The organism is Pseudomonas phytophila (assembly GCF_025643095.1).
GTDB lineage: Bacteria > Pseudomonadota > Gammaproteobacteria > Pseudomonadales > Pseudomonadaceae > Aquipseudomonas > Aquipseudomonas quasicaspiana.
Map to the genome: position 1 here is coordinate 512,624 of NZ_CP081201.1, position 230,686 is coordinate 743,309.

General features: G+C 57.5%; 181 protein-coding genes and 3 pseudogenes (2 of these 184 cut by a window edge). 70 read left to right on the forward strand and 114 right to left on the reverse strand.

Annotation, left to right across the window (positions count from 1 at the left end; all coding sequences use genetic code 11):
• Nucleotides 1-936: the 3' portion of a thymidylate synthase gene (locus K3169_RS02350; protein WP_263269816.1), read on the forward strand. The gene continues 36 nt to the left of window position 1, outside the view; the window shows 936 of its 972 coding nt (coding positions 37-972); its start codon lies beyond the left edge, outside the window; its stop codon occupies nt 934-936.
• Between the two features lie 351 nt (nt 937-1,287).
• Here the strand turns inward: K3169_RS02350 and cadR are convergent, their stop codons facing one another.
• Nucleotides 1,288-1,734 carry a Cd(II)/Pb(II)-responsive transcriptional regulator gene (gene cadR / locus K3169_RS02355; protein WP_027898508.1) on the reverse strand — a complete coding sequence of 149 codons (447 nt, stop codon included), beginning with the start codon at nt 1,732-1,734 and terminating at the stop codon, nt 1,288-1,290.
• An 83-nt stretch (nt 1,735-1,817) separates the two neighbouring features.
• Between cadR and K3169_RS02360 the strand changes: the two genes are divergently transcribed.
• Nucleotides 1,818-4,103 (forward strand): heavy metal translocating P-type ATPase, encoded by a 2,286-nt coding sequence (locus K3169_RS02360; RefSeq protein ID WP_263269819.1) that lies wholly within the window; start codon nt 1,818-1,820, stop codon nt 4,101-4,103.
• 123 nt (nt 4,104-4,226) lie between these two features.
• Here K3169_RS02360 and hutG read toward each other — a convergent pair whose 3' ends face one another.
• The 14 genes from hutG to hutC all read right to left on the reverse strand — a co-directional run bounded on the left by hutG (nt 4,227) and on the right by hutC (nt 19,632).
• Nucleotides 4,227-5,030 carry an N-formylglutamate deformylase gene (hutG, locus tag K3169_RS02365; RefSeq protein ID WP_263269821.1) on the reverse strand — a complete coding sequence of 268 codons (804 nt, stop codon included), beginning with the start codon at nt 5,028-5,030 and terminating at the stop codon, nt 4,227-4,229.
• A gap of 154 nt (nt 5,031-5,184) precedes the next feature.
• Nucleotides 5,185-6,390, reverse strand: coding sequence for an imidazolonepropionase (gene hutI, locus K3169_RS02370; RefSeq protein ID WP_263269823.1), 1,206 nt, complete (start codon nt 6,388-6,390; stop codon nt 5,185-5,187).
• A gap of 15 nt (nt 6,391-6,405) precedes the next feature.
• Nucleotides 6,406-7,791, reverse strand: a complete 1,386-nt coding sequence (locus K3169_RS02375) for an amino acid permease (protein ID WP_263269825.1) — start codon at nt 7,789-7,791, stop codon at nt 6,406-6,408.
• Between the two features lie 392 nt (nt 7,792-8,183).
• Nucleotides 8,184-9,818 (reverse strand): histidine ammonia-lyase, encoded by a 1,635-nt coding sequence (hutH, locus tag K3169_RS02380; RefSeq protein WP_263269826.1) that lies wholly within the window; start codon nt 9,816-9,818, stop codon nt 8,184-8,186.
• Nucleotides 9,819-9,830: 12 nt separating this feature from the next.
• On the reverse strand, nt 9,831-10,661 hold the full coding sequence (locus K3169_RS02385; protein ID WP_263269828.1) for a glycine betaine/L-proline ABC transporter ATP-binding protein: 831 nt from the start codon (nt 10,659-10,661) through the stop codon (nt 9,831-9,833).
• Complete coding sequence (locus K3169_RS02390; RefSeq protein ID WP_027898503.1) at nt 10,658-11,509, reverse strand: ABC transporter permease; 852 nt, start codon at nt 11,507-11,509, stop codon at nt 10,658-10,660. The genes K3169_RS02385 and K3169_RS02390 overlap by 4 nt, the downstream gene beginning before the upstream one ends.
• A gap of 134 nt (nt 11,510-11,643) precedes the next feature.
• A complete protein-coding gene (locus K3169_RS02395) occupies nt 11,644-12,612 on the reverse strand; it encodes an ABC transporter substrate-binding protein (RefSeq protein WP_263269829.1) in 969 nt (322 codons plus the stop codon).
• 277 nt (nt 12,613-12,889) lie between these two features.
• A complete protein-coding gene (gene hutU / locus K3169_RS02400; protein ID WP_231677858.1) occupies nt 12,890-14,575 on the reverse strand; it encodes a urocanate hydratase in 1,686 nt (561 codons plus the stop codon).
• A 380-nt stretch (nt 14,576-14,955) separates the two neighbouring features.
• The gene (locus tag K3169_RS02405) at nt 14,956-15,681 is read right to left on the reverse strand and encodes an anti-sigma factor domain-containing protein (RefSeq protein ID WP_231677857.1); all 726 of its coding nucleotides are present in this window, start codon (nt 15,679-15,681) and stop codon (nt 14,956-14,958) included.
• Nucleotides 15,678-16,241: a sigma-70 family RNA polymerase sigma factor gene (locus K3169_RS02410; protein ID WP_122395025.1), complete on the reverse strand. Its 564-nt coding sequence runs from the start codon at nt 16,239-16,241 to the stop codon at nt 15,678-15,680. The genes K3169_RS02405 and K3169_RS02410 overlap by 4 nt, the downstream gene beginning before the upstream one ends.
• 93 nt (nt 16,242-16,334) lie before the next feature.
• The gene (locus tag K3169_RS02415; RefSeq protein WP_027898144.1) at nt 16,335-16,868 is read right to left on the reverse strand and encodes a DUF3455 domain-containing protein; all 534 of its coding nucleotides are present in this window, start codon (nt 16,866-16,868) and stop codon (nt 16,335-16,337) included.
• A gap of 104 nt (nt 16,869-16,972) precedes the next feature.
• Nucleotides 16,973-18,151, reverse strand: coding sequence for a Na+/H+ antiporter NhaA (nhaA, locus tag K3169_RS02420; RefSeq protein WP_263269831.1), 1,179 nt, complete (start codon nt 18,149-18,151; stop codon nt 16,973-16,975).
• A 171-nt stretch (nt 18,152-18,322) separates the two neighbouring features.
• Entirely contained in the window at nt 18,323-18,925 is a 603-nt protein-coding gene (locus K3169_RS02425; protein WP_263269832.1) for a HutD family protein, read from the reverse strand.
• Complete coding sequence (hutC, locus tag K3169_RS02430; protein ID WP_176560573.1) at nt 18,922-19,632, reverse strand: histidine utilization repressor; 711 nt, start codon at nt 19,630-19,632, stop codon at nt 18,922-18,924. The genes K3169_RS02425 and hutC overlap by 4 nt, the downstream gene beginning before the upstream one ends.
• A gap of 223 nt (nt 19,633-19,855) precedes the next feature.
• Here hutC and K3169_RS02435 point away from each other — a divergent pair, with 223 nt between their 5' ends.
• Nucleotides 19,856-21,220, forward strand: a complete 1,365-nt coding sequence (locus tag K3169_RS02435; protein ID WP_263269833.1) for a formimidoylglutamate deiminase — start codon at nt 19,856-19,858, stop codon at nt 21,218-21,220.
• Between the two features lie 177 nt (nt 21,221-21,397).
• Here K3169_RS02435 and K3169_RS02440 read toward each other — a convergent pair whose 3' ends face one another.
• From K3169_RS02440 to K3169_RS02455, 5 genes are all read right to left on the reverse strand, one after another.
• Nucleotides 21,398-21,967 (reverse strand): lipocalin family protein, encoded by a 570-nt coding sequence (locus K3169_RS02440; protein WP_263269835.1) that lies wholly within the window; start codon nt 21,965-21,967, stop codon nt 21,398-21,400.
• 3 nt (nt 21,968-21,970) lie between these two features.
• The gene (gene bamE, locus K3169_RS02445; protein WP_099267946.1) at nt 21,971-22,225 is read right to left on the reverse strand and encodes an outer membrane protein assembly factor BamE; all 255 of its coding nucleotides are present in this window, start codon (nt 22,223-22,225) and stop codon (nt 21,971-21,973) included.
• A gap of 264 nt (nt 22,226-22,489) precedes the next feature.
• Nucleotides 22,490-22,588: a DUF924 family protein gene (locus K3169_RS29665; protein ID WP_099267947.1), complete on the reverse strand. Its 99-nt coding sequence runs from the start codon at nt 22,586-22,588 to the stop codon at nt 22,490-22,492.
• Between the two features lie 68 nt (nt 22,589-22,656).
• Nucleotides 22,657-23,667 (reverse strand): class 1 fructose-bisphosphatase, encoded by a 1,011-nt coding sequence (locus K3169_RS02450; RefSeq protein WP_027902274.1) that lies wholly within the window; start codon nt 23,665-23,667, stop codon nt 22,657-22,659.
• Between the two features lie 308 nt (nt 23,668-23,975).
• Nucleotides 23,976-26,426, reverse strand: coding sequence for a glycogen/starch/alpha-glucan phosphorylase (locus K3169_RS02455; protein ID WP_231677851.1), 2,451 nt, complete (start codon nt 26,424-26,426; stop codon nt 23,976-23,978).
• 287 nt (nt 26,427-26,713) lie between these two features.
• Between K3169_RS02455 and pip the strand changes: the two genes are divergently transcribed.
• From pip to mdoH, 4 genes are all read left to right on the forward strand, one after another.
• The gene (pip, locus tag K3169_RS02460) at nt 26,714-27,685 is read left to right on the forward strand and encodes a prolyl aminopeptidase (protein WP_027901827.1); all 972 of its coding nucleotides are present in this window, start codon (nt 26,714-26,716) and stop codon (nt 27,683-27,685) included.
• Nucleotides 27,686-28,593: 908 nt separating this feature from the next.
• Nucleotides 28,594-29,031 (forward strand): D-aminoacyl-tRNA deacylase, encoded by a 438-nt coding sequence (gene dtd / locus K3169_RS02465; RefSeq protein WP_263269838.1) that lies wholly within the window; start codon nt 28,594-28,596, stop codon nt 29,029-29,031.
• A 258-nt stretch (nt 29,032-29,289) separates the two neighbouring features.
• Nucleotides 29,290-31,209: a glucan biosynthesis protein G gene (locus tag K3169_RS02470; RefSeq protein WP_317633749.1), complete on the forward strand. Its 1,920-nt coding sequence runs from the start codon at nt 29,290-29,292 to the stop codon at nt 31,207-31,209.
• Nucleotides 31,202-33,781 (forward strand): glucans biosynthesis glucosyltransferase MdoH, encoded by a 2,580-nt coding sequence (gene mdoH / locus K3169_RS02475; RefSeq protein ID WP_027901824.1) that lies wholly within the window; start codon nt 31,202-31,204, stop codon nt 33,779-33,781. The genes K3169_RS02470 and mdoH overlap by 8 nt, the downstream gene beginning before the upstream one ends.
• Before the next feature lie 176 nt (nt 33,782-33,957).
• On the opposite strand, the gene K3169_RS02480 is transcribed toward mdoH, so the two are convergent.
• The gene (locus K3169_RS02480; protein ID WP_095092544.1) at nt 33,958-34,458 is read right to left on the reverse strand and encodes an ATP-dependent zinc protease; all 501 of its coding nucleotides are present in this window, start codon (nt 34,456-34,458) and stop codon (nt 33,958-33,960) included.
• A gap of 284 nt (nt 34,459-34,742) precedes the next feature.
• Here K3169_RS02480 and K3169_RS02485 point away from each other — a divergent pair, with 284 nt between their 5' ends.
• A complete protein-coding gene (locus K3169_RS02485; protein WP_263269840.1) occupies nt 34,743-35,636 on the forward strand; it encodes an acyltransferase in 894 nt (297 codons plus the stop codon).
• A gap of 15 nt (nt 35,637-35,651) precedes the next feature.
• Here K3169_RS02485 and K3169_RS02490 read toward each other — a convergent pair whose 3' ends face one another.
• From K3169_RS02490 to alaC, 9 genes are all read right to left on the reverse strand, one after another.
• Nucleotides 35,652-36,221, reverse strand: coding sequence for a DUF2780 domain-containing protein (locus K3169_RS02490; RefSeq protein WP_099267952.1), 570 nt, complete (start codon nt 36,219-36,221; stop codon nt 35,652-35,654).
• Between the two features lie 235 nt (nt 36,222-36,456).
• A complete protein-coding gene (gene fdhA / locus K3169_RS02495; RefSeq protein ID WP_095092539.1) occupies nt 36,457-37,656 on the reverse strand; it encodes a formaldehyde dehydrogenase, glutathione-independent in 1,200 nt (399 codons plus the stop codon).
• A gap of 148 nt (nt 37,657-37,804) precedes the next feature.
• On the reverse strand, nt 37,805-38,662 hold the full coding sequence (purU, locus tag K3169_RS02500) for a formyltetrahydrofolate deformylase (RefSeq protein WP_027898965.1): 858 nt from the start codon (nt 38,660-38,662) through the stop codon (nt 37,805-37,807).
• Nucleotides 38,663-38,812: 150 nt separating this feature from the next.
• Entirely contained in the window at nt 38,813-39,445 is a 633-nt protein-coding gene (locus K3169_RS02505) for a sarcosine oxidase subunit gamma (RefSeq protein ID WP_231678197.1), read from the reverse strand.
• A 138-nt stretch (nt 39,446-39,583) separates the two neighbouring features.
• Nucleotides 39,584-42,601, reverse strand: coding sequence for a sarcosine oxidase subunit alpha (locus K3169_RS02510; RefSeq protein WP_231678196.1), 3,018 nt, complete (start codon nt 42,599-42,601; stop codon nt 39,584-39,586).
• A complete protein-coding gene (locus K3169_RS02515) occupies nt 42,598-42,921 on the reverse strand; it encodes a sarcosine oxidase subunit delta (protein WP_027898962.1) in 324 nt (107 codons plus the stop codon). Before K3169_RS02515 ends, K3169_RS02510 begins: the two co-directional genes overlap by 4 nt.
• A gap of 14 nt (nt 42,922-42,935) precedes the next feature.
• A complete protein-coding gene (locus K3169_RS02520) occupies nt 42,936-44,186 on the reverse strand; it encodes a sarcosine oxidase subunit beta (RefSeq protein ID WP_027898961.1) in 1,251 nt (416 codons plus the stop codon).
• Nucleotides 44,187-44,203: 17 nt separating this feature from the next.
• On the reverse strand, nt 44,204-45,457 hold the full coding sequence (gene glyA / locus K3169_RS02525; RefSeq protein WP_099267954.1) for a serine hydroxymethyltransferase: 1,254 nt from the start codon (nt 45,455-45,457) through the stop codon (nt 44,204-44,206).
• A 304-nt stretch (nt 45,458-45,761) separates the two neighbouring features.
• On the reverse strand, nt 45,762-46,979 hold the full coding sequence (gene alaC, locus K3169_RS02530) for an alanine transaminase (RefSeq protein ID WP_027898959.1): 1,218 nt from the start codon (nt 46,977-46,979) through the stop codon (nt 45,762-45,764).
• A 246-nt stretch (nt 46,980-47,225) separates the two neighbouring features.
• Here alaC and K3169_RS02535 point away from each other — a divergent pair, with 246 nt between their 5' ends.
• Nucleotides 47,226-47,447, forward strand: coding sequence for a hypothetical protein (locus tag K3169_RS02535; protein ID WP_231678194.1), 222 nt, complete (start codon nt 47,226-47,228; stop codon nt 47,445-47,447).
• Nucleotides 47,448-47,561: 114 nt separating this feature from the next.
• Here K3169_RS02535 and K3169_RS02540 read toward each other — a convergent pair whose 3' ends face one another.
• On the reverse strand, nt 47,562-48,308 hold the full coding sequence (locus K3169_RS02540) for a conjugal transfer protein TraX (protein ID WP_263269846.1): 747 nt from the start codon (nt 48,306-48,308) through the stop codon (nt 47,562-47,564).
• Between the two features lie 230 nt (nt 48,309-48,538).
• Here K3169_RS02540 and K3169_RS02545 point away from each other — a divergent pair, with 230 nt between their 5' ends.
• The gene (locus K3169_RS02545; protein WP_027898487.1) at nt 48,539-49,579 is read left to right on the forward strand and encodes a threonine aldolase family protein; all 1,041 of its coding nucleotides are present in this window, start codon (nt 48,539-48,541) and stop codon (nt 49,577-49,579) included.
• Nucleotides 49,580-49,726: 147 nt separating this feature from the next.
• Here K3169_RS02545 and K3169_RS02550 read toward each other — a convergent pair whose 3' ends face one another.
• Nucleotides 49,727-50,029, reverse strand: coding sequence for a cell division protein ZapA (locus K3169_RS02550; protein WP_027899823.1), 303 nt, complete (start codon nt 50,027-50,029; stop codon nt 49,727-49,729).
• On the reverse strand, nt 50,026-50,259 hold the full coding sequence (locus tag K3169_RS02555; protein WP_027899824.1) for a hypothetical protein: 234 nt from the start codon (nt 50,257-50,259) through the stop codon (nt 50,026-50,028). Before K3169_RS02555 ends, K3169_RS02550 begins: the two co-directional genes overlap by 4 nt.
• Nucleotides 50,260-50,690: 431 nt before the next feature.
• Here K3169_RS02555 and K3169_RS29670 point away from each other — a divergent pair.
• The 3 genes and pseudogenes from K3169_RS29670 to K3169_RS02565 form a co-directional block, all read left to right on the forward strand.
• A pseudogene (locus K3169_RS29670) lies at nt 50,691-51,446 on the forward strand (MCP four helix bundle domain-containing protein); the annotation flags it as partial.
• The gene (locus K3169_RS29675) at nt 51,438-52,301 is read left to right on the forward strand and encodes a methyl-accepting chemotaxis protein (RefSeq protein WP_406644026.1); all 864 of its coding nucleotides are present in this window, start codon (nt 51,438-51,440) and stop codon (nt 52,299-52,301) included. The pseudogene K3169_RS29670 and the gene K3169_RS29675, both read left to right, overlap by 9 nt.
• 523 nt (nt 52,302-52,824) lie before the next feature.
• Entirely contained in the window at nt 52,825-53,532 is a 708-nt protein-coding gene (locus K3169_RS02565) for a hypothetical protein (protein WP_263269848.1), read from the forward strand.
• A gap of 122 nt (nt 53,533-53,654) precedes the next feature.
• Here the strand turns inward: K3169_RS02565 and gbcB are convergent, their stop codons facing one another.
• Nucleotides 53,655-54,755, reverse strand: a complete 1,101-nt coding sequence (gene gbcB, locus K3169_RS02570) for a glycine-betaine demethylase subunit GbcB (protein WP_263269849.1) — start codon at nt 54,753-54,755, stop codon at nt 53,655-53,657.
• Between the two features lie 319 nt (nt 54,756-55,074).
• Here gbcB and gbcA point away from each other — a divergent pair, with 319 nt between their 5' ends.
• The 4 genes from gbcA (at nt 55,075) to K3169_RS02590 (ending at nt 67,555) form a co-directional block, all read left to right on the forward strand.
• Complete coding sequence (gbcA, locus tag K3169_RS02575) at nt 55,075-56,373, forward strand: glycine-betaine demethylase subunit GbcA (RefSeq protein WP_027899826.1); 1,299 nt, start codon at nt 55,075-55,077, stop codon at nt 56,371-56,373.
• Between the two features lie 868 nt (nt 56,374-57,241).
• Nucleotides 57,242-58,426 carry a YcaO-like family protein gene (locus K3169_RS02580; RefSeq protein WP_263269853.1) on the forward strand — a complete coding sequence of 395 codons (1,185 nt, stop codon included), beginning with the start codon at nt 57,242-57,244 and terminating at the stop codon, nt 58,424-58,426.
• A gap of 14 nt (nt 58,427-58,440) precedes the next feature.
• Complete coding sequence (locus tag K3169_RS02585) at nt 58,441-60,126, forward strand: ABC transporter ATP-binding protein (RefSeq protein WP_263269854.1); 1,686 nt, start codon at nt 58,441-58,443, stop codon at nt 60,124-60,126.
• A 349-nt stretch (nt 60,127-60,475) separates the two neighbouring features.
• Complete coding sequence (locus tag K3169_RS02590) at nt 60,476-67,555, forward strand: PI-PLC X phosphodiestherase-like domain protein (protein ID WP_263269855.1); 7,080 nt, start codon at nt 60,476-60,478, stop codon at nt 67,553-67,555.
• A 1,596-nt stretch (nt 67,556-69,151) separates the two neighbouring features.
• Here K3169_RS02590 and K3169_RS02595 read toward each other — a convergent pair.
• Nucleotides 69,152-69,865, reverse strand: a complete 714-nt coding sequence (locus K3169_RS02595; protein WP_263272193.1) for a PolC-type DNA polymerase III — start codon at nt 69,863-69,865, stop codon at nt 69,152-69,154.
• 14 nt (nt 69,866-69,879) lie between these two features.
• Nucleotides 69,880-71,814: a DUF294 nucleotidyltransferase-like domain-containing protein gene (locus K3169_RS02600; protein ID WP_263269857.1), complete on the reverse strand. Its 1,935-nt coding sequence runs from the start codon at nt 71,812-71,814 to the stop codon at nt 69,880-69,882.
• Between the two features lie 253 nt (nt 71,815-72,067).
• On the opposite strand from K3169_RS02600, the gene K3169_RS02605 reads away from it, so the two are divergent.
• Nucleotides 72,068-72,514: a response regulator gene (locus K3169_RS02605; RefSeq protein WP_027899830.1), complete on the forward strand. Its 447-nt coding sequence runs from the start codon at nt 72,068-72,070 to the stop codon at nt 72,512-72,514.
• 124 nt (nt 72,515-72,638) lie between these two features.
• Here K3169_RS02605 and K3169_RS02610 read toward each other — a convergent pair whose 3' ends face one another.
• The gene (locus K3169_RS02610) at nt 72,639-74,816 is read right to left on the reverse strand and encodes a malate synthase G (RefSeq protein WP_263269858.1); all 2,178 of its coding nucleotides are present in this window, start codon (nt 74,814-74,816) and stop codon (nt 72,639-72,641) included.
• Nucleotides 74,817-75,156: 340 nt separating this feature from the next.
• On the opposite strand from K3169_RS02610, the gene K3169_RS02615 reads away from it, so the two are divergent.
• The gene (locus K3169_RS02615; protein ID WP_231674044.1) at nt 75,157-75,675 is read left to right on the forward strand and encodes a glycine cleavage system protein R; all 519 of its coding nucleotides are present in this window, start codon (nt 75,157-75,159) and stop codon (nt 75,673-75,675) included.
• A 213-nt stretch (nt 75,676-75,888) separates the two neighbouring features.
• On the opposite strand, the gene rarD is transcribed toward K3169_RS02615, so the two are convergent.
• Together rarD and K3169_RS02625 are read right to left on the reverse strand one after the other, a co-directional pair.
• Nucleotides 75,889-76,776: an EamA family transporter RarD gene (gene rarD / locus K3169_RS02620; protein WP_263269860.1), complete on the reverse strand. Its 888-nt coding sequence runs from the start codon at nt 76,774-76,776 to the stop codon at nt 75,889-75,891.
• A gap of 612 nt (nt 76,777-77,388) precedes the next feature.
• Nucleotides 77,389-78,363, reverse strand: a complete 975-nt coding sequence (locus K3169_RS02625; protein ID WP_087266014.1) for a serine/threonine protein kinase — start codon at nt 78,361-78,363, stop codon at nt 77,389-77,391.
• A gap of 186 nt (nt 78,364-78,549) precedes the next feature.
• On the opposite strand from K3169_RS02625, the gene K3169_RS02630 reads away from it, so the two are divergent.
• The 6 genes from K3169_RS02630 to K3169_RS02655 all read left to right on the forward strand — a co-directional run bounded on the left by K3169_RS02630 (nt 78,550) and on the right by K3169_RS02655 (nt 84,236).
• On the forward strand, nt 78,550-79,566 hold the full coding sequence (locus K3169_RS02630; RefSeq protein ID WP_122707534.1) for a substrate-binding domain-containing protein: 1,017 nt from the start codon (nt 78,550-78,552) through the stop codon (nt 79,564-79,566).
• Nucleotides 79,553-80,557, forward strand: a complete 1,005-nt coding sequence (locus K3169_RS02635) for an ABC transporter substrate-binding protein (protein WP_099267971.1) — start codon at nt 79,553-79,555, stop codon at nt 80,555-80,557. The genes K3169_RS02630 and K3169_RS02635 overlap by 14 nt, the downstream gene beginning before the upstream one ends.
• 30 nt (nt 80,558-80,587) lie before the next feature.
• Nucleotides 80,588-81,424 (forward strand): ABC transporter permease, encoded by an 837-nt coding sequence (locus tag K3169_RS02640; RefSeq protein WP_206361716.1) that lies wholly within the window; start codon nt 80,588-80,590, stop codon nt 81,422-81,424.
• Entirely contained in the window at nt 81,421-82,215 is a 795-nt protein-coding gene (locus K3169_RS02645; protein ID WP_122707532.1) for an ABC transporter permease, read from the forward strand. The genes K3169_RS02640 and K3169_RS02645 overlap by 4 nt, the downstream gene beginning before the upstream one ends.
• A complete protein-coding gene (locus K3169_RS02650; RefSeq protein ID WP_263269861.1) occupies nt 82,212-83,243 on the forward strand; it encodes an ABC transporter ATP-binding protein in 1,032 nt (343 codons plus the stop codon). The genes K3169_RS02645 and K3169_RS02650 overlap by 4 nt, the downstream gene beginning before the upstream one ends.
• Before the next feature lie 159 nt (nt 83,244-83,402).
• The gene (locus K3169_RS02655) at nt 83,403-84,236 is read left to right on the forward strand and encodes a phosphodiesterase (RefSeq protein WP_263269862.1); all 834 of its coding nucleotides are present in this window, start codon (nt 83,403-83,405) and stop codon (nt 84,234-84,236) included.
• A gap of 217 nt (nt 84,237-84,453) precedes the next feature.
• Here K3169_RS02655 and K3169_RS02660 read toward each other — a convergent pair whose 3' ends face one another.
• The 3 genes from K3169_RS02660 to K3169_RS02670 all read right to left on the reverse strand — a co-directional run bounded on the left by K3169_RS02660 (nt 84,454) and on the right by K3169_RS02670 (nt 88,121).
• Nucleotides 84,454-86,355: a PhoX family protein gene (locus K3169_RS02660; protein ID WP_231678120.1), complete on the reverse strand. Its 1,902-nt coding sequence runs from the start codon at nt 86,353-86,355 to the stop codon at nt 84,454-84,456.
• An 81-nt stretch (nt 86,356-86,436) separates the two neighbouring features.
• The gene (locus K3169_RS02665; RefSeq protein ID WP_122395869.1) at nt 86,437-87,201 is read right to left on the reverse strand and encodes a TOBE domain-containing protein; all 765 of its coding nucleotides are present in this window, start codon (nt 87,199-87,201) and stop codon (nt 86,437-86,439) included.
• 185 nt (nt 87,202-87,386) lie between these two features.
• Complete coding sequence (locus tag K3169_RS02670) at nt 87,387-88,121, reverse strand: ComF family protein (RefSeq protein ID WP_263269864.1); 735 nt, start codon at nt 88,119-88,121, stop codon at nt 87,387-87,389.
• Nucleotides 88,122-88,242: 121 nt separating this feature from the next.
• On the opposite strand from K3169_RS02670, the gene bioB reads away from it, so the two are divergent.
• From bioB to K3169_RS02720, 10 genes are all read left to right on the forward strand, one after another.
• Nucleotides 88,243-89,298: a biotin synthase BioB gene (bioB, locus tag K3169_RS02675; protein WP_027901924.1), complete on the forward strand. Its 1,056-nt coding sequence runs from the start codon at nt 88,243-88,245 to the stop codon at nt 89,296-89,298.
• A gap of 127 nt (nt 89,299-89,425) precedes the next feature.
• Nucleotides 89,426-90,616, forward strand: a complete 1,191-nt coding sequence (gene bioF / locus K3169_RS02680) for an 8-amino-7-oxononanoate synthase (RefSeq protein ID WP_263269866.1) — start codon at nt 89,426-89,428, stop codon at nt 90,614-90,616.
• The gene (locus tag K3169_RS02685; RefSeq protein ID WP_263269868.1) at nt 90,609-91,340 is read left to right on the forward strand and encodes an alpha/beta fold hydrolase; all 732 of its coding nucleotides are present in this window, start codon (nt 90,609-90,611) and stop codon (nt 91,338-91,340) included. The genes bioF and K3169_RS02685 overlap by 8 nt, the downstream gene beginning before the upstream one ends.
• Entirely contained in the window at nt 91,333-92,145 is an 813-nt protein-coding gene (gene bioC, locus K3169_RS02690; protein WP_263269870.1) for a malonyl-ACP O-methyltransferase BioC, read from the forward strand. The genes K3169_RS02685 and bioC overlap by 8 nt, the downstream gene beginning before the upstream one ends.
• Nucleotides 92,146-92,173: 28 nt before the next feature.
• A complete protein-coding gene (gene bioD / locus K3169_RS02695; protein ID WP_263269871.1) occupies nt 92,174-92,854 on the forward strand; it encodes a dethiobiotin synthase in 681 nt (226 codons plus the stop codon).
• A gap of 291 nt (nt 92,855-93,145) precedes the next feature.
• Nucleotides 93,146-93,442, forward strand: a complete 297-nt coding sequence (locus K3169_RS02700) for a hypothetical protein (protein ID WP_027902456.1) — start codon at nt 93,146-93,148, stop codon at nt 93,440-93,442.
• Between the two features lie 345 nt (nt 93,443-93,787).
• Nucleotides 93,788-95,593, forward strand: coding sequence for a phenylacyl-CoA dehydrogenase (locus tag K3169_RS02705; RefSeq protein WP_027902457.1), 1,806 nt, complete (start codon nt 93,788-93,790; stop codon nt 95,591-95,593).
• A 364-nt stretch (nt 95,594-95,957) separates the two neighbouring features.
• On the forward strand, nt 95,958-97,250 hold the full coding sequence (locus tag K3169_RS02710; protein WP_027902458.1) for a sensor domain-containing diguanylate cyclase: 1,293 nt from the start codon (nt 95,958-95,960) through the stop codon (nt 97,248-97,250).
• Nucleotides 97,251-97,672: 422 nt separating this feature from the next.
• Nucleotides 97,673-99,451 carry an acyl-CoA dehydrogenase C-terminal domain-containing protein gene (locus tag K3169_RS02715; RefSeq protein WP_263269872.1) on the forward strand — a complete coding sequence of 593 codons (1,779 nt, stop codon included), beginning with the start codon at nt 97,673-97,675 and terminating at the stop codon, nt 99,449-99,451.
• A gap of 365 nt (nt 99,452-99,816) precedes the next feature.
• Nucleotides 99,817-99,978: a YqaE/Pmp3 family membrane protein gene (locus tag K3169_RS02720; protein WP_049826708.1), complete on the forward strand. Its 162-nt coding sequence runs from the start codon at nt 99,817-99,819 to the stop codon at nt 99,976-99,978.
• Between the two features lie 109 nt (nt 99,979-100,087).
• Here the strand turns inward: K3169_RS02720 and K3169_RS29680 are convergent, their stop codons facing one another.
• The 12 genes and pseudogenes from K3169_RS29680 to ubiE form a co-directional block, all read right to left on the reverse strand.
• Nucleotides 100,088-100,984, reverse strand: a complete 897-nt coding sequence (locus K3169_RS29680) for a methyl-accepting chemotaxis protein (RefSeq protein ID WP_411567040.1) — start codon at nt 100,982-100,984, stop codon at nt 100,088-100,090.
• A gap of 9 nt (nt 100,985-100,993) precedes the next feature.
• Nucleotides 100,994-102,031 (reverse strand): annotated as a pseudogene (locus tag K3169_RS29685) (methyl-accepting chemotaxis protein); the annotation flags it as partial.
• A 263-nt stretch (nt 102,032-102,294) separates the two neighbouring features.
• On the reverse strand, nt 102,295-104,208 hold the full coding sequence (locus K3169_RS02730; RefSeq protein WP_263269874.1) for a methyl-accepting chemotaxis protein: 1,914 nt from the start codon (nt 104,206-104,208) through the stop codon (nt 102,295-102,297).
• A 260-nt stretch (nt 104,209-104,468) separates the two neighbouring features.
• The gene (locus K3169_RS02735; protein ID WP_122707510.1) at nt 104,469-105,176 is read right to left on the reverse strand and encodes a 16S rRNA (uracil(1498)-N(3))-methyltransferase; all 708 of its coding nucleotides are present in this window, start codon (nt 105,174-105,176) and stop codon (nt 104,469-104,471) included.
• On the reverse strand, nt 105,173-105,967 hold the full coding sequence (tatC, locus tag K3169_RS02740; protein ID WP_027901646.1) for a twin-arginine translocase subunit TatC: 795 nt from the start codon (nt 105,965-105,967) through the stop codon (nt 105,173-105,175). Before tatC ends, K3169_RS02735 begins: the two co-directional genes overlap by 4 nt.
• Entirely contained in the window at nt 105,964-106,455 is a 492-nt protein-coding gene (tatB, locus tag K3169_RS02745) for a Sec-independent protein translocase protein TatB (protein ID WP_027901647.1), read from the reverse strand. The genes tatC and tatB overlap by 4 nt, the downstream gene beginning before the upstream one ends.
• A 10-nt stretch (nt 106,456-106,465) precedes the next feature.
• Nucleotides 106,466-106,738 (reverse strand): twin-arginine translocase TatA/TatE family subunit, encoded by a 273-nt coding sequence (locus K3169_RS02750; RefSeq protein ID WP_027901648.1) that lies wholly within the window; start codon nt 106,736-106,738, stop codon nt 106,466-106,468.
• 41 nt (nt 106,739-106,779) lie between these two features.
• Nucleotides 106,780-107,112 (reverse strand): phosphoribosyl-ATP diphosphatase, encoded by a 333-nt coding sequence (locus tag K3169_RS02755; RefSeq protein ID WP_027901649.1) that lies wholly within the window; start codon nt 107,110-107,112, stop codon nt 106,780-106,782.
• A 3-nt stretch (nt 107,113-107,115) separates the two neighbouring features.
• The gene (gene hisI, locus K3169_RS02760; protein ID WP_027901650.1) at nt 107,116-107,508 is read right to left on the reverse strand and encodes a phosphoribosyl-AMP cyclohydrolase; all 393 of its coding nucleotides are present in this window, start codon (nt 107,506-107,508) and stop codon (nt 107,116-107,118) included.
• 68 nt (nt 107,509-107,576) lie between these two features.
• Nucleotides 107,577-109,196 carry a ubiquinone biosynthesis regulatory protein kinase UbiB gene (gene ubiB, locus K3169_RS02765; protein WP_027901651.1) on the reverse strand — a complete coding sequence of 540 codons (1,620 nt, stop codon included), beginning with the start codon at nt 109,194-109,196 and terminating at the stop codon, nt 107,577-107,579.
• On the reverse strand, nt 109,193-109,816 hold the full coding sequence (locus K3169_RS02770; protein WP_095092502.1) for an SCP2 domain-containing protein: 624 nt from the start codon (nt 109,814-109,816) through the stop codon (nt 109,193-109,195). The genes ubiB and K3169_RS02770 overlap by 4 nt, the downstream gene beginning before the upstream one ends.
• Entirely contained in the window at nt 109,816-110,586 is a 771-nt protein-coding gene (gene ubiE / locus K3169_RS02775) for a bifunctional demethylmenaquinone methyltransferase/2-methoxy-6-polyprenyl-1,4-benzoquinol methylase UbiE (protein ID WP_027901653.1), read from the reverse strand. Before ubiE ends, K3169_RS02770 begins: the two co-directional genes overlap by 1 nt.
• 143 nt (nt 110,587-110,729) lie before the next feature.
• Here ubiE and K3169_RS02780 point away from each other — a divergent pair, with 143 nt between their 5' ends.
• Entirely contained in the window at nt 110,730-111,008 is a 279-nt protein-coding gene (locus tag K3169_RS02780; RefSeq protein ID WP_027901654.1) for a polyhydroxyalkanoic acid system family protein, read from the forward strand.
• 106 nt (nt 111,009-111,114) lie between these two features.
• Here K3169_RS02780 and K3169_RS02785 read toward each other — a convergent pair.
• A protein-coding gene (locus K3169_RS02785; RefSeq protein ID WP_263269877.1) for an IS3 family transposase occupies nt 111,115-112,262 on the reverse strand; the annotation gives its coding sequence in 2 pieces (ribosomal slippage) (nt 111,115-112,007 and nt 112,007-112,262; 1,149 coding nt in all).
• A gap of 290 nt (nt 112,263-112,552) precedes the next feature.
• Here K3169_RS02785 and K3169_RS02790 point away from each other — a divergent pair.
• Nucleotides 112,553-112,978, forward strand: a complete 426-nt coding sequence (locus K3169_RS02790) for a phasin family protein (protein WP_095092500.1) — start codon at nt 112,553-112,555, stop codon at nt 112,976-112,978.
• A gap of 10 nt (nt 112,979-112,988) precedes the next feature.
• Nucleotides 112,989-113,846 (forward strand): phasin family protein, encoded by an 858-nt coding sequence (locus K3169_RS02795; RefSeq protein WP_263269878.1) that lies wholly within the window; start codon nt 112,989-112,991, stop codon nt 113,844-113,846.
• A 246-nt stretch (nt 113,847-114,092) separates the two neighbouring features.
• On the opposite strand, the gene K3169_RS02800 is transcribed toward K3169_RS02795, so the two are convergent.
• From K3169_RS02800 to K3169_RS02845, 10 genes are all read right to left on the reverse strand, one after another.
• A complete protein-coding gene (locus tag K3169_RS02800) occupies nt 114,093-114,707 on the reverse strand; it encodes a TetR/AcrR family transcriptional regulator (protein ID WP_027901998.1) in 615 nt (204 codons plus the stop codon).
• 157 nt (nt 114,708-114,864) lie between these two features.
• Nucleotides 114,865-116,550 carry a class II poly(R)-hydroxyalkanoic acid synthase gene (gene phaC, locus K3169_RS02805; RefSeq protein WP_263269879.1) on the reverse strand — a complete coding sequence of 562 codons (1,686 nt, stop codon included), beginning with the start codon at nt 116,548-116,550 and terminating at the stop codon, nt 114,865-114,867.
• A 151-nt stretch (nt 116,551-116,701) separates the two neighbouring features.
• Nucleotides 116,702-117,556, reverse strand: a complete 855-nt coding sequence (gene phaZ / locus K3169_RS02810; protein ID WP_027901996.1) for a poly(3-hydroxyalkanoate) depolymerase — start codon at nt 117,554-117,556, stop codon at nt 116,702-116,704.
• 243 nt (nt 117,557-117,799) lie between these two features.
• Nucleotides 117,800-119,479, reverse strand: a complete 1,680-nt coding sequence (gene phaC, locus K3169_RS02815) for a class II poly(R)-hydroxyalkanoic acid synthase (RefSeq protein WP_122707504.1) — start codon at nt 119,477-119,479, stop codon at nt 117,800-117,802.
• Nucleotides 119,480-119,812: 333 nt separating this feature from the next.
• The gene (locus K3169_RS02820; protein ID WP_231675812.1) at nt 119,813-120,190 is read right to left on the reverse strand and encodes a gamma-butyrobetaine hydroxylase-like domain-containing protein; all 378 of its coding nucleotides are present in this window, start codon (nt 120,188-120,190) and stop codon (nt 119,813-119,815) included.
• Nucleotides 120,191-120,468: 278 nt separating this feature from the next.
• On the reverse strand, nt 120,469-121,806 hold the full coding sequence (gene hslU, locus K3169_RS02825) for an HslU--HslV peptidase ATPase subunit (RefSeq protein ID WP_027901993.1): 1,338 nt from the start codon (nt 121,804-121,806) through the stop codon (nt 120,469-120,471).
• 68 nt (nt 121,807-121,874) lie between these two features.
• On the reverse strand, nt 121,875-122,405 hold the full coding sequence (hslV, locus tag K3169_RS02830; RefSeq protein ID WP_027901992.1) for an ATP-dependent protease subunit HslV: 531 nt from the start codon (nt 122,403-122,405) through the stop codon (nt 121,875-121,877).
• A gap of 221 nt (nt 122,406-122,626) precedes the next feature.
• Entirely contained in the window at nt 122,627-123,307 is a 681-nt protein-coding gene (locus tag K3169_RS02835; RefSeq protein ID WP_255878355.1) for an SPOR domain-containing protein, read from the reverse strand.
• Nucleotide 123,308: 1 nt separating this feature from the next.
• The gene (gene argS, locus K3169_RS02840; protein ID WP_263269880.1) at nt 123,309-125,045 is read right to left on the reverse strand and encodes an arginine--tRNA ligase; all 1,737 of its coding nucleotides are present in this window, start codon (nt 125,043-125,045) and stop codon (nt 123,309-123,311) included.
• Between the two features lie 353 nt (nt 125,046-125,398).
• Nucleotides 125,399-127,618 carry a primosomal protein N' gene (locus K3169_RS02845; RefSeq protein WP_027901989.1) on the reverse strand — a complete coding sequence of 740 codons (2,220 nt, stop codon included), beginning with the start codon at nt 127,616-127,618 and terminating at the stop codon, nt 125,399-125,401.
• 166 nt (nt 127,619-127,784) lie between these two features.
• Here K3169_RS02845 and rpmE point away from each other — a divergent pair, with 166 nt between their 5' ends.
• The 3 genes from rpmE to K3169_RS02860 all read left to right on the forward strand — a co-directional run bounded on the left by rpmE (nt 127,785) and on the right by K3169_RS02860 (nt 130,405).
• Complete coding sequence (gene rpmE, locus K3169_RS02850; protein ID WP_020293533.1) at nt 127,785-128,018, forward strand: 50S ribosomal protein L31; 234 nt, start codon at nt 127,785-127,787, stop codon at nt 128,016-128,018.
• An 11-nt stretch (nt 128,019-128,029) separates the two neighbouring features.
• Nucleotides 128,030-128,845 (forward strand): thermonuclease family protein, encoded by an 816-nt coding sequence (locus K3169_RS02855; protein WP_263272198.1) that lies wholly within the window; start codon nt 128,030-128,032, stop codon nt 128,843-128,845.
• 291 nt (nt 128,846-129,136) lie between these two features.
• Entirely contained in the window at nt 129,137-130,405 is a 1,269-nt protein-coding gene (locus K3169_RS02860) for a malic enzyme-like NAD(P)-binding protein (RefSeq protein ID WP_027901987.1), read from the forward strand.
• Nucleotides 130,406-130,558: 153 nt separating this feature from the next.
• Here the strand turns inward: K3169_RS02860 and K3169_RS02865 are convergent, their stop codons facing one another.
• On the reverse strand, nt 130,559-133,018 hold the full coding sequence (locus tag K3169_RS02865; protein ID WP_099268002.1) for a penicillin-binding protein 1A: 2,460 nt from the start codon (nt 133,016-133,018) through the stop codon (nt 130,559-130,561).
• A gap of 208 nt (nt 133,019-133,226) precedes the next feature.
• On the opposite strand from K3169_RS02865, the gene K3169_RS02870 reads away from it, so the two are divergent.
• The 12 genes from K3169_RS02870 to hemE all read left to right on the forward strand — a co-directional run bounded on the left by K3169_RS02870 (nt 133,227) and on the right by hemE (nt 152,851).
• Nucleotides 133,227-134,291: a pilus assembly protein PilM gene (locus K3169_RS02870; RefSeq protein ID WP_231675814.1), complete on the forward strand. Its 1,065-nt coding sequence runs from the start codon at nt 133,227-133,229 to the stop codon at nt 134,289-134,291.
• Nucleotides 134,291-134,857: a PilN domain-containing protein gene (locus tag K3169_RS02875; RefSeq protein WP_027901984.1), complete on the forward strand. Its 567-nt coding sequence runs from the start codon at nt 134,291-134,293 to the stop codon at nt 134,855-134,857. The genes K3169_RS02870 and K3169_RS02875 overlap by 1 nt, the downstream gene beginning before the upstream one ends.
• Nucleotides 134,854-135,477: a type 4a pilus biogenesis protein PilO gene (pilO, locus tag K3169_RS02880; protein ID WP_122394928.1), complete on the forward strand. Its 624-nt coding sequence runs from the start codon at nt 134,854-134,856 to the stop codon at nt 135,475-135,477. The genes K3169_RS02875 and pilO overlap by 4 nt, the downstream gene beginning before the upstream one ends.
• On the forward strand, nt 135,474-136,001 hold the full coding sequence (gene pilP / locus K3169_RS02885) for a type 4a pilus biogenesis lipoprotein PilP (RefSeq protein ID WP_099268005.1): 528 nt from the start codon (nt 135,474-135,476) through the stop codon (nt 135,999-136,001). Before pilO ends, pilP begins: the two co-directional genes overlap by 4 nt.
• Before the next feature lie 56 nt (nt 136,002-136,057).
• Nucleotides 136,058-138,160: a type IV pilus secretin PilQ gene (gene pilQ, locus K3169_RS02890; protein ID WP_255877728.1), complete on the forward strand. Its 2,103-nt coding sequence runs from the start codon at nt 136,058-136,060 to the stop codon at nt 138,158-138,160.
• A gap of 4 nt (nt 138,161-138,164) precedes the next feature.
• Nucleotides 138,165-138,683: a shikimate kinase AroK gene (gene aroK, locus K3169_RS02895; RefSeq protein WP_027901980.1), complete on the forward strand. Its 519-nt coding sequence runs from the start codon at nt 138,165-138,167 to the stop codon at nt 138,681-138,683.
• 128 nt (nt 138,684-138,811) lie between these two features.
• Complete coding sequence (gene aroB / locus K3169_RS02900) at nt 138,812-139,915, forward strand: 3-dehydroquinate synthase (protein WP_263269881.1); 1,104 nt, start codon at nt 138,812-138,814, stop codon at nt 139,913-139,915.
• A 9-nt stretch (nt 139,916-139,924) separates the two neighbouring features.
• The gene (locus K3169_RS02905) at nt 139,925-141,544 is read left to right on the forward strand and encodes an AAA family ATPase (RefSeq protein WP_263269882.1); all 1,620 of its coding nucleotides are present in this window, start codon (nt 139,925-139,927) and stop codon (nt 141,542-141,544) included.
• Between the two features lie 357 nt (nt 141,545-141,901).
• Entirely contained in the window at nt 141,902-146,350 is a 4,449-nt protein-coding gene (gene gltB, locus K3169_RS02910; RefSeq protein ID WP_122707494.1) for a glutamate synthase large subunit, read from the forward strand.
• 121 nt (nt 146,351-146,471) lie between these two features.
• Entirely contained in the window at nt 146,472-147,890 is a 1,419-nt protein-coding gene (locus tag K3169_RS02915) for an FAD-dependent oxidoreductase (RefSeq protein WP_027901976.1), read from the forward strand.
• Nucleotides 147,891-148,130: 240 nt separating this feature from the next.
• A complete protein-coding gene (locus K3169_RS02920; RefSeq protein WP_263269883.1) occupies nt 148,131-151,601 on the forward strand; it encodes a dermonecrotic toxin domain-containing protein in 3,471 nt (1,156 codons plus the stop codon).
• 185 nt (nt 151,602-151,786) lie between these two features.
• Nucleotides 151,787-152,851 (forward strand): uroporphyrinogen decarboxylase, encoded by a 1,065-nt coding sequence (hemE, locus tag K3169_RS02925; protein WP_122707490.1) that lies wholly within the window; start codon nt 151,787-151,789, stop codon nt 152,849-152,851.
• 91 nt (nt 152,852-152,942) lie between these two features.
• Here hemE and K3169_RS02930 read toward each other — a convergent pair whose 3' ends face one another.
• Nucleotides 152,943-154,169: an MFS transporter gene (locus tag K3169_RS02930; RefSeq protein ID WP_411567041.1), complete on the reverse strand. Its 1,227-nt coding sequence runs from the start codon at nt 154,167-154,169 to the stop codon at nt 152,943-152,945.
• Nucleotides 154,170-154,333: 164 nt separating this feature from the next.
• Between K3169_RS02930 and K3169_RS02935 the strand changes: the two genes are divergently transcribed.
• The 3 genes and pseudogenes from K3169_RS02935 (at nt 154,334) to K3169_RS29695 (ending at nt 156,933) form a co-directional block, all read left to right on the forward strand.
• Nucleotides 154,334-155,230, forward strand: coding sequence for a LysR family transcriptional regulator (locus K3169_RS02935; RefSeq protein ID WP_263269884.1), 897 nt, complete (start codon nt 154,334-154,336; stop codon nt 155,228-155,230).
• 80 nt (nt 155,231-155,310) lie between these two features.
• Nucleotides 155,311-156,072, forward strand: a pseudogene (locus tag K3169_RS29690) (MCP four helix bundle domain-containing protein); the annotation flags it as partial.
• A gap of 72 nt (nt 156,073-156,144) precedes the next feature.
• On the forward strand, nt 156,145-156,933 hold the full coding sequence (locus K3169_RS29695; protein WP_406643840.1) for a methyl-accepting chemotaxis protein: 789 nt from the start codon (nt 156,145-156,147) through the stop codon (nt 156,931-156,933).
• A gap of 236 nt (nt 156,934-157,169) precedes the next feature.
• On the opposite strand, the gene K3169_RS02945 is transcribed toward K3169_RS29695, so the two are convergent.
• The 21 genes from K3169_RS02945 to K3169_RS03045 form a co-directional block, all read right to left on the reverse strand.
• Nucleotides 157,170-157,616: a hypothetical protein gene (locus K3169_RS02945; RefSeq protein ID WP_027901972.1), complete on the reverse strand. Its 447-nt coding sequence runs from the start codon at nt 157,614-157,616 to the stop codon at nt 157,170-157,172.
• A gap of 31 nt (nt 157,617-157,647) precedes the next feature.
• Complete coding sequence (locus K3169_RS02950) at nt 157,648-158,874, reverse strand: beta-ketoacyl-ACP synthase (protein WP_027901971.1); 1,227 nt, start codon at nt 158,872-158,874, stop codon at nt 157,648-157,650.
• Nucleotides 158,874-159,602: a 3-oxoacyl-ACP reductase FabG gene (gene fabG / locus K3169_RS02955; protein ID WP_263269885.1), complete on the reverse strand. Its 729-nt coding sequence runs from the start codon at nt 159,600-159,602 to the stop codon at nt 158,874-158,876. The genes K3169_RS02950 and fabG overlap by 1 nt, the downstream gene beginning before the upstream one ends.
• Nucleotides 159,599-160,054 carry a hotdog family protein gene (locus K3169_RS02960; protein WP_122397638.1) on the reverse strand — a complete coding sequence of 152 codons (456 nt, stop codon included), beginning with the start codon at nt 160,052-160,054 and terminating at the stop codon, nt 159,599-159,601. Before K3169_RS02960 ends, fabG begins: the two co-directional genes overlap by 4 nt.
• Entirely contained in the window at nt 160,051-161,247 is a 1,197-nt protein-coding gene (locus K3169_RS02965; RefSeq protein WP_027901968.1) for a beta-ketoacyl-[acyl-carrier-protein] synthase family protein, read from the reverse strand. The genes K3169_RS02960 and K3169_RS02965 overlap by 4 nt, the downstream gene beginning before the upstream one ends.
• The gene (locus K3169_RS02970) at nt 161,244-161,741 is read right to left on the reverse strand and encodes a DUF3261 domain-containing protein (protein ID WP_099268019.1); all 498 of its coding nucleotides are present in this window, start codon (nt 161,739-161,741) and stop codon (nt 161,244-161,246) included. Before K3169_RS02970 ends, K3169_RS02965 begins: the two co-directional genes overlap by 4 nt.
• On the reverse strand, nt 161,738-162,472 hold the full coding sequence (locus tag K3169_RS02975) for a class I SAM-dependent methyltransferase (protein ID WP_231675821.1): 735 nt from the start codon (nt 162,470-162,472) through the stop codon (nt 161,738-161,740). Before K3169_RS02975 ends, K3169_RS02970 begins: the two co-directional genes overlap by 4 nt.
• On the reverse strand, nt 162,469-163,713 hold the full coding sequence (locus tag K3169_RS02980) for an NAD(P)/FAD-dependent oxidoreductase (protein WP_231675822.1): 1,245 nt from the start codon (nt 163,711-163,713) through the stop codon (nt 162,469-162,471). Before K3169_RS02980 ends, K3169_RS02975 begins: the two co-directional genes overlap by 4 nt.
• On the reverse strand, nt 163,700-164,872 hold the full coding sequence (locus tag K3169_RS02985; RefSeq protein WP_263269887.1) for a sodium:proton antiporter: 1,173 nt from the start codon (nt 164,870-164,872) through the stop codon (nt 163,700-163,702). The genes K3169_RS02980 and K3169_RS02985 overlap by 14 nt, the downstream gene beginning before the upstream one ends.
• Nucleotides 164,869-167,205, reverse strand: coding sequence for an MMPL family transporter (locus K3169_RS02990; RefSeq protein WP_263272202.1), 2,337 nt, complete (start codon nt 167,203-167,205; stop codon nt 164,869-164,871). Before K3169_RS02990 ends, K3169_RS02985 begins: the two co-directional genes overlap by 4 nt.
• Entirely contained in the window at nt 167,195-167,788 is a 594-nt protein-coding gene (locus tag K3169_RS02995) for an outer membrane lipoprotein carrier protein LolA (RefSeq protein WP_411567042.1), read from the reverse strand. The genes K3169_RS02990 and K3169_RS02995 overlap by 11 nt, the downstream gene beginning before the upstream one ends.
• A gap of 104 nt (nt 167,789-167,892) precedes the next feature.
• Nucleotides 167,893-168,318 (reverse strand): acyl-CoA thioesterase, encoded by a 426-nt coding sequence (locus K3169_RS03000; RefSeq protein ID WP_122707474.1) that lies wholly within the window; start codon nt 168,316-168,318, stop codon nt 167,893-167,895.
• The gene (gene hutH / locus K3169_RS03005) at nt 168,308-169,855 is read right to left on the reverse strand and encodes a histidine ammonia-lyase (protein ID WP_231675824.1); all 1,548 of its coding nucleotides are present in this window, start codon (nt 169,853-169,855) and stop codon (nt 168,308-168,310) included. The genes K3169_RS03000 and hutH (K3169_RS03005) overlap by 11 nt, the downstream gene beginning before the upstream one ends.
• Nucleotides 169,836-170,768, reverse strand: coding sequence for a glycosyl transferase (locus K3169_RS03010; protein ID WP_263269891.1), 933 nt, complete (start codon nt 170,766-170,768; stop codon nt 169,836-169,838). Before K3169_RS03010 ends, hutH (K3169_RS03005) begins: the two co-directional genes overlap by 20 nt.
• 127 nt (nt 170,769-170,895) lie before the next feature.
• The gene (locus tag K3169_RS03015; protein ID WP_263269893.1) at nt 170,896-171,630 is read right to left on the reverse strand and encodes a glycosyltransferase family 2 protein; all 735 of its coding nucleotides are present in this window, start codon (nt 171,628-171,630) and stop codon (nt 170,896-170,898) included.
• A 335-nt stretch (nt 171,631-171,965) separates the two neighbouring features.
• The gene (locus K3169_RS03020; protein ID WP_411567043.1) at nt 171,966-173,651 is read right to left on the reverse strand and encodes an AMP-binding protein; all 1,686 of its coding nucleotides are present in this window, start codon (nt 173,649-173,651) and stop codon (nt 171,966-171,968) included.
• Nucleotides 173,652-173,670: 19 nt separating this feature from the next.
• Nucleotides 173,671-174,216 carry a hypothetical protein gene (locus K3169_RS03025; protein WP_122397652.1) on the reverse strand — a complete coding sequence of 182 codons (546 nt, stop codon included), beginning with the start codon at nt 174,214-174,216 and terminating at the stop codon, nt 173,671-173,673.
• A complete protein-coding gene (locus K3169_RS03030; protein ID WP_027901955.1) occupies nt 174,213-174,467 on the reverse strand; it encodes an acyl carrier protein in 255 nt (84 codons plus the stop codon). Before K3169_RS03030 ends, K3169_RS03025 begins: the two co-directional genes overlap by 4 nt.
• A 9-nt stretch (nt 174,468-174,476) precedes the next feature.
• Entirely contained in the window at nt 174,477-174,737 is a 261-nt protein-coding gene (locus K3169_RS03035; protein ID WP_027901954.1) for a phosphopantetheine-binding protein, read from the reverse strand.
• Nucleotides 174,712-175,524, reverse strand: a complete 813-nt coding sequence (locus tag K3169_RS03040; protein WP_027901953.1) for a lysophospholipid acyltransferase family protein — start codon at nt 175,522-175,524, stop codon at nt 174,712-174,714. The genes K3169_RS03035 and K3169_RS03040 overlap by 26 nt, the downstream gene beginning before the upstream one ends.
• A complete protein-coding gene (locus K3169_RS03045) occupies nt 175,500-176,222 on the reverse strand; it encodes a beta-ketoacyl synthase chain length factor (protein ID WP_122397653.1) in 723 nt (240 codons plus the stop codon). The genes K3169_RS03040 and K3169_RS03045 overlap by 25 nt, the downstream gene beginning before the upstream one ends.
• A 273-nt stretch (nt 176,223-176,495) precedes the next feature.
• Here K3169_RS03045 and K3169_RS03050 point away from each other — a divergent pair, with 273 nt between their 5' ends.
• Complete coding sequence (locus K3169_RS03050; RefSeq protein WP_099268031.1) at nt 176,496-177,269, forward strand: ParA family protein; 774 nt, start codon at nt 176,496-176,498, stop codon at nt 177,267-177,269.
• Between the two features lie 127 nt (nt 177,270-177,396).
• Here K3169_RS03050 and K3169_RS03055 read toward each other — a convergent pair whose 3' ends face one another.
• Both K3169_RS03055 and trxC read right to left on the reverse strand, forming a co-directional pair.
• Nucleotides 177,397-177,795, reverse strand: coding sequence for a PAAR domain-containing protein (locus K3169_RS03055; protein WP_263269896.1), 399 nt, complete (start codon nt 177,793-177,795; stop codon nt 177,397-177,399).
• A gap of 135 nt (nt 177,796-177,930) precedes the next feature.
• The gene (trxC, locus tag K3169_RS03060) at nt 177,931-178,365 is read right to left on the reverse strand and encodes a thioredoxin TrxC (protein WP_099268033.1); all 435 of its coding nucleotides are present in this window, start codon (nt 178,363-178,365) and stop codon (nt 177,931-177,933) included.
• Nucleotides 178,366-178,484: 119 nt separating this feature from the next.
• On the opposite strand from trxC, the gene K3169_RS03065 reads away from it, so the two are divergent.
• The 5 genes from K3169_RS03065 to K3169_RS03085 all read left to right on the forward strand — a co-directional run bounded on the left by K3169_RS03065 (nt 178,485) and on the right by K3169_RS03085 (nt 181,808).
• On the forward strand, nt 178,485-179,180 hold the full coding sequence (locus K3169_RS03065) for an aspartate/glutamate racemase family protein (protein ID WP_263269898.1): 696 nt from the start codon (nt 178,485-178,487) through the stop codon (nt 179,178-179,180).
• A gap of 84 nt (nt 179,181-179,264) precedes the next feature.
• Nucleotides 179,265-179,552 (forward strand): type II toxin-antitoxin system HigB family toxin, encoded by a 288-nt coding sequence (locus tag K3169_RS03070; RefSeq protein ID WP_263269900.1) that lies wholly within the window; start codon nt 179,265-179,267, stop codon nt 179,550-179,552.
• A 2-nt stretch (nt 179,553-179,554) separates the two neighbouring features.
• On the forward strand, nt 179,555-179,956 hold the full coding sequence (locus tag K3169_RS03075) for a type II toxin-antitoxin system HigA family antitoxin (protein WP_231666275.1): 402 nt from the start codon (nt 179,555-179,557) through the stop codon (nt 179,954-179,956).
• A gap of 484 nt (nt 179,957-180,440) precedes the next feature.
• Nucleotides 180,441-181,304, forward strand: coding sequence for a hypothetical protein (locus K3169_RS03080; protein ID WP_263269901.1), 864 nt, complete (start codon nt 180,441-180,443; stop codon nt 181,302-181,304).
• A 33-nt stretch (nt 181,305-181,337) separates the two neighbouring features.
• The gene (locus tag K3169_RS03085; RefSeq protein ID WP_231675833.1) at nt 181,338-181,808 is read left to right on the forward strand and encodes a hypothetical protein; all 471 of its coding nucleotides are present in this window, start codon (nt 181,338-181,340) and stop codon (nt 181,806-181,808) included.
• On the opposite strand, the gene selO is transcribed toward K3169_RS03085, so the two are convergent.
• The 6 genes from selO to K3169_RS03120 form a co-directional block, all read right to left on the reverse strand.
• Entirely contained in the window at nt 181,792-183,255 is a 1,464-nt protein-coding gene (gene selO / locus K3169_RS03090; RefSeq protein WP_263269902.1) for a protein adenylyltransferase SelO, read from the reverse strand. The two genes, K3169_RS03085 and selO, sit on opposite strands and share 17 nt — an antisense overlap.
• Before the next feature lie 396 nt (nt 183,256-183,651).
• Complete coding sequence (gene mscK / locus K3169_RS03095) at nt 183,652-187,029, reverse strand: mechanosensitive channel MscK (RefSeq protein WP_263272204.1); 3,378 nt, start codon at nt 187,027-187,029, stop codon at nt 183,652-183,654.
• A 35-nt stretch (nt 187,030-187,064) separates the two neighbouring features.
• Nucleotides 187,065-188,807: a potassium/proton antiporter gene (locus tag K3169_RS03100; protein WP_122397662.1), complete on the reverse strand. Its 1,743-nt coding sequence runs from the start codon at nt 188,805-188,807 to the stop codon at nt 187,065-187,067.
• A gap of 1,468 nt (nt 188,808-190,275) precedes the next feature.
• On the reverse strand, nt 190,276-190,737 hold the full coding sequence (locus tag K3169_RS03110; protein ID WP_255877700.1) for a hypothetical protein: 462 nt from the start codon (nt 190,735-190,737) through the stop codon (nt 190,276-190,278).
• A gap of 94 nt (nt 190,738-190,831) precedes the next feature.
• Entirely contained in the window at nt 190,832-191,194 is a 363-nt protein-coding gene (locus K3169_RS03115) for a hypothetical protein (RefSeq protein WP_263269905.1), read from the reverse strand.
• Nucleotides 191,172-191,795: an Imm43 family immunity protein gene (locus K3169_RS03120; RefSeq protein WP_231675837.1), complete on the reverse strand. Its 624-nt coding sequence runs from the start codon at nt 191,793-191,795 to the stop codon at nt 191,172-191,174. The genes K3169_RS03115 and K3169_RS03120 overlap by 23 nt, the downstream gene beginning before the upstream one ends.
• A gap of 178 nt (nt 191,796-191,973) precedes the next feature.
• Here K3169_RS03120 and K3169_RS03125 point away from each other — a divergent pair, with 178 nt between their 5' ends.
• Nucleotides 191,974-192,426 carry a hypothetical protein gene (locus K3169_RS03125; protein WP_263269907.1) on the forward strand — a complete coding sequence of 151 codons (453 nt, stop codon included), beginning with the start codon at nt 191,974-191,976 and terminating at the stop codon, nt 192,424-192,426.
• 166 nt (nt 192,427-192,592) lie between these two features.
• Nucleotides 192,593-195,259 (forward strand): dermonecrotic toxin domain-containing protein, encoded by a 2,667-nt coding sequence (locus tag K3169_RS03130; RefSeq protein WP_263269909.1) that lies wholly within the window; start codon nt 192,593-192,595, stop codon nt 195,257-195,259.
• A gap of 1 nt (nt 195,260) precedes the next feature.
• Here K3169_RS03130 and K3169_RS03135 read toward each other — a convergent pair whose 3' ends face one another.
• From K3169_RS03135 to putA, 4 genes are all read right to left on the reverse strand, one after another.
• On the reverse strand, nt 195,261-197,063 hold the full coding sequence (locus tag K3169_RS03135; protein ID WP_122394872.1) for an acyl-CoA dehydrogenase: 1,803 nt from the start codon (nt 197,061-197,063) through the stop codon (nt 195,261-195,263).
• Nucleotides 197,064-197,373: 310 nt separating this feature from the next.
• Nucleotides 197,374-197,586, reverse strand: coding sequence for a DUF6124 family protein (locus K3169_RS03140; protein ID WP_122394873.1), 213 nt, complete (start codon nt 197,584-197,586; stop codon nt 197,374-197,376).
• A gap of 527 nt (nt 197,587-198,113) precedes the next feature.
• Nucleotides 198,114-199,265: a hypothetical protein gene (locus K3169_RS03145; RefSeq protein WP_263269912.1), complete on the reverse strand. Its 1,152-nt coding sequence runs from the start codon at nt 199,263-199,265 to the stop codon at nt 198,114-198,116.
• 268 nt (nt 199,266-199,533) lie between these two features.
• Nucleotides 199,534-203,487, reverse strand: coding sequence for a trifunctional transcriptional regulator/proline dehydrogenase/L-glutamate gamma-semialdehyde dehydrogenase (putA, locus tag K3169_RS03150; protein ID WP_263269914.1), 3,954 nt, complete (start codon nt 203,485-203,487; stop codon nt 199,534-199,536).
• 453 nt (nt 203,488-203,940) lie between these two features.
• On the opposite strand from putA, the gene putP reads away from it, so the two are divergent.
• Entirely contained in the window at nt 203,941-205,431 is a 1,491-nt protein-coding gene (putP, locus tag K3169_RS03155) for a sodium/proline symporter PutP (RefSeq protein ID WP_027901443.1), read from the forward strand.
• Between the two features lie 129 nt (nt 205,432-205,560).
• Here putP and K3169_RS03160 read toward each other — a convergent pair whose 3' ends face one another.
• Entirely contained in the window at nt 205,561-206,232 is a 672-nt protein-coding gene (locus K3169_RS03160; RefSeq protein WP_099268051.1) for a polysaccharide lyase family 7 protein, read from the reverse strand.
• A 312-nt stretch (nt 206,233-206,544) separates the two neighbouring features.
• Between K3169_RS03160 and K3169_RS03165 the strand changes: the two genes are divergently transcribed.
• From K3169_RS03165 to K3169_RS03175, 3 genes are all read left to right on the forward strand, one after another.
• Nucleotides 206,545-208,674, forward strand: a complete 2,130-nt coding sequence (locus K3169_RS03165; RefSeq protein ID WP_263269916.1) for a putative bifunctional diguanylate cyclase/phosphodiesterase — start codon at nt 206,545-206,547, stop codon at nt 208,672-208,674.
• 39 nt (nt 208,675-208,713) lie between these two features.
• A complete protein-coding gene (locus tag K3169_RS03170; RefSeq protein ID WP_122707441.1) occupies nt 208,714-209,220 on the forward strand; it encodes a M48 family metallopeptidase in 507 nt (168 codons plus the stop codon).
• A gap of 689 nt (nt 209,221-209,909) precedes the next feature.
• A complete protein-coding gene (locus K3169_RS03175; RefSeq protein WP_122394878.1) occupies nt 209,910-210,206 on the forward strand; it encodes a helix-turn-helix domain-containing protein in 297 nt (98 codons plus the stop codon).
• 3 nt (nt 210,207-210,209) lie between these two features.
• Here the strand turns inward: K3169_RS03175 and K3169_RS03180 are convergent, their stop codons facing one another.
• The gene (locus K3169_RS03180) at nt 210,210-210,668 is read right to left on the reverse strand and encodes a GNAT family N-acetyltransferase (protein ID WP_263269919.1); all 459 of its coding nucleotides are present in this window, start codon (nt 210,666-210,668) and stop codon (nt 210,210-210,212) included.
• 266 nt (nt 210,669-210,934) lie between these two features.
• On the opposite strand from K3169_RS03180, the gene K3169_RS03185 reads away from it, so the two are divergent.
• Complete coding sequence (locus K3169_RS03185; RefSeq protein WP_099268089.1) at nt 210,935-211,672, forward strand: substrate-binding periplasmic protein; 738 nt, start codon at nt 210,935-210,937, stop codon at nt 211,670-211,672.
• Here the strand turns inward: K3169_RS03185 and yccS are convergent.
• The 12 genes from yccS to K3169_RS03245 all read right to left on the reverse strand — a co-directional run bounded on the left by yccS (nt 211,653) and on the right by K3169_RS03245 (nt 229,064).
• The gene (gene yccS / locus K3169_RS03190) at nt 211,653-213,854 is read right to left on the reverse strand and encodes a YccS family putative transporter (RefSeq protein WP_263269921.1); all 2,202 of its coding nucleotides are present in this window, start codon (nt 213,852-213,854) and stop codon (nt 211,653-211,655) included. The two genes, K3169_RS03185 and yccS, sit on opposite strands and share 20 nt — an antisense overlap.
• 228 nt (nt 213,855-214,082) lie before the next feature.
• Nucleotides 214,083-215,261 carry an NAD(P)/FAD-dependent oxidoreductase gene (locus tag K3169_RS03195; RefSeq protein WP_263269923.1) on the reverse strand — a complete coding sequence of 393 codons (1,179 nt, stop codon included), beginning with the start codon at nt 215,259-215,261 and terminating at the stop codon, nt 214,083-214,085.
• Nucleotides 215,262-215,372: 111 nt separating this feature from the next.
• Nucleotides 215,373-216,752, reverse strand: coding sequence for an ATP-dependent RNA helicase DbpA (gene dbpA, locus K3169_RS03200; protein WP_099268057.1), 1,380 nt, complete (start codon nt 216,750-216,752; stop codon nt 215,373-215,375).
• A 203-nt stretch (nt 216,753-216,955) separates the two neighbouring features.
• A complete protein-coding gene (gene mdtD / locus K3169_RS03205) occupies nt 216,956-218,365 on the reverse strand; it encodes a multidrug transporter subunit MdtD (RefSeq protein WP_255877684.1) in 1,410 nt (469 codons plus the stop codon).
• Between the two features lie 172 nt (nt 218,366-218,537).
• A complete protein-coding gene (locus K3169_RS03210) occupies nt 218,538-219,863 on the reverse strand; it encodes a TldD/PmbA family protein (protein WP_263269926.1) in 1,326 nt (441 codons plus the stop codon).
• A complete protein-coding gene (locus K3169_RS03215) occupies nt 219,863-221,305 on the reverse strand; it encodes a TldD/PmbA family protein (protein ID WP_263269928.1) in 1,443 nt (480 codons plus the stop codon). The genes K3169_RS03210 and K3169_RS03215 overlap by 1 nt, the downstream gene beginning before the upstream one ends.
• Before the next feature lie 385 nt (nt 221,306-221,690).
• Nucleotides 221,691-223,394, reverse strand: a complete 1,704-nt coding sequence (betA, locus tag K3169_RS03220; protein WP_231678024.1) for a choline dehydrogenase — start codon at nt 223,392-223,394, stop codon at nt 221,691-221,693.
• 186 nt (nt 223,395-223,580) lie between these two features.
• A complete protein-coding gene (betB, locus tag K3169_RS03225) occupies nt 223,581-225,053 on the reverse strand; it encodes a betaine-aldehyde dehydrogenase (protein ID WP_231672083.1) in 1,473 nt (490 codons plus the stop codon).
• A gap of 114 nt (nt 225,054-225,167) precedes the next feature.
• Entirely contained in the window at nt 225,168-225,761 is a 594-nt protein-coding gene (betI, locus tag K3169_RS03230; RefSeq protein WP_263269930.1) for a transcriptional regulator BetI, read from the reverse strand.
• A 267-nt stretch (nt 225,762-226,028) separates the two neighbouring features.
• On the reverse strand, nt 226,029-227,207 hold the full coding sequence (choV, locus tag K3169_RS03235) for a choline ABC transporter ATP-binding protein (protein ID WP_122707429.1): 1,179 nt from the start codon (nt 227,205-227,207) through the stop codon (nt 226,029-226,031).
• Nucleotides 227,204-228,049, reverse strand: coding sequence for a choline ABC transporter permease subunit (gene choW / locus K3169_RS03240; RefSeq protein WP_027899605.1), 846 nt, complete (start codon nt 228,047-228,049; stop codon nt 227,204-227,206). The genes choV and choW overlap by 4 nt, the downstream gene beginning before the upstream one ends.
• Nucleotides 228,050-228,116: 67 nt before the next feature.
• Nucleotides 228,117-229,064, reverse strand: a complete 948-nt coding sequence (locus K3169_RS03245; RefSeq protein ID WP_027899604.1) for a choline ABC transporter substrate-binding protein — start codon at nt 229,062-229,064, stop codon at nt 228,117-228,119.
• 1,005 nt (nt 229,065-230,069) lie between these two features.
• On the opposite strand from K3169_RS03245, the gene K3169_RS03250 reads away from it, so the two are divergent.
• A protein-coding gene (locus K3169_RS03250; protein ID WP_027899603.1) for a GlxA family transcriptional regulator crosses the window boundary here: on the forward strand, nt 230,070-230,686 show its 5' portion. Its footprint extends 487 nt past the window's final position; only the first 617 of its 1,104 coding nucleotides appear in the window; its start codon is at nt 230,070-230,072; its stop codon lies beyond the right edge, outside the window.

The following is a 230,686-nucleotide window of genomic DNA, read 5'->3' on the forward strand; positions in this document are numbered from 1 at the left end:
AAGAACGGCACGTTGCAGGCCAACCGCACCGGTGTGAAAACCATCAGTTTTCCAGGCGCGATGCTGCGTTACGACCTCAAGGAAGGCTTCCCGGCGATTACTACCCGGCGTATGGCCTTCAAGTCGGCCATTGGCGAAATGGTCGGCTTCCTGCGCGGCGTGAACAACGCCGCCGAGTTTCGTGAACTGGGCTGCAAAGTCTGGGATCAGAACGCCAACGAGAACGCCCAATGGCTGGACAACCCGTTCCGCAAGGGCGAAGACGATCTGGGCGAAATCTACGGCGTGCAATGGCGCAAGTGGCCTGCCTACAAGCGCATTGACCTGAGTAATCCGAAAGCCATCGAACTCGCGATCAGCCAGGGCTATCAGCAGATCGCTCAGTCCGAGGAAGACGGTCAGCCTTACGTGGTCCTGTACAAGGCCATTGATCAGATTCGCCGGTGTGTCGACACCATCATCAAGGATCCGGGCAGCCGCCGCATTCTGTTCCACGGCTGGAACTGCGCGCAGCTGGATGAAATGGCTTTACCGCCTTGCCACCTGCTGTATCAGTTCCACCCGAATCAGGAGACCAAAGAAATCTCCCTGACGCTGTACATCCGCTCCAACGATCTTGGGCTCGGCACGCCGTTCAACCTGACCGAGGGTGCTGCGCTACTCAGCCTGATCGGCCGTCTGACGGGCTACACGCCGCGCTGGTTCACGTATTTCATCGGCGATGCCCATGTCTATGAAAACCATCTGGACATGCTCAATGAACAGCTCAAGCGCGAGCCGTATCCGATGCCTAAACTGGTGATTTCCGATCGTGTGCCGGAGTTTGCCAAGACTGGTGTGTATCAGCCGGAGTGGCTGGAGCAGATCGAGCCTTCAGACTTCTCGCTGGAAGGTTACGAGCATCACCCGGCGATGACCGCGCCGATGGCAGTTTAAGGCGTTGCATTAATGCTTTTATGTGGGAGCCGGGCTTGCCCGCGATGTATAAGACGTGGCCAGAAGAAACACCGCGTTATCGTTTATCGTCGGAATGCCGCCCAGACCAAGCTCTGCTCCTATCAAACAAAATATAACTATCTGATTTGGAATGCTTTTTACTGTAGGAGTGACCGGGGTGGCGATCCACATTGCTCGCGATAGCTCCAGTACAGGCAATATATTCATCGACTGACAGGCCGAATCGCGAGCAAGCTCACTCCTACAGGGTCCGTGTTTGCTGCACGACAGCGTGGTGTCAGGGACACCGGGGCGGCTCCCACAGGGAATGCGCGAGGCCTCGCGATCGCCTCAATGCCCATGACTCCTGCCCACATGGGAGTGCTCCACATCAGCGGTCACCACGCTGCCGCTGACTTCCAGTCGATCCAGAATCCCGCAATGATCCGGTGCGCCGTCGCTGCAGCGTTGGCGTAAGTCCAGTAGCTGTGTCTGCAGGGCTTGCAGGCTGGCAATGCGGTCGTTGACGTGCTGGATATGCTCATCAATCAGCGCATTGACACTCACACACTGATCTTGCGGGCTGTCGCGCAGGTGGAGCAGGCTGCGGATTTCCTCAAGGGTCATGTCGAGGCTGCGGCAATTGCGGATGAAGGTCAGCCGCTCCACGTGTGCCTGGGTGTACAGCCGATAATTGCCATCGCTACGCGCAGGTGCCGGAAGCAGGCCCTCGCGCTCGTAATAACGGATGGTTTCCACCTGCGCGTCAGTCAATTTTGCCAGCTCGCCAATCTTCATCGTCGTCGATCCTGTTTCAGTGCTTGACCCTATAGTGGCTACAGGGTGTTCACTTGGCAACAAGCACGATAAAGGACCGGACCATGAGCCAGTTGACCCCTGTTCACGACAAGCACGATCACGATCACGAAAAGCATGACCATGAAGGCCACGATCATAAAAGCCACGACCATTCGCAGCATGATCACGGCAAGGTCGAAAAAGGTCACGACAGCTGCTGTTCGTCGAAGGCAGCGCCTGCGGTGGTTTCATTCACGGACGCCCCTGCATCCGGCGCGCAACTGAGCACATTCCGTATCGAGCAAATGGATTGCCCAACGGAGCAGACCCTCATCCAGAACAAGCTGGGCAAGCTGGCGGGCGTGCAGAAACTTGAATTCAACCTGATCAATCGCATGCTCGGCGTTTGGCACGAACTGCCGTCCACCGACCCGATTCGCGACGCCATCGCTTCGTTGGGCATGCAGGCCGAACCGATTGAGGAAGGCGCAGAGTCAACGCCGGCTCCGGTGGTTAAAAAATCCTGGTGGCCGCTGGCGCTGTCCGGCGTCACCGCGCTGGCCGCTGAAGTCATCCACTTCGGTTCATTCGCGTCGGATTGGGTCGTGGCCATTGTGGCTTTGGTTTCCATACTCAGCGGTGGGTTGGGCACCTACAAAAAAGGCTGGATCGCACTCAAGAACCTCAATCTGAACATCAACGCCTTGATGAGCATTGCCGTGACCGGTGCCGTGTTGATCGGGCAATGGCCGGAAGCAGCGATGGTGATGTTCCTGTTCACCGTCGCTGAGCTGATTGAAGCAAAATCTCTGGACCGAGCGCGCAACGCTATCAGCGGCTTGATGCAGCTCACGCCGGAACTGGCCACCGTGAAACAGGCGGACGGTCAATGGCTGGAGCTGGAAGCCAAAAACATCGAATTAGGCGCCATCGTCCGGGTTAAGCCGGGTGAGCGCGTTGCTTTGGATGGCGAGGTGGTAGCAGGTAACTCGACGATTGATCAGGCGCCGATTACCGGTGAAAGCCTGCCGATTGAGAAAACCATCGGCGACAAAGTCTTTGCCGGGACCATTAACCAGTCCGGCTCGCTCGAATATCGCGTCACTGCGGCGGCCAATAACTCGACGCTGGCGCGGATCATTCATGCGGTGGAGGCGGCTCAAGGTTCTCGGGCGCCTACTCAGCGTTTCGTTGACAGCTTCTCGCGCATCTACACCCCGGCGGTGTTCATCTTCGCGCTGGGCGTAGCGATCATTCCTCCGCTGTTTATGGGCGCGGCCTGGTTCGACTGGATCTACCGCGCGCTGGTCCTGCTGGTGGTGGCTTGCCCTTGTGCACTGGTGATTTCCACGCCGGTGACCATTGTCAGCGGGCTGGCCGCTGCGGCGCGCAGGGGCATCCTGATCAAGGGCGGTGTGTACCTGGAAATGGGCCACAAGCTTGATTACCTGGCTCTGGACAAGACCGGCACGATCACCCACGGCAAGCCGGTGCAGACCGATTTTGTCTTGCTGGAGTCAACCGCGGCGGATCTGGTTGCCGGTGTGGCGGCGAGTCTGGCAGGGCGCTCTGATCACCCGGTTTCCCAAGCGATTGCCAAGGCGGCCGGGCAAGACGTTGATGGCCATGAAGTCACTGCGTTCGAAGCGCTGGCTGGGCGCGGCGTGCGTGGCGAGATCAATGGCGAGCTTTATCATTTGGGCAACCATCGCCTGGTGGAAGAGCTGGGCCTTTGTTCTCCAGAGTTGGAAGCGCAGCTTGATGCGCTGGAACAGCAGGGCAAAAGCGTTGTGCTGCTGTTGGACAAGTCTGGCCCGCTGGCACTGTTTGCGGTGGCCGATACCGTCAAGGAAAGCAGCCGCGAAGCGATCCAGCAACTGCATGAGCTGGGCGTTAAAACCCTGATGCTGACCGGTGACAACCCGCACACCGCCAAGGCGATTGCTGCACAGGTGGGTATTGATTCGGCTCAGGGCAACCTGATGCCAAGCGACAAACTGGAGGCTATCGAAGCGCTGTATGCCAAAGGCCATCGAGTCGGCATGGTCGGCGACGGCATCAACGACGCACCTGCGCTGGCGCGTTCCGAGATTGGCTTTGCCATGGCGGCAGCCGGGACGGACACTGCGATTGAGACGGCGGATGTTGCCTTGATGGACGACGATCTGCGCAAGATCCCGGCGTTTATTCAGCTGTCGCGCAAGACTTCGGCGGTGCTCAAGCAGAACATCTTTCTCGCTCTGTTTATCAAAGCGATCTTCCTGGCGATGACCTTTGCTGGCATGGCCACGATGTGGATGGCGGTGTTTGCGGATATGGGCGTGAGTTTGTTGGTGGTGTTCAACGGGTTGCGGCTGTTGAAGAAGTAACCGTAGTCAATGCGGTCCTTTGTGGGAGCCGGGCTTGCCCGCGATAAGGCTGTAGGTGATCCAAGGCGAATCGGGTTCATCCTTATCGCGGGCAAGCCCGGCTCCCACAGGGGCAGTGCAGGCTTAGCAACCGTATTTAATTTTCCCCCACTCAATCATCCCTTCAACCAACTGCCTCAACACCACCCGCGTCGGCTCAGCCAGATCCGGGCGGTAGCGGAAGGGAACGAACTCGTCCATGTAGGTCGCCTGCACCAGTTCCAGTTGCACGGCGTGGATGTTATTGGCCGGGTCGCCGTAGTGGCGGGTGATGTGGCCGCCTTTGAAACGGCCGTTCAGTACGTGGCTGTAATCTCCGGCTTGAGCGCACGTGGCTTCCAGACGCTTGGCCAATTCTTGATCGCAACTGGCGCCGTTGAAGGTGCCCAGGTTGAAGTCCGGTAAGCGGCCTTCGAATAGATGTGGGATGTGTCCGCGTATCGAGTGGGCATCAAACAACAGGGCATAGCCGAACTCGTCCCTAAGGCGCGCCAGCTCCTGCTCAAGCATCTGGTGATACGGCGTCCAGATCTGCTCCAGATAAGTCGCCCGCTCTTCGGCGCTCGGTGCCAGACCGTCCTTGAACAGCGGCACACCGTCGAACAGGATCGAGGGGAACAACCCGGTGGTCGCCCCGGCGTACAGCGGTTTGTCATCCGAGGGACGATTCAGGTCGATCACAAAACGCGAATACTCGGCGGCCAAGGTGCTGGCACCCAGCTCTGCGGCGAAATCGTAGAGATGCGGGATGTGCCAGTCGGTGTCTGGCAGGCTCAGCGCTTCATCCACCAGACCCGCCTCGACTGCAGGCGTCAGGCGCAACCCTGCGTGGGGCATGCTGATCAACAGCGGCACACGACCGCGAGAAAACTTCAGAACGTTGTCCATGAATCTCTCCTGTCTAACAGTTTTGTAGTGCCCCCCTGTAGGAGCGCGCTTGCCCGCGATGACGTCGGCACACCCAACATTGATGACGCCTGTCACAACGTCATCGCGGGCAAGGTGGAGCGCCACCCCGGTCGCTCCTACAGGGGGACGCGGCTCAAATCAGCGATTCAACACCGTGGCGGACGATGCGTTTATCCAGGTCTCCACCCAGCCAGTACGCCAGGTCAGCAGGGCGCTCAATGTTCCAGGCGACGAAGTCGGCGACTTTGCCGACTTCCAGCGAGCCATGGGTTTCGCCCAGACCTAGGGCTTTTGCTGCATTGATCGTAACCCCGGCCAGGGCTTCTTCGGGTGTCATACGGAACAGCGTGCACGCCATGTTCAGCATCAAGCGCAGCGACAGCGCGGGCGAAGTGCCGGGGTTGAGGTCGGTGGCAATCGCGATATCGACCCCATGTTTGCGCAGCGCATCCATCGGCGGCAATTGAGTCTCGCGCAGAAAGTAATAAGCCCCCGGCAGCAGCACTGCGACGGTTCCAGCCGCGCCCATGGCAATGGCATCAGCCTCGGTCATGAACTCCAGATGATCCGCCGACAACGCCTTGTAACGCGCCGCCAGACTTGAGCCCGCCAACGGCGAAAGCTGCTCGGCATGCAGTTTCACCGGCAAGCCCAATTGCCCGGCGGTGATGAAAACCTGCTCGACTTGCGCCGGGGAGAACGCCAGGTACTCACAAAACGCATCTACCGCATCGACCAAACCTTCCTCGGCCAATGCAGGCAGTATTTCGCTGCAGATGTGATTGATGTAGTCGTCAGCGCGGTCGGCGTATTCCGGGGGCAGCGCGTGAGCGGCCAGACAGGTGCTGCGCACCGTCACGGGCAGCGTGTTGCCCAGTTGGCGGATGACCCGCAGCAGTTTGCGCTCGGTGGCCAGATCCAGGCCGTAACCGGACTTCATTTCCACTGTGGTTACGCCATCCTTCAGCAAATGCCGCAGACGGCGCTCGGCGCTGGCGTACAACTCGTCTTCACTGGCGGCGCGAGTCGCGCGCACGGTGCTGGCAATGCCGCCACCGGCTACGGCGATTTCGGCATAACTTACGCCTTGCAGACGCTGCTCGAATTCGCCGCTGCGGTTGCCGCCGAACACCGCATGAGTGTGACAGTCGATCAGGCCCGGCGTCACCCACGTGCCGTTCAAGTCGATGACACTGTCGTAAGTCGCTTCAGCGAGCGCCGCTTGAGGCCCGATCCATTCGATCAACGCTCCAGACGTCACGATGGCGGCATCCTCGATGATCGAGTATTTGCCTTGGGCCATGCTTGCTACGTGACAGTGTTTCCAGAGCGTTTTCATGTCCAGTCTCCGAGGTTACCGATGGGTGGGAGGCGAATGTTCAGGGCGTTTGACCCATATGAAATAGGCCGCAAGCAACAACACAACCCAGCCTGCGCCAACGATCAGCGCGATACGGTTGTCCGGGAAATAGCCCAGCACGCCGAATATAAACAGCATGAAGGCGATGGCCGCGGCGGGGGCGTAGGGCCAGAACGGAACCGGGAATTGCAGCTGCGCCGCTTCTTCGCGGCTCATCTTGCGGCGCATGGCGACCTGGGTCAGCAGGATCATCAACCAGACCCACACGGTGGCGAAGGTCGCAATCGAGGCGATGACCATGAACACGTTTTCCGGGATCAGGTAGTTCAGCAGAACGCCGATCAGCAGCGCGACACCCATCACCAGCACGGTCATCCATGGCACGCCTTGTTTAGACAGTTGTGAGAACGCCGCCGGTGCCTGACCCTGTTGCGCCAGGCCATACATGATGCGACCGGCGCCGAACACGTCGCTGTTGATCGCCGACACGGCAGCGGAAATCACCACCACGTTAAGCAGCGCAGCCGCCCATGGCAGGCCGATGCTGGAGAAGATCTGCACGAACGGGCTGTTGGCCTTGGTGATCTGCGACCACGGAAACAGCGACATCAGCACGAACAACGTCAGGACGTAGAACAGCAGAATACGCAGCGGCACCGAGTTGATGGCCTGCGGGATAGTGCGTTGCGGGTCTTTGGCTTCGCCCGCTGTGATACCGATGATTTCGATGCCGCCGAACGCGAACATCACCACCGCAAAGCAGGCGATCAGGCCGCCGATGCCATTAGGCATGAAACCGCCATGGGTCCACAGATTGCTGATGCTGGAAACCGTCTCGCCGCTGCCTGACAGGTTTACGCCGAACAGCAATAGCCCGAGCCCGGCGACGATCATCGCGACAATGGCGCCGACTTTAAGCAGTGACAGCCAGAACTCGGTTTCGCCGAAGACTTTGACGTTGCACAGGTTCAGCGCGCCGATCAGGAACACAATGCCCAGTACCCAGATCCAGCGCGGGACTTCCGGGAACCAGAAACCCATGTAGATCCCGAACGCGGTGACGTCGGCGATACAGACGATGATCATTTCAAAGGCATAGGTCCAGCCGAGCACGAAGCCCGCCATTGGGCCTAGGTACGTGCTGGCGTATTCGCCGAACGAGCCGGACACCGGGTTGTGCACGGCCATTTCACCCAAGGCGCGCATGACCATGAACACGGCTGCGCCACCGATCAGGTAAGCCAGCAAAACGGCCGGGCCTGCCATCTGGATCGCCGAAGCCGAGCCGTAGAACAGGCCGGTGCCAATGGCTGATCCCAGTGCCATGAAGCGAATGTGCCGGGCCGAAAGCCCGCGTTTCAAACCTTGCTGTGACGTCATTTCAATCCAATCCGGTTTCTTTCCAGCGAACTGCCAGGTACTCAGGCGCGCAAGGATACCTGCTGGGTCGCGTCGGCCAAATCATTGGCCTGTCGGGTGTCGCTTGGCTGACATCCGGTGTCATGGATGTCTATACGTTTGTGGCCCCTCGCGGCTAAAGCCGCTCCTACGGACGACACGCCTCCGTAGGACTGGCTTTAGCCGGGAGGACGTCATCACATTTGCCGCATCTGTTTTGTCAGGAATATCGAGTCATCGTTCTTCGCGGGCAAGCCCGGCTCCCACAGGAGAACACGATCTCATGTTGGAGCAGCCGGGGTGGCGCTCCCACAGGGGACGCATTCCTTTGTGGGAGCTGGGCTTGCCCGCGATATAGGCGACTCAATCTAAAGTCATACCGCGTCCAGTCTTATCGTCGGAATGCCGCCCAGACCAGGCTCAGCTCCCACATGAGTGGTGTGCTCCGTAAGATTGGATTCGCCTCGCGAGACATCGACTGTTGCCGACCGGCACTGGCGAAACACTCTTTCCAGCAACGCTTCACTCCTGAGCACCTTGGCGCTGCTGGCAATATCCGGGGCCAGCCAGCGGTCTTCGTCGTAAGGCGGGACTGCTTCGCGCAGCACCCGCCAGGCGACATCGGTACCCACGCCAAAGCGCTGAAGCTTCAAAAACTCGAAGGCCTGGGCGGCGAGCAGATACTCGATAGCGAGGATCTGTGTGGTGTTATCCAGCACCTTGTGCAGCTTCAGCGCGGCGTTGGTGCCCATGCTCAAGTGGTCTTCCTGCAAACCCGAGGTGACAAAATTGTCGGTCACTGCCGGTTGCGCCAGTTGGCGGTTTTCCGCGCACAACGACGCCGCGACGTACTGTACGATCATCATCCCCGAGTTGACCCCCGGCTGGCTGACCAGAAACGCTGGCAGGTTGCTGATGGTCGGGTTGATCAGGCGATCCAGACGTCGCTCGGCAATCGAGCCCAGTTCAGCGACAGCAATCGCCAGCAGATCCGCCGCCATGGCGACAGACTGACCGTGCGGGTTGGCTTGCGATACCACGCGGTACGACTCAGGTGTGCCGAGCACCAGCGGGTTGTCTGTCGCCGAGTTCAGCTCGATTTCAATCTGCCGGGTTGCGTGTACCAACTGATCGCGGGTCGCGCCATGCACTTGCGGGATCGAGCGAACGCTCAGCGCGTCCTGAGTCCGTATGCCACGGCTGTTGACCACCACTTCACTGCCATCCAGCAAACCACGCAGGTTGCTGCCTACGATTTGCATGCCCGGATGCGGCTTGAGCGCGATGATCTCGGCATCGAAGGCATTGATCTGGCCGCCAAGCGCTTCAAAACTCATTGCACCGATTACGTCCGCCCACTGTGTCAGGCGTTGCGCATCGGCAATTGCCAGACAGCTCAGGCCAGTCATGCACGGCGTGCCGTTGACCAGGCACAATCCGTCTTTCGCACCGAGTATGACCGGGCTCAAGCCCTCGGCATCCAGCGCTTGCTGCGCAGGCATGACATGGCCGCGATAACTGACGTCGCCCACGCCCAGCAAGGCAATGCCGATATGCGCCATGTGGGTCAGATAACCTACTGAACCCTGGGACGGCACGTACGGTGTGATGTTGCGGTTGAGCAAATTCAGCAGCGCCTCGACGACTTGCCGGTGCAGCCCGGATTTGCCCTGGCTGTAGTTGATGATCGCCGCGCAGATGATCGACCGGGTTTGCTCGTCTGAAAGCGCTACGCCGACGCCGCACGCGTGGCTCAGCAGGGTGTTGCGCGATAACTGGCTCAGTTGTTCGCCTTGCAGTGAAATATTGCACAGCGCACCCAGCCCGGTGTTCACGCCATAAGCACGCTCGCCGCTGGCGACGATGCGCTCGACAATGGCCTGAGCGTTGTCGATCCGCGCCCAGGCGCTGGCCGAGAGCGCCAGTTGCGCACCCCGGCGAGCGACCGCAACCACGTCCTGCCAACGGACCTGACCTTCACCAATCACCACTTGTTCGACGGGCGACATCTGCACGCTTCCTTACACAGTCACTGCGCGCCGCTGCACGAAACGATCAACGTATTCGTCGGCGGGGGAGTAGAGGATTTCTTTCGGAGTGCCCACCTGAATCAACTGTCCGTCCTTGAGAATCGCGATGCGATTACCGATGCGCACGGCTTCGTCGAGGTCATGGGTGATGAACACGATGGTCTTCTTCAGGCTGCTTTGCAGCTCCAGTAACTGGTCCTGCATTTCCGCGCGAATCAACGGATCGAGTGCGCTGAACGCTTCGTCCATCAGGATAATGTCGGTGTCAGCCGCCAATGCGCGGGCCAGCCCCACCCGTTGACGCATGCCGCCGGAAAGCTGATGCGGGTATTTGTTTTCGTAGCCCTGCAGGCCCACGGTGCTGATCCAGTGCCGGGCGCGTTCGATGCAATACTCTTTGCTCTCGCCGCGAACTTTCAGGCCGTAGGCGACGTTGTCCTCAACGGTCTTGTGCGGCAGCAGGCCAAAGCTCTGGAACACCATGCTGATTTTCTTGCGACGAAATTGGCGCAAGGCTTCCATGTCGTACTGCAGGATGTCTTCGCCATCGACCAGGATTTCACCGCTGGTGGGGTCGATCAGTCGGTTGAAGTGACGCACCAGCGTAGACTTGCCCGAGCCGGACAGGCCCATGATCACGAAAATCTCACCGCTGCCGATGGACAGCGACAAGTCATTCACGCCGACCACGCAGCCGGTTTTTGCCAGGACTTCATCCTTGCTGCTGTTCTGTCTGACCATTTCCAGCGCGTCCCTGGAACGGTTGCCGAAAATCTTGAAGACGTTGCGGACCACGATTTTGTTGGGCTCTTGGTTAGTCATTTGTTCGCCTCATGCCGTGGTCGGCCGTATGCCTGGGTGATGCGGTCGATGACCACTGCGAGAATCACAATCGCCAGCCCGGCTTCCAGTCCGCGTCCGACGTTCAGGGTCTGAATGCCCACCAACACGTCTTCGCCAAGGCCGCGAGCGCCGATCATCGAGGCGATAACCACCATCGACAGGGCCATCATCGTGGTCTGGTTGATCCCGGCCATGATGCTCGGCAGCGCCAGCGGCAGTTGCACGCCGAACAATTGCTGCCAACGATTGGCACCGAACGCATTGATCGCTTCCATGACTTCGCCGTCCACCTGACGAATGCCCAGATCGGTGAGGCGAATCAGCGGCGGCGCGGCATAGATCACCGTGGCGAAAATCGCCGGGACCTTGCCCAGGCCGAACAGCATCAATACCGGTATCAGGTAAACGAAGCTAGGCATGGTCTGCATGATGTCCAGCAACGGCATCAGCACCGAGCGCAGGCGGTTGCTGCGTGCCGAGAGGATCCCCAGCGGAATGCCGATGATCACCGAAATCAGTGTGGCGACCAGCATCAGCGCCAAGGTCTGCATCAGCTTGTCCCACAGCCCGACGGCACCTACCAGAAACAGCAGGCCGACTATGACGGCAGTGGTCGTAATCTTGCGCGTGGCGTGCCAGGCGATGCCGCCGACGATGGCCAGCATCAACCACCACGGCGCCATGCGCAGCAGGCCTTCCAGGTTGACGATGGCCCACAGCAGCGTGTCGGAGATCTGCCGGAACACATCACCGTAATTGGTCACCAGCGCATCAACCCAGTCGTTGACCAGATTGGCGATGGAGAATGTGAAGCTTTCGGGGAACATAAGGTGCTCTCTGAACTGGAATTCAATCCTGTGGGAGCCGAGCTTGCTCGCGATAAGGCTGAACGCGATCTAACGTGAACTGCGTCCAGCCTTATCGCGAGCAAGCTCGGCTCCCACAGGGGAATGAGTGTTGCCTAGAGTGAAGCATCCACCTTTTTAGCCGCTTCTTCACTCACCCAGGCATGCCAGACTTCAGGGTGTTCCTTGAGGAAGATCTTCGCCAGTTTCGGCGATTCGATACGGTCCTTGGTCATGCGGGCCAGGTTCTGGTTGAGCAGATCGATCGGGATGTTGACCTTTTCCATGACCGACACCAACTCAGGCGCCTGCTCGTGGAAGGTCTTGGACAGGCCGACCTTGATCTCGATGGTCTTGTTAACGCCATCCTTCTCTTCCAGACGCACCATGTCTACTTGACCCATCAACGGCGTCGGCGACCAGTAGTAAGTCAGGATCGGCTCGCCACGTTTGTAGCTGGACAAAATCGCCGCATCCAGCGCCGGGCCAGTGCCTGGGCGGAAGTTGGTGTACTTGTCTTCCAGGCCGTAGCTTTTCAGCATCTCGCTGTTTTCCAGCTCACAGGTCCAGCCAGCCGGGCAGTTGTAGAAGCGGCCTTTGCCGGGTTCTTCAGCGTCCTTGAACAGCGTCGAGTATTTGGCTAGGTCGCTGATGGATTTCAGGTCCGGAGCCTTGGCTTCCAGCTTGCGTTTGGCGTCGCCTTCGATCACGTAGCGCGGCACGTACCAACCTTCGACGGCGCCTTTGACCGGGCTACCGACACCGACTACTTTTCCGGCCTTCTCAGCCTTGTTCCACACTTCGCTACGGCCGACCCACTCTTCGGCAAACACCTGAATGTCGTTGGTGCTCAGGGCGTTCTCCATGGTGATGGAATTGCCCGGCAGGCTGTCGACTTCACAGCCATAACCCTTGTTCAGGACTACCTGCAACACGTCGGTCAGCAACATTGCGCTTTCCCAGTTCAGACCGGCGAACTTCACCGGCTTGCCGGATTCACACCAACCCGCTGCCTGACTCGCGCCAGCGCCGGTGAGCAAACCCAGTGAAATCAACGTGGACAGCAGTGCCTTTTTGGTTTTCATTGCGTGACGCTCCTCGCGAATGGATGTGGCAGTTTCCAGATCAAAAGGCCAGAAGCCTGATTGCAGGACACTTGACGGTCCTTTGGGGTGGTCAGTTCACTAACACTGCGTGGTCGGACACTGAATGCAGAACCTGTGCAGACTGTGTGGGAGCGAATTCATTCGCGAAAAGGCCCTACCTGAAAAGGTATCGTTGCCTGACACACCGCTTTCGCGAATGAATTCGCTCCCACAGAAATGCATTTCAATTCAATTGCATCGTTGGCACACCCTAGCCTTAATTCCCAACCATCGGCAGGTTCAAGCCCTTCTCATTCGCGCAATCGATCGCGATCTGATAACCCGCATCCGCATGGCGCATCACGCCGGTCGCCGGGTCGTTGTGCAGGACGCGGGCGATGCGTTCGGCTGCTTCGTCTGTACCGTCGCACACGATCACCATGCCCGAGTGCTGCGAGAAGCCCATACCGACACCGCCGCCGTGGTGCAGCGAAACCCAGGTCGCGCCGCTGGCGGTATTGAGCAGGGCATTGAGCAGCGGCCAGTCGGACACGGCATCGGAGCCGTCCTGCATGGATTCTGTTTCGCGGTTCGGGCTGGAGACCGAGCCGGAATCCAGGTGGTCACGGCCGATCACAACCGGTGCCGACAACTCGCCGCTGCGGACCATTTCGTTGAAGGCCAGACCGAGTTTGGCGCGCTGACCCAGGCCTACCCAGCAGATACGCGCTGGCAGGCCCTGAAAAGCAATGCGCTCGCGGGCCATGTTCAGCCAGTTGTGCAGGTGCGCGTCGTCCGGGATCAGTTCTTTGACCTTGGCGTCGGTTTTGTAGATGTCTTCCGGATCGCCCGACAGCGCGGCCCAGCGGAAAGGCCCTACGCCGCGGCAGAACAACGGACGAATGTAGGCCGGTACAAAACCCGGGAAGTCGAACGCATTGGCTACGCCTTCTTCCTTGGCCATCTGACGGATGTTGTTGCCGTAGTCGAACGTAGGAATCCCCATCTTCTGGAAGGCCAGCATCGCCTCGACGTGTTCAGCCATGGACTGCTTGGCGGCTTTGACCACTGCTGCCGGTTCGGTCAAAGAGCGCGCGCGATACTCGTCCCAGGTCCAGCCCTTTGGCAGGTAACCGTTGAGGGGATCGTGGGCGCTGGTCTGGTCGGTGACCATGTCCGGGCGTACACCGCGACGAACCATTTCCGGCAGGATTTCAGCGGCGTTGCCGCACAAGGCGATGGAGATTGCTTTGCCTTCAGCGGTGTATTTGGCGATGCGCGCCAGGGCGTCGTCGAGATCAACGGCCTGTTCATCGACGTAACGCGTCTTGAGACGGAAATCGATGCGACTTTGCTGGCATTCAATGTTCAGCGAGCTGGCCCCGGCCATACCGGCAGCCAGTGGTTGCGCGCCACCCATGCCGCCCAGGCCTGCAGTCAGGACCCACTTGCCTTTTAGGCTGCCGTTGTAATGCTGGCGACCGGCCTCGACGAAGGTTTCGTAAGTGCCTTGGACGATGCCCTGGCTGCCGATGTAGATCCAGCTGCCTGCAGTCATCTGGCCGTACATGGCCAGACCTTTAGCATCCAGTTCGTTGAAGTGCTCCCAGCTCGCCCAATGCGGCACCAGGTTGGAGTTGGCGATCAGCACGCGAGGCGCATTGCTGTGAGTCTTGAATACGCCGACCGGTTTGCCGGACTGAACCAGCAGGGTTTCGTCATCATTCAGGTTGGTCAGGCTTTCGACGATCTTGTCGTAGCACTCCCAGTTGCGTGCTGCGCGGCCGATGCCGCCGTAAACCACCAGCTCCTTGGGATTCTCGGCCACTTCCGGATCGAGGTTGTTCATCAGCATGCGCAGCGGAGCTTCGGTCATCCAGCTCTTGGCGGTCAGCGTGGTACCGCGAGCAGCGCGAACTTCGACGTCACGGTAGCGGGTCCAGTGTTGGGTATTCTCGGTCACGAAAGAAGTCCTCAGCGATCAGTTCAATGCACTTGGCTTTACTTGTATGTACAAGCATATGCAATTGAAATACCAACTCTCGAAAACCAGCCTGTAGGAGCGCGCTTGCCCGCGATGGTGTCGGGTCAGCCTATACATGTGTCGGCTGATCTGACGCTATCGCGGGAAAGCGCGCTCCTACAGAGAACTTAATTTAATTCAAAAGGTTGGGGATTTTAAAGCCGCAGTGAGGGGCAGGATGCCTGATCGGATTTTCAGGGGGATGGCAGAGCGATCAGATCTCTTCCCCCCCCCCCAAGCCAATCCATCTGTGCATGTTACTGCGCAGAAGATTTGCTTGGTTTTGGGGCGCTCGGTAACGAATTGGTGCGCGGTTTGGGTCAGATCACCTTAACGGCACGCCCGATGAACTGGATCGGCCCGGTTGGTTTGCCAATCGGTGAGCCGGTGGCCTGTTCCAGCGTCAGCTCAAACAGTTGGTTGGGCTGCAACGGCGGCAGTTTATCCAGGGGCACTTGCAGGGTTTGCCCCGGCTTGACCAGTCCCAGAGAAACCGGGCCTTGCCAGTCGTCACCCTTCGTCCAGAACTCCAGTGCCTTGTCGGCGGGCACTTCGGTAACGCTCAGGGGGATGAGCTGGATGTCTTGTGAATTACTGGTCTGAACCACCCAGCCCGGTGCTTTATCCTGCGGCGCGACCAGCACCACCAGATAAGACGGCGATGGAGTCGTGCGTGATTGAGTGAGCAAGGTCATGCCTAACACCAGCGACGCCGCAAGGCCTGCACCGGCCAGGCCGCGCCAGATCGACAGGTTGTTCCACCAGCTTTGTACGTCGCGTTTTGAGGTTTTCTGTGGTGCAAGCAGATCATCCAGGCTGCGCTCGATCCTCGCCCACAGATGCGCTGGCGGTTTTTTCGGTTCCACCATGTCCGTCAGTGGCAACAGACGTTCTTCCCACGCATCGACTGCGGCCCGCAAGGCGGGCTCGTTGGGCAGCCGACGCTGTACTTCAATTCGTTGCCGGGCAGACAAAGTGCCCAGCACATATTCGCCCGCCAACTCGTTGAGCGGTTTTTGGGGTTCAGTGCCCGAGCTGTTGCTCATCCGATGCACTCCCGTAATGCATTCAGGCTGCGCTTGATCCAGGCTTTTACAGTGCCCAGCGGCGCGCCGACTTTTTGCGCAATCTCTTGATGTGAATAGCCGTCCACGTACGCGTGGAACACGCAATTGCGACGTACCGGTTCAAGCTGCTCCAGACAGAACTCGATCCGCCCCGGATTCACCCGCCAGTCAAAACTGTCCACCGTTTCGTTCCAGCCTTCCAGCGTTGCCTGGGCTTCACCGTGCTCGTCTTCATCTTCGCTCTGCACCTCACGGGCATTGTTGCGAATGGCGTTCAACGCCAGATTTCGGGTGATGCTGAATATCCAGCCACGGGCCGACCCTCGGGTCTTGTCGAAGCTTGTCGCCCCGGTCCAGACCTTGATGAAGGCGTCGTGCACGATGTCCTGAGCCAATGCGCTGTCACGCACCAGGCGTTGCGCAACACCGAGCAGACGAGGGCTTTCCTGAGCATACAGCCGCTCAAGCGCCTGCCGTTCGCCTCGGGCGCAGGCATCCAGTGCTGCTTCGTAATCAAACAGGGATTCGTGGGAGGACAATTCAATACGCCGTTTACAGAGAACTTCCACTCCGATTTGAATCGGAGCACCCGCGCAGGAGCATAGACCAGTTCCTGCGCAGGCTCGCGCTAATTACTTGGCAGACCAGAAGATATAGTCGGCCTGGTATTTAACGATTTCCTTCGCGCCCTTGTTGCTCTCTGCGCACGCTTTGGCTGGCGCTACGCCGCCTTTGAGCGCAGTACGCTGAATGTAGGCAACACCAGTCATCGCGCCTTTGCCTTCAGCCGGGTTGGCTTTGACCAACTGGTACGGCAAGTTGCCAGCGCTGGATGGGGCCACGGCGAGCTGGGTGCCGGTCACTTTGGAACCGTCTTTAGCTTCCCAGGTGGCTGGCGGGCCGTAGTAAGTACCGACTTGCTTGCCGCTGCGATCATTGAGCACGGCTTTAGGACCCACGAATGCCCATTCCATGCCTTCGGCAGCATTGGCTTTGGCGCGGCACTCGTAAGTGATTTCGCCTACGCCGGTGGTTTCCATGCTGACTTTGAAGCCATCTGGAACCCGCACGGTTTCCGGCAGGTTGCTTTGAGCGAAGGCAGAGGGCGCCAGGCAAGTGAAAGCCAGTGCAGCACCAGTCAGGCAGAGCAAGCGTTTTGCGTTCATGCAGACATCTCCAGTTTTGGGTTTTCGCTTAACAGCCAAACCGGCTGCTTATCTGTACTACCCGCGAGAAACCCATCTGGATGCAGCGATTTGAAAATAAATTTTCAGCCCTTGCTGATTCGGCTGCGCAGCAGGATCACACCCGCAATCGCCGCGAGTCCTGAACCCATTAATACGCCGACTTTCACTTCGTCGATCAGGTGCGCAGAGCCGGGGAACGCGAGGTTGCCAATAAACAAACTCATGGTGAAACCGATGCCGCAGAGGATCGCTACGCCATACAACTGAACCCAGTTGCTACCTTCTGGCAACGAGGCCAGACCGGAGCGGATGGCCAGAACGGCGGCAAGGAACACACCAATCTGCTTGCCGACGAACAAGCCTAGCGCAACGCCAAGTGGCACGGGATCGATCAGGTTCTGCAGGGAAATCCCCGATAACGACACCCCGGCATTGGCAAAGCCGAATATAGGCACTATGGCGAACGCTACCCAGTAATGCAGCTTCTCTTCGAGGAACAGCAGCGGCGAGCGAGACTCTTCTTCAGGCTTGCCCAAAGGAATGCACAGCGCCAGAGCGACACCGGCCAAGGTCGCGTGAACGCCCGATTGCAGAACGAAGAACCACAGAGCCGCACCCAGCAGCAAGTACGGCAACAGGCGACGCACGCGCAGACGATTCATTACGATCAGGACGGCGAGTGTGGCAAAAGAGGCGAGCAGCATCGGCATGTTCAGGCCGCTGCTGTAGAAGAAAGCGATGATGGTGACGGCGCCCAGATCGTCGAGGATCGCCAGAGCGGCGAGAAAGACTTTCAGGGAAGTGGGCACGCGTTTGCCTAGCAGTGACAGCACACCCAGCGCGAACGCAATATCGGTAGCGGCAGGGATCGCCCAGCCGCTCATGGTTTCCTGGTTGCCCCAGTTGACTGCGATGTAGATTAGCGCAGGCACCAGCATGCCGCCGGCTGCTGCAAAGCCGGGCAGGGCGCGTTGACCCCAGGTGGCCAGGCCGCCCGCGAGTACTTCACGTTTGATTTCCAGGCCGACCATCAGGAAGAAGATCGCCATCAGCCCGTCGTTGATCCACAACTCAACGGAAAGCCCCAGCCAGACGCTGTGCAGTGCCGCGAAATAGCCAGCGCACAGGCCGGAGTTGGCGACGATCAGTGCCGCGAGTGCCGCACCCATCAATATGATGCCGCCAGCCGATTCCGAGGCCAGGAAACTGGCAAGTATGGCGATGGCTCTTGGGGTTTCTTTTTTGTTGTTATCGGCAGTCATTGGCAGGTGCGGCGTCCTTGGGGAAACGTTGTAAATGGCCTGGAACGAGCTTCTGTGGGAGCGAATTCATTCGCGAAAGCTAGTTTGCAGTCGGCCGAAATCTTTCGGTGAAGCGCTGGCCTCTTCGCGAATGAATTCGCTCCCACAGGTGAGTGGTCTGTCAGTAAGTTTTCACGTGTTCTGGATTTTGGTCAGCTCAATCAAACAACAGCGGCTAGCACGTGGCGCATAAAGCACAACCTCCAGCAACGCGCCGGATTCATTATCCAGTTGCAGACAATCATGCTTTTCCAGCAACTGCGGCGGATGCTCGGCCAGGTTCGCGGCCATCTGCTCTGCGGCGCTGAACAGCAACAGCGTAGACGCCGAACTGAACAGGCGTTGAGGTTTGAGCACATCGACCCACTGCAAACTGACGCGATAACGGTCCGGCGAGTAGATCAGGTTGAAATCGCGAATCGCACCCTCAATCAATGTGCAACTGACCTGGCTGTCGCCGCTGAACGCGAAGGGATCGCCGGGCAGCAGTGGCTCGGTCGTTTTGCCGTCGATATCCAGCGTCATGCCCGCGCCTTGCAGCACCGTGATGATGCGTTGATAGCCAGGAAACAGGGAAAAGCCCCCGGACTGCTGGATATCGGCAATCGACAGACGCCAGCCGAAACCTTCCAGCCCTTCGCCCGCATCCCGGGTCACTTCTTCAGTGCTGCCGCCGCCGTTTTTCCAGGGCATGCGCGGGTAGTCAGCGGCGCGCAAAACAGTCAGTTGGCTCATTTGCTGAAACGTCCTTCCAGGCGATGACGGGAACCGGGGTGGATCAGGCGCGCGGCGGTCACTGGCTGGCGGCCGGACCACGTGCGGCGGCGGATCAAGAGGCAAGGTTCACCCGGGCTGATCTGCAACAGCTCGCACTCATCAGGCTCGGCCAGAATGGCCTCAACCACATGCTCGCCTTCGGTCAATGGCGCGACTTGCGAAAGATAAGCGTAGGGGGTTTGTTGAGTGAAATCCTGGCTCAAGTAGTCCGGTGCGACCAACGCGTTGACATAGCGATCTTCGATTTGCACCGGCAGATCGTTTTCCAGATGCACGATCAACGAATGGAACACCCGCTGACCTTCGCGCATATCCAGCGCCAGAGCTCGTTCGGAGCCAGCAGCTTCTTCTTTCAGGAGGATGACCTTGCAGGTGTGACGATGACCCCGTGCTGCGATTTCATCCGCGATATTGTGGACTTCAAACAGTGCCGACTGACTCTTGGGCTCGGCGACGAAAGTACCAACGCCTTGCATACGCACTAACAGGCCTTCGGCGGTCATTTCACGCAGGGCACGGTTGATGGTCATGCGGCTGAAGCCCAGTTGGGTCACCAGCTCGCTCTCCGACGGCACGCGGTGATGCGGCGGCCAGTTTCCGCACTGGATTTGCTGCGCGATCATCTGCTTGACGCGGGCGTACAGCGGGGCCGGACTGTCGCCCATTTGGGCAGCCAATGGAGAAGTGGCAGGCGGAGTCGGCACTGAGGGCAATCCTTTTCGAAGGTAATTCAGGTGCAGGTCGGCGCTGATCTTGCAGCGCCTGGACATTAATAACGTGTGTTTACGCTACCCATTAACCTGTTCGGCGACAAGCTTGCCGGAGTTTACCGAGCGTGCAAACGTCTGTATATGTATATACAAATCACTTTTCGAGGGATGCAAAGCTATGTCCGCCTTCTTTGCCGAGCGTGCATTGTTGCCTGATGGCTGGGCCAATAATGTTCGCATTGAGGTCAGCGCCGCTGGCGTGATCACTCATATCGCCACGGAGGCTGATGCTTCAGGTGCGGAGTCGCTCAAAGGGCCGCTACTGCCAGGCATGCCGAATCTGCATTCTCACGCATTCCAGCGGGCGATGGCCGGGCTGGCGGAAGTCGCAGGCAACCCCAATGACAGCTTCTGGACCTGGCGGGATTTGATGTACCGCCTGGTTGGAAAGATTAGCCCACAGCAATTGGGTGTCATTGCCCGTCAGTTGTACATCGAAATGCTCAAGGGCGGTTTTACCTCGGTTGCCGAATTTCATTACGTGCATCAAGACACCTCCGGCAAGCCTTACGCAGACCCGGCGGAACTGGCGCTGCAAATCAGTCAAGCGGCGAGTTCTGCTGGAATCGGACTGACGCTGTTGCCAGTGCTCTACAGTCACTCCGGTTTTGGCGGGCAAGCGCCGAACGAAGGTCAGCGACGGTTTATCCACAGCACCGACAGCTACCTTGATTTGCAGGCGCGTTTGCAACCTGTAATGCGTGAGCAGTCAGCGCAGCAGTTGGGTCTTTGTTTTCACTCGCTGCGTGCGGTAACGCCTGAGCAGATCAGCACTGTGCTGGCCGCTAGCGATCAACAATGTCCGGTGCACATTCACATCGCCGAGCAGCAAAAGGAAGTCGACGACTGCATGAGCTGGAGCGGTCGTCGGCCCGTGCAATGGCTGTACGAAAACGCTCCAGTGGATGAGCGCTGGTGTCTGGTGCACGCCACTCATGTGCAGCCTGATGAAGTGGCGCTCATGGCGCAAAGCGGGGCGGTCGCGGGGTTGTGCCTGACCACCGAGGCGAATCTGGGCGACGGGATTTTTCCGGCGGTGGACTACATCGCTCAAGGCGGGCGCTGGGGAATCGGTTCAGACAGCCATGTCTCGTTGAGCGTCGTCGAAGAGTTGCGCTGGCTGGAATACGGTCAGCGGCTGCGGGATCAACGTCGCAATCGCTTGTATCGCAGCGATCAGCCCATGGTCGGCAGAACGTTGTTTGATGCAGCGCTGTTCGGTGGCGCTCAGGCGTTAGGTCAGCCGATTGGTCGACTGGAAGTGGGGCTGCGGGCGGACTGGTTGGTGCTGGACGGTAATGATCCGTACATCGCTACGGCGTCCGGCGACGGGATTCTTAACCGTTGGTTATTCGCAGGCAGCGACCGGCAGATTCGCGACGTGATGGTCAACGGCAAGTGGGTGGTACGCGAAGGGCATCATGCCGGGGAAGAGCAGAGCAATCGGGAGTTCGCGCAGGTGCTGCGGGAGTTGTTGGGGTGAATATTATTTGCGCCGACCTGAAGTTCACGCTAACTATGTGAGACCAAATTTATTCGGGAAGACGGCATTCCTGACGACAAAGATGCTGTGAGTGGACCGGCCCCTTCGCGAATAAATTCGCTCACACAGGGGCTTGTGTTTGCTGCGCGACAGCGCCGGTCTCACAGGTTCTGTGTATTACTTCCCGATCTTCGAATCCTCAACCCGCCAAACCAGCTTGGTGGTGTCGTACCCCTGCTGTTGGGCCTGGCTGAGCAGATGCTCTTTTACGTCCTTCGATATCGTTGGCGTGCGCGACAGCAGCCACAGGTATTTGCGGTCCGGGTTGCCCACGACAGCGGTCTTGTAACCGTCACCGATGTAGAGCACCCAGTAGTCGCCTTTGGCTACGCCGGGCAGCAAGCGGGAAAACCAGTTATCAAACTCCACCCACAACTTGTCGGTTTTACCCGGCACTTGCGGTGTCGCCGTGCCTGTTGCTTCCTGCCACTCGCCTTCAATCGTCCGGCAGCGGTTGGTCACGCCAACGTCGCCATCTTCCTTGAGGGCGTAATGCGCTTCGGATTGTGCGCACTTGCGCTGGAAGAACATCGGCAAACGGGCAATTTCGTACCAGGTGCCCTGATATTGCTTGAGGTCGACAGTGCCAACCGTTTTAGGCTCGAGGTTTTCAGCAGAGTGCGCGAAACCGATTGCGAGAAAGCTGGCCATTAGCACCAGACTAAAACGCACAAGTAATTTGATCATCTGTTATTTCAAGCCCTGACCCGAGAAAAGCACAACCTTGTCGGCGGCATACTGCACGCTGATGAAACTGGTCTGATCGCCCCACGTGCAACTGGACATACCCAGCGCGCCGGAGCATTCAGTCGGGCTGCCCAGCAGTTGTTCAACTTCCGCCTTGGGCATGCCTGCAGACAGTTTCGAGTAATTTTCCTGATTAACCTTGCTACATGCGGCCAGCAGCACGCAAAACGACAACAACGCTAGAGAGCGCAGAGACATGGATGAAGCTCCTGAACGGAAAGGGTAACGCCGCAGCAAACGGTCGATGGGCAGGTTGCTGGCGTAATACCGAAAGCTTAGAAGAGAAAAGCGGGATCTGGTTCCGTTGCGTGGTAAATCCATTTCATCCAAGGGACCGGACATTGTTGGAGCGAGGCTTGCCCGCGAAGAAAGATAACGCGGTATATCTGTACTAGTGGGGACAATGGTTCGCGGGCAAGCCTCGCTCCAACAAATATGCTTAAAACCTTGAGCCCGGCTCTTTCAGAATTCGATTTCTTCAGGCGTTGACGCAATGCCGAGAATTTCGTTGCGGTGCGGGAAGCACCCCAAGCGGATGATGATTGCCCTTGGCTTTGCCACTTCGGAGGGTGATCCGGCAGAGCCGAACCACTATTCCAGCAGCGGGAGCCAAGGGGCAGTCATATGGGTCAGGCCTTGTGGTACGAGGTCGCGCGCTCAACTTCTTCTTTCGAGCCCAGGAACACCGCAACACGCTGGTGCAGGCCATCCGGCTGGATATCGAGGATGCGCTGATGACCGTCAGTGGACGCGCCGCCAGCCTGTTCCACCAGGAACGACATCGGGTTGGCTTCGTACATCAAACGCAATTTGCCCGGCTTGGAAGGCTCGCGGCTGTCACGTGGATACATGAACAGGCCACCACGGGTCAGGATGCGGTGTACGTCGCCAACCATCGCGGCAACCCAGCGCATGTTGTAGTTCTTTTTCAGCGGACCGTCTTCGCCTGCCAGCAGTTCGTCAACGTAGCGTTGTACCGGAGCTTCCCAGTGACGCTGGTTGGACATGTTGATCGCGAATTCCTGAGTAGAGGTCGGAATCTTGATGTCTTCGTGGGTCAGTACGAAACTGCCCATTTCGCGATCCAGCGTGAAGCCTTTGACGCCGTCGCCCAAGGTCAGCACCAACATGGTCTGTGGGCCGTAGATGGCATAACCGGCAGCGACTTGCTGAGTACCTGGTTGCAGGAAAGCCTTCTCGTTCAGAGGCTCGTTCTGGCTCAGGTATTCGTTCGGGCAACGCAGTACGGAGAAGATGGTTCCGACCGGAGCGTTAATGTCGATGTTCGAAGAGCCGTCCAGTGGGTCGAAAACCAACAGGTAGGCGCCTTTCGGGTATTTGCCCGGGATCTGGTAAGCGTTGTCCATTTCTTCGGACGCCATGCCCGCCAGGTGACCGCCCCATTCGTTGGCTTCGAGCAGGATTTCGTTGGAGATCACGTCGAGCTTCTTCTGCACTTCGCCCTGAACGTTTTCAGTGCCCATGCTGCCGAGCACGCCGCCCAGTGCGCCTTTGGAAACGGCGTGGCTGATTTCCTTGCACGCTCGCGCCACCACTTCGATCAGGAAGCGCAGATCGGCAGGAGTGTTGTTGCTGCGGGTCTGCTCAATCAAATAGCGACTCAGGGTAACGCGGGACATGGATAGCTCCGAGAATAGGGGGGAATAAAAGACCCGCGCAGTTTAGCGCGAGTCGAGACGTAATACTGCCCATAAGACTGGGTTAACACCCATTGAGTTCACGGGTGGGCGGAGCTTAGGCGGAAAATGCTGAAACGGTGGCTGAAACGAAGTGGTCGAAGGGTGAAACGCGATCCCCTGTGGGAGCCGGGCTTGCTCGCGATAAGAACGACGCGATCTAAAGTGAACCGCGTCCAGCCTTATCGCGGGCAAGCCCGGCTCCCACATTGGCCGTATTGCCAAAGTGGGAGCAGTTTGCGCTTACTCCATTAATCCAGCGCCTTCCAGATATCCCCAGCGTATTCCCGGATTGTCCGGTCCGACGAGAACCATCCCATGCGGGCCGTGTTGAGTACCGCGGAGCGCCACCACTCTTTCGAGTCGTGCCAGTGGGCTTCGACCCTGGCCTGGGCTTCCCAGTAGGAATCAAAGTCGGCACAGACCAGAAAGCGGTCATAGGCCAGCAGTTGATCAATCAGGCCTGCGTAGCGGTTAGGATCATCCGGCGAAAACACCCCGCCCCGAATGGCTTGCAGGACGTCGTTGAGTCGACCCGATGCCGCCGCTGCCGCGTAAGCGCTGAAGTCGCCTACTTGCTTGTGGGCTTCTACTTCCCGAGAGGTCATGCCGAAGATGAACATATGCTCCAGACCTACCTGTTCGCTCATCTCCACGTTGGCACCGTCCAGTGTGCCGATGGTCAGCGCACCGTTGAGGCCGAATTTCATGTTGCTGGTGCCCGACGCTTCCAGACCTGCAGTAGAAATCTGCTCCGACAGGTCGGCTGCCGGGATGATGCTTTCGGCCAGGCTGACGTTGTAGTTGGGCATGAACACGACCTTGAGCAAACCGCGGACGGTAGGGTCGCTGTTGACGGTACGAGCGATGTCGTTGGTCAGCTTGATGATCAGCTTGGCCGAGTGGTAACTCGCTGCCGCCTTGCCCGCGAAGATCTTCACGCGTGGCACCCAATCGGTGCCTGGCTGAGCACGGATGGCCTGATACAAGGCGACAGTGTGGAACAGGTTCAACAGCTGACGCTTGTATTCGTGAATCCGTTTGACTTGCACATCGAACATCGCAGCCGGATTGACCACGATCCCCAGGCGCTCTTTGATGATCGCCGCCAGTGCACGCTTGCTGTGCAGGCGCTGATCCGCGAATTGCTTGCGGAAGGAGCTCTTGTCGGCGAACGGCTCCAGTTCGATCAAGCGTGTTTCAGCGTTATCCAGCACGTCTTCGCCCAGCGACTCGGTGAGCATCTGGGTAAGCTTGGGGTTGGCCTGGAACAGCCAGCGGCGGAAAGTGATGCCGTTGGTTTTGTTATTGATCCGCTCTGGATACAGTTTGTGCAGTTCGGCAAAAACCGTCTTGCGCATCAGTTGGGTATGCAGCGCGGAGACGCCGTTAATACTGTGAGAGCCAAGGAAAGCCAGGTTGCCCATGCGCACCCGACGACCGTTTTCTTCTTCGATCAGCGATACCGCACGCAGCACGTCAAAGTCGTGAATGCCTTTGGCGCGCAAAGTGTCGATGTGCTGGGCGTTGATGATGTAGATGATCTGCATGTGGCGCGGCAGCATCCGCTCCATCAGACCGACCGACCAGGTTTCCAGTGCTTCTGGCAGCAAGGTGTGGTTGGTGTAGGCGAGGGTGCCCACGGTAATCTTCCAGGCCGCGTCCCACGCGATGCCATGATTGTCGATCAACTGACGCATCAGCTCGGCCACGGCAATGGACGGGTGCGTGTCGTTCATCTGGATAGCCGCGTGTTCGGGCAGATCCATCAACGTGGCATGCATGTTCAGATGGCGGCGCAGCAAATCCTGCAGCGATGCGGAGACGAAGAAGTATTCCTGGCGCAGACGTAATTCCTGGCCCGCCTCGGTGGCATCGTTCGGGTAAAGCACGCGAGAGATACTTTCGGCGCGCACCACCTCGGCCACTGCACCAAAGTGGTCACCGGCGTTGAAGCGCTCCAGGTGCAAATCGCCTACTGCGCGGGCGCGCCACAGACGCAGGGTGTTCACGCTTTTGCCGCGCCATCCCACTACCGGGGTATCGTACGCAATGGCCCGAACGGTTTCCGACGGACGCCAGACCTGACGCTGTTCGCCGTCTTCATTGGTCAGCGTGTCGACACTGCCGCCGAAGCCGATGGGGTACACCACTTCCGGGCGTTCGAATTCCCATGGGTTACCGAAATCCAGCCAGTTCTCGGTCTGTTCCTGCTGCCAGCCGTCGACGATGGCCTGGCGGAAAAGGCCGTGCTCATAACGAATCCCGTAACCGTGACCCGCGATGCCCAGCGTCGACATGCTTTCCATAAAACAGGCAGCCAGACGACCCAAGCCGCCGTTACCCAGCGCTGCGTCGGGCTCAAGCAACTTGATGCGCTCGATGTCCACACCCAGTTCGGTCATCGCCTCACGGGCGACCTCCAGCAGGCCGAGGTTGCTCAGGCTGTCGTACAGCAGACGCCCGATAAGAAATTCCAGTGAAAGGTAATAAACCCGCTTCTGAACCTGGCGATAAATCTTCCGGGTGTGGTCCATCCAGTGCTCAACCATGTGGTCACGAGCAGCGAGTGCAACAGCTTCGAACCAGTCATGCTCAAACGCATGGTCAGGGTCCTTGCCCACCGAATAGGTGAGTTTGGCGAGAACAGCGGCGCGGAAAGCAGCCACTTCAGCGTCACGAACGAGTGGTTCCTGAGACATCGATACGACCTCAAGTAGTCAGACGAATAAAGGATGAGATTTCTTTGACTGTAGGGCGAGTCTGCAAAACTTTCCTGAAATTTCCTAAATTACTCAGGGCATGACCCACGTTACGACAGAAACATGTCGCTCTGGTTCGCCGGTTCAGGCAATTGGCAAACCGCTTGCATTGATCGTTCCACTCTCGGCAAGAGCTGCGAGTGACAGCATGAACATTCCTCGTTTCGGGTTTATGATGCCTCAAGGCAAAAAAATAGAAGAACCCGAATCGCACTCACGGAGCACCTATGCAGACCTTGTATCCGCAGATCAAACCTTACGCCCGGCATGATCTGGCTGTAGAGGCACCGCACGTTTTGTATGTCGATGAAAGCGGGTCACCGGAAGGTCTGCCGGTGGTGTTTATCCATGGCGGTCCAGGCGCGGGTTGCGATGCGCAAAGCCGTCGCTATTTCGATCCCAATCTTTATCGCATCATCACTTTCGATCAGCGTGGCTGTGGTCGCTCGACGCCTCATGCAAGCCTGGAAAACAACACGACCTGGGATCTGGTTGCCGATCTTGAGCGGATTCGCGAGCATCTGGGCATCGATAAGTGGGTGCTGTTTGGCGGGTCCTGGGGTTCGACCTTGTCCCTGGCGTATGCCCAGACTCACCCGGACCGCGTCCATGCTCTGATCCTGCGCGGTATTTTTCTGGCGCGCCCGCAAGAGATCGAGTGGTTCTATCAGGCCGGTGCCAGCCGCATGTTCCCGGATTACTGGCAGGATTACGTGGCCCCGATCCCGCTGGACGAGCGCGATGATTTGTTGACCGCGTTCCACAAGCGCCTGACCGGCACCGACCAGATCGCCCAAATGCATGCGGCGAAAGCCTGGTCCACATGGGAAGGCCGCGCCGCGACGCTGCGCCCGAACCCGCAAGTGGTTGATCGCTTCTCCGAGCCTCAGCGCGCATTGTCGATTGCTCGCATCGAGTGCCATTACTTCACCAATAATTCTTTCCTCGAAGAAAACCAGCTAATACGCGACATGCCGAAAATCGCCCATTTGCCGGGCATCATCGTGCACGGTCGTTATGACGTCATCTGCCCGCTGGATAATGCGTGGGAATTGCACCAGGCCTGGCCGAACAGCGAGCTGCAGGTGATTCGTGACGCTGGGCATGCTGCCTCGGAGCCAGGTATCACTGATGCTTTGGTCCGCGCCGCTGCACAGGTCGCCGCCCGGTTGCTGGATTTGCCGCCTGAAGAGGCTTGATTTGGACGCTACGCCTGTTTGAATTGGAACGGGATTCACGGTAGGAGCGAATTTATTCGCGAAGGGGGCGGTACATCCGATAGAAATTCATCGTTTGGTACATCGCATTCGCGAATGAATTCGCTCCCACAGGTATCCGTTTGATGCGCGATTGAATCGCAAGGAATGGGCATGAAAGGCTTGCTACAACGCGCTGCTGCCCAGGTCGCCGCCCGGTTGCTGGATTTGCCGCCTGAAGAGGCTTTATTTGGACGCTACGCCTGTTTGAATTGGAACGGGATTCACGGTAGGAGCGAATTTATTCGCGAAGGGGCCGGTACATCCGATAGAAACTCATCGTTTGGTACATCGCATTCGCGAATGAATTCGCTCCCACAGGCATCCGTTGATGCGCGATTGAATCACTAGGAATGGGCATGAAAGGCTTGCTACAACGCGCTGCTGCCCAGGTCGCCGCCCGGTTGCTGGATTTGCCGCCTGAAGAGGCTTGATTTGGACGCTACGCCTGTTTGAATTGGAACGGGATTCACGGTAGGAGCGAATTTATTCGCGAAGGGGGCGGTACATCCGATAGAAATTCATCGTTTGGTACATCGCATTCGCGAATGAATTCGCTCCCACAGGTATCCGTTTGATGCGCGATTGAATCACAAGGAATGGGCATGAAAGGCTTGCTACAACGCGCTGCTGCCCAGGTCGCCGCCCGGTTGCTGGATTTGCCGCCTGAAGAGGCTTGATTTGGACGCTACGCCTGTTTGAATTGGAGCGGGATTCACGGTAGGAGCGAATTTATTCGCGAAGGGGGCGGTACATCCGATAGAAATTCATCGTTTGGTACATCGCATTCGCGAATGAATTCGCTCCCACAGGTATCCGTTTGATGCGCGATTGAATTACAAGGAACGGGCATGAAAGGCTTGCTACAACGCGTCAGCAGTGCACGAGTTGAAGTTGGAGGGCAGGTTGTTGGCTCTATCGATCAGGGTTTGATGGTCCTTGTGGGCGTCGAGCCTCAAGACACTCAGGCCAGTGCCGACAAGCTGCTACATAAGCTGCTCAATTACCGGGTGTTCAGCGATGCTGACGGCAAGATGAATCTGTCGTTGCGCGATGTGGAAGGTGGTTTGCTGCTGGTATCTCAGTTCACCCTGGCAGCCGATACCAAAAGCGGCATGCGGCCGAGCTTCTCAAAAGCAGCCCCGCCGGCCCTTGGAGCGGAGTTGTTCGAGTATTTGTTGAACCAGGCTAAAAGCTCGCACGCGGTGGTCGAATCGGGCCAGTTTGGTGCAGATATGCAAGTCCATCTGGTAAATGATGGCCCTGTGACTTTTATGCTTGAGGGTTAAAAGACTAATCTGATGCATAACCCCGAAATTATTAGGCTCTAAAGCAATAAATACTTCATCGGACATGGTGCGTTGTGGCACGCGCTACTAGATAATCGCGCCGTCCGGGTATGTGTGTTTGTGGCACCGTTTGGCAAGGTCAGAGGCTGGTTCGACACCGTTTGGGGAATCATTAGGTTCTTTTGGAGTCGGAACAGTGCTCGCCAACCCGGCAATTGATAGCTGGCCGTTGGTTTCTTCATCTGTTTTCGGCGAGGGTTGCTCGTGATTGTTAGTCCCTGTAATGCGGTAAAGACACCTGGCAAGCGGTTGCGTAGCGCGCTATTGGCAAGTTCAGCCCTGATCTCACTGTTCAGCGCCACTCAACTGTGGGCGTTTAGTCTTGATGACGTAGCGAGCAGAGCGAAAGAACTGGCCGACAAGAAATACGAAGCCCCGCGCAGCAATCTGCCCGCCGAGTTCCGCGACATGAAGTTCGCGGACTACCAGAAAATCCGTTTCCGTGAGGATCGTGCCGAATGGGCTGGCGACAGAACGCCGTTCAAAGTCTCGTTCTATCACCAGGGTATGCACTTCGACACCCCGGTCAAAATCAACGAAGTCACTGCGACCACCGTTGAAGAGATCAAGTACGACGCCAGTCGTTTCGATTTTGGCGATGTGAAGTTCGATCCCAAGTCGACCGAGAATCTCGGCTATGCCGGTTTCCGCGTTTTGTACCCGATCAACAAAGATGACAAGCAAGACGAAATCATGACCATGCTGGGCGCGAGCTACTTCCGCGTCATCGGTAAAGGTCAGGTTTACGGCCTGTCTGCTCGTGGCATGGCGATCGATACCGCGATGCCTTCCGGCGAAGAGTTCCCGCGTTTCACCGAGTTCTGGATCGAGAAGCCAGCCACCGATGATAACCATCTGGTGATCTTCGCGCTGCTCGACTCCCCGCGCGCTACGGGTGCCTACAAGCTGACCCTGCGTCCGGGCACCAATACGCTGGTCGATGTCCAGTCGCGCATGTACCTGCGTGACAAGGTCTCCAAGCTGGGCGTTGCTCCGCTGACGAGCATGTACCTGTTTGGTGCCAACCAGCCTTCGCGCGTGCAGAACTATCGCCGCGAGCTGCATGACTCCAACGGTCTGTCGATTCAGGCAGCCAACGGCCAATGGCTGTGGCGTCCACTGACCAATCCTAAGCACTTGGCCGTCAGCAGCTTCTCGGTAGAGAACCCGCGCGGTTTTGGTCTGCTGCAACGTGGCCGCGACTTCGCTAACTACGAAGACCTGGACGACCGCTATGACAAGCGTCCGAGCGCATGGATCGAGCCTAAAGGTGATTGGGGCAAAGGCACCGTCGACCTGGTAGAAATTCCGACCGCCGATGAAACCAACGACAACATCGTTGCGTTCTGGAAGCCGGAAACCCTGCCAGCACCGGGCCAGCCTGTTGATTTCAACTATCGCATCCACTGGACCATGGACGAGAAAGCCATTCACTCGCCTGATCTGGGCTGGGTCAAGCAGACCCTGCGTTCCGCTGGTGACATCCGTCAGTCCAACCTGATTCGTCAGCTGGACGGCAGCGTCGCGTTCCAGGTCGACTTCGTGGGTCCGATCCTCGCGTCCATGCCTGAAGACAAGACCATTCGTAGCCAGGTGACCACTGACACCAATACCGAGCTGGTGGAAAACAACCTTCGCTACAACCCGGTGACCAAGGGCTATCGCCTGACGTTACGGGTCAAGGTCAAGGACACCAACAAGCCGATCGAGATGCAGGCTTACCTGCTGCGCGAGATCCCGGCCGAGCCAGGCAAGGAACCTGCGGTACTGGTTGCTGACAAGGCTCACATCGGTGACGAGAAGAAAGCTGCGCCTGCTAAAGAGGCTCCGAAGAAAGAAGCCGCTGCAGACGCCGCCAAGGATCCGAAAGCCGACGTAGCCAAGGCTGATGCAGCCAAGCCTGCTGATGCCAAAGCCGATGCAAGCAAGCCAGCGGACGCCGCCAAGCCAGCTGATGCTGCCAAGGCAGACGTAGCCAAGGCTGATGTCGCGAAAGACAAAGACGGTAAAGAGACCCCGCAGCCTGAAGCCGAAGCTGCACCCACCAATCCAGAACCGGCCAAGACGCTGCAAGTCATGACCGAGACCTGGAGCTACCAGTTGCCAGCCGATGAGTAATTCCGTACCGGTGCCAGTGTCACTCAGCGAGTACCTGGCACACCTCCCGATGAGCGATGAGCAGCGAGCCGAACTGGCTGGCTGCACCTCGTTCGCCGAGTTGCATGAGCGTTTGTCTGCTCAGCCAGTCACCGACTCTGCCGAAGCCGCTCAGGCTTCGGTGGGTCGCCGACTGACGCTGACTACCGCCGAGGCTTTGGAAGAGGCCGAGATGCTGACCCTCGACGCCAACGGTCGTGTGTGCCTCAAGGCCACACCGCCGATTCGTCGGACCAAAGTCGTGCCGGAGCCATGGCGTACCAATATTCTGGTGCGCATGTGGCGTCGCATGACCGGTCGCAGTAACCCGGTCGAGCCAAAGGTCGAGCGTGATCTGCCGAAGGCGCGCTGGCGTACAGTGGGTTCTATCCGCCGTTATATCCTGCTGATCCTGATGCTTGGCCAGACGATCGTTGCTGGCTGGTACATGAAAGGCATTCTGCCGTACCAAGGCTGGTCGCTGGTTTCGCTGGACGAAATCACTCACCAGACGTTTGTACAGACCATGTGGCAGGTGCTGCCGTATGCCTTGCAGACCAGCATCCTGCTGCTGTTCGGGATTCTGTTCTGTTGGGTATCAGCCGGTTTCTGGACCGCCTTGATGGGCTTTTTGGAGCTGCTGACCGGCCGCGACAAGTACCGCATCTCCGGTGCCAGTGCGGGTAATGAGCCGATTGAAAAGGGTGCTCGTACCGCGTTGGTCATGCCGATCTGCAACGAAGACGTGCCGCGTGTGTTTGCTGGTCTGCGAGCGACTTTCGAGTCGGTTGCAGCAACCGGTGACCTCGATCGCTTCGACTTCTTCGTGCTCAGCGACAGCAACGAGACTGACATCTGCGTGGCAGAGCAACAGGCCTGGCTGGACGTCTGCCGCGAGACCAAAGGTTTCGGCAAGATCTTCTATCGCCGTCGTCGCCGTCGCGTAAAACGCAAAAGCGGCAACCTCGACGACTTCTGCCGTCGCTGGGGCGGTGAATACCGTTACATGGTCGTGCTCGACGCTGACAGCGTCATGAGCGGTGAATGCCTGACCAGTCTGGTGCGCTTGATGGAAGCCACGCCGGACGCCGGTATCATCCAGACCGCGCCACGAGCGTCGGGCATGGACACTCTCTATGCGCGCATGCAGCAGTTTGCGACTCGCGTGTACGGTCCATTGTTCACGGCCGGTCTGCACTTCTGGCAGTTGGGTGAATCCCACTACTGGGGCCACAACGCGATCATCCGCATGAAGCCGTTTATCGAGCACTGCGCCCTCGCGCCGTTGCCAGGTAAAGGCGCTTTTGCCGGTGCGATCCTGTCTCACGACTTCGTTGAAGCCGCTTTGATGCGTCGTGCTGGGTGGGGCGTGTGGATTGCCTACGACCTGCCGGGCAGTTACGAAGAGCTCCCGCCAAACCTGCTGGACGAACTCAAGCGTGACCGTCGCTGGTGCCACGGCAACCTGATGAACTTCAGGCTGTTCCTGGTAAAAGGCATGCACCCGGTTCACCGTGCGGTGTTCCTGACGGGCGTTATGTCTTATCTGTCTGCGCCGTTGTGGTTCTTCTTCCTTGTGTTGTCCACAGCCTTGCTGGCGGTGAACACGCTGATGGAGCCGACTTACTTCCTTGAACCGCGTCAGCTCTATCCGCTGTGGCCACAATGGCACCCGGAAAAAGCCGTTGCGCTGTTCTCGACGACCATCGTGCTGTTGTTCCTGCCTAAACTGCTCAGCATCATTCTGATCTGGGCCAAAGGCGCAGTCGGTTACGGCGGCAAGATCAAAGTCACGCTGTCGATGCTGATGGAAATGCTGTTCTCGGTGCTGCTGGCTCCGGTGCGCATGCTGTTCCACACCCGTTTCGTACTGGCTGCCTTCCTGGGCTGGGCTGCGACCTGGAACTCGCCACAACGTGACGACGACTCCACGCCGTGGATCGAAGCGGTCAAGCGTCATGGTCCGCAAACCCTGTTGGGTGCGTGCTGGGCGCTGCTGGTCGCTTGGTTGAACCCAAGCTTCCTGTGGTGGCTGGCGCCAATCGTGGGTTCGTTGATGCTGTCGATTCCGGTCTCGGTGATTTCCAGCCGTACCGGTCTAGGCCTCAAGGCACGCGACGAGAAGTTCTTCCTGATTCCTGAAGAGCACACGCCGCCGCAAGAGCTGGTCTCGACCGATCTGTACACCCACGAGAACCGCTGGCACGCACTGAAGCAAGGCTTCATCCGCGCCGTGGTCGATCCGCAACAGAACGCGCTGGCCTGCGCCCTGGCGACCTCGCGTCACCGGATCGCCGAGCCTATCGAGTTTGTACGGATGGAACGTGTACGTCACGCGTTGGCAGTCGGGCCTGAGAAACTCAGCAATCAAGACCGCTTGATGCTGCTCAGCGACCCGGTTGCGTTGGGCCGTCTGCATGAGCAGGTCTGGACTGAAAACCACCCTGAATGGCTGGATGCATGGCGAGAGTCTGTCGCTGCCGATCCGCACGCACCACTGCTGCCTTTGCAGCCGGTAGTGCGCGCGTCTGAGCAGACGTTGGTTCACGCCTGATTCAAGGCGGTAAACAAAAACGGCGCCCCGCAAGGGCGCCGTTTTTTGTTGTGCTGAAATATACCTGTGGGAGCCGGGCTTGCCCGCGATAAAGCTGGACGCAATTCACTTTAGATCGCGTCCAGCCTTATCGCGGGCAAGCCCAGCTCCCACAGGAGTAATCCACATGCTCCTAATCAGCAATCCGGCTTGTCCGCCGTATAACGCCGCGCCGGGTTCACCGCTGCGCCGAACTCGCGCAAGGCCTTGGCACCGATCAACAGCGGATAGTTGAAGTGGCTGCGGTCTACCAGATTCACCTCGACCGTGCGTTTCACGTTACCCAGGCACAGCTCAAGGTCCACAACCGGGCGTTTGGTCGGGTCGAGGTCTTCGTCCTCGTCGTCGCCTTCTGCGCGGCTCTTGATTTTGCTGATCCGGGAAACCTTGTGTTCATACACCTTGTTGCTGGCGTCTTTGGTCGCCAGGCGGAAGCGCACCCAGTCATCGCCGTCGCGCTTGAACAACTCGATATCCTTGGCCGACAGCGACGCGGTCAACGCGCCGGTGTCCATCTTGGCTTTGAAGGTTTCACCGATTTCCGCGACCTTGATGTTTTCGTAGCGACCATACAGCGTCGGCTCGGCAGCCATGACAGGCAATGCCAACAGGGACAATAGCGCCAGAGTTGATTTCACTGGGTAGATACCTCTATTTGATTGGAATGCAATCCACCTTGTGGGAGCGGTGCTTGCCCGCGATGGCTGCGTCTCAGATGCGCCCCGTTATCGTTTATCGCGGGCAAGCCCGGCTCCCACAAGAGCAGTTTTGCAGCATGCCGTTTTAGACATCGCGATCACACATCGTTCGCAGGCCAGAGCTTACCCGTAACCTTGTGAAACATTTGTCCGCGACAAGCGGATTTGGCGCAGGCGCTGTTGCTCTTTATCATGGCGGCCCTTGTAGTCCTCCAGAGAACCGTATGCGTCGCCTGCTCACTGGCTGTTTTGTCACATTGCTGTTGTTGCTTAACACGCTGGTCATGATCGGTCCGTTACTGATCTTCGGCCTGCTCAAGCTGACGTTCAGCGGTCAGTTACGCGAGAGTTGCTCGCAAGCGGTGGTATGGATTGCCGAAACCTGGGCTGAAGTCGACAAGCTGATCTTCTCGCTGTGCATTCCAACCCGGTGGGAAATCCGTGGCGACGAAGGTTTGCGCAGCGACACTTCTTATCTGGTGATCAGCAATCACCAGTCATGGGTCGATATCCCCGCCCTGATTCAGGCGTTGAACCGCCGCACGCCCTTTTTCAAATTCTTCCTGAAGAAAGAACTGATCTGGGTGCCGCTGCTGGGTCTGGCCTGGTGGGCGCTGGATTACCCGTTCATGAAGCGCTACAGCAAGGCGTTTCTGGCCAAGCATCCCGAGCTCAAGGGTCATGATCTGGAAATCACTCGTCAGGCCTGCGAGCTGTACAAAAATCAGCCAGTGACCGTGGTCAACTACCTGGAAGGGACCCGGTTCACAGCAGCCAAACATGCAGAACAGAACTCGCCCTATTCACACCTGCTCAAGCCCAAGGCGGGCGGCGTGGCGTTCGTGTTGGCGGCCATGGGTGAAAAGCTGGATGCGATTCTGGATGTGACGGTGGTGTACCCGGGCGAGCGCATTCCGGGGTTCTGGAATCTGCTCTGTGGTGATGTTCCAAGGGTGATCATCGATATTCAGACTCGCGAACTGGACCCGGCGTTATGGCAGGGCGATTACGAGAACGATCCAGTGTTTCGCGAGAAGGTACAGGGCTGGGTCAATCAGCTGTGGCGGGAGAAGAACGCACGCATCGCCACCTTGCGCGGCGATGCGTTCCAGGATTGAAGGATCAGCGCTGAATTAGCTGCCTGCGCCCCACACGCTGCCCAGGCTTTTCAGTGCCGAACCGCCAGCACCTTGTTGACCCAGGTATTGCAGAATCAGCGGTACAAACTGGCTGACCATTGAGCTGTCCATGCCCAGGGCACTGAACGCCTTGTTCACATCGCCCATGCTTTGTACGTTGCCCAGCGCGCTGTTCAGCACCGAGCTTTCAGCGCTGTTGCCCGAATTACCCAACAGACCTCCCAAGCCATTCAGGCTGCCCAGGCTGCTCAATGCACTGTTGCCAGCAAGTTGATCGAGGCCTGGAACCGATTTGCTCAATTGGCTGTAGTCGTTACCGGCGAGTTTGTTCTTTGCCAGACCTAATAATGCGCCCGTGCCGCCGACGGCTTGCTCGGGGGTGACATTAAGGTTGGAGCCCAACAGATTGAGCAGGCCTGCTGCTTCAGGTGCTGCGGTGGCTTTCTGATTGCCGTTGGTGGCGTTGGAAACGGCGTTGGCCGCGTCATTCAGATTGAAAGCGAACACTGGGCCAGTCGCAACGGCCATCAAAGTTGCCAGTGCTATACCGCGTGAAATCTTCATTGCAACAAACCCCTCAAACGAAAAGTCCGACAACTGCCGGTAGAAACACGTGTTTGACCTTGGGCGGGTTGGCAATGTTCCTTGCGCTTGTCTGGTGAGTAAATGCAAAGATATCTGGTTTAAAAGACGATATGTGGGAGCGAATTCATTCGCGAAGGGGGCAGCCCGGAAAAATATCCAGATCTGACACACCGCATTCGCGAATGAATTCGCTCCCACAGGGCCGAGGTTGGTTTTACGCCGCGCTAAACAGTTTGTGCGGATCAATCACAAACTTCTTCGGCACACCGGCATCGAACTCGCCATAACCGCGTGGCGCGTCGTCGAGGCTGATGACCTCCACTCCAACAATGTCAGCGATTTTGATGCGATCCCACATGATGGCCTGCATCAACTGGCGGTTGTACTTCATGACTGGCGTCTGGCCCGTGTGGAAGCTGTGGGATTTGGCCCAGCCCAAACCGAAACGAATGCTCAGGCTGCCCATTTTCGCAGCAGCGTCGACGGCACCCGGATCTTCAGTGACGTAGAGACCGGGAATACCGATCTTGCCCGCTACACGGACCACGCCCATCAATGAGTTGAGTACGGTTGCCGGTGCCTCATGCTGCACACCCGCATGGCCATGGCCGCGGGCTTCAAAACCTACCGCGTCAACGGCGCAGTCCACTTCCGGTTCGCCCAACAGCGCGGCGATCTGCTCGTGCAGAGGGGTATCGAGGGACAGGTCGGCAATTTCAAAACCCTGAGCCTTGGCATGAACCAGACGAGCAGGGTTCACGTCACCGATAATCACCACTGCCGCGCCCAACAGGCGAGCCGAGGCCGCCGCTGCCAGACCGACGGGGCCTGCACCAGCGATGTACACGGTACTCCCCGGGCCTACCCCAGCTGTGACTGCGCCGTGATAACCGGTGGGCAGGATGTCGGAGAGGCAGGTCAGGTCACGGATTTTTTCCATGGCGCGATCGCGATCCGGCAGCTTGAGCAGGTTGAAGTCGGCATAGGGCACCAGCACGTATTCCGCCTGGCCACCGGTCCAGTCGCCCATGTCGACGTAACCGTATGCTCCACCCGGGCGAGCCGGATTGACGGTCAGGCACACGCCGGTGTGTTGCTCCTTGCAGGATCGGCACAACCCGCAGGCCACGTTGAAGGGCACCGACACCAGATCACCGATTTTCAGATTCTCGACACCAGTACCTTTTTCGATCACTTCGCCGGTGATTTCGTGGCCGAGTACCAGACCTGTTTGTGCGGTGGTACGGCCGCGAACCATGTGTTGGTCCGAGCCACAGATATTGGTGGAAACCACCCGCAGGATGACGCCGTGTTCGATCTTGCGCCCACGCGGGTCCTGCATTTTGGGATAGTCGATTTTCTGTACTTCGACCTTGCCTGCGCCGAGATACACCACACCACGATTGTCAGCCATTCTTTCACCTCGATTTTGTTGTTATTAAGTGAGCTTCAAGCTGCAAGCTATAAGCGGCAAGTAAAAGCCTGCTGCTCATCTCCTGTGATTGAAGTGTGTCTCCAGTCTCCTGCTTTTCATCTTGAAGCTTGTGGCTTGAAGCTTGCCGCTACAGGACGACAGTCCTGTTGGCGTTCAGAAATACACGCCGCTCAATGTGATAACCCACCGCCCTTGCCAACGTCAGACCTTCAATATCGCGACCTTTGGCAATCAGGTCTTCGGGGTAATGACTGTGATCGACCACTTCTACCCCTTGGGCAATGATCGGGCCTTCGTCCAGATCGTTGTTGATGTAATGCGCGGTGGCACCCACCAGTTTCACGCCCTTGTTGTAAGCCTGATGGTACGGTTTGGCACCTTTGAAACCGGGCAGCAGCGAGTGATGAATGTTGATCGCCTTGCCGTCCAGCTTGCGGCACAGATCCGGCGATAGAACCTGCATGTAGCGGGCAAGAATCACCAGCTCGGCACCTGACTCTTCGATCACCTGCCAGACTTTGCTTTCCTGAGCGGGCTTGTCGTTGGGGTCCAGGGGGAAATGGTAGTACGGAATTTCATGCCAGCGCGCCAGCGGCTCCAGATCCGGATGGTTGGACACCACCGCGACCACGTCCATGGACAACTGGTTGATGCGCTGACGGTAGAGCAGGTCGTTCAGGCAGTGATCGGCTTTTGAGACCATGATCACTACTTTTGGCCGATAGTTCGGCGCGGTCAGCTCGAAGATCATGCCAAAGGCTTCGCCGCGTTCAGTCAGACCTGCGCGGAAACCTTGCTCGTCAAAACCGTCTGGCTGACGGAATTCGACCCGAATGAAGAAGCGGCCGGACAGGCGGTCGTCAAAGGAATGGTGCTCGGTGACGTAGCAGCCCTGCTCGAACAAATAGCGGGTCACCGCGTCCACCGTGCCCAGCACGCTGGGGCAGTCGGCAGTCAGAATCCATGTGTCGGGGGCGCGGCTCATTAATCAACTCCTGGTGTTTTTTGATCTGTAGGAGCGCGCTTGCCCGCGATCGGCTGCGAAGCAGTCGTGAAAATGGTGAATGACCATTGTCTGAAAGTCGTTCCGACTTTATCGCGGACAAGCGCGCTCCTACAGGGAGTGGCAGTGGGTTCAAGCCTGAATGGTCAGTCCGTACTCGGCACTCGCATCCTGCAACCACATCCACCAGTAATCGGCGAAGCTACGGCGGATCAGCAACTCCCAGGTTTCCTCGCTGGTGCGGCGGATCACCAGTTGGGACTTGGCGAACACGGTACCGACGGCTTTACCTACCGGGAAGTTGTCCGGATGCACGTCATAGCTGGTGGACTTCATCAGCACTTCACGGACTTTCGGGCCGCTCAATTCGAGGATGGACTGACCGCCGCTGACGTTAACGATCGCGATGTGCAGGCCGGTCAGTTCAGCGCGTAGTTTTTGCTCCACCGCAAACTCTTCACCGGTCGGTACGATCAGCAGCCATTCATCAGGGCCGAGCCACTGGATCGAGCTGTCGCCACTGATCACCAGGGCCAGTGCGCCCGGCAACTCCATGCCCAGGGCTTTGTGCACGCCTGCGGCAAAAGCAGGATCGTGAGCATCGCCGCGAATGGTCAGGTGACCGAGTAATTTCTTCTCGCGCAAAGTCACGCCAGGGTTGGCGCGACCTTTACCGACCAGGCTATTGAGGTCGGCGTGAAACAGCGGTGACTCGGCTTTCTCGCCGGTCGTTGGCCGCTGCTGGTAAACGTTGGCTGTGGTCATAGAGCACCTGTTCTGAATTCTGTTGTGTGCGCTGTGGGAGCCGGGCTTGCCCGCGATAAGGTCGATTCGGTCTTTCAGATACACCGTGTCATCGTTCATCGCGGGCAAGCCCAGCTCCCACAGGTGCTGGGCTAGCCATCAAACGTTCTGCTGCTCACCCTTCGGATCGAAGAACACCGAGGACACAATTTCGGCTTCGATCACGCTGCCATCCGCCTGCGGTGAGAACACCCGCTCGCCCATGCGCTTCAGGCCGCCTTTGACCACGCCCATGGCAAACGAATAACCCAGCGAGTTAGCCGCATAGCTGGAGGTCACGTGACCGACCATGGTCATCGGAATCGACTGTTTCGGGTCGAACACCAGTTGCGCACCTTCGGGCAGCCATTTGTTCGGATCAACCGGCTTGAGGCCGACCAGTTGTTTACGTTGCTCACGCACACAGTCTTCGCGATTCATACCGCGCTGACCGATCCACGAGAACGGTTTGGTGCGGCCGACACACCAGCCCATGTTCAGGTCGTCCGGAGTCATCGAGCCATCGGTATCCTGACCGACGATGATGAAACCCTTCTCGGCGCGCAGTACGTGCATGGTCTCGGTGCCGTATGGCGTGAGGTTGTACTGCTTGCCGGCTTCGATGATTTTTTCCAGCACACCCATGGCGTAGTCAGCCTGGATGTTGACCTCGTAAGACAGTTCACCGGTGAACGAGATACGGAACACCCGTGCCGGAACGCCGCCGACCAGACCTTCTTTCCAGGTCATGAACGGGAACGCCTCACGGTCCAGATCGATGTCAGTCACTTCGCTGAGCAGCTTGCGGCTGTTCGGGCCGGACAAGGTCAGGGTCGCGTAGTGGTCGGTCACGGAAGTGAAGTACACCTTCAGATCAGGCCATTCAGTCTGCTGGTAGATCTCCAGCCATTGCAGCACGCGCGCCGCGCCGCCTGTGGTGGTGGTCATGATGAAGTGGTTGTCGGCGACACAGGCGGTAACCCCGTCGTCGAAGACCATGCCGTCTTCCTTGCACATCAGGCCGTAACGCGCCTTGCCCACATCGAGCTTGGTCCAGGCGTTGGTGTAGATGCGGTTGAGGAACTCGCGCGCATCCGGACCCTGAATGTCGATCTTGCCGAGGGTCGAAGCGTCCAGCAGGCCAACGCTTTCACGCACGGCTTTGCATTCGCGGGCCACGGCAGCATGGATGTCTTCACCGCCTTTCGGGAAATACCACGGACGTTTCCACTGGCCGACGTCTTCGAATTCAGCACCGTTCTTCACGTGCCAGGCGTGCAGGGCGGTGAAACGTACCGGCTCGAAGATATGCCCACAGTGACGACCGGCTACTGCGCCGAAGGTCACGGGCGTGTAGTTCGGGCGGAACATGGTGGTGCCCATTTCCGGGATGGTCACGTTCAGCGAGCGTGCTGCGATGGCCAGGCCGTTGACGTTACCCAGTTTGCCTTGATCGGTGCCGAAACCCAGAGCGGTGTAGCGTTTGACGTGTTCCACCGACTCGAAGCCTTCACGGGTCGCCAACTCGATGGCAGCAGCAGTGACGTCGTTCTGCAGGTCGACGAATTGCTTCGGCGCACGGGCAGTCGGTTTGTCATGCGGCACCTGGAACAGCGCCAGCGTCGGCTCTTCAGCGCGGCTCAGGGCTTTCGGCAGAACGCCTTCGACCACTTTGAAACCGGCTTCACTGGCTGCGCGCACGCCGCCTTCGAAGCCGTCGGCCAATGTGTCGCCCAATGCATAGACGCCATTCACGCCACCGACGCAAACACGCTTTTGCGGTGCTTCGCCCGGTACGAAACCAAGAATGTCTTCACGCCAGACCGGCTTGCCGCCCAGGTGCGAGGCGAGGTGGACGATAGGGCTGTAGCCGCCGGAGCTGGCGACCAGATCGCATTCGAGCCATTCGCCGGGGCTTGTTACGCGATGTGCCCTTACATCAATGGCCGCCACACGAGCGGCGGTGACGTGCTTGCTGCCACGGGCTTCGATCACGGCGCTGCCGGTCAGAATCCGAATACCTTTGGCGCGCGCTTCTTCAACCAGTGCGCCACGTGGGTTGTGACGTGCATCGGCAATCGCTACCACTTGCAGGCTGGCGTCGAGCCAATCCAAAGCAACGCGGTAGGCGTGATCGTTGTTGGTGGACAGCACCAGTTTTTTGCCCGGCGCTACGCCATAACGACGTACATACGTGGAAACCGCACCGGCCAGCATGTTGCCCGGCACATCGTTGTTGCCGTAAACCAGCGGACGTTCGTGAGTACCGGTGGCCAGCACAACGCGCTTGGCGCGAACCCGATGCATGCGCTGACGGACCTGGCCGATAGGTGCGCGGTCGCCGAGGTGATCGGTGAGGCGCTCGTGAATGGTCAGGAAGTTATGGTCGTGGTAGCCGTTGACGGTGGCGCGAGGCAGCAGCACTACGTTTTTCAGGCTTTTCAGCTCGGCAATTACGGTGGCGACCCATTCAGCAGCGGGCTTGCCATCAAGGCTTTCGCGGCTGTCCAGCAGGCTGCCGCCGAATTCTTCCTGTTCATCGGCCAGAATCACCCGGGCACCGCTGCGAGCGGCCGCCAGAGCAGCGGCGAGGCCTGCTGGGCCACCACCGACGATCAGCACATCGCAGTGCTGGTTCATGGCGTCGTAAGTGTCCGGGTCGTTTTCAGTCGGTGAACGACCGAGGCCGGCGGCCTTACGAATGTACTTCTCGTAAGTCATCCAGAACGATTGCGGGTACATGAAGGTTTTGTAGTAGAAACCCGGCGGCATCAGCTTGCCGCCGACTTTGCCGAGAATCCCCATCACGTCATTGTTCACGTTCGGCCAGCCGTTGGTGCTGGTCGCGACGAGGCCCGAATACAGCGCCTGTTGCGTGGCGCGCACGTTGGGGATCTGCGTTGCTTCGGTAGCGCCAATCTGCAGTACCGCGTTTGGCTCTTCAGAGCCTGCTGCGAAGATGCCACGAGGGCGGGAATACTTGAAGCTGCGGCCTATGACATCAACGCCGTTGGCCAGCAGGGCTGCGGCGAGCGTGTCGCCCTCAAAGCCCTGATAGGTCTGACCGTTGAAGTTGAAGTTCAGGACTTTGCTGCGGTCGATGCGGCCGCCGTTGGGCAGTCGGTTGGTCTGGCTCATACCTGGTCTCCCTCGCCGCTGGCTGTCTTCTCAAACGCAGGGTTGCTGAACTGCGGTTTAGCGCCAATCGGGTAGGTTTCGAGAATTTCGTAAGTCACGGTATCGCGGGTGGCGTTGAAGTACTGACGGCAACCGGCGGCGTGGATCCACAGTTCGTGATGCAGCCCGCGCGGGTTATCGCGGAAGAACATGTAGTCGCCCCATTGCTCGTCGGTGCAGGCTGCCGGGTCCAGTGGACGCGGGATGTGGGCCTGACCTGAAGCGTGGAATTCCTCTTCGGAGCGCAGTTCGCCACAGTGAGGACAGAAGATATGCAACATGAGTATTTCTCCTGTTAGTGGGCGACAGCGGCAGCGCCGTGTTCGTCAATGAGTGCACCGTTGTGGAAACGGTCGATGGAGAAAGGTTTGGCCAATGGATGCATTTCACCTTTAGCCAGACTTGCTGCGAATACGTTGCCTGACCCCGGTGTAGCCTTGAAGCCACCGGTGCCCCAGCCGCAGTTGAAGAACATGTTCGGGACAGGCGTTTTGGAAATGATCGGGCAAGCGTCCGGCGTGGTGTCGACGATGCCGCCCCACTGACGGTTCATGCGCACGCGTGACAACACCGGGAACATCTCGACGATGGCCTGAATCGTGTGTTCAATCACCGGGTATGAACCGCGCTGGCCGTAGCCGTTATAGCCGTCAATACCGGCCCCGATCACCAGGTCACCCTTGTCGGACTGGCTGATGTAGCCGTGTACGGCGTTGGACATGATCACGCTGTCGATAATGGGCTTGATTGGCTCGGACACCAGCGCTTGCAGCGGGTGGGATTCAACGGGCAGACGGAAGCCTGCCAGTTTCGCCATGTGTCCCGAGTTACCGGCTGTTACTACACCGACGCGCTTGGCGCCGATGAAGCCTTTGTTGGTTTCCACGCCGATGCATACGCCGTTTTCCTTGCGGAAACCGATGACCTCGGTTTGCTGAATCAAATCCACGCCTAACGCATCGGCGGCACGGGCATAACCCCAGGCGACGGCATCGTGACGTGCCACGCCGCCGCGACGTTGCACGGTGGCGCCGATGATTGGGTAGCGTGTGTTTTTCGAGCAATCCAGGTACGGGATTTCTTCCGCTACCTGTTTGCCATTGAGCAGCTCACCGTCTACGCCGTTGAGACGGTTGGCGCTGACCCGACGCTCTGAGTCGCGAATGTCCTGCAGGGTGTGGCACAGGTTGTATACGCCGCGCTGGGAGAACATCACGTTGTAGTTCAAGTCCTGAGACAGGCCTTCCCACAGTTTCATGGCGTGTTCGTAGAGATGCGCTGACTCATCCCACAGATAGTTGGAGCGTACGATAGTCGTGTTACGTGCGGTGTTGCCGCCGCCCAACCAGCCTTTCTCGACCACGGCCACATTAGTGATGCCGTGTTCTTTGGCCAGGTAGTAAGCCGTCGCCAGACCGTGTCCGCCGCCACCAACAATGACCACGTCATAGACTTTTTTCGGGGTTGGCGTGCGCCACATGCGCTGCCAGTTTTCGTGGTGGCTGAGGGAGTGTTTGAGAAGGCCGAAGCCTGAGTAATGCTGCATGAATAACTACTCCTGACTCAGCTATAAACCGGGAAATCGGAACACAGGGCTGCAACCTGGCTGGCGACATTGGCCTCGACGTCGGCATCACCGAGGTTGTCGAGGATGTCGCAGATCCAGCCGGCCAGCGTGATGCATTGGGTAACTTTGAAGCCGCGAGTGGTGACCGCCGGGGTGCCGATACGCAGACCCGAGGTCACGAACGGTGATTGCGGGTCGTTAGGCACCGAGTTCTTGTTGACGGTGATGTGCGCACGACCCAAAGCAGCATCGGCGTCTTTGCCGGTCAGGCCCTGACGGATCAGGCTGACCAGGAACAAATGGTTATCGGTGCCACCGGAGACCACGTCGTAGCCACGGTCGATGAACACCTGCGCCATGGCCTGAGCGTTATCGATGACTTGTTGCTGATACGCGACGAAGCCTGGCTCCGCCGCTTCTTTGAAGCACACGGCCTTGGCGGCGATCACGTGCATCAACGGGCCGCCCTGGCCGCCTGGGAATACCGCCGAGTTGAGTTTTTTCTCGATTTCTTCGTTGGCCTTGGCCAGGATCAAACCACCACGTGGACCGCGCAGGGTTTTATGAGTGGTGGTGGTCACGACGTCTGCATAGGGCAGCGGGTTCGGGTACAGACCGGCCGCGACCAGCCCGGCAACGTGAGCCATGTCGACAAACAGGTAAGCGCCGACCTTGTCAGCGATGGCCCGGAAGCGCGGGAAGTCGAGGGTTTTCGAATAGGCCGAGAAACCGGCGATGATCATTTTTGGCTTGGACTCGACGGCGATGCGCTCGACTTCGTCGTAATCGATCAGACCGGTGTTGGTGTCGATGCCGTACTGCACCGCATTGTAGAGCTTGCCGGAGAAGCTGACTTTAGCGCCATGGGTCAAGTGACCACCGTGGGCCAGGCTCATGCCCAGCACGGTGTCGCCTGCTTGCAGCAGTGCCAGATAAACCGCGGCGTTCGCCGAACTGCCGGAATGCGGCTGGACGTTGGCGTAATCAGCGCCGAACAATTGTTTGGCACGCTCGATGGCGAGTACTTCAACTTTATCCACATGCTCGCAGCCGCCGTAATAGCGCTTGCCCGGATACCCTTCGGCGTACTTGTTGGTCAGGCCGCTGCCCTGGGCTTCCATCACGCGCTGGCTGGTGTAGTTCTCCGAGGCGATCAGCTCGATGTGATCTTCCTGACGCTGCTCTTCGGCATTCATCGCGGCCAGCAGTGCATCGTCATAGCCTTGGATTTGGTCATTCTTGCTGAACATCGCGGTTCTCCCAGCGGCGGCGTAGCGCCTGACTTATCGGTAGAGCCGCAGCATCTAAGCAGGGCCCTTTGACAGCGATACTAGGGCCGGACCAAAGACGCCAAATGCCTGCGCGCGCCACGCAAAGGTGCGTTTACGACATGGGTGGGAGAGGAGGGGGAAATACGCGGGAGGTGAGGTTGGAATGTGATCCATGTGGGAGCTGGGCTTGCCCGCGATAAGGTCGACGCAACTCTCGGATAGACCGAGGTGTCCTTATCGCGGGCAAGCCCAGCTCCCACAAGGAAAATGCAGTGTACAGGGATTAAACGGCTTTACCCGGCAACTGCCCATCCGCACGGAACATCCCGCGAATACCGCGTACGGCCTGACGAATCCGGTCCTGATTCTCGATCAGCGCGAAGCGCACATGGTCGTCGCCGTACTCACCGAAACCGACGCCCGGTGATACGCAGACCTTGGCTTCAGCCAACAGCTTTTTGGCAAACTCCAGCGAACCAAGGTGGGCGTAGGCAGGTGGAATTTTGGCCCAGACGTACATAGACGCTTTTGGATTCTCGACCATCCAGCCCAGTTCATGGAGACCTTTGACCAACACGTTACGACGCTGGCGATACTGCTCGGCAATATCGAGCACGCATTGCTGATCGCCTTCCAGTGCAGCAATGGCCGCGACCTGCAGCGGTGTGAATGTGCCGTAGTCGTGGTAGCTCTTGATCCGCGCCAGAGCGTTGACCAGCTCCGGGTTGCCGACCATGAAGCCGATTCGCCAGCCCGCCATGTTGTAACTTTTGGACAGGGTGAAGAACTCGACAGCGATGTCTTTGGCGCCCGGCACCTGCATGATCGACGGGGCTTTCCAGCCGTCGTAGACGATGTCGGCGTAGGCGAGGTCGTGAACCACCAACACGTCGTATTGCTTGGCCAGCGCAACCACGCGCTCGAAGAAATCCAGTTCCACGCACTGCGCGGTCGGGTTGGACGGGAAGCCGAGGATCATCATTTTCGGCTTGGGGATCGAGCCGCGAATGGCTTTTTCCAGCTCGGCGAAGAAGTCCACACCGGGAATCAGTGGCACCGAACGCACTTGAGCGCCAGCAATCACCGCGCCGTAGATATGAATCGGATAGCTCGGATTGGGCACCAGCACCGTGTCGCCTTGATCGAGGGTAGCGAGCATCAAGTGCGCGAGACCTTCCTTCGAACCGATGGTGACGATGGCCTCTTCTTCCGGGTCGATATCGACGTCGTAGCGTTTTTTGTACCAGTTGGAAATCGCCCGACGCAGACGCGGAATGCCACGCGAAGTCGAGTAGCCGTGAGTGTCTTCACGCTGGGCGACGGTAACGAGTTTTTCGACGATGTGCGGTGGGGTTGGCCCGTCGGGATTACCCATGCTCAAGTCGATGATGTCTTCACCACGACGGCGAGCGGCCATTTTCAGCTCGGCGGTGATATTGAAGACGTACGGGGGGAGTCGATCGATCCGCGCAAAACGGCGCGGCGAAGGTAAGTCTGCCATGGAGGCCTCAGATACGTAAGCGCCCGGAACCGTCCGAGCGACGTTGGCCACTGCGGTGGCCTGGGCGAAAGATAATCGAGCACTGACAGCTTGTCCAGCCAGGCCGCACCGTCTGTCAGGAATAATGGAAAACCTGTTACTTCTTACAGTTGGCAGGTGAGCAGAAGAGGTTCTGAATAGCTTTGTCGACGGTATTGGTTTTTTAAGTTGGCCATCAGATATTCCTCAGTCAATGGAGATAAAGAAATGGCTTCTGTATCCGAAGTGAAAGTCCAGGATGTTGACGGCGCGGAGGTCCCCGGACTGCCGCAGTTCGATTTCCACGACGCGCTACCCTTGATGAATCCGGGAGATAGGTTGAAGTATTCCAACCCTCTGAGATTTTACGAAATTGTATATAAACTCTTTGAAAAAATGCCGGATGGCAAGTTGAGATTGACTATTGCGATCCAGCCGACTGGGAACTAAGAGACCCAACAGCGACCTGTCTTGGGGTCAGCGCTACGATGTTGGGAGCTGACCATCAGGTTGCGTGACGTTTTTTCTCTGCTCATTGCTGTTTTAAGATGTGTTGATATAGCGCTACGCAACTAGACTTAGTTTTAGGCCCAACAACACCAGAAAATGCACCGGATAAATCGCATAGGCCCAGCGCCGCATCGGTTTGACGGAAAAGCTCAAACGACGCCGTAACAGAGCCAGCCCGAGCATGGGCGCGATCAGGCAGGCAACTAGCGAGCCGATGGAAACCGGATCTCCCCACGCTGCGCCCGCGAACATCTGCGGCCAGGCATTGCTCGCCACGCAGATAGCGCCCGGCACCAGCGCGAGCCAAAGAGGGCGATGCAGCGCAAGCAGGAGCGCCAGCGGCAGCAGCGTGCCAAAGAAACCGAACATCAAATATTTGTGGAATAAAGCGGCGACCAGCAGCGAACCGAGCGCCATCAATCGCGTTGCAGGCAATCGGTGTCGCCAGCCTTGGGCGATCAGCAAACCGAGCACCAGTGTCGGCAATACGTTCAGCGTGTGGACGTCATCCGCCATGTACAGCCGGTAGGGGAGTTCGGCCAGTACAGCAAACAAGAGCATCCATCCGAGATAACGCCACTGCACTTTTGGGTCAGGAAACAGCGCGGATTTGCGCCCCAGATTTGCCGCAATCGCCAGACAGAACCAAGGGAAGGCCAAGCGTCCCGGGACGTACAGCACATCTATCGACCAGCCGACATAGCGCAAGTGGTCGAGTACCATGGCCAGCATCGCCAGCCACTTGAGCAAGTCGAGCGCCTTTTCGCGTCCGGGCAGGTAAGGCGGGTTCGATAGATCCATATCTCTCCAGCGTTTTGGGGTTTCTTCGCAACGAGGCCGGTTTAATACCAGCCCTGTAGGAGCGCGCTTGCCCGCGATGGCGTCAGGTCAATCAACATCTTTGTCGGCTGACCTGACGCCATCGCGGGCAAGCGCGCTCCTACCAAAGCTATCTGCAACAAGGCAGCTAATGACCAAGCCCTGCGATCTTCGCTACAGTGCGCAGCATAATCAATGACAAGGATTCGGCCATGACCGATAAAAGCCAGCAGTTTGCCAGTGATAACTATTCGGGTATCTGTCCTGAAGCCTGGGCTGCGATGGAACAGGCTAACCACGGCCATCAACGTGCGTATGGCGATGACGAATGGACCGCGCGTGCCTCGGATCAATTCCGTAAATTATTTGAAACCGACTGTGAAGTGTTCTTCGCCTTCAACGGCACGGCCGCCAACTCAATGGCCCTGTCTTCGTTGTGCCAGAGCTATCACAGCGTTATCTGCTCGGAAACCGCTCACGTCGAAACTGACGAATGCGGCGCTCCGGAGTTCTTCTCCAACGGCTCCAAGCTGCTCACTGCACGCAGCGAACAGGGCAAGCTGACGCCTGAGTCGATCCGCGAAGTGGCGCTCAAGCGTCAGGATATTCACTACCCCAAACCTCGTGTCGTGACCCTGACCCAAGCCACCGAAGTCGGCAGTGTTTACCAGCCAGAAGAGCTCAAGGCGATCAGCGCAACCTGCAAAGAGTTGAATCTGAATCTGCACATGGACGGCGCGCGATTTGCCAACGCCTGTGCCTTTCTGGAGTGCTCACCCGCTGAGCTGACCTGGAAGGCGGGTGTCGATGTGCTGTGCTTTGGTGGCACCAAGAACGGCATGGCGGTGGGCGAGGCGATTCTGTTCTTCAACCACAAGCTGGCTGAAGACTTTGATTACCGTTGCAAGCAGGCCGGGCAACTGGCATCGAAGATGCGCTTCCTGTCAGCACCCTGGGTTGGGCTGCTGGAGGGTGATGCCTGGCTCAAACACGCCAATCATGCCAACCATTGCGCGCAATTGCTGGCGTCGCTGGTGAAGGACATTCCGGGTGTTGAACTGATGTTCCCGGTCCAGGCTAACGGTGTATTCCTGCAATTGTCACAACCTGCCATTGCGGCACTGACCGCTAAGGGCTGGCGCTTCTACACCTTCATCGGCAATGGCGGCGCGCGCTTCATGTGCTCATGGGACACCGAGGAGGCCCGCGTGCGTGAGTTGGCCGCGGATATCCGGTTGGTGATGGGGGCTTAACGCGAGAACTCAGTTGGAATGCAACCTGTGGGAGCCGAGCTTGCTCGCGATTAAGACTGGATGCGGTTTAGATTAGATCGCGCTGCCCCTTATCGCGAGCAAGCTCGGCTCCCACATGGAGCCCGCATTTCAAATTTGAATCAGGGTTTAGTTCTGCGCAATCGTCTTCGAAATCGCTTCCACCGTCGCATCGACCTTCTCGCGGCAGAGGTCCAGCTCGACCTGATGTTGCTGTTTGAGCTCGATCTGCTGCGAACACAGGTTAAGGGCGGCCAGCACCAGCAGGCGGTCGCCAATCAGCGTCGGGTATTTGCGCTTGGTATCGGCCAGCGATGCGCGCAGCAATGCGGTGGCTTGCTGCAGGGTTTGCTCTTCACCGGCCGGGGCCTTGATCGAATAGTCGTTGCCGAGAATCGAAACGACCGTCACCCCGTTTCTGTCAGTGCTCATGCGCTGACTGCGCTTGCGCTGGTCGCGCGGTCAACAAGGGCCTGAATCCGCGCCGCAGTGGCACCTTGTTTCTCTTCCTGCTCCATCAGACTCAGTTGCAGACTGTCGTTGTCATCCCTGGCTTGGGCCAGCTCCGTGCTGAGCTGAGCGTTTGTGCTTTGCAGTTGCTGGTTTTGTTGCACCAGATCGCTGACAAGTTGTTCCAACTGGCTAAGGGATGCTTCCAACATTTTGATTTCTCTAGCAAATTTCAACGGGCGCACACCTTAAAGAAAAGTCACTGCGCATACCAGTTAAGCCACTTAAATAACGGCGTTCTGGCGCGCTGCGTCCTCCCTGAAGGCAAGTGCATAAACAGGCCCTGTTGACTGTGATTTTCCGATCTGGTTCCTGCTGCTCGTCAGTCGGGCCAGGCCGAAGAAACATGTCGTCTTCGATATTCCCGTGTTTTTTGCTCAAAGCCCTGTAAACGTTGCCTTTCAATGACTTGCATGGCTTTTTGCTATATCGAAAAGAGCCTGCGACCTTACGCCACGCCTGATTTCAGTGCATCGGCCTCAAGTCCGTCACCCTGTAACCGATAGGCATCACCACCTCTTCTATTCACTTCAACGCAAGGAATGCGCTTCTTCTTTTGGGAAAACCCATGTCATTACGCACCATGAATATTGCGCCCCGCGCGTTTCTCGGCTTTGCCTTGATCGGCACCCTTATGTTGGTCCTCGGCGTTTTTGCGCTGTCGCAGATGAGCAAGATCCGTGACGCAGGCGATGAGATCGCCAAAAGCAGCGTTCCCAGCATCCAGAGTCTGGACCGACTCACCGAAATCAGCATTCGCCTGCGCGTTCTGTCCTATCGTCTATTGATCAACCGTGAGCCGGACATTCAGAGCAAAACCATCGATTTGTTCGCCATGCGTAACAAGCAAATCACTGACGCCCAGGCTGTCTATGAAAAATTCATTACCTCTCCAGAGGAGCAATCCGCCTACAACGAGTATGTGCGACTGCTAGGGGAGTACCGCCAGCTAGAAGAACGCATCAAGAGCCTGAGTCGTGCTGGCAAGATTGATGAGTTGGGTCAATTGCTCAATGAAGAAACGCTGGCCAACTCCGATCAGATGAACGTGGCGCTGGCCAGGCTGGTCGAGATCAATGCCAAGGAATTGAGAGATACCAACATGGACGCTGCCGAGCAGTATTCTTCGGCATTCACTCTGGTAGTTAGCCTGCTGATCATCACCACGATCCTGACCATCCTGTTCGCCTGGCTGTTGACCCGCAGTATCACCCAGCCAATTGCTTCAGCGCTTGAAGCCGCCGAAACCATCGCCGAGGGTAATCTGACTCGCCCGATCAAAGCCGACGGTACTGACGAAGCCGGTCGTTTGCTCGCCGCCATGCAAAAAATGCAGGAAAAGCTGCGTGACACATTGACCCGTATTTCGGGTTCCGCCACCCAGCTTGCTTCTGCTGCTGAGGAACTCAATGCGGTGACCGACGAGAGCGCTCGTGGCCTGGCTGAGCAGAACAACGAAATCGAACAAGCCGCTACTGCTGTCAACCAGATGACCAGCGCTGTGGAAGAGGTGGCGCGTAACGCGGTCAGTACTTCTGAAGCCTCGAAAAACGCCACTGCCTCGGCGGGCGACGGTCGTGATCTGGTTCAGGAAACTGTCAATGCCATCGAGCGCATGAGCGGCGACGTGCAGAGCACTGCAACACTGATCGGTAATCTGGCTGAAGAGTCCCGTGACATTGGCAAAGTGCTGGATGTGATTCGCGGCCTGGCTGACCAGACCAACCTGCTGGCCCTCAACGCCGCAATTGAAGCGGCGCGTGCCGGTGAAGCCGGTCGTGGTTTTGCCGTGGTCGCGGATGAAGTGCGTGCCTTGGCGCATCGTACTCAGCAGTCCACCAGCGAAATCGAGCGCATGATCGGCAGCATTCAAGGCGGCACCGAACAGGCAGTCAGCTCAATGCGTAACAGTACCGAGCGTGCTGAGTCGACCCTAAGCATCGCCAAAGGCGCAGGGCTGGCGCTGGACACCATCAACACCGCCGTGGTGGAAATCAACGAGCGTAATCTGGTAATCGCCAGTGCCGCCGAAGAGCAGGCTCAAGTGGCTCGTGAAGTGGACCGCAACCTGGTGAACATCCGTGATCTGTCGGCCCAGTCGTCTGACGGTGCCACCCAGACCAGTGCTGCCAGCAGCGAGCTGACCCGGTTGGCGGTTGACCTGAACGGCATGGTTTCGCGGTTTAGTTTGTAAGCGCGATACCCAGCCCATTCGATTCAGATTCCGGGGCTGGAATACCTGTGGGGGACTCTATGTTCACTTGCAATCCCGTAGGACCGGCTTTAGCCGGGAGGGCGGTATCACTAGCGAGGGATATTTAGCGAATGTCCCGACGTCCTCCCAGCTAAAGCGGAACGCCGCCCGGCCGGTCCTACGGAATAGCGCGGTCTATGTGGGAATGAATTCGCTCCCACAGGTCACGTGCCGTCCCTGATAATGAGTGCTCGATCCCGATACATCCCCTTCTGCAGAGTTAGCTAGAACATTTTGGAATGACTAAAATAGCCAAACTCATTGCTGTTTTTTAATGCGTTGAAAGTTATAGCTTTGTGCAGTTATTTACTTTTTTGCGCAGATTAGATACCTGTTAGTTATGACAGTGACACCGTATTTCCTCCTGTTTAGTATCGCTCTACGTCGGCATAAATGAGCCTTTTGCTTTGGCGGCGTTGTGTGATATTTCGTGGCCAAGTGTCAATTTCAAGAGGGATATGTAATGAGCATAAAACAGGATGAAAAATCGAAGGCCCCGGTCAAGTTGAAAGCGCCCGTTGTGCTGGAGGCTCAGGTGATTGATGGTGAGAGCACTATAGACTTCGGGAGTCTTGAGCCGGAAGGCGCTACCTTGGTCGTTGCCTATGACGGCATCAAGACAGGGGATAGAGTCCAGGCGTGGGGACTGACGCCTCCCAACAACTACGATGAAACGCAAGTCGTTCCGGATAGAGCGATTTCTTTGACCTTCAAGGTGCCTAGAGCGTACTTTAGTGGAAAGCGGTCTGTAAGTTTTCAGTACTTTCTGCGGGCGGATGATAATAGTGTTATTGCTATATCTGAGGCCGCTCACTATACAGTTACTGATTCAGTTCCGGAGCCGTTACCTGCTCCGGTTATACAGGAAGCTGTCGCCGACTCCATTGTTGTTTCGAGTCTTCCGATCTCCGGCGCGACACTGCTGGTTGATTATCCGGGGGCTCAGGCTGGCGACGTTATTACAGCAAGTGCTATGGGTCCAAACAACACGAATCATTCGGAGACCAGGATTTCAATTGGTTCGGTCCCGATGACATTCAAGGTACCCAAGGCATGGTTTGATAAGGTCCTGGAGGATGGAGGTAGGGCGACAGTACATTCTTACCGTGTCGATCCGGTGAGTGGCGATCCAGGCAATGCTTCAAGCATGAAGATGTATGGGGTCGAGTGACAGGCTCCCACTCTATAGATTTCCTGTAGAAGCCAACTTGTTGGTGAGGCGTCAGACCTGCTTTGCCAGGTAAACCGCCTCGCGAACAAGTTCGCTCCTACCTGTATCAATCGCTCAGGTAATTAATACTCGATCCGCACATCCCCCTTCGGAATGCTGCAGCACGCCAGAATGTAGCCTTCTGCTTCGTCTTCTTCGGTGATCCCGCCGTTGTGCTCCATCTCCACTTCGCCGCTGAGCTTCATCACCTTGCAGGTCCCGCAGATACCCATGCCGCAGGCTTTCGGGATCATCAGGCCGAGCTTGGCCGCAGCTGCGTGGACGGTTTCGCCCGGTGCCACGCGAATGCTCTTGCCGGTGTCGGTGAATTCCACCTGATGCAGATCCGAGGCGTCCACTTCAGGCGCTTCGGCGGCGATTTCGGCTTGTTCCACAGCATCGGCACGGGCTTCGGGAGGCGTCGCGCCGAACGATTCCTCATGGTATTGCGCCATGTTGAAACCGTTAGCTTCCAGCAGGCGTTTGACGGCCGTCATGTAAGGCGTCGGGCCGCAGCAGAACACCTCGCGCTCCATGAAGTCCGGCACCATCAGCTCTAGCATCTTCTGATTCAGATACCCGCGATAACCGGCCCAAGGCTCGCCAAGACCATGCTTCTCGCAGATCAGGTGCAGGCTGAAGTTATCGATCCGCGACGCCATGTGCTCCAGCTCGCGGTGATAAATGATGTCTTTGGGGGTGCGGGCGCTGTGCACGAACACCATGTCGACGTTGGCGTTGGTGTCGTAGAACCAGCGCGCCATGGACATCACCGGCGTGATGCCGACGCCGCCACTCAGGTAGAGGATTTTCGGGTTCGGGAAGTCGATGGCGTTAAACAGCCCGACCGGACCGTGGACCGCCAGCTCCTGACCTTCATGCAGCGTGTCGTGCAGATAGTTGGAAACCTTGCCGCCAGGCACGCGCTTGATGGTGACCGAGAAGCTGTAAGGCACCGAAGGCGAGCTGGAAATGGTGTACGAGCGCATCACCGGCACGCCTTCGATTTCAAGCTCCAGGGTCACGAACTGGCCGGGCTTGAAGAAGAACATGATTGGCTGGTCAGCCATGAAGCAGAAGGTGCGCACGTCCCAGGTTTCCTGGATCACTTTGACGACACGAACCAGGTGACGGCCGTTCGCCCATGTCTGGGTATTTACCGGGCTCAGGAAGCTTTGGGACATGCTGAATCTCCAACGGCCGACGACCGGCCTCATGATGCGAATTCTGCGTAAGGCGCAGACCACCCACTTACCTGCCAGCGACATCGGCGTACTTATCGCGACCAGCCCCTGATTACCTGCATTAGCGCGTCGGGAACGGATTCGGCCATGTCGCCCATGGATAAGGTCAAGTCTGCGCCGGACTCCACACTCGCCACTAAATGTTTATCGAAAAGCATGAGCGGCAAAACAATCGCCGTCTTGCGTGCCAAACGCCACAAAGAACCGTATTAGCCACATTCGCCGACCGTAAACCGTATGGTCATGAGGACTTCAAACGATGGACGTCACCGCAACCTTGAGCTTGGGCGATCCGCTGGAACCGGCACGTAAGGCCACTGCCGAGATGCTGCAGAATCGCGAACGCACTTATTCGCTGCCGCAGCCTTTCTACAGTGATGAGCGGTTGTTTGAAATCGACATGCAGGAGATCTTCCACAAAGAGTGGCTGATCGCGGGCATGACCGCCGAAATTCCGGCCAAGGGTAACTACCTGACGCTGCAGATCGGCAAAAACCCGGTGGTTGTGGTGCGCGGTCCGGATGGCGCGGTCAATGCTTTCTTCAACGTTTGCCGCCATCGCGGTTCGCGTCTGTGCACCAAGGAGAAGGGCAAGGTCGCCAAACTGGTGTGCCCATACCACCAGTGGACCTACGAGCTCGACGGTCGCCTGTTGTACGCGGGCAGTGAAATGGGCGATGACTTCGACATGAAGAACTTCAGCCTCAAGCCCATCAACGTGAAAACCGCGGGCGGCTATATCTTTATCAGCCTCGCGGAAAACCCGCCGGCCATCGACGAGTTCCTGCAGACCCTCAAGCACTACATGGAACCGTACGACATGGAAAACACCAAGGTGGCGGTGCAGACCACCTTGATGGAAAAGGCCAACTGGAAACTGGTGCTGGAAAACAACCGCGAGTGCTATCACTGCACTGGCTCACATCCAGAACTGCTCAACACACTGCTGGAGTGGGACGACGTTACCGACCCGCGTGCGACCCAGTCGTTCAAGGATCACGTCGCCGAATCGGCTGCGGCCTGGGAGGCTGAGAAGATCCCGTTCGCTCACGCTGCTTTTGGCTTGCGTAACCGTATCGTGCGCATGCCGCTGCTCAAGGGCACGGTGTCCATGACCATGGACGGCAAACAGGGCTGCAAGAAACTCATGGGCCGGATCACAAACCCGGACCTGGGCTCGATGCGCATCCTGCACCTGCCGCACTCCTGGAACCACTGCATGGGCGATCACATCATCGTGTTCACGGTGTGGCCGATCAGCGCTCAGGAAACCATGGTCAGCACCAAATGGCTGGTACACAAAGATGCCGTTGAAGGTGTGGACTACGACGTGGCTCGCTTGCGCGAAGTCTGGGACGCGACCAACGATCAGGATCGGCGCCTGGCTGAAGAAAACCAGCGCGGCATCAATTCCGACGCCTACCAGCCAGGTCCTTACTCCAAGACCTATGAGTTCGGTGTGGTCAACTTCATCGACTGGTACAGCGCCCGCATGCTTGAAAACATGGGTGCCGAGCCCGCGCCGTATCTGAAGGGTGTGGCGGTTAATCACGAGTGATGCATTGAAACCCTGTAGTAGCGGCCCCGGGGTCTCTGACACCACTCTGTCGCGAAGCAAACGAGAACCTGTAGGAGCGCGCTTGCCCGCGATTTGGTCTGTCGGTCGATGAATATATCGCCTGTGCTGACGCAATCGCGGGCAAGCGCGCTCCTACAGGTAAAATCATTCCAAAATCAGGTGGTTATATACCTTTTGGTAAGAGCTTCCGCAGATTGTTTTTCATCTGATCAAATCCCCGCAGGCCTAATCCTTCTGGATATCACCAGCCCGAGTAAATAACTAATCCACCGAGCAATCCCACAGCAATTGTGGAGAAGTCACTAATCCCTTTTATAAAACCGTTCTGAAGAGTGACTATCAAGTAGTTTCGTTGGCATAGCCACGACTTTCCGCTCGCACCCCCTGATGCCCAAGCCGTTGATGTAGTCGCTGGAAGACAAATTTCTGCATTTGCATCTTCTGTGATATCGCACCTCTCTAAACACTAAGTCCTACACGAATAGATGAGGTTATGCATGGGGTTGCTTATGTATTCCTACAACGTGCTGGAATTTTCCTACGGCATTATCGGACGTCGAAAATATTAAACGACTTGGCACGTTATTGAACGAAGTGGTACCAATACACCACTCGCGGCGCATGCCGTGAGCACGAAGGGAATTATTCCCGTTCACATAAATATATGGAGTACATCAAATGGGTCGTAAGCGTTCTGAAATCGCAATTGTTCCGTTCAACAAAAATGATGAGTTTGTAGGGGGGCTCTTGCCTAGTGAGACTCTGTTTTATTCACATGACTAATGTTGTGTAGCCCACGGGCTCGCTTGGGGGGGTGACCCCCAAGCACTACTTCAAGGAGCGAAAAATGTTTGAGCGTGATTTCTCTGTAATATCATCTGAGGAAAAAGTCCTGCAGGCTGCATCTTCGTTAGGTTTCTCGTTTTCGACAGAATTCAAAAATGCCTCAAAGACAGTTGCAGTATCGAAGTTGATAGACAAAACCGGCGTAACAGTAGCCGAAGGTGCCGGTAAAGGAATATTTTGTAAAATTGGTGCGCAGGCTGAAAGTCTGGAGCACTTTGCTCTGGATGATAATTTACTTACGGGTCTGGTTTCCTCCGCTATAGATGATATCCGTAGTCAGCCTTCGCTCAGTATGGACGGATTGCTCGCTAATCTTCCCAGAAGCCGTTCTGCAATCGACTGCGTCGAAATGCATGACATGCTCACGGGTGGCAAGGTAAGAGTACCTGCTGTAATTCAACTGCCATGCAAGGAGTTGGGAGATAAAATTGAGACGCACCCTGAGCTTTCCTATCTCAATCGCTATTCATCAAACTCAGGTCTTGCATTTGGTTGCTCAAAAAATGAAGCGATACTTCACGGGCTTAATGAGGTTGTTGAGAGACATGCACTTTCAAAGGTCCTAATGTCTCTGTGCGGTCAGCACGAAAAGCTACTGCTGAAATCTCCAAGTGCGGAGCTACTGGACGAATTATTTTTTGGTCAAGACTGTCTTCGCGCTTCGGTGGACGGAATGAAAGTATTGCTCACACATACCATTTATGGTGTCTATTTCTGTATGGCTATTCCGAAAAGGCCAGATGGCAGGTACCCCGTATGTCTCATCGGGTCTGGATGTTCTGTAGATGCGCGTGTAGCGATCGAACGTGCTTCAACCGAGCTTCTTCAGGCGTTGGAGTTGTTCGACGAGTCAGAGAGGGACAATGATCTCAAGGCCTATTCATTGATGCATCGGTCATTGAAATTACAGCCGCTGATCGACCTTGAAGTGCTCAGAAATAATGAATACATATGCAGGCGGCTGGATCCTCCCGGGAAAAAAACGGTCGCGCATCAGCTTGAATATATAATTGAACAGATTTCTGCTACCGGCTTGCGGATATTACGTCGAACACTGCTTGAATTTGATAACGGTTGCGTGGTGACTCAGATATACATACCTGGTGTGGAGCGTTTCAACTTGGTTCGAGCCGGTATTCCTGTGGTGCCGCAACATTTGCTGCATGCTAATAGGTCTTTTTCTTAAAGGCACCTAGTAAAATGTTCAATTTCTTGAAAGATACCTTTCTCGCAAAAAAGAGACTTTTTCTTAGCGCAACGGCTATAACGGTCCTTCTGAAAGGCGTTGCTGTCATTCCTGCGCTTTTATTGGGGAAGATTATTGATGGCCTCGTTTCTCCAGGCGTTGTTCCCGCCTCCGGTGTGTTTTGGCTTATTGCAGCGCTGTGTATAGCGATTATTTTTCAGTCTGTTTTCAGTCCACTGCAAACGTATCAACTGGTGAGCCTTGTGCAGACGACGCTGAAGGAAAAATCTATTGAATGGACCAAAGCTATCCTGGAGAAAGAGTTTGAAGCTTTTTCAGCTTTTAGACTCGGAGGATTGATTAAGGCCGTGGAGCGAGGCATCACCGCTCATGAAAAACTACTGACTTTTTTCATTACCTCAGGTTTTCCACTTTTCATTGAGTTGATTTTGGTCGGGGCAGTATTTGCCTATGCTGGAGGGTTTACGCTCTTTATAGTGCTTCTGGGTATATCGATCGGATATATGCTGCTTTACCACTATCTGGTTAACTGGAGAAGGCCCTATTTGCTAGTTGTCAATACTGAGGAAGATCTGGTTTCCTCCAGGCTATTTGAGACACTTAATGCTGGAAAAATAGTTAAACTAGAGCAGGCCTGTGACCATGCTCTTGGGCCGCTGTACGAAAGTTACACGGCCTACGCGCGAGCGGCTACGAAGGTCGCCAGTACTGGCGCTGTTCTCGGGTCAATCAGGATTCTTTATACGGGCCTTTCAACGACTGCTTTACTGGCCTGGGGCGTTCAGGATCAGTTATCAGCTTCGCCGCATTTGACCGTAGGTAGCCTGGTTGCGGTGTTTTCTATTGCTGGGATGTTTTTGAATAACTTTAGTCAGTTAGCGGAGGCTTACAGGACGCTCGATCAGTTTTTAGTCGATAAGAAAAGACTTCAGGAGATTTTATCGTTAGAGAATCTTCTACAGGTGCTTCAAACCCCATTCCCAGACCGCCTTTCGATGTTGAGTCTTTCGGTTATGAGTCCGCTAACTGACAGGCCTATGCGTTTTCAACGTGAGCAATCAGTTGCGATCATCGGACCCAGCGGAGCGGGGAAGACGACATTGTTGGAATCACTGGCAGGCGTGGTAAAGACCCGGCGGCATCACCTTGGCTTCAACGACCGGCGGCTCCAGCCTCATGACATTGAGGGGTATTTGCGCCGTGTTCGCTACTGCCCACAGGGGGCGGCGTTTCTGGAAGGTGCTTTTGAGCAATCCGTGCTGTTCGGCCGCGAGACATCTTCGGTTCTCGCTCACGTCGTGGATGACCTCGAATTGCGGGAGTTGGTCGAAAATCGGCACATTTCTGAAGGTGCTAAAAACATCTCCGGGGGCGAAGCGAAGCGGCTTTCGCTGTTGCGGTTGATTAACCGCCCGGGGGATTTCAATTTGTTCGACGAGCCCACCGCCTCCCTGGACCAAGACACACGGTTGCGGGTATGGGATGTCATTTTTTGCCACTTCAAAAGCAGCGGGCTGATTTGTGTAACTCATGATTTGGAAGCGTTGCCACAATTTGATCGAGTCATTGTCATAAAGCAGGGGTCAGTGGTCGCTGATGGTCCATGGTCTGAGTTAGAAGGTGATGGGCGGATCGCAGAATTGGTGGCTCAAATCGTTTCTAGCTCAGCCGACTCCTGATTCCTGTGGGAGATTAAATGCTGATGTGGGACCGGCTTTAGCCGGGAAGGCGGTATTTCTGACGAGCCGTTGCTAGTGACGGTGACGGCCTCTTCCCGGCTAAAGCCGGTCCCAGGAGATCGCGACAATACCTAAGATCACGCAGAATTTGCCCTCGGAGTTAAAACCAGACCGCTCCCGTCGCACTCCGAAAGTTATCTTCACTCGCTTTGACACTCCGAAACAGTCTTAAAAACTGTCATTTCTACCAGTACCCACGCCATTCCCCCCGCCCTACCATCAGCTTGACTCTCGAGTGTGCATTCCGAGCATTTTTCCTTTGCGCAGACGCAATTGAGGAGAGGCTGAAATGAAGGCATGGCACAGGAGTGCGTTGCTCGTTGCAATTCTTATGAGTTGTTTACTGGCGCTCATGCTCAACGCAGCAACGGGCAAGAATGCCCCGCAGGCGGTATGGGAAGAGATTCACGCGGGAACGTTCGAAGAGCCGCGACAGATCAACGAACCGGCATGGCGAGGCGCGGTATTTCTTGATACCGACGTGCAACCAGGCGCGTTTTACGTGGCAGCTTTCGACAGTCAGCCCGAGCAGCCCAACCCTGCCTTCCCCGACGTACCGCAATCCAGTGAGTCCTGGACCTATGCGGGTCAACATTCAGGGTTGGGGCCGGACCTTAAACCCTTCACCGAACCCACCCGTATTGACGCACTTCACCTTGCGCAGATAGACGGTAAAAAGGCGCTGCTACGCTCGAAAATCGAGGGCCTGCCCAGCTCGCAAACGCCATATCCGACCACTTCTCAGAGCAATGACTTTTGGGCCTTCATCGGCTTCTTCGAAAAATCTGGCACCGAGAACGACATGAAAGGCATCGAGGACCTGGCATGGCCTGGTGTGTTCATGAAATACGAGCCGACCCATTCGGTTTATGTCGCATTGCGCACCGGGCATCCGCTAATCGACGCTTGGCCCGCGCCTGATAGCGAACAAGGCGCAGGCTATTGGAAATTTGCCGGGACGGACTCGGGGATCCCTGTTACCGCACCTAAGCCGTGGAGTGCACGAAGCACACAGGCAGGTTCTTATTATCTGCAGCCCCTTGGTGCTGTGCGCCATTACTACTGGACGTCCAGGTTCACGGGTTTCCCGGCATTGATGAATGCAGTATTTCCCGAAACCAATCAGCCAAGCGATTTCTGGGTCTACCAGGGCCGTCATGCAGGATCGGCCATTGATCCTAAAGTCTTTGGTGAGCCTCTCTTGGGTGGTGGTACATATCGCGCTCGAATCGCAGGCAAATGGGTGTCTTTGCACCCCCGCGGTTTAGAAGGTACGCCATCCTCTGAAACGCCTTATCCGAGTGAGCTGAAAAGTAACGATTACTGGACTCTGGCCTCAGTCTCCACACATGCAGGCACTTGGCTGAGCCCCAAAAACGATCAGGACGAGTTCACTTGGGCAGGCCAGATTCACGCCCAGCCGCAGGGCAGTGGTCAGGTTTTTTTCCGCTCGCTGAACTCACATTACGCACCTGAAGGCGGATGGCAATACACCGATACCCAGAAATGGCAGCCGTTGGGCATATCGGCTCATACCGGTACTGTCGCCGACCCAAAAGGGCAGGATGAGCTGACATGGCCGGGTGCGGTGCATGCGAGCACCCTTGATGGGCAAACGGTCTATTTCAGGTCGTTGCAGGAGGGCAACCCAGCCGATCATGACTGGCCACTGCCAACTACGGCTACCAGCACCGGGCACTGGCAAGTTATCCCGTTCGTTCCCGCGCCGGGTACGTTCGAGGAACCACGGCGCTTCAACGATTACGGTCAGCCCGGTTCGGTTTATGTGGATAACCCCGGCAATCATCTAAGTCACTATTACATCTCGCACATCGAAGGTTATCCCGCCGACGATATCGACAGCTTTGCCACAGTGGGTCTGGCTGATCCGAACTGGGAGTTTGCCGGTCGCCACGCAGGGCTGATGACCGACCTTAAACCTTTTGATGACATCACTCGCGTCGGTGCTTTCCATGAGGCCGAGATCGCCGGGCAACGGGCGCTGGTCCGTTCGCGCATCACGGGCTGGCCGACCGAGGCCACTCCTTATCCGGTGACGCTGGCCAGTACCGAACATTGGGAATTCCTCGGCGTGTTCAAACATGCAGGGACGGTGGACGACTTCAAAGGTCATGACGAAATGACCTGGCCGGGGGCGCTGCATCTTGACGAAGCCCAGCAGATAGTTTTCGCGGCACTTCAGGCTGGTGAGCCTGGACCCGAAGGCTGGGTATACCCAGTCGGTGGGGAGAGTAACGAGCAGTGGGACTTCGTCACCTCGCTGGTAAACAGCGGCACTGTCGACGCTCCCCGTGAGCGCAACATGCTGAGTACCCCGGGGGCTATCTTTGCCGATCAGCGTGGTCTGCTGCGTCAAAAACTCTACCGCTCTACATTCAGCGGCTTTGCAAAAGAGGTCGGCGCGGTATACCCCTCGGGGACTGAGTCCAACGAGTTTTATGAATATGTGGGCGAGCACGCTGGGACGTTTACCGATCCCAAATCGTTCAACGAACCCACATGGCCAGACGCGGTTCATCAGACCACCATTGAAGGCAAGCTAACGTTCCTGAAGTCGAAGTTTGAGGGGATACCCAGTGCCGAAGCGCCCTATCCAGAAACCCTCGCCAGCAACGCGTTCTGGGGCTTTGAATTTACAACTGATCAGGCGGGGACTTACGTCGACCCCAAAAACCTGCAGGGTAAGACCTGGCCGGGGGCTGTTCATAAAAACCGTTTTCTAGGTCAGGACACGCTCTATCTGGCCAAACAGTTTGGCAACCCCGCCGAGGATCAGTGGCCAGTTCCGAGTGCCTCCGCCGTAGCCTATTGGGACTTGGTGGGCATGGTCTTTCACAATGGCACATTTGCAGACCCGAAAGTCTTCAATGAGGTCACCGCCGTTGGGCTCATTCATACCGGTACTGTCGAGGGTGAGACGCTCTATTTCCGATCACTCGTAAATGGCCAGCCCGAAGAAAATGGCTGGGCGTATCCAGACGCAGAAGCCAGCAATGAGTACTGGGAATACCTCGGGAAAAACTTACGACAAGGCACGTGGGGCGATCCGAAAGGAGCCAATGATTTCACCTGGCCCGGGCTGATACACGCTGTGCAGATAGATGGCAAACGGGTTTATCTGACTTCGAAGGTGGACGGTCTGCCCGCCGAGCATGACTGGCCCTATCCTGAAACAGGAAGCAACGCCTACTGGGGCATTGCAGGCGAATCACGCCACAGCGGTAGCCTCATCAACCCTAAAGACCAGCGAGAAGTGTCCTGGGTAGGCGCTATCCATATGCATCAGGACGGGCAGACAAGAACGTATTACCGCAACAAATTGCTTTCCGGCAATCTTGAGGTGATTGGTGGCAGTTATCCACTGCCTGAGGGCGAAGGCAGTACTGTCGCGTGGGAGTATCTCGGAAGCAACAGCAATGCCGGTACGCTGGATGATCCACATACCGGTCCCGCTCTGACGTGGCCGGGCAATGTTCACAAGCTGACCCGCACCGAGACTGATATTTACTATCAGGCCAGGTTCACCGGGGTTGCCAACGCCACCCATCCATTCCCGACAACGTTAGGGAGTAGTAATGATGATTGGACCTTCGTAGGGAAAAGCTCACAGCCTGGCACAGTGCTCGCGCCCAAAGATGCGCATGAAATGACTTGGCCAGAGGCAGTTCATCGGTTCGAGCAGCTAGGTAAGGCTTACTACGTGAGGTCGAAGATCCGCGGCGTGCCGCCTGAATCCGGGTGGGTTTTTCCAGTGCCCCCCAATAGCGATGAGCGTTGGGATCTCGTTGATATTGGCGTTCATGCCGGAACTTGGGACGATCCAAAACCGTGGAGTGATATGAGCTGGCCTGGCGCTATATATATGCTAGGTTTTCCGCAGGAAATTGTTGGTCCTGATCATCCATTTCGGTCATTTTATAGCTCGACATTTTGGGGGGATCCATCCGAGCACGGCATGCCTACGCCATATAACAGCGCATGGGTATTCATCAGTAGTTCGATACTCCCTGCCACGCTGTCATCTCCCAGTCTGTTCTTAGGAACAACCTGGGAGGGTGCAGTGCACTGGTATCCGCTTTCGGGAGAGTTGTTCAGGTCCAAGAAAAACGGCCCCATGCTCTACATTGAGCCTCCCTCAGGACCGGAAAATCATGAAAACTGGGATTTTTTGGGAGTTACTCGGCATCTAGGTACCTATTCCGACCCTAAAGAATGGACCGAATACACATGGCCCGGTCGTATTCATAACTACGACATTGGCCGTACTGTCCTGTATTTCACTTCCAAAGTGACGGGGACTCCTTCGGACCATAACTGGTATTACCCCACCGACGAAAGCAGCAATGATCAGTGGGCATATGTTGGAACTACTGAGCACGCCGGTACTTTCGCCGAGCCTCATGAGTGGAATGAGGTCACGTGGCGGGGTGCTATTCACCAAGTCAAACTCGCTACGAGCATTCGTTATTTCGAGGCTCGATTTGCTGGCAGCGGGCAGGCGAATGGATGGGAGTATCCCGATGGTGAGTCCAGCGATCAGCACTGGCGGTACGTCGCTACTGGTATCCATGCCGGTACTGTGGAAGACCCCAAAGATGTCGGGCCTGAGCCGGTATGGCCTGGTTTAATAGTCGTTAGCAGTCGAAACCCTGTGGGGGCCAGATACTACACCGCAAAAAACGATGGCATCCCGGGAACACAATGGCCGTTACCAATGGGTGAAATGAGTAACGAAAACTGGGAGTTTTTTGGTACATCGAAACATTCAGGGACTAAAGAGGATCCTAAAGAGTGGGAGGAGGTCACTTGGCCGAATGCGTTTAACTATGCAAACAGGTCCGGTGTTCGTGCCTTCTATAGCCCTAAACGCGCTGGAGTCCCTGCCAATAATAGCTGGATATACCCCGCCGAGTTGAAGGATGACGAAAACTGGGTTTATTCAGGGCTTATTCATACTAGCGGCACCATCGAAAATCCCAAAAGATATAATGATTATACCGAGCCAGGTTTGTACCATCGTGGGATTGTCTCCAATCAGCAAGTGTTGTTCGCCTCCAGGTTTCAGGGGCAAGCCGATCCGCCCGGCCGGCCTGATAATGTGCCGGAGAAAAGCTTTCCCGCTGTCGGTGCTGATAATGAATGGTGGCACTTCACTCGCCAGGGAGACGGTACTGTTAATATTCCCAACGGATGGTATGACTATTCCTTGGCAGGGGATGTGAATGAGTACATCAACAGAGGTAAGCGTTTTTTGTTCAGGGCCAAATACGAGGGGCGCCCGTCGAGCCATAACCGATACTATCCAGTCTCTGAAGTCGACAATGAGAACTGGCAGTACTACTCGATACATCGTGGCACTAACGATGATCCAAAAGAGTGGGCGGAATATACGTATATAGGTGACTTCCATCGCTACAGGTACGGGGATGAGACATCCTTCTTCAAGGCTAAGAAAGAGGGATACCCGGTCAACCTCGGTAATTACCCCGGTGGTGGGGAAAGTAATGAGGTCTGGGATTATATGGGCACGCATGCCGGGACCCGGCAAGACCCGAAAGTCTGGGAGGAGCCAACATGGCCGGGAGCAATCCATTGGTACCGTGAGCGGAATTTGTATTTCATTTCAAGGATTACGGGTTGGCCATATGATCACAGCGCCTATTACCCGAACAGTGCCAGCAGCGATGCCAACTGGGAGCATATTGATACCTCGCGGTGGACAGCAGCAGGTGTTAATGATTTCTCCAAACCGTTTGATGAATACAGCTGGGTGACTGCGCACAATGCCTTTATCGGCGACAGGGGAATGGCTCAGACGTTGCGTGATTCTTTCAATCGAGGCGTTCGTGCCTTTATGATGGATATACATATGCAGGGGGTTGGCGTCTCGGACCCTGGACATGTCAGGGTCTGTCATTTAGTCCTTATTTCTTATTGTCATGAAATCGATCCGCTTTTAAAGGACGCTTTTGTGGTATTTTTAGATCTGCTAAAAAAGAACAGAGACGCTATTATTACAGTAACGTTTGAATCTACTGTCCCTCGCGCTGAGCTGAAAAAAGTGCTTGACCAATTTCCTGAGCTCGCTACTTACAGTGTCTTGCCACCAGTCAATGGACTATGGCCCACTCTGCAGCAAATGATTGATACTAATAAGAGACTTGTCATGTTTGGCGATGGCGATAGCTGGGGTACTTATACGACGGGAGATAAAACTGTCTCCATTTTACAGGCCCGGGATACTCAGGTTGAAAATACCTACAATCTTGGGGATACGGCGGTTACCCATAACTGGGAATGCAAAAGCCGATACAACCACCTCGCGCTTTCATTGCGCAAGGTATACGGCACTTTCAATCGCACATTTGTGCTCAATCAATTTCACTCATGGGGTGGCAGCACGGCCGATGCCGGAGATGTAGATAACAACCTCACCCGGTTGCAACGGCGCGTTGAGTACTTTTGCGGCCAGCCAAGTGGTGGGAGAAATCCCAATTTTCTGGCCATCGACTTCAATCAGGTGGGCGATGCATTTCCCTATGTCGCAGCGATGACCCAAGGAGGGTTCTACTTCTATGAAGGTAATGACGTCGACCGAGCCCGGGATACGGTATGCGTCTTGCCCGGCGGTCAAAGCGCCCCAGGAAGTGGTGTGCACTACGACTTGAGACTTGCTACACGTGGTTGCGAAGAGGACGAAATCAGGTCCATGGAACTGAACGGTATCAGCGCCGGGACCCGCATTGAGTTGTATGACAGCCCAAGCGCAGACCGTCAGGATGACTTCACCATTATTGATGTGAAGCAGTCGGTGCCCTTGCGGCAACGCGTCAGGATCAATTCACTGGAGGGTTCTGAAGATAATTTCTGGTACCGAAAACTGGCCTTCCGCAATAATGGCCTCGACGGGAAAATCTCCCGGATAAAGATCAGCAGCACGCCGGATACCGAAGATTTTGCGGATGCTCAGGTGGTGTTTTATGAAGAAGTGAACGGCAAGCAAAATATCGTCTGTACGGTTCCGTTCACCAGGCAGAACGTGAGGGCTGGCCATGGCAACAACAGCTATGGGTGCGACAACGACGAAATTGATTCCGCCGTCATCGTGCAGGCAAAGGCTGGCTCCTACTTTTCCGTGGTCGGTCACCCTCATGGCGAATATAAGCAGGGGCTCGCAGAAGTACGGGTAAAGAAAGACATTTTGATGCCGCTGACCATCAACAATTTTGAAAGCAGTTTTGAAAATGAGTACGTCAAGGTTCGCAGATGCCGAGGGCACAAATTAGAAGGTAAGATTTCATACCTTTATTTCTGGCCGGACGGGCACGTTTTTGATTGCGGTGAATAGAGGGCGTAACGAGTGGTGTTGATCAAAATTCGACCAACACCACTTTGGCCCAACCCCGCAGCCCTCTGCCAGCTTCAGCAAACAACTTATCCACAAGACCACCCACAGCAATTGTGGGGAAGTCAGTTATTCGTCCTGTAAAAAACCAATAAAAACCGTGACTTATTCAAAAGTACCTTTCTTCGTAGATATTGATCAATAATTGATCGAATCTCTCTAGGCCACGTTGTATGTGGCCTGTAGCTGATCGCAAACACCTTATCCACAGATGCGCCAACAGACTTTGGGGGCAACTCTGGAGATATCGCCTGTGGTCTGTGGAAAACTGCTGAAAACCCCGTCTTTCAAGGTTGACAGGAGGGGGTTTAAGCTTTTTTGTTGAGATTGGTCGTTTTTTGATCGTTTTCTTTCAGGCCTTTATATACGTGGTCTGTAGAGGTAAGCGAACAACTTGTCCACAGAAGCGCCAACAGACTTTGTGGGTAGTTGTGGATGATCTAATTATCCAGCGGATGCTTTATCCACAATGGAAAACCAATAAAAACCGTAGGTTATGCTGGTTGTTTTTCGATCAGTGAGCTGTAAGACGCGGCCAGCATGGGGTGCAGGGATCAGCGAACAACTTATCCACAGACCCGCTAACAGCCAATGTGCACAACTTCTACATCTCGCACCACGCGATACCCTGTTGGAGCGAGGCTTGCCCGCGAAGAACGATGACCCGGTCGACCTGATAAAACGGGGCGCCTGTATTCGCGGGCAAGCCTCGCTCCAACGGATCACCTGAGCCCGTCGACGCCATTGGCTCAGGCTCTGATCGAGGCGGACGGGCCTGACGCTCACAGGTTTGAATATCTCTGGTAGGAGCGAACTTGTTCGCGAGGAGCTGGCGCAGGCTATAGATATTCATCGTCTGTAAAAGCGCTCGCGAACAAGTTCGCTCCTACCGTCCTGCTCAGTGGCTTTAGAAGGACGCCATTGGCTCGGGGCTTGACGCTTATGGGCTTGAATATCCCCGGTAGGAGCGAACTTGTTCGCGAGGAGATCGGCCAGGCTATAGATTTTCATCGTCTGTAGATGTGCTCGCGAACAAGTTCGCTCCTACCGTTCTGCTCAGTGGCTTTAGAAGGACGCCATTGGCTCAGGGCTTGATGCTCACAGGCTTGAATAACCTCGGTAGGAGCGAACTTGTTCGCGAGGAGATCGACCAGCCTATAAATTTTCATCGTCTGTAGAGGTGCTCGCGAACAAGTTCGCTCCTACCGTTCTGCGCAGCGGCTTTAGAAGGACGCCATTGGCTCAGGGCTTGACGCTCACAGGCTTGAATAACCTCGGTAGGAGCGAACTTGTTCGCGAGGAGATCGGCCAGCCTATAGATATTCATCGTCTGTAGAGGTGCTCGCGAACAAGTTCGCTCCTACCGTTCTGCGCAGCGGCTTTAGAAGGACGCCATTGGCTCAGGGCTTGATGCTCACAGGCTTGAATAACCTCGGTAGGAGCGAACTTGTTCGCGAGGAGATCGACCAGCCTATAGGTTTTCATCGTCTATAAAGATGCTCGCGAACAAGTTCGCTCCTACCGTTCTGCTCAGTGGCTTTAGAAAGAATGACTCTGCTGCCGCCGACGCCATTGGCTCAGGCTCTGGTCGAGGCGGGCGGGGCTGTCGATTTCCTGGCGGCGGGCGTGGCTGAACAGGATCAGCGCTAGCTCTGCCGTCACCAATGCATCGGCGCTGGCGTGGTGGCGCTCTTCAGCATGCAGTCCGAAGAATTGTGTCCAGTCATCAAGCCCGGCTTTACGAAAACCAGCCTGTGGAAAAAGCATAGGCGCGATTTCAGCTACATCGAGAAAGTGATGTTCAAGGCGATAGTCCAGGTTGTCTTTCAGAGCCCGGCTGAGCATGTGCTGATCAAAAGGCGCATGAAATGCCAGCAGCGGGCTTTCGCCGACAAACTCCATGAAATCCAGTAGGGCCTGCACAGGCTCACTACCCGCCGCAATCGCGCTGGGTGCCAGGCCGTGAATCAACACGGCGGGGCTGACTTTATGGTTGGGACACAGCAGCGTTCGTTCGAACTGCTGGCTCAGGTCAATGGCACCGTCCTCGATGACGACGGCACCAATGGATAGCACCTGATCGCGGTTCATGTTCAGGCCACTGGTTTCCAGGTCGACTACTACCCAGCGTTGCTGCCGCAGCGGGTGTTCGCTAAGGGGCGCTGCCGAAGCAAGGTTCGCCAGACGCTGTTGATCACGTTTTTCCAGCGTCGGTTTTGGTGGCCGGGGACGTAGCCATTGGAACAGGTTCATGCCGGATAACAGACTCATAGTTGATAACGCAGCGTCAGACTGGTTTGCAGGCGCTGGGCCTGGCGCAATGATTCACGCAGGATCCGCCGGTCCAGATGGTTCAGGGTGTCTGGATCGATACGGTTGGACCACGGCAGGTTCTGTCTGCTTTGCAGTTGATGCTGCTGCATGCGGGTTTGTTGAATGAAGTGGTAGGCCTCCTCATAGGCGGCGCCGTCCTGGGCGTCGATGACTTCGCGTGCAACCAGCTGGCGCAGGCGCTCCAGGGTGTTGTTGACGCCAATGCCATTGGCCAACGCCAGCACGCGCGCGCCATCGACGAACGGCGTCAGGCCCTGGGTCTTGAGGTCCAGGGTGTCCTTGTCGCTGCCTTTACGGGCCAGGACGAAGTCTTTGAAGCGTCCCACGGGTGGACGCTGGCGCAGTGCGTTCTCTGCCAGCATGCGCTGGAACAGACGGTTGTCGGCGACCTGATCGAGGATCTGCTGACGCAACTGCTCGCCGCCGCTTTCTTCGCCCCAGACTACCCGCAGATCGAAATAGATACTGGAGTTGAGCAGGTTCTCCGGCGTTGCGTCGCGGATGAACGCGGCAAAGCGTCGAGACCATTCAGCTCGGGAAAGGCACAGCTCCGGGTTGCTCGCCATGATGTTGCCTTTGCACAGCGTGAAGCCGCATTGCGCCAGGTTCTGATTGATGCGCTCGGCAATCGGGAGCAGCAGACCGCGAATATGCTCCGCTTCAGCGGCGTCCTTGGCATCGAACAGGATGCCGTTGTCTTGATCGGTGTGCAGGGTTTGCTCGCGACGACCTTCGCTGCCGAAACAAAGCCAGCTGAAGGGAATGCCAGGGTCGCCTCTTTCCTGCACGGTCAGCTCAATCACGCGGCACACGGTGTGGTCGTTGAGCAGGGTGATGATCTGGGTGATCTGGGTCGAGGATGCGCCGTGGGCCAGCATGCGATCCACCAATTGCACGATATCGCCGCGCAGGTTGCACAGGCTGTCAATGCGCGGTGCCGTGCGAATGGTCCGAGCCAGATGAACCAGATCGACCCGTTGCAGAGAGAACAGGTCTCGTTCTGATACCACGCCGCACAAGCGACCGTCTCTGACCAGGCAGACATGCGCAATGTGTCGGCTGGTCATGGCGATGGCCGCATCAAAGGCGCTGGCGTCAGGGCTGAGATGGAAGGGCGCCTGAATCATGCGGCTCTGGATCGGCTGGCTGAAGTCGACATTGATGTCGGCAACGGCTTCACGCAGGTCACGCAACGTGAAAATTCCTAGCGGTGCCTGATGCTGGTCTATGATCACGATGCTGCCAACCTGTTGCTCGTGCATCAGCTTCACAGCTTCACGCATTGGCGTATCAGGCGTACACATCACGGGATGACGCATGGCCAGCTCGCCAAGCCGGGTATTGAGGGAGTATTGGGTGCCGAGGGTTTCAACGGCGCGTTGCTGGACCTGCTGATTAACCTGATCCAGCAGGCTGCTGACGCCCCGCAAGGCGAAGTCGCGGAAGGTTGTGGATAACGCGAACAGCTTGATGAACGCCTGCTTGTTCAACTGCAGGCAGAAGGTGTCTTCAGCGGCCAGATGCTCGGTGCGCGTAGCTCGTTCTCCCAGCAGAGCGGCCAGCGGAAAGCATTCGCCGGTGGTGATTTCGAAGGTGGTTTCAGTGCCGCCTTTTGCTGTGTGAGGACGCTCGCCGACCACTCGCCCTTGTTTGACGATGTAGAAATGCTCTACTGGGCCATCGCTCGGCTTGATGATGCTCTCGTCGGCGGCGTAAAAACGCAGTTGGCATTGTTCGACCAGATACGCGAGGTGCGCATTTTCCATATGGTCGAATGGCGGGAATTTTTGCAGGAATTGCATGGTGCCGTGAATGTTCTGCAACACCGCTGTTTTCCCGGCCTGGGTGAATGCATCGGCTCGACTCATGACCAGCACCGCTTTGTTTTTATTGAAGGCTATGGTCGGCCGCTTGAGGGGTAGTGCCCATTGGACGTAAGTCTTACGACAACAAAAAGATTTCTGACTCTTACCTTCATGGTGTAAAAAGCACCTGTACAGAGTTGTACGATGCTTGGGACGGCCCTTGTTCGAATGCAAGGGCGCCAGCAAAAAAAGCACACAGATATCTCCGGGCAGAGCCCGGTGTTTTTGTCAGTCAGTGCAAAGGAATGAGGCGGTTATGCTGGATTACGATATTTTGAGCGATGAAGAGCGCGAAGCTCTGCATGAGGTGATGCTCGCGCCGCCGTCCAGTTCGGAGCAACGGGTGCTGATCGTGGACGATGACCGGGACGCGCGCGAACTGCTGGCCGAAATCCTCAGCCTCAACGACATAAGTTGTCTGACGGCGGCTGGCGGTAACAGCGCCATGGAGTTGCTTCGCACCCGTGACAGCATCGCTCTGCTGATTACCGACCTGCGGATGGCTCCGTGTAACGGCCTTGACCTGATTCGTCAGGTCCGCGATTCCGAGCGTGCTTCGTTGCCGATCATCATTGTGTCCGGTGACGCCAACGTGCGTGATGCGATCGATGCCATGCACCTGAGCGTGCTGGACTTCCTGCTCAAGCCCATCAACACCAAGCAGTTGGTGAAGCTGGTGAAGAGAGAGTTGGGGATGGAGTGAGGGTTATGTGGGAGCCGAGCTTGCTCGCGATAAGGCTGGACGCGGTTCACTTCAGATCACGTCCAGCCTTATCGCGAGCAAGCTCGGCTCCCACAGGAAGCGCTAGAGCTGCTCGCGAAATTGTTTACAACCCGTTCTTCGCCTTGAACTCCCGACGCCGACGGTGCAAGACCGGCTCGGTGTAACCGTTAGGCTGTTTAGTCCCTTCGATTACCAGTTCAACCGCCGCCTGGAACGCGATGTTGCTGTCGAAATCCGGCGCCAGCGGACGGTACAGCGAGTCCCCCGCATTTTGCCGGTCAACCACAGGCGCCATGCGCTTGAGGCTGTCCATCACCTGAGTTTCGTTGACCACGCCATGACGCAGCCAGTTAGCGATGTGCTGGCTGGAGATACGCAGCGTGGCGCGGTCCTCCATCAGGCCAATATCGTTGATGTCCGGCACTTTCGAGCAGCCCACGCCCTGATCGATCCAGCGCACCACGTAGCCGAGAATGCCCTGTGAGTTGTTATCCAGTTCGTTCTGGATTTCCTCGGGCGTCCAGTTGGTGTTCGGCGCGAGCGGGATAGTCAGGATGTCATCCACCGAGGCGCGAGTGCGCTGGGCCAGTTCAGCCTGACGGGCGAACACGTCAACCTTGTGATAGTGCAGCGCGTGCAGCGCAGCAGCGGTCGGCGACGGAACCCAGGCGGTGTTCGCGCCTGCCATTGGGTGAGCGATTTTCTGCTCCAGCATCGCCGCCATCAGGTCCGGCATGGCCCACATGCCCTTACCGATCTGCGCACGGCCTTGCAGGCCGCAGCTCAAGCCGATATCTACGTTGGAGTTTTCGTAGGCACTGATCCATTTCTCGGCTTTCATCTGCGCCTTGCGCACGACAGGGCCTGCTTCCATGGAGGTGTGAATTTCGTCGCCAGTGCGGTCCAGGAAGCCCGTGTTGATGAACACCACACGCTCGCTGGCCGCTTTGATGCAGGCCTTGAGGTTGACCGTGGTACGGCGTTCCTCGTCCATGATCCCGACTTTAAGCGTGTTGCGTGGCAGACGCAGAACGTCTTCGACACGACCGAACAGCTCGTTGGTGAATGCAGCTTCTTCCGGGCCATGCATCTTCGGTTTGACGATGTACACCGAGCGAGTACGGCTGTTGCTGCGCGTGGTGTTGCCATTGAGGCTGTGGATCGCCGCAAGGCTGGTCAGCAGGCCGTCCAGAATGCCTTCCGGTACTTCCTGACCGTTCTTGTCCAGGATCGCATCAATGGTCATCAAGTGACCGACGTTGCGGATGAACAGCAGCGAACGACCGTGCAGCTTCACGTCGCTGCCATTGGGAGCGGTGTAGTGACGATCACCGTTCATGGTGCGGGTGAAGGTTTCGCCGCCTTTGGAGACCTGTTCGGCCAGATCGCCTTTCATCAGACCCAGCCAGTTGCGGTACACCACAACCTTGTCGTCGGCATCAACGGCGGCGATGGAGTCTTCGCAGTCCATGATGGTGGTCAGCGCGGCTTCCATCAGCACGTCTTTGACGCCCGCGGCATCGGTCTGGCCAATCGGGCTGGCAGCGTCGATCTGGATCTCGAAATGCAGACCGTTGTGCTTGAGCAAGACGGCGGTCGGCGCTGATGCGTCGCCTTGATAGCCGATCAACTGCGCGTCGTCTTCAAGGCCGGTATTGCTACCGCCCTTGAGGCTGATGACCAGCTTGCCGTCGATCAGCTTGTAGCCGGTGGAATCAACGTGAGAGCCAGCGGCCAGCGGCGCGGCTTCGTCGAGGAAGGCGCGGGCAAAGGCGATGACTTTGTCACCGCGAACCTTGTTGTAGCCTTTGCCTTTCTCTGCGCCGTCGGCTTCGCTGATGGCGTCGGTGCCATACAGCGCGTCGTACAACGAGCCCCAGCGGGCGTTCGAGGCGTTGAGGGCGAAGCGGGCATTCATGACCGGCACCACCAGCTGTGGGCCAGCCATGCGGGCGATTTCTTCATCGACGTTTTGCGTCGTGATCTGGAAATCCGCCACTTCTGGCAGCAGATAACCGATTTGCTCAAGGAAAGCCTTATAAGCAGAGGCATCGTGGGCCTGTCCGGCATGGGACTGGTGCCAGGCGTCGATCTGCGCCTGCAAGTCATCACGTTTGGCGAGCAGTGCCTTGTTCCTGGGGGCCAGCTCATTGATCAACTGGTCTGCGCCCATCCAGAAGCCAGCAACATCAAGACCGGTCCCGGGAAGTGCTTCGTTATTCACGAAGTCATACAGGACTTTGGCGACCTGCAGGCCACCGACTTGAACGTGTTCAGTCATTGCACTTGCCTCACTCTGCTCAGCTTTTTTACGCCCCCGGAGGGAACGCTCTTTTGTTGGGGCGCCGTTTATGTAGTGCGCGACGCGGGATGCTACATGAAGGCTTGACGCGTGGAAACGGAACTAAATATGTCACTTCGCGACTGAAATTTCATCGCCAGTCATCATCGGGATTCGGATGTTCTCAAAGATGTTGCCGATTGTTCCAGATAAAAATAGAGATCGTACACAAAATGGCAGGCCGGTCATTCGCCAGCGTCAAGATCAGGCTTGCCTATACTCGTTGCGTTGTCGTCAGCCTGACTGGCTGGTGCAGATTCAAGACCAGAAGGAGTCAGCAGTGGATCATCTCGTTATTACAGTATTTGCCCCAGACAAACCCGGCCAGGTCGAGGCCATCGCGAAATGCATTGCCGACCACGGCGGTAACTGGCTGGAGAGCCGCATGTCGCACATGGCCGGACAGTTCGCCGGCATCCTGCGCATTGGCGTTGCGGCTGACGCCCATGAAGAATTGAAGAGCGCGCTGATCGAGTTGTCCGGTCGAGGCATACGCGTATTGTTCGCCGACACCGCCATCGAAACCCCCGGCACCTGGAAACACATCGGCATGGAGCTGGTGGGCAATGATCGCGCGGGCATCGTACGCGACATCACCCGGTTGCTTTCGGAGCAGGGCGTTAACGTCGAAAGACTGGTGACAGAAGTCAAACCCGCGCCGATGAGCAGTGAACTGCTGTTCCACGCCGACGCGATATTGGGCGTACCTGAATCGCTGGCGCTGGATGATCTGCAACAAGCGCTGGAAACCCTGGCGGATGATTTGATGGTGGATCTGGTGTTGCGTACGGATCTTTGAGCCTGTGGGAGCAGAGCTTGCTCGCGATAAGGCTGGACGCGATCTGAATTGAACCGCGTTCAGCCTTATCGCGAGCAAGCTCTGCTCCCACAAGGGGATTGCGTGCCCCCTGAGGTTATCCACTTTATCCATGAGCCTGCCTGTGGATAACCTTGGGAGAACCGTTTGCAGGCCTTATTGTTTAAGGCCTGCAAACTATTGATCAATAAATGATCAGGCCCTGCGCCGTAAAGTTATCCACGCATCAACGCTGTAAACCGCCAATCCCGCCCAGATGAATGCGAAGGTCACGATGGTGCTTGTCGCGAGATGTTCCTTGAAGACCAGCACTGCCAGTGCGAGCACCAGTGTCGGGCCGATGTACTGCAGGAAGCCCAGTGTGGTGTAAGGCAGGTGTCGGGCGGCGGCGTTGAAGGCGACCAGTGGCAAGATCGTTACAGGGCCTGCGGCGGCGAGCCAGAGCGCTTCACTGGTGGTCCAGAATTCTGGTTGTGAGGTGTAGGCTGCCGGGTTGAGCAGCAGCCAGCCCACGGCGATAGGCACCAGTATCCAGGTTTCCACGACGAGGCCGGGCAGGGCGGCGACGGGTGCTTTCTTGCGGACAATGCCGTACACCGCGAACGTTCCGGCAATCACTAGCGATACCCACGGCAGGCTGCCGACTTGCCATAACTGCTGCGCCACGCCCGTCGCCGCCAGACCGACGGCGATCCATTGCAAACGCCGCAGCCGTTCGCCCAATACCAGCATCCCCAGCAACACGTTGACCAGCGGGTTGATGTAGTAACCCAGGCTGGCCTCCACCATGCGCTCGTTATTCACCGCCCATACATACACCAGCCAGTTCACCGCGATCATCGAGCCGCTGAAAGCCAGCACCGCCAGACGCTGTGGGTTGTCCCGCAGTTCGCGCCACCAGCCGGGGTGTTTCCAGAACATCAGCAGCAACGAGCCGAATGCCGCCGACCACAGCACTCGGTGGACGATGATTTCCACCGATGGCACGTCGGCGATGGCTTTGAAGTACAGCGGAAACAAACCCCAGATGGTGTAGGCACTGAGCCCGAGAATGTACCCGCGTCGCGGGTTGACGGCTGGCATGTTGGGTCCTGTTGGCAGGTGGTGGATTCTTATGAGTCTGTTGGTGCGTGGATCTATTATTTGCCCGGAATCAGACCTCTGTGGGAGCGTGGCTTGCCCGCGATAAGGACACCGCAAATATCAGACCCATCGCGTCCAAGCCTTCCATGTAAATCTCATTCCACCCGTAGGAGCGCGCTTGCCCGCGATGAACGATGACACGGTATTACTGACTCACCGAGGTGACTGATTCGCGGGCAAGCCACGCTCCCACAGGTTGGCGCTGATCTTAAGTTCATGATGGACCGTGGGACCGACCGGAGTGGTGCTCCACTTCATTCGGGAAGGCGGTATTTCAGGCCATACATAGGCTGCGGATGTACCCGCCTCTTCGCGAATGAATTCGCTCCCACCGGGATCAGCGCTTGCAGGTGAACATAGAATTTCCCACAGTCTGGTCATGATCTTAAGTTCGCTGAGGCCCTGTGGGACCGAATTTATTCGGGAAGGCGGTATTTCAGGCCTTACATAGGCTGCGGATGTATCTGGCTCTTCGCGAATGAATTCGCTCCCACGAGAATTGGGTTTGCGAGCCAACATGGAATTTTCCACATACAGATCGCGTTTCCCCATTCAAAACAACTTCAGCGGCTCCTCGTTAAGCGCCGACAGTTGTTCGCGCAAAGCCAGAATCTGGTCACCCCAGTAACGTTCGGTGCCGAACCACGGGAAGCTGTGCGGGAACGCCGGGTCGTCCCAGCGACGGGCCAGCCAGGCGCTGTAATGCATCAGACGCAGTGCACGCAGCGGTTCTATCAGGGCCAGTTCACGCGGGTTGAAGTCATGAAATTCGTTGTAGCCATCCATCAATTCCGACAATTGCCCCAGGCATTCCTGGCGATCACCGGCCAGCATCATCCAGATGTCCTGCACAGCAGGGCCCATCCGGCAGTCGTCGAGGTCGACGATGTGGAACATCTCGTCGCGCGCCATCATGTTGCCGGGATGACAGTCGCCATGCATACGGATGTTCTGATGCGGCGTGGCTGCGTAAGCGTCTTCGACGCGCTTGAGCAGATCCTTCGCCACTGACTCGTAAGCAGGCAACAAGCTGCGCGGGATGCAGTCGTTCTGCAGCAGGAAGTCCAGCGAGTTCTGACCAAAGTTCTGCACCGCCAGCGCTTCACGGTGCTCGAAAGGTTTGGTCGCACCAACGGCGTGGATACGCCCCAGCAACTGGCCCAGACGATACAACTGATCAAGGTTGCCCGGCTCTGGCGCACGGCCGCCACGGCGAGGGAAGAGGGTGAAGCGAAACCCTGCGTGTTCGAACAGCGTCTGCCCGTTATGCACCATGGGGGCGACGACCGGGATATCGACGTTCGCCAGTTCGAACGTGAAGCTGTGTTCTTCAAGGATGGCTTCGTTGGTCCAGCGCTGCGGCCGGTAGAACTTGGCGATCAACGGCTGGCCGTCTTCGATGCCGACCTGATAAACGCGGTTCTCGTAGCTGTTGAGCGCAAGGATGCGGGCGTCGCTGAGAAACCCGATGCTTTCAACGGCATCAAGGACCAGGTCTGGCGTAAGTGTTGCGAACGGGTGGGCCATGCTAACTCCTGCGCGCAGCAGGCTGCCGCGTCGGCCCGTGATGGTAGCGCAGACGGGCAGGGCATGGGGCTTTAGCTTCGCCGCAAAGTTATCCACTGCAACCAAACTGTCATCACCTGTTAGCTGTAACGAAATATTGAATCGCTAATGTCGCGGCCAATGAGATCGATCTCAAGGCGAGCGAACGTGAGTGATTTAAAAGAAGTGGCACGACTGGCAGGAGTTTCGCGGGCAACTGCCGCGCGGGCTTTTGCGTCTCCCGATGTCGTGCGCCCGACTACTCGCGATCAAGTGTTCGAGGCCGCCCGTCAGTTGGGTTTTCGGCCCAATCGCTTGGGGCGTCAGTTGCGCCTGCAAACCACCAACCTGATCGGTGTGATCGTGCCCAACCTGCTTAACCCGGTCTTCGCTGAGCAGTTCCAGGCCATGGAACGTGCTGCGCGTCTGAAAGGCTACAACCTGCTATTGGCAACGACTGATTACAGCAGCGAACGCGAAAGCGCCGTGGTTGAAGAGTTACTGCGTCAGCGAGTCGATGGGCTGGTGCTGACCGTGACCGACGCCGAGAGCAATCGGGTCCTGCAAAGTCTGGTCAACGAAGACACGCCGTTCGTGCTGGCTTATCACCAGCCGGGCAATCCTGATTACAGCGCTGTGTCTGTGGATAACCGCGCGGGCATGGCGCTGGCGACACGCTACTTGCTCGACTCCGGGCATCGCCGCATCGGCATGGTAGCCGGTCCAGCCTTGCAATCGGACCGTGCCCGTCTGCGTTACGCCGGGTATTGCGAGGCCATGGTCGAGGGGGGGCTGGATAGCCTGCCGGTGATTGAAATGCCTGCGCATACCCAGGCCGATTTCGCCGCTATCGAGCCTTTGCTGCGCGGCCCCAACCGGCCCAGCGCTTTGGTTTGCTCCAACGATTTGCTGGCGATCAGCCTGATCGCCGAACTGCGCCGCAACGGCTGGAGCGTGCCCGGCCAGCTTTCCGTCATCGGCTTCGATGGCATCGCCCTCGGCGCCCAGATGCATCCGACGCTGTGCAGCGTCGTGCAACCCATCGCGGCGCTGGCCAGCACCGTGATCGATCAACTGCTGGCGCAAATCGCCGGTGCCGCTCCGATTTCCCATTGCCTGCCTTGCCATATCCGGCCGGGTGAAAGTACTCAGCCCTACGAGGAGATGCTTCATGATCCGCTTTAGTAAAACCCTGGCAGCGCTGCTGCTGTGCGGTGCGGCCAGTCTGGCTCAGGCCGCTGAAACCGCCATCTGTTACAACTGCCCGCCGGAATGGGCGGATTGGGGCACGCAGCTCAAGGCAATTGCCGAGACCACTGGTGTGCAAGTGCCGCTGGACAACAAGAACTCCGGCCAGTCGCTGGCACAATTAGTCGCCGAGAAGGCAGCGCCGGTTGCCGACGTGGTTTATTACGGCGTGACTTTCGGCCTGCAGGCGCAGAAAGCAGGCGTGGTGGGCAGCTACAAACCAAAAGGCTGGGATCAGATTCCGGCCGGCTTGAAAGACCCTGAAGGTCACTGGTTCGCAATCCATTCCGGCACCTTGGGCATCATGGTCAACGTCGATGCACTGGGCGGTCTGCCGGTGCCGCAAAGCTGGGCCGATTTGCTCAAGCCTGAGTACAAAGGCATGGTCGGTTATCTGGATCCGTCCAGCGCCTTTGTTGGTTATGTGTCTGCGGTGGCGATCAACCAGGCCATGGGCGGCACGCTGGATGATTTCAAACCGGCCATCGATTACTTCCAGAAGCTGGCGAAAAACTCGCCGATCGTGCCGAAGCAAACCGCGTATGCGCGGGTGCTGTCCGGTGAGTTGCCGATCCTCGTCGATTACGACTTCAACGCCTATCGCGCTCGCTACAAAGACAAAGCCAATGTCGCTTTCGTGATCCCCAAGGAAGGCAGCATCAGCGTGCCGTACGTGATGAGCATTGTGGATAACGCACCGCATCGCGCCAACGCTGAAAAGGTGCTGGATTTCACCCTGTCCGATCAAGGCCAGTCGTTGTGGGCGAAGGCTTATTTGCGTCCGGTGCGTGACGTGAAAATGCCTGCGGATGTTGCCGCGCAATTTCTGCCGGACAGCGATTACGCCCGGGCTGGCGTCGTTGATTACGAACACATGGCCGCCGTGCAGGAAGCATTCGCAGCGCGCTATCTGAGTGAGGTCAAGTAAGTGACCGCTTCGGTTCTGAAAGCTCAGGGCGTGACGTCGGGCAGGCGCGCATGGTCGCGTCTGCGTCCGACCGCGGCCTGGGCGCTGGCTCCGGCCGCAGCCGTGTTGTTTGCGTTCTGGCTGCTGCCGTTGGCGCATCTGATTTTGCTGGGCGGCGAAAGCCGCGATGGCAGCGCCGGTTACTGGCAGGTGCTGAGCAGTGCGCAGTATCTGGGCAGTCTTGCCCAGACCTGCGTGTTGGCAATCGTGGTTACGCTGGCGGCTTTGCTGGTTGGCGGTATCAGCGGCGTGTTCCTCGCCCGGCAACGTTTTTTTGGTCGTTCGGCGCTGGTGGCTTTGCTGACTTTTCCGCTGGCGTTTCCTGGCGTGGTCGTAGGGTTTCTGGTGATTCTGCTGGCGGGTCGCCAAGGCTTGTTTGCGATGCTGGGCATGGAGCTGGCCGGTGAGCGCTGGATCTTTGCTTATTCGCTGACCGGGCTGTTTCTGGGCTACCTGTACTTCTCGATTCCGCGGGTGATTCTCACCGTGATGGCGGCCTGTGAAAGTCTGGATCGCAGCCTTGAAGAAGCTGCGCACTCCTTGGGCGCGGGTCATTGGCGAGTGGTGTGCGACGTTATTGTGCCGGGCCTCGCGCCAGCGTTGGTGTCCTGTGGGGCGATTTGTTTTGCGACGTCCATGGGGGCGTTCGGTACTGCGTTCACGTTGGGCACACGTCTGAATGTCACGCCCGTCGCGATCTACAACGTGTTCACCAACTACGCCAACTTCGCCGTTGCAGCTGCGCTGTCCGTGGTGCTGGGCGCGTTGACCTGGGCCGTGTTGCTGCTGGCTCGGCGCCTGGTGAAAAACTCGGGGACGGTCCTGTGAAGCGCTCATCGCTGTTCATCATGCAACTGCTGTTTACCCTGTCGGTCTGCGCGTTCATGTTGGTGCCGGTGCTGTTGTCATTACTCGCCGGCCTGACGCGCAATTATTTTCAGGGCGTGTCGAGTGGATTGACCTTCGACTGGTTGATCCAGGTGTGGCAGGCCTATTCACCCACCGTTTGGCTGTCAATTCAGTTGGCCGTGGCCTGTGCGGTGTGCGTTTGCGTGATTGGCGTACCGGCCGCGTATGCCTTGGTGCGGATGAACAACCGCTTCAGCCGCGCCTTCGAGGAATTGATGGTCTTGCCAGTGGCCATGCCCGGTCTGGCCAGCGCACTGGCGTTGCTGCTGACCTACGGCCAGTTCGGCGGGTTTCGCAGCAGTTGGTTGTTCATTCTGGTGGGGCATGTGCTGTTCACTTTGCCGTTTTTGGTGCGTCCGGTGATGGCGGTCATGCAGCGCCAGCAACTGCCGGTGCTGGAAGAGGCGGCAGCCAGTCTGGGTGCCGGACCGTTCAAGCGATTCTTCAGCGTCGTGGTGCCTAACTGCCGAGCCGGGATTCTGGCCGGGGTGTTGATGGTCGTCACCTTGTCGTTGGGTGAATTCAACCTGACCTGGATGCTCCACACGCCAATGACCAAAACCCTGCCGGTGGGGCTCGCCGACAGCTACGCGTCTGCGCGACTGGAAGTCGCCAGTGCCTACACCCTTATTTTTCTGTTGATGATCGTGCCGCTGTTGATCGCGTTGCAGGCCATCAGCGCCCGTCTTTCCCGTGGAGAGAGTCGATGACCGGAACCACTATTCGCTTGCAGGGCTGCCGCAAGGCATTCGCTGACGGCACTGTCGCTGTGCATGATCTGAACCTGACCATCGAGCCCGGCGAAACCCTCGCGATCCTCGGCCCGTCGGGGTGCGGTAAAACCACTACGTTGCGCCTGATCGCCGGGCTGGAAAGCACCGACGTCGGGCAGATTTTCTTCGGCGATAACGACGTCACCCGTTTGCCTATCGAGAAGCGTGACGTGGGCATGGTGTTCCAGAACTACGCATTGTTCCCGAATCTGGATGTGGCCGGAAACATCGTCTACGGCCTGAAGATTCGCGGCATGTCGCCCGCTGAACGCAATAAGCGCTGTGCCGAGTTGCTGGAGCTGGTCGGCTTGCAGGAGCATGGCAAGCGCAGCATTCACGAACTGTCAGGTGGGCAGCGTCAGCGGGTCGCCCTGGCCCGTGCTCTGGCCCCACGTCCGCGAGTGTTGTTGCTTGATGAGCCATTGGCGGCGCTGGATGCGCAATTGCGTGAACGCTTGCGCAGCGAGCTGAATGACCTGCTGCGCGGGTTGGGGATAACTTCAGTTTTCGTCACTCACGATCAAGGCGAAGCCATGGCGCTGGGCGACCGGATTCTGGTGATGGAGAAGGGACGTGTCGCGCAACTCGCGACGCCGCGAGAGATTTATCAACAGCCCGCCAATGCCTTCGTCGCCAGTTTTGTCGGCAATCTCAATGCGTTTTCAGTGGTTGAACGCACCGCCCAGGGCCTGAAAGTCAGTGGCGGCGAGTTGCCGTGGACGGCTGCGAATCTGCCTTCGACGGTGTACTGCCGCCCCGAGCATTTACGTGTGATGGACGGTGAGAGTCATCTGCGTGGTCGATTGGTGGGGCAATTCTTCCAGGGCGCTCAAAGCCGCCTTCTGGTGGACGTCGGCGCGGCTCAGCCTTTGCTGGTCGACAGCGCTGACAACGTTATCCACAGCCCGGGTGCACTGATCGGCCTGACCGTTGCGCCGCAGGTGTTGTTTACCCTGAACTCCTGATTTGTGAGGCAAGTGGAGATCTTGTGGGAGCGAATTCATTCGCGAAAGCGGTGTGTCAGGCGATGATATTTTGCAGATCCGGCCCATTCGCGAATGAATTCGCTCCCACAGGACTGCGTTTCACTTCTGCTGATTAAGTTTTTTTGTTGAGATCTAATTTTGAACCACTCATTCCTCATTGCGCAGATCAGCGATCTGCACCTTAAAGCCGGTCAGAAACTGACCTATGGCGTCGTCGATACTCAGGGCGCATTGCGCCGTGCTGTGGATCATCTGAACGCCAGCGTGCCGCGTCCGGACATCGTGGTGATCAGTGGCGATCTTGTGGACTTCGGTCAGCCGGATGAATACGCCGTGCTGCATCCAGAACTCAAGCGTTTGCACATGCCGTTTTATCTGGTGCCGGGTAACCATGATGAACGCCAGCACTTGTTGGCCGAGTTTGCCAACCAGACGTACCTGCCTCTTTCATCCGATGCTCCACTGGATTGGGTTGTGGAAGAGCATCCCGTGCGGTTGATCGGGCTTGATACAAGCATTCCCGGCTCCCATGGCGGACAACTGACGGAGTGTCAATTGCTCTGGCTCGATGAGCTGTTGGCGCGCCGCCCGGATGTGCCGACCGTATTGGTTTTGCATCACCCGCCGTTCATTACCGGCATCGGCCATATGGACCGTGAGCCGTTCAGGAATAGGGCGCAGTTTGAAAAAGTGATTGCACGTCACCCGCAAGTCGAGCGCTTGCTGTGCGGGCATTTGCATCGTCCGATGCAGCGTCGGTTTGGCGGCAGTCTGAGCTGTATCTGCCCCGGCACTTCACATCAGATCGTGCTTGATCTGCAGGAAGACGCACCGGCGCATTTCAATCTGGAACCGGCGGGTTATCTCTTGCACCGCTGGCATCCAGAACAGGGCCTGGTGACCCATAACGCAGTGTTCGGCGAGTATCCGGGACCGTATCCGTTTTATGACGTGAATGGGTTGATTGATTAGTCGGCGACAGGTTTAACGACTTGGTATACGACCTGTGTGAAATTCTATCCTGCAAACCCAATTCCCGTGGGAGCGAATTCATTCGCGAAAGGGCCGGCCCAGACAATACATATTTAGCGTCTGGCAATCAGTCTTCCCGAATGAATTCGGTCCCACAGGGTTTGTATTCGTTTCTGGATTCTGCGGAGTTCGCGACACCGCAGAATCCAGGGCAATATCAAGCGCCGATCACGCCACCATCATCCCGCGTAATCACCATCACCGATGAACGCGGTTTGCCGTTTGGCAGATGCTCAGGAAAGGTCGAACCGCCGTTTTCCCCAGGATGCTGGATGCCCACAAACATGGTTTTGTAGTCCGGCGCGAAGCTGATACCGGTGACCTCGCAACCAATCGGCCCGACCATGAAACGACGGATTTCGCCGCTGTGTGGGTCGGCACACAACATCTGGTTGTTGCCCATGCCCGCGAAGTCGCCCTTGTTGCTGGAGTCCCCGTCAGTCTGGATCCACAGGCGACCGGCGCTATCGAAACTCAGGCCGTCCGGGCTGTTGAACATGTTCTGCGGATTGATGTTGCTCGACCCGCCTTGTGGCGTGCCGCTGTGGACAGTCGGGTTGCCCGCGACCACAAACAGGTCCCAGTCGAAGGTCATCGCCGAGGCATTGTCGGCGTTTTCGCGCCAGCGCAGGATTTGCCCGTACTGGTTTTTCGCCCGAGGGTTTGGCCCGCCAACCGGTTGCCCATCATCACCGCGCTTGGCGTTGTTGGTGAGCGTGCAGTAAACCTGACCATCTTTCGGGCTGACCACGATCCATTCCGGACGGTCCATGCGCGTGGCTTTCACGACGCTGGCTGCAAGGCGTGCGTGGATCAACACTTCAGCCTGGTTATTGAAACCTGCGGCTGCATCCAGGCCGTTTTTGCCGTGGGTCAACTCGACCCATTCGCCGGTGCCTTTCGGACGGTCCGGGTTGCCGTCGCCATTATCAAAACGTGCGACATACAGCGTGCCGTGGTCCAGCAGGTTGCGGTTGGCTTTCGGATCTTTGTGGTTGATCTTGTCGCGACTGATGAATTTGTAGATGAACTCGCCACGTTCGTCGTCGCCCATGTACACCACAGCGCGACCGCCTTTGGTCTCGGCCAAAGCAGCGTTTTCGTGCTTGAAGCGGCCCAGTGCAGTGCGTTTTACCGGGGTGGATTTCGGGTCGAACGGATCAATTTCCACTACCCAGCCGTGACGATTGATCTCGTTGGGGTTCTTGGCCAGATCGAAGCGCGGGTCATGTTGATGCCAGTTGATGTCTTTGCTGGCGGCAACCGCGCCGTAGCGCTTGATGCCCGCGTCGAACTTCTGCTCGGCGTCGCTGCTGCCGAAGCAATCAGTGAAGTTCTCTTCGCATGTCAGGTAAGTGCCCCACGGCGTTTTGCCGTTGGCGCAGTTCTGGAATGTACCGAGGGCTTTGGTGCCGGTGCTGTCTGCGGCGGTCTTGAGCCAGTCGTGCCCCGCGGCCGGGCCGCTCAGATTGATCGGGGTGTTGCCGTGAATGCGGCGGTTGTATTTGGAGTTCTGCACGAACTGCCATTTGCCATTCTTTTGCTGCACTTCGATTACCGACACGCCTTCACTGGCCAGCGCTTTACGCACGTCTTCAGGGGATTGAGGCTCTTTGCCGTGATCGAACAGGTAGCGGTAATTGGTGTATTCGTTGTTGATGGCCATCAGTGCGCGGTCTTTATGACCCGGCATCGGGAACAGGCTCATGCCGTCATTGTTGTCGCCGAACTGCACTTCCTGCGCTTCGGCGGTGCCTTTACCGCTAGGGTCAAATGCCGGACCGCCAGCCTGCAGCGGCTGACCCCAACTGATCAGAACCGAAGAGGTGTAGCCCGGCGGCAGGCTGATGCTGTCAGCCGTGGCGGCGGGGATGCTGTCGAAGCCGAGCAGCGTGCCTGATGCAGCGCTGACACTCTTGGCCAGCGCGGTGCGGCTCAACAGGCCGCCGCCGAGAAACATCGCTGCGCCGCACAAAGCGCCAGCGGTAATGAAGCCACGGCGGGTCAGGCCGACCATTTGTTCGAGGTCTGTAGCTTGGTTTTCTTCTAGTAGTTTCATCAACACGGCTCCCAGCAGGTGTGGCAGACACCTTAGTGAGCAGATATGACGAAATTGTGTCGTCGCAATGACGCCGTGCTATTACAGCGGCGTGCCCAGCAGCACGAGGGATGGCGCGAATTGAACCAGCACCGGGCTGCCGGTTTTCAGCTGAAGGGCCGCAAGCTGTGCAGGCTCTGCCAGTGAGCACAGAATCTGACCGCTGGGCAGGGTAATGCGCACCTCGCTGGGACCATCAGCAGCGTCGATGACTTCTTCTACCGTGCCGCTCAAGCAATTGTGTCCATTTGTTACGGGGTGCCCTGAAGTCTGTAATTCCAGCCAGCCAGCCTTGATCAGCGCCACGACATCAATGCCGATTGCCAGATCCAGACGCAGCGTACTGTCGTGGGTAATTTGCGCATTGATGAATACATCGCCTGCCAGACGCAGGCGAACCAGATCGTTGTGACCGTGAGCTGTAATGCTCTCTATGCGCCCCAGTAACTGATTGCGAGCACTCGTACGTAACGTCAGGCGGCTGAGTAAATCCAGGTCGGCGCTTTCTTCAGTGGCCTCCAGCACCTGAGCCTGAAGTGCCTGCAAGCGATGGTATAAACGCAGCACACGTTCGCCCTCAGCGGACAACTTCGCGCCGCCACCGCCACGTCCCCCCACACTGCGCTCGACCAGCGGCTTCTGCGCCAGGTTGTTCAGCTCATCAATGGCATCCCACGTCGCCTTGTAACTCAACCCCGCACTCTTGGCCGCACGGGTAATCGAACCCTGCTCGGCAATGTGCTGCAACAGCGCAATACGTTGCGGACGACGGACCATGTGTTGGGTGAGCAGAGTGGGTAGGGGCATGGGGGCTGCTTTTTGGTCGTGATGATGGCGGGCAGTGTAAGGCATTGGTGTTTTTGTAGGTGTTGCCGGATGTCTACGCCACACATCGGATCTGTAGGAGCTGCCGAAGGCTGCGATGGCGGTGTGTCAGGATGACCGCTTCGCAGCCTTCGGCAGCTCCTACAAATGTCGTCTATTGATGGTAATCAATCCCCTGGCTTCGGCGTCCGCGCCAGGCAATAAACATCCACCCGACACGCCCCTGCCTTGATCAGCAGCTTTGCAATCACATCCGCCGTGGAGCCAGTAGTCAGCACGTCGTCCACCAGCGCCACATGCTTGCCTTTGATCTTTTCGTCATCAATCACAACAAACGCATTACGCAGGTTGCGCTTGCGGGCTTTGGCATCGAGGCCTTGTTGGGGCGGGGTTTCCTGGGTGCGCAATACCAACTGGTCCTCCACGGGTAGTTCCAGTTGATCGCCCAGCCAGTCAGCCAGCATCGCTGCCTGGTTGTAGCCGCGCTGGCGCAGGCGTTTAACAGCCAATGGCACGGGCAGGAGAAAGTCCGGGCGCGGCAGGTTTTCTTCGAAGCGGTGTTGCAGAAACTGCCCGAGTAATTGCGCCAACAGGCGCCCCATGGGCCAGTTGCCCTGATGCTTGAATCGGGTAATCAGGCTGTCGATGGGGAATTCATACAGCCAGGGCGCTGCTACTTCGTCAAAGGCTGGCTCGTTTCTCGTGCACTGCGGGCAATTCAGGCCTGACATCGCCAGAGGGAGTGCGCATTGCTGGCATTGGTCACCGAGCCAGGGCAGTTCGGTTTCACAGGCTGTGCAAATCGGATAAAGCGTGTCGGTCAACTCGTCGCACAATAAACAGGTCTGGTTGTTTTTTAGCCATTTGTAAACCTGATAGGTAGGATTTGGTTGACAGCGCATGGCTCTTCCTTAAACATACTGAAACATCCATGTCGTGCTTGTGGACTTTTAGCCTGTGCAAGCAGGGCTGAGTCGCAGGTCGTTAGCCAAAAGAATCACAGCAGAAACCGAGGACCGCCCGATGAGCGCCAGCACCACCGCCACTTTGCGTCATGACTGGACTTTAGCTGAGGTCAGAGCGCTGTTCGTACAGCCTTTCAATGACCTGCTGTTTCAGGCGCAGACGGTGCACCGCGCTCATTTCGACGCTAATCGTGTTCAGGTCTCGACCCTGCTGTCGATCAAGACCGGTGCCTGCCCGGAAGACTGTAAGTACTGCCCGCAATCGGGTCACTACAACACCGGTCTGGAAAAGGAAAAGCTGCTGGAAGTGCAGAAGGTTCTCGAAGAAGCCGCTCGTGCGAAGGCAATAGGTTCGACCCGGTTCTGCATGGGCGCCGCCTGGAAGCACCCATCGGCCAAAGACATGCCTTATGTGTTGGAGATGGTCAAAGGCGTCAAGGCGATGGGCCTGGAAACCTGCATGACCCTGGGTCGTCTGGATCAGGAACAGACCGAAGCACTGGCGTCGGCAGGTCTGGATTACTACAACCACAACCTCGATACCTCGCCGGATTTCTACACCAGCATCATCACCACCCGCACTTACAGTGAGCGTTTGCAGACCCTGGCTTACGTGCGTGACTCCGGGATGAAGATCTGTTCAGGCGGCATCCTGGGCATGGGTGAGTCGCTGGATGACCGCGCCAATTTGCTGATCCAGCTGGCCAATCTGCCAGAGCATCCGGAGTCTGTGCCAATCAACATGCTGGTCAAGGTTGCCGGCACGCCGTTGGAAAATGCCGAAGACATCGACCCGTTTGATTTCATCCGCATGCTCGCCGTGGCGCGCATTCTGATGCCACAGTCTCACGTGCGTCTGTCGGCAGGTCGCGAGGCCATGAACGAGCAAATGCAGGCATTGGCGTTTTTTGCCGGTGCCAACTCGATCTTCTACGGCGACAAGCTGCTGACCACCGCCAACCCGCAAGCGGACAAAGACATGCTGTTGTTCTCGCGTCTTGGGATCAAGCCCGAAGCCCGCGAAGAACATGCCGACGAAGTGCACCAGGCTGCCATCGAGCAAGCGCTGGTCGAACAGAAGAGCAGCGAGCAGTTTTATAACGCAGTGGTTTAGCGCGCAGATTTGTGTTGGCGCGAGGTCCTGTGGGAGCGAGGCTTGCCCGCGATTTTGGTTAACCCTATCGCGGGCAAGCCTCGCTCCCACATGGATCTCCAAACAGCTTTCCTCCTCGAGGCCCCCCATGTCTTTCGATCTGAGCGCACGTCTGGCTTCCCGGCGTGCTGACAATCTCTATCGCCAGCGCCCTTTGCTGCAAAGCCCGCAAGGCCCCGAAGTGGTAGTCGACGGCAAGCCGTTGCTGGCGTTCTGCAACAACGATTATCTGGGGCTGGCCAATCACCCCGAAATTATCGCCGCCTGGCAGGCAGGCGCTGATAAGTGGGGCGTTGGCGGTGGCTCTTCGCATCTGGTGATCGGCCACAGCAGCCCGCATCACGAACTGGAAGAGGCGCTGGCCGAGCTCACCGGGCGACCGCGTGCGCTGCTGTTCTCCAATGGCTACATGGCCAACCTTGGTGCCGTTACTGCGTTGGTAGGGCAGGGCGACACCGTGCTCGAAGATCGCCTCAATCATGCTTCGCTTCTGGATGCCGGATTGCTCAGCGGTGCGCGGTTTTCCCGTTATCTGCACAACGACGCCCAGAGTTTGAATTCACGTCTGGAGAAAGCCGTTGGGGATACGCTGGTGGTCACCGATGGCGTATTCAGTATGGATGGCGATATCGCCGATCTACCGACCCTCGCACACACCGCGAAAGCCAAAGGCGCCTGGCTGATGGTTGATGATGCTCATGGCTTCGGTTCGTTGGGCGCCAATGGTGGCGGAATTGTTGAGCATTTCGGTTTGGGCATGGATGACGTGCCGGTCTTGATCGGCACGTTGGGTAAGGCGTTCGGCACGTCCGGAGCCTTTGTAGCGGGCAGCGACGAGTTGATCGAAACCCTTATCCAGTTCGCCCGACCGTACATCTACACCACCAGCCAGCCTCCGGCATTGGCCTGCGCAACACTGAAAAGCCTTGAGTTGTTGCGCACCGAGCATTGGCGTCGTGAACACCTGACGCGGCTCATCGCACAGTTTCGCGCCGGTGCTGAACAGATTGGCCTGACGCTGATGGACAGCTTCACGCCGATCCAGCCGATCCTCATCGGCGATGCCGGGCAGGCTGTGCGCCTGTCCCGGATGCTGCGCGAGCACGGCCTGCTGGTAACCGCCATTCGCCCGCCGACGGTGCCTGCTGGCAGTGCGCGTTTGCGCGTGACGTTATCCGCCGCACACAGCGCCGCCCAAGTGCAGCTATTGTTGAATGCATTGGCGCAGTGTTACCCGCTGCTGGGCATGAGCGAACAGGTGGAGCCAGAGCATGCGTGATCGGTTGATTCTGTTACCGGGTTGGGGCTTGGGCATCTCGCCTCTGGAACCTTTGGCCGCTGCGTTGCGCGGTCTCGACGAGCACCTCCGGGTGGAAATCGAGCCCTTGCCGGAGCTGGACAGCAGCGATCTTCGAGAATGGCTAGACGAGCTGGACGCGACCCTGCCCGATGACGCCTGGCTAGGTGGCTGGTCACTGGGCGGTATGCTCGCCGCTGAGCTGGCGGCGCGTCGTGGTGAGCGTTGCTGTGGTCTTCTGACGTTGGCCAGCAACGCCAGTTTCGTGCCCCGTGGTGCGTGGCCCAACGCGATGCCCACCGGGGATTTCGATGCTTTCCTGACTGGATGCATTGATCATCCGGACGCGACCTTGAAGCGCTTCAGTCTGCTGTGTGCACAAGGGGCCGAAGACCCGCGGGCTATTTCGCGCTTGCTCAAAGCGGGCGCGCCCCATGGCTCCATCAACGCATTGGTACACGGCCTGCAGTTGCTGGGGCAACTTGATACCCGAAGCGCGCTGCAAACCTTTCGTGGCCCGCAGCTGCACCTGTTCGCCGGGCTGGACGCGTTTGTGCCCGCCGAGGCAGCGAGTGATTTGCTGGCGCTGCTACCTGATGTGGAAGTGGGGCTGATCGAGCAGGCCAGCCATGCCTTCCTGCTGGAAAACCCCCACGGTGTGGCGGCGGCGATCCACGCTTTTCTGCATGAGTCCGGTGATGACTGATCTTTCCAATCCACGGCTGCCGGGTGGTTTGCCAGACAAGCGCCAGGTGGCGGCCTCTTTTTCCCGTGCGGCGGGCAGTTATGACAGCGTCGCCGAGTTGCAGCGTGCGGTGGGCGGCGAACTGCTGTCGCGTCTGCCTGCCGGGCTGTCCCCCCGGCGCTGGCTGGATCTGGGCAGCGGCACCGGCTATTTCAGTCGCGCCCTAGCCGAGACCTTTGCGGGCAGTAAAGGCGTTGCGCTTGATATTGCCGAAGGCATGTTGCGCCATGCTCAGCCGTTGGGCGGCGCTGAGTATTTCGTGGCGGGCGATGCTGAACGCATGCCGCTGCGCGATGACAGCTGTGAGCTGATTTTCTCCAGTCTCGCGGTGCAGTGGTGTGCCGATTTTGCTGCTGTCCTGAGTGAAGCACGTCGCGTACTGCAACCGGGGGGCGTGTTTGCCTTTGCCAGTCTGTGCGTCGGCACCCTTCATGAATTACGCGACAGCTGGCAGGCGGTAGACGGGCTGGTTCACGTCAACCGCTTCCGGCAACTCGGCGATTACCAACAGTTATGCGCGGCCAGCGGGATGCGAGTACGCTCGCTTGAGGTCCGTCCGCATGTCCTGCACTACCCGGATGTGCGCAGCCTGACCCATGAGCTGAAAGCATTGGGCGCGCACAATCTGAACCCCGGACGTCCCGGCGGTTTGACCGGGCGGGCGCGGCTACTAGCCTTGATTGAGGCGTATGAAGGTTATCGTCAGGCTGAAGGTTTGCCTGCGACGTATCAGGTTATCTACGCGGTATTGGAAAAAACCGTCTGAGTTCACCACGTGAAAAGGGATTGCCGAGATGAGCCGTGCATACTTCGTCGCAGGCACCGACACTGATGTTGGTAAAACTACGATTGCTGCGGGCTTGTTGCATGCTGCCCGGTTGAGCGGGCTGAGTACGCTCGCGGGCAAGCCAGTCGCATCGGGGTGTGTGGTCGCTCCTGATGGCTTGCGCAACCCGGATGCCCTGGCGCTGATGGCCGAAAGTTCGATAGCGTTGAGTTATGACGAGATCAATCCGTTTGCGTTCGAACCCGCCATCGCACCACATCTGGCTGCGCGGGAGGCGGGCGTCGCGCTCACGGTGCAGGCGCTGCTGGGTCCGATGCGCTTGTTACTGGCCCGCAATGCTGACTTCACTCTGATCGAAGGGGCGGGTGGCTGGCGTGTGCCGCTGGCCGACCAGGCCAATCTGTCGGATCTGACCGTCGGTCTGCAATTGCCTGTGATTCTGGTTGTTGGCGTACGCTTGGGGTGCATCAGTCATGCGTTGCTGACCGCTGAGGCCATCGCTGCTGATGGGCTGCAATTGGCGGGTTGGGTGGCCAATATCATCGACCCGAAAACCTCGCGTCTCGAAGAGAATCTGGCGACATTGGCTGAGCGTCTGCCTGCGCCGTGTCTGGGCCGAGTACCGAAGTTGAAGAAGGCCGGGGCTGACGCAGTGGCGGAGTATCTGCATCTGGAGTTGCTGGATTGAGCCCTGCACGGTTCATGTAGGAGCTGCCGGAGGCTGCGATTGCGGTCTGTCTGACACACCGCTTCGCGACCGTCGTAACCTCCGATGGCTCCTACAGGGTATCGGTGTGGCTGGAATGTGCGCCACCGCACAAAAATTGATCAATTTGATTCAGGTCGAAGCAGTAAACTGGCTAAACGATAAAGGCTAAGCCTATGAAGAGGCTTTGTGCCATTAGTCTTTTTGTCGGGTGTTTCGCCGGGTTTGCTGCTTAAATAAACCCGTGTTCGCTTACGAACAGAGGATCGATTTATGCAAATCTCCATGAATAACACGCTCTATCCAGGCCTCAGCGCCATGGAAGTCGGGCAGTCGCGTGTCGATCAAGCGGCTACTCAAATCGCCAGCAGCAACATTGAAGTCTCCGGCAGAAGCCAGTCTTCGGACTTCCAGCTGGAAAACCTGCGGTCGGTTGACCGTTCCCAACGTTCTGACTTGTCCGCGAATCTGGTCGAAATGGCTTCTGGAAAATTTCAGGCTGAAGCCGGTGTTGCCGTGCAGAAAGCCAGCGACGAAATGCTCGGCACTCTGATCGATACCTACGCCTGATTTACCTCTCCAATGCCGTGCGATCTGCGCACGGCATGCGCTGAATTCCCTGTCATCACTCGCTTCTATTTCCTCCGCGCTACGCCGCAAAGTCATCTCTCTCAACTAGACTCATCACGTCGACAAACGGTATTTATCCCGCTGTGTGCCTTTGCCTGTGCGTCTTGTAAAACATCTCAAGATGAAAGGTAGTAGACGCACGCTTGACAAGGTTTGGGCGTAAACGTATGTTTCAAACACCTGTTTGACCGCTAGGCATCCGAGATTGTCCGGTGGTTGGGGAACATTCCCGCAGCGACCGATCGGTCATACATTTCCAGGTTTCATCAGCAGAGGTTTATCGCTATGCCTGACTACAAGGCCCCCTTGCGTGATATTCGCTTCGTTCGTGACGAACTGCTCGGCTACGAAGCGCACTATCAAAGTCTGCCGGCTTGCCAGGACGCTACTCCAGACATGGTCGACGCCATTCTTGAAGAAGGCGCCAAGTTTTGTGAGCAGGTGCTGGCACCGCTGAATCGTGTTGGTGATCTGGAAGGTTGTACGTGGAGCGAGTCGGGCGTGAAAACGCCGAGCGGCTTCAAAGAGGCCTACAAGCAATTCGTCGAAGGCGGCTGGCCAAGCCTGGCGCACGACGTTGAGCATGGTGGTCAGGGCTTGCCTGAATCCCTGGGGCTGGCGGTTAGTGAGATGGTCGGCGAAGCCAACTGGTCCTGGGGCATGTACCCAGGTCTGTCCCATGGCGCGATGAATACCATTTCCGAACACGGCACCGAAGAACAGCAGCACCTGTACCTGACCAAGCTGGTGTCGGGCGAATGGACCGGCACCATGTGCCTGACCGAATCCCACTGCGGTACCGACCTGGGCATGCTGCGGACCAAGGCGGAACCTCAGGCTGATGGCTCGTATCGTGTCACCGGCACCAAAATCTTTATCTCGGCTGGCGAGCACGACATGGCCGATAACATCGTCCATATCGTACTGGCGCGTCTGCCGGATGCCCCTGCTGGCACCAAAGGTATCTCACTGTTCATCGTGCCGAAATTCCTGCCAAACGCTGACGGCAGCGTTGGCGAGCGCAATGCCGTGAACTGTGGTTCTCTGGAACACAAGATGGGCATCCACGGCAACGCGACCTGCGTGATGAACTTCGATGCGGCCACCGGCTTCCTGATCGGCCCGGCGAACAAAGGTCTGAACTGCATGTTCACCTTCATGAACACCGCACGTCTTGGTACCGCGCTGCAAGGTCTGGCCCACGCTGAAATCGGATTTCAGGGCGGCCTGAAATACGCGCGTGATCGTCTGCAGATGCGTTCGCTGACTGGTCCCAAAGCGCCGGACAAGGCCGCTGACCCGATCATCGTTCACCCCGATGTGCGTCGCATGCTGCTGACCATGAAGGCTTTCTCCGAAGGCACGCGTGCCATGGTGTATTTCACCGCTAAACAGGTGGATATCGCCAAGTACAGCGAAGACGCTGAACACAAGAAGCAGGCCGATGCACTGTTGGCGTTCATGACGCCGATTGCCAAGGCGTTCATGACTGAAGTGGGCTTCGAGTCCGCTAACCACGGTGTACAAATCTACGGCGGCCACGGCTTTATCGCCGAGTGGGGCATGGAGCAGAACGTTCGCGACAGCCGCATTTCCATGCTGTACGAAGGCACCACCGGTATTCAGGCGCTGGACCTGTTGGGTCGTAAGGTGCTGATGACTCAAGGCGAAGCGCTCAAGGGCTTCACCAAGATCGTCCACAAGTTCTGCCAGAACAACGAAGGCGCCGAAGCTGTTCAGGAGTTCATCACTCCACTGGCCGCGCTGAACAAGGAGTGGGGCGAACTGACCATGAAAGTGGGCATGGCCGCCATGAAGGATCGTGAAGAAGTCGGTGCTGCGTCGGTGGATTACCTGATGTATTCCGGTTACGCCTGCCTGGCTTACTTCTGGGCTGACATGGCTCGCGTGGCGGCCGAGAAGCTCGCCGCTGGCACCAGCGAAGAGGCGTTCTACACCGCCAAGCTGCAGACTGCGCGTTTCTACTTCCAGCGCATCCTGCCTCGTACCCGCTCGCACGTTGCTGCCATGCTGTCGGGTGCCAACAACCTGATGGACATGAAAGAAGAAGATTTCGGCCTGGCTTACTAAGCCTCGCCGGTTTCACTCAAAGCCGCTTCTCCTTCGGGGGAGGCGGCTTTTTTTGTTGGTTGGGAGAGTGGGGATATATCTCCTGTGGGAGCGAATTCATTCGCGAAGAGGCCGGTACATCCAGTGGATCATCGTCGTTTATGCTGCCGCTTTCCCGGATGGATCCGGTCCCACAGGACCAATGCACACTCAGGTTATCTGAGCCGTCACGCGATCTTCACCTCCTGCCAATAAACATTTCCGGATTGCTGCCGTTAAAGAAAGTAGCCTGCTATTTAGTTCTTCTGAATGCATATCCGAGCGGATGAAGGCACAATGCCAGCTACTAAGTTCTTTACCCTGTGATGGGTAGGAGACATCCCATTTGTTGCGTTCTTCTGCTGCACGCCTGAGTCATTTTCTGCCTTCGCTGGTTTTATTGGTGGGGGGGCTGGGGGCCGCATACGTCAAGGACCTGAACGTTTTCTTCACGTCCCTGTTCAACGTTCTGCCCACTCTGGTTCTGCTATTGGGTGGCGCGTATTGCTGTGTCTATCGTCGCCAGCGCGAGCTGTTTTTGATGATTACCGTCTACACCGCCTATTTCCTGCTCGACACGCAAACTGATTATTTCCGCGATAACGGCAAGGTGCGTGAAGACGCTGCCGTGGTGTTCCATCTGGTGTGCTTGCTGCTGCCCTTGTTGTACGGGGTCTATGCCGCCTGGGAAGAGCGAACTCACTTGGTCCAGGACCTGATCGCCCGCCTTGCGGTGTTGGTCGCGGTGGGTGCTGTCGCGCTGGGGCTGGAGCAAAGCTATCCGGCTGCGCTGTTGGCGTCGCTGGCAGAAATCCGCTGGCCTGCGCTGCATGGCTCGTGGATGAGCCTGATTCAGCTGTCCTACCTTTCTTTCCTGATTGCCTTCGGTTTGCTTATCGCGCAATACGTGCGCAAGCCTCGTCCCTTGCACGCCGCGCAGCTGATTGGTCTGGTTGGCCTGTTCTGGGCATTGCCGAAAACCTTCATTTTGCCGTTCACGCTGAACATCATGTGCAGCCAGGTGATGTTGATGATTGCAGCGGGTGTCGCTCATGAGGCTTATCAAATGGCCTTCCGCGACGAACTGACCGGTTTGCCGGGGCGTCGCGCGCTCAATGAGCGTATGCAGCGTCTGGGGCGCAATTACGTTCTGGCCATGGGCGACGTCGACCACTTCAAGAAATTCAACGACACCCACGGCCATGACGTGGGCGATCAGGTATTGCGGCTGGTGGCCAGCAAGTTGTCGAGAATCACCAGTGGCGGCGGTAAGGCTTATCGCTATGGCGGTGAAGAGTTCGCCATCGTGTTTGCTGCCAAGTCCATCGAGGAATGCATTCCGCATCTGGAAGCCATTCGTGAATTGATCGCCAACTATGAGATTCAGTTGCGCAATCCCGATAACCGCCCCAAAGACGATCAGCAAGGCCGTCAGCGACGAGGGGCAGGGCCTGCCACCAGTGTGTCGGTGACGGTCAGCATTGGCGTTGCCGAGCGTCTGCCGGAGCATCGCACCCCTGAAGAAGTCCTCAAGGCGGCCGACCAGGCGCTCTATGCCGCCAAAGGCGCTGGCCGCAACTGCGTCATGTCCCACGGGCAGAGCACCAAGCGCGGTGCTGTGCGGACAGCTGCTGCTTAATCTTCCCCGGACGCTCACCTCCCTGTAGGAGCGCGCTTGCCCGCGATTCGGTCTGTCAGTCGATAAATATATTGGCTGCTCTGACGCTATCGCGGGCAAGCGTGCATCAAACAAAACGCAAAATTAATGGATTGAAATGCATGTTCTGTAGGAGCTGCCGAAGGCTGCGAAGCATTTCTCCTGATACACCGCGATCGCAGCCTTCGGCAGCTCCTACAGGAATTGGCATGATGCGAAGCAGTCGTGGGCTCTCTGACGGTTGCTGGATATTTGCGTGACTTAAATATGTAATTTGGTCATATATCGACCCTATGTGTCTCTAGTGGCGTTGGAGTACACTCGTCCCATCGACACTGACTTCGCGCACTCATCGCGCGATTCCTCCATTCAGACGTACTGCTCCTGTCCCAGTGAGGTTTGCCATGGCTGACTACAAAGCGCCGTTGCGCGATATGCGTTTCGTACTTAATGAGGTTTTCGAGGTCTCGAAGCTTTGGGCGCAGCTGCCGACACTGGCCGAGACGGTTGATGCAGAGACAGTCGAAGCAATCCTTGAAGAAGCCGGCAAAGTCACCAGCAAGAGCATCGCACCGCTGAGCCGTAATGGCGACGAACAGGGATGTACCTGGAACGACACTGCCGTGACTACCCCCAACGGTTTCCCGCAGGCCTATCAAACCTACGCGGAAGGCGGCTGGGTGGGCGTTGGCGGTAATCCTGATTTCGGCGGCATGGGCATGCCCAAAGCGGTTTCGGCTCAGGTCGAAGAGATGCTCAATTCGGCAAGCCTGGCCTTCGGCCTGTACCCGATGCTGACTTCCGGGGCCTGTGTCTCGATCAACACCCACGCCACAGAAGAACTCAAAGCCACGTACCTGCCGAGCATGTATTCCGGCGCCTGGTCGGGTTCGATGTGCCTGACTGAGGCCCATGCGGGGACTGATCTGGGCATCATCCGCACCAAGGCCGAACCGCAGGCGGACGACTCTTACAAAATTTCCGGCACCAAGATTTTTATTACTGGCGGCGAGCACGACCTGACTGAAAACATCATTCATCTGGTTCTAGCCAAGCTGCCGGATGCGCCTGCTGGGCCAAAAGGTATTTCGCTGTTTCTGGTGCCGAAATTCATGGTTAATGCCGACGGCAGCCTGGGTTCGCGTAACACCGTGAGCTGCGGTTCCATTGAGCACAAAATGGGCATCCAGGCGTCCGCTACCTGTGTCATCAACTTCGATGAAGCGGTTGGTTATCTGATCGGCGAGCCTAACAAGGGCTTGGCTGCGATGTTCACCATGATGAACTACGAGCGTCTTGGCGTGGGCATTCAGGGCCTGGCTTCCGGTGAGCGTTCCTACCAGAACGCCATTGATTACGCCCGTGACCGTCTGCAGAGCCGTTCGCCAACCGGCGCGCAACAGCCTGAGAAAATGGCTGATCCGATCATTGTCCATCCGGATGTGCGGCGCATGTTGCTGACTATGAAAGCGCTGAATGAAGGTGGTCGTGCGTTTTCTACCTATGTAGCGATACAGCTGGATATCGCCAAGTTCAGCGAAGATGACGTCGCTCGGCAGCGCGCTGATGAATTGGTCGCGTTGCTGACCCCCGTCGCCAAAGCGTTCCTGACCGACATGGGCCTGGAAACCACTGTCCACGGCCAGCAAGTGTTTGGTGGTCACGGCTACATTCGGGAGTGGGGTCAGGAGCAACTGGTGCGTGACGTGCGCATCACTCAGATCTACGAAGGCACCAACGGCATTCAGGCGCTGGATCTTGTCGGTCGCAAGATCGTTGGCAGCGGCGGCGCCTACTACAAACTGTTCTCGGATGAGGTTCGTGGTTTCATCACCGGTTCTGACGCATCCCTGAGCGAATTCACCAAGCCGTTGAGCGCTGCGCTGGATACGCTGGACGAGTTGACTCACTGGATTCTCGACCGATCCCGTAACAACCCTCAGGAAATCGGTGCCGCGTCCGTCGAATACCTTCACGTATTTGGTTACACCACATACGCCTACCTGTGGGCGATGATGGCCAAAGCGGCGTTGGGTAAAGAAGCTCAGGAAGATTTCTACGCCAGCAAGCTCGGCACGGCACGTTTTTACTTCGCCCGCTTGCTGCCGCGCATCCACTCATTGAGTGCTTCGGTCAAGGCGGGAAGCGAGTCGCTGTTCCTGCTGGATGCGGCGCAATTTTGACGACTGAGGCTTTGTAAGCATTTGCTTACACTACGTGGTGCTTTTTTGCCTCTATCCGAATGTTGGATCCAAAGTTAATCTTTGTTCCAAGGACGTAGCGCAGGAAGCGCAACAAATAACACGGACACGTAAGGATGCCTGCCAGGATGGTGGGGAGAAATGGAAGTCAGGGAAACAGTCTGCAAAACCCCGCTTAGGCGGGGTTTTCTTATTGGGGCCGATTAAGTTGCAGATGATTTACGGCAGCTTCAACCCATGATTCTCCTCGGTAATGGCTGGTTGCCAGACCAAATGGAACCTCTTTCATTGCCCATGGGTCCATTCGCTGTATGGCTTACGAGAGCCATTTAATCTGGAGCTACCCCATGGACATTATTCGCATCATCTTCGCAATCCTGCTGCCGCCCGTGGGCGTGTTCATGCAAGTCGGTTTCGCCGGCGCCTTCTGGTTGAACATCCTGCTGACCATCCTTGGTTACTTCCCAGGCATCATTCACGCTGTGTACATCATCGCCAGCCGTAAATGATTCGCTGAACATGTTGGAGCGAGGCTTGCCCGCGAATCTATCGCTTCGGTGTGCCTGAAACACCGCGTTATCGTTCTTCGCGGGCAAGCCTCGCTCCAACAGTAACGCGCTAGCCCACCCGAAACTTCGCCACCAGTCCTTGCAAATGCGTCCCCAACCGCGCCAGCTCCACACTTGACGCCGCCGTCTGATCGCTCGCCGACGCGGTCTGCTCTGACACATCCCTCACGCTGATAATGTTGCGATTGATCTGCTCCGCCACGGCGCTTTGTTCTTCGCTGGCGGTGGCTATCTGCTGGTTCATGTCCTGAATGGTCGATACGGTGCGGGTAATCTGCTCCAGCGCGCTGCCTGCGCGGCGGCTCAATTGCACGCTGTTGTCGGTCAGGCTGCGGCTGTTATCCAGTGTCGTGGCGACTTGTTGGGTGCCGCTTTGCAACGCTGCAATCAGCTCTTCGATTTCCTCTGTCGACTGCTGTGTACGTTGCGCCAGACCGCGCACTTCATCGGCGACGACCGCAAAACCACGTCCGGCTTCTCCGGCACGCGCAGCCTCAATGGCAGCGTTCAGCGCCAACAGGTTGGTTTGCTGCGAGACTGACTTGATGACGTCCAGCACGCCGCCGATTTTGTCGCTTTCCAGCTTCAACAGATTCATGGCCTGAGTGGATTTCTTGACCTCGTCCGCCAATTGCTCAATCTGCCCGATTGCCTGTCCCACCACCTGATCGCCTTCCCGCGCCTGCTGATCCGCCTGCGCCGCCGCTTGAGAAGCCTCTTGTGCGCTACGTGCAACTTCGTGCACGGTCGCGGTCATTTCGTTCATGGCCGCAGCCACCTGATCGGTCTCGTCTTTCTGGCTGTTGACCCCGGTACTGGTCTGCTCGGTCACAGCCGACAGCTGCTGCGCCGCATCGGTTATCTGCGCGACGCCCTCGCTGATCCCGCCGATCAACTGCCGCAAGCTGAGGGTCATGGCCTGCATGCTGTCTTGCAGTTGCCCCATTTCATCTTTGCGCTGAACCTGTAAGTCCTTGCTCAAGTCACCCTTGGCGATACGTTCTGCGGCCGCCAGTGTCTCGCGCAGCGGTGCGATGATTTGTTGCGTCATGACCCAGGCTGCGAGCAGGCCAAGCAACATGGCCAATACGGCAACGCTGCTCAGCATGGTGCGAGAGGCGCCCGCCTCGGTGTCGCGTTGCTGGCTTTGCAGGGCCAGCAGTTCCGCGACGCTGCTCAGCATCTTGTCGCCCAGGTCTTCGAGCGTTTCCTGAGCGGCCTCCACTTTGACCTGAATGTCCTTGAAGTGACCGAGCTGAGCACGATAGCGCTCCAGCGCCTCTTTCGCCGGCTGCAGGCCTTTGAGGTTGCTGTCGGCCTGATCCTGGCCAATTTGCTGCACTTCTTTCAGAGACTCGTCGATAGCCCCAATGGCTGCTGTTTCATAGGCCTCCAGCGCAGTGAAGGTGTAGGCCTGAACCTGAAATCGAGCGTTCTGGATCTGCTGCTTGAGCTGCGAGATGTTGGTGAATTCATCCAGCCGCTCGCCATTGTCCTGCTCCTGGCTTACGGCTTTGAGCACTTCAATCTCCACCAGCGCGACAGCCTGTACCGCTTGTTCCGATTGTTGGTCCAGTTGAGTCCGGGACAAGTCTCGCCGTTGGTTCTCATCGCTGAGCGCCGTGAAAGTCTTTTCCATATCAGCGACGATTTTGCTTTGCCCGATCAGCAAGCCAACGCTGATGCGGTCGTCTGTTTCTTTTCGCAATGCCTCCAGATGGCTCTCCAGTCCATTGAGCTGGTTAACAACCTTGTTCGCGTTTTCCGGGCTGTTTTTCTGACGATAGATAATGCGGTCGGTGCGCAAATCCTTGGTCATGTTGCTCAGTTGCCCGATGGACGTCAGGGATTCCGAGCGTTCAATCATGGTGTCCAGACCATGCCAGCCGGTCAGGGTGATTGCCATCGTGAGCATCAGCACCAGGCCGAAACCCAGGGACAGCTTGAGTTTTACGCTGGTGTTGCCAAGCGTTTGGTTGATCCATCGAAACATCGGAAAGCTCCTGCAATTGTGCGAAACAGGTAGGGCCTGGACAAGCCAGGACCTACGTTGTCAGCGCATCGGCAGGGCAAAGAAGAGCGCGACCTGAGTTGGTCGTAGGAGGGGTCTGAGTGGGGTGTGTGAATGTCCTGACACAGCGAGGTCTCTTTGTGGGAGCCGAGCTTGCTCGCGATAAGGCTGGACGCGATCGAAAGTGAACTGTGTCCAGCCTTATCGCGAGCAAGCTCGGCTCCCACATAAAAGCCTAAGAGACGTTAAATCTTGAACTTGCTCACCATCACCTGCAAATGATTACCCAGTCGTGCCAGCTCAACGCTGGACGATGCGGTTTCTTCACTGGCAGCGGAAGTTTGTTCAGAGACATCGCGCACATTGAGGATGCTGCGGTTGATCTCTTCAGCTGTAGCGCTTTGTTCTTCGGCGGCAGCGGCGATTTGTTGGTTCATCGCCTGGATTGCCGAAACGGTCTTGGTGATGTTCTCCAGCGAGCTACCGGCACGGCGAGTCAGCTCCACGCTGCTGACGGTCAGTTCGCGGCTGTTGTCCATGATGGTCGCCACTTGCTGCGTGCCACTTTGCAGGCCTGCAATCAGTTGCTCGATCTCTTCGGTCGACTTCTGAGTGCGCTGAGCAAGGCTGCGCACTTCGTCGGCGACGACCGCGAAACCACGACCGGCTTCCCCGGCGCGTGCGGCTTCGATGGCGGCGTTGAGGGCGAGCAGGTTGGTCTGTTGTGCAACCGACTTGATCACGTCCAGGACACTGCCGATCTTGTCGCTTTCGCGCTTGAGTTCGCTCATTGCTTCGGTGGAGTTACCCACTTCCGAGGCCAGACGCTCGATCTGGGTAATCGCTTCGTTGACCACGCGATCACCCTCACGGGCTTGCTGATCCGCTGCTACGGCCGCTTCAGACGCCTCCTCGGCGTTACGTGCGACTTCCTGGACCGTGGCGGTCATCTCGTGCATCGCGGTGGCCACTTGATCGGTCTCGACCTTCTGGCTGTTCACCCCGGCGCTGGTTTGCTCCGTTACCGCAGACAGCTCTTCCGCCGCGCTGGCGATCTGGGTCACACCGTCGCGAATCCCGCCGATCAGTTGGCGCAGGTTGACGGTCATGCGTTGAATGCTGGTTTGCAATTGGCCCATTTCGTCGCGACGATCAACGATCAGGTCGTGGCTCAGGTCACCATCGGCAACGCGCTCCACAATATTCAGGGTTTCTAGCAACGGCCCGACGATCTGGCGGGTAATGACCCAGGCGGCAATGATGCCGAACACCAGTGCCAGCACGGTAGCGATGGTCAACATGGACTTGGCCTGCTGGCTGTCGGCCTCACGTTTGCTGTATTGATCGTCCGCCAGTTTCTGGGATGTGCCCAGTAGCACGACTGCATGCTTGGCCATTTTTTCCAGGGCTTGCTTGCTCGCCAGTTGTGCGTCGCGATACTGGCCGACTGCTGCACGGTAGCCTTTGAGCGCGGTGCTGGCTGCCTGCAATTGAGGGAGATAACTGGATGGAATACTGCCGGCCAGCGTGTTGATGCCGGTCAGTGCCTCGTCTATGGCGGCGTTGGCATTCTGTTCGAATTCGGCACGACCGCTGTAGGTGTAGCCGCGGACCTGGAAGCGCGCTTGCTGGATCAGCTTGCTGACGTCGACCACGGCATCAAATTGCACGACGCTGTCACCTTGCAGCAACGAGGCTTCGATCTTGTTGACCTCTTCCACAGCCTTGTCTGCCGTAGCGCCCAGATTGGTACGACTGGCTTCGCGTGTCTGGATAGCCTGGGTCAGCTCTAAGAATGCGCTACGGTATCCGCCAGCTGCTTGTGCCTGGTCTTCAAGCCATTGATGGCTTTCCGGGGTTGAGACCGTGCTGCGAGCGATTTTAGTCAGTGCGTCGAGCTTGTCGAGGGAGGCAATGAGCGCCTTGGCAGCCTCATCGTTGTACTGCATTTCGTACATCAGACGCTTGGAGCGCAGATCCAGGGTTTGCTCGCTGATTTGCGAAATCGAAACCAGTTTCTCACCGCGATCAATCAGCGATGCAACGCTCAACCACCCGGTGGCTGTGATCACTATGGTTAACAGTAAAACGATACTGAAACCAAGCCCGAGTTTCAGACGAACGCTCATGTTACCGAGACTTTTGCCGAGCAAACCCATGCGGAACTCCTTGGAATAGGTTTGTTGTAGGTAATTTCTTACAACATGCATCGGCAGGGGGATGGGGAACTGAAGGGAGGAGTCGTTATGGTCCTATCTGTAGGAGTGAGCTTGCTCGCGATGGCATCAGGTTTGGCGATAAGTTGTCGACAGGACAACCGAATCGCGACCAAGCTCACTCCTACACAGGTCGCGTTTACCGCGCGCTAGTGCTATGCGAAGGGCAAAGTGCAGCGTCTACAAAATTGTTTGCTCGTCGATCAGAACAGCCGGGCCAACAGCGCAGTCACTGCTGTTTCGACCCGCAGGATGCGCTCGCCAAGCTGCACCGGTTGCAGCCCTGCTTTGGTCAGCAGGTCGACTTCGTAGGGAATCCAGCCGCCCTCGGGGCCGATGGCCAGGGTGACTGGCCCGGTCACGGCGCGTGGGCAAGCGGGGAAGTTGCCGGGATGTCCGACCAGACCCAGAGTCCCCTGGGCGAGTTGCGGCAGGCGATCTTCGACAAACGGCTTGAAGCGTTTTTCGATAATGATCTCGGGCAACACACTGTCCCGTGCTTGCTCAAGGCCGAGAATCAGTTGCTCGCGGATCGCTTGAGGTTCAAGGAACGGCGTCTGCCAAAAGCTTTTTTCAACACGATAACTGTTGAGCAGAATGACCTTGGACACACCCATAGTCGCCACGGTCTGAAACACCCGGCGCAGCATTTTCGGGCGGGGCAGGGCGAGCAACAGGGTCAACGGCAGTTTGGCGGGCGGGGCGCTGTCGAGGGTGATGCGTAGCTCGGCTTCATGTGCCTCAAGCCGCAGCAGCTCAGCGCTGCCCAGCAAGCCGCCAATACGGCCGACACGCAGGCTGTCGCCAACTTCTGCGCGATGCACCTCTTGCATATGCTTGAGGCGTCTGTCGCGCAGTACGACCCTGTCAGCCGCAACAAAGTCGGCGTCTTCTAGAAGCAGCAGGTTCACGGCTGAGTCGCGGGCGGCTGGTCTTGCTTGTCTTCTTCGGGCTGGTCGTCGGCATGATCGCCGCGCTTGGTGATCATGGAACTGCACAACACCCCGATCTCGAACAACAGCCACATCGGCACAGCCAGCAGTGTCTGGGAGAAGATGTCGGGCGGGGTCAGAATCATGCCGACCACGAAGCAACCGATGATCACGTAAGGGCGGATCTTTTTCAGGTACTTCACGTCAACGATGCCGATCCACACCAGCAGCACGACGGCTACCGGAATCTCGAACGCTACACCGAAGGCAAAGAACAGCGTCATGACGAAGTCCAGATAACTGGCGATGTCCGTCATCATCGACACGCCTTCCGGCGTCACGCTGGCGAAGAAGTGGAATATCAGCGGGAAGACCAGGTAATAAGCGAAGGCCATGCCCGAATAGAACAGGATGATGCTCGACACCAAAAGCGGTACCGCGACGCGCTTCTCATGCTTGTACAGGCCCGGTGCGATAAAGCCCCAGATCTGATGCAGGATCACCGGCATGGCCAGGAACAGCGCTACCATCATCGTCAGCTTGAACGGCGTGATGAACGGCGAAGCCACATCGGTGGCGATCATCGTTGCACCTTCCGGCAGGAAAACCCGGAGCGGTGCCGAAACGAAGGTGTAGATCTTCTGGGTGAAGTAAAACAGGCAGGCGAAGATCACGAAAATCGCCAGGACGCATTTCAGCAGGCGCGAACGGAGTTCTGTGAGGTGCGAGACCAGCGGCATTTGCTGGTCATTTTCCGGAATATCGCTCATGGGGCTCGCGGTGGCAGTGACGAATCGTTGGCGGAGGGTGCGTTGGGTGCTGGCGCTGCGGGCGACACGTGCGCAGGTTCAGTCGCGACATGGGGCGTCGGTTCAGCAGCGGGCGTAGTGCCCGCCGGAGCGGCCGGCCCCAGATCAGCGGCAGGTGTCACAGACGGCGTGTTCGGGATGGTCGAAACCACCGGCTCAGCGGGCGTCTGTTCGGTTGCCGGAGGCGGGTTGGCCGGGGGCTGCTGCGGAGACATGATCTTGCGCGCTTCTTCTTCCAGCGACAGGATGTGCTCGTTATGCAGTTGCCGACGGATTTCGTCGGCGCCGATTTCGCGTTCAACTTCCTGTTTGATCGCATTGAAGCTGCGCTTCAGCCGGCCTATCCAGAGGCCAGCGGTACGCGCAGCGCCGGGCAGACGCTCAGGGCCAAGCACCAGCAAGGCGACGAGGCCGACCAGCAGCAGTTCAGAGAAGCTGATACCAAACATTCAATACGACCTAGTCTTTGCGGATTGGCTCTTCGACTTTATGCGCTTGCGCGTCGATGGTATGCGGCTGGTTCAGGGGCGAGCCCTGTGGCGCTGCTTGCGGCGGTTGCTGAGGCTGCACCGGCGGCTGCTCGGCAGGTTTCTCATCATCGTTCATGGCTTTGCGAAAGCCCTTGATCGACTCACCGACATCGCTGCCCAGACCCTTGAGCTTCTTGGTGCCGAACACCAGTACCACGACAACCAGGATGACGATCCAGTGTTTCCAGTCAAAAATACCCATGAAGCAATCCTCGTAGAAATTTCAAGCTCGAAAAGTGAAGGTCAGTCAGCTGTGCGTGCGGCTTTTTCCGCATGCCCGGACAAGCCGAAACGGCGGTCCAGTTCATCCAGCACTGCTTGTGGGTGCTGACCCAGTGCAGCAAGCATCACCATGCTGTGAAACCACAGGTCAGCGGTTTCGTAGATGACATCGCTGCAATCGCCGCTGACAGCGGCATCCTTGGCGGCAATGATGGTTTCGACCGACTCTTCGCCGACCTTCTCCAGAATCTTGTTCAATCCCTTGTGATACAGGCTGGCGACATAGGAACTGTCGGCAGCGGCACCTTTGCGCGACTCCAGCACTTCGGCCAGGCGGGTCAAGGTATCAGTCATGTTTCAGTGTCCTGCGTGATAAATAGCTTCAGGATCTTTCAAGACCGGTTCGACGGTCTTCCAGGCGGCGTCTTCGTAGACGCGATAGAAGCAGCTTTCGCGCCCGGTATGGCAAGCGATGCCGCCAATCTGCTCGACCATCAGGATGATCACATCGGCGTCGCAGTCCAGACGCAGTTCATGAAGCTTCTGCACATGGCCCGATTCTTCGCCTTTGCGCCAGAGTTTGCCACGCGAACGCGACCAATAGATTGCACGATTCTCTGCGGCGGTGAGGCTCAGGGCCTCGCGGTTCATCCACGCCATCATCAGAACACGTCCGGTCTTGTGATCCTGAGCAATGGCAGGCACCAGACCGTCACTGTCCCACTTGATTTCGTCCAGCCAGTCTTTCATATCTACTCCGGCAGCCGGGCTTCAGGCCTCGGCGGATTCAACAGTGTGCCAGCGGGCAGCGCCGCTGGCTATCGGCGGATGACCAGATACAGGCCAGCCACCAGCATGATCCATGCAGGCCAGGCGAGTGGTGCGACCAGCGCCGTACCTTCCGCGACCAGCGTCGAGGCCATGACCGCACCTCCGGCCAGCAGCGCCGAACCCAGCAGGCGCAATGCCCAACCGTCACCGCGTTCACGCCACGGTGGCGGCGGATCAGTCCGGTGAGGTTGCGACATGCGCTCCAACAGGTCCCGGGTCATGTTGGCCAGATGCGGAATCTGCTCGACCTGGGACTGCAGGTTGCCAAACAGTGTTTTCGGGCTGACGCGATCCCGCATCCAGCGTTCCAGAAACGGCTGCGCGGTGCTCCACAGATCCAGGTCGGGATACAACTGACGGCCCAGCCCTTCGATGTTCAACAGGGTCTTCTGCAGCAGAACGAGCTGCGGCTGGACTTCCATGTTGAAGCGTCGTGCGGTCTGGAACAGGCGCATCAGTACCTGACCGAAGGAAATATCCTTGAGCGGCTTCTCGAAAATCGGCTCGCATACAGTCCGAATCGCGGCTTCAAACTCGTTGAGTTTGGTTTCCGCAGGCACCCAGCCCGAATCAATGTGCAATTGCGCAACGCGACGATAATCACGTTTAAAGAAGGCAAACAGGTTACGGGCCAGATAATCCTGATCTTCCGGAGTCAGGCTGCCGACGATCCCGCAGTCGATAGCGATGTATTGCGGGCTCCACGGGTTGACCGTGCTGACGAAAATATTGCCGGGGTGCATATCGGCGTGGAAAAAGCTGTCGCGGAATACCTGCGTGAAGAAAATCTCAACACCGCGTTCGGCCAGCAACTTCATGTCGGTGCGTTGATCCGCCAGGGTTGCCAGATCGTTGACCTGAATCCCGTAGATGCGCTCCATGACCAGCACCTTCGGACGGCACCAGTCCCAGTAAACCTGGGGCACGTAGAGCAGGTCCGAGCCTTCGAAGTTGCGACGCAACTGACTGGAGTTGGCCGCTTCACGCAGCAGGTCCAGTTCGTCGTAAATGGTTTTCTCGTAGTCGGCGACCACGTCCACCGGGTGCAACAGGCGGGCATCGGCGGACATCCGCTCAGCTGTGCGCGCCAGTATGAACAGCCATGCCAGGTCCTGGCCGATGATCGGCTTGAGGCCCGGACGCACAACCTTGACCACGACTTCTTCGCCACTTTTCAGTTGCGCGGCGTGGACCTGCGCCACCGAAGCCGAAGCCAGTGGCGTGACGTCGAAGCGACTGAACACCTCGCTGATCTTCGCGCCCAGTTGTTCTTCGATGAGCTTGATCGCCACTTGCGGATCGAACGGCGGAACGCGGTCCTGCAACAGCATCAACTCGTCAGCGATGTCCTCTGGCAGCAGATCGCGGCGGGTAGACAGGATTTGGCCGAACTTGATGAAGATCGGCCCAAGGTCCTGCAGCGCCAGACGCAGACGCGCACCGCGGGGCAGCTCGGCGTTGTTGCGCGGCAGCAAACGCCACGGCATGACAAAGCGCGTGGCCTTCATCCACCACGGCAGCGGCAGGGCGAACAGCAGGTCATCGAGACGGTAGCGGATCACGACACGCTGGATACGAAACAGACGGCGGACGGCAAGCAGCTTCATGCGTTATCGCTGGAGTCAGAGGATTGGGCGAGGCGCTCAAAGCGCGCCTCAAGGCGTTCCAGATCAAGTTTGATCCGGTCGAGTTCGGCAAAGCGTGCTTCGGCTTCGTGTTTACCCACCAGGGTGCGCGACTCCTCGTTCAGGTAGTCGGCAAGGCTCTGGCTGAGGTTGGCGAAGCTGTCTTTGCTCCAGCGCGCGCGGCTGCGCAAATGATCACCCAGTAAGGTGGTTGCCACCGGACCAAGCCAGCGGGATAGCTCGTATTCCCAGTCCAGCTCGAGGTCCTGAAGGATTCCGACCAGTTCCAGTAATACGCCACTGTCCCCATCCAGCTCGACATCGGGGCCATGCAGCACGGCGCTCTTGTCCTTGCTCACCGCCAGACGCATCAGGCTGGCGGCCGGGGCGCGCAGGGTGCAATCCGCTTCAACTTCCCAGTGCGAGGCCAGCAGCAGACCTTCATCGCTGGGCAGAATGAACAGCTGTAGCGAAGGATTGCGGCAATCCACCGCGATCACCTTGCCCGACAGGCGCTCAAGACGTGGCAAGGCGGTGCTGTCCAGACGCAACACGCGGTTGATGCCGTGCTCGACGCTGGCGAGCAAGCCGCTGAGCAACATCAGGGTTTGATGCCGCGATGCAGTGCCACGACGCCTGCGGTCATGTTGTGGTAGGTCACGCGGTCAAAACCGGCTTCGACCATCATCGATTTCAGGGTTTCCTGATTCGGGTGCATGCGGATCGATTCGGCCAGATAACGGTAGCTTTCCGAGTCATTGGTGACCAGCTTGCCCATAAGGGGCATGAACGCGAACGAGTAGGCGTCATAGGCCTTGGACATCAGCTTGTTGGTCGGCTTGGAGAACTCCAGCACCAACAGACGGCCACCCGGCTTGAGTACGCGCAGCATCGAGCGCAGCGCATCTTCCTTGTGGGTCACATTGCGCAGGCCGAAGGCGATGGTCACGCAGTCGAAATGGTTGTCAGGGAACGGCAGCTTTTCTGCGTCGGCCTGTACGAATTTGACGTTGCTTGCCACGCCCAGGTCCAGCAGTCGGTCGCGACCGACCTTGAGCATGGAGGCGTTGATGTCAGCCAGCACCACTTCGCCGGTCGGGCCGACCAAGTGGGAAAACTTTTTGGTCAGGTCGCCTGTACCGCCCGCAATGTCCAGCACGCGGTTACCGGTACGAACGCCGGAAAGTTCAATAGCGAAGCGCTTCCAGAGGCGATGCATGCCACCGGACAGCAGGTCGTTCATCAAGTCGTACTTGGCTGCGACGGAGTGGAACACCTCCGCAACTTTCTCTGCCTTCTGGCTTTCCGGCACATTTTTGTAGCCGAAGTGAGTAGTAGGTTCGGCATCGCTGCCTTTGCGCGGATCATTCATATCGCGTTCACCGGAATAAAGTGTTGCCATTCTAATCGTCGTGGCTGGCTTTGTCTTGACAAGGCTCATCGCCAACAGTTTCTTCATCCGGGTCGGCTGGTATAGTTGCCCCACGATTGACCTTGCGCTGAAGGAGCCATCGAATGGCCAAGATTACTGTTGAACGCCCGCATTCGCTGGGCAAGGAAAAGGCTCGCGAGAAGGCTGAGCTGCTGGTCGAGAAGCTGGCCGACAAATACGGCATCGAGCACGAGTGGAGCGGCGACGTCGTCAAGCTTGAAGGCAAGGGCGCCAAAGGCTCGGTCGATGTCGGAGAGGATTTTGTGCGGGTTAACCTGGAGCTTAATTTTTTCCTGTCGGCCATGAGCGGACAGATTCAGGCAGAGGTCGAGCGACAGCTGGATAAAGCGCTGGTTGCTTGAGTCATACCACCGACTAAACAAAACCCGCAGATCCCGTGGGAGCGAATTCATTCGCGAAAGCAGTATGCAGTGGTCAACTTTTTCCGGACACCTCAATCGGTGATTGTCAGGCTGCTTGCCGCTCATATTGATTGGGCGGCACATAGCCCAGTTTCGAGTGCAATCGCCCCTCGTTGTAGAACCGCACGATGTAGTCCGTGATGTCCTTTATCGCTTCGGCGTGGTTGGCGTAATCCTTCCTCCAGGTACGCTCCATTTTCAGGTTCAAAAAGAAGCGCTCCATAACCGCGTTGTCCCAGCAGTTACCCTTGCGGCTCATACTGCAACGCATTCCATTGCGGGTCAGCAGCGCCTGATAAGCCGCTCCTGCGTACTGACTGCCTCGATCCGAGTGGACGATCAAACCTGGCTCAGGTTGGCGTTGAGCGATAGCCAATTGCATGGCGCTGATTACCAGCTCGGCTCGCATATGAGGGGCCATGGCCCAGCCCACGATCTTGCGCGAGAAAAGGTCCATGACCACTGCCAGGTACACCCAGCCGCCGCGTGTGCGGATATAAGTAATGTCTGCAACCCAGGATTGATTGATCGCCCCAGGGTTGAACTGGCGATTTAGAAGGTTTTCAGCCACCGGCAAGTTGTGATTGCTGTTGGTTGTGTGAACAAACTTACGCTTCCAGACCGGGCGCAGACCTTGTTGTTTCATAAGGCTGCGCACCTTGAAGCGACCAATCGACAGGCCTTCTTTACGCAATGCGCTCACCACACGACGACTACCATAGCAACGCTCCGACGCTTCAAAGGCTGCCTTGATCCTGGCCGCTGCCGGACAGGCGGGCTTGGGTTTCAAACGACGCTGTTGGGCCTCATAAAGACCGGAGCGACTGATCCGCAGTACCCGACAGAGACGAGCCACCGGGTAGGCCTTACGTTGTAATTGGTGAACCAGTTGATGGATCACTTCAATTCGCGGGCAAAGAAGGCCGTAGCTTTTTTTAGGATGTCATTATCCATTTTCAGCTCACGAATCTGCTGCTCCAGTTGGCGAATACGCTGTTGCTCGCTGGTCAACGGGTTGCCAATTCCCGGGCCACCTAACAGCTCGGCCTTGTATTGCTCAACCCAGCGACGCACTGCCGTATCGCTCAGGTTCATATCAAGGCAGACAGAGTTCACACTCTGGCCTTGATCGACGATGAGCTTGCAAACATCAAGCTTGAAAGCGGCATCGAATTTTCTGTATTTCTTGGTCATGGTGACTCCTCAATGGATATAGTTTCCCCTATTGAGGTGTCCGGGGTCATTAGACCAGCGCAGTATTTCATTCGATGAAGATGTATTGGATGTACTGGCTTCTTCGCGAATGAATTCGCTCCCACACAGTCTGCACAGGGGCAAACTCACCCAATTCCTACCCCCATTTCCTACATCCCTTCAACATCACCCAAACCTAGGGTGAGCTTTCTAATTTTTCCGACTACTTTCGTGTCCATGCCCCGTTGTCCCTGGGGGTGATCCTCAAACATTCGAGCGTGAGGTGCACCATGGCCAAAGTTACGTTGAAGAAAAAAATCAAAGACGAAGAAAACAGTTCGGTCTCCGACGTTCGCCTGTATGCCCGCAAGGTCTGGCTGGCCGGGCTGGGCGCTTATTCGTGGGCCGGTCAGGAAGGCGCTGAGTACTTCAAGGAGCTGGTCAAAGCGGGTGAGCAGACCGAAAAGAAAGCCAAAAAAGTGATCGACGAAAAGGTCGATGCCGCTAATAGCGAGATCGATTCGGCTAAAGATGAGCTGACTTCAGTGAAGGGTCGGGTCGAGGTGCAACTCGATAAAATCGAAAGCGCTTTCGATCGGCGGGTCGCCAGCGCCTTGAATCGCATCGGTATACCGTCTAAACATGACGTGGAGACACTGTCTGCTAAGCTCGATGAGCTGACGGCATTGCTTGAACGTGTCGCGCGTAAACAATAAGGAGAGCAGGATGGCTGGCAAGAAAAAAATCGAGAAAGAAGGCAGCTCCTGGATTGGCGAGGTGGAGAAATACTCCCGCCAAATCTGGCTGGCTGGTTTAGGCGCTTACTCCAAGATCAGCAATGACGGCAGTAAGCTTTTTGAAACGCTGGTCAAGGACGGCGAAAAAGCCGAGAAGCAGACCAAGGTGGAAGTCGAGAAACAAGTCGATTCCGCCAAGGATTCTGCCAAGGCTGCGAAGTCTCGTGTAGGTGATGTCAAAGACCTCGCGATGGGCAAGTGGAGTGAGCTGGAAGGGGCTTTCGACAAGCGTCTGAACAGCGCCATTTCGCGTTTGGGCGTACCTAGCCGTAACGAAGTGAAGGCTCTGCACAGCAAGGTCGATCTGCTGACAAAACAGATCGAGAAGCTGACAGGTGCTTCAGTGACTCCTGTTTCAAAAGCGCCGGCTTCCAGAGCTTCGACTTCCAAGGACGCGGCGTCCAAACCGGCACCTAAAACTACGGCCAAGCCACTGGTGAAAGCCGCTGCGAAACCGGTTGCCAAAGCCGCCGACAAGGTTGCCGCGAAAACCGCTGCAGCCAAACCGGCAGTGAAAGCAGCAGCGGCCAAACCCGTTGCCGCCGCTAACAAGGCTGCGACTAAAACCGCGACCAAGGCCAAGTCTGTAGCGGCCAGCAAACCGGCGACTGCGAAGAAACCGGCCGCTGCCAAGAAACCTGCTGCGCCGAAAGCGGCACCGAAGGCAGCCGCCAAACCGGCTCCGAAACCCGCTGCCACACCAGCAGCAACACCTGCACCCGCTGCGACCAATACCGCCGCCGCACCGGCATCGGCTGCACCGTCGACACCAGCAAGTCAGTCCTGATTCAAGGGCTGTAAAGCGAAAAGCCCGATCTGCGCAAAGCGGGTCGGGCTTTTTTATTGGGGCTCAAATGCAATCCCTGTGGGAGCTGGGCTGGCCCGCGATAAACGATAACTCGGTGCATGCCTGTAAATAAAGTTGACCCTATCGCGGGCAAGCCCAGCTCCCACAGGGGTATGTGTTTGTTGCGCCAACGCAGAGTGTCAGAGGCAGAGCCGCTGCCTGAAGAACTGTCAGTACTGCGAGAAATCACTCCTCCAGATAATGCATCGCCAATTGCTGCGCCGCATGCCGTGAACCCGGCGTCAGGTGTGGTGCGACGAGCATCATGATCTGGTAGACCACCACCCGTACTTCAGCTTCGCGACCCAGAATCCGTTGGTAATCCAGCGAGAACAGTAGGGTCATGGTGATTTGCTCCACCAGTTGCCCCAAAGCCTGGGTATCGCTGACCACCTGGCCTTCAGCTTTCAGGCGTGCCAGTAACGACGCCAGCGTGCGTTTGAGGCTATTGAGCAGGCTGCGAATACCGCGAGCCAGTTTGGGCAATCGACCCGCCAGGTTGGACAGATCCTGAAACAGGAAGCGGTAGTCGGCCAGTCGCTCGACGATCAAGTGCAGGAACAGCCAGTAATCTTCGGCGGCCAGTTGCGCGTCTTCGGGCGGGTTCAGCAGGGGCGAAAGCTCTGCCTGGAAACGCTCGAACAGGCCGAGCACCAAGGGCTCTTTGCCGTGGAAGTGGTAGTAAAGATTGCCGGGACTGATGCCCAGTTCGTTGGCAATTTCCAGCGTGGAGACATTGGGCTCGCCCTGTTGATTGAATAACGTCAGGGCACATTCAAGGATTCGGTCGCGGGTTTTCATCCGGTCTTCTTGTCAGGGGGCGGATTAAGCAGGTTATAAATCTGTGGGAGCGAATTTATTCGCGAAGGGGCTAGTACATTCGATACATATTCGTCGTCGATAAGGCCGCATTCGCGAATGAATTCGCTCCCACAAGGAGGTTTTGAATTTCGCGACCCTACCGAACATGCACATAAGTCCCCGGCGCTGCTTCCATCGCCGGATGCATTGCGTTACCCAGCGCCATCTGGGTTTCGCGCTGGGTGCTGGACCGGGCTTGTATCCATTCCAGCCAGGCAGGCCACCAGCTACCCTCATGTTTCTGCGCGTCGTAATACCATGCCCGTGGATCGCTGCTGAGTTTGCTGTTCTCGACATAGTTGGCTTTAGGGTTACCCGGCGGGTTGAGAATGCTCTGCACGTGACCACTGTTGGACAGCAGAAAGCGCCGGTCGCCGCCCAGCAGCAGTGTCGAGCGATAGACCGCGTCCCATGGCGTAATGTGATCGTTGATGCCTGCGACGTTGAAGCTGTCCACGGTCACCTTCTGCAGATCAATGGGGGTGCCACAGACTTCCAGTCCGCCAGGGTGAGTCAGCGGGTTGTGCTTGAAGAAGTCCAGCAGATCGCCGTGCAATGCGGCGGGCAGGCGGGTGCTGTCGTTGTTCCAGTACAGAATGTCGAAGGCGGGCGGGGATTTGCCCAGCAGGTAATTGTTGATCCAGTAACTCCAGATCAAATCATTCGGGCGCATCCAGGCGAAGATTTTCGCCATGTCCCGACCGTCCAGCACGCCTTGCTGATACGAGCGACGCTTGGCAGCTTCAAGAGTCGTTTCATCGATGAACAACGTCGCAGCGCTGTCGATCTGGCTGTCCAGCAGGCTGACCATGTAAGTTGCGCTGGCGACTTTGCGAAGTTGCCGCTTCGCCTGCAAATGCCCTTGCAGCGCGGCGATGGTCAGCCCCCCTGCACAGGCACCGACCAGATTCACGTCCTTGGCGCCAGTGATGGACCGGCATGCGGCCATCGCTTCTTCGGTGGCCTGAACGTAGGTGGACAAGCCCCATTCACGGTGCCGGACATCCGGATTTCGCCAACTGATCATGAAGGTCTGCAAGCCGTTCTTCAGGCAGTACTGGACGAAGCTGTTGGCCGGGCTCAGGTCAAAAATATAGAACTTGTTGATTTGCGGCGGCACGATCAATAACGGCCTGGCGTACTGTTTTTCGCTCATTGGCTTGTACTGGATCAACTCTAGCAGCTCGTTGCGAAATACCACCGAGCCTTGGGTGGCCGCCACTGTGCGACCCACTTCGAAGGCGTCTTTAGTGGTTTGTCGGGGCAGGCCGTTGTTGTGCAACAGATCATCGAACATGTGGCCAATGCCCTTGACCACGCTGTTGCCGCCGCTGTTGAACAGCTCTTTGACGGCCATGGGGTTGAGCAAGGTGTTGGACGGAGAAAGAGCGTCGTTGAGCAGCGAGAAAATGAAGTGCGCCCGGTCGCGATCATCCTTGGACAGATCGGTGTCATCGATCCAGTGTTTAACCTGATGCTGCCACGCCAGATACGTTTGCAAGCCGCGACGGTACAGCGGATTCAGCGTCCATGTAGGGTCTGTGAAACGGGTATCTCGGGCGGGCAACTGATAGGGCGTTTCCCCCAGCAGCACGACACGGCTGACTTGCTTGCCGAGGGCCAATGCGTGGCGGGCGCTGCGCAATGGATGCTGCAGACCTTGGGCGGCAACCTTGCGTAATGTTGAAAACAAATCCTGGCCACGCAGGCCGGTGATCGCACTTTGTGCATTGATGTAAGTCGCCGGTGTGATCTCGGCGCTTTTGGCTGATCGTTCTCGCATGGGGGCAACACTCCTTCGTCGTGCCGATACATCTTTGCGGACGCATGCTCCTCGGGGCATGCGTCGTTTTGCGCCGAACAACTTCCATTCAACCGGCGCAGTCAGTGACGCTTTATTTGCGGTGCGGGGAATCCTTTTCTGTCTGTGATGATCAGCGTGCGCTGGGTGTCGGATGCGGATGCATCACGGCTCGCTGACGCTCCTGCTGGAGGAATTTCATGATGATTGGCGCGACTGCTTCGGCACGGGTGATCAAGAACAAATGACCGTCATCGATTATGTGTAGCTGGGCATTGGGGATCCGCCAAGCCAGCAGGCGCATATTTATCAGCGGGATCAGCGGATCGTCGTCACCGGCCAGTACCAATGTAGGCTGATGGATCTTGTGCAGCCAGTGAATGCTGGTCCAGCCCATGCCCGCAAACAGTTGCCAGTAATAGCCCAGCTTGCCGGACGAACGGACCTTTGCCGCATGGTTGGCGGCCAGATAAGGATCGCGCCGAAATGCGCCGCCGTAAATTTCCGGTGCAATGCGGATCACATGGGAAGGCTGGATATAACGCCGCGGGCTGGCCATCAACCAGAGCACTCGCGGTTTGCCGGGCACCATCACCGCACCGGCTGACGTCGCCGCCAGAACCAGCTTTTTGCAGCGCTCGGGGTAGTCGTGGGCGAACTGTTGAGCCAGCGCGCCGCCCCATGAAACGCCGATAGCGTTGACCTGGCCATAGTCCAGATAATCGAGCATGCGCGCCGCCAGTTTTGCCAGACCGGGAAAGCGGTACGGGCGACTGGGCGTCGAGGAGCCACCGACGCCGGGCACATCAAAGGCGATGACTTCCAGATCCGGGTCCAGCGCATCAACGAACGGGAACACCAACTCCAGGTTGGCGCCTATGCCATTGAAAATCAGCAGAGGAGTCAGGTGACTCTTGCCAGGGCGTACAGCGGTTCGGATGCTGTGGCCATCCAGATCGATAGTGCGAAAAATAAACGGTTGCGGCATGCGCGAAGCCCTGTGGGTTAAACCGCTGGTGCAGTTATGCATACGTCGTAGGACCGGCTTTAGCCGGGAGAGGGCCGGTACATCCACTGGATATTCTGGATCAGAAAAATGTCCTCCCGGCTAAAGCCAGTCCTACGGGGCTGTGTTTGCTGTGCGACGTAACAGTCTCGGAACGCGGCGATAGCCCTAACCGGTTTAACGGCAACGTCTGGCCATTCCTGACTCCACCCGTCGCATCAGCCCTTAGCGTTCATGCACATAGGTCCCCGGAGATGCTTCTGCGGGCGCAAAGGTCTTGTTGCCCAGGCTAGTGGGAGACTTCTTCATCTTTCCAGAGCGCTCGCTCAGCCAGCCCTGCCAGTGCAGCCACCAGGAATCGGTGTGCTTGGTGCCGTTTTCCTGCCAGGCCTTTGGATCAACCGGCATTTCGCTGTTGGTCATGTAGCGTGCCTTGGGGTTACCGGGCGGGTTGAGAATGCTCTGGATATGGCCGCTGCTGGACAGAACAAATTCAGTCTTTCCGCCGAACAGTCGTGCGGATTTGTAACAGGAGCCCCACGGCGTGATGTGATCGTTGGTCCCTGCCAGGCAAAACACATCGCTGGTGACCTGTTTGAGATCGATAGGCGTACCGCACACTTCAAGGGCATTGGGGCGGATCAGTGGGTTGTTCTTGAACATCTCGATCAGGTCGCCGTGAAAGGCAGCGGGCAGGCGAGTGGTGTCGTTGTTCCAGAACAGGATGTCGAACACCGGAGGCTCGTTACCCAGCAGGTAGTTGTTGACCCAGTAATTCCAGATCAGGTCATTGGGGCGCATCCAGGCGAATACTTTCGCCATATCGCTGCCTTCCAGCACGCCAGCCTGATAGGAGTGGCGCTTGGCCGATTCCAGGGTCTGCTCATCGACAAACAGCGCGACGTCGGTGTCCAGGGTGGTATCCAGTACGCTGACCAGCAGGGTCAGAGCATTGACCTTCTGATCGCCCAGCGCCGCGTAATGTCCCAGCAGGGCTGTGCAGGTAATGCCGCCGGAGCAAGCGCCGAGCATGTTGATGTCTTTGCTGCCGGTGATGGCGGTGACTACGTCGACAGCTTCCTTGAGCGCATCGATGTACGTCGACAGGCCCCATTCACGCTGCGCCTTGGTCGGGTTACGCCAACTGATAATGAACGTCTGCACGTTACTGCGCAGGCAAAAACGCGCCAGGCTTTTTTCCGGGCTCAGGTCGAATACGTAGAATTTGTTGATTTGCGGCGGCACCACCAACAGCGGCCGTTCATGCACTTGCTCGGTGATGGGCTTGTACTGAATCAGCTCCAGCACGTCGTTGCGAAACACCACCGAGCCTTCGCTGGTGCCCAGACTCTTGCCGACTTCGAAAGCGTCCATGTTGACCTGGCTGGGCATGCCGCCGTTATGCACCAGATCCTTGGCGAGATGTGACAGGCCATCAAGAATACTTTTGCCGCCGGTTTCGAAGAAGCGTTTGATCGCGGCCGGATTGGCGGCGGTGTTGGTGGGCGACATGGCTTCGGTCATCAGATTGATGACGAAGTGCCCGCGACTGATTTCCTGGGGAGAGAGATTGCTGTCGCCAATCCAGTCATGCAGCTCCTTGCGCCACGCCAGGTAGGACTGCAGATAACGACGATAAACCGGATTCTGGCTCCAGGCCGGATCGTTGAAGCGTCGGTCTTCCGGGGCTGGCTGGAGCGCTGACTTGCCCAGCAGCACGTTTTTGAGTTCAACGCCCAGACTGGCGACGTGCTTTGCACTGTGAAAGGGTTGTTTCAGAGCCTGACGCAGGACCATGCGGGCAGTGGTCAGCAAGTCCTTGCGCCGCAGACCAACGACCGGGTTCAAACCCAGTGTGTGTTCCGAGGCTTGTTGCTGCAGGTCATCGTTGTTTCTGCTACTCATTCACGACGCTCCATTGTCCTGATGTGAGTACCGCTTCCCTGTGAATCAGTGACACAGGCAAATGCCGGTACTACTGCTCGGGTGAACCATGATGGCTGAACTCAATTTCCCTTGGGGCCGCATTCATTCGTAACAAGCGCTGCGCTTTATACGACGGCTTTACCGCTCACCCTTTCGCTGCATTCGAAGATGCAGGGAACTTGCCAGAACCATTGGTTACGCGAGATTGCGAAAAATCGCAAGCAGCACCCGTCATTGGCCGCTGCGCGGCACATTCAAACAAAAGGAATTAGAAAGCGCGTCCTAAAACGCCGGGCGGCTCTGGGCCGAGGGTTAGAGCATCAGCCGGATGACTTGCTCGGAAGGGTCGCGGGATTTGCCTGCGTTTTTCAGCTCAAGCAAATAGTCATTCCACAGGTCTTCCTGGCGTTGTGCCAGTTCGTAGAGGTATTCCCAAGTGAACAATCCGCTGTCATGACCGTCGTCGAAGGTCAATTTCAGTGCGTATTGTCCGGCGGGTTCGACCTTGGTCAGGCCAACCCCCAGCTTGCCAAATTGCAGGATCGGCTTGCCGTGGCCCTGAACTTCGGCAGACGGCGAGTGCACCCGCAGGAACTCAGCAGGCAGGTGATATTCCTCGTCCGGCCCGTATTTGAGAGTCAGGGTTTTCGAGGCTTTGTGGAGCTGGATGGCGGTGGGGATTCGGGTCATGTAAAGGCCGTTACGTTCGAACGTATTACCGTGGGAGCGAATTCATTCGCGAAGGCGTCGTGTCAGGCAATGATGATGCAAGATGTGATGGCCCTTTCGCGAATGAATTCGCTCCCACGCAGACTGTGTGAAAACGTAGCGAGCGACGGCAAGACAAGGCAAAAACAGGCGAAAAAGCGGAGTCTAGGTGTTCTAAATGAGCATTTTTCGCCTGTTTTTAACGCAGTATTGCCGAGCGTAGTAGTTTTCACACTGTCTGCACGGGGGAGCGTCCGGCGTTAAAGAATATACCGCGACAGATCCTCATCCTTGGCCAGTTCGCCAAGATGACTGTTCACGTATTCTGCATCGATGCGAATCGGCGCTGCATCCGGATCCGTCGCCAGATCACCGGCGCTGAACGAGACTTCCTCAAGCAGACGCTCAAGCAGCGTGTGCAAGCGACGGGCACCGATGTTCTCGGTCTTCTCGTTGACCTGCCAGGCAATCTCGGCGAGACGCTTGATGCCGTCGGCTTCGAACGCGATGTTCAAGCCTTCGGTTTTCAGCAGTGCGCAGTATTGCTCGGTCAGGGACGCATGTGGCTCGCTGAGAATACGTTCGAAATCCTGTGGCGACAGCGCCTTGAGTTCAACACGGATCGGCAGACGGCCTTGCAGCTCAGGCACCAGATCGCTCGGCTTGCTCAAGTGGAAAGCGCCGGACGCGATGAACAGGATGTGGTCGGTTTTGACCATGCCCAGCTTGGTGTTGACCGTGCAGCCTTCGATCAGCGGCAGCAGGTCGCGCTGTACGCCTTCGCGGGACACATCGGCACCGCCCACATTGCCGCGCTTGGCGACCTTGTCGATTTCGTCGATGAACACGATGCCGTGCTGTTCGACGGCTTCCAGCGCCTTGGCCTTGAGTTCTTCCTCGTTAACGAGGCGACCCGCTTCTTCTTCGCGCACCAGCTTGAACGCTTCTTTGACCTTGAGCTTGCGGCTCTTCTTCTTGCCCTTGCCCATGTTGGCAAACAGGCTTTGCAGCTGGTTGGTCATTTCTTCCATGCCTGGTGGCGCGGAAATGTCGACGCCAACGGCTTCGTTTATTTCGATCTCGATTTCCTTGTCGTCCAGCTGACCTTCACGCAGGCGCTTGCGGAACAGCTGACGGGTATTGGAATCGTTGCTCGGCGCGGCTTCTTCCTGAAAACCCGTGCGGGCTGGAGGCAGAAGGGCGTCGAGGATACGGTCTTCAGCAGCGTCTTCGGCGCGGTGACGAACCTTGATGATTTCCTGTTCGCGCAGCAGCTTGATCGCCGCGTCGGCCAGATCACGAATGATCGACTCAACGTCGCGGCCGACATAACCGACTTCGGTGAATTTGGTCGCTTCGACCTTGATGAACGGCGCGTTGGCCAGCTTGGCCAGACGACGCGCGATCTCGGTTTTACCGACACCAGTCGGGCCGATCATCAGGATGTTCTTGGGCGTTACTTCAACGCGCAGTTCTTCCGGCAACTGCATCCGGCGCCAGCGGTTACGCAGGGCGATGGCAACGGCGCGCTTGGCATCGTCCTGGCCGATGATATGGCGGTTCAGTTCGTGGACAATTTCACGGGGAGTCATTGACATGGTATTTGGCGGTCCTCCAGCTGATTCAAGGTCGATATGGCCGCTGATAGCAGCGGCCATATCAAGGCTTACTCAGCGAGGTCCTGCTCCTCAATGGTGATGTTGTGGTTGGTGAACACGCAGATATCGCCAGCGATATGCAATGCGGTTTCGGCAATTTCACGCGCCGACAGGTCGGTCTTTTGCAGCAGGGCGCGGGCAGCGGCCTGTGCGAAAGCACCGCCAGAACCCATGGCAATCAGGCCATCTTCGGGTTCAACAACGTCGCCGTTGCCGGTGATGATCAATGAAGCGTCTTTGTTGGCGACGGCCAGCATGGCCTCCAGACGGCTCAGGGAGCGGTCGGTCCGCCAATCTTTGGCGAGTTCAACGGCGGCACGCACCAGATGACCTTGGTGCTTTTCAAGTTGCCCTTCAAAACGTTCGAAAAGAGTGAACGCGTCGGCCGTAGCGCCAGCGAAACCGGCAATCACTTCGCCGTGATACAGGCGACGCACTTTCTTGGCGTTGCCTTTCATGACGGTGTTGCCCAGAGAAACCTGGCCGTCGCCAGCCATGACGACTTTGCCGTGGCGGCGAACTGAAACGATGGTGGTCAAGGGAGAGTCTCCACACAGCGGGGCGAAAATGCCCTGGTGAAAACTCATATGGGGGTGTGGGAAGGGATTTCAACCGTGGGGGATGAGTGGTTGGGCATTGCCGGCAGGAGCGCGCTTGCCCGCGATAAGGGCCGAAGGACCTTCAAACAATAGTGGGCTCACTATTTCTACGACTGCTTAGCAGCCGATCGCGGGCAAGCGCGCTCCTACCAATGGGGTAGTTATTTACTACGTTGCTGCAACAACAAGTTACTAAAACCACCACTCGCCAACTGCTTCTGGGCAACGGTCAGTTGCTCACGGTTGCTGAACGGGCCAACCAGTACGCGGTACCAGGTTTCCTCTTTGACGGTGCCGGATTCCACGGCGGCGGTCTGGCCGAGCAAAATGATCTGCGCGCGCACCTTGTCGGCGTCTTCTTTCTTGCGGAACGAGCCCGCTTGCAGGAAGAACTGCGTCACTGCAGCCGGTTTCACCACGGGCGGGGCCGGTGGCGGCGTCAGGCCGCTAAGTGCCGCTTGTGCGCGTGCGGTATCAATCTTCGCTGCCTGTTCAGGCGTGACCGGCGCAACCACAGGTGGCGGAGTTTTCTCAGGCACGGCCTCGTTAGGCACGATGACTTCCGATTCCGGCAGCAGTGTGTAGAAGTCGTACTTGGGCTTCACCGGTGCTGTCGGGCTCGGCGGCGTCTTGTTCGCTTCGGCAATTTTTGCTGCCTTGGCATCCGCCCGGACCCGCTTGATGTCATCGCCACCGGGTTCGAGCTTCATCAGGAAGACGACAAATGCACCGACGCTGAGGCCGATCGCCAGCCACAGCCATCCAGGAATCGGCTTCTTCGCGGGTGCCTGATAACGGCTGGCGCCGCGCTTGGGAGCAGGTTTCTTTTTCGCGGCAGCCAACTTACATACGCTCCAGTGTTTCCAGACCCAACAGTTGCAGGCCTTGCTTGAGGGTGCGGCCAGTCAATGCAGCAAGGCGCAAACGGCTCTGCTGTTGTTCGGCATTATCGGCAGCCAGGATAGGGCAGTTCTCGTAGAAGCTGGAGAACAACCCCGCGAGGTCGTAGAGGTAAGCGCACAGAACGTGAGGCGTGCCCTTTTCGGAGACGTTGTTGAGGATTTCCCCAAACTGCGCCAGGCGTGCAGCCAGCTCTTGCTCCTGTGGTGCCTCAAGGACGATCTGGCCCTTGCTGGCATCAAACGGCGTGCCGAGTTTACGGAACACACCCGCAACCCGAGTGTACGCATACAGCAGATAAGGCGCGGTATTGCCTTCGAAGCTGAGCATCTGATCGAAATTGAAGCTGTAGTCGCTGGCCCGATGCTTGGACAGGTCGGCGTACTTCACTGCACTGATACCCACCGCCTGGGCGATGGTGCGCAGTTCGTCTTCAGGCAACTCCGGGTTCTTTTCCTTCACCAGGGTGTAGGCGCGCTCCTTGGCCTCTTCGAGCAGGTCGATGAGTTTGACTGTGCCACCGTCGCGGGTCTTGAACGGACGGCCATCGGCGCCGTTCATGGTGCCGAAGCCCATGTGTTCCAGTTGCATGCCTTCGTGAACGAAACCGGCGCGGCGCGCGACTTCGAAGACTTGCTGGAAGTGCAACGCCTGACGCTGGTCGACGAAATACAGCACGCGATTAGCTTTGAGTACGTTGCTGCGGTAGCGCATAGCCGCCAGGTCGGTGGTTGCATACAGATAGCCGCCTCCGGCCTTCTGCACGATGACCGGCAGCGGGGTGTCGTCTGCGGTGCGGAATTCTTCAAGGAATACGCACTGTGCGCCGTTGCTCTCAACCAGCAGGCCGGCTGCTTTCAGATCGGCAACTACGTTGGCCAGATCATCGTTGTAAGCACTCTCGCCCATCACGTCTGCCGGGGTCAGTTTGACGTTCAGCAGGTCGTAGACTTTCTGGCAGTGCGACAGCGAGATGTCTTTGAATTTGGTCCACAGGCTCAGGCATTCGGCGTCACCGGCCTGCAGTTTTACCACCAGCCCGCGAGCGCGGTCGGCGAACTCTTCGGATTCGTCAAAACGCTTTTTCGCAGCGCGGTAGAAGTCTTCCAGGTCCGACAACTCGTCGCTGGTGGCTGGCTGCTCTTGCAGGTAAGCCAACAGCATGCCGAATTGCGTACCCCAGTCGCCCACGTGGTTCTGGCGGATGACGGTGTCGCCCAGAAATTCCAGAACGCTGGCAACGCCGTCGCCAATGATGGTCGAACGCAAGTGGCCAACGTGCATCTCTTTCGCCAGATTCGGTGCCGACAGGTCGACCACGGTGCGCTGTGCAGGGCCGTTCTTGCGCACCGACAGTTGGGCGTCGGCCAAGGCGGCATCAAGGCGTGCGGCCAAGGCCTGGGTGTTCTGGAAGAAATTCAGGAAGCCTGGACCGGCGATTTCCACTTTGCTGATCTGCTCGTCGGCTGGCAGCGCGGCGATCAGCTTTTCAGCCAGATCACGGGGCTTCATGCCGGCTGGCTTGGCAAGCATCATGGCGATGTTGCTGGCGAAGTCGCCGTGGGTCTTGTCCTTGGCATTCTCCACCTGAATCGCTGGCGACAGGCCTTCTGGCAAGACGCCCTCGGTGACGAGTTGGCTCAGGGCTTGTTGGATCAGCTGGCGAATGGTGTCTTTCATGGTGCTCTCTTTCGACCGCAAGCGCGGCAGCGCCTGGATGCGCGGGTGGAAAAACTGGGCATTATCCGTTGCCGGAGCCACCTTGCCAACCGCGTTGGATGTGCGGTTGTAATTGTAGGAGCGCGCTTGCCCGCGATAAGGGCCGCAGGACCTTCAAAAAACTGACAGCGAGCAAGCTGGTGAAGCTTAAATTGCTATCGCGGGCAAGCGCGCTCCTACAGGTTCACTACGGAGCCAGGACGCACCGCTTCCCCTGTAGGAGTGAACTTGTTCGCGAAGCGGTCTTCCTGTCTCGCAGGCCTATCGCTTCGCCAACAAGTTGGCTCCTACAGGTATCCGCTTACAGGTGCTGGCTAATACAAATCCACCGGATCCACATCCAGCGACCACCTGACCTGCCTGCCGCTCGGCATTTGCTCCAGCGCCAGCAGCCAGGAAGCAAGCAGCCGGTGCAGTGGCGCTCGGGCGCTGGATTGCAGCAGCAATTGTGCTCGATATCGACCGGCGCGGCGCTCCATCGGTGCCGGGACCGGGCCGAGCAATTCAATGCCGCCCAGATTCATGTCGTTCAACAGCTGCTCGGCAACCGAGCAGGCCTCATCGAGAAACCCTTCGGCCTGACCCGGTTTATGGGCTTCGGCCCGTAACAGTGCCAGATGCGCAAAAGGTGGCAAACCAGCCGCGCGACGTTCGCTCAGGGCTTGCTCGGCGAAGGCGAAGTAACCTTGTTCGGTAAGCTGAATCAGCAGTGGGTGATCCGCCAGGTGCGTCTGGATGATCACCCGGCCTGGCTCTTCAGCCCGTCCGGCCCGCCCGGCAACCTGAACGATCAGCTGCGCCATGCGCTCGCTGGCACGGAAGTCTCCGGAAAACAGGCCGCCATCGGCATCCAGAATCGACACCAGTGTCACACGCGGGAAGTGGTGCCCTTTGGCGAGCATCTGTGTGCCCACCAGAATGCACGGCTGGCCGCGCTGAATGGTCGCGAACAGTTGATTCATCGCGTCTTTGCGCGAGGTGCTGTCGCGATCAACCCGCAATACGGGGTAATCCGGAAACAGAATCGCCAGACGCTCTTCAGCGCGCTCGGTGCCTGCGCCAACCGGGCGCAAATCCACTTTGCCGCAGGACGGGCACTGGCGCGGTACGCGTTCGACGTGGCCGCAGTGGTGGCAGCGCAATTCCCCGGAGCGCTGATGCACGGTCATTCGCGCATCACATCGCGGGCAGCCCGACAGCCAGCCGCAATCGTGGCACAGCAGCGTCGGCGCAAAGCCGCGTCGGTTGAGGAAGACCAACACTTGCTGACCGGCTTCGAGAGTCTGGCCGATGGCTTGTTGCATCGGTCCGGAGATACCGCTGTCCAGTGGACGGCTTTTAACGTCCAGCCGCATGAATTTCGGTTGCTGCGCGCCGCCCGCACGCTCATTGAGGCGCAACAGGCCGTAGCGGCCGGTGTAGGCGTTGTGCAGGCTTTCCAGCGAAGGTGTGGCCGAGCCGAGCACAATGGGGATATTTTCCTGGCGTGCACGCACTAAAGCCAGATCCCGTGCGTGATAGCGCAGGCCTTCCTGCTGTTTATAGGAGCCGTCGTGCTCTTCGTCGATGATGATCAGGCCGGGATTCTTCATCGGCGTGAACAGCGCCGAACGAGTACCGATAATAATATCGGCCTCGCCATCCCGCGCTGCCAGCCAGGCATCCAGCCGGTCACGATCATTGACTGCCGAATGCAGCAGGGCGATGCGTGCGTTGAAGCGCTGCTCGAAGCGCGCCAGGGTTTGCGGCCCGAGGTTGATTTCCGGGATCAACACCAGCGCCTGTTTACCGGCTTCCAGCGTTTCGCGGATCAGCTGTAAATAGACTTCGGTCTTGCCGCTGCCGGTAACGCCCGCCAGCAGGAACGCATGAAAGCTGCCGAACCCGGCGCGAATCGCCTCGCAGGCCGCGCGTTGTTCCGTGTTGAGGGGCAGTTCCGGCTGGGCCAGCCAGTGTTCATGACGCGCCGAAGGAGCATGGCTGCGTACTTCAACCTGCACCAACTCTTTAGCCAGCAGCAAATTGAGGCTTTCTTTATTAAGCATCAGCTTGCTCAGCAACTGATGCGCAACACCGTGTGGATGCTGGGCGAGGGTGGTCAGTGCTTCGCGTTGCTTGGGTGCCCGGGCAATGCGCGGGTCATCGACGCTGGCATTCGGCGCAACCTGCCAGAAGCGCTCCTGGCGCGATTCGGCCGGTTCGCCCTGGCGCAGCAGGACTGGCAGCGCCCAGCTCAAGGTGTCGCCGAGGCTGTGCTGATAATACTGAGAGGTCCACAGGCACAGCTTGAACAGCGCGGGAGGCAGGGGGGCTTGCTCATCGAGCAGGGCGATGGCGGGCTTGAGTTTGTCTGCGGGCACTTCGCTGTGATCGGCGATCTCGATCAGAATGCCGATCATTTCCCGACGGCCGAAGGGGACTCGCAGGCGCATGCCAGGCTGCAAGGCACTGCGCAGCACTCCGGCAGGTGCTCGGTAGTCGAACAGGCGCCGCAGTGGCGAAGGCAGGGCAAGGCGCAGAATGGCGTCGGGCACGCGGGGTTTCCCTGTTACGGTATGTGACGGATGCGCGATCTTAGCAGACGACCGGCGTAAAGCCCCGCTTGCGTGATCTGGATTGTCTGGTAATATTCGCGGCCTATTTACGTGCGGTATTCAACAATAGTGTTGGATGGCGGCACGCTAGCCCGAGGAAGTACCGATGAAAGCTGATATCCATCCAGTTTACGAAGCCATTGACGCTACTTGCAGCTGCGGCAATGTCATCAAAACCCGTTCGACTCTCGCCAAGCCTCTGAGCCTTGACGTTTGCAACGAGTGCCACCCGTTCTACACCGGCAAGCAGAAGACTCTTGACGTTGGCGGCCGTGTTGACAAGTTCAAGTCGCGCTTCGGTGCGTTCGGTGCTACCAAAGCTCCTGCTGCTGCAGAGTAAGGTTGGCCGATCTGGAAAATCCAACGGGTTTCTCCAGGCTGCTTAAAAAGGCGTCCCTTGTGGGCGCCTTTTTTGTGGCCGCGATTTGGCTGCCTGCCGCCCAGGCTCTTTGCCCTGCGCCATCCTCGTTTCCGGTTGCTCAGGTCGAGCGTGTGGTCGATGGCGATACCCTGCGCCTTAAGGATGGGCGCAACGTACGCATGGTCGGGATCAACACTCCAGAGACGGGAAAGAAAAGCCGTTCCGCCGAGCCGTTTGCCGAGGCTGCCAAAAGCCGCTTGCAGACACTGGTGGCTGAAAGCAACGGCACCGTCAGTTTGCGGATCGGCCAACAGGCCAAGGATCGTTATGGTCGCGTGCTGGCCAATGTCTATGGTCGCGACGGTGCCAATCTCGAAGCGCAGTTGCTGAGCGAAGGTCTGGGTTATCTGGTTGCGGTGTCGCCTAACGTAGCGCTGGTAGATTGTCAGCAAGCGGCTGAGCGTAGCGCCCGTCAGGCTGACCTCGGTGTGTGGCGTAAATCGCCGGTGCAGTCGGCGGGTCAGATCGATAAGGGCGGTTTTGCGCTGGTCTCTGGTCAGGTCACGGGGGTGCAGCGCAATGGGAGTGGCATCTGGATTGAGCTGCAGGGTTCGCTGGTGCTGCGTATCGCCCCGGACCTTGTCAGCCAGTTTGACGCCAAACAGCTGAGCCGCATGAAGGGCCAGCGTATCGAGGCGCGTGGCTGGGTGGTTGATCGATCTCGACGGGGCGGCCTCAAGGATGGGCAGGCACGCTGGATGATGCCGATTACCCATCCGGCGATGCTTGATTCATCGACCCTCTGACACACCGATCTGTAGGCGCACGCTTCCATCAAACAACACGCAAACTAATGGATTGGAATGCATTTTCTGTAGGAGCTGCCGAAGGCTGCGAAGCGTTTATCCTGACACACCGCGATCGCAGCCTTCGGCAGCTCCTACAAACTCGTTCCCCTGATGCAACTCCTCCGCTCTAAGCGTAAAGTCTAACTCCCCGCCTATTGACAGTTGTGACTGGCCAGTCTTGTTAGGACTTTGCATCTTGCGTATCCTCGGCGGTCCGTCTTCCCACAGTAAAAAAAGCGGAATGCCCACATGTCTGATTTGAAAACTGCCGCGCTTGAATATCACGCCAATCCTCGTCCGGGGAAACTGAGCGTAGAACTCACCAAGCCCACCGCTACTGCTCGCGACCTGGCCCTGGCTTACAGCCCTGGCGTTGCCGAGCCTGTGCGTGAAATCGCCCGTGACCCTGAGCTGGCTTACAAATACACCGGCAAAGGCAATCTGGTAGCAGTTATTTCCGATGGCACCGCGATCCTCGGCCTGGGTGATTTGGGCCCACTGGCATCCAAGCCAGTGATGGAAGGCAAGGGCGTTCTGTTCAAGCGTTTCGCCGGTATCGATGTATTCGATATCGAAGTGGATTCGGAAAGCCCACAGGCTTTCATCGATACCGTAAAACGCATCTCCATCACCTTCGGCGGTATCAACCTCGAAGACATCAAGGCGCCTGAGTGCTTTGAGATCGAGAAAGCGCTGATCGAACAATGCGACATCCCGGTTTTCCACGATGACCAGCACGGCACCGCGATTGTTACGGCGGCCGGTATGATCAACGCCCTGGAAATCGTCGGCAAGAACCTGGCTGACGCAAAAATCGTCTGCCTGGGCGCTGGCGCAGCGGCCATCTCCTGCATGAAGTTGCTGGTGAGCATGGGCGCGAAGATCGAAAACATCTTCATGATCGACCGTTCCGGCGTTATCCACTCCGGCCGTACCGATCTGAACCAGTACAAAGCGGTGTTCGCTCACGCGACTGAAAAGCGCACCCTGGCTGACGCTCTGGATGGCGCAGACGTGTTCGTTGGTCTGTCTGGCCCGAACCTGCTGAGCGCTGAAGGTCTGAAGTCGATGGCCAAGGATCCGATCGTGTTCGCCTGCTCGAACCCTGATCCGGAAATCTCCCCGGAGTTGGCTCACGCTACTCGCAGCGACGTGATCATGGCGACAGGTCGTTCCGACTACCCGAACCAGGTCAACAACGTACTGGGCTTCCCGTTCATCTTCCGCGGCGCTCTGGACGTTCGCGCCAAGCGTATCAACGAAGAAATGAAGATCGCAGCGGCCAACGCCCTGCGTGAACTGGCCAAACTGCCAGTGCCTCAGGAAGTCTGCGACGCCTACGGCGGCATCAAGCTGGAATTCGGTCGTGAGTACATCATCCCGAAACCAATGGATACCCGCCTGCTGGGCCTGATCGCTGATGCCGTTGCCAAGGCAGCCATCGAAAGCGGTGTTGCGACTCTGCCGTATCCAAAGCACTACCCGCTGACCAGCGTTGATGACGTTTTTAACGGCTAACGTTGTTAGCAGACCCATAAAAGAACCCGGCCATTAGCCGGGTTTTTTTATGGGGAAGTTTCAAGCTACAAGCTGCAAGCGAAAACAACGCAGCATTCCGTTTCTCCACTGCTTTTTCTTGTAGCTCGCGGCTTGAAGCTTGTAGCTGCTTGCCTAGAACAAATCGATCGGCGCCGACTCATCCGCAGGCAACGGACTGCCCGGTGCCTGGCCGCCCAGTTCGTTGACGCTTGGCGGCGTATCTTCGCTTTTGAACAGCTCGAAGAACGCGTTAGGCGTGCTCGGAGTTGCTGCACGGCCGCTGATCGGATCAACCCTCAGGCTCAGGATGCCATCCGGCTCGGCCTGCTGATGCGGCGGCTTGTCCTTGAGCGCGGCGCTCATGTAGTTCATCCAGATCGGCAGAGCGACGGTACCGCCAAATTCATGACGGCCCAGGCTTTCTGGTTGGTCAAAGCCCGTCCAGACCGTGGTCACGTAATCGGCGTTGTAACCGGTGAACCACGCATCCTTGGATTCGTTGGTCGTACCGGTCTTGCCTGCGATATCCGGACGGTTCATCGCCAAGGCGCGGCGGCCGGTACCGCGTTTGATCACGTCCTGCAGCATGCTGTTGAGGATGTACGTGGTCCGGCTGTCCACAATGCGCGGTGCAACGGCGGGTGCCTGAGGATCAACCGGCGCAGCAGGCTGTGCAGGGCCTTCACTGGATGAGGTGATCAGCGCAGGTCCATTGGGCACCGCTACCGTGTTGGCATGTGGCGCTGGCTGGTGGTCGACCGCTGGAACGCTTGGCGGGTTGGCCTCAAACAAGGTCACGCCATCGCGGCTCTCGATGTTCTGGATCAGGTATGAGTTGATCTTGTAGCCACCGTTGGCGAACGCTGACCAACCGGTGACGATTTCCATCGGTGTCAGAGTGGCTGTGCCCAGTGCCAGCGACAGGTTGCGCGGCAGATCACTCTTGTTGAAGCCAAAGCGCGTGATGTAGTCGATTGACGTATCGATGCCCAGTTGTTGCAGCAGACGAATCGAAACAAGGTTGCGCGACTTGTACAGCGCTTCACGCAGGCGTATCGGGCCAAGGAAGGTATTGGTGTCGTTCTTCGGACGCCAGACCTTGTCCAGATACTCGTCAACAAACACGATCGGCGCATCGTTTACCAGACTTGACGCGGTGTAGCCGTTGTCCAGCGCGGCGCTGTACAGGAATGGCTTGAAGCTCGAGCCCGGTTGACGCTTGGCTTGGAGGGCGCGGTTGTAGTTGCTCTGCTCGAAGGCGAAACCACCGACCAGCGCACGAATTGCACCATTTTGTGGGTCAAGTGATACCAGTGCACTTTGCGCCGCCGGTATCTGGCTGAACTTGAGAGAGCCATTTTCCTGACGCTGCAGGCGAACCAGATCGCCTACATGCGCGACATCAGCAGGTCCCTTGGGATTTGCGCCCAGGCTGTTGGTGTTCAGATAAGGGCGCGCCCATTTCATGCTCGCCCATTCGACAGTTTCTTCCTTCTCACCATTACGGGTCAGGACGCGAACGCCAGTCTTGTCGACCTGGGTGACGATTGCAGGCTCAAGGCCGCTGATGGTGCGTTGCTTGGTCAGCTCTTGCGCCCAGCCTTCGCGGGTCATGCCCGGGAAGCGGCTTTCAGGGCCGCGATAGCCGTGCCGCTGGTCGTATTCGATCAGGCCTTCCTGAACCGCCGTATTGGCGTGTTCCTGAAGGTCGCTTGGGACTGTCGTGGTTACACGGAAGCCTTCTGTATAGGCGTCGCTGCCATAACGGCCGACCATTTCGGCCCGCGCCATTTCTGCAATATAAGGTGCGTTAACTTCAGGTGTCGGTACGTGGTAGCTGGCGTTGAGTGGCTCGCTTAGCGCAGCCTGATAGGCGCTCTGGTCGATCTTGCCCAGCTTGAACATGCGCCCCAGGATCCAGTCGCGACGCTCTTTGGCGCGCGTCGGGTTTGCCAGAGGGTTGAAGCGTGAAGGTGCTTTCGGCAGGCCGGCAATCATGGCCATCTGCGCAAGGCTTACGTCGCGGATCGATTTGCCGTAATAAACCTGCGCCGCTGCTTCGATGCCGTAGGCCCTGTTGCCCAGATAGATCTTGTTGACGTACAGCTCGAGAATTTCGTCTTTGGTCAGTTGGCGCTCAATTTGCAGTGCAAGAAGGATCTCGGTGGTTTTACGCGAAAAACTGCGCTCACTCGTCAGAAAATAGTTCTTTGCCACCTGCATGGTGATGGTGCTGCCGCCCGACTGGATGTGGCCGCTTTTGACAAGTTGCGACGCCGCACGCATCAGGCTGCCAGGGTCGACGCCGTAGTGGTTGGCGAAATTGTCATCTTCGGCCGAGAGCAAGGCGTTGATGAAATTCGGCGGGATGTCGGCGAAGCGGATCGGGGTACGGCGCATCTCGCCAAACTCCGCAATCAACTTGCCGTCGCTGCTGTAGACGCGCAGGGGGATTTGCAGCTGGATGCTGCGCAAGGCTTCTACAGACGGCAGGTTAGGGCTCAGATAAAGAAAGGCACCGCTGAGGCCGAGCAACAGCGCACAGAATACGGCGACGAGAGACCACCAGAAAAACTTCAGCAGGCGTATCAAGGCTTTTTGATTTCCAGAATAAAAAGAATGAGTTAAGCGCAGGCACTAACAAATAGACACGCCTTGAAGCTTGGTTATACGAAAAAAGCGCTGGGCATTATAAGCATTTTTCGTCTCCGAGCGTTATTTGCGCTACTGTCAGGATTGCTGGCGGCGGCGTTGGACAACAAATTATCCGTAAGTGACGGAAACTCATAGGGAACAGGTTGTGTTCGAACTCTTCGGTAAGAAGGCCAACACCCTTCTAGGGATCGATATTAGCTCTACATCGGTGAAACTCCTTGAATTGAGTCGTTCCGGCACACGTTACAAAGTCGAGTCCTACGCGGTGGAGCCGCTCCCGGCGAACGCGGTGATCGAGAAGAACATTGCCGAGCTCGAAGGCGTCGGAAATGCATTGGCGCGCGTATTGGCCAAGGCGCGTACAAGCGTCAAATCTGTGGCGGTCGCCGTGGCCGGTTCGGCGGTGATTACCAAGACCATCGAGATGGACGCTGGCCTGTCGGATGACGACATGGAAAACCAGCTGAAAATCGAGGCTGATCAGTACATTCCCTATCCACTGGAAGAAGTCGCGATCGATTTTGAGGTTCAGGGCTATTCGGTGCGCAACCCCGAGCGCGTTGAAGTCCTGCTGGCCGCCTGCCGTAAAGAAAATGTTGAAGTACGCGAAGCCGCCCTGGCCCTTGCGGGGCTCAATGCACGGGTCGTCGATGTCGAGGCCTACGCACTGGAGCGTGCCTATGGGTTGTTGTCGACGCAACTGGGCAACGGTCACGACAAACTGACCGTTGCCATCGTCGACATCGGCGCGACCATGACCACCCTGAGCGTGCTGCACAACGGACGCATTATCTATACCCGTGAACAGCTGTTCGGTGGGCGTCAGCTGACCGAGGAAATCCGGCGTCGCTATGGCCTTTCGATGGAAGAAGCCGGGCTTGCCAAGAAGCAGGGCGGTCTGCCCGATGATTACTTGATCGAAGTGCTGCAGCCATTCAAGGACGCCGTGGTGCAGCAAGTTGCCCGGTCGCTGCAATTCTTCTTCGCCGCAGGACAATACAACGCCGTGGACTACATCATGCTGGCCGGTGGTACCGCATCGGTTTCCGGGCTGGACAACCTGATTCAACAGCGCGTCGGCACACCCACTCTGGTGGCCAACCCGTTTGCAGACATGGCCTTGAGCGCCAAGGTCAATGCTGGCGCCCTGGCCAGCGATGCTCCTGCTTTGATGATCGCGTGCGGTCTGGCCCTGAGGAGCTTTGACTGATGGCACGGATCAACCTTCTCCCCTGGCGTGAACAGTTGCGCGAAGAGCGCAAGAAAAGATTTCTGATGGCCTTGGCTGGCGTATTTGTAGCTTCGGTCGGCGTATTGTTCATGGTTGATCAATATCTGAGCAGTGCGATTACTCATCAGGCGGCGCGCAATGCGTTCATCCAGAAGGAAATCGTGCAGCTCGATGAGCGTATTAAAGAGATCAGCGATCTGCGAGCCCGCCGCAAGCAATTGCTGGAACGGATGAAAATCATCCAGGACCTGCAGGGCAATCGCCCGATCATTGGCCGGGTGTTTGACCAGATGGCGCGTACCCTGCCGGACGGCGTGTATTTCTCGAACGTGAAGATGGTCGACAAACTGGTGAGCGTCACGGGCGCGGCAGAATCGAACAATCGCGTGTCGGACTTGATGCGTAATCTCGAGGCTTCCGACTGGTTTGAAGCACCGAGTCTGACCGAAGTGAAGGCAACAACCGCCGGCGCGCTGGATCAGGCCAACGTGTTTCAGTTAACAGTGCGCCAGACACAGCCGGCCATTGATGGAGTCAAGCCATGAATCTTTCCGAGACGCTGGAAAGTCTGCGCCGGATTGACCTTGGCGATCTGGACATCAACAACCTTGGCTCATGGCCCGCTGCGGTCAAGTTCGTGACCGGCATCCTGTTGATGGTGCTTGTGCTGGCGCTGGGTTACTTCTTCTATATCCAGGATCTTGAGAGTCAGCTTGATGGCGCACGCGCCAATGAAAGCACGCTCAAAGAGCAGTTCACCAACAAGGCGTTCCAGGCCGCAAACCTGCAGCCCTACAAGGTGCAGATGACCGAGATGGAAAACACCTTCGGCGCATTGTTGCGGCAGTTGCCCAGCGATACCGAAGTACCTGGCTTGCTGGAAGACATCACGCGCACAGGGTTGGGCAGTGGGCTGGAGTTCGAAGAGATCAAGCTGCTACCGGAAGCGGCTCAGCAGTTTTACATCGAGTTGCCGATCCAGATCACCGTAGTGGGCGGGTATCACGATCTGGCCACCTTCGTCAGTGGTGTCGCCAGCCTGCCGCGGATCGTCACCCTGCATGATTTCGAGATTAAGCCTGTGGAAGCTTCAAATCCGTCCAGGCTGCGAATGAATATTCTTGCCAAGACCTATCGCTACAACGATGAAGGACTGAATAAATGAGGCTGGCGCGATTGTTGTGCGCCAGTGTGGCGTTGATCAGTCTGGCCGGTTGCAACGAGGATTCGTCGTTCGCCGACCTGACCAGTTTTATGGATGAGGCGCGTGCCCGACCAACGGGCACCATCGAGCCTCTGCCAAGGTTTCGTCCTTATGAGGCTTTCACGTATAACGCTGCGAATCTGCGCAGCCCGTTTCAGCCGCCGATCAAGGTCGATCTGGTTAACCGTCTCAAAGGGTCAAGACTGGTGGCTCCGGATGAAACACGGCCAAGGCAGTTTCTGGAAGGGTTCAATATCGAGACGTTCGAGATGGTCGGCACCATGGGTAATGAAACCGGGACCTTTGCCTTGCTCAAGGGGGCGGGTGGCGTATACCGGGTGAAAGTCGGTGATTACCTGGGCCGCAATAACGGCCGGATTGTCTCGGTCGATGAATCTCGCGTTGATGTCGTAGAAATAGTTCCTGACGGAGAGGGGGCATGGCTGGAAAGGCCGCGCAGCATTTCCCTGAAAGAACGCTCATGAAACGAGCACAGCCAAGCATGCAAAGCACTCTCGGGTTCGCAGGACGGAAAATGATCATGACCAGGATTCTTTCGGCTATCGGTGTATCGCTATGGATTGCGATGATTTCGCCGATGCTCCAGGCCGCCACTCTCAAGACGCTGGATGTTGCGGCGCTGCCCGGTGACAGGATCGAGCTCAAGCTGACTTTTGATGCGCCGGTCCCTGCCCCCAGAGGCTATACCACTGAACAGCCAGCGCGTATCGCACTCGATTTGCCCGGCGTGACCAGTCAGCTGGCGACCAAAAGTCGTGAGCTGGGCAGTGGCAATGCCCGCAGTGTAGTCGTGGTTCAGGCCAATGATCGCACGCGGGTCATTGTCAACATGACCACACTTGCGCCTTACAGCTCACGGGTTGATGGCAATAATCTGTTTATCGTGATCGGTCAGGGCGCTACGGCGGCGCAGGCATCGCAACCCAGTACTGCGCAGGGCGCGGCTCGTGTTGCCGTGCCACCTTCTGCTCCCGCAAGACCCAAGGCTTATGCGCCAACAGGCAAAGCGATCCGCAATGTCGATTTCCAGCGGGGCGAGTTGGGCGAAGGCAATGTGATCATTGATCTGACGGACTCCAGTGTTGCTCCTGATATTCAGGAGCAGGGCGGCAAGATTCGCGTCGACTTCGCCAAAACCCAATTGCCTGAAAAGCTGCGGGTACGACTGGATGTCAAGGACTTCGCGACGCCGGTGCAGTTCGTTAACGCCACTGCGACCGGCGACAAGGCAAGCATCACCATCGAGCCATCCGGGCCTTTCGATTACTCCGCCTATCAGACCGAAAGCAAGCTGACCATCAGCGTGCGTCCGTTGACCAACGAAGACCTGGACCGCCGCAACGCAGAGAAGCTGGTTTACACCGGTGAAAAACTGTCGCTCAACTTCCAGGACATCGATGTGCGCTCGGTGCTGCAATTGATCGCAGACTTCACCAGTCTCAACCTGGTCGCCAGTGACACGGTTCAGGGCGGCATTACCTTGCGCCTGCAGAACGTGCCGTGGGATCAGGCGCTGGATCTGGTGCTGAAAACCAAAGGTCTGGACAAACGCAAGATCGGCAACGTTTTGCTGGTCGCACCCGCCGACGAAATTGCGGCCCGCGAGCGTCAGGAGCTGGAGTCTCTCAAGCAGATTGCCGAGCTGGCACCGCTGCGTCGTGAACTGTTGCAGGTCAACTACGCCAAGGCTGCGGACATCGCCAAACTGTTCCAGTCAGTGACCAGCGCCGAGTCGAAAGTCGATGAGCGCGGCTCGATTACCGTGGATGACCGAACCAACAACATCATTGCCTACCAGACTCAGGACCGTCTGGACGAGCTGCGCCGCATCGTCTCCCAGCTGGATATTCCCGTGCGTCAGGTGATGATCGAGGCGCGAATCGTCGAGGCCAATGTCGGTTACGACAAGGCGCTCGGGGTCCGCTGGGCAGGCGACACCAACCGTAATAACAACCACAAATGGAGTGGTTATGGTCTGGATGATAATGGGGACGAAGCCGGTAACACGGGCGATGCGCTGACTTCCAATGTGCCATTCGTCGATCTGGGCGCAGCCAATGCAACCTCCGGCATTGGTATCGCTTTCATGACCAATAACGCTTTACTCGATCTCGAGCTCAGCGCAATGGAAAGAACCGGCAACGGTGAAATCGTCTCCCAGCCCAAGGTGGTCACTTCCGACAAGGAAACCGCGAAGATTCTGAAAGGCACCGAGATTCCTTATCAGGAATCCAGCTCCAGTGGTGCCACGACAGTGTCTTTCAAAGAGGCCTCGCTCTCACTGGAAGTGACGCCGCAGATCACGCCGGACAACCGCATCATCATGGAGGTCAAGGTCACCAAGGATGAGCCCGACTACCTGAACATGGTGCAAGGCGTTCCCCCTATTCGTAAAAACGAAGTCAACGCAAAGGTGCTGGTCGCCGATGGAGAAACCATCGTAATCGGTGGTGTGTTCTCGAATACGCAAACTAAAACTGTCGATAAGGTGCCATTTCTCGGCGATGTGCCGTATGTTGGCCGCCTTTTCCGGCGCGATGTGGTCTCGGAAGCGAAATCCGAGCTGCTGGTGTTCCTCACTCCGCGTATCATGAACAACCAGGCGATTGCTGTGAGTCGTTGATTCTGTGCGAAATTTAATACTTGTAGGGCCGATGGGGGCTGGTAAAAGCACCATCGGCCGTTTGCTGGCCAAAGAGCTGCGCCTGCCGTTCAAGGATTCCGACAAGGAAATTGAGCTGCGCACGGGTGCCAATATCCCGTGGATCTTTGATAAAGAAGGTGAGCCCGGATTCCGTGACCGCGAGCAGGCGATGATTGCCGAGCTATGCAGTGTCGACGGGATCGTCCTCGCGACCGGCGGCGGTGCCGTCATGCGTAGCGAAAATCGCCAGGCCCTGCACCAGGGTGGGCGCGTGGTGTATCTGCATGCCTCGGTAGAGCAGCAAGTCGGGCGTACTGCCCGCGACCGTAACCGCCCGCTGTTGCGCACCGCTGATCCGGCAAAGGTTTTGAGCGATCTGCTCGAAATGCGTGACCCGCTTTATCGGGAGATCGCTGATCTGGTGGTTGAAACCGATGAGCGGCCGCCACGAATGGTGGTTCTTGATATTCTTGCGCGCCTGGCGGAGCTTCCTCCCCGTTAAAGCCTGGGCAGAAATGCGCTATCCTCTGCGACCAATAAAAAACAGGACGAGGCGTAGCCTTGAGCCACCTATTGCGTGAGTGCCAAAAGCACTCAGCGCGACGTATCCGGTAATCAACGTGGGGACACATGCAGACACTTAAGGTCGAGCTTGGCGAGCGCAGCTACCCGATTCATATCGGCGAAGGCTTGCTGGATCGTTTGGATTTACTCGCTCCGCATATCGTTGGGCGGCAAGTGGCGATTGTTTCCAATACCACCGTCGCGCCTCTTTACCTTGAGCGACTGACCCGCACCCTGGCCGGCTACAACGTCCTGCCTGTCATCCTTCCGGACGGCGAAGCTTTCAAGAGCTGGGAAACCCTGCAAAGCATTTTCGATGGCCTGCTGGGTGCCCGTCATGATCGGCGTACCACGGTGATTGCCCTTGGCGGCGGTGTGATCGGCGATATGGCCGGTTTTGCCGCCGCTTGCTATCAACGCGGCGTGAACTTCATTCAGATTCCCACGACCCTGCTGTCTCAGGTTGACTCTTCGGTGGGCGGCAAGACCGGGATCAACCACCCGCTGGGCAAGAACATGGTCGGTGCGTTTTACCAGCCAAGCGTCGTGCTGATCGACACCGCCAGCCTCAATACGCTGCCGGAGCGGGAATTGTCGGCGGGCCTTGCCGAAGTCATCAAGTACGGTCTCATCTGCGATGAGCCGTTCCTGACCTGGCTTGAAGAAAACGTTGATCAGTTGCGTGGCCTGGATCAGGCCGCCCTGACCGTCGCCATCGAACGCTCCTGTGCCGCCAAGGCCTTGATCGTTGGCGCTGATGAGCGCGAAACCGGGGTGCGCGCTACGCTGAACCTGGGGCACACGTTCGGGCATGCCATCGAAACCCACATGGGGTACGGTGTCTGGCTGCATGGCGAGGCTGTCGGCGCAGGCACTGTGATGGCGCTGGAAATGTCCTCTCGTCTGGGCTGGATCAGCGAACAGGAGCGCGACCGCGGCATTCGCCTGCTTCAGCGCGCCGGTCTGCCGGTGGTGCCGCCGCAGGAAATGACCCCGGAGCATTTCCTTGAGCACATGGCTGTCGACAAAAAAGTTCTGGATGGTCGTCTGCGTCTGGTCCTGTTGCGCCGTATGGGCGAAGCCGTGATCACCGACGAATATCCAAAAGAAGTTTTACAGGCCACGCTGGCGGCGGATTACCGCGCCCTCGTGGATCAGCTCAGAGGTTAATGAAATTCCATGACGAGTAGCTTGCACGCCGACGAGGCCTTCCTCGGCCATTACCAGTTGAGTCATGACCCGTTCGCAGCGCGGGTACCTGGCTTCAAATTCTTCCCTGCCCAGCGCAAGCCGGTATTGGGACAATTGCATCATTTGGCCCGTTACAGCCAGCTATTGCTGGTCGTGACCGGCCCGGTTGGCAGCGGCAAAACCTTGTTGCGTCAGGCGTTGGTTGCCAGTACCAACAAGCAATCGGTCCAGAGCGTGGTGGTTTCGGCCCGGGGTGCTGCAGATGCTTCCGGTCTGCTGCGTCAGGTTGCCCAGGCGCTGAATGTCGCCCAGCCAGAGATGCGCGCCATCCTCGCGCAGGTCGTGCAATTGGCGCTGACCGGCCAGGAAGTCTATTTGTTGGTGGACGATGCCGAACAACTTGGCGAATCCGCACTCGAAGCACTGCTCGGTCTGGCCGATGGAAGTCCTGAAGGCCGTCCACATGTGTTTCTGTTCGGTGAAGCTTCACTGATCGATCGACTCGATCAGCTGTGTGCCGAAGCGCAAACCGAGGGCGAGCGCTATCACGTCATCGAGCTGGCACCTTACACGGAAGATGAAACACGGGAATATCTGGAGCAACGACTGGAAGGTGCCGGACAAGGCATCGAATTGTTCACGGCCGAGCAGATAACCGATATTCACGAGCATTCCGGTGGATGGCCTGGCGCTATCAATCAGGTTGCCCGGGACTCAATGATCGAGGCGATGATCGCCAGCCGTTCGGCGGTCAAACGCCCAAGTGTGGGATTCAAAATGCCGAAGAAATATGTAATGGCACTGGGTGCTGTGGTTGCAGTCGGGGTATTGGCAGCAGTGCTGATCCCGGGCCGTGGCGGCAATTCAGGTGCCCCAGCGACGCAGCCTGCCAACTCGCAGGCGCAACTGCCTCTGGGACAGGGCACGCCAAGCGCCCAGCAGTCCAACAACGGTGGCCCGGCTATCGAGTTCGCGGGTAATTCGCAGCCGATGCCGTTGCCGTTGGTGGGTAACTCTCAGCCCGTCATGCGCGGCCCTCTGGCCGAAGCGGCGGGCGCGAGTGATGGCGACGATGATGGCGTTCCGGTCGGGTCTGTTGATCAGCCGCCTACCGTGACCACCACCGCGCCGCCTGCTGGTGTGCCGGCCGGTTCGGCACCGTCGACACCTCGTTCGTCCATTGCGCCGCCAGCGGCCGCTACTGCTCCGAAGCCAACTGCACCTGCTGCGACCGCTCCGAAGCCAGCAGCACCTGCTCAGGCTCCAACGCAGGTCGCAACGGCCAAGACTGCACCGGCCGCGGCCGGGAAATCTGCAGCTGGCAGCAGCTGGTATGGCAGTCAGGCGCCGGGTCGTTATGTGGTGCAGATCCTCGGTACCAGCTCCGAGAGCACTGCTCAGGCGTTCGTTGCCGAGCAAGGCGGCGAGTACCGTTATTTCAAGAAAACGCTTCAGGGCAAGCCGCTGTATGTGATCACTTACGGCAACTTCTCTGACCGCGCAGCTGCCCTTGCAGCTATCAAGGTATTGCCAGCGAAGGTTCAGGCTGGTAAACCTTGGCCTCGTACTGTCGCCAGTATCCAACAGGAACTCGGCGCAGCTCGCTGAAGTCGCAGCGGCCTTATCCGGGCCGCTCACCCAGCATCCCTGTTTTGATCCGCAAGCGTGCAGTCTGATTGACCGCGCGCCTTGTGGTGTCTGCGTCCCGGACGCTTTTGGAAAACAGGGTGTTTTGGTCAGAACGCTAAAAAAGCTTTTGACTAGCACAGCATCCAGCTATAAACGTTCATAAATGCGACACGAATTTACGACTGTTCGTCGTTAAATTTGTGAGGCTTTGTGTCGCTGTGTACAATGACCTCCCTTTTGCTCCCGCTAAGCTGGCGTACGTTCAGCGCGAGAGGTAACTGGTTGAATTGAAAAGAAATTTGTCTCTTTTAGAGGCAGCCTGGTGAGAAAGTGTCTATGAAAGCAGGTCTGTACCATCCAGATGAATTCAAGGATAACTGTGGTTTCGGCCTGATTGCCCACATGCAGGGCGAACCCAGTCATCACCTGTTGCAGACGGCTATCCAAGCCCTGACCTGCATGACCCACCGTGGTGGGATCAACGCCGACGGCAAGACCGGTGACGGTTGCGGGCTGTTGATTCAAAAACCGGACGCGTTCCTGCGCGCCATTGCCAAAGAACACTTTGATAATGAGCTGCCGCGCCAATATGCCGTGGGCATGGTGTTCCTCAATCAGGACGACGCTAGAGCTGACGCCGCCCGCGAGAACATGAATCGCGAAATCCTAGCTGCTGGCCTGACCCTTGTTGGCTGGCGCCAGGTACCCATCGACACCAGCGTGCTGGGTCGTCTGGCGTTGGAGCGTCTGCCGAAAATCGAGCAAGTGTTCATCGGTGGTGAAGGCCTGAGCGATCAGGAATTCGCGATCAAGCTGTTCAGCGCACGTCGCCGTTCGTCGGTCGCCAACGCTGAAGACACCGATCACTACATCTGCAGCTTTTCTCACAAGACCATCATCTATAAAGGTCTGATGATGCCGCGCGATCTGACGGCATTTTTCCCGGACCTGAGCGACGAGCGCCTGCAAACCGCGATCTGCGTGTTCCACCAGCGCTTCTCGACCAACACCCTGCCGAAATGGCCGTTGGCACAGCCGTTCCGCTTCCTCGCCCACAACGGCGAGATCAACACCATTACCGGTAACCGCAACTGGGCGCAGGCCCGTCGCACCAAGTTCGCCAACGAACTGATTCCGGACCTGGACGAGCTGGGCCCGCTGGTCAACCGCGTGGGTTCCGACTCTTCGAGCATGGACAACATGCTGGAGCTGATGGTCACGGGCGGCATCGACCTGTTCCGTGGCGTGCGCATGATCATTCCGCCTGCGTGGCAGAACGTTGAAACCATGGACCCCGATCTGCGGGCGTTCTATGAGTACAACTCCATGCACATGGAGCCTTGGGATGGTCCTGCTGGCGTGGTAATGACCGAAGGTCGCCACGCGGTTTGCCTGCTTGACCGTAACGGTCTGCGTCCGGCGCGCTGGGTCACCACCAAGAATGGCTACATCACCCTCGCGTCGGAAATCGGCGTGTGGGACTACAAGCCGGAAGACGTCATCGCCAAGGGCCGTGTCGGGCCGGGTCAGATCTTTGCCGTGGACACTGAAACCGGCCAGATCCTCGACACCGATGCCATCGACAACCGCTTGAAGTCGCGTCATCCGTACAAGCAGTGGCTGCGCAAGAACGCCCTGCGTATCCAGGCGACCATCGAAGACAACGACCATGGTTCGGCTTTCTACAATGCCGACCAGCTCAAGCAATACATGAAGATGTATCAGGTCACCTTCGAAGAGCGTGATCAGGTATTGCGCCCGCTCGGTGAGCAGGGCCAGGAAGCGGTCGGCTCCATGGGCGACGACACGCCGATGGCGATTCTGTCGCAGCGTGTGCGTTCGCCTTACGATTACTTCCGTCAGCAGTTCGCGCAGGTCACCAACCCGCCGATCGACCCGCTGCGTGAAGCGATCGTCATGTCGCTGGAAATCTGCCTCGGTGCCGAGCGCAACATTTTCCAGGAGTCGCCTGAGCATGCTTCACGCGTGATCCTCAGCTCGCCGGTCATTTCCCCGGCCAAATGGCGCTCGCTGATGACTCTTGAGCGTCCGGGCTTTGAGCGGCAGATCATCGACCTGAACTACGACGAGAGCATCGGCCTTGAAGCGGCTGTGCGTAACATCGCTGATCAGGCTGAAGAAGCCGTGCGTGCCGGTCGTACCCAGATCGTCCTGACTGACCGCCATATCGCCCCAGGCAAATTGCCCGCTCACGCATCCTTGGCTGTCGGTGCAGTGCACCACCGCCTGACCGAAAAAGGCCTGCGTTGCGACAGCAACATCCTGGTTGAAACTGCTACCGCCCGCGATCCGCATCACTTTGCGGTGTTGATCGGCTTTGGTGCTTCGGCTGTTTACCCGTTCCTCGCTTATGAAGTGCTGGGCGACCTGATCCGCACCGGTGAAGTGCTGGGCGACCTCTATGAGGTGTTCAAGAACTACCGTAAAGGCATCACTAAAGGTTTGCTCAAGATCCTGTCGAAGATGGGCATCTCGACCATTGCTTCGTACCGTGGTGCGCAGTTGTTCGAAGCCATCGGCCTGTCCGAAGCGGTCTGCGAACTGAGCTTCCGTGGCGTACCAAGCCGCATCAAGGGTGCGCGCTTCGTCGATATCGAAGCCGAGCAGAAGCTGCTCTCCAACGAAGCCTGGAGCCCACGCAAGCCGATCCAGCAAGGTGGCCTGCTCAAGTTCGTGTTCGGCGGCGAATACCACGCCTACAACCCGGACGTGGTCAGCATGCTGCAGGCCGCTGTACAGCAGGGCGACTACAGCAAGTTCAAGGAATACACCTCGCTGGTGGACAAGCGTCCGGTATCGATGATTCGCGACCTGTTCCAGGTCAAGACCCTCGACACTCCGATGTCCATCGACGAAGTCGAACCGCTGGCGGAAATCCTCAAGCGCTTTGACTCGGCCGGGATCTCTCTGGGCGCACTGTCGCCGGAAGCTCATGAAGCGCTGGCCGAGGCCATGAACCGTCTGGGCGCACGCTCCAACTCCGGTGAGGGCGGCGAAGATCCTGCGCGCTACGGCACCATCCGCAGCTCGAAAATCAAACAGATCGCCACTGGCCGTTTCGGCGTAACCCCTGAGTACCTGGTCAACGCCGACGTGTTGCAGATCAAGGTTGCCCAGGGCGCCAAGCCGGGTGAGGGCGGGCAACTGCCGGGCGGCAAGGTGAACGGTCTGATCGCCAAACTGCGTTATGCAGTGCCGGGCGTGACCCTGATTTCGCCACCGCCGCACCACGACATCTATTCCATCGAAGACTTGTCGCAGCTGATTTTCGACCTCAAGCAGGTCAATCCGGCGGCGCTGGTTTCGGTGAAACTGGTTGCCGAGGCAGGCGTCGGTACGATTGCTGCCGGTGTGGCCAAGGCTTACGCCGACCTGATCACTATTTCCGGCTATGACGGCGGCACCGGTGCATCGCCGCTGTCGTCGATCAAATACGCAGGCGCTCCGTGGGAACTCGGCCTGGCCGAAACTCACCAGACCCTGCGCGGCAACGACCTGCGCGGCAAGGTTCGGGTACAGACTGACGGTGGTCTGAAAACCGGTCTGGACGTGATCAAGGCTGCAATTCTCGGTGCTGAAAGCTTCGGTTTCGGTACGGCGCCAATGATCGCGCTGGGCTGCAAATACCTGCGTATCTGCCACCTGAACAACTGCGCCACCGGCGTTGCCACTCAGAACGAGAAGCTGCGCAAAGACCACTACATCGGCACCGTCGACATGGTGATCAACTTCTTCACCTACGTGGCTGAAGAGACCCGTGAGTGGCTGTCCAAGCTGGGCGTCCGCTCGCTGGAAGAGCTGATCGGCCGTACCGATTTACTCGACATCCTGCCGGGCGAAACCGCCAAGCAACAGCACCTGGACCTGACGCCGCTGCTGGGTAGCGACCACATCCCGGCTGACAAGCCTCAGTTCAGTCTTGTGGATCGCAACCCTCCGTTCGACAAAGGCTTGCTGGCCGAGCGCATGGTTGAAATGGCCAAGCCGGCCATCGAAAGCCTGAGCGGTGGCGAATATGAACTGGACATCTGCAACTGCGACCGCTCCATCGGCGCGCGGATTTCCGGCGAAATCGCCAAGCTGCACGGCAACCAGGGCATGAACAAGGCACCGATCACCTTCCGCTTCAAAGGGACGGCTGGTCAAAGCTTCGGCGTGTGGAACGCCGGTGGTTTGAACATGTATCTGGAAGGCGACGCCAACGACTACGTCGGTAAAGGCATGACCGCTGGCAAGCTGGTCATCGTTCCGCCAAAAGGCAGCCCGTTCAAAACCCAGGAAAGCGCTATTATCGGCAACACCTGTCTGTACGGCGCAACCGGTGGCAAGCTGTTCGCGGCCGGTACTGCAGGCGAGCGTTTCGCGGTGCGTAACTCCGGTGCTCACACCATCGTGGAAGGCACGGGGGACCACTGCTGCGAATACATGACCGGCGGCTTCGTCTGCGTACTGGGCAAGACCGGCTACAACTTCGGTTCAGGTATGACCGGTGGTTTCGCCTACGTGCTCGACCTGGACAACAGCTTCGTTGACCGGGTTAACCATGAGCTGGTTGAGATTCAACGCATCAGCGGCGAGTCGATGGAAGCTTATCGCAGCCATCTGGAGCGTGTACTGGCCGAGTATGTCGAGGAAACCGACAGCGAGTGGGGCCGTAACGTCTGGGAAAACCTGGACGATTACCTGCGCCGCTTCTGGATGGTCAAGCCGAAGGCTGCTTCGTTGAAGTCGTTGCTCTCCAGCACCCGCGCGAATCCGCAATAACTGCAGCCACAAGCGGCGAGCTTCAAGCCGCAAGTTAACAGCAGTGCGCGAGTTGCCTGCGAATATGATTCTGGCAGCTTCAGGTTTGTCGCCTGAAGCTGCCATGTAGAGGTTCAAGAGAATGGCCGAACGTCTAAGTAACGACTTCCAGTTCATCGATGTCGGGCGTAAAGATCCGAAGAAGAAGCTGCTGCGTCAGCGCAAGAAAGAGTTCGTGGAAATCTACGAACCTTTCAAACCCCAACAGTCTGCCGATCAGGCTCACCGTTGCCTGGGTTGCGGTAACCCGTACTGCGAATGGAAATGCCCGGTACACAACTTCATCCCCAACTGGCTGAAGCTGGTTGCCGAAGGCAATATCCTGGCCGCCGCCGAACTGTCCCACCAGACCAACACCCTGCCGGAAGTCTGCGGCCGTGTGTGTCCGCAAGATCGTCTGTGCGAAGGTGCCTGCACCCTGAACGACGGTTTTGGCGCTGTGACCATCGGTTCGGTCGAGAAGTACATCACTGATACCGCGTTCGCCATGGGCTGGCGTCCGGACATGTCCAAGGTTGTGCCCACCGGCAAGCGCGTAGCGATTGTTGGTGCAGGCCCTGCCGGCCTGGGCTGTGCCGACGTATTGGTACGTGGCGGCGTGACCCCGGTGGTGTTCGACAAGAACCCTGAAATCGGCGGTTTGCTGACCTTTGGCATCCCCGAGTTCAAACTGGAAAAAACCGTACTGAGCCATCGTCGTGAAGTCTTCACCGGCATGGGTATCGAGTTCCGTCTCAATACCGAAGTCGGCAAGGACGTGACCATGGAGCAGTTGCTCGAAGAATACGATGCCGTGTTCATGGGCATGGGCACCTACACCTACATGAAAGGTGGCTTCGCCGGTGAGGACTTGCCGGGTGTGCACGATGCGCTGGATTTCCTGATCGCCAACGTCAATCGCAATCTGGGCTTTGAAAAGTCGCCGGAAGATTTCGTCGACATGAAGGGCAAGAGGATTGTCGTCCTCGGCGGTGGTGACACTGCCATGGATTGCAACCGTACTTCGATCCGTCAGGGTGCCAAGTCGGTGACCTGCGCTTATCGTCGCGACGAAGAAAACATGCCGGGTTCTCGCAAGGAAGTGAAGAACGCCAAGGAAGAAGGCGTGAAATTCCTCTACAACCGTCAGCCGATCGCCATTGTTGGCGAAGACAAGGTTGAAGGTGTGAAGGTGGTCGAGACCCGTCTTGGCGAGCCTGATGCCCGTGGCCGTCGCAGCCCTGAGCCCATTCCCGGCTCGGAAGAGATTATCCCGGCTGATGCCGTGGTCATCGCGTTCGGCTTCCGCCCAAGCCCGGCACCGTGGTTTGAGCAGTTCACTATTCAGACCGACAGCCAGGGCCGTGTTATCGCCCCGGAACAGGCGCAGTACAAACACCAGACCAGCAACCCGAAAATCTTCGCCGGTGGCGACATGGTGCGCGGTTCTGATCTGGTGGTGACCGCAATCTTCGAAGGTCGTAATGCGGCCGAAGGGATTCTGGACTACCTGGGCGTTTGATGTAGCGGCGCGGCTCCCACGTAACCTGTGGGAGCCGAGCTTGCTCGCGATAAAGCTGGACGCTATCTACTCGATACTTGCGGTGCTTTCATCGCGAGCAAGCTCTACTCCCACAGGCTCGGTGATCGTCTGTAGGAGCTGCCGAAGGCTGCGATCGCGGTGTGTCAGGATAAACGCTTCGCAGCCTTCGGCAGCTCCTACAGAAAATGCATTTCAATCCAGCAGTTTGCATGTTGATTGATGAGCTTGCTCTTGCTGCCGCTTCAAACCCTGCAACAAATCGGCACCGCGCCTTCGGCCGAAGTCACTCCGAACCAAACCCCTGCGCTAATACCCCCTCCAGCTTCATCCTCCTCCTCTATCCAGTCCGCGCCATCAGATGCTGGCTCGCCGACTGCTTTGCTGTTTATTTCCCCGAGGTATTTCTGCTCTAAGGGCGGGCTAGGATCTTTGCCTGACTTAACGGGAACGCTTTCGTACAGATTCCCTTTTCATACATGTTGCTATAAGGAAATAGCCATGTTTCGAGATACAACCCTGCCTGCCTCTGCCGCGCTTTCAGGTTCCGAAGCGACGAGGATATTCAACCCAAGCATTAGCTCAATTCGTGAACACGTTGCACGCCAGCGTGCTGATCGAATGCTTGATCAGTTTGCCGAACAATTCACTGCAGATAATTACTTTCCCGAGGGTGGCGATGGTCTGCTGTTTTCCATTTTGACCTGGCTGCCTCAATGGCCTGTAAACATGGGCATCGTCGTTGTAGATAACAAAGGTGGTTCGCTGGGCTCCTACCTGAAAGGCAACGATTGGAGCGTTGTGGAGCAAGCGATCACCTTCGTACAGCGTGATGATGGTACTTACTCTGCGCCGGGTAGCAGCCAGACCTACCTCACCGAGTCGTTGTTTTGGGTGATGTTCAGCCAACTCCCTGCAACAACCGAGATCGGTGACTGGGGTGAGGATAAGACGGTGCCGGGCCGAATCGTCATGCTGCGGGCCCAGGTTTCGGTGTGGGTGCGGTTGGAGCGTGGCTGGTTGTTCGACGCCTTGATGGCGGATGACCATGTATCAAAATCAATGTCAGCAACTTCCGAATCGAACCGTTACCTTCCATTCTCGACAGCTGCGCTGCAAGACGGCTCCCCGGTCTTACTATCCCTAAGTGAGCTAAACCCGCATCTGCCTGTTGATCGTCTGGATGATCTTTTGCGTACCCAGGCACTCACTGAACGCGAGGAGGCTGAGCTTGTAAATAACGGTGGGCTGCCTCAGCCCTTCTTCGTAGCGCTGCAAGATTCGCGAGCTGAATGGGCCCACGACCGAGCCATCGACGGGCTGCTCCATACTCGGGTTTTTGACGCGCAGACCGATGCTTTGGCCCGCACCTTGACCGAGCATTTGCTGAAAACCCGGCTGGGTCGCGATATGCGTGTCACGACATACGACGAAGGTCACCCATCGGCCGAGCGAGACAGTCATCACCTCGCCCTGGTGAGTTTTGGCGAAGGGATTTATGGGCGCGGCGACGAGGACGGGGTGCGTTTCAGTCGTGCAGGGAACAACACCGACAGTTTCTACCTGGCCATCAGTTATCAACTGCAGGATTACGAACGCAATGTTCTGGGTTTGAGGTCCGAAGACGATGTAACAGCTTTGCGAAGTGCCGTCGCCAAGCTCGCCATTGATGAAAACGGAGGCTGGTTCCCTTCAGAGGGATTGGAGCGGCCCGCGTGGTTCATTCAGGCTTCTACCGCCGATAAAGCTGCCTGGGAAGAGGCCGCCCATGGATACATTCAGGCGTTAGTCGAGGCGCAAGCCCCAGGTTTGCCTGATGTCCTGGCCTATGGCGATCCAGCGCAACTGCGCATGTATGCCCGTGCCGCTTTGCACGAGCGGTTAAAAATTGATCATGGGCTGGAGCTGGAGCCTGATGATGTAGTGATCGAAACCCTGATTCCGGAAGTGGAAGGCATCGTCATCGTCGATGAGCCGGTGATTACTGAACCGAAAGACCGGAAAGAACTGTGCAGCCTCACAGAGTTAAGTCTGAAGAATTTCGGATTTCTCGATGCTTTGTCGAGTGCAACTATTAGCGCCCGGAATCATCTGGAAGAACCTATCCCGGCTCTTTCGTTCGACTACCTGTACGACCTTGTTCGTGATCTGGATGTGGGCGAAAACTACGTAAAATTCCTGACCACACGCTTGTTGACGTCTGCGGAAGGGATATGGCGTAAAGAGCGCTATGTACAAGTCATGCAGGCGCAGATGCGCTTGAATGCCCTGGAAGCAAGTATGTCAGGGGAGTTTGCTGAAGATGAACTGTCAGCAGGCCGCAGTGATCGTGCTTACCAGTGGGTTATGGCGCTACTTGATAGCCCGGTCGAGGGCGTTGATCGGGCGAAAGTAGAGGGGCATCAGATTACGGCTCAACGCATGAAGGTCAGCGGAGTGACGCTGGATGGGCTGTTGTTGATTGCTCCTGTTTCACGCGAGGCGGTGCCTTCAGTCGTTCTGTATATACCGCAGGCACCAGACGGGAGATGCTTTCGTTTGTTTGAAGACGGGCTGGAGCTGCGCAAGGAAATTTTTCGCAACACGGCTTTCCTGGAGTATTTGATAAGTCATGCGCCCTCGCCATGGCAGGCGCAAGTCAGGAAGTCGCTGACCGTAGATGCACGCAATTTCAAGCTGGATTCAGTGCCACTGCGCCGCAATTTCTACGAAGCTGCCTACGAGGCACGCGTCGCGCATGTCATCTCGTCAGTCAACGAGCAAACCAATACTACGTGGGAGAGGAATTGGCAGGACGCTTGGGACACCGCTATTTTTGTTGGCGATATCGCACTGATGTTTGCGCCTTTCTACATCGCTCTGCCCGTGACTGCGTTGCAGGTGGTTTATTCGATTATTCGAGGCGTGGTAAGCACCGTCAAAGGAGAGCGAGAGGCTGTTTTGTATTTTAACCAGGCTGCAATCTTGCTGATGGGTCTTTTCCTTGGTGCTGGAGGACGCTCGCCCAAGGCAGTGGGCCTCGGTGGTTCCACTTTCAATCCCAAAGCTGCGCTAAAGAAAGCGCCAGACAGCCTGCAGATGAGGACCGACGGCGTCTTTAACGGCGTCTACGAAACCGGTCGTAGCGCAGGCCTCTCGCGTTTTTATGTTAAGGATGCCGGTAAAACCTACCCGGTTCGCTACGACCGTGATTATGCGACGTGGCGGTTGATTGATCCCCGCCGTCCGGATGCTTACTACCAAGCGCCGATCAGTTTCGAAGGCGGTGTCTGGACGCACGCAAAGGTCGGACTTTTGGGCGGCGGACGCAAGGCTGCAAAAGAGCCGACGCCAGGATCCTCTGTTGCGAGTGGAGCGCCTAAGCGCTACACCCTGGATGTAGCCGGATTCGAAAACTCCAAGCCTTTTAAAAAAGCGGATCCGCATATTCAGGACGCTTTGAGGCAATCGGTAGAAAAAGTCACCGAAAAATACATCGAGAGAGGCGGCGGCAAATTTCATGGTTATGAGGAGAAGGGAACGGGCAGGTATATTTCCACGTTTGATTTAACCGGTATTCCGGGTGGCAAGGGCAGAGGGCCGTGGCGCTTGCAAGTGATCGAGCGCGTGGTACTCGATGAAAGCGGTCAGGTGGTCAAAGTCCCGGGGCAACCGGGGGTACTTGAATTCGATAAGCTCTTGCCTAGCCATTGATTGGTTGAATGTTCTAAGACTATCTGCTCAGGGCCGGGTTTAGCGAGTTCAGGAGTGAAGTATCCCGGGCGAAGCCGGTTCCACGGCCGCGACAAATCGACCCGATAGATAAAAGGCACGGCTCTGGCCGTGCCTTTTGCGTCCACGTCTGAGAAAATGCCCGCACTTTTTTTGCGGATGCCGACATGACTGCCTTGAAGAACGACCGTTTCCTTCGCGCCCTGCTCAAGCAACCCGTGGACGTCACCCCCGTCTGGATGATGCGTCAGGCCGGTCGCTACCTGCCGGAATACCGCGCCAGCCGCGCCAAAGCCGGGGACTTCATGAGCCTGTGCATGAACCCGGAGTTCGCCTGTGAAGTCACCCTGCAGCCGCTGGAACGTTACCCGCTGGACGCCGCAATTTTGTTCTCCGACATCCTGACCATCCCCGATGCCATGGGGCTGGGCTTGTACTTTGAGACGGGCGAAGGTCCGCGCTTCAAGAAAACCGTTAACACAATGGCCGATATCGAAGCCTTGCCGATCCCTGATCCGCAGAAAGATCTCGGTTATGTGATGGATGCTGTAAGCACCATCCGCCGCGAACTGAACGGCCGTGTGCCGCTGATCGGTTTCTCCGGCAGCCCCTGGACCCTCGCGACCTACATGGTCGAAGGCGGCTCTTCGAAGGATCACCGCAAGTCCAAAGCCATGCTTTACGAAAACCCGCAAGCCATGCACCTGCTGCTGGACAAGCTGGCTGACTCGGTTATCGCTTACCTCAACGGCCAGATTCTGGCAGGCGCACAAGCGGTGCAGGTATTCGACAGCTGGGGCGGTAGCCTTTCCGATGCTGCGTACCAGGAGTTCTCGCTGGCCTACATGCGCAAGATCGTTAACGGTCTGATTCGCGAGAATGACGGCCGCAAGGTTCCTGTCATTCTGTTCACCAAAGGCGGCGGTCTGTGGCTGGAAAGCATGGCTGAAACCGGCGCTGACGCACTGGGTCTGGACTGGACCACCAACATCGGCGATGCCCGCCGTCGCGTCGGCGATAAAGTCGCACTGCAAGGCAATATGGACCCGTCAGTGCTGTACGCCAGCCCACAAGCCATTCGCGCCGAAGTGGCACGCATCCTCGCCAGCTACGGCAGCGGTAACGGCCACGTCTTCAATCTGGGCCACGGCATCACCCCGGAAGTAGACCCTGCTCATGCGGGTGCTTTCATTGAAGCGGTGCATGAATTGTCGGCGCAGTATCACAATTAATGCATTGATCCTGTAGGAGCTGCCGAAGGTTGCGAAGGTGTATTCCTGACACACCGCTTTCGCAGCCTTCGGCAGCTCCTACAGGCAGCGCTTATATTAGTGCCTTCACCTGCAGTGGCGGCAACTTCGCCAACTTCAGCGCAACCGCCAGTGCAATCAACAGCAGCACACCGATAAACAACCCGATGCCGTGCCACCCGCCGTAATGCCAGCACACTCCGCCCGCCGTTCCGGCCACGCTTGAACCTGCGTAGTAACTGAACAGATAAAGCGACGACGCCTGCCCTTTGGCTTTGAGTGCCCGTCGGCCGATCCAGCTGCTGGCCACTGAATGCGCACCGAAGAAGCCGAAGGTGAACATCAGAACGCCAATGACAACCAGCGCCAGCGGCTCGAACATCGTCAGAGCCATGCCCGCCAGCATCAACACGATCACCGCCCATAGAACCTGGCGGCGGCCGAGTTTGTCAGCCAGGGAGCCGATCTTCGCCGAGCTGTAGATGCCCGACAGGTAAACCACCGAAAACAGTCCTACCACTGCCTGGCTCAGGTGATAGGGCTCGGCCAGCAAGCGATAACCGATGTAGTTGAAGAGCGTCACGAAGCTGCCCATCAACAGGAATGCTTCGAGGAACAGCAACGGCAGGCCGGCATCGCGAAACTGCATGACGAAGCCATCAATCAGGCTGCGCGGCTGCAGCGAGCGTGCGCGGAAGTTGCGCGACTCCGGGAGGATTTTCCAGAACACTGCCGCCGCTATCAGCGCCAGAACGCCTACCACCATTAACGCTATGTGCCAGCTGACGTAGTCGATCAATACGCCGGTGATCACTCGACCGCTCATGCCGCCAATTGCGTTGCCGCCGATGTACAACCCCATGGCCAGACCAATGTGGTTTGGGTGGATTTCTTCGCTGAGGTAAGTCATCGCCACCGCCGCCAGCCCGCTGAGGGACAGTCCCACGAACGCTCGGGTAATCAGCACGCCTTCCCAGCTCGGCATGAATGCACTGGCGAGGGTGAAGATCGCCGCGCAAAACAGCGCCAGCACCATCACCGGCTTACGCCCGAGCCGGTCGGAAATCGGCCCGGTGATCAACAAGCCTATCGCCAGCATGCCCGTTGATACCGACAGAATCAGACTGCTCTGTGCCGCATTGATCGAGAACTCTCTGGAGAGCACCGGCATCATCGGCTGCACGCAGTACAACAGCGCAAACGTCGCGAAACCGCCCGCAAACAGCGCAAGCACCGTGCGCATGAACAACGGCGTGTCTTTCTCGATATAAACGTCGCCCAGGGGGATGGCCGCTTCAATCTTTGTCGACTGGTTTTGCGGAGCAGAAGGGCTGACGACAGTGTTCACGGTGGACCTCAAAGACGTCTGGCGGGCGATGAGAAAAAAGAATATAGCTCGCTAATCATTCTTTCCAATATATTGTTCGACCTGTTTGATAGGTAAAACGACTTAATGGAAGGGCCATGGAATTACGTCATCTGCGCTACTTCATAGCGGTCGCCGAAGAGCTGCACTTTGGTCGCGCGGCGCAGGTTCTGGGTATTTCCCAGCCTCCGCTAAGTCAGCAGATCCAGGCGCTGGAGCAGGAACTGGGCACGCGTCTGTTTGATCGCACCAATCGTCGCGTGGAGTTGAGTGAAGCGGGGCGGTTGTTTCTCGACGAGGCGCGGTTGGTGCTGGCGCAGGTCGACAAGGCTGCGGATGTCGCGCGTCGTGTGCGATTGGGAGAGCTGGGCGAGTTGAAGATCGGCTTCACTACTTCAGCGCCATTCACGTCGAGTATCCCTCAGGCGATCTTCGCGTTTCGGCAACGCTTTCCTGCTGTGCATCTGGCCTTGCAGGAGATGAACAGCATGGAAGTGGCCGCGCAACTGGAAGATGAGTCTATTCAGGTCGGCATCATGCGGCCTCTGGCATTGCCGGAGTCACTGGTGGTGGTCGAACTGTTGCGTGAGCCGTTGGTGGCGATCATCAATGCCGGTCACCCATTGGCGCAGAGTAACGAGCAAGGCCTGCACCTGTCGGAACTGGCGAACGAGCCGTTCGTGTTTTTCCCGCGCACTTATGGCAGCGGTTTGTATGCGCAATTGATGGACCTGGCGAGAGCAGCTGGCTTCACGCCGTTGATCACTCAGGAAGCAGGTGAAGTCATGACCATCATTGGTCTGGTCGCGGCGGGCCTTGGCGTGACGGTGTTGCCCGCCTCCTATCGGCGCATGCGCATCGACGGCGTGGTGTACCGAACCCTGCTCGATCCTGACGCCACCAGTGCGGTATGGCTGGTGCAGCGCAAGGATCAGCAATCACCCATGGCCAGGGCGTTTGTTGAGCTGGTGACGCGTCGCACGGAGGACAAATAGCCACCCATTGAGAGCTGGAGGGTCAAGTTCTGCTGGCCGGAGTCGAGACAGGTTAAAGACTTTCCCGTTTTTGGTGATCTATGGCTCTTCGGCAGATTCGTATTTCGACACGTGCATTTCTGAGTTTTGGTGTCATCAGTGTGTTGATGCTTGGCTTCGGCATCTTCTCCATGCACCAGATCACGCAGATGCGCGAGGCCGTTGTGCACACCGAACAGGTGTCGCACGCCGGGACCCGATGGCTGGGCAGTATTCGTGACAACTCGCTGGGCATTCGGGTGCTCACGTTCCGGCTGATGATCAACCGTGATCCCGCCGTCCTGGGTCCATCCACCCAGCGCCTGGTGTTTCTGCGCGGCGAATTGAGCAAGGCGCTGGACGGATATACCCCGATCGTACCCGAAGTCGCTCGCACTTCCTTTTCGAAGATGCAAAGCGTCGTGGCCCAATATCAACAGGCGTTGGATAGCTATCAGAAGCTTTCCGAGCAGGGCGATATCCAGGGGATGACCGCGCTGCTCAACGGCACCATTCAGGATCTGTCCAACCAGACCGGTGATCTCTTCAACGAGCTGGTCAAGATCAATCTCGAACAAGGCAGCCTCTACACCCAGCAGGCGGAGCAACGCTATGACACCGCGATGCAGACCACCGTGGGGGTGCTGGTGCTGGTATTTGCGCTGACCGTCGGGCTGGCCTGGTTACTAACGCGCAGCATTGTGCAACCACTCAATGGCGCTATCGGGGCCGCCCGGCGTATTGCCCGTGGTGACCTGACCGGGACTATCGAGGTCGATGGCAAGGATGAGGCCGCCGATCTGCAAAAGTCTTTGGGTGACATGCAGCAAGCCTTGATGGATACCCTGCGTCTGATCGGTAACTCTTCCGACCAACTTGCTACTGCTGCCGAAGAAATGACCGCGATCACCACCCAGACTTCCGGTGATCTGCATAACCAGAACGACGAAATTCAACAGGCTGCTACAGCGGTTAACGAAATGACCGTGGCTGTTGAGGAGGTAGCCCGCAATGCTGTCTCCACGGCGGATGCTTCCAGTGCGTCGACGACGACCGCGCAGGTGGGTCGCCAACGCGTCGACGGGACTATTCAGGCCATCGAGCGAATGGGGCAGCGTGTCGAGGACGCTTCTTCGCAGGTCCGTGAGCTGGCCGAGCATTCCCAAGACATCGGCAAAATTCTGGATGTGATTCGGGGCGTGGCCGAGCAGACCAATCTGCTGGCGCTTAACGCCGCAATCGAGGCTGCGCGTGCGGGAGAAGCCGGACGAGGTTTCGCCGTCGTTGCCGATGAAGTGCGCGCATTGGCGGGGCGTACTCAGACCTCCACTCAGGAAATCGAGCAAATGGTCGCGGCGATTCGGGCCGGTACAGCGAAGGTCGTTGACACCATGCAGGCGACCAATGAGCAGGCGCTCACGACCCTGGACATGGCGAAAAACGCCGGTGGTGCGCTGGATGAAATTGCCCAGGCTATCTCGCTGATCCACGAAAGGAATCTGGTGATCGCCAGTGCTTCAGAGGAGCAGGCTCAGGTGGCGCGGGAAATCGACCGCAATCTGGTCAACATCCGCGACCTGTCGATTCAGACCTCGGAGGGCGCCGGGCAGATCGACTCGGCCAGCCAGTCCCTGTCGGGACTGTCCCACGATCTGAAAACCATGGTCGGGCGTTTTCAGTTGTAATCTGGTCGGGTACATATCCCCGGTAGGAGCGAACTTGTTCGCGAATCAGTCACCGCGTAGTGACAGGTAGTCCGAGTCATCGTTCTTCGCGGGCAAGCCTCGCTCCAACAGGGCTTTCACCATCCTGTGGGACCGAATTCATTCGGGAAGGCGGTATTTCAGACGATACATTGGCTGCGAATGTACCGGCCCCCTTCGCGAATGAATTCGCTCCTACCAATATCAGCAACGTGGGATCAGTCCACCTTGCTCAAATCACCCTTCAACGCAACGCCAGCAATGATTGCACCGGCGTGGCATTCATAGTTCACCGGGTCTTTGCGTTCGATGCTTTTGTAGTAGCTGGCGATGTTGGTCACTGCGTTGGCGTTAGCGTTTTTGGCTGCGCTGTACATCTGCAGGATGGCCGATTGCAGAACCCATTCGCAGGCTTCGGTATCGGTCTTGTTGAAGGCGTTGGTTTTTTTGTTGGTCACGGCGCCCGGGCTGATCACAGTGACTTTACCTTTGGGCTGCACGCCCGCCAGGTAGAACTTTACGCTGCCGTCGATTTTACCGGCGGCGGTCATGTCATTGATGACCTTCTGAAACGGCAGAAACAGCGCCGTGTCGCGGGCCTGGCTGACAGCGGGCAGAACGGACAACGCGACGGCGGCTGCAGCGATCCAGGTTTTCATGCGCATAACGATCTCTCCTTGAGATTAAGAAAAAGGGTCAGGACCAGCGGCGGAAAATCAACGACGTGTTGACCCCGCCAAAAGCGAAATTGTTGTTCATCACGTATTCGTGGCTCATCTGCCGAGGCTCACCGCGCAGGTAGTCCAGATCGCCGCACTGCGGATCGATCTCGTCCAGGTTCAGGGTATGGATGTAACGGTCGCGATTGAGCATCTCGATGCAGAACCACGACTCCAGCGCACCGCAGGCACCTAACGTGTGGCCGAGAAAACTCTTCTGCGAACTGATGGGCATACGCGAGCCAAACAGGCTGCTGGTGGCAAGGGTTTCGGCAATGTCACCTTGTTCCGTCGCCGTACCGTGGCCATTGACGTAGCCAATGGCTTCGGGCGGCAGGTTGGCGTCTTCCAGCGCCAGCTCCATGGCACGGCGCATGGTGGCCTGCTCCGGGCGAGTGCTGTGCGCGCCATCGGCGTTGCTGCCGAACCCCACCAGTTCTGCGTGAATATGTGCGCCACGGGCCAGTGCGTGTTCCAGCTCTTCGAGCACCAACATGCCGCCGCCTTCACCGATCACCAGGCCATCGCGGCCGCTGTCGTACGGACGTGGGCTGGTGTGAGGCGCATCGTTCTTCAGGCTGGTGGCGTACAGCGCATCGAAGACCATGGCTTCAGTGGGGCAGAGTTCTTCAGCGCCACCGGCCAGCATCAGTGGCAAGCGGCCGAACTTGATCGCCTCATAGGCATAACCGATGCCTTGGCTGCCGCTGGTACAGGCGCTGGACGTCGGAATCAGGCGGCCGGTCAGACCGAAGAAAATGCTGATATTGGCCGCCGTGGTGTGGGGCATCATTCGCACATAGGAATTGGCATTGAGCCCTATGGCCACTGAGTTGAGCAGCATGTTGCCGAAGGCTTTTACATCTTCGGTGCTGCCCGTGGATGAACCGCACGCGGTGCCCATGCGCCCGTCCCGGATGATCGGGTCGTTGAGCAGGCCCGCACCGATCAGGGCCTGTTCAGAGGCACCCACTGCGAAACGTGAGACACGGCCCATGCTGCGCAGTTGTTTGCGGGTCCAGTGCGACGGCACGGCGAAATCATCGATAGGGCCTGCCAGCCGGGTGTTCAACTCGGTGAAGCGATCCCATTCGTCCATGCGTCGAATGCCACTGCGGTTGGCGTTGAAGTTGGCTTCGATGCTCGCCCAGTCGCTGCCCAGTGAAGTAATCCCGGCCATGCCGGTCACGACGACGCGCTTCATCAGCACAGGCCTCCGTTAACGGCCAGTACCTGGCGAGTGATGTACGCCGCCTCGGCGGACATCAGGAAATTAACCGCGCCGGCGACTTCTTCAGGCGTGCCCATGCGCTGCGCGGGAATCATCTTCATCAGTTCATCCACAGGGACATTTTCGTCGAGCATGGCGGTATCGATCAGGCCGGGCGCGACGCAGTTGACGGTGATCTTGCGCTTGCCCAGCTCGATGGCCAGTGCCTTGGCAGCACCGATGACACCGGCCTTGGACGCGCTGTAATTGACCTGGCCGCGATTGCCGATCAGGCCCGAGACCGAGGTGATGCACACGATGCGACCGGCGGCCCGGCGACGGATCATCGGCATCATCACCGGGTGCAACACGTTGTAGAAGCCATCCAGATTGGTTCTGAGCACCACGTCCCAATCGTCGTCGCTGAGCGCCGGGAAGGCGCCGTCGCGAGTGAGCCCGGCGTTGAGCACTACGCCGTAATAGGCACCATGGGTTTCTACATCGGCTTCAAGAATGGCTTTGCAGGTTTCCCGGTCAGCCACGTCGAATTGCAGAATCCGCGCCTGACGGCCCAGGGCGACGATTTCGGCCTGGACGGCTTCGGCTTCCGTGCGGCCACTGCGGCAATGCAGAACCAGGTCGAAACCTGCTTGCGCGAGACGTAGCGCAATCGCGCGGCCAATGCCACGGCTGGAGCCGGTGACCAGTATCGAGTCAGTCATGTGCGGGCTCCTTCGTTCATGTATTGGTCGGGGTTGGGTGGGCAGTACACGCTAAGGCGGGCAAACGCTTCAATAGCCGGGCCGGTCAGGCGACATTCGAACACACCCATGCCGTTATCGTCCTGCAACGTACGCAGCGCGTGGATGTGCAGCTCGCTGCCTGCGGGAAATTGCTCTACGTTGCATTCGAACTTGCGGCTGCCCAGCAGGAAGCCCAGCGCCACGGGCTTGCCCTGAGTGCGCGCCTGGCAACCGGCATAGGCCGCGACACTCTGGGCCATCAGCTCGATACCCACCCAGGCGGGCATGTTGCCGTTGGTGTCATTGAGCAGTCCGTTCGGAGTGACGGTCAGGCGAGTGTGAATCTGTTCTTCGTCGAACGACAGCACCTCATCGATGAGGATCATGTCGCCGGCATGCGGCAGCAGTTCGGCGAGCGGCCAGGCAATCATTGGGCGTCTCCGATAATCAGGCTGATGTTGTTGCCACCGAAGGCAAACGAGTTGCTCATCATGTAGCGCTTGGGCGTCTGTGCCAGACGAGTCTGGGCGTCAGTCCATTGCAGGGGCGGCAGCTGTGGATCGGCTTCGCCGTCCCAGGCATGGGGTGGAAGCGCGTGGTCGGTATTTTCCGGTGCCAGGCTCAACCAGCAGAAAGCCGCCTCCAGCGCACCTGCCGCGCCCAGTGTGTGACCGGTCATGGGCTTGGTCGAAGAGCACGGCACGCCATCAGGGAAAACAGCCTTCACTGCCAGGCTTTCCATGGCGTCATTGAGTGGAGTCGCCGTGCCGTGCAGGTTCAGATAACCGATCTGCGCGGCTGCAAGCCCGGCATTGTCCAGCGCTTGCTGCATGGCTTCGCGGGCACCGCAGCCACTCGGTTCCGGTGCAGAAATGTGGTGCGCGTCGCACGTTGCGCCCGCACCCAGCAACGCAATCGAATGCTCGCCGCTGGCTTCACGGGTCATCAGGAACAGCACGGCAGCCTCGCCGATATTGATCCCGTTACGATTGCGCGAAAACGGGTTACAGAGCTGCTGTGAGACCGCTTCCAGCGCGGAAAAACCGTTCAGGGTGAGTTTGCACAGTGTGTCGACGCCGCCGCACAACACCGCATCGCACAGGCCCATGTCCAGGGCACGTCGGGCGCTGAGCAGGGCGCGGGCGCTGGAGGTGCAGGCAGTGGAGATCACGTAGGACGGGCCGCTCAGTTGCAGCCACTCCGAAATGAAGTTGGCTGCCGCGCCCAGCTCTTGCTGCTGGTAGTGATAGTCCGCCGGGAATTGCTGGCTGCTCAACCATTCGCCAATGCCACGCCCTGCCTCGTCTATACCGGACGTGCTGGTTCCCAGGATCACGCCGATGCGATGGGTGCCGTAACGCGTTATAGCCTCACGGATGTCCGGCTCGATCTGCAGCGCAGCCGCCAGCAGCAACCGATTGTTGCGGCTGTTGTGAGAAGCCAGGGATTGGGGGATTGGCGGCAACGCTGTTTTCACGGCACCCACCGGCAAGATGCGCTCAGGCACCCAGCCGCCTTCATCGACCATGCCGGACGTATCAGCAGCGAACAACCGTCGCGCGACTTCTTCGCGGCCACTGCCCAGAGAGCAGATCAAGCCCAATGCGTTCAGGTAAGCGCTCACTGCAAGGCCTCGCTGTTCAGCGGGCTGATGGCGTAGTTGATTCTGCCGTCTTTGCCTGTGAGGACGATCAGCCTGAAGGTGTCGGCGCTGCTGTATTCCACGCCCCATCGTTCATCAAGTATGCGTTGGGTGCCCCGGCGCTGCGCAGTCGGGTAATTACGCCTCAACTGGTTGTCCGGGGTGAGCGCGAACAGCAGAGAAGCGAACAATTCCCGGGCTTCAGCATTGGGCGGCAACAAACCGTCGGCTTGCCACTGGCCGTTGATCAATTGCTGACGTGCCAGTGGAATACCCAGTGGGTCCATCAGTGACCAGCGCAACCCGCTGGCTTCCTGCTGAATCACCAGCAGCCAGTCCTGGCGCTGTTCAGCCTGCTGGCGTTGGATATGCAATTGCATCGGCAACTGTAGCTCGGGAACCGAAACAGGCAGCGGGGCTTTACTGGCACACGCCGCCAGCAGCAGGACGCAGGCGATCAGCAATGCGCGAATCATGTTTGTTCACCCTCGAGAGGCTTGCGCGCAACCGCGTTGACCAGGGTTTCTTCGCGTTGGCCAAAAAGCGCTGGCTTGCGCAGTTTCAGACGTTCCAGCAAACCGAAATCACTGGAGCGGCTCCACCAAAGATAAGGGTAAGACACGTTCTGTGCACCAAACTGAAAGCCCTGATCGCGGAGCATTTGCAGATATTGTTCAGCGCTCTTTTGTACATGCATCGGGTGACGGAACAGCCAGCGGATCACCCAGGTGTCGATATAGGCTTCGGTGGACTCAGCGAACAACAGATAGCCGCCGGGCTTGAGCACTCGATAGAACTCGGCGAGGGCCTGTTCCTGTTCGACCAGATGATGGAACGTCTGGTGGCAGAACACGATGTCTACGCTGGCGTCCGCCAGTTTCAATGCGGCGCAGTCGCTGCCGATCAGCTCGACGTCGATGCCTTGAACCCGGGCTTCAGTGCGGCTCATGGTCAGGCTCTCCGGGTCAGCGTCCACACCCAGCAGGCGTGATGGCGCAAACACTTCGCACAACCGCTTGAATGACTTGCCCTGACCACAACCCGCATCGAGCAGTACCGGCTGGCTCGGCGGTTCGCCGTCAAACAGGCTGCGCAGATCGTTGATTGCCACTCGCAGCACGCGGTGTTGCCACGTGTGACTGCGCAGGAACCACAAGCCGAAACGGGTTTCTTCGACGTATTTGTCGCTCAGGAAAGGCCCGCTCATTGTGCCGGGCTCGCGCAGATTTCAGACAACATGCGCAGGCGGCGCTTGGGTTCAGCAACAAACGGGTTGCGCTGATCCCAAGCGTATCCAGCCAGAATCGCGCTGATCATGCGGCGGATATCCCGCGTGCTTTCCGGGTAGAAAATCACGTCCTGGAAAGTGCCTTCGTACCAGCCTTCTACGTAGGCGCGGAAGGTGTCCACGCCTCGTTTGAGCGGTATCGCGAACTCGGTCTGCCAATCGACCGCCTCACCTTGCAACTGTCGATGCAGAACGCCTGCCGCCATGCTCGCCGAACGCATGGCGATGGTCACGCCGGAGGAGAACACCGGGTCGAGGAATTCAGCGGCATTGCCCAGTAGCGCAAAGCCCGGACCGTGCAGGGTTTTGACGTTGGCCGAGTAACCGCCGATGGTGCGCGCTGGTGTGTCCCATACTGCGTTCTTGAGCAGTTCCTTGAGGTGCGGCGTTTCGCCAACGAACTCGCGGAGGCAGGCATCAAGGTCTTCGGGTTTGTCCTTGAAACGTTCGGACGCAGCGACGACGCCCATGGAGCAGCGGCCGTTGCTGAACGGGATCGACCAGAACCACACGTCGCGCATTTCAGGATGAATGCTGACGAGGATTTTCTCGCGGTCAAAGGATGCCGGGAAATGGTCTTCCACATGGGTGAACACCGCCTGACGTATCGGGAAATTCGACGGCGCCTCCAGATCCAGCAAACGCGGTAATACGCGGCCATAACCGCTGGCGTCGAGCACGAACTGCGCCTGCACCTGATACTCGCTGCCGTCTTCGCGACGCACGTCCAGGACTGGCTGCGGGCTGGTGAAATCGCCCGCAATGATCTCTTGTTGGTAGCGGATTTCCACGCCTTGTAATTCAGCCTGATCGGCCAACAGTTTGTCGAACGCCCCGCGTTGTACCTGGAAAGTCGATGGCTGGCCTTCGCTGAAGGTGTCGCCGAAATCGAATGCGCTGTACTGATCGCGCCACGCAAACGCAGCGCCATTTTTCTTCTGGAAACCTGCGGCCTTTACGGCGTCTAGCATCCCGGCTTCTTCGACGAAGTCCAGGCAGTGCGACAGCAGGCTTTCACCGATGGAGAAGCGCGGGAACTGCTGGCGCTCAATGATCAGCACATCGTGCCCGTTGCGTTTGAGCAAGGCTGCGGCGATTGCACCGGCAGGACCTGCACCAATCACCACGACTGTCCGGCTTTCCCTATCAGTTACTGGCATACGACTTCCTTACTGGATCGACAGCGTTTACGGGTGGCTGCACCGGTGCGCGGCCCATGCCCAGCAAGGCTGGCATAAGGGTCGCGAGCAGGCTCATCAACATCAGCGCGAAGTACAGCGCCGGGTTGATCAGGTGTTGTTGCAGCAGCATATTGAGAAAGACGATTTCGCTAAGGCCGCGAATATTCAGCAGCACGCTTTCACGCCAGCGGCTGGCACCGGCGAAGGAGGGCGTCGCCCAACTGAGGCCAAGCCAGTTGCCGAGCATTTTGCTGGCAATCGGCAGCAGAATCAGTGCTCCAAGCTGCACCCAGCCGAGGTTGCCCATGGCGGTGTGAACGTTGATCTGCACGATGCCAAAGGTCAGGATCAGCGGGATCGCCAGCCAGGTTTGCAGGCCCATGAACCATTCGCGTCTGATCGGCAGTACCCACGGCTGTTTGATTCGTGCCATGCACAGCAGGTAACCGATGCCGAAAATCAGCGCATTGAGTCTGTAGTGCTCGGCCACCATCAGCAGGGCGAAGAACGTGACGCTGTAGACCAGTGGTTGGCGCAGTTGCAGGGCCCGCAGCAGCAAAGGCACGCAGGCACCGAGTAGCGGCAGCAACAGACTGTTGATGTTCAGGCTGCCTTGGGCAATGCCGAACAGGCTCCAGCACATCAGGTCGATGAGAATTGCGGTCTGCACCAGACGCCGGGTCGCTTCAGGCGAATAGTCGATATGGCGCAGATACAGATAGAGCACAGGGATCGCGGTAATCGCAAACACCAGACCCAGCGCCAGAGAGCTGATCCACGGTTGCGCGGGCAAAAACCAGATGGCGCAGCCCAGCCCTGCGAGGAATGGCACCGCGAAACTTGGCAGCGCAACTTTCAGGCTTTGGCGATCCATCTTTACGTCGATGACGTCGCTAAGAATGTGCCCCAGAACGATGGCGAAGCTCAGGCCGTACAGCGTCTTCAGCCAGACGGGCGCTACCAGTTGCGCACCGCTTAACTGCCAGCCCGGTTCAATCCAGAACAGCATGATCAGTGGCAGAGCAAAGGTGGCCAGCAGCAACTGACTGACGATGGGAATCAAGCCGAAATAGCGTCCAAGACGCGTTGCACCAACAAACATCAGCAGGGCCATCAGCCAGAACAGCGCAATCATCATCGATGAGCCTCGCTTTCAGCTGTTGGCTTGGCACGTCGACTGGCAGCCCACGGCGCCAGCATGAAGCTGAACGCCAGCCCGAGGCTCACCGAAAGGCCAAAATTGCTGATGGCGGGCGTGCTGGAAACCGCCAGCAAACCGAACGACAACCAGGTGGTGACGGCGGCCAGCAAGGTACCCAGCAAACTCACGGCGGCACCGCCAATCTGTTCACGCATCAGGATCGCGTAATCAACGCTGATTGCGGTGACCAGCAGCAAGCCAAACAGGCTGAACAGAGTCAGCGGCTGACCGAGCCAGCCCAGGCTTGCCAGGCTGCACAACGCCGCGAGCAAAGGCAGGGCCACGATGCGCAGCGCGCCGCCAAACCCGAACGGAGCAATCAGCAGCAATACGATCAGCACGCAGGACGCCAGTTTCAATTCAGCGGCGCTGATCTGGGTGGCGGCAAAGACAGTGTTGAGCTGTCCGAGGCGATCCACCAGGCGCACGCCCGGCAAGTCCTGAGCCTGCAAACGCAGCAGGGCAGCGTTGTTCAATCCCTGAAGGCTGACCATGCCAGCGACGCCGTTTTTGCTGGCGCCCAGCCACAGCACCCGCCAGGGTTCGCCGAGCGGTCCGGCCAGCGCCGCGTCGATATTAGTGATCGGTGACGCTTGCAGCTGAGTCAGTTCAGCTTGCAGGGCGCTGGCCGGAACACCGAGGTCGATCAGTGTCTGCCAGTGCTCTGGCAACGAGCTGAGGGCTTTGCGCACGGCGTCCTGTTCGGTGGGGAACGCGACCAGCTGATTCAACGCCAGATAGCCACTCAACTCGTCCAGATTCACCAACTGATCGAGACGTTGGGTCAGTGCCGTTTGGCGCTCCAGCAATTCCTGCTGGTCTTTGCCTTCCACCAGAAAGAACTGGCTGGTGGGCTGGTAACCGGTGATTTTGGCAATCGCCTTGGCTTCTTCGGTCAGTTGCGGTGGTGCTGAGATCCATTGGCGGATGTCATTTTTGGTGGTCAGTTGCCAAAGCCCGGCAGCGCAGAACAACATCAACAGAGCCAGCAGGATCGGCGTGCCGACCCGGCTCAGCAACGCTTCGCGCCAGCCGAGCAAACGTTCGGCCAGACGCAGCGGCCATTGAGCCGGTTTCAGCTCAGTGTTGTTGAGCAAGGCGGGCAACAGGCAAACGGCAGTCAGATAGGCGCCGATCAGGCCTGCCGCAGAGAACACCGCGATTTGCGTCAGCGCCGGGAAGGGTGTCCAGGCCAGGGCCAGATAACCGATGCAACTGGTTGCGAGGCTGAGGCTCAGGCCGGGCAGCGTCAGACGCAAGGCGGGCCAACTGCGCCAGGGTTTCAGGCTCCAGCTTTTGGACAGGTAATGCAGTGGGTAATCCACCGCCACGCCGATCAGGCTCGAACCCAGTACCAGGGTCATCACGTGCATATGGCCGAAGAACGCGACGCAGGCGACAGCGCCAAACAGCATGCCCACCAGCACCGGCACGAACGCCAGCAACACGCGCCAGCGGCGGAAAGCCAACAGCAGCAAGAGCAGAATGCCCGCTGTTGCGCCGCCGCCTACCCAGGTGATTTCCCGGCTGGCCTGACGTTGGCCGTCGGCGGCATACAGCAGGCCACTGGCTGCCAGTAACTGTCCGTTGGCTTGCGCGGCTTGTTGGCGGGATGCACTGAGCAAATCGGCGACACGCAGCGGCAGATGCATGTCGAACGCATCGCCGTTTGTGCGGGCTCGCAGCAGTACCCAGCTTTTGCCGTCAGCATTGGCCACCAACGCACCGCTGCCGATATCCGGTTGCACCGAGCCGTGCTGCGGCATGCCGTTCTGGATACGCCCGGTCAGGCCCAGCCAGTCATCCTGGCTCGGCACCAGACTGAAACCGCTGAACGGATCGAAAAGGCTTTGCACGCGTTGTTGAATAAAGGCCTGCGGGTTGTCGATCAACTGCGTCCGGTCTGCCTTTGGCAGCATCGCCAGTCGACCTTGCAGTAACTGGGTGCGCAGCGCAGGCAGATCGGCCTGGAGGCTCCATTGGACCTTGTCGAACAAACCGCTGGCTTGCCACTGCTCGCCCAATTGCTTTGCCAGCGCGATGGCTTGCTGACGATCCGTGTGACCGACCAGCACCAGCATTTCGCGGTTCAGCGGTTCTTGCATACGCTGTTCAGCGCGCAATTCCAGAGGATCAGGGCTACTGCCGGGGACCAGTTCCATCAGGTTGGCTGACAGTGGCGCACCATCGCGCCATTGCCAGCCAGCGAGGGCCAGCACCGCCAACAGGATGATCAGGAACAGGCGCGGCAACAGACGTTCAATTCGCAAAATCAGCACGCTCCGCATCGCTCAAGGCAGGCACACTCTGGCTATCGACCATCTTCAGCAACGTACTGTCACCCTGGGTTTCCAGCAGCTCGATGCGCTGTACCAGTTCGCCGCCGTCGATATTGATCTGCTTGAACACCTGTTGCAGCAACATCGAACGCGGGGTCAGCGTCAACTGCCAGGCTTTGGCATCGCCTTTGAGCTGCAATTCGAAGTCGCGCTGCAGCCCGCTGCTGTCGCCTTGCAGCACGGCCAGGAACAGGCGGTTCTGTTCAGCTCCGGCGCTCTTGTTCGGCAGTAATTGCCAGCCGTTGGCCGCGTCACGGCGGGCAATGCCGACCGGGCTGATGCGGTAGTCCTGTTTGAGCGGCGTGTTCAACAGCCACAACAGGCCGAATTCTTTCGCCAATACAAAGCGGCCTTTACTGACCAGCGGTGTTGGCAAGGCACGCAGGTGTTTTTCCTGAATGAAATTGCCACGTACCACGACCGGTTTTGCCAGTTGATCGCTGAGCTGTTGCAGGTCAAAAGCCTGGGCCAATGGCGACAGGCAGAGCAGCGCCAGTAAACACACAATTGAAATGCATTTCTGTAGGAGCCAACTTGTTGGCGAAGCGGAATTTCTGCTTAAACAGGTCTGACGTCTCGCCAACAAGTTGGCTCCTACAGGTGCGTTGTGTGCTGTATTCATGGCAACACTCTCTCAACCGCATCAGTGAAGGCTTTCGGCGAAGCCAGTTGCATTTCCCGGGTTTCGATGTGCACCGCGACTTGAATCGAGCTGGCGCGGGTCATGCGTTCGCCGGTTTCCGCGTCGGTAATCAGGTAGTTGATCTTCAAGCGATTCTCCCACTCCACAAGACTGGCGCGCACGATCAGCCGTTGGCCGAACACCGCGCCGCGCACGTAGCGCAACTGGATGTCGATCACCGGCCAACCGTATCCGGATTCGAGCATGTGCGTGTAGTTGTGACCGATGTGGTCCAGCAACGCGCAGCGAGCGACTTCCAGGTACTTGATGTAATGCCCGTGCCAGACGACGTTCATCGAGTCGACGTCGAAAAAGGGCACCAGGACTTCGGTGTCGACATCAATGACGCCTTTACTGCGCATGCAACCTCCAATGGCGATCAGCGATACGTTGCAGGCACAGGCGCAGTTCGCCCTCCAGCGCACGGTCTTCGATCACGGGCGGGAAATCAACGGCCAGTTGCTCGTGCATGGCGGCCAGCGCGGGCGGCAGTGGACGCGCATCGGCGGCTTTGCTGCGCAGCCAGACCCCCTGGTTTGCGGCGATCAGCGTGGCAGCTGCCACTTGCTCCGTCAGTTCCAAAACCCGAATGGCGTCCCGGGCAGCGATGGTGCCCATGCTGACCTTGTCCTGGTTGTGGCATTCGGTCGAGCGCGAGAACACGCTGGCGGGCATGGTGTTTTTCAATGCTTCGGCAGTCCATGCGCTGGTGCCGATCTGCACGGCCTTGAAGCCATGGTTGATCATTGCGCGATCCGCTGGCGCGCCCGACAGATTGCTCGGTAAGCCGTGGTTGTAGCGCTCATCCACCAATAGCGCGAGCTGGCGATCCAGCAGGTCGGCGACGTTGGCGACGAGGTTCTTCAGGCTGTCCATGGCGAAGGCGATATGGCCGCCGTAGAAGTGCCCACCGTGCAGCACGCGTTCGGCTTCGGCGTCGATGATCGGGTTGTCGTTGGCGCTGTTCAGTTCGATTTCGATGAACGAACGCAGCCAGTTCAGGCTGTCAGCCAGCACGCCCAGCACATGGGGCGCGCAACGCAGCGAGTAGCGATCCTGCAAACGATGCAGGGGGGCAGTCGGTGCGTCGATGGCCAGATCCTTGCGCAGCCAGGCCGCGACTTGCATCTGGCCCGGATGAGGCTTGGCCGCAAACAGACGCTCGTCGAAATGCTCCGGATTGCCTTGCAGCGCGACCACGTTCATCGCGGTGATACGCGTCGCCAGCTGCAGCAGGTAATCGGCACGGGCGAAGGCCAGGCACGCGAGGCCGGTCATCACCGCTGTGCCGTTCATCAAGGCCAGGGCCTCTTTGGGGCGCAGTACCAGCGGTTCCCAGCCCAGTTCACGATGCACATCGCTGGACTGACGGCGTTCGCCGCGGAACATCACTTCACGTTCGCCGGACAAGGTCGCTGCCACATAAGACAGCGGCGTCAGATCACCGCTGGCGCCCACTGAGCCCTCTTCCGGAATCAGCGGCAGGACGTCCTGCTCAAGAAACGCCTGCAGTCGTTCCAGCAGTTCGACGCGGACACCAGAAACCCCGTGGCACAGAGACTGCAAACGCGCAGCCAAGACCGCGCGAGTGGCTTGAGCGTCGAGCAGTTTGCCCAGCCCGCATCCGTGAAACGTGTACAGATGACGCGGCAAGGCTTCCACATGTTGCAGCGGCACCGCCACCACGCAGGAATCGCCGTAGCCGGTGGTCACGCCGTAAATCACGCCTTCCTTGTCCAGCAACGAATCAAGAAACTGCGCGCCTTTGGCGATGCGCTGACGGTAGGCGCTGTCGCCTTGCAGAGCGGTCGGCACCTGGCGATTGGCCAACGCCAGCACATCTTCGATCTGCAACGCACGCTCGCCGAAGGTGACCGGCTCAGGAACTTGATTCGTCATCGGACTTCCAGAAAGGGTAGAAATTGAACCACTGCTGAGGGGCTTGCAGGCAGTAGTGGCCGAGTCGGTCGGCATAGCGCTGGGCGTGATCGGCTATCACTTGTTGCCGGTCGCTGCGTCGCCATTCGATGGCGTCGGCAAATGGCTCGAGCGTCACTTGATAACCGCTGGGGCGCTTGAGGCAGAAAATCAGATTGATCGGGCATTTCAACAAACCGGCCAGCAGCCACGGGCCCTGTGGGAACGCGGCTTTTGCACCGAGGAAATTGACCCGCGCGTTACGCCCGCCGTGCAACGCCACGCGGTCACCGGCGATGGCCAGCCATTCACCGTCGTCCAGGCGCTGGCTCAGTTGGAGCATGACGGACGGGTCCAGCTCACTGACCTGAATCAGGCGCAAGTTAGTCGCGCCTGCTTCACCCAGCAGCCGGTTGAAACGCTCGGCGTGCTTGGTGTGGACCAGCACGTTCATGGTGACTTTTTCGCCCAGCTCAGCCAGCGCCCGGCAGACTTCGAGATTGCCCAGATGCGCACCCACCAGCATCTGGCCGCGATCGCCACGCAACTGAGTGCGCAGCAGCGCAGGGTCAACGATTTCGATTTGCTCAAGACGCAGCTTGCCGTTCCAGACGTCGAGTTTATCCAGCAGCGAATCAGCAAAGGCCATGAACTGGCCGAACACCCGTTTGTGAGTGGGCATCAGCTCTGGTCTGGCACTCCATTCGGACAGGCGTCGTTGATATTCCCAGGCACTCTTGCGCGCCTGGCTGCCGAACAGAAAAAAATACAGCACGATGCCGTGCAGCACCGGGCTCAGCACCCGACGACCCAAATGGCGTACGCCCCACGCGGTGAGCTTCATCAGCAGGAAACTGCCGCGCTCTTCGTGTTTGGCCCAGTGCTTATTGCTCATCGCCGTACCTCCCGGTAGGAGTGAACTTGTTCGCGAAGACAATTTTTCAAGCGCCAATCATGCGTCGGATGTACCCCTGCTTTCGCGAACAAGTTCGCTCCTACGGGGTTTCCCGCAAACACATCGATCATGGCAACCACCGCCGCCACAGGATCAACGGAAAACGCCCCAACATGCCGAAGAACAGCTTGGTGTGCATTTTCGAGATCAGCGCGTTGTCGTGGAACATGCGGAAGTGCGACAGGCCGTCCTGCGGGTAATGCACCTTGGTTGGCAGCCAGTGCATGGGTTGATTCAACCACGACAGGCGAACCAGGATTTCCGAGTCGAAATCCATGCGTTTGCCGAGCTGCACGGTGTTGATCAGATGCAGCACCGGCGCCAACGGATAAACCCGAAAGCCGCACATTGAATCCTTGATCTGCAGGGACAGGCTGTTGACCCATACCCAGAAGTGCGTGAGGTAACGGGCATACAAACGGCCTTTGGGCACGCTTGCATCGTATTGCGGATAGCCGCAGATCAACGCATTGGGCTGCTGGCGTGATGCCTCAAGGAACAGGTTGATGTCAGACAGATCATGCTGACCGTCTGCATCGACTTGCAGTGCATGGCTGAAGCCCAGACGCTGGGCTTCACGGAAGCCCTCCATGACCGCGCCGCCTTTACCCTGATTGACCGGTAGCGTGACCAGATAAACGTTGTCGCCTTGCGCCAGTTCACGCAGCACCGCAGCGCAGGACGGGCTGCTGGCGTCATCCACCAACACACACGGCAAACCAGCGGCGAGCACCGCCTGAACTACCGCAGGCACCGCCAGTTCATGATCAAACACCGGGATGATGGCGCAGGGGTTATGCATGCTTACTCCCTGTTGGAGCGAGGCTTGCCCGCGAATGCGTTGGGGATTCTGTGGGAGCGAATTCATTCGCGAAGAAGGCCGAACTGAAAAGCATCTTTGCCTGACACACCGCTTTCGCGAATGAATTCGCTCCCACAGGGGATGCGCTCGGGTTTAAATCAAACTTATGGCAGGGAATGAGTTTCCTGTAGGAGCTGAGGAGCACCGCGAGGCTGCGATACGGGTGTGTCAGGCAAGCCGCTATCGCAGCCTCGCGGTGCTCCTCAGCTCCTACAGAGTTGATGTTTGTCGCGTGACAGTGCAGCGGCATGAAAGCGTCCGTGGCCGCTTTTAAATCAAACATCCCCCACCTCCAGCAATATCCGGCCACTGGAGCACGGCGCGTCGCCGTTGCGGAAGGCAAAGTACAGCTTGCCGCGCTCGGCGTCGAAGCGCAGGGTCAGGCTGATCTGGTCGCCGGGGCGGACCAGTTGCTGAAACTTGAGAACTTCCATACCGGCAAATTTCGGCGGCATATCGAGCAGGCGCTGACCCAGCGCCATGGCCCAGTTCACTTGAACCACTCCCGGCAATACCGGAGCTGTCGGGAAGTGTCCGCTGAAGTACGCCAGATCCGGTGGCACGCTCAATTGCAGCTGCCACTCGCCATCAATGTTCTGTTGCGCCAGCACTTCCGGTTCTTTTCCGCGAGGGGCCATTAACAGCGCCTGAACCTCGGCTTGAGGCAGTTTGCCCTGTGCGTTGAGTGGCAGCTGACGCAGCATGCGCCAGCGACGAGGCAGGGCGATGGCTTCGCAATGGCCGTTCAAGTGCTGGCGCAGGGTTTGCGTCAGATTGCGTCGGCCTTGATTGCGCAGGGCGTGTAAGCCTGCTGCGCTGAGCACCACCAATGCGCCAAGCGATGCGCGATTTTCCTGCACCACGCCTAGACGCGCTTCACTGACCCATTCATGGCTGACCAGTGCCTGCTCCAATAGCGGCAGGGAAATGCGCTTTTCTTCGAGTTTGACGATGCGATCCAGCCGGCCAAGCAGTTCAAATCGGCCGTCGCTGGCCATGCGCACCGCGTCGGCGGTTTGTTCGATGTGACCTGCCGGCATATAGGTCGAGCTGATGCGCAAGGCACCGTCGGCATCTTGGCCCAGTTCGACACCTGAGAAGGCCTGCCAGAGGTTGTCACCCTGACGCCAGCCGATACCGCCGGTTTCCGAGCTGCCCAGGATTTCAGTCGGCCACTGGCCCAGACGCTGATGCAGGCTTGCAGATGCCTCTGCAGGCAGTGCGCCGCCAGAGGAAAATACCCGGCGCACCTTGCCCAGACTCGGCCAGTCGAGGTTGTCGCCCATGCGCTTGAGCAGTGCGGGGCTGGCCACCCAGGCAAAATTCGGGAACTCGCGACTGGCACGCTGCAAGTCTTCCGGGAACGGCAGCTGTTTGCGAACGAAGCAACGCCCCGCGCTCAAAGGCCACAGCACGCGAAACAGCAAACCATAGATGTGTTGAGTCGCCACGCTGCCGATGATGCAGGCCGCGCCCAGTTCTGCGCCCCAGAGTTGTTCCAGCGCATCGACTTCATTGGCCAACTGCCGCAAGCGCTTTTCGATCAGCTTGGGTTCACCGCTGGAGCCGGACGTACACAGGCTCAAGCAGCATTCATCCAGATCCAGCAGCGCAGGCGGCAATGGCTCGGCGTGCAGTTCATGCAGCTTTCGGTCGCCCGGCAGATCAGTCAGCCAGGCATCTACATGACCGGACCAGCGCTCGCGGGTCTGGGCTTGCAGGTCGGCGGGCAGCAATACGCTGATGCCCGCGCGCCAGGCTGCAAATAGCGCAACTGCAAGCTCGCCAGCATCTTCCAGATGCACGGCCAGTCGCTTGATGCCCTGAGCTTGCAGGCCCGCCGCTACGCTCAGTGCCTGCTCGCAGAACTGCGAGTGGTTCAGCGCCGGAGCCTGCGTCAGCTCACGGGCTGACTGCGGGTCCAGCAGCAGGTGTTCGGGTTTAATCCAGTCAACAACCATCCGGTTCATGCATTCCATTTCATGCCGCGCCTCTGACTCGGCGGCGGACTAACCATTCGCCTGCAAACAGCAGGCCCATCAATCCGTATGAAACAAGTCCGGTGTACAGCGCCCACCAGGACAGCGGAGCCCAGAGCGTCAAACCCGCTGCGATCAGTCCGTTGGCCAGAAAAAAACAGCACCACACCACCGTGACCTGGCGTGTGTAGCAGATAGCCTTTTCCGACAACTGCGAATTACCCAAACGCGCTATGCGTTCGACGATCGGAGGGCCGTAAATCAGGCTCATGCCAAACAGGCTCAGCATTGAGGCGCTGATCAATACCGGGTACCAACGTAGCAATTCAGCGCTGTCGAGCAGACCCAGCAGCAGGCAGAAGCCAATGGCGATCAGTGCGGTGATCAGTGTGGCGGGCCGCTTGCGCGCGGTCAGCGCGCGTCCCAGCCACAAGACACCCAGTAGCAACGCAAACTGCCAGGGCGCGAAGTGTTCGGTGCCGTAGTAAACCGCGAACGGGTACAACACACCCGCCAGCAATAGACCCAGACCGATCAGCCGCTTCATGCTGCGGTGTTGGCTAGACGGTAAACCGCCTCGACGACATCGTTGACGGTGCGCACCGCCTTGAACTCTTCGGCAGCGATTTTGGTGCCGGTCTTGCGTTTGATGTGGTCGATCAGGTCCACGGCGTCAATGCTGTCAATTTCCAGATCCTGATAAAGATTGGCTTGCAGAGTGACTCGCTCAGGCTCAAGTTCGAACAGCTCTACCAGCGCATCGCGCAGGATTTCGAAGATGTCTTCACGGGTTTGCATGTCAAATCCTCAGGCCGCTTGTCGTGCGCTGACAAAGGCCGCAAGGCTGTCGACGCTGGTGAAATGGTCACGGGTGTCTTTGGCGTCCGCATCGATCTTGATGCCGTAACGCTTCTGGATCGCCAGCCCCAGTTCCAGGGCATCTACGGAATCAAGACCCAGCCCCTCACCAAAGAGGATCTGGTCGTTGCCAATGTCGTGAGTGCTGATGTCTTCGAGGCCCAGGGCGTCGATGATCAACTGCTTAATGTCTTGATGTAGAACGCTCATCCAAGGCGAGCTCCCTGATGAAGTAGTGATGCAGGTGGTCGTTGAGCTTGCGCGACGCAACAGGCGCCGGGCCTAGCGCAGCAAAGGCTTGTGGGTCTATATCGGCGCCAACGCGCAAACTGAAGTGCACACGCCGTAAAGGGATGCGATACCAGGGTTCGGCCTTGGTCAGCGTCGTCGGGCTGACCTGAATGACGACCGGAGTGATCACCGAGGCACCACGCAAGGCAATGGCCGCCGCGCCGCGATGAAATTGCGGCGCGCAACCGGGCTGTGTCCGGGTGCCTTCCGGGAATACGATCAGGGTCTGGCCATCGCGCAGGGCGTCAGCGGCGGTGTCGAGCATCTCGGCGCTGCCGTCGTTGCTGATGTAACCGGTGGAACGCACCGGTCCACAGGTAAAGGGGTTTTCCCACAGGCTGTGTTTGACGACGCAGTTGGCGTCGCGCACCAGCCCGATCAGAAACACCACATCAATCAGTGACGGGTGATTGGCGATGATCATCTGGCCTGGGCGACCCAGGCGTTCTGCGCCTTCTATTTCGTAAGTCAGTACGCCGTTTCTCGCCATACGCTGGATGAACACCCAGAATAGGCGGCTAATGGTGCGCCTGGCCCGCTGGCGCTTTTTAGCCTGATCGCCTGGCAAGCAGCGCAGTAGCGGGAAATACAGCAAGCGCAGGCACAGCCCGCCCAACCCGAACAGGGCAAAGCACATCGCGGTAGCGAACAGGCGCCAGTAATAGGCGTCCTGACGCTTTTTCAGTGGTTGCGTTGCCAGTTCCATAACCGGTTCTTCCAGGCGTGTCGGCAAGTGTGTTGTTCAGTGTTGAGCGTTCGCAGCAGATTCAGCGCGTGGGGCCATTCGCTACCAGGCAGTTCCTCTGCGCTGGCCGGTTGCAGGGTCAACTGCCAGTCCGTTCCCGGGGTCAGCAGCAGGCCGACGGCGTACGGGAAGGGCACGTCGTTTATCCAGTCTGCATAGGCGAGGGGCGGCTGTTCTTCGGTCACGATCAGCAGCACCGCAGGCGCACCTTCTGCCAACAGCGCAGCCGCTTCGAACGCGCCATGCTCCAGACCGTCGCCCGCCGCAGCCAGAGCCGTCATTTCGCTGGTTTCACCGCGCATGATCGACCACAAGCCAATGACCGCGTTGTGCACGGACAGGCTGAACTGGGTAGGCGACAAGGGCTGGCTATCAGCGACATCACGCAGAATTTCGAAGGTGCGTGGTGTTTCACCGTGGCGCGAGACAAAGACCAGCGGCAGCCGCTCGTGGCCATCAGCCAGCGGCCAGCCCACGGCAAATGCCATGCGTGCCAGACGACCCAGGCGGCGGCGCTGCATGGCAGGCAGGAACGACACATCAGGAGCCTCATCGCTACGCTGCAAAGGTGTCGGATGCCGACTCCATTGCTGCCAGTCGTCGACGTGAGTCAACCCCGGTGCCCAGGCGCGCCATTGTGCGATGTTGAACGTGATCAATGGATTATCTTCCCGCCCCTGCGGGCTACTGCTTACTGCGATATCGCTGGCGATCTGCCCGGAACTCGCTTGTTTCCGGTCAAACGTCGGGCATTATCCCGATGAGGGTGAACAGTAGCAATTTGTTAAAAACAAATATGTCGGAATTTGACACTTTTCCGGTGGGATTTTGTCGCGTGTGGTTGAAGCGCTCGCCGTTGTAACGTGCATTGCATAGACTCCAGTCACCAACCATTTCCCTGTACTCAATCCAGGCACCACGGAGGTCAACTCATGCGTCGGGTGGTTTTCAATCAGAAAGGTGGCGTTGGCAAGTCCAGCATCGCCTGCAACCTGGCAGCGGTCAGTGCTCATGAAGGGTATCGGACGCTATTGATCGATCTTGATGCGCAGGCCAATTCGACTCAGTACCTTACCGGTCTGACGGGGGATGACATCCCCATGGGCATCGCGGAATTCTTCAAGCAGACCCTGTCGTCCGCGCCTTTTGCGAAGAAAAATCACGTCGATATCTACGAAACACCTTTCGACAACCTGCATGTCGTGACCGCGACCCCGGAATTGGCGGATCTGCAGCCCAAGCTGGAAGCCAAACACAAGATCAACAAGCTCAGAAAGTTGCTGGACGAACTGAGCGAGGACTATGAGCGGATTTACCTGGATACGCCGCCAGCGCTCAATTTTTATGCGGTTTCGGCGCTGATCGCCGCTGATCGAGTGTTGATCCCTTTCGATTGCGACAGCTTCTCGCGTCAGGCGCTGTACGGCCTGATCAAGGAAGTTGAAGAGCTGCGGGAAGATCACAACGAAGACCTGCAAGTAGAAGGGATCATCGTCAACCAGTTCCAGCCACGCGCCAGCCTGCCGCAGCAGATGCTTGACGAGCTTATCGCCGAGGGGTTGCCTGTATTGCCGGTGTATTTGAACGCCTCGGTGAAGATGCGTGAATCGCACGAGGCCAGCAAACCCCTGATCTACCTTGAGCCGCGCCACAAACTGACTCAGCAGTTCGTGGAGCTGCATCATTGGTTGGAGACCAATGCTTAGGGTGATGCATTGGCAATCATGACTTGTAGGAGCCATCGGAGGTTACGACGGTCGCGAAGCGGAGTGTCAGACAGACCACCATCGCAGCCTTCGGCAGCTCCTACAGAAAGTGTATTGGTCTGAGCGACTACGTTTTGCTTGCTGAGCGAAGGTCGCAGGGCCTTATTCCCTCCTTCACTGCAGCATTCATCTTGTCCACCACCAGCCGCGCCCGTTTGGCCAGGCCCTTGGGGATATCAATGGCTGCATCCATGTCTGCCGCCAGGGTTTGCTGGGTCGCGATCAACTGATGACTGCCAACGTCGCACTCGCACTTGACGTTATGACCGTGCGTTGCAACGGCGATGTATTCATCAATGAACGTCGGGTTGCCCTGAGCGATGTAGCCAACGGTCTCGCAGGCTGGGCACCACACCGGGTCGCCCATCCGCGCGAGTCTGCGCAGGTCCATGAGTTGAGTCGCAGATGCTCTCAACACAAATCCACCGGTCGTGGTTGGATCGTCTTCCCTGACTACGTATGACATGGATGTACTTCCGTTAAGCGAGTCGGAAGCAAATCCTAGGTCTGAATAACGCAGTCGGGAGCGACAAATCGCTGTTTCGGAAAGGCCCTACGGAAAAATCAGCAAAGCGAACGCACAGGCTTCCCCTGGAACGACTCAGATGCCCTGGCTTTTCAACCACGCCAGCAATTGCTGCAATGGGAACGCACCGCTTTGACGGGCAACTTCCTGACCATTGCGGAACAGAATCAGGCTGGGGATCGACCGAATACCCAACTGTCCTGACAACTGCGGGTTAGCCTCACTGTCCAGCTTGGCCAGTCGGCAGCGTCCAGCCAATTCACCGGCGGCCTGTTCGAAAATCGGCGCGAAGGACTTACACGGACCGCACCACTCGGCCCAGACGTCCACCAACAGTGGCAAGTCTCCTTTGATCTGGCTGGCGTAATCACCTTGGGTGAGGTTGAACGGCGCGCGCAGCAACACCTGTTGCTTGCAGCGGCCACATTTAGGCTGGTCGCCCAAGCGTTCATTGGGGATTCGATTAAGCCCGTTGCAATGCGGGCAGGGGATCAGCATCGGTTCTGACATGAGGCCTCCAAAATCTAATGACGTGCAGATTGTACTGCTCGGTTGCCGCCTGGCTGTAACTGGTTTGGGGTGATTCATGCCCCTAGTCTGGTTCCAACGGTTCAGTGACGGAGCAAAGCATGAAAACCCTCGGCGTTATAGGCGGCATGAGCTGGGAATCCACGGCCACTTACTACAAGTTGCTCAACGAAGGTGTTCGTGACGCGCTCGGCGGCCTGCATTCAGCGCCGGTTATCCTGCATTCAGTTGACTTCGCAGGCATTGCTGCGTTGCAAAAATCCGGTGAGTGGCATGTTGCAGGTGAGCAACTGGTGCGAATTGCGCAGGGCTTGCAGCGAGCCGGTGCAGGCGCGCTGCTGCTGGCCACGAACACCATGCACAAAGTCGCACCCGCCATTGAGGCTGCGGTAGACATCCCGCTGCTGCACATCGGGGATGCGGTGGGCGAGGCTCTGCAAGCCAGCGGTGTATCCCGTGCCGCACTGCTGGGCACGCGCTTCACCATGCAGGAAGACTTCTACCGCAACCGTCTCGCCGAACGCTTCGGTATCGAAGTCCTGTTGCCTGATGCTCAAAGCATGATCGAGATCGACCGAGTGATCTTCGCCGAATTGTGCCTGGGCCAATTCAATCAACCGGCACGGGACTACTACCTGAATGTGCTTGAGCAGTTTCGCGATCAGGGCGCGGAGGCGGCAATTCTGGGCTGTACCGAAATCGGATTGTTGCTTGAGGGAGTAAAAAGCCCGCTGCCGTTGATCGACAGCACTGAGCAGCATGTGGCGATGGGGTTGCGGTGGTTGCTTGAGTTGTAGGATTGGTCTATTTTGAGTATCGCAGTTTGCGATATCTGATTTCGTGATTAACATCCTCTCGTGAAATACGACTTGGGATGGCTGATGCGGGTAATCACTGAAAAGCGGATATGGGAAGCGAAGGAGAAATGGCCGCGATCTGCCAGCGCGTTGGACGCATGGTACCGATTGGTTAAAGCATGCCGTCCCACAGACTTTGCAGCCATGAGGGCGATTTTCCCAAGCATCGACAAGGTCGGCCCGCTGCATGTTTTTGATATCGGCGGCAACAAGGTAAGACTGATCGCGTGGGTTAGTTATTCAGCACAGCGGATCTACATTAAGCACGTACTCGATCACTCCGAGTATGACAAAGGTAAGTGGAAGGATTAATCATGAGCGCTCTCATCAAGCAGGCGGCAGAACATTGGCCTTTTGTCTCTCCTCTATTGCGCAGGCCTCAGGACGAAGCCGATTACGATGCGCTGGTGGATTCGCTGGACGAATTGTTAGCCCTTATCGGCGATGATGAGTCACATCCGCTAAACAGTCTTGTACTTCTGGTTGGCGACTTCATTGAGGCTTATGACCACGAACATCGCCCCATGCCTACGGTTTCAGGCGTTGAGACTCTGCGGTACCTGATGGGGGAGCACGGGTTGAATCAAGGAGATTTGCCTGAAGTCGGAACCCAATCGGTCATTTCTGAAATCTTGAGCGGCAAGCGGCAGCTCAATGTGCGTCAGATACGTTACCTGTCCGAGCGGTTTGGCGTTCCTGCTGATGTGTTTTTTTAAGTGGGGGAAATGCCTCTGACGCTTTTCTGAATGACGAAAACTGTGGAGTGGATAGAGGCTATCCGGCCCCAATAATGATCGCGCTTTACTGACTGTGCTTCGTTTATTCCCTCCCTGTTCTGCGCGTTACATAGTTACAAAAACGCCGTCATATTAGCCCCTGCTGTAGGGCGTTTCTTACAGTAAATAAAGATCCCTCTGAAAATTTGCTTTTTATAAGGCTGCTTTGTCCAGTGGTTACGGGCTATTGCCTGTGATGTAGTCGTTTGGATAGTTGTAAGTTTTTTTTGTAAGGCGCTACCGTTTTCTCAAGTTTAAAAACAAAGCAAGTTTGATTTTTATTTAAGGTATTTTAATGAAGAAATTTATGTTCTTGCGCCGTTGGCGTTGGTTTTAATGGTGGCTGTCTGAGTGATCATATGTGTGGTTCTTTCTTTGTGTTGGTTTTTGTTTGGGTTTTATTATTAACCGTTGGAGAGTTTGTATGGTTTCTAATGTTAATCTGTCTTCTTCCCCAATAGCTACAAGCTCCACTATCAAGAGCGGGTACTCTAATACCACCGGCATTGATAAGCCCGTCCAGGACATCTCAAGTAAAACGGATACCGCCAGCGTCTCTACGCTCTCTCGCCAACTCGGTGAAAGTGCTGTACGTGCTGAAGCCCGCGAGAAGAGCATGACGCGTGAGCAATTGGGAGAATTTGCGAAAAAAACGGTAGATCATATTTTGGGTGAGTCGTACGTTGTCAACAAAGCCCGGCACGACGCAGAAGTGCCGAAGACCGACGATCCCGTGCTGATTGAGCGAGCCAGGTTGGCGACGATCTACGTCAATAAATCTGTGGCCCAGGACCCTACTGCGAAAAACCCATTTGCGGACCTAACCCTTGAGCAGGCGGTTCTTATTGCGTACGACGACAAAGGCTCGTACACGGTCAATGAAAGACAGGCCGCCTGGTCGCGCAGTTCGAGTCTGGAGCAACAATGGCGAGCAGGATCAATAGCCCGTGCAGGACAGGAATATAGCAACTGCGGCAAGAATCCCAAGTTCATGACCGAATGCCTCGAACATTACAAAGCCCTGCCCGCCATTGAGCGCGCTCGCTACGATAAAGGTTATGAAAGTCGGCTTGAAACCAGCATCACGGAACACGGCGGTTCGCGCAAGTCCAGTGAGCGAACGTTGAACTTATACGAAATCCTCGCGGGTATTCAGTTGCCGGAAAAGAAAAAAGAGCAACCTGTACCGGGTAAAAATAAACCTGAGGCGGTAAAGCCAATTGTCGACGCGGTTAAGCCCTGTGCGACGATTCTTGATCCGCTCCCTGCCGCAAACAAAGTTAACTGATCTTCATCGCTTAGTCAGCTTAGAGGTCAATCCATGATTAACGCTGTCTCCAGCGCAAGTGCCGCAGTCGGCAAAGGTGCGCAGATTAATAACGTTTCCTCGACGACTGTGCAGAAAACAACCTCCGTCGCTTCTGATACAGCGAGAACTCAGTCAACGTTATCCATATTCTCTCGCCAACTGGCAGAAAGTGCTGTTCGCGCAGATGCTCGGGATAAAAGCATGGATCGTCATCAACTAGGAATTGAGAGCATCCGAATCCGGACAGGTTTGGTTGAATACGGCTGGCGATCAGATGAAACTGGCTATGTTACCGAGTATCCCGATACGACTGACCCGGAATTAAAGGAGTTCCGCGTTCTGACCCTGTTCGAGGTCATGGCCAAATACAAACACGCCTTCGGCAAAGGCACCCAGTCCGATACCCAAGGCGTGTCGCCCTTGATGACCGCCGACACGCCGATGTCAGCTCAACCACAGCCTGCAATCAAGACGAACAACTGATCTCCAGATGCTTCCCCCAATCAGGTGGACGCTGGGCGTAGCCAGCCATGCCCGGCTGCTCGTTGAACGGATCACTGAGCACTTTATGCAACCGGCGGACTTCTTCGTAGTCGCCGTTCTCGGCGGCGTCGATGGCTTGTTGTGCCAGATAGTTGCGCAGGATGTAGAGCGGGTTGACCGCATGCATGCGCGTTTGGCGTTGCTGGTCGGTGCCGTTGTCTTCGCGGCTGATCCGCGCCAGATAGCGTTCGGCCCAGTTGTCGAAGCCTTTGATATCGACGAAGTCGTCACGCAGTAACTGCAATGCCTGTACGGCGGGGTCGTTACCGAGGCGGCGGAAGAACAGTGTGTAATCGATGCCGCTGTTCTGCATCAGCTTGAGCAAACCGCTGATCAGTTCGCCATCGTTGTCTTCGGCACTGGTCAAGCCCAGACGACGGCGCATCAGGTCCTGGTAGTGGGCCTCATAGAGCGGCAAAAACAGCCCTATGGTCTCGCGCAAGGCGTCGACGCTGATGAATGGCGTCAATGCCTGAGCCAACGCGCTGAGGTTCCATTGGGCAATGGGCACCTGATTGCTGAAGGCATAGCGGCCTTCATGATCCGAGTGGTTACAGATGAAGTTCTGGTCGAAGTCATCAAGAAACGCGAACGGCCCGAAATCGAAAGTGATGCCCAGAATCGACATGTTGTCGGTGTTCATCACCCCGTGGCAGAAGCCGTAGGCTTGCCATTTGGCGATCAGCTCGGCGTTGCGCTCGACGATTTCCTTGAACATCGCCAGGTACGGCTCGGCCTGTTCCAGACATTGCGGGAAGTGCATCGCCAGCACGTGTTCGCCCAGTTCCTTTAGCTGCTCAGGTTGCTTGGTGTAGTAGAAGTATTCGAAGCTGCCAAAGCGCACATGACTTTGTGCCAGACGCAGCACCATCGCGGCGCGTTCCTGTTTCTCGCGCCATACCGGCGTGCTGGAGCCGATGACGCAACCTGCGCGACTGCTCGGAATACCCAACGCGTACAGTGCTTCAGAGGCCAGAAACTCGCGGATCGATGAGCGCAACACCGCGCGCCCGTCGCCCATTCGGGAGTAGGGCGTCTGCCCGGCGCCTTTGAGATGCAGGTCCCAGTGTTCGCCAGCCGCGTTATACACCTCGCCCAGCAGCAATCCTCGGCCGTCGCCCAAGCGCGGGTTGTAGGAGCCGAATTGATGACCTGAATAGACCATCGCCCGTGGATCGGCATCGGCCCAGAGTTTGTGCCCGCTGAAGATTTCAGCGAATAACGGCAGTTCGGCCTGTGCGGGGTCGAGGTCAAGCAGTGCCAGTGCCGCATCGCTGGCGACTACCAGCCGGGGCTCGGCAATGGGTTCAGGCAGAACCGAAGTGGAGAACGCATCGCCCAGGCGGGCAAAACGATTGTCGAAGGTGAGTTCGTCGAGGGCTTTCACAGGCCTTCTCCAGCAGAATGTCCGAGCATTCTGCTGGGTTGGTCCGGATGCGTCCAGTTGGTGGCTGGGTATAGGAGACCTGCAGGTTCATCCGATGGCCGCGCTGTCTCGCGGAAAACATTGAACCTGTAGGAGCGCCACCCCGGTCGCTCCAGAAAAGAATTCCAGATCAAGTGGTTGTATGTTGTTTGATAACAGCTGCCGAGCTCCTATCAAACAAAATGCAAATTAATGGCTTGAAATGCATTTTCTGTAGGAGCTGCCGAAGGCTGCGAAGCATTTCTCCTGATACACCGCGATCGCAGCCTTCGGCAGCTCCTACAGGTCCAATGTTTGCTTCGCGACAGCGCTGTGTCAGGGCACAGAGCGATCTCCTGCAGATTTCTGTAACCGGCTTTAATCCAGTCGCAGCTCCGGCGGCTCTGGCTGATCCTTCGGCGCAGGTTTGACCGGCTCTGCAGATTCAAACTTGAGCGGGCCGCTTGGTTTTGGCTCTTCATCCGTAGGCACCAGCTTGTATTCCTGCCCGCTGAGATTCTTGAGGTAGACCTCCATCTGCCGGAACGAGATGTTGATGTGCTGCTTCTTGAACTCTTTATTGATGAAACGGTTGATCTCGTCGAGCACCGGGTTGCGGTCGCCGAGATCGCGCACGCGCATGCGCAGCTCATGATCGAGCGTGCTTTCGCCGAAGTTCAGGAAATACACGATTGGCTCCGGGTCCTTGAGCACGCGCGGGTTATCCCGGGCTGCCTTGAGCAGTAACGTGCGAACCAGATCCAGGTCAGAGCCGTAATCCACGCCGAGTTTTAGAGTCACCCGGGTGATGGTGTCGGTCAGCGACCAGTTGATCAGTTGCCCGGTAATGAACGTCTTGTTCGGGACAATGATGTCCTTGCGGTCAAAGTCGGTAATGGTCGTGGCGCGGATGCGAATTTTGCTGACCGTACCCGACAGGTTGCCGATGGTGATGGTGTCGCCAATCCGCACCGGACGCTCAAACAGAATCATGATGCCCGAGATAAAGTTCGCGAAGATCTCCTGCATCCCGAAACCAAGGCCCACCGACAACGCCGCTACCAGCCATTGCAGCTTGTCCCAGCTCACACCCAGTGCCGACAGCGTCGACACGAAGCCGATACCGGCAATGGCGTAAGAGAGCAGGGTGGTGGTCGCGTAAGCACTGCCTTGAGCCAGGCTCAAGCGTGACAACACCAACACTTCCAGCAAGCCGGGCAGGTTACCCGCCAACACGAATGTAATGCCAATGATCACCAGCGCGCCGATCATGTCGCCGAGGCTGATCGGCACCATGCTCATGGTGGCGCCAGTACCGCTGGTGTATTCGTACAGAGTGATGTTGTCCAGGTACGAGAACACGGTGATGAGATCCGACCACACCCAGTACAGCGCAGCCACGAAGCCGGCCAGCAGTGCCAGACGAATCAGGCGCAGCGATTGCTGGTTGACCTGTTCGATGTCCAGCGTCGGCTCTTCGACCACCGCATCACCATCGCCCGCTTCTTTGGCTGCCTGACGCTTGGCCAGTGCCCGCTGATAGGCCAGACGTCGTGCAGCAACGCTCAGACCGCGCACGAAGGCTGCCTCGATCACGAGCCAGAGCATCATCAGGTACAAGGTGTCGATCAGCCGATCACTGAGTTTCAGCGCGGTGTAGTAGTAGCCGAAGCACACCGCGACAAACAGGGCGATAGGCAGCGCAGTAAACGCCATGCCCATGGTTTTGCGAAACAGCGAAGCGTTGTGATTGCTTGGGCTGGTCAGCAGCAGACGGCCAAGCAACCATGCCATCAGCGCATAGCAGGTCAGTACCACGCCAATGCCCAGCACGTCGTCGGCGAGTGCGGCAGGTTGATGTTCGGCCACCGCCACAACCGCGACCAGCGCCAGTACGACCAGGCCAAGCTTGCGCATCCAGCCCTGAAGGAATTCGACCTGCGCCTTTTCCCAGCGGAAATGCAGTTGTGCCACGCCGCCCGGCGCAAGGATCCGGTAGGCGGTGTAGAACACCAGCCACGCCAGTGCGATTTGCAGCAGTGCTTCGCCCAGGTTGGCGTTTTGCCCGCGTGCGTCAATTTGCAGGGCATAACCACATAAGGCCAGCGCCAAGGCAACCGGCATTGCCAGCAGGATATTGATCAGAATCGCCAGCGGCGTCTGCAACTGGCTGTCACGTTTGAAGTGGCCGATATCGGCATGCAGCTTGTTGAGTTTGTTGTAGAGCGCTTTGCGTCTCCACGTCAGCACGCCGATCAACAGCAGCAGCGGCAGGAATAACAAGGGGCGCTGGGTCAGGCCATCACTCAGCTCGCTGGCGCTGGAGGCGATGGGCAGCGTCGCCACCTGTTTTTGCAGACGTGGCCAGATGCCCTGAAACCACTCCACATCGAGGGGCTTGTTGCTGGGGATCCAGAACATCTGCTCATCCAGCGTCTCGCGCAGGCTGATGGCGGTGCTGACCAACTGCTTCTGATTGAGCTGCAAGGTGATGGATTCATTGAGCAGTGCGCTGAGTTCGCGGTTCAGTCGTTCCAGCAGATCGCTGCGGGTCACGGCCAGGTCCAGCAAGGTTTTGCGCAACTGTGGAGTGATGTCCGCTGGCTGCTGAGTAGCCAGCAGCTTTTCAACGTAGGCCACCGGGCTGCTCATCGCCTCACGCTGCTGATTGACCTCGAACTGATACAGGCGGATGTCGGCGATTTCGTCTGCCAGGCCTTTGTCCAGTTGCAGATGTGGCAGCGATTGCTTCTGTTTGTAGAGAATCTTCGACAGCAACAGGCTGCCGCGCAGCACGTTGATCTGCTCGTCCAGCGCCTGATCAGTCTGGGTCAGGTTATCCAGCTGTTGTTTGGTCTTGAGGTTCTGTTGGGTCAGTTCGTTGAGGCGGTCGGTGCCGCGCAGTAAATAGTCGGAGAGCTTGAGGTTGGCGGCGCTTTCGGTCGCCAGCAGGCTGCTGCTCCCGGCTTTCTGCGCTTCCAGAGACAGTTGGGTCACCGTCTGCTGGGACTGGGCGCGGCGCTTTTCGTTGATCAGGTTTTGCAGTTCCTGAATTTCCTGCTCCTGACGGCTGACTTTCTCTACCAGCAGGTCATGCTGGCTGTTGCCCAGATCCTGCAACTGGCTGTTGCCCGCCAGTTCCTGACGGCGCAATACATTCAAGGCATTGATTGACGCCAGCTCAGCATTGAGCTGAGTACGTTGTTCAGCGCTGAGGGTTTTACCGTTGTCTTTACCCAGCTTGAGAATGCTGTTGATTTGCTGGATGCGGTTCTGATTATTACTGATCTCGGCCTGAGCGCGTTCAGGACGAGTCTGGGCAGTAATGACCATGCTGCTGGCATCGCTCAAGGCTTTTTGCAATTCGCCTTGCAGAGTGCTGCGCTCGCTGAGCATGTTTTCCAGCTGCGGCACGTCAAGACTGCCATAGCGCTGGGCGACGGGAATGACTTTGCTGCCTTTGAGGCGCGTCAGTTCCCGCTGGTTTTCGGAGATCTGCTTCTGTGCGTCGTTCAGTTGCTGCTTGAGCGCAGTGAGCTTTTTCTCGTTATCGCTTTTGCTGTCGATAAAGCCCAGGGTCTGTTCCAGCACCTGCTGCAGGGCTTTTTGGTCTGCATCGGGCAGTTTGCGGTCGGCGATCTTGTCCAGGCTCTGCTGCACGGCCTCGCGCGTGGGTGGATCGGCAGCCAGTACCGGGAAAGACGAGAGGCAAAAGCCGAGCAGGATGGCAGCAAAGAAATTACGCAGGGGCAACATAGACACCGGTCGAGCTGATCGAATAGAAGGGCAGTTTAGAGGAACAAACCAGGACCTGGGTTGCTTCCTTCCGGGAATCTGACGCCGACTTTGAGGATCTTGTTCCCCTCCATCACAGCAACTGTCCAAATAGTTCCATTCCATTCGATCTGATCGCCAACAATCGGCTCGCCGCGATTCTTCTGCACAATGAACTGGCTCAGCGGCATGTTGCCGTCCTGACCGTCCAGTTTCAGACCGTACAAGGCGGCAACTGCGCTCAGTTGAGCGTCGCCTTCCAGCACGAAGTCGCCGAAGAAACGCAGGTCCAGACCACGTTGCGGCGCCTGGCTGAACAGTTTGCCCAGGGCGGGCAGGTCATGTTCGTGGCCGATGACACACAGCAGGTCATCGACTTCCAGTGTTGTACTGCCCGACGGGTGAAGCAGTTGCTGGCCGCGGAACAGGGCGGCGATGCGCGTGCCTGCGGGCATTTTCAGTTCGCGCAGGGCGGCACCGATACACCACTTTTCTGCACCGAGACGGTATACGAACAACTCCCACTCGCTGGTGACGTGGACTTCCAGAGGCGCGCGGGAAATCGGCGCAGGCTCGGGCGGGACAGTCACTTTGAGCAGCTTGGCCACCCACGGCAGGCTGGTGCCCTGTACCAACAGCGAAACCAGCACGATAAAGAACGCCAGATTGAAGTACAGCTGCGCATTGGGCAGGTTGGCCATCAGCGGGAACACCGCCAGAATGATCGGTACTGCACCGCGCAAGCCCACCCAGGCAATAAACGCCTTTTCACGTCCGTGGAAGGCTTTGAACGGCAGCAGCCCGACCATGACCGAAAGCGGGCGTGCGACGAGGATCATCCACAGCGCCAGGCCCAGTGCCGGTATCGCAATCGGCAGCAGGTCGTGGGGCGTGACCAGCAGGCCCAAGACCAGAAACATACCGATCTGCGCCAGCCAGGCCATGCCGTCAAGCATGTGCAAAATACCGTGACGGCTGCGAATCGGGCGGTTGCCCATCACCAGCCCACACAGGTAAACCGCCAGAAAACCGCTGCCGTGGATGGCGTTGGTCAGGGCAAACACCGCCAAACCGCCAGAAATAACGAGAATCGGATACAGGCCGGTCGCCAGATTAATGCGGTTTACCAACTGCAACATGAGCCAGCCACCGCCCAGACCGATCACGCCGCCGATACCGAATTCGCGAATGAGATGGACCAGCAGGCTCCATTCCAGATTGGTCTGGCCGTTGGCGAGCATGCCGATCAGGGTCACGGTGAGGAACACCGCCATCGGGTCGTTACTGCCGGATTCGATTTCAAGGCTGGCGGTTACTCGCTCATTCAGGCCTTTGCCGCCCAGCAGGGAAAACACCGCAGCCGCGTCTGTTGATCCGACGATAGCGCCGATCAACAAGCCCTGAATCATGTTCAGATTAAACAGCCAGGCCGCGACCATGCCTGTCAGAGCCGTCGTAATAAGGACTCCGATCGTTGCCAGCGACAGCGCGGGCCACAACGCCACCCGGAAACTGGAGACCCGCGTTCGCAAGCCGCCGTCTAGCAGAATGACTGCCAGCGCAAGGTTGCCCACCAGATACGCGGTGGCGTAGTTGTCGAAAATAATCCCGCCGCCATCCACGCCCGCGACCATACCGACCGCCAGGATGATCACCAGAATCGGGATGCCCAGACGCGAAGAAATAGAGCTGACCAGAATGCTTGCACCCACCAGCAACGCGCCGATCAAGAACAGGCTGTTGATGGTTGTGGCATCCAAGGGCGTTTCTCCATGCAGAAAAGTCGATAAGAAAAGAAGGGCAGTACGTTATGACCATGCAGTCACCGTGCCAACCGATTCTAACCTGTTGAATTGGTTGGCTGTCAAAGCATTGCTGTTGATTGACTGAACAGCGGTGTTTATGTCGATACACGGGCTGCGGATGTAACGTCCCTTCGCGAATGAATTCGCGCGGGACATCAACCGAGGCAGACACATGCCCGGTAGGAGCGGATTCATCCGCGAAGGCGGCGGGACAGGCGACGCGTATGCATTGACTGTAAGGGCCTCTTCGCGAATGAATTCGCTCCCACCGGGGGATGTTGGCGTAGCCGTCAGTTGAGCCGGACACATGCCCTGTGGGAGCGGATTCATCCGCGAAGGCGGCGGTACAGGCGACGGATATGCATTGAATGCAAGGGCCTCTTCGCGAATGAATTCGCTCCCACTGGGGGATGTTGGCGTATCCGTCAGTTGAGCCGGACACATGCCCTGTGGGAGCGGATTCATCCGCGAAGGCGGCGGTACAGGCGACGGATATGCATTGAATGTAAGGGCCTCTTCGCGAATGAATTCGCTCCCACCGGGGGATGTTGGCGTACCCGTCAGTTGAGCCGGACACATGCCCGGTAGGAGCGGATTTATCCGCGAAGGCGACGGTACAGGCGACGCGTATGCATTGAATGTAAGGGCCTCTTCGCGAATGAATTCGCTCTCACCGGGGGATGTTGGCGTATCCGTCAGTTGAGCCGGACACATACCCGGTAGGAGCGGATTCATCCGCGAAGGCGGCGGTACAGGCGGCGCGTATGCATTGAATGTAAGGGCCACTTCGCGAATGAATTCGCTCTCACCGGGGGATGTTGGCGTATCCGTCAGTTGAGCCGGACACATGCCCTGTGGGAGCGGATTCATCCGCGAAGGCGGCGGTACAGGCGACACGCATGCATAGAATGCAAGGGCCACTTCGCGAATGAATTCGCTCCCACCGGGGGATGTTGGCGTACCCGTCAGTTGAGCCGGACACATACCCTGTGGGAGCGGATTCATCCGCGAAGGCGGCGGTACAGGCGACACGCATGCATAGAATGCAAGGGCCACTTCGCGAATGAATTCGCTCCCACCGGGGGATGTTGGCGTACCCGTCAGTTGAGCCGGACACATACCCTGTGGGAGCGGATTCATCCGCGAAGGCGGCGGTACAGGCGACGGATATGCATTGAATGTAAGGGCCTCTTCGCGAATGAATTCAGTCACACTGGGGGATGTTGGCGTACCCGTCAGTTGAGCCGGACACATGCGAATGAATTCGCTTCCGCCTTTTGAACCCGCGTCCAGTTTCACCCAAGGAACCGAGGTATCCATAGCCGTGAAGCTCCAGGTCTGCTTGTCGTAACGAGTGCCTGCTTTGCGGTACTGTTTTAGCCAGCGGAACATCCGTTTAATGATGTTCCGCTGCATCAAAGGCCTAACGTATCGACTCATAAACAGATCGCAGTTGCTTCGCGTACTGTTTAGCATTCGGTATCCTGATTTTCTTCAGGTAAGAATCCAGCATTTCCGGTTTGGTTTTCAGGAGGTGCAGTTCAATCAGATAAATGTTCAGAAAGTTTTTATAAAATGGGAGCGTCTCTAGTAGAACGTCATCTTCATCTTCACTATGCTTTCCTTCCTGCTGATCCTCAGTCCCCTCAATGCTTTTCAATTTTGCAAGCACGTACTTCTCGCAAAAAAGCTTGTCGCTGGCGACTACTTCAAGGTCCTTTACAGTAACACCGGCTGCATTAATGTCCTCAATGTCATACCCCAGTAATGCGTCAGGTACGATTTTGTCATTCGTCGCCAGTTTTGGATTTTGAACCATTTGCTCAAGGAGGCTTGAATAAATTTCTCCCTCAATCCAGTGTCGAGCCTCTTGCAGATTTACCATATATCCACTCCCATAATCATATTCACGAACCTGTCCTGTCTGTGTCAATTGATCGGCAGTTCGTGCGCCGATGCGTTAGCGCCGGAACCTTGAGTCAGACGATATCTAAAAAATCGTCATTATCCATGTAGTGGTTCAGTGCGCTGATGACCATATCCATGTCTGCAGTTTGTTTCTGGTCGTATATATTGCGTAGCACATCATTGAATTGCTCTCCGTAATACAGGAGTTCAAGTCCGTTGGCGGTTACAAATTCACTGTGAACATCTTCGTCGTTTATAATCTCTGGATAACGATCCAGATAACAGATTGTTTCAGGCGTTATGAGCTCTGTTTCTTCCTCTGTATACAAGCATAAGTCGTCTAGGACTGCTGGTCCGGATTTTAAAAAAATAATCAAATCTACGATTGTAATGGGTTCGCCAAGGCGAAGGCTAGAATTCAAGTTTCGCATCATAAATACTTTCCTCGATATCAATGAAGCTCATGCCTTTTAAGTTTTCTGACTCGATGGCTTGCTTTAGTCTTGATGAAAAGACATATTCCTTCATGAGCATTTCACTGCAAATAAAAAAGTCTAAATCAATATCCTTTTTCTCAACAACAAATCGTGTTATCGAGTCGTAAATGTCTCTGCCATCATGATAGTTGTCTTGTTCAGGCAGGTGTGTGGTCGGGTCTTTTCTGATTTCATAAACAGCGTTCTTTTTGTCTAGCAGGCTCCTGATTTCCCGGCTGCGTAAAAGAAAATATTTTTTGGGTGTTGTCGATGATTTGTGTCCCTGAAGATGGACGCGGACTTCTATGGTATCCATTCTGCCATAGCGGAAAAGTCTGATTATGTTCAGCAGTTTTTCAGAGCAGATGAATTCGCTACCGAAATAAAAGAAATCAGTATCCAAGGCTTTGTGCCTGGCAAGGAAATCGAGGAGGGTTCCTGGCTGAGGGAATCTGGCATCCGAAAAGTCATTCGAGTTCCAGCCATAGCGTTGAAACTCTCCATCAATCCCGCCGCCAGGACAGCCTTTATCGCCCGGTTTATATTGGATCAAAAACACCATCGCCCCCTTGGCATTGCGTTCTGATATCGTTGAGTTTTACATTCTACCTTGAGTATTCGCTCGCCACCTGTCTATTATAATGAATAGTAAAGAATGCCAGGGTAGCGAGTTATGGTCTACAGTACACCAAAAAACCACAAGCTAAAAAGCCTGTTTTCATAAGGCTGGATGCAGTATGCAACCTCTCAGAACCCCTGTAGGAAAAAAATACTTTGGCTCTTTTTTCTTCTTTGTTTTTACGTTGCTTGTTTTGGCAATGTACTCCGCTGTATTTAACCTGTTCGACAATTCTAATTGTCAGGGGTTTAACCACACTGAAAAGTTAAATGGAGGTGCGAAAACAATCGACAATAAAACGTTCGTGATAACTATTTGCGGGGCCGGGGTAAATAATAGTTTTTTTAATGGCGATGGTATGGAAAGGGTCCGATTGACTATTCTGGACGATCAAGGCGAGCTGTTAGTGAGGAGATATTATAAGGTTTTCTGGGGCGGCCAACCCGGACATGAGCCGCTTAAGATTTCCGAAGACAGCATTGTCTATCAAGATGACAAGGACCAGACAGACCACACAATCACGATGCCTCCCACACGGCTGGAATGGATTCGGGCAAGGCTCCCTCTTTAACGACGGGATTTTTGATGGCAATTCTACCCGCGCCGACTTTTCGTACAAAGCCCAGTCATCGAGTGATAGCGGCGTCGCTCATCGCAAGTAGGTAATTAATTACTGCACATCCTCCTTCCTTTGCTGATTGGATAAGCCCTCACTAGATCCAAAGGAATGGATAAAAATGGCGTCTAAAACAACCGGCTTTGACCGTGCAGCACTTCAACAACGTCACTCCGACGATGAATCCCGGCTGAAAAGGATGGCACGCTGGTTTCTGGAGGATTACCCCGATATTCATGGGCTGGCGTATGCCTTGGCACGCAGGATTCTGAAAAAACATTCCGTCGGGCATCTCAATCCGGATCAGATTTACTGGCATCGTTTTACTGACGGCACCCGCTCCAGCCCGCGGACTTTCACTGGGTGGGAACATGTTGGTCAGCCTGCCGAATCCACGACCCTGGTGGAACTGGTAATGCATCGCTTCAGCGCCGAGGACCAGGACGCAACGCCCGGGACGCTGCAACAGACGGGTGGCTTTTACACCGATGGGCCAGAGTGCCGGCTTTTCAACGAGCATAACGAAGTCGCGCTTTTGCCCCAGGATGTACTGAATGATTTCTGGGCTGCGGACTTTGCGACGATCTACACAGGCGCAGTGAAGCGCTTCTGGGCCGCGCATGGCGAAAATTTCCGCACCCTCGCCAAAGCACATTTTCTGGCCGCCGCCGCTAACGCAAAGCGTGCCGACAGATTACCGGACGAGCACTACCAGACGGTTATTGATGCCGTAGCCGCCTCGGTGCCGGATGTCATGACCCGCGCGGTGCTCCGTGCGCGTGTCGTTCCTCAGTCAGGCATCACGTTCCGCAGTTTCGATATCGGAGAGTATGTCGCCCACGACATTGTTCGAATTGTCGATGGCAAGGGAGGCCAGATTCTATACGTGCCTTCTCAACGGCCTGCGTTTCATTTCTTTGCCAGTGATGCTGCTTTGCACGCCTGGGTGTTGGAACAATGCGCGACTGACGCGTCGCGGTCGACCTTTACGTTGCATTTCTTTTCCTCGCAGGCCGCCAAGGAGCAGGACAGCGGAGTGTTTGACGGTTGGATCGGGCAATTGCAAAGGCATGAGTGGTCCGATCAGAAAGTCATCAATCGCATCGATCAGCAGATTGTCACAGACGTGTTCGAGCACCTGCGTGAACGTGCCCAGGCCAACATGCAGGCGCAGGGATATCTGCTGCTCACTTCGAACTCCGACCTGCGCAAGCAAATGATGATAGGCTATCTGAACGCCTTCACCCAGGTGTTCGACGGGATCGCCCCGTTGGCATGGCCGTTGACCCTGACGCTCGTAGGGGCAGCACTTACCAATGTCGGCTTGAGTATTGATCAGGCCCTTAACGGCAACACATCAAGGCTGCGCAAGGCCGGGGTGATCAGCGCTGTCCTCAATTCGGTTTTTGTGGTGTTCAACCTGCCGGACATGGCGGGGGCGGGCGCCGCGTTGTCGGAAACGGGCGTTGCAATTGAAACGGTGGATGACTGGGTGCCTGCTCAAAATAGCGATGCGTTTCTGGCCGAAATGCGCGGTAACGTGATTCTGGATGAAGACATTGCTGATGCGTCCGGGCACATGCAAGGCATCAGGGTGCTAACCAATGGTGAAACGTGGATTGAAATCCGCAACCTGCCTTATCGTGTTTCATACAACAGCTCCTTGCGAACCTGGGCCATCGTCAACCCTCAAAATCCGTTCGCTTTCTTTGGCTTCAAACCGGTGCGGCTCAATGCTGTGGGAGAGTGGGAGTTACTGGCTCCACCGCACCTGGGTGGCGGCTCTCCCATCGATGGAGTTGAAGGTGCAACTTCATCGGCAGGCTCCCAATCACAATCACTGGTCCCGACCCGATCCGCATTCTGGGATACCTACATGCGCTTCGATCTGCTCGAAGAGGAGCAGCTCTCCAAAATAGCCCTCGCGCGGCAGAAGGCGGTGGTGGATGACTGCGTTCGGGAATACGACCCTGCTTCGGATTTCGACTCGGAAATGGACACGGGTGGATTCATCAGCACCGATGAACACGGCAACCGGCTATTGGTTGACGCTTGGGGCGACGAGCATCGGCTGTTCAAAACCGAGGATGAGTACATTGGTGGTCGTGTATCTGATTACACCGCGCGCGACGAAGATTTCAACGTTTACCTGCGCACCGGCGAATCGACACTTCCCAATCAGATCGAAATGATCGAGGAGCTTGCCGAGGATATCGACAGCATCGGCTGCAACAACGACGTGGACCTGTATCGCGGTGGTAGCGGCCATCGCAGTACATCAGGCATTACGTTTCGCAGCGGGACGATCAAAACGGGGGATATTCTGGTCAACACTGACTTCACCTCGTTCAGCGAAAACCCTTATGTGGCGCGTATTTTTTCCAGCAGCCAGGGCGGCGTGCAATCGCATATTTTCCAGCTGCACATCAACGACGGTGCGGTGATCAGGTTCGACGATACCTCCATCGTTTTCGAAGTTCCGGCCAAGGCCTATCGCACGGCAACCCCAATAGCGCCTTTTTCGGGGGATTGGGAGGAAGCTGAATCAGTCTTCAAACCCGGTACCTTTTTCAGGATCGAAAACATTGAGGAGGTAGTGGGCGAGCATTTCAAATTCATCAAGGTGCGCTTGAGCGAAAGTCCAGCCGGTCGTCATCGGACCGGTGAGCCTGCAGGCCGTATCTTTGATCTGCGCACGGGCGAGCCATTCAGTCGTGAGCAATACGCGGCGAGACTCGGGCCGCAGGGATCAGCGCTGCTGGATATGTTCTTCCCGTCGGCGACCTGATTCAGAACCATTCACTTTGCATCGCCAGGCATAGGTCATCACGCGCTTCAAGAATTGTCAGTTCGTGATGACAGCCCGGCACCTCCCACGTCAGGAAGTATCGGGCGGCCTGCAGTTTGCCCTGATAGAAGTCCTTATCGGCCTCGCTGCCATTGGCAAGGCCTTGTTGTGCGCGAATGGCCTGTTCCAGCCACCGCCAGCCGATCACGGTGTGACCGAAAGCTTTTAGATACAGCGCCGAATTGGCCAGGGTCGCGTTCACTTTTCCCTGCGCCAGATCGCCCAGCAGGCCAAGTGTCACGGCTTGCAGGCGCGCCACCAATTGCTCCAGTGGCTGGCGCAGTTCGGTCAATGCTTCATGTGCTTGAGCGCGTTGTGAGGTGTCGGCAATCAGCCGCAATAATTGCTTGAGGCCCGCACCGCCGTTTTGCGCCAGCTTGCGGCCCAAGAGGTCCAGTGACTGGATACCGTTGGTACCCTCGTGAATCGGGTTCAAGCGGTTGTCGCGGTAATGCTGCTCCACCGGGTATTCCCGGGTGTAGCCATGGCCTCCCAGAATCTGGATCGCCAGTTCATTGGCCTTCAGGCAAAACTCCGATGGCCAGGCTTTGACGATGGGCGTGAGCAAGTCCAGCAACTGTTGGGCACTCTGACGCGCCTCTTCTGTTTCTCCGGTGGTGGTGTCATCGAACAGTCGCGCCGCGTACAGGCCCAGATCGAACGCACCTTCCACGTAAGCTTTTTGGGTCAGCAGCATGCGCTTGACGTCGGCGTGCTGGATGATCGGCACCGGAGCGCTTTCCGGGCTTTTGCTGTCAGGCAGACGGCCTTGTGGCCGTTCGCGAGCGTAATCGAGCGAATACAGATAACCCGCGTAGCCGAGCATGACCGCACCCATGCCCACGCCAATACGCGCCTCGTTCATCATCTGAAACATGCAGTTCAGGCCCTGGTGCGGCTTGCCCACCAGGTAGCCGACGCATTGCCCGTTATCACCGAAGTTAAGGGCTGTTGAGGTGGTGCCGCGCCAACCCATCTTGTGGAATAAACCGGCCAGAATCACATCGTTACGCGGCCCGAGGCTGCCGTCTTCATTGACCAGAAACTTGGGCACGATAAACAGCGAAATACCTTTCACCCCGGCAGGTGCATCCGGCAGCTTGGCGAGCACCATGTGCACGATGTTTTCCGACAACTGGTGATCGCCACCGGAGATAAAAATCTTGTTGCCGCGCAGACGATAGCTGCCGTCCTCGTGGGGTTCAGCGCGGGTGCGAATGTCTGAAAGGGATGAGCCTGCATGGGGTTCGGTTAACGCCATGGTGCCGAAGAAACGGCCTTCGATCATCGGTTGTAGGAAGCGCTTTTTCTGCTCCTCGCTGCCGAAGCTTTCGATCAGGTTTGCCGCGCCCATGGTCAGGAACGGATAGGCCGTAGAGCCTGCATTTGCGGCTTGAAAATGTGCAAAACAGGCTTGGGATAAAAGCGTCGGCAGTTGCATGCCGCCGTCTTCAAAGCTGCGTGCTGCATTCAGAAAACCCGCCTCAAGAAACGCATCAACGGCAGGTTTGACCTCGGGAATCAGAACCGCTTCGCCATTTTCATAGCGTGGCTCGTTCTCATCGGCCTTGCGGTTGTGTGGCGCGAAGTACTTTTCAGCGATGGTGCGCGCTGTGCCAATCGCGGCATCAAACGTCTCCCGATTGTGCTCGGCAAACCGCTCACGCCGGGTCAGCGCTTCGGCGTCCAGCACTTCGTAAAGCTCGAACGCCAGATTGCGGGAACTGAGCAGCGACTCGGACATGACCCTGTACCTTGTTGTTGAAGTGGGTTGAGTCTAGGCGCGTGTTTTTGAGCTGCACAGGATGATTGATTTGGGTGATGGTGGGGGAAAGCAGGCGTGAGGCTGCTTGGCAGGTGCTGCTCATCAAAAAAATGTAATCACCTGATCTGGAATGCTTTTCTGTAGGAGCTGCCGAAGGCTGCGAAGCATTTCTCCTGATACACCGCGATCGCAGCCTTCGGCAGCTCCTACAAGCCCAGTGTTTGCTGCGAGACAGCGCCGTGTCAGGTAGGAGGCAACTTGTTGCCGAGACGGCTTGTCTGGCTGGAATTTATCGAGCTTCAACTCCCGCTAAGGAGCGATCCAGTTCGGTCCGTGCCATGCCGATCAGGTGAACGACGGAAAAGGCCAGGTCACGTTTCGGGCCGTTGAGGCTGTCGCCGGATTCGTAGGCGGTCGCTGCTGCGCAACGCAGGAGTTCGGAGATGTGGAGCAGGGATTGTTCGAGCGTGAGATGCGGTGGAGCTGGCGTTACTGTTGTCATGGTCACTTTCCTTATTAAGGCCACCAGACAAACGCTGCTAAACGATTGAAGGTGGCGGCTTTGTCGCGGGTTAGCAGACCGGGGAAAATCACCAAAAACCGGCGCACCCAAAGGTGCCCCACGCAAAGCCGCCATAGACGGTATTTTTGCGTGGTGATTCATCCTGGGGCTGCTAAACCCGATCACTGATGAGCAGTGACCGACGCAGCCTAGAGAGACAAGAACACCCACGCAACGGGGTCAGGAGTCTCTAGGAAGTTTCACGCAGAAGAAAGAGACAAGCCTGTCGGAAACGCCCAATTTTCAGGGCGTTTCGTTAGCGAAAGTAACCGGGTTGCTGTGAGACCCAATACATCTGATTGAAATACTATCCTTGTGGGAGCCGGGCTTGCCCGCGATAAGGGCACCGCTATCTAAACTAAACCGCTTCCAGCCTTATCGCGGGCAAGCCCGGCTCCCACAGGTTCTGCGTCATTCAGTGGGACCGGCTAGCCATGCGGCATGGGTGCGCCCGTAGCGGTCAGGTCTTACGCCAGCAACCTCAGCAGCGTAGTAATCGAGCCCGATGTTCCGCCAATCACAATCTTGCCGTCAGGCTGAACCATCACGGCTTTCACGAAGCCGATCTGTTCATTGGTGAACGTGATTGAGCCAGTCCCTTCGTTGCCGAATTCGATGTCCAGCAGGCCATCAGGCAGATAGCGGGTCAGCTGGTTGCCTGTCATCACGCCGCGATTAGCCACCAGGATTCTGCCATCTGCCTGCAGTGCCAGGTCTTCGCCAACATCGCCTGGGATGCGCAAGGGTTCGCCGCGATTGAATGTAGTGTCGATTCGCCCGGTGGCGGTCAGGCGAATCATGTGGCTGCCTGCGCCGAGATCGGAGCCGGAGCCGTTGATCAGCGCAAGAACTTTGCCATCAGAGAGGACGATTACTCTGCGACACGCGTTGTAACGGGCGTCCACCATCCGGACTTTGTACACACCGCCGTCGGCAAATCCTTGATCCAGTTCGCCTGTACGGGTCATACGCAGAATGTAGCCATCATTGCCTACTTCCCCGGCCAGATAAAATGAGTCATCACTACCGCGCGCCATGTGCAAGGTAGATACATAACTATTACCGGTCAGGAAAGTTGCCTTGCCGTCAGTGCCGAAATAAGGTTCTTCTGTTTCGTAGTTGCGGCAATAAATAATCCCCCCGTTACGGTCGGAGCTGGCCAGCAAGACGGCTTCACCCATCCCCAGTAATCGTGGAGTGGAATATTGCGGACCCTCGGCAAGGTCCATGACGTACATGAGTCGCCCTTCATGGTCATACCTGAGGAGCGGAAGTTGTTGGGACGCTGATCCGGTGATGAAGAATGATCCATTGTTCAGCCTGGCGAAACCGCTGGCGCTCTGTGCCAGGATACTCGGTGGCGCGATGGTCAGGCCGTCGTGCCTGTCCCCGAAACGGGTATCGAAGTCACCGTTCAGGTAAAGAGCGGCAACGCCCGGAACGGACAGGTTCGGTGTTTCGCGTTCGTAGGCCCCATAAATCATTAAACGCAGGCCGGATGCATCCATGGCCAGGTTCGACAAGTCATTGCGGAAGTTGCCAGGCGGGCGGACGTCAAGTTTGCCATTGATACCAAAGGCAGGATCAAACTCAATTAGTTGATTTTGTAAGGTAGGCATTTTCTAAACTCTAGTTGCGTTAATTATATAGTTTTCGAAAGATTAATTAATCAGTCGGTAGCGGCGTTTAATCACAGAGTGTTAGAGAGTGCAATGGTTTTTTGTTGTTGCGTTGCTGGCGAGTGGGTGAGGTATATAGTGCAATTATTCTGGATGGTTTAAATCTGTTTTTATAGCGAATCAGCAGGCAGATTAGGTGTCAAGATTTTAAAGTTTTGACAATAAAAAAGAGAGCCGAAGCTCTCTCTTTTATTTACCCGTCAGCCCATCAACCGATGGTCATCAAGCTCGCATTACCCCCCGCAGCTGCGGTGTTGACGCTCAGTGCGCGTTCAATCACCAGGCGCTCCAGTGCAACGTTGGTTTCGCCATGGGACAAGCCGTTGACACCGACGATTGCGCCCGGGCGTTGGGCCACTTGCTCGCAGATCACGCGCAGCTGGTCCGAGTCGCCATGATGCAGAACGGCATCGATCAGCACCTCGTCTTTCGTCCAGTCGGCTACCAGTTTGATACGCGCCTGTACTTCTTTTGGGAGTCGCGCACGCAGTGGCTTGCTGAGCGCGTTGTCAGGCCAGATCGCACTGCTGCCGACCGCCAGAACCGCAGCTAACTGGATCAGCAGGTCGCTGTCCGCTTCAGCAAGACACAGCACGTGTTCGCGCGGCAGGATGCTGTAGCTGTTGCGCTCGCCTGTAGGGCCAGCCAGCAGGCGGGTGATACCGCTTTGCGATTGCACTGCAAACTGGCTGCAAAGCTGATCCAGCTCAGGCTGCTGATTGCCGGTTGCCCAGGTTTTCAGTGCCTGCAACGGCTTGCTCAAAGCTTCGCGCATCCGGGTATCCGGCGTCGCCAGCGCATCGCCACGCACGAACGATTGCTCGATGGCGTCGACCGGACGGGTGGAGAGCAGGCGATACAGATACAGCGGACCACCGGCTTTCGGGCCTGTGCCCGACAGGCCTTCGCCACCGAACGGTTGCACGCCTACCACGGCACCGACGATGTTGCGGTTAACGTAAACGTTGCCCGCGTTGACGTTGTCGATGACCTTGGCAATCGTCTCGTCGATACGAGTATGTACGCCGAGCGTCAGGCCATAACCAGAGGCGTTGATCTGGCCGATCAGGGTGTCCAGTTCCTTGCGCTTGTAGCGAACCACGTGCAGCACCGGACCGAAGATTTCACGTTGCAGTTCGTCAAAGCTTTCCAGCTCGATCAGTGTCGGCATCACGTAGGTGCCGCGCTTGATTTCTTCGCCATCGGCGATTGCAACCTGATAGACCGTACGGCCTTTGTCGCGCATGCCTTGAATGTGTTTGTCGATGCCTGCCTTGGCTTCAGCATCGATTACCGGGCCGATGTCCACAGACAAACGTTCCGGGTTGCCGAGGCGGCATTCAGCCATGGCACCTTTGAGCATTTCGATGACGCGGTCTGCAGAGTCTTCCTGCAGGCACAGCACGCGCAGGGCCGAGCAACGCTGACCGGCGCTGTCGAACGCGGACGATACTACGTCGATAACCACTTGCTCGGTGAGCGCGGAGGAATCGACGATCATGGCGTTCTGGCCACCGGTTTCCGCGATCAACGGGATCGGGCGACCTTGCGCATCAAGGCGACCGGCAATGTTGCGTTGCAACAGACGAGCAACTTCGGTGGAGCCGGTGAACATCACGCCTTTGACCCGATCGTCGCCGACCAGACGGGCACCCACCGTTTCACCGCGTCCCGGCAACAATTGCAGCACGCCTTCAGGAATGCCCGCTTCGAGCAGAATACGAACAGCTTGTGCGGCAATCAGTGGCGTTTGTTCCGCCGGTTTGGCCAGCACCGGGTTACCGGCAGCGAGGGCAGCGGCGACTTGACCGCTGAAGATCGCCAGCGGGAAGTTCCACGGGCTGATACAGACCACCGGGCCCAGCGGGCGGTGCGCGTCGTTACTGAAATCATTGCGCGCCTGCACCGCGTAATAGCGCAGGAAGTCCACCGCTTCGCGCACTTCAGCGATAGCGTTGGCGAAGGTTTTGCCCGCCTCGCGAGCCAGCAGGCCCATCAATGGCTGGATTTCTGCTTCCATCAGGTCGGCGGCACGCTCCAGGATAGCCGCGCGTTCGGCCGGCGGAGTGGCTTGCCAGATCGGGCCGGAGCTCAGGGCGCAGAGTAGGGCGCTGTCGACATCTTCCAGACTGGCTTCCTGCACATGCCCCACGACGTCACGCAGATCAGACGGATTAAGCAACGGGGTGGCTGTGCCTTCACTGGCAGGGCTGCCGAGCATCGGGGCAGCCTTCCAGTCGTTGTGAGCGGTGGCCAGAAGGGCAGAAGACAGCGAGCCCAGACGATGTTCGTTGGCCAGGTCAATACCGCTGGAGTTGGCGCGCTCGGCACCATACAGATCACGCGGCAGAGGAATGCGCGGGTGTGGCAGGCCGAAGCCGCCTTCCTGAGTCGCCATGCGCTCGATGCTGGCCACTGGATCAGCCACCAGTTCCTGAATGGAAATCGACTGATCGGCAATCCGGTTAACGAACGAAGTGTTCGCCCCGTTTTCCAGCAGGCGACGCACCAGATAGGCCAGCAGTGTTTCGTGGGTGCCTACCGGCGCATATACGCGACACGGTCGGTTCAGCTTGCCGTCGGCGACCTTGCCCACGACTTGCTCGTAAAGCGGTTCGCCCATGCCGTGCAGGCACTGGAATTCGTACTGGCCGGGGTAATAGTTCTGACCGGCGATGTGGTAAATGGCCGATAGGGTGTGAGCGTTGTGCGTCGCGAATTGCGGGTAGATGACTTCCGGCACCGACAGCAGTTTGCGGGCACAAGCGATGTAGGAAACGTCGGTGTACACCTTGCGGGTATAGACCGGATAACCTTCCAGACCTTCGACCTGGGCGCGCTTGATTTCGCTGTCCCAGTAAGCGCCTTTCACCAGGCGAATCATCAGGCGGTGACGGCTGCGGCGGGCCAGATCGATCACGTAGTCGATCACATACGGGCAGCGCTTCTGGTACGCCTGGATCACAAAGCCGATGCCGTTCCAGCCGGTCAGTTGCGGCTCGAAGCACAGGCGCTCAAGCAGATCCAGGGACAGTTCAAGGCGGTCGGCTTCTTCGGCGTCGATGTTCAGGCCGATATCGTATTGCTTGGCCAGCAGGGTCAAGGACAGCAGGCGCGGGTACAGCTCTTCCATTACGCGTTCGTACTGGGCGCGGCTGTAACGTGGATGCAGCGCCGACAGCTTGATCGAGATGCCCGGACCTTCGTAGATACCACGGCCATGGGACGCCTTGCCGATGGAGTGGATCGCCTGCTCGTAAGAGGCCAGGTATTTCTGTGCGTCGTGCTCGGTCAGTGCGGCTTCGCCGAGCATGTCGTAGGAGTAACGGAAGCCTTTGGCTTCAAAGCGGCTCGCGTTGGCCAGCGCTTCGCCGATGGTTTCACCGGTGACGAACTGCTCGCCCATCAAGCGCATAGCCATGTCCACACCCTTGCGGATCATGGGCTCGCCGCTCTTGCCGATGATACGGCTCAGGGAAGAGGTCAGCCCGGCTTCGTTGTGGGTCGACACCAGCTTGCCGGTCAGCAGCAAACCCCAGGTCGCAGCGTTGACGAACAGCGAAGGGCTGTTGCCGAGGTGCGGATGCCAGTTGCCGGTGCTGATCTTGTCGCGGATCAATGCGTCGCGCGTGCCTTTGTCCGGGATGCGCAGCAGCGCTTCGGCCAGGCACATCAGTGCCACGCCTTCCTGAGACGACAGCGAAAATTCCTGCAGCAGGCCCTGAACGATTCCCGCACGACCGCCAGCGCTTTTCTGATTGCGCAGTTTCTCGGCTATGGTCGCGGCGAGCTTGTTGGTCGCTTCTGCCATGGCTACAGGCAGGCGTGCCTGTTCAATGAGCATCGGCACCACTTCCGGTTCAGGACGGCGGTAAGCGGCGGTGATTGCTGCGCGGAGCACCGATTGCGGCAGGATGCTTTCAGCGAACTCAAGGAAGCACTGGTGAGTGGTGTCCACCGGCAATTCGCCATGGTCATCGCCATCTTTGCTCGCTGAGCCATTGAGTTCGGAGAGGGTTGCGCCACCTTCGAGCTTTTCCAGGTAATTGAAAATCGCCTGTTTGATGAGCCAGTGCGGAGTCCGGTCAATGGACTGAGCGGCTGCTTTCAATCGCTCGCGGGTCGGGTCGTCAAGTTTGACACCCAGGGTGGTGGTCGCCATGTGCTGTCCTCATCGTGCCACTGCAACGTGGCCTTGGTTGTCGGACAAGATTAGCCATGAGTGGGGTGGGGTGCAACCGGGTGCAACCCTTTTTTTGATGAATATTTCCGGGATCTGCCAGCCTGTCCTGCTTTGACATTCTCTGGTGCACAACCGCAGTGCTGATGTACGGATGAAAGGCAGCGCATGCTCTGGAACAGGGCAGATTTCGAAAAAACGAAGGGAGGTAACGTTGAGGTGCAACTTTTTGATGGTAAATGGGTTGCACCGCTGATGAGTTGTTGAATAGGATGCGTCGCGATGTCGCATCTGCGACCAAGAATTGTTCTCGCGGGACTGGCTTCGGCTGGGAGTGAGGCCAGAAAATCTGCCGCTTTTTTCTGCGTCTTGGCTATTAATCTCCCGGTCAAAGTCGACCTCGCTAAATAAAAACAATGCCAAGGCGAAATACCAATGAGTGTCAGCAATCCCACCCTGATCACCTTCGTGATCTATATCGCAGCAATGGTGCTGATCGGCCTGATGGCTTATCGCTCAACCAATAATCTCTCTGATTACATTCTTGGCGGTCGTAGCCTGGGCAGCGTTGTTACGGCGTTGTCGGCAGGTGCATCGGACATGAGCGGCTGGCTATTGATGGGCCTGCCGGGTGCTATTTATATGTCTGGCCTGTCGGAAAGCTGGATTGCCATTGGGCTCATCGTCGGTGCGTATCTGAACTGGTTATTTGTCGCGGGTCGTTTGCGTGTGCAGACCGAGCACAACGGCGATGCTTTGACCCTGCCGGACTATTTCACCAGTCGATTTGAAGACAAAAGCGGCTTGCTGCGGGTGATATCCGCCGTGGTGATTCTGGTGTTCTTCACCATTTATTGCGCTTCGGGCATTGTTGCCGGTGCACGCCTGTTTGAAAGCACCTTCGGTATGTCTTACGAAACTGCACTGTGGGCCGGTGCTGCTGCAACCATCGCCTACACGTTTGTGGGTGGTTTCCTGGCGGTAAGCTGGACGGACACGGTTCAGGCAACGCTGATGATCTTCGCATTGATCCTTACGCCGATCATCGTGCTGCTGGCTACCGGCGGTGTGGATGCAACCTTCCTGGCCATCGAAGCCAAGGATCCTGCCAATTTCGACATGTTCCGCAACACCAGCATCATCGGTATCATCTCCCTGATGGGCTGGGGCCTGGGTTATTTCGGCCAGCCGCACATTCTGGCGCGCTTTATGGCGGCAGACTCGGTGAAGTCGATTGCCAGTGCGCGTCGCATTTCCATGACCTGGATGATTCTGTGTCTGGGCGGTACGGTTGCTGCGGGCTTTTTCGGGATCGCCTACTTCTCTGCGCATCCGGAAGTCGCCGGGCCTGTCACTGAAAATCCGGAGCGAGTGTTCATCGAATTGGCCAAACTGCTGTTCAACCCGTGGGTGACCGGCGTGCTGCTCTCGGCGATTCTGGCTGCGGTGATGAGTACCTTGAGCTGTCAGTTGCTGGTGTGTTCGAGTGCGCTGACTGAAGACTTCTATAAAGCTTTCCTGCGTAAACACGCTTCGCAGAAAGAGCTGGTCTGGGTCGGTCGCGGCATGGTCCTGCTGATTGCGATCATTTCCATCGTGCTGGCTGCTGATCCGAATAATCGCGTGTTGGGCCTGGTGAGTTATGCCTGGGCAGGATTCGGCGCTGCGTTTGGTCCGGTGGTGTTGATCTCGGTCCTGTGGAAAGGTATGACCCGTAACGGCGCGCTGGCGGGTGTACTGGTCGGCGCAATCACTGTGATTGTCTGGAAGCAGCTGGGCATATGGGGTCTGTACGAAATCATCCCCGGCTTCCTGTTCGCCAGCATCGCTATCGTGGTGTTCAGCCTGTTGGGCAAAGGCCCTTCGGCGGGTATGCAGGCGCGTTTTGAGCTGGCCGAGAAAGAGTTCAAAGCAGCGAGCCATTGAATTGAAATGATTCTGTAGAAGCGCACGAGCAACGCGGGGCCGCGATGGCGGTGTATCAGGCAGAACGCTATCGCTGCCTCGCGTTGCTCGTGAGCTCCTGCAGAGAGCTGGGGCAACAGAAATTCAGCCCTACGTCTTGTTGTGATCAATATCCAGCTTATAGAAGGTGGCCTTGCCGCCTTCGCTGCTGTAGCCCTTGTTGTCCTGCACGTAAACCCCTGCCTTGAAGTACAGCGGCTTGTCACGCCAGGTGGCGCTGACCGGACTGGTCCAGTTCTTCCCTCTCGTGCTGACGCTTAGATCTCCTCCGGGGCTGAGGTGGATCTTGTAATTGAAGCGCTCGTTCAGCGGCACGCCTTCGGCAATCTGATAGACGCGGCTTTCCTTGTCGTCATAGCGCTTTCGGAACTTCGCAACTATATTTCCCGACTTGGTGTCTTCCTTGTACTGATACTCAACCTTGAGCATCGGCTCGGTGCTTTCGTAGGCGTGTATCTGGCCAATCACGATTTTGCCCGAGGAGGGCACCTGATTGACTTCAAGTGTGGCGTCGAGCTTGTTATCGGCTTGCGGATACATCCAGTTGTGCAGGGTGCCGTCGGACCAGGTTTCGCGCAGTTCACTTCGCGGGTACTTGGCGTTTTCGGTTTTTGATCCGGTGACGGGTGACCAGAAGAAGATGTAGCCCGACTCTGAACGAAAATACTTACCGTCATAGCCTTTTTTCAACTGGGACGTTTCGATTGTTTTGGGGGGCGAACCCACAGGAATACTCAGATTCCACGAAGCCATATCTACCATAAGTTGTTTTCCAATATGTCGCTTTGCCAGTAAGGGCTGTCTAGGTCAAGCCTTTCCGGGTTGTTGTTATACGTTCTCAATAACAAACTGTTAATAATTAATTGCCGAACGGATGACGTCAAAGTGCTGTCACATTGGCTGTAGGGCCTGCGCCATGTGGCCTGTAGGAGACGACCGTTAGTCGGTTAAATGTGAACTTTAGTGAAGGCGGTCACAAAGCTATCTTCAGTTTCCGTCAGAGCCGACTAGAGTTACGCGATTGGAAATCTAAAACGACTGTCCCTGGATGTCGTGCCACATAAGAGAAGTTGCATGGAATGCGCGCAAACCAAGCCGGGTGATGGCTGTTCTGTTTTGTTGGTGGTGGATGACTATCCAGAGAACCTGGTGACAATGCGTGCGGTGCTGCAAAGGCAGGACTGGTGCATCGTCACGGCGAGCTCGGGGATCGAGGCGTTGACAGTGCTTCTGGAGCGCGAAGTCGATCTGGTCCTGCTCGATGTTCAGATGCCCGGGATGGATGGTTTCGAAGTTGCCCGCTTGATGCGCGGCAGCCAGCGAACGCGGCTGACCCCGATTATTTTCCTGACTGCCAACGAGCAATCTCAGGATGCTGTGCATCGCGGCTACGCCAGTGGCGCGATTGACTACCTCTTCAAACCGTTTGATCCCAACGTTCTCAGGCCCAAGGTTCAGGTGTTGCTGGAGCAACAGCAGAATCAGCGCGCCCTGCAGCGAATTTCCCGAGAGCTGGAAGCTGCCAGAGCCTTTAACGCCTCGGTACTGGATAACATCGACGAAGGTATTCTGGTCGTCAACGAGGCCGGGCTGATCAACTTCGCCAACCCTGCAATCTGTCGCCTGTTGGGTGCCAGTGCCGAGACACTGGGCGGGACCAGCGTGATTGATTACCTGATTGAACCGGAGGTCGTCGATTGGGCGCAATCCGGGTTCTATCGCCATTACCGCAATGCCGAAATCTATCGCCTGCACGATGCGGTTTTGCGGACCAGTGAAGGCCGGAAACTGCCGGTGGCATTGTCCTGCGCGCCATTGCCGGCCGAGCAGAAATCCATGGTGTTCAGCATTCTGGACATGTCGGTGGTGCGCGATCTTTATCAGCAACTGGAGCAGCAAGCCGTTACTGATGCCTTGACCGGATTGCTCAACAGACGCGGCTTTTATCAGGCGGTCGAAGGCTTGTTGTTGCGAAATGACCAGCCAGGCCGGTTCCTGGTGCTGTTGTATCTGGATCTGGACGGTTTCAAGCGGGTCAACGATTCCCTTGGCCACGACGCCGGGGATCAGGTGCTGCTTTGGGTATCACAGCAACTCAAGGACTGCATGCGGCCCTACGATGTTCTGGCCCGCATGGGCGGCGACGAATTCACTGTGGTCATCGACGGCCTGGACTTCCCCGAGCAAGCCGCCAAAGTGGCGGAGAAACTCATCGAGCGGGTTTCCGTTCGCAGGCAGATCGATGGTCTGGACGTCACGCTGGGTGCCAGTATTGGTATCGCGACCTTCCCGGACTGCGGCTCCAATCTTGACGGGCTGCTACGTGCCGCAGATATCGCGATGTACGAAGCCAAGCGCGCAGGTCGTCAGCAGTATCGCTTCTACGATCAGGAAATGAACGGACGCGCCCGCTCCAGGCTGATGCTTGAAGACAGCGTCCGCACCGCCATCGATGGTCACGATTTCTCTATGGTTTATCAGCCTCAGGTTTCTATTGCCGATGGGCGATTGCGAGGATTCGAGGCATTGTTGCGCTGGCAGCACCCAAGCGCTGGTGATGTACCGCCAGGCGTGTTCATTCCTCTGCTTGAAGAGACCCGCCTGATCAACAAGCTCGGCGGCTGGATCTTCGAGCAGGGTGCCGAACATCGTGGCCGCTGCATTGATGTCTTCGACGATGATCTGGTGCTGAGTATCAGTGTCAGCCCTACCCAGTTCTGCATGCCTAACCTTGCTGCCGAGCTGCGCCGCGCCATGCAGCGCTATGACCTCAAGCCGGGGCAGCTGGAAGTGGAGCTCACCGAGGCGTCGCTGGTGCATAACCTTGCGCACAGCCGTAATCAGATCCGTCACTTGCATGACATTGGCGTGAGTATCGCGCTGGATGATTTCGGTGTGGGCGAGTGCTCGCTGACCCATTTGCGCAATCTGGACATCGATACCCTGAAGATCGACCGGCATTTCATCGCCGGTATGCTCACTACGCCGCGTGATACCGCGGTGGCGCGCAGCATCATTGATCTGTGTCGTAATCTGAACGTGCTGGTGATCGCAGAAGGCGTCGAGACCCTTGAGCAATATCAGTGGCTGGCCGACAACGGTTGTCAGTTGATTCAGGGTTATCTGGTAGCGCGACCGATGCTGGCCGATGAGGCATTGAGCTTTCCGAAGGTTTTTGACTGGGAGAGTCTGAAACAACAGTGATTTCTGTACACTGGCGCCTTTCATACTACGTTACGGCTCATGACTGCATCGGCGACTGCTCCGCTCAAATACCTTCAGGCCTATCCGGCAGCACTTCAGGATCAGGTCAGACAGCTCATCGCCATGAACAAACTGGGCGACTACCTTCAGCAGCGCTACCCTGAGCGTCATGACGTGCAGAGCGACAAGGCGTTGTACGCGTACGCGTTAGGGCTCAAGCAGGAATACCTGCGCAATGCGCCGAACATCGACAAGGTGCTGTTCGATAACCGCCTCGATCTGACCCATCGCGCATTGGGCCTGCACACGACTATTTCACGGGTGCAGGGCGGCAAGCTCAAGGCCAAGAAGGAAATCCGTGTCGCCTCGCTCTTCAAGGAAGCGCCTCCGGAATTCCTGAAGATGATCGTCGTACACGAGTTGGCGCACTTCAAGGAATCGGACCACAACAAGGCGTTCTACAAACTGTGCGAGCACATGCAGCCTGGCTATCACCAGTTGGAGTTCGATCTGCGGGTTTATCTGACCTGGCGGGATATGCAGTAGCACTGAGTATTAGCGACATTCTGGTGGGAGCGAATTCATTCGCGAAGGCGGTGTGTCAGTCATTGAATGTTTTTCAGGCATGCCCCTTCGCGAATGAATCCCTCCCACGGGGAAGTTCACCTGCCATGCCCTTACCGTAAGATAAAAGGCCTTCACCCGTTGGAGTTCGATCTGCGGGTTTGGGATTAGCGACATTCTGGTGGGAGCGAATTCATTCGCGAAGGCGGTGTGTCAGTCATTGAATGTTTTTCAGGCATGCGCCCTTCGCGAATGAATTCGCTCCCACGGGGAAGTCACCCGCCATGCGCTTACCGTAAGATAAAAGGCCTTCACCCGTTGGAGTTCGATCTGCGGGTTTGGGATTAGCGACATTCTGGTGGGAGCGAATTCATTCGCGAAGGCGGTGTGTCAGTCATTGAATGTTTTTCAGGCATGCGCCCTTCGCGAATGAATTCGCTCCCACGGGGAAGTCACCCGCCATGCGCTTACCGTAAGATAAAAGGCCTTCACCCGTTGGAGTTCGATCTGCGGGTTTGGGATTAGCGACATTCTGGTGGGAGCGAATTCATTCGCGAAGGCGGTGTGTCAGTCATTGAATGTTTTTCAGGCATGTCCCCTTCGCGAATGAATTCGCTCCCACGGGGAAGTCACCTGCCATGCCTTACCGTAAGATAAAAGGCCTTCACCCAATGGACGTCAGCAAAACCAAATCCAGCTTCTATCGCCGCCTGTACGTGGCGTATCTGATCGACAGCGAACTGGCCAGTAACGTCCCGGCATTGGTCGACGCGACCGGCATGCCACGTCGTACCGCGCAGGACACGATTGCTGCGTTGGCGGATCTGGATATCGTGTGTGAGTTCGAGCAGCTCGACGGCGCCCGCAATCACGCCGGGCAATACCGGATTCGTGATTGGGGTGCGATCGACAAAAACTGGATTGCGGGCAATCTGGCACAGATCAAGGCAGTGCTAGGTTACCCCTGAGGCTTACTCGAGATCGCGGCGCATCCCGATGTGGGGAATTTCGTCCTCCAGATACACATCGCCCACCGGCTCGAAGCCGTAACGGGCGTAATAGCCCTGCAAGTGCGCCTGAGCTGACAGATAGATCGGCTGGTCGGGCCAGGTTCTCTCTGCGTTTTCCAGCGCCTGCTCCATCAGCTCATGACCAATGCCACGGCTGCGTATCGAGGGTGCCGTCACAACGCGGCCAATGGTTACGTCACCACCTTGCTGGATAGGATCGAGCAAGCGCAAATAGGCAACCAGCCTGTCTTCCTGCCAAGCCATCAAATGGCAGGTATCACCCATCAGATCCTGGCCGTCGACATCCAGATAAACGCATTGCTGCTCAACCACGAACACCTCCGCGCGCAATTGCAGGATGGCGTAAAGCTGATCCTTGCTCAGGTCGGTGTGGTGTTTGCAGATCCAGTTAATTGACATGTCGCTGACTCGGTGAAGAAACGTTGAGCGAATACTAACTCATCCGGTCAGATACCCAATGAAACCCTGCAATGAATAGCCTGTGAATGTTTCGTGCGGGTTGCCGATAACCCTTCGAGGGTTTTGCGGAGCGCCGCACGTAATGTCATCTGAACGTGAGTTGTGAAAAGGGCTTTATGCAGCTTCAATGAGGCTACATGCCATCACCGGTTTTCCCGGTCATTGGCTGCAATTATCCGGGCGTTGCCCGTCTCAGGGAGATGAGCATGTCGTGTGTGCTACGAGCCATAGCTTTGCTGGGATTGCTGTTGATGGCTCAGGCCAGCGCAGACGAGAGATTGCGCTTGGTGGCCGATGCCTGGCCGCCTTTTACGGACGCTTCATTACTCAATAATGGCCTGGCAAGTGATCTGGTCAGCACCGCATTGCAGCGTGCCGGATACAGCACCGAGTACGAACAGGTGCCGTGGGCGCGCGCGTTGCTCGGGGTCGAGGAGGGGCGGTATGACGTGCTGATCAACGCCTGGTTCAGCGAAGAGCGCACCCGCATCGGTGACTTCTCGGAGGAGTACTTGCTCAATCGCGTTCGCTTCCTCAAGCGCGCCCGCTCCAGCGTGCAGTTTCAGGATCTGAGCCAGTTGTACGAGCGGCCCATTGCAGTCGTCAGGGGCTACAGCTATTCCGCCGAATTCGATAATGACGATCTGCTGGAAAAGGTGCCGGTGAACAACTTTTCCATGGCGTTGCGCATGGTCGTGGCGGGGCGTGTTGATCTGGCCGTGGAAGACGAATATGTCGCGCGTTATTACCTGGCGGCCGAGCCCCAGAGCACCCGTGACAAGTTGCAGTTTCTGCCTAAATCACTGAGCGAAAACAGCCTGCATATTCTGGTCAGTCACAAGAACCCGAAACATCAGGGGATCGTTGCTGACTTCAACCGGGAAATTGCCGCCATGAAAGCCGATGGCAGCTACGCAGAAATCTTCAAGCGACACGGTCTGTAGTGACAGGCTCCGGCACCTTGATCAAATGCGCCGCCAGGGTCCGCAACGGCCCCAGTTGACGGCAGATCAGCGCCAGTTGGGTCTGCACCAGGCGCTGACTTTCATCCAGCTCATCAGGCATTTGCTCAAGTTCAGTGGCCAGCGCCTCTTCAGCGTCGCTGTGAATCGCCACCGGCTGCTTCTCGGCGAGGCCTTGGGCGATTTCATCGATACTGGCCGCCAGCGTCGTACCCGCGCCGTTGATCAAGTGCTCGTGGACTTCGGCCGGTAGCTGCGTTTCACGGTGCGCGCCCAGCCCTGACAGATAGCTCAACAAGGTGTGCGAGAGCACCAGAAAACGAAAACCTACGTCTGCTTCCTTACGGAAATGGCCTGGTTCCATCAGCATGTTGGCCAGTGTGGTGGACAGCGCTGCGTCAGCGTTGTGGGCGTTACGCCGGGCCAGGCGATAAGCCAGGTCGTCGCTCTTGCCTTTGGCGTATTGCTGCATGATCTGGCGCAGATAAATGCTGTTGCAGGTCAGAGTATTGGCAAGCACTTTGTTCAGCCTTCGACCTTGCCAGTCCGGCAGGAACAGGAACACCGCAAGCCCTGCGATCAGGCTGCCCAGCAGGGTATCGAACAGGCGTGGCAGGAACAGCCCATAGCCGTCGCCGACCTGATTGAAGCAGAACAACACCATGATGGTGATTGCCGCAGTGGAGAGCGTGTAACGCGTGGTGCGATTGACGAAGAACACCACGCCCGCCAGCACCGCACACATCGATTGCAGGATCGGGCTGGTGACCAGATCAAACAGCGCCCAGCCGATGGTCAGGCCAATGGCGGTGCCAATGATTCGCTGGCCCAGCTTGCGGCGTGTTGCGCCGTAACTTGGCTGGCAGACAAATACCGTGGTGAGGATGATCCAGTAGCCTTGCGATGGATGAATCAAATGCACCATTGCGTAGCCGACTACCAGCGCCAGCGGCAGGCGCAGCGCGTGGCGGAACAACAGCGAAGTCGGGGTCATTTGCAGGCGCAGCCGGGTCCAGGCGTCCTTGAAGGTCCGCGGCGAGCGGTCCAGCAGGGAGCTGTCGGTCGCGTCGGCCACGGCATCGGGATTGCTGGCATCGCTGAGCAGCCTGTCCAGGGTTTCCAGATTGTTCGCCAACGCACGCAGCGAGCGCAGCAGGCCGCGCCATGCCGGGTTGCTCTGAATGCGCAAATGCTCCAGCGAGGCGCGCAAGTCTTCCATCGCATAGGCGAAGCTATCGTTGTAGACGAATGGCTGACGGAGCTGGATCGACTCTGACAAGGCCTGACAGGCCGAGCCCTGCTGACGCAGGAGGCGCTGACAGCGGAATAGAACGTCGCTGTGGAAAAAGGCATCGGCCAGTGAGTTGTAAGGGTAGTGCGATGAACTGGCGCGCTCGTGGATGTCCTGAGCGATGAAATACAGCTTCAGGTAGCGGCTGACTTTCGAACCGGGCCGACCGTTGCCCACCCGATGCAGAATGATTTCCTTGGTGGCGTTCAGTGCTGCGACGACCCGACCGTTTTGCTGGGCCAGTTCCAGACGGCGTGCTTCGACATCCAGTTGACGAATCGGCTCGAATAGACTCGATTTCAATTTCAGGTACTGACCCAGTTCGCGAAACAGCCGCGCCAGGGCCTGTTGCACCGGCTGGTTGGAAAACAGCATTTGCCACAATACCGACAGCAAGCCGTACCACGCTGCGCCCGCGACCAGCAGCATCGGTTCGTGCCAGAAGTCCAGCACTTCGCCGCCCCGCTGATCGACGCCAATCATGGTGTAAACGGAGAGAATCAAGGTGCCGTAGGCAATCGCGCTATAGCGCTCGCCCAGCGCGCCGAGCATGGTCAGCGCAAAACTGGCAATCGCCAGTGATATGGCAAAGATCCACGGGTACGGGAACAACAGCTCAACGGCCATGGCGGCAATGCTGAAACACACCAGCGTCACCGCCAGTGCGTTGAGACGGCCTTGCCAGCTGTCATCGGTCTCGGCCAGGGCGCAGGCGATAATCCCCAGAAACAGCGGAATCAGCAGGCCCATTTCGTTCTGATACCAGCACAGCGCCATGCTGCCGGTCAGCGCAATGAAGACGCGAACGCTGTAACTGAACTTATCCAGCGCCCACAGACGGCGGAAGGTATGACGAAGAGATTTCGATGCCATAAAGGAGCTGTTTCACGATTGATCAATGCTGAACTGGATATGTACAGGCCTTGGCCGCATCTGTACATCCGGTTGGCGAGATTTATTCGGTGAAGCCGGATGTAGAGGTTAAAAACTGTGGGAGCTGAGCTTGCTCGCGATAAGGCTGGACGCGATCTAAAGTGAATTGCGTCCAGCCTTATCGCGAGCAAGCTCAGCTCCCACAAGGATTAAATCGCACTCCAGTCATTAAACAAACTGCGCAGCCGCATACCCTGAGGCCCAGGCCCACTGGAAGTTGAAGCCGCCCAGATGCCCGCTGACGTCCAGCACCTCACCGATAAAATACAGCCCCGGCGACTTCAGGGACTCCATCGTCTTGGAGGACACTTCCCGCGTATCAATCCCGCCCAGCGTTACCTCGGCGGTGCGGTAACCTTCCGTCCCTGCCGGTACGACCTGCCAGGACGCCAGCTTTGTGGCGATGTCGGCCAGTTCGGCATGGGTGTACTGCTTCATCGGTTTGGACACAAACCACTGCTCGGCAATCAGGTTGGCCATCTTCTTGGTGAAGATTTCCCCCAGCAGGGTTTTCAGTTCGCTGTTGGGCCGTTCGGTCTGTTGCTCGTTGAGCCAGCTCGCTACGTCGTGGTCAGGCAGAAGGTTGATTTCCACCGCATCGCCAGGATGCCAGAACGAAGAAATCTGCAAAATCGCCGGGCCGCTGAGGCCACGGTGGGTGAAAAGGATGTTTTCGCGGAAGCTCGTGTCGTTGCAACTGACGAGACAATCCACTGATGTGCCGGACAACTCGGTGCACAGCTCTTTGAGCTGGTCGGTGATGGTGAACGGCACCAGCCCGGCGCGCGTCGGCAGCAAGGTGTGGCCGAACTGCTTGCCTACCTGATAACCAAAACCGGTCGCGCCTAGAGTCGGGATCGACAAGCCTCCTGTGGCGATGACCAGTGATTCACAGTTGATCGTGCCCAGCGTCGTGGTCAGCTTATAACCCGTTTCGCTTTTCTCGATCTGCTGCACGGACGTGTCCATGTGCAGGCTGGCACCGGCCTGCCTGCATTCGTCGAGGAGCATTTCGAGAATGTCGCTGGACTTGTTGTCGCAGAACAGCTGACCGAGCTTTTTCTCGTGATACGGCACGCCGTGTTTGCCCACCAGCCCGATGAAATCCCACTGGGTGTAACGCGCCAGCGCCGATTTGCAGAAGTGCGGGTTCTGCGAGAGGAAGTTGCTCGGCTCGGTATAAATGTTGGTGAAATTACAGCGCCCACCACCGGACATGAGGATCTTCTTGCCAGGCTTGTTGGCGTGATCGATCAGCATCACCTTGCGGCCACGGCCAGCAGCGGTCAGCGCGCACATCAAACCTGCGGCGCCAGCGCCAATGATCACAACGTCAGTAACGGGCAAAGCGATTTCCTCGGGTGTCTGAAGTGACGCCTTCGCGAATGAATTCGCTCCCACAGGGGATCGCGGAACACCTGTGGGAGCGAATTTATTCGCGAAGCTTTTTGCTGGTTCTTACAAAATCCGGACGCGCAGCGATTTGCCTTTGATCTTGCCGTTGTTCAAGCGCTCCAGCGCTTGCTTGGCTACGCTGCGTTCAACAGCCACATACGCCTGGAAATCGAAGATCGCGATCTTGCCCACCTGGGCACCCGGAATACCGGCTTCGCCCGTCAGTGCGCCCAGAATGTCGCCCGGACGCAGTTTGTCCTTACGGCCCGAACCGATGCACAGCGTGCTCATGGTCGGGATCAGTTGCGAGCCGCCAGCGTTCTTCAGGCTGTCGAGCTGTTCCCAGCGCAACGACGCTTTCTGGAGTTCTTCAATGGCGCGGGCGCGCTGGCTTTCCGATGGGGCGACAAGGCTGACCGCAACACCTTTTTCACCCGCACGACCGGTACGGCCGACGCGGTGAATGTGCATCTCCGAATCACGCGCCAGTTCGACGTTGATCACCATGTCCAGCGCATCAATGTCCAGACCACGGGCTGCAACGTCAGTCGCAACCAGTACCGACGTACTGCGGTTGGCGAACATCGCGAGCACCTGATCACGGTCACGCTGTTCCAGATCGCCATGCAGGCCGACGGCGGAAATGCCTTTGGCAGTCAGGTGATCGACCACTTCCTGGCACTGCTGCTTGGTGAAGCAGAACGCAACGCAGGATTGCGGACGGAAATGACCGAGGACTTTCACGACGGCGTCGAGACGATCTTCAGGGGAGATTTCGTAGAAAATCTGCTCGATCTGGCTGTCAGCATGCAGCGCTTCAACTTTGACGGTCTGCGGGTCGCGCATGAACTTGGACGACAGCTGCTTGATGCCCACCGGGTAAGTGGCGGAGAACAGCAGCGTCTGACGCTTCTTCGGAGTCTGCTCGATGATGTCGGCGATGGCGTCGTAGAAGCCCATGTCCAGCATGCGGTCCGCTTCGTCGAGGATCAGCGTGTTCAGGCCATCCAGCACCAGTGAGCCTTTGCGCAAATGCTGCTGAATGCGACCCGGAGTACCGACGATGATGTGTGCGCCGTGCTCCAGCGAGCCGATCTGCGGGCCAAACGGCACGCCGCCACACAGGGTCAGGACCTTGATGTTGTCTTCCGAACGGGCCAGACGACGGATTTCCTTGGCGACCTGATCAGCCAGCTCACGGGTCGGACACAGCACCAGTGCCTGACAGCCGAAGTAGCGCGGGTTGATCGGGTTGAGCAGGCCGATACCGAACGCAGCGGTCTTGCCGCTACCGGTTTTGGCCTGAGCGATCAGGTCCATACCCTTGAGAATCACCGGCAGGCTCTGCGCCTGAATCGGCGTCATTTCGGCATAACCAAGGGACTCCAGGTTAGCCAACATGGGGGCGGACAGGGGCAAAGTATTGAAAGCGGTGTTAGTCACGGTAAAGAGCCTGCAAAACAAAATGTCGCGCAGTGTATCAGGTCACGTGGCCATCAGGCGCGCTCCCGCCGGGTGGCATTGTTGCTCAGGTTGGTATGAACCCTGTGGGAGCGGTGCTTGCCCGCGATAAGGACATCTCGATTCTGCAGGTAGATCACCTAAACCTTATCGCGGGCAAGCACCGCTCCCACATGGGTTGTATTTCAAGTCGCTGCCGGTTTCGCCTCCCTGGACGGCAACTGCAGAAATATCCCCGCCGCCAGCATCGCCATCACCCCTACGGTCAGGAAGGTCAGCTGGAACGCGCCCAGCACGCTGCTCACTTCGCCGGTCGACACCTGTTCGGTAAATCCGCCCAGCAACGCTGCCGCGCACGCCACGCCGAAGCTCAGGGACAGTTGCGCCACTACCGACAGCAAGCTGTTGCCGCTGGCGGCGCTGGCGTCGTCCAGATCGATAAGAGTGACGGTGTTCATCGCGGTGAATTGCAACGAGTTGACCGCGCCCAGCAAGCCCAGATGCACCAGCAGTAACCAGTAAGGCGTTTGCGCATCCACCAGAGCGATGCTCGACAGCAGAATCCCCAGCATCAGCGTGTTGCCAGTGAGGATCATTCGATAACCAAGCCGTTCGATCAGCCAGCGCGCCACCGACTTGGCGAACATCGCTGCAGCGGCCAGCGGCAACATGCTCATCCCTGCTTGTGACGGCGAATAACCCAGCGCTACTTGCAGCAACAGGGGCATGAGAAACGGCAGGGCTCCGCTGCCCAATCGGGCGAACAGGTTGCCGAGAATACCTACCGCGAAGGTGCGAGTGCGAAACAGTGACGGCGAGAAGAGTGGCGACTCGACGTGCCCGGCGCGCAGCCAATACGCGGCCAGACAACCGAAGCCTGCGAACAACAGCAGCACCACCCGCAAGTGCGGCAGATGCAATTCGCCAAGGCCTTCCAGAGCAATCGTGATCAACACCATCGACGTGCCAAACAGCGCGAAGCCGATACCGTCAAACTTCGTACGTCCGCCGCCGGGCAGGTCAGGGATGAAATGGTGCACTGCCCAGCAACCGAGGATGCCTACCGGAATGTTGATCAGGAAGATCCAGTGCCAGCTCAGGTATTCAACCATCCAGCCGCCCATGGTCGGACCCATCAGCGGGCCCAGCAGGCCGGGCAGGGTGATGAAGCTCATGATCCTCACCAGCTCGGAACGTGGGTAGGCGCGTAATACGATCAAGCGTCCGATGGGCAGCATCAGCGCGCCGCCCAGACCTTGAATGATCCGTGCGCCCACCAGCATGCCCAATGAGTTGGAAATGGCGCACAGCAGCGAGCCAAAGCTGAAGAGCAGGATCGCACTGAAGAAAATCTGCTTGATACCAAACCGGTCAGCGATCCAGCCTGAGGCAGGAATCAACAGGGCGATGGTCAGCATGTAAGCGATGACCACCGATTGCATGCGCAGCGGATCTTCTGCGAGCGAGCGGGCCATGGAGGGCAGCGCGGTATTGAGAATCGTGCCGTCCAGGCTCTGCATGAAGAACGCGATAGCGACTACCCAAGGCAGCCAGCGAAGGGTTTTTTCATCCAGAAGCGGGGTAGTGGTCGGCATGTGGGTCCTCTGTTGTCGGAAACGATCCTGGGGCTGATTGACAATCCCCTGTGGGAGCAGAGCTTGCTCGCGATGAGGCTGGACGCGATCTAACTGATATCTACGGTGACCTTATCGCGAGCAAGCTCTGCTCCCACAAAAGCCTCATTTCACAGTGATTTTTCAGCGGCCTTTATAACGTCAACGTCAACTTGCTGATTAACGCACCGGGTAGCTGGCTGGAAGCTGTCTGGCGCTCACTATAGGTACTCGTGGACAGAATCAGTTCCCGCTCTTTGGTCAAATCTTCCAGTGCGCTGCCCAGCAGGCTGTAGGCGCTGTCGTCAAAACGCATGGTGCTGACCGGGGCCTGGATCTTGCCGTCTTCGACCCAGAACGTCGCAAAGCGCGTCATGCCGGTCAGGCGCGCAGCAGGCTGGTCGGAGTAGTTCAAGTACCAGAGGTTGCCGATGTACAGCCCGGTACCGATCTTTTCCAGAACCTGCTCCAGCTCCAGGCTACCTGCCGCCATGCTCAGCGAGTTCGGCGCTTCCCAGGGCTCCGCGCCGTTGGCGGTCAAGCCATATTCAGCCGCACTGGCAGAGCCCACCAACTGATCGACGCCTTTGCCTTCACGAATCAACGTCAGGTCCCGACGTGGATAGCCTTCGCCGGAAAACGCAGGCGACAATGAACCGCTGACCTGCTCGTCGAGGCTCACCAGCGGGCTGAACTGAGCATCGCCGCTGTACAGCCGTTGCAGCGGGCTGGTTTTATTCGCCAGCGACTGCGCGGAGAAACCGCCCCAACACAGCATGCCCATGATTTCATCCATCGCCGCAGGAGCCAGATACGCACGGTATTGACCCGGCGCGAGGGTTTTCAGAGGTCTGCCGAGAAACTCCAGTTGCTCCCGAGCCAGTTCGAACCGGCGCGCGAAACCTTCGTCGCTCCAGTCATGCCCCGCATAGTTGGCTTTGACCGCCTGACCGTTTTCGTGAAACAGACTCCAGTCGAAATTGAAGCTGTTCGCCTCATGCCAGCCAAACGCGCCCCATGAACTGGCGAAACCGCGATACAGCGGACCCGCGGCATAGAACCCGACGAGATCAAGACCTTCACCAAGCTCAGCAATTTGACCGACCACATGCTCACTGTCCGGCAAGGGCACGTCTTGAACATTGGTGCTTTGCCAGGATTCGGTGTTGGGTTTGAGGTACGGATCTTTCGGCAACAGCGCCACGGTTTCCCGTAACTGCAGCAGTGCCTCGCTCAAACGCTGACGATCCAGTTGACCGTCGCCGTTGAGGGTCAGTTGCAAGTCGGCGTGGCGCTCGTCGTCGATCAGTTTTAGGGTCACGCTGGCCTGCTGCACGTGGCCGACCTGACGCACCTTGGCGTGATTGAAACGGATGAAATCCGACTCCTCGGCGTTGTAGACGAGGGTGAAGCGTTCTTGATCGCTGATGGCGCCGTTGAGCGTTGCGATCAGTGCCTGAAACTGCTGTTGATGCGACATCAGGCATCCCCTCCGAAAACATCGACTTGCTTGAACACACAGGCGGGCGAGGCATGGCCCACGCGTACCACTTGATTGGGTTCGCCTTTGCCGCAGTTGGGCGTGCCCAACACCTTGAAGGTGCTGGCGTCGCCCACGGCGCTGAGGTTTTTCCAGAACTGCGCGGAAATCGCCCGGTAATTCGGGTTCTTCACCACGCCCTTGAGCTCGCCGTTCTCGATCAACTGGCCCCACTCACAACCGAACTGGAATTTGTTGCGCGCGTCGTCGATGGACCACGAGCGGTTGGTGGACATCAGCACGCCGTGCTCGATGTTGCCGATCAACTGGTCGAGGGACTTATCCCCAGGCTCGATGTTGAGGTTGGCCATACGATCAATCGGCGGACGATTCCAGTTGCACGCGCGGCTGTTGGCAACGCCTGGCAAGTCAGCGCGGTATTGCGACAGTGCGCCGCCCAACGGTCTTTCCAGCACACCTTTGCGAATCAGGAACTGCTTGCTGGCGGGCGTGCCGTCGTCGTCATGGCTGTAGCTCGCCAACTGCTCGGGGATGTCCGGGTCGAAGGTCACGTTGAGCAATTCAGAACCGTATTGCAGATGGCCGAAGTCACTGGCCTTCACAAAGCTGGTGCCAGCGTAATTGCGCTCGTCACCGAGGATGCGATCCAGCTCCAGCGGGTGGCCGATGGACTCATGGATTTGCAGGATCATCTGGTCCGGCGTCAACAGCAGGTCGCGAGGGCCGTTAGGTGTGTTGGGAGCCATGATCAGTTGCAGAGCCTGGTCGGCGACTTTGCTGGCCGCGCCTACCAGTCCGCAGTTGGCGATCACTTCCGCGCCGCCTTGCTGGCCGAAGTTGTCACGGCCCAGGCTGCGGGTCTGGCTATCACTGCCGTCGTAGGCGGTGACGGTCATGCCCGGATAGACAAAACGCTGCGCCCGACGAATCTGTGCGCCTGCGTTGTTCAGGTAAATCTGCTCGACGTTTTCCAGACCTAGCGTGACTTGCCAGTTCACCAGTCGCTCGTCTTTGGGCACGGCGCTGGATTCGCTCATCAGCAGCTGCAGGCAATCGCTCAGGGGCGGGAAGGCGTCCTGCAAATGTGGCGACAAGTAGTCAGCCTGCGCGGTTGCAACGGGCTGATCGCTGAGGTTCAGAAGTGCGTGAGGGGCGAGCCTGCGGGCGTGGGCTTCGGCCTGTTCCAGAGCGGCTTGCAGACCCCGTTGCGAAAGGTCCCGGGTTGCTGCGTAAGCTTCGACGCCATTGAGGCGCACGGTCAGCATCGCGCCTTCGTCGGAACTCAAATGCGGCGGTTCCGCGACGTTCTTGCGCACGCATAGGTGCTGGCTGGTCTGGCGGACGTAACGCACGGAAAAGAACTGGGCGCGGCTCTGCAAGGCGGTAAACCGCTGCTTGAGCTGAGCGGAAAAATCGAACATGCAGAATCATCCTTGTTCGGGTGAAGCGGGGGATTTGGGCGTTGTCTGGTCTGGCGTCTTCGCGAATGAATTCGCTCCCACAGGTGGATCGCAATTCAACGTGGGAGCGATTCATTCGCGAAGGGCGCGACGCGGTGTAGAGCTGAAACGATGGCGCTAGATTAGGCCTGTGGCCATGTCGGGATCAAGTGCGGGGAAGGGAGAGGTTGTGGGAGCTGAGCTTGCTCGCGATAAGGCTGACGCGGTTCATACTTCAGATCGCGGCGATCTTATCGCGGGCAAGCCCAGCTCCCACAGGTTCTACGCTATCCGTTGGGGTCGGCTGCGGTGTCACTGAGTTTCATGGGGAGACATGGAGTCTCCCACAAGTAACGTATTTCAAATTTTACTGCGCAGTACGGCTCACTTCCCGCACCGGCTTGCCACGTGCTGGCTTGTCACCCGCCACGAAGTAATCCGCAGTGCTGCGTGGCAGCGGAGCGCGGCCGCGTATCTTGTCGGCGATTTTCTCGGCGATCATGATCGTTGGTGCGTTCAGGTTGCCGGTGGTAATCAGCGGCATGATCGACGCATCGACAACGCGCAGGCTCTGCATGCCGTGCACGCGGCCTTCACCATCGACCACGGCCATTTCATCGGTGCCCATTTTGCACGAGCAGGATGGGTGATAAGCCGTCTCGGCGTGTTCACGGATGAACGTGTCGAGGTCTTCATCGGACTGCACTTCAATGCCAGGGCTGATTTCACGGCCACGGTATTGATCAAGCGCGGGCTGCTGCATGATTTCCCGGGTCAGGCGAATGCCGTCACGGAATTCCTGCCAGTCCTGCTCGCTGGCCATGTAGTTGAACAGGATGCTCGGATAGTCACGCGGGTTCTTCGATTTGACCTGCACACGACCGCGACTTGGCGAACGCATGGAGCCTACGTGAGCCTGGAAACCATGCTCCTGAACGCCCTTGGTGCCGTTGTAGTTAATCGCTACCGGCAGGAAGTGGTACTGAATATTCGGCCATTCGAATTCTTCGCTTGAACGGATAAAGCCGCCCGCTTCGAACTGGTTGCTGGCACCGATGCCGGTGCCGAGGAACATCCACTCTGCACCAATGGCAGGCTGGTTCCACCACTGCAGCGATGGGTACAGCGACACTGGCTGAGTGCACGCATATTGCAGGTACATTTCCAGGTGATCCTGAAGATTCTGACCGACGCCCGGCAGGTCATGAACCACCGGGATATCCAGCGCGTTCAGGACTTCAGCCGGGCCTACGCCGGAGCGTTGCAGAATCTGCGGCGAGGCAATCGCGCCGCTGCACAGCAAGACTTCTTTACGCGCTTTGGCTTCGATGCGCGCATCGCTGTCGCCGACCAGGTAGCTCACGCCCACGGCTTTCTTGCCGTCGAACAGGATTCGATCAGTCAGCGCGTGAGTGACGATGGTCAGGGTCGAACGCTTCTTGGCTTCATCCAGATAACCGCGAGCGGTGCTGGCGCGGCGGCCTTTAGGCGTTACGGTGCGGTCCATTGGACCAAAGCCTTCCTGCTGATAGCCGTTGAGGTCATCGGTGCGCGGGTAACCGGCTTGCACACCGGCTTCTACCATGGCGTGGAACAGTGGATTGTTGCCGGCTTTTGGCGTGGTCACACTGACCGGACCGTCGCCGCCATGGTAGTCGTTGGCGCCGATGTCACGGGTTTCTGCCTTGCGGAAATACGGCAGGCAGTCAGCGTAGGTCCAGTCTTCGAGACCCGGGTTCTTCGCCCAGCCATCGTAGTCCATCGCGTTGCCGCGGATGTAGCACATGCCGTTGATCAGCGAAGAGCCGCCGAGGCCTTTGCCGCGACCGCATTCCATACGACGACCGCCCATGTGTGGCTCTGGATCGGTTTCGTAGGCCCAGTTGTAGCGACGGCCCTGAAGCGGGAATGCCAGAGCAGCCGGCATTTGTGTACGGAAATCCAGACGATAGTCCGGGCCGCCGGCTTCCAGCAGCAGAACGGTGACGCCTGCGTCCTCGGTGAGACGGGCTGCCAAGGTGTTACCGGCCGAACCTGCGCCGATGATGATGTAATCGAATTCCTGGGACATTACTGCACCCTCTTTGAAAAGTTGTGGAGCGGGGGAGCGTTGAGCGCTCGACCCCTTGCACCCCATGCATGTTCGCTAGCTGGAAGGCCCCCTTCGCGAATGAATTCGCTCCCACAGATGTACTGCATTTCCCTGTGGGAGCGGATTCATCCGCGAAGGCGTCCGCCCAGACCACGATCGGCGAACTTAGAAAACGGAAGCGTAATCGCCCAACTCAACCTGAACGGACTTGATCCGCGTGTACTGCGCCAGCGAGCTGATGCCGTTTTCGCGACCTACACCGGACTGCTTGTAGCCGCCGACCGGCATTTTTGCGTCGGACTCGCCCCAGGCGTTGATCCAGCAAATGCCGGCTTCAAGCTGGTGAATCACGCGGTGAGCGCGGTTCAGGTCTTTGGTGACGATGCCTGCCGCCAGACCGAAATCAGTGTCGTTGGCGCGGCGGATGACTTCTTCTTCAGTGTCGTAACCGAGGATGCTCATCACCGGGCCGAAGATTTCTTCCTGGACGATTTTCATGTCGTCAGTGCAATCAGTGAAAACCGTTGGCGCGACATAAGCGCCCTTGGCCAGTTCACCTTCAGTCAGTCGCTCGCCACCGGCCAGCAAGCGTGCGCCTTGCTCTTTGCCGGAAGCGATGTAGCCCAGCACGTTTTCCATGTGGGCGAAGCTGACCAGCGGGCCGAAATTGGTATTTTCGTCTTCCGGGTCGCCTACACGGATGCGCTTCACGCGCTCCAGGATTTTTGCTTCAAACGCGCTCTTCAACGCGTTGGGTACGAAGACCCGAGTGCCGTTGGTGCAGACCTGGCCGGAGCTGTAGAAGTTGGCCATCATCGCAACGTCGGCAGCGCGATCCAGATCGGCGTCGTCGAAGATGATCAGCGGCGATTTGCCGCCCAGTTCCATGGTCACTTCTTTCAGGGACGAACCCGAAGCGCTGGCCATGACTTTCTTGCCGGTTTGCACGCCGCCGGTGAACGAGATTTTCTCGATGCGCGGGTGCTCGGTCAGCCAGCTGCCGACTTCAGCGCCGGTGCCTGGCAGTACGTTGAACACGCCATCCGGCACGCCTGCTTCGGTGTAGATTTCGGCCAGCTTCAAGGTGGTCAGCGAGGTGACTTCGCTCGGTTTGAAGATCATCGCGTTACCGGCAGCCAGTGCCGGAGCGGACTTCCACAAAGCGATCTGGATCGGGTAGTTCCAGGCGCCGATACCGGCAACCACGCCCAACGGCTCGCGGCGGGTGTAAACGAACGAGGAGGTGCGCAGCGGAATCTGCTCGCCTTCGATGGCGGGTACCAGGCCTGCGTAATATTCCAGCACATCGGCACCGGTCACGATGTCGACGTATTTGGTTTCAGAGAAGGCTTTGCCGGTGTCCAGGGTTTCCAGTGCAGCCAGCTCATCGTTGCGTTCGCGCAGGATATCCACGGCACGGCGCAGGATGCGTGAGCGCTCCATGGCGGTCATTTCGGCCCAGATCTTCTGGCCTTTTTCGGCGCTGACTACGGCGCGTTCAACGTCTTCTTTCGAGGCGCGCTGGACCTGAGCCAAAAGCTCACCGTTGGCCGGGTTGATGGCGTCGAAGGTCGCATTGCTGGTGGCGTCTACATAGCCGCCGTGGATGTAAAGTTTTTGCTGTTCGAAACGGGCCATAAAGTCCTCGCAAATTCAGAGTGGCTGGCGATGACTGACGTCAGGTTGCCGTGTCGGATTGGGCAACGCCGTGTTGCAGTCGTTCGGTGCTCGCCTCATCAAATGTGAAACGTTTCAGCTCACCGCTTTCGCCAGTTGGAAATCCATGTATTCGTAAGCAATCTGCAGCGCCTGATCGGTGTCGAACTCATCGCCCGACAGCGCGCCGCGTAGCCATAAACCGTCGATCAGTGCCGCGAGACCGCGGGCCGCGCTACGCGCTTGCTCCGGTGCCAGTACGCGGCGGAACTGACAGCACAGGTTCGAATACAGGCGGTGATCGTTGATCCGCTGCAACCTGTGCAATGACGGGTGATGCATGCTGGTAGCCCAGAAGGCCAGCCAGGTTTTCATTGCCGGGCCGTTGACCTGGCTGGCGTCGAAGTTGCCCTCGATGATCACTTGCAGATGCGCCCTTGGGCTGTCATCGGTGAGGGCGTGACGACGTTCACGTACGTTCACGATCAAGGCATTCATCAGGTGGCGCATGGTGGCTGCGATCAGGCCGTTCTTGTCCTGAAAGTAGTGGCTGATGATGCCGTTCGAGACGCCTGCCAGACGAGCAATCAGCGCAATGCTGGCGTCGCTCATACCGACTTGATCGACCGCAGTAAGCGTGGCCTGGATCAACTGCTGACGGCGTATGGGTTGCATACCGACCTTGGGCATTCACTAAATCTCCTGATTCGCCTGACTGATCGCTCTGCCCTGAAAAGGCTCAGCCAGTCTAAAGATTTTTTATTGAACGTTCAATCAATAAAAAATGATGGGCGTGCGGAACGCTTTGTAAATGCACATGTGTGACGCTATGAAATGTCTTTGGGATGGAGTTGCTCTGTAGGAGCGCGCTTGCCCGCGATTGCGTTCCGTCTGCGACAGATCAGGTGCTTGACACACCGCCATCGCGGGCAAGCGCGCTCCTACAGTATTTGGCTGCTACCCCAAATTTTTACCTAATAGCGCGTGATACAACTCACTGTCCCCCAATATCCCGACCACCTGGTTGCCATCCTGCAGCACCAGCTTGTTACCCGTCTGATAACGAATCTGCAGGGCGTCGCGCATGCCGATGTTGGAGTGCACCAGCGTCGGTTTGCGGTCCAGGGTGTCCATCGGTTGGCCCGGTGCCCAGTTTTGCAGGTCGAGTTGACCGGCACCCTGGCGTGCACCTTTGATGGTGTTGCCTTCGGCCAGTTCGAGCCACGAATCCACGCTTGGGTCCAGACACACCGAGCCGTTGACCCGGGTGCAGTTATCCAGCGTGCGCATGAGGCTTCGACCGCACAGCACGTTGAGCGGGTTGGTGTGGGCGACGAAGGTACGAACGTACTCATCGGCAGGGTTTAGCACGATCTGCTCCGGCACGCTGTACTGCACGATGCGGCCGTCTTTCATGATCGCGATCCGGCTGCCCAGCTTGAGCGCTTCGTCCAGATCGTGGCTGACGAACACGATGGTTTTATTCAGCTTGCTCTGCAGGGCCAGCAGCTCATCCTGCAAGCCTTGGCGGATCAGCGGGTCAAGGGCCGAAAACGGCTCGTCCATCAACAGAATGTCGGCATCCATTGCCAGCGCACGCGCCAGGCCAACGCGTTGCTGCATGCCGCCAGAGAGTTCATCGGGCTTCTTGTTGCGCCACTGAGTCAGGCCAACCAGTTCGAGTTTTTCGTCCACCAGCTTGCGGCGTTCTTTCTCGGGTCGGCCCTGCATTTCCAGACCAAAGCTGATGTTCTCGCGCACCGTCAGCCAAGGCATCAGGGCGAACTTCTGGAAGACCATGGCGATACGCTTGGTGCGCATCAGTTTCAGCTCTGCCGGTGTGCAGTTGGCGATGTTGATTTGCGAGCCTTCGTGCTCGACATACAGTGCGCCGCGGCTCACGGTGTTGAGGCCGTTGATGCAGCGCAGCAGGCTGGATTTGCCCGAACCGGACAGGCCCATCAATACGCAGATTTCGCCTTTCTCAATGTCCAGAGTGGCTTTTTCGACGCCGACGATCTGGCCGGTTTTCTTCAGGATCTGATCACGGGTCAAGCCTTCATCCAGCAGCTTGAGTGCCTCGCGAGGATCATTGGCAAAGATAACGTCGACGTTATCGAATTTGATAATGCTCATGCGTCAGCCCTCACTTTTGCTTCGGGTTGTTTGCAGATACGGTCGAGCATGATTGCCAGCAATACGATCGCCAGGCCTGCTTCGAAGCCTTGGGAGATGTCAGCAGTATTCAATGCGTTGACCACGGGTTTGCCCAGCCCATCGGCGCCCACCAGTGCGGCAATCACCACCATCGACAACGACAGCATGATGCACTGGGTAATACCGGCGGCGATGCTAGGCATGGCGTAAGGCAGTTCGATACGCGTCAGCAGTTGACGACGCGACGAGCCAAAGGCTTTACCGGCATCGAGCAATTCATGGGGTACATCACGGATACCCAGATACGTCAGGCGGATCGGCGCAGCAATGGCGAAGACCACCGTTGAAATCAGACCGGGCACTACGCCCAGGCCGAACAGCGTCAGGGTAGGGATCAGGTAAACAAAGGTCGGTACGGTTTGCATCAAATCCAGCACCGGTCGCATCACGGTGTAGAACATCGGTTTGTGCGCGGCAACAATGCCCAGCGGCACGCCGATGATGACGCAGACGAAGGTCGCGAACAGCACTTGTGCCAGGGTCTCCAGGGTTTGATCCCAGTAGCCCAGATTGAGGATCAGCAGAAACGACGCGACGACGAACGCGGTCAGGCCCCATTTGCGCTGGATGAAGTGCGCGAGGAGGGCGATCAGGCCGATCAGCACGAAGGGGTTGAACCAAGTCAGCGCAAACGTCAGGCCGTGGATCATGGTTTCAAGCGATGACGCGATTGCATCGAAAGTGCTGGCACCGTGTTGGGTCAGCCAGTCTACGAAGGCCGCGATGTACTCGCCTAAGGGGATTTTATGATCTGTCAGCATGGTATCGATTGTCCGCTTGCGGGGGGGAAGGGGGACAACAGGCGGGCGTACCCGCCTGCCTGTCTGCTTACTTTGTCAGCTTGGCTTTTGCTGCCTCCAGGCCAGGCTTGCCGTCGATGGTGGTCACGCCAGCCAGCCAGGTATCGAGCACTTGCGGGTTGGCTTTGAGCCAGGCTTTGGCGGCGGCGTCAGGCTTCTGCTTGTCGTCCAGAACCTTGCCCATCAGCGTGCTTTCCATGTCGAGGGTGAACGACAGGTTTTTCAGCAGTTGGCCAACGTTGCTGCATTCCTGGGCGTAGCCCTTGCGGGTGTTGGTGAAGATGGTGGCCTGGCCGAAGTTAGGACCGAAATACTCGTCGCCACCCGTCAGGTACTTCATCTTGAAACGGTTGTTCATCGGGTGCGGCTCCCAGCCCAGGAAGACCACGGCGGTCTTGCGGCGTTGGGCGCGGTCAACCTGGGAGAGCATGCCTGCTTCGCTGGATTCAACGACTTTGAAACCGGCGTCTTTCAGGCCGAAAGCATTCTTGTCGATCATGCTCTGGATCAGACGATTGCCGTCGTTGCCAGGCTCGATGCCATAGATTTTGCCGTCCAGTTCTTTCTTGAACTTGGCAATATCGGCGAAATCTTTCAGGCCTTTGTTATATAGCTCTTCAGGGACGGCGAGGGTGTATTTGGCGCCCTCGAGGTTGGCGCGAATGGTCTCGACGGTGCCTGCATCACGATAAGGCTTGATGTCGTTTTCCATGGTCGGCATCCAGTTCCCAAGGAACACGTCCATGTTCTTGCCATCGGCCAGGGACTTGTAAGTCACGGGCACGGAAATCATCGTGGTTTTGGTTTTGTAGCCGAGGGATTCGAGAACGGCGCTGGTGACGGCGGTGGTGACAGTGATGTCTGTCCAGCCGACATCCGAAAAGTTGACCGTACTGCACTGCTCGGGCTCGGCGGCTTGCGCCAGCATTGGTAAGCCCAGCGCAACAGCCAGTAGCAACGATTTAGAACCTTTCATAAATGGACTCCCTTGGTGTTTTTTTCTCGTCATCAGCTTCGCGAGCTGACACGGTTGGTGTTTTTTTCGGCTGAAGTACAAGGCGTTTGATCAAGGCTCTTCCACTGCGCTGGCGAACGAGTCGATACCGATCATGTAACAGCAAAAATCAAACGCCTACAGGGGGCGTCGTAACCAGTACACAGGGCGTCGTATCCAGTGTCGGTGACGTCGCTTACAGGTTTTTTCCATGCCGTAAGGTCTCTTTTACCGCGCAAACGCAGCTAAAACCGGCATAAGCCATCGCACCGGGACTCAGCGAATCACGGGCGACGTTGGTGGGGATGTGCGTGTCGTTACGGGGTGCCACAGGCGTTGCAAATGCCTGATGATGTGCGCACCACGGCAGGTAACAGCAAGAGCGTAGCAGCCGCAGCAGCGCTTGCCGTTAGCCCTTAAACCACTCATCACGGTGGTTTTGGATGTTCATTTGGGTGTTATGTTCCCCAGCCGACGCTTATCAGTCTCTGTAGGAGCTGCCGAAGGCTGCGAAACAACTGTCGGCATGACAATCCATTCGCAGCCTTCGACAGTTCCCGCAAAGGCATACGATGGGGCTGGATTGAAAGGTGCGCACTTATCGAACACCCACCCCGATGACCGCCACCTTTTGGCGCGCAAGCCCTTAAACATGGCGCAGTGCTACGTCTCGTCGGCACTGGATCTGTGCTGTGCCGTGCGTTGAGTGACATCCTGATACATCCCTCTTGGATCCCGGCACACAAGTGCTACCGAATTGCTCAACTGCCATGCACAGCGCGGGTCGCAACACGTGTGGACGTCGCTAATCGACAACTCAGGTCGCTGCTGACTAGACGCATCGCGACGTCGTTTTCAGGGGTTATTGAATAGCCATTCAACTTTAGGCATGGCATTTGCGTTGTCATCACAAAGCCCTGCTTCGTATGGGGCAATAACAAGAGCCTCCGCCTGAGGCCTCCAACCGCTTAGTGAGGAGATACTGTGATGACATCGTTCAACTCCGGGGCCCAACCCCAGAATCGCGCACCACAATCCATCGGCTTTCTGCTGCTGGATAACTTCACTCTGATATCCCTCGCATCAGCGGTTGAGCCTCTGCGTATGGCGAACCAGTTGTCAGGTCGCGAATTGTATCGCTGGACCACACTGAGTGCCGACGGCGGTCAGGTCTGGGCCAGCGATGGCCTGCAAATCACTCCCGACGCGGCCATGCACAAGGCCCCGGCGATGGACACGGTGATTGTCTGCGGCGGCGTGGGCATTCAGCGCACGGTGACTCGTGAACACGTCAGCTGGCTGCAGAGCCAGGCGCGTCAGTCCAAGCGTCTCGGCGCCGTATGCACCGGCAGTTGGGCGCTGGCGTGTGCGGGTCTACTCGATGGTTTTGATTGCAGCGTGCACTGGGAATGTCTGGCCTCGATGCAGGAAGCCTTCCCCCGTGTGGCCATGAGTACTCGCCTGTTCACCCTGGACCGCAACCGCTTTACAAGCTCGGGCGGCACCGCGCCACTGGACATGATGCTGCACCTGATCAGCCGTGATCATGGTCGTGAACTGTCGGCCGCCATTTCTGAAATGTTCGTCTACGAGCGCATTCGTAA

Excerpts from the sequence above, each read along its gene's own strand:
- K3169_RS03065 (WP_263269898.1), top strand. The coding sequence starts at position 178,485 with ATGAAAACCCTCGGCGTTATAGGCGGCATGAGCTGGGAATCCACGGCC.
- mscK (WP_263272204.1), bottom strand. The coding sequence starts at position 187,029 with ATGTTGCCCCTGCGTAATTTCTTTGCTGCCATCCTGCTCGGCTTTTGC.
- K3169_RS02535 (WP_231678194.1), top strand. The coding sequence starts at position 47,226 with ATGGCTTCTGTATCCGAAGTGAAAGTCCAGGATGTTGACGGCGCGGAG.
- K3169_RS02520 (WP_027898961.1), bottom strand. The coding sequence starts at position 44,186 with ATGCAGCATTACTCAGGCTTCGGCCTTCTCAAACACTCCCTCAGCCAC.
- betI (WP_263269930.1), bottom strand. The coding sequence starts at position 225,761 with ATGCCCAAGGTCGGTATGCAACCCATACGCCGTCAGCAGTTGATCCAG.
- K3169_RS02915 (WP_027901976.1), top strand. The coding sequence starts at position 146,472 with ATGGCCGAACGTCTAAGTAACGACTTCCAGTTCATCGATGTCGGGCGT.
- K3169_RS03210 (WP_263269926.1), bottom strand. The coding sequence starts at position 219,863 with ATGTCGCATCAACAGCAGTTTCAGGCACTGATCGCAACGCTCAACGGC.
- nhaA (WP_263269831.1), bottom strand. The coding sequence starts at position 18,151 with ATGACTGCCGATAACAACAAAAAAGAAACCCCAAGAGCCATCGCCATA.
- rarD (WP_263269860.1), bottom strand. The coding sequence starts at position 76,776 with ATGCCAGCCGTCAACCCGCGACGCGGGTACATTCTCGGGCTCAGTGCC.
- phaZ (WP_027901996.1), bottom strand. The coding sequence starts at position 117,556 with ATGCCGCAACCGTTTATTTTTCGCACTATCGATCTGGATGGCCACAGC.
- K3169_RS02800 (WP_027901998.1), bottom strand. The coding sequence starts at position 114,707 with ATGAAAACCCGCGACCGAATCCTTGAATGTGCCCTGACGTTATTCAAT.
- K3169_RS02580 (WP_263269853.1), top strand. The coding sequence starts at position 57,242 with ATGTTTGAGCGTGATTTCTCTGTAATATCATCTGAGGAAAAAGTCCTG.
- K3169_RS02425 (WP_263269832.1), bottom strand. The coding sequence starts at position 18,925 with ATGAGCCAACTGACTGTTTTGCGCGCCGCTGACTACCCGCGCATGCCC.
- K3169_RS03135 (WP_122394872.1), bottom strand. The coding sequence starts at position 197,063 with ATGTCCGAGTCGCTGCTCAGTTCCCGCAATCTGGCGTTCGAGCTTTAC.
- K3169_RS03050 (WP_099268031.1), top strand. The coding sequence starts at position 176,496 with ATGCGTCGGGTGGTTTTCAATCAGAAAGGTGGCGTTGGCAAGTCCAGC.
- hutH (WP_263269826.1), bottom strand. The coding sequence starts at position 9,818 with ATGTCGCCCGTCGAACAAGTGGTGATTGGTGAAGGTCAGGTCCGTTGG.
- ubiB (WP_027901651.1), bottom strand. The coding sequence starts at position 109,196 with ATGAAGCTGCTTGCCGTCCGCCGTCTGTTTCGTATCCAGCGTGTCGTG.
- purU (WP_027898965.1), bottom strand. The coding sequence starts at position 38,662 with ATGAGCCGCGCCCCCGACACATGGATTCTGACTGCCGACTGCCCCAGC.
- K3169_RS02715 (WP_263269872.1), top strand. The coding sequence starts at position 97,673 with ATGGCTGACTACAAAGCGCCGTTGCGCGATATGCGTTTCGTACTTAAT.
- K3169_RS02790 (WP_095092500.1), top strand. The coding sequence starts at position 112,553 with ATGGCCAAAGTTACGTTGAAGAAAAAAATCAAAGACGAAGAAAACAGT.
- K3169_RS02435 (WP_263269833.1), top strand. The coding sequence starts at position 19,856 with ATGTCCGCCTTCTTTGCCGAGCGTGCATTGTTGCCTGATGGCTGGGCC.
- mdoH (WP_027901824.1), top strand. The coding sequence starts at position 31,202 with ATGAGTAATTCCGTACCGGTGCCAGTGTCACTCAGCGAGTACCTGGCA.
- K3169_RS02750 (WP_027901648.1), bottom strand. The coding sequence starts at position 106,738 with ATGGGTATTTTTGACTGGAAACACTGGATCGTCATCCTGGTTGTCGTG.
- K3169_RS03130 (WP_263269909.1), top strand. The coding sequence starts at position 192,593 with ATGGCGTCTAAAACAACCGGCTTTGACCGTGCAGCACTTCAACAACGT.
- bioF (WP_263269866.1), top strand. The coding sequence starts at position 89,426 with ATGTCTTTCGATCTGAGCGCACGTCTGGCTTCCCGGCGTGCTGACAAT.
- K3169_RS02545 (WP_027898487.1), top strand. The coding sequence starts at position 48,539 with ATGACCGATAAAAGCCAGCAGTTTGCCAGTGATAACTATTCGGGTATC.
- argS (WP_263269880.1), bottom strand. The coding sequence starts at position 125,045 with ATGAAAGACACCATTCGCCAGCTGATCCAACAAGCCCTGAGCCAACTC.
- K3169_RS02485 (WP_263269840.1), top strand. The coding sequence starts at position 34,743 with ATGCGTCGCCTGCTCACTGGCTGTTTTGTCACATTGCTGTTGTTGCTT.
- K3169_RS29680 (WP_411567040.1), bottom strand. The coding sequence starts at position 100,984 with ATGGGGCAACTGCAAGACAGCATGCAGGCCATGACCCTCAGCTTGCGG.
- hemE (WP_122707490.1), top strand. The coding sequence starts at position 151,787 with ATGACTGCCTTGAAGAACGACCGTTTCCTTCGCGCCCTGCTCAAGCAA.
- K3169_RS02390 (WP_027898503.1), bottom strand. The coding sequence starts at position 11,509 with ATGTTCCCCGAAAGCTTCACATTCTCCATCGCCAATCTGGTCAACGAC.
- K3169_RS02610 (WP_263269858.1), bottom strand. The coding sequence starts at position 74,816 with ATGACTGAACACGTTCAAGTCGGTGGCCTGCAGGTCGCCAAAGTCCTG.
- K3169_RS02860 (WP_027901987.1), top strand. The coding sequence starts at position 129,137 with ATGTCTGATTTGAAAACTGCCGCGCTTGAATATCACGCCAATCCTCGT.
- K3169_RS03055 (WP_263269896.1), bottom strand. The coding sequence starts at position 177,795 with ATGTCATACGTAGTCAGGGAAGACGATCCAACCACGACCGGTGGATTT.
- K3169_RS02970 (WP_099268019.1), bottom strand. The coding sequence starts at position 161,741 with ATGATTCGCGCATTGCTGATCGCCTGCGTCCTGCTGCTGGCGGCGTGT.
- K3169_RS02975 (WP_231675821.1), bottom strand. The coding sequence starts at position 162,472 with ATGAGCGGGCCTTTCCTGAGCGACAAATACGTCGAAGAAACCCGTTTC.
- K3169_RS02565 (WP_263269848.1), top strand. The coding sequence starts at position 52,825 with ATGAGCATAAAACAGGATGAAAAATCGAAGGCCCCGGTCAAGTTGAAA.
- K3169_RS02625 (WP_087266014.1), bottom strand. The coding sequence starts at position 78,363 with ATGGCCCACCCGTTCGCAACACTTACGCCAGACCTGGTCCTTGATGCC.
- mdtD (WP_255877684.1), bottom strand. The coding sequence starts at position 218,365 with ATGCCGACCACTACCCCGCTTCTGGATGAAAAAACCCTTCGCTGGCTG.
- K3169_RS02395 (WP_263269829.1), bottom strand. The coding sequence starts at position 12,612 with ATGAAAACCAAAAAGGCACTGCTGTCCACGTTGATTTCACTGGGTTTG.
- K3169_RS02950 (WP_027901971.1), bottom strand. The coding sequence starts at position 158,874 with ATGAAGCGCGTCGTCGTGACCGGCATGGCCGGGATTACTTCACTGGGC.
- hutH (WP_231675824.1), bottom strand. The coding sequence starts at position 169,855 with ATGACGAATCAAGTTCCTGAGCCGGTCACCTTCGGCGAGCGTGCGTTG.
- K3169_RS03035 (WP_027901954.1), bottom strand. The coding sequence starts at position 174,737 with ATGAGCGTTCTACATCAAGACATTAAGCAGTTGATCATCGACGCCCTG.
- K3169_RS02920 (WP_263269883.1), top strand. The coding sequence starts at position 148,131 with ATGAGCTTGCTCTTGCTGCCGCTTCAAACCCTGCAACAAATCGGCACC.
- hisI (WP_027901650.1), bottom strand. The coding sequence starts at position 107,508 with ATGAAAGACTGGCTGGACGAAATCAAGTGGGACAGTGACGGTCTGGTG.
- gbcA (WP_027899826.1), top strand. The coding sequence starts at position 55,075 with ATGGACGTCACCGCAACCTTGAGCTTGGGCGATCCGCTGGAACCGGCA.
- K3169_RS02600 (WP_263269857.1), bottom strand. The coding sequence starts at position 71,814 with ATGAGTCGAGCCGATGCATTCACCCAGGCCGGGAAAACAGCGGTGTTG.
- K3169_RS02985 (WP_263269887.1), bottom strand. The coding sequence starts at position 164,872 with ATGATGATTGCGCTGTTCTGGCTGATGGCCCTGCTGATGTTTGTTGGT.
- pilP (WP_099268005.1), top strand. The coding sequence starts at position 135,474 with ATGAGGCTGGCGCGATTGTTGTGCGCCAGTGTGGCGTTGATCAGTCTG.
- K3169_RS02440 (WP_263269835.1), bottom strand. The coding sequence starts at position 21,967 with ATGATCAAATTACTTGTGCGTTTTAGTCTGGTGCTAATGGCCAGCTTT.
- K3169_RS02935 (WP_263269884.1), top strand. The coding sequence starts at position 154,334 with ATGGAATTACGTCATCTGCGCTACTTCATAGCGGTCGCCGAAGAGCTG.
- K3169_RS03020 (WP_411567043.1), bottom strand. The coding sequence starts at position 173,651 with ATGGTTGTTGACTGGATTAAACCCGAACACCTGCTGCTGGACCCGCAG.
- tatB (WP_027901647.1), bottom strand. The coding sequence starts at position 106,455 with ATGTTTGGTATCAGCTTCTCTGAACTGCTGCTGGTCGGCCTCGTCGCC.
- bioC (WP_263269870.1), top strand. The coding sequence starts at position 91,333 with ATGACTGATCTTTCCAATCCACGGCTGCCGGGTGGTTTGCCAGACAAG.
- K3169_RS02980 (WP_231675822.1), bottom strand. The coding sequence starts at position 163,713 with ATGCCAGTAACTGATAGGGAAAGCCGGACAGTCGTGGTGATTGGTGCA.
- glyA (WP_099267954.1), bottom strand. The coding sequence starts at position 45,457 with ATGTTCAGCAAGAATGACCAAATCCAAGGCTATGACGATGCACTGCTG.
- K3169_RS02700 (WP_027902456.1), top strand. The coding sequence starts at position 93,146 with ATGCAAATCTCCATGAATAACACGCTCTATCCAGGCCTCAGCGCCATG.
- K3169_RS02455 (WP_231677851.1), bottom strand. The coding sequence starts at position 26,426 with ATGTCTCAGGAACCACTCGTTCGTGACGCTGAAGTGGCTGCTTTCCGC.
- pilO (WP_122394928.1), top strand. The coding sequence starts at position 134,854 with ATGAATCTTTCCGAGACGCTGGAAAGTCTGCGCCGGATTGACCTTGGC.
- betA (WP_231678024.1), bottom strand. The coding sequence starts at position 223,394 with ATGTCCCAGGAATTCGATTACATCATCATCGGCGCAGGTTCGGCCGGT.
- K3169_RS29675 (WP_406644026.1), top strand. The coding sequence starts at position 51,438 with ATGCAGGAAAAGCTGCGTGACACATTGACCCGTATTTCGGGTTCCGCC.
- K3169_RS02670 (WP_263269864.1), bottom strand. The coding sequence starts at position 88,121 with ATGCGCTGTCAACCAAATCCTACCTATCAGGTTTACAAATGGCTAAAA.
- K3169_RS03115 (WP_263269905.1), bottom strand. The coding sequence starts at position 191,194 with ATGATGCGAAACTTGAATTCTAGCCTTCGCCTTGGCGAACCCATTACA.
- choW (WP_027899605.1), bottom strand. The coding sequence starts at position 228,049 with ATGCTGACAGATCATAAAATCCCCTTAGGCGAGTACATCGCGGCCTTC.
- K3169_RS02490 (WP_099267952.1), bottom strand. The coding sequence starts at position 36,221 with ATGAAGATTTCACGCGGTATAGCACTGGCAACTTTGATGGCCGTTGCG.
- K3169_RS02685 (WP_263269868.1), top strand. The coding sequence starts at position 90,609 with ATGCGTGATCGGTTGATTCTGTTACCGGGTTGGGGCTTGGGCATCTCG.
- K3169_RS03185 (WP_099268089.1), top strand. The coding sequence starts at position 210,935 with ATGTCGTGTGTGCTACGAGCCATAGCTTTGCTGGGATTGCTGTTGATG.
- hslU (WP_027901993.1), bottom strand. The coding sequence starts at position 121,806 with ATGTCAATGACTCCCCGTGAAATTGTCCACGAACTGAACCGCCATATC.
- K3169_RS03160 (WP_099268051.1), bottom strand. The coding sequence starts at position 206,232 with ATGGTAGATATGGCTTCGTGGAATCTGAGTATTCCTGTGGGTTCGCCC.
- K3169_RS03000 (WP_122707474.1), bottom strand. The coding sequence starts at position 168,318 with ATGCGCAGTAAAGGCGTCATTGATGTCGACACCGAAGTCCTGGTGCCC.
- cadR (WP_027898508.1), bottom strand. The coding sequence starts at position 1,734 with ATGAAGATTGGCGAGCTGGCAAAATTGACTGACGCGCAGGTGGAAACC.
- K3169_RS02660 (WP_231678120.1), bottom strand. The coding sequence starts at position 86,355 with ATGAAACTACTAGAAGAAAACCAAGCTACAGACCTCGAACAAATGGTC.
- K3169_RS03125 (WP_263269907.1), top strand. The coding sequence starts at position 191,974 with ATGCAACCTCTCAGAACCCCTGTAGGAAAAAAATACTTTGGCTCTTTT.
- K3169_RS02795 (WP_263269878.1), top strand. The coding sequence starts at position 112,989 with ATGGCTGGCAAGAAAAAAATCGAGAAAGAAGGCAGCTCCTGGATTGGC.
- K3169_RS02555 (WP_027899824.1), bottom strand. The coding sequence starts at position 50,259 with ATGTTGGAAGCATCCCTTAGCCAGTTGGAACAACTTGTCAGCGATCTG.
- K3169_RS03070 (WP_263269900.1), top strand. The coding sequence starts at position 179,265 with ATGCGGGTAATCACTGAAAAGCGGATATGGGAAGCGAAGGAGAAATGG.
- K3169_RS02905 (WP_263269882.1), top strand. The coding sequence starts at position 139,925 with ATGACGAGTAGCTTGCACGCCGACGAGGCCTTCCTCGGCCATTACCAG.
- betB (WP_231672083.1), bottom strand. The coding sequence starts at position 225,053 with ATGGCCCGTTTCGAACAGCAAAAACTTTACATCCACGGCGGCTATGTA.
- phaC (WP_263269879.1), bottom strand. The coding sequence starts at position 116,550 with ATGCGAGAACGATCAGCCAAAAGCGCCGAGATCACACCGGCGACTTAC.
- fdhA (WP_095092539.1), bottom strand. The coding sequence starts at position 37,656 with ATGGCTGACAATCGTGGTGTGGTGTATCTCGGCGCAGGCAAGGTCGAA.
- K3169_RS03075 (WP_231666275.1), top strand. The coding sequence starts at position 179,555 with ATGAGCGCTCTCATCAAGCAGGCGGCAGAACATTGGCCTTTTGTCTCT.
- K3169_RS02590 (WP_263269855.1), top strand. The coding sequence starts at position 60,476 with ATGAAGGCATGGCACAGGAGTGCGTTGCTCGTTGCAATTCTTATGAGT.
- bioB (WP_027901924.1), top strand. The coding sequence starts at position 88,243 with ATGAGCGCCAGCACCACCGCCACTTTGCGTCATGACTGGACTTTAGCT.
- bioD (WP_263269871.1), top strand. The coding sequence starts at position 92,174 with ATGAGCCGTGCATACTTCGTCGCAGGCACCGACACTGATGTTGGTAAA.
- K3169_RS02820 (WP_231675812.1), bottom strand. The coding sequence starts at position 120,190 with ATGACCCGAATCCCCACCGCCATCCAGCTCCACAAAGCCTCGAAAACC.
- ubiE (WP_027901653.1), bottom strand. The coding sequence starts at position 110,586 with ATGAATGATCCGCGCAAAGGCAGCGATGCCGAACCTACTACTCACTTC.
- K3169_RS02375 (WP_263269825.1), bottom strand. The coding sequence starts at position 7,791 with ATGACGTCACAGCAAGGTTTGAAACGCGGGCTTTCGGCCCGGCACATT.
- fabG (WP_263269885.1), bottom strand. The coding sequence starts at position 159,602 with ATGACTGACTCGATACTGGTCACCGGCTCCAGCCGTGGCATTGGCCGC.
- putA (WP_263269914.1), bottom strand. The coding sequence starts at position 203,487 with ATGGCGACCACCACCCTGGGTGTCAAACTTGACGACCCGACCCGCGAG.
- K3169_RS03030 (WP_027901955.1), bottom strand. The coding sequence starts at position 174,467 with ATGCAAACCCGTGAAGACATCTTCGAAATCCTGCGCGATGCGCTGGTA.
- K3169_RS02505 (WP_231678197.1), bottom strand. The coding sequence starts at position 39,445 with ATGACCACAGCCAACGTTTACCAGCAGCGGCCAACGACCGGCGAGAAA.
- pip (WP_027901827.1), top strand. The coding sequence starts at position 26,714 with ATGCAGACCTTGTATCCGCAGATCAAACCTTACGCCCGGCATGATCTG.
- hutC (WP_176560573.1), bottom strand. The coding sequence starts at position 19,632 with ATGGGCGACAGTCCGGCCCCGCTGTACGCCCGCGTCAAGCAGATGATC.
- K3169_RS03025 (WP_122397652.1), bottom strand. The coding sequence starts at position 174,216 with ATGAAGCGGCTGATCGGTCTGGGTCTATTGCTGGCGGGTGTGTTGTAC.
- K3169_RS03085 (WP_231675833.1), top strand. The coding sequence starts at position 181,338 with ATGATTAACGCTGTCTCCAGCGCAAGTGCCGCAGTCGGCAAAGGTGCG.
- alaC (WP_027898959.1), bottom strand. The coding sequence starts at position 46,979 with ATGGCAGACTTACCTTCGCCGCGCCGTTTTGCGCGGATCGATCGACTC.
- K3169_RS02650 (WP_263269861.1), top strand. The coding sequence starts at position 82,212 with ATGACCGGAACCACTATTCGCTTGCAGGGCTGCCGCAAGGCATTCGCT.
- K3169_RS02415 (WP_027898144.1), bottom strand. The coding sequence starts at position 16,868 with ATGAACGCAAAACGCTTGCTCTGCCTGACTGGTGCTGCACTGGCTTTC.
- rpmE (WP_020293533.1), top strand. The coding sequence starts at position 127,785 with ATGAAAGCTGATATCCATCCAGTTTACGAAGCCATTGACGCTACTTGC.
- K3169_RS02605 (WP_027899830.1), top strand. The coding sequence starts at position 72,068 with ATGCTGGATTACGATATTTTGAGCGATGAAGAGCGCGAAGCTCTGCAT.
- K3169_RS02550 (WP_027899823.1), bottom strand. The coding sequence starts at position 50,029 with ATGAGCACTGACAGAAACGGGGTGACGGTCGTTTCGATTCTCGGCAAC.
- K3169_RS03140 (WP_122394873.1), bottom strand. The coding sequence starts at position 197,586 with ATGACAACAGTAACGCCAGCTCCACCGCATCTCACGCTCGAACAATCC.
- K3169_RS03175 (WP_122394878.1), top strand. The coding sequence starts at position 209,910 with ATGGACGTCAGCAAAACCAAATCCAGCTTCTATCGCCGCCTGTACGTG.
- hutG (WP_263269821.1), bottom strand. The coding sequence starts at position 5,030 with ATGGACAACGTTCTGAAGTTTTCTCGCGGTCGTGTGCCGCTGTTGATC.
- gbcB (WP_263269849.1), bottom strand. The coding sequence starts at position 54,755 with ATGTCCCAAAGCTTCCTGAGCCCGGTAAATACCCAGACATGGGCGAAC.
- tatC (WP_027901646.1), bottom strand. The coding sequence starts at position 105,967 with ATGAGCGATATTCCGGAAAATGACCAGCAAATGCCGCTGGTCTCGCAC.
- K3169_RS02665 (WP_122395869.1), bottom strand. The coding sequence starts at position 87,201 with ATGCCCCTACCCACTCTGCTCACCCAACACATGGTCCGTCGTCCGCAA.
- K3169_RS03010 (WP_263269891.1), bottom strand. The coding sequence starts at position 170,768 with ATGAGCAATAAGCACTGGGCCAAACACGAAGAGCGCGGCAGTTTCCTG.
- choV (WP_122707429.1), bottom strand. The coding sequence starts at position 227,207 with ATGAGCATTATCAAATTCGATAACGTCGACGTTATCTTTGCCAATGAT.
- K3169_RS03145 (WP_263269912.1), bottom strand. The coding sequence starts at position 199,265 with ATGCCTACCTTACAAAATCAACTAATTGAGTTTGATCCTGCCTTTGGT.
- K3169_RS29695 (WP_406643840.1), top strand. The coding sequence starts at position 156,145 with ATGACCGCGATCACCACCCAGACTTCCGGTGATCTGCATAACCAGAAC.
- hutI (WP_263269823.1), bottom strand. The coding sequence starts at position 6,390 with ATGAAAACGCTCTGGAAACACTGTCACGTAGCAAGCATGGCCCAAGGC.
- K3169_RS02770 (WP_095092502.1), bottom strand. The coding sequence starts at position 109,816 with ATGTTGCTCAGCGGCTTGCTCGCCAGCGTCGAGCACGGCATCAACCGC.
- K3169_RS03180 (WP_263269919.1), bottom strand. The coding sequence starts at position 210,668 with ATGTCAATTAACTGGATCTGCAAACACCACACCGACCTGAGCAAGGAT.
- K3169_RS02705 (WP_027902457.1), top strand. The coding sequence starts at position 93,788 with ATGCCTGACTACAAGGCCCCCTTGCGTGATATTCGCTTCGTTCGTGAC.
- K3169_RS03245 (WP_027899604.1), bottom strand. The coding sequence starts at position 229,064 with ATGAAAGGTTCTAAATCGTTGCTACTGGCTGTTGCGCTGGGCTTACCA.
- K3169_RS02635 (WP_099267971.1), top strand. The coding sequence starts at position 79,553 with ATGATCCGCTTTAGTAAAACCCTGGCAGCGCTGCTGCTGTGCGGTGCG.
- yccS (WP_263269921.1), bottom strand. The coding sequence starts at position 213,854 with ATGGCATCGAAATCTCTTCGTCATACCTTCCGCCGTCTGTGGGCGCTG.
- dtd (WP_263269838.1), top strand. The coding sequence starts at position 28,594 with ATGAAAGGCTTGCTACAACGCGTCAGCAGTGCACGAGTTGAAGTTGGA.
- K3169_RS03215 (WP_263269928.1), bottom strand. The coding sequence starts at position 221,305 with ATGTTCGATTTTTCCGCTCAGCTCAAGCAGCGGTTTACCGCCTTGCAG.
- K3169_RS02960 (WP_122397638.1), bottom strand. The coding sequence starts at position 160,054 with ATGATTGCCTGGCCGCTCGCCGAACTGCTGCCGCATGCCGGCGACATG.
- aroB (WP_263269881.1), top strand. The coding sequence starts at position 138,812 with ATGCAGACACTTAAGGTCGAGCTTGGCGAGCGCAGCTACCCGATTCAT.
- K3169_RS02595 (WP_263272193.1), bottom strand. The coding sequence starts at position 69,865 with ATGAACCTGTTCCAATGGCTACGTCCCCGGCCACCAAAACCGACGCTG.
- K3169_RS03170 (WP_122707441.1), top strand. The coding sequence starts at position 208,714 with ATGACTGCATCGGCGACTGCTCCGCTCAAATACCTTCAGGCCTATCCG.
- K3169_RS02360 (WP_263269819.1), top strand. The coding sequence starts at position 1,818 with ATGAGCCAGTTGACCCCTGTTCACGACAAGCACGATCACGATCACGAA.
- K3169_RS02720 (WP_049826708.1), top strand. The coding sequence starts at position 99,817 with ATGGACATTATTCGCATCATCTTCGCAATCCTGCTGCCGCCCGTGGGC.
- K3169_RS02540 (WP_263269846.1), bottom strand. The coding sequence starts at position 48,308 with ATGGATCTATCGAACCCGCCTTACCTGCCCGGACGCGAAAAGGCGCTC.
- K3169_RS03110 (WP_255877700.1), bottom strand. The coding sequence starts at position 190,737 with ATGGTAAATCTGCAAGAGGCTCGACACTGGATTGAGGGAGAAATTTAT.
- K3169_RS02385 (WP_263269828.1), bottom strand. The coding sequence starts at position 10,661 with ATGACTAACCAAGAGCCCAACAAAATCGTGGTCCGCAACGTCTTCAAG.
- K3169_RS03080 (WP_263269901.1), top strand. The coding sequence starts at position 180,441 with ATGGTTTCTAATGTTAATCTGTCTTCTTCCCCAATAGCTACAAGCTCC.
- K3169_RS02515 (WP_027898962.1), bottom strand. The coding sequence starts at position 42,921 with ATGTTGCATATCTTCTGTCCTCACTGTGGCGAACTGCGCTCCGAAGAG.
- K3169_RS02875 (WP_027901984.1), top strand. The coding sequence starts at position 134,291 with ATGGCACGGATCAACCTTCTCCCCTGGCGTGAACAGTTGCGCGAAGAG.
- K3169_RS03015 (WP_263269893.1), bottom strand. The coding sequence starts at position 171,630 with ATGCATAACCCCTGCGCCATCATCCCGGTGTTTGATCATGAACTGGCG.
- K3169_RS03165 (WP_263269916.1), top strand. The coding sequence starts at position 206,545 with ATGGAATGCGCGCAAACCAAGCCGGGTGATGGCTGTTCTGTTTTGTTG.
- trxC (WP_099268033.1), bottom strand. The coding sequence starts at position 178,365 with ATGTCAGAACCGATGCTGATCCCCTGCCCGCATTGCAACGGGCTTAAT.
- K3169_RS02510 (WP_231678196.1), bottom strand. The coding sequence starts at position 42,601 with ATGAGCCAGACCAACCGACTGCCCAACGGCGGCCGCATCGACCGCAGC.
- bamE (WP_099267946.1), bottom strand. The coding sequence starts at position 22,225 with ATGTCTCTGCGCTCTCTAGCGTTGTTGTCGTTTTGCGTGCTGCTGGCC.
- gltB (WP_122707494.1), top strand. The coding sequence starts at position 141,902 with ATGAAAGCAGGTCTGTACCATCCAGATGAATTCAAGGATAACTGTGGT.
- phaC (WP_122707504.1), bottom strand. The coding sequence starts at position 119,479 with ATGAGTAGCAGAAACAACGATGACCTGCAGCAACAAGCCTCGGAACAC.
- K3169_RS02450 (WP_027902274.1), bottom strand. The coding sequence starts at position 23,667 with ATGTCCCGCGTTACCCTGAGTCGCTATTTGATTGAGCAGACCCGCAGC.
- K3169_RS02755 (WP_027901649.1), bottom strand. The coding sequence starts at position 107,112 with ATGACTGATACCTTGACCCGCCTGGCCGAAGTGCTGGAGTCGCGCAAA.
- K3169_RS03040 (WP_027901953.1), bottom strand. The coding sequence starts at position 175,524 with ATGGAACTGGCAACGCAACCACTGAAAAAGCGTCAGGACGCCTATTAC.
- K3169_RS02730 (WP_263269874.1), bottom strand. The coding sequence starts at position 104,208 with ATGGGTTTGCTCGGCAAAAGTCTCGGTAACATGAGCGTTCGTCTGAAA.
- putP (WP_027901443.1), top strand. The coding sequence starts at position 203,941 with ATGAGTGTCAGCAATCCCACCCTGATCACCTTCGTGATCTATATCGCA.
- K3169_RS02945 (WP_027901972.1), bottom strand. The coding sequence starts at position 157,616 with ATGCGCATGAAAACCTGGATCGCTGCAGCCGCCGTCGCGTTGTCCGTT.
- K3169_RS02585 (WP_263269854.1), top strand. The coding sequence starts at position 58,441 with ATGTTCAATTTCTTGAAAGATACCTTTCTCGCAAAAAAGAGACTTTTT.
- K3169_RS02780 (WP_027901654.1), top strand. The coding sequence starts at position 110,730 with ATGGCCAAGATTACTGTTGAACGCCCGCATTCGCTGGGCAAGGAAAAG.
- pilQ (WP_255877728.1), top strand. The coding sequence starts at position 136,058 with ATGACCAGGATTCTTTCGGCTATCGGTGTATCGCTATGGATTGCGATG.
- K3169_RS02405 (WP_231677857.1), bottom strand. The coding sequence starts at position 15,681 with ATGAGCAACAGCTCGGGCACTGAACCCCAAAAACCGCTCAACGAGTTG.